The 225,033-nt window shown below is 65.9% G+C and carries 217 protein-coding genes, 2 tRNA genes and 2 pseudogenes (2 of these 221 only partly in view); 123 read left to right on the top strand and 98 right to left on the bottom strand.

Translation table 11 applies throughout. The annotated features are described in order from the left end of the window. From Q9Q79_RS05595 to Q9Q79_RS05575, 5 genes are all read right to left on the bottom strand, one after another. Window positions 1–629 carry the 5' portion of a metallophosphoesterase gene (locus Q9Q79_RS05595; RefSeq protein WP_201862465.1) on the bottom strand. Its footprint begins 508 nt before the window's first position, so the window shows 629 of its 1,137 coding nt (coding positions 1–629); it begins with the start codon at window positions 627–629; its stop codon lies beyond the left edge, outside the window. Window positions 630–763: 134 nt separating this feature from the next. Further along, window positions 764–2,302, bottom strand: coding sequence for a TerC family protein (locus tag Q9Q79_RS05590; protein WP_005408495.1), 1,539 nt, complete (start codon window positions 2,300–2,302; stop codon window positions 764–766). A 43-nt stretch (window positions 2,303–2,345) separates the two neighbouring features. After that, window positions 2,346–2,570, bottom strand: coding sequence for a helix-turn-helix transcriptional regulator (locus Q9Q79_RS05585; protein WP_005408494.1), 225 nt, complete (start codon window positions 2,568–2,570; stop codon window positions 2,346–2,348). After that, entirely contained in the window at window positions 2,570–3,037 is a 468-nt protein-coding gene (locus Q9Q79_RS05580) for a DUF2975 domain-containing protein (RefSeq protein WP_005412578.1), read from the bottom strand. Before Q9Q79_RS05580 ends, Q9Q79_RS05585 begins: the two co-directional genes overlap by 1 nt. A gap of 184 nt (window positions 3,038–3,221) precedes the next feature. After that, window positions 3,222–3,803 carry a hypothetical protein gene (locus Q9Q79_RS05575; protein ID WP_005412577.1) on the bottom strand — a complete coding sequence of 194 codons (582 nt, stop codon included), beginning with the start codon at window positions 3,801–3,803 and terminating at the stop codon, window positions 3,222–3,224. 129 nt (window positions 3,804–3,932) lie between these two features. Here Q9Q79_RS05575 and Q9Q79_RS05570 point away from each other — a divergent pair, with 129 nt between their 5' ends. Together Q9Q79_RS05570 and Q9Q79_RS05565 are read left to right on the top strand one after the other, a co-directional pair. After that, window positions 3,933–4,244, top strand: a complete 312-nt coding sequence (locus Q9Q79_RS05570) for a metalloregulator ArsR/SmtB family transcription factor (protein WP_005408491.1) — start codon at window positions 3,933–3,935, stop codon at window positions 4,242–4,244. 24 nt (window positions 4,245–4,268) lie between these two features. Continuing rightward, window positions 4,269–5,663, top strand: a complete 1,395-nt coding sequence (locus tag Q9Q79_RS05565) for a DUF2867 domain-containing protein (RefSeq protein WP_005412574.1) — start codon at window positions 4,269–4,271, stop codon at window positions 5,661–5,663. A gap of 38 nt (window positions 5,664–5,701) precedes the next feature. On the opposite strand, the gene Q9Q79_RS05560 is transcribed toward Q9Q79_RS05565, so the two are convergent. After that, a complete protein-coding gene (locus Q9Q79_RS05560) occupies window positions 5,702–6,133 on the bottom strand; it encodes a pyridoxamine 5'-phosphate oxidase family protein (RefSeq protein ID WP_201862464.1) in 432 nt (143 codons plus the stop codon). Window positions 6,134–6,417: 284 nt separating this feature from the next. On the opposite strand from Q9Q79_RS05560, the gene Q9Q79_RS05555 reads away from it, so the two are divergent. Both Q9Q79_RS05555 and Q9Q79_RS05550 read left to right on the top strand, forming a co-directional pair. Further along, complete coding sequence (locus Q9Q79_RS05555; protein ID WP_024956982.1) at window positions 6,418–6,852, top strand: hypothetical protein; 435 nt, start codon at window positions 6,418–6,420, stop codon at window positions 6,850–6,852. A 35-nt stretch (window positions 6,853–6,887) separates the two neighbouring features. Continuing rightward, the gene (locus tag Q9Q79_RS05550) at window positions 6,888–7,394 is read left to right on the top strand and encodes a PaaI family thioesterase (protein WP_024956981.1); all 507 of its coding nucleotides are present in this window, start codon (window positions 6,888–6,890) and stop codon (window positions 7,392–7,394) included. Window positions 7,395–7,403: 9 nt separating this feature from the next. On the opposite strand, the gene Q9Q79_RS05545 is transcribed toward Q9Q79_RS05550, so the two are convergent. From Q9Q79_RS05545 to Q9Q79_RS05530, 4 genes are all read right to left on the bottom strand, one after another. After that, the gene (locus tag Q9Q79_RS05545; protein ID WP_044571215.1) at window positions 7,404–9,146 is read right to left on the bottom strand and encodes a GGDEF domain-containing protein; all 1,743 of its coding nucleotides are present in this window, start codon (window positions 9,144–9,146) and stop codon (window positions 7,404–7,406) included. Window positions 9,147–9,308: 162 nt separating this feature from the next. Beyond that, window positions 9,309–10,334, bottom strand: coding sequence for an AI-2E family transporter (locus Q9Q79_RS05540; RefSeq protein ID WP_201862463.1), 1,026 nt, complete (start codon window positions 10,332–10,334; stop codon window positions 9,309–9,311). 107 nt (window positions 10,335–10,441) lie between these two features. Continuing rightward, a complete protein-coding gene (locus Q9Q79_RS05535; RefSeq protein ID WP_201862462.1) occupies window positions 10,442–11,494 on the bottom strand; it encodes a sensor domain-containing diguanylate cyclase in 1,053 nt (350 codons plus the stop codon). A gap of 147 nt (window positions 11,495–11,641) precedes the next feature. Then, window positions 11,642–12,649 (bottom strand): LacI family DNA-binding transcriptional regulator, encoded by a 1,008-nt coding sequence (locus Q9Q79_RS05530; RefSeq protein WP_099529772.1) that lies wholly within the window; start codon window positions 12,647–12,649, stop codon window positions 11,642–11,644. A 95-nt stretch (window positions 12,650–12,744) separates the two neighbouring features. Here Q9Q79_RS05530 and Q9Q79_RS05525 point away from each other — a divergent pair, with 95 nt between their 5' ends. Genes Q9Q79_RS05525 through Q9Q79_RS05505 form a run of 5 tightly spaced genes read left to right on the top strand, consistent with a single transcriptional unit; the run spans window position 12,745 to window position 17,377 of the window. After that, on the top strand, window positions 12,745–13,797 hold the full coding sequence (locus tag Q9Q79_RS05525) for a sugar phosphate isomerase/epimerase family protein (protein ID WP_100437987.1): 1,053 nt from the start codon (window positions 12,745–12,747) through the stop codon (window positions 13,795–13,797). A gap of 27 nt (window positions 13,798–13,824) precedes the next feature. Further along, entirely contained in the window at window positions 13,825–15,042 is a 1,218-nt protein-coding gene (locus Q9Q79_RS05520) for a nucleoside permease (protein WP_099474298.1), read from the top strand. 12 nt (window positions 15,043–15,054) lie between these two features. Then, a complete protein-coding gene (locus Q9Q79_RS05515) occupies window positions 15,055–16,179 on the top strand; it encodes a Gfo/Idh/MocA family oxidoreductase (RefSeq protein WP_201862458.1) in 1,125 nt (374 codons plus the stop codon). A gap of 19 nt (window positions 16,180–16,198) precedes the next feature. Further along, window positions 16,199–17,062 carry a sugar phosphate isomerase/epimerase gene (locus Q9Q79_RS05510; protein ID WP_099529775.1) on the top strand — a complete coding sequence of 288 codons (864 nt, stop codon included), beginning with the start codon at window positions 16,199–16,201 and terminating at the stop codon, window positions 17,060–17,062. An 18-nt stretch (window positions 17,063–17,080) separates the two neighbouring features. Next, the gene (locus Q9Q79_RS05505; RefSeq protein ID WP_049397639.1) at window positions 17,081–17,377 is read left to right on the top strand and encodes a cytochrome c; all 297 of its coding nucleotides are present in this window, start codon (window positions 17,081–17,083) and stop codon (window positions 17,375–17,377) included. A gap of 30 nt (window positions 17,378–17,407) precedes the next feature. Here Q9Q79_RS05505 and Q9Q79_RS05500 read toward each other — a convergent pair whose 3' ends face one another. The 4 genes from Q9Q79_RS05500 to Q9Q79_RS05485 are packed head-to-tail and all read right to left on the bottom strand — an operon-like array spanning window position 17,408 to window position 21,352. Next, the gene (locus Q9Q79_RS05500; RefSeq protein ID WP_049397640.1) at window positions 17,408–18,166 is read right to left on the bottom strand and encodes a DUF1080 domain-containing protein; all 759 of its coding nucleotides are present in this window, start codon (window positions 18,164–18,166) and stop codon (window positions 17,408–17,410) included. Further along, a complete protein-coding gene (locus Q9Q79_RS05495) occupies window positions 18,166–18,741 on the bottom strand; it encodes a gluconate 2-dehydrogenase subunit 3 family protein (RefSeq protein ID WP_049397641.1) in 576 nt (191 codons plus the stop codon). Before Q9Q79_RS05495 ends, Q9Q79_RS05500 begins: the two co-directional genes overlap by 1 nt. Further along, complete coding sequence (locus Q9Q79_RS05490; protein WP_099596831.1) at window positions 18,741–20,426, bottom strand: GMC family oxidoreductase; 1,686 nt, start codon at window positions 20,424–20,426, stop codon at window positions 18,741–18,743. Before Q9Q79_RS05490 ends, Q9Q79_RS05495 begins: the two co-directional genes overlap by 1 nt. A 26-nt stretch (window positions 20,427–20,452) precedes the next feature. Further along, a complete protein-coding gene (locus Q9Q79_RS05485) occupies window positions 20,453–21,352 on the bottom strand; it encodes a TIM barrel protein (RefSeq protein ID WP_201862457.1) in 900 nt (299 codons plus the stop codon). A gap of 539 nt (window positions 21,353–21,891) precedes the next feature. On the opposite strand from Q9Q79_RS05485, the gene Q9Q79_RS05480 reads away from it, so the two are divergent. Then, window positions 21,892–22,797, top strand: a complete 906-nt coding sequence (locus tag Q9Q79_RS05480; RefSeq protein ID WP_143565603.1) for a hypothetical protein — start codon at window positions 21,892–21,894, stop codon at window positions 22,795–22,797. Window positions 22,798–22,824: 27 nt separating this feature from the next. Here the strand turns inward: Q9Q79_RS05480 and Q9Q79_RS05475 are convergent, their stop codons facing one another. The 3 genes from Q9Q79_RS05475 to Q9Q79_RS05465 all read right to left on the bottom strand — a co-directional run bounded on the left by Q9Q79_RS05475 (window position 22,825) and on the right by Q9Q79_RS05465 (window position 25,369). Beyond that, window positions 22,825–23,148, bottom strand: a complete 324-nt coding sequence (locus tag Q9Q79_RS05475; RefSeq protein WP_198995175.1) for a hypothetical protein — start codon at window positions 23,146–23,148, stop codon at window positions 22,825–22,827. Window positions 23,149–23,767: 619 nt separating this feature from the next. Next, window positions 23,768–24,664, bottom strand: coding sequence for a pentapeptide repeat-containing protein (locus tag Q9Q79_RS05470; protein WP_201862455.1), 897 nt, complete (start codon window positions 24,662–24,664; stop codon window positions 23,768–23,770). A 135-nt stretch (window positions 24,665–24,799) separates the two neighbouring features. Beyond that, window positions 24,800–25,369, bottom strand: coding sequence for a single-stranded DNA-binding protein (locus Q9Q79_RS05465; RefSeq protein WP_060380051.1), 570 nt, complete (start codon window positions 25,367–25,369; stop codon window positions 24,800–24,802). Window positions 25,370–25,661: 292 nt separating this feature from the next. Between Q9Q79_RS05465 and Q9Q79_RS05460 the strand changes: the two genes are divergently transcribed. The 4 genes from Q9Q79_RS05460 to Q9Q79_RS05445 all read left to right on the top strand — a co-directional run bounded on the left by Q9Q79_RS05460 (window position 25,662) and on the right by Q9Q79_RS05445 (window position 31,872). Next, window positions 25,662–26,693 carry a LacI family DNA-binding transcriptional regulator gene (locus Q9Q79_RS05460; RefSeq protein WP_024956968.1) on the top strand — a complete coding sequence of 344 codons (1,032 nt, stop codon included), beginning with the start codon at window positions 25,662–25,664 and terminating at the stop codon, window positions 26,691–26,693. A 131-nt stretch (window positions 26,694–26,824) separates the two neighbouring features. After that, the gene (locus tag Q9Q79_RS05455) at window positions 26,825–27,727 is read left to right on the top strand and encodes an ABC transporter ATP-binding protein (protein ID WP_060380496.1); all 903 of its coding nucleotides are present in this window, start codon (window positions 26,825–26,827) and stop codon (window positions 27,725–27,727) included. Between the two features lie 12 nt (window positions 27,728–27,739). Beyond that, window positions 27,740–31,324, top strand: coding sequence for an ABC transporter permease subunit (locus tag Q9Q79_RS05450; RefSeq protein ID WP_201862447.1), 3,585 nt, complete (start codon window positions 27,740–27,742; stop codon window positions 31,322–31,324). A gap of 146 nt (window positions 31,325–31,470) precedes the next feature. Beyond that, a complete protein-coding gene (locus Q9Q79_RS05445) occupies window positions 31,471–31,872 on the top strand; it encodes a hypothetical protein (protein ID WP_223846373.1) in 402 nt (133 codons plus the stop codon). Here Q9Q79_RS05445 and Q9Q79_RS05440 read toward each other — a convergent pair. The 6 genes from Q9Q79_RS05440 to Q9Q79_RS05415 all read right to left on the bottom strand — a co-directional run bounded on the left by Q9Q79_RS05440 (window position 31,862) and on the right by Q9Q79_RS05415 (window position 38,681). After that, window positions 31,862–32,170, bottom strand: coding sequence for a hypothetical protein (locus tag Q9Q79_RS05440; RefSeq protein ID WP_201862446.1), 309 nt, complete (start codon window positions 32,168–32,170; stop codon window positions 31,862–31,864). The two genes, Q9Q79_RS05445 and Q9Q79_RS05440, sit on opposite strands and share 11 nt — an antisense overlap. After that, on the bottom strand, window positions 32,167–32,631 hold the full coding sequence (locus Q9Q79_RS05435) for a GNAT family N-acetyltransferase (protein ID WP_062606669.1): 465 nt from the start codon (window positions 32,629–32,631) through the stop codon (window positions 32,167–32,169). The genes Q9Q79_RS05440 and Q9Q79_RS05435 overlap by 4 nt, the downstream gene beginning before the upstream one ends. 150 nt (window positions 32,632–32,781) lie before the next feature. Further along, window positions 32,782–33,168, bottom strand: coding sequence for an SseB family protein (locus Q9Q79_RS05430; protein WP_062606668.1), 387 nt, complete (start codon window positions 33,166–33,168; stop codon window positions 32,782–32,784). Between the two features lie 121 nt (window positions 33,169–33,289). Further along, a complete protein-coding gene (locus Q9Q79_RS05425; protein WP_201862444.1) occupies window positions 33,290–35,005 on the bottom strand; it encodes an alpha-amylase family glycosyl hydrolase in 1,716 nt (571 codons plus the stop codon). Beyond that, window positions 35,005–36,492, bottom strand: coding sequence for an MFS transporter (locus Q9Q79_RS05420; RefSeq protein ID WP_012479383.1), 1,488 nt, complete (start codon window positions 36,490–36,492; stop codon window positions 35,005–35,007). Before Q9Q79_RS05420 ends, Q9Q79_RS05425 begins: the two co-directional genes overlap by 1 nt. Continuing rightward, the gene (locus tag Q9Q79_RS05415; protein ID WP_201862442.1) at window positions 36,489–38,681 is read right to left on the bottom strand and encodes a Six-hairpin glycosidase-like protein; all 2,193 of its coding nucleotides are present in this window, start codon (window positions 38,679–38,681) and stop codon (window positions 36,489–36,491) included. The genes Q9Q79_RS05420 and Q9Q79_RS05415 overlap by 4 nt, the downstream gene beginning before the upstream one ends. A 237-nt stretch (window positions 38,682–38,918) precedes the next feature. On the opposite strand from Q9Q79_RS05415, the gene Q9Q79_RS05410 reads away from it, so the two are divergent. Both Q9Q79_RS05410 and Q9Q79_RS05405 read left to right on the top strand, forming a co-directional pair. Beyond that, a complete protein-coding gene (locus tag Q9Q79_RS05410; RefSeq protein ID WP_201862440.1) occupies window positions 38,919–40,970 on the top strand; it encodes a glycoside hydrolase family 97 protein in 2,052 nt (683 codons plus the stop codon). 251 nt (window positions 40,971–41,221) lie between these two features. Beyond that, window positions 41,222–43,978, top strand: coding sequence for a TonB-dependent receptor (locus Q9Q79_RS05405; RefSeq protein WP_201863653.1), 2,757 nt, complete (start codon window positions 41,222–41,224; stop codon window positions 43,976–43,978). Window positions 43,979–44,155: 177 nt separating this feature from the next. On the opposite strand, the gene Q9Q79_RS05400 is transcribed toward Q9Q79_RS05405, so the two are convergent. Beyond that, the gene (locus tag Q9Q79_RS05400) at window positions 44,156–45,769 is read right to left on the bottom strand and encodes an alpha-glucosidase (RefSeq protein WP_005408452.1); all 1,614 of its coding nucleotides are present in this window, start codon (window positions 45,767–45,769) and stop codon (window positions 44,156–44,158) included. Between the two features lie 214 nt (window positions 45,770–45,983). On the opposite strand from Q9Q79_RS05400, the gene Q9Q79_RS05395 reads away from it, so the two are divergent. Then, window positions 45,984–46,982, top strand: a complete 999-nt coding sequence (locus tag Q9Q79_RS05395) for a polyprenyl synthetase family protein (RefSeq protein ID WP_005408451.1) — start codon at window positions 45,984–45,986, stop codon at window positions 46,980–46,982. A gap of 171 nt (window positions 46,983–47,153) precedes the next feature. On the opposite strand, the gene Q9Q79_RS05390 is transcribed toward Q9Q79_RS05395, so the two are convergent. Continuing rightward, window positions 47,154–47,945 (bottom strand): dienelactone hydrolase family protein, encoded by a 792-nt coding sequence (locus Q9Q79_RS05390; protein WP_012479377.1) that lies wholly within the window; start codon window positions 47,943–47,945, stop codon window positions 47,154–47,156. A gap of 132 nt (window positions 47,946–48,077) precedes the next feature. Between Q9Q79_RS05390 and Q9Q79_RS05385 the strand changes: the two genes are divergently transcribed. Further along, the gene (locus Q9Q79_RS05385) at window positions 48,078–48,671 is read left to right on the top strand and encodes an SMI1/KNR4 family protein (protein ID WP_049397516.1); all 594 of its coding nucleotides are present in this window, start codon (window positions 48,078–48,080) and stop codon (window positions 48,669–48,671) included. A gap of 55 nt (window positions 48,672–48,726) precedes the next feature. Here the strand turns inward: Q9Q79_RS05385 and murD are convergent, their stop codons facing one another. From murD to Q9Q79_RS05370, 3 genes are all read right to left on the bottom strand, one after another. Next, window positions 48,727–50,136 carry a UDP-N-acetylmuramoyl-L-alanine--D-glutamate ligase gene (gene murD / locus Q9Q79_RS05380; protein ID WP_201861913.1) on the bottom strand — a complete coding sequence of 470 codons (1,410 nt, stop codon included), beginning with the start codon at window positions 50,134–50,136 and terminating at the stop codon, window positions 48,727–48,729. Next, complete coding sequence (gene murL, locus Q9Q79_RS05375) at window positions 50,117–51,469, bottom strand: UDP-N-acetyl-alpha-D-muramoyl-L-alanyl-L-glutamate epimerase (RefSeq protein WP_201861911.1); 1,353 nt, start codon at window positions 51,467–51,469, stop codon at window positions 50,117–50,119. The genes murD and murL overlap by 20 nt, the downstream gene beginning before the upstream one ends. Window positions 51,470–51,545: 76 nt before the next feature. Then, window positions 51,546–54,140, bottom strand: a complete 2,595-nt coding sequence (locus Q9Q79_RS05370) for a bifunctional aspartate kinase/diaminopimelate decarboxylase (protein WP_043034179.1) — start codon at window positions 54,138–54,140, stop codon at window positions 51,546–51,548. A gap of 75 nt (window positions 54,141–54,215) precedes the next feature. Between Q9Q79_RS05370 and Q9Q79_RS05365 the strand changes: the two genes are divergently transcribed. Next, a complete protein-coding gene (locus Q9Q79_RS05365; RefSeq protein WP_049403258.1) occupies window positions 54,216–55,088 on the top strand; it encodes a PhzF family phenazine biosynthesis protein in 873 nt (290 codons plus the stop codon). Between the two features lie 131 nt (window positions 55,089–55,219). Next, entirely contained in the window at window positions 55,220–56,098 is an 879-nt protein-coding gene (locus Q9Q79_RS05360) for a PhzF family phenazine biosynthesis protein (protein WP_114618514.1), read from the top strand. 158 nt (window positions 56,099–56,256) lie between these two features. Here the strand turns inward: Q9Q79_RS05360 and Q9Q79_RS05355 are convergent, their stop codons facing one another. Further along, window positions 56,257–56,688, bottom strand: a complete 432-nt coding sequence (locus tag Q9Q79_RS05355; protein WP_005408443.1) for an OsmC family protein — start codon at window positions 56,686–56,688, stop codon at window positions 56,257–56,259. A 372-nt stretch (window positions 56,689–57,060) separates the two neighbouring features. Between Q9Q79_RS05355 and Q9Q79_RS05350 the strand changes: the two genes are divergently transcribed. The 4 genes from Q9Q79_RS05350 (at window position 57,061) to Q9Q79_RS05335 (ending at window position 59,324) form a co-directional block, all read left to right on the top strand. Beyond that, the gene (locus Q9Q79_RS05350) at window positions 57,061–57,459 is read left to right on the top strand and encodes an HU family DNA-binding protein (RefSeq protein WP_005408442.1); all 399 of its coding nucleotides are present in this window, start codon (window positions 57,061–57,063) and stop codon (window positions 57,457–57,459) included. Window positions 57,460–57,754: 295 nt separating this feature from the next. Beyond that, the gene (locus Q9Q79_RS05345) at window positions 57,755–58,063 is read left to right on the top strand and encodes a DUF3861 family protein (RefSeq protein WP_005408441.1); all 309 of its coding nucleotides are present in this window, start codon (window positions 57,755–57,757) and stop codon (window positions 58,061–58,063) included. A gap of 51 nt (window positions 58,064–58,114) precedes the next feature. Then, on the top strand, window positions 58,115–58,645 hold the full coding sequence (locus Q9Q79_RS05340) for a hypothetical protein (protein ID WP_201861909.1): 531 nt from the start codon (window positions 58,115–58,117) through the stop codon (window positions 58,643–58,645). Window positions 58,646–58,727: 82 nt separating this feature from the next. Further along, window positions 58,728–59,324: a DUF1439 domain-containing protein gene (locus tag Q9Q79_RS05335; RefSeq protein ID WP_005408439.1), complete on the top strand. Its 597-nt coding sequence runs from the start codon at window positions 58,728–58,730 to the stop codon at window positions 59,322–59,324. Window positions 59,325–59,362: 38 nt separating this feature from the next. Here Q9Q79_RS05335 and Q9Q79_RS05330 read toward each other — a convergent pair whose 3' ends face one another. Both Q9Q79_RS05330 and Q9Q79_RS05325 read right to left on the bottom strand, forming a co-directional pair. Next, a complete protein-coding gene (locus tag Q9Q79_RS05330; protein WP_024956948.1) occupies window positions 59,363–59,905 on the bottom strand; it encodes a type 1 glutamine amidotransferase domain-containing protein in 543 nt (180 codons plus the stop codon). Window positions 59,906–60,067: 162 nt separating this feature from the next. Next, a complete protein-coding gene (locus tag Q9Q79_RS05325) occupies window positions 60,068–60,535 on the bottom strand; it encodes an SET domain-containing protein-lysine N-methyltransferase (RefSeq protein ID WP_012479369.1) in 468 nt (155 codons plus the stop codon). Window positions 60,536–60,743: 208 nt separating this feature from the next. Here Q9Q79_RS05325 and Q9Q79_RS05320 point away from each other — a divergent pair, with 208 nt between their 5' ends. The 6 genes from Q9Q79_RS05320 to Q9Q79_RS05295 are packed head-to-tail and all read left to right on the top strand — an operon-like array spanning window position 60,744 to window position 66,375. Then, complete coding sequence (locus tag Q9Q79_RS05320; protein WP_005408436.1) at window positions 60,744–61,199, top strand: SUF system Fe-S cluster assembly regulator; 456 nt, start codon at window positions 60,744–60,746, stop codon at window positions 61,197–61,199. A 17-nt stretch (window positions 61,200–61,216) separates the two neighbouring features. Beyond that, on the top strand, window positions 61,217–62,692 hold the full coding sequence (gene sufB / locus Q9Q79_RS05315) for a Fe-S cluster assembly protein SufB (RefSeq protein WP_005408435.1): 1,476 nt from the start codon (window positions 61,217–61,219) through the stop codon (window positions 62,690–62,692). Continuing rightward, on the top strand, window positions 62,689–63,093 hold the full coding sequence (locus tag Q9Q79_RS05310) for a hypothetical protein (RefSeq protein ID WP_043034183.1): 405 nt from the start codon (window positions 62,689–62,691) through the stop codon (window positions 63,091–63,093). Before sufB ends, Q9Q79_RS05310 begins: the two co-directional genes overlap by 4 nt. A gap of 2 nt (window positions 63,094–63,095) precedes the next feature. Continuing rightward, window positions 63,096–63,860, top strand: a complete 765-nt coding sequence (sufC, locus tag Q9Q79_RS05305) for a Fe-S cluster assembly ATPase SufC (protein WP_043034184.1) — start codon at window positions 63,096–63,098, stop codon at window positions 63,858–63,860. Then, complete coding sequence (gene sufD / locus Q9Q79_RS05300) at window positions 63,860–65,122, top strand: Fe-S cluster assembly protein SufD (protein ID WP_043034185.1); 1,263 nt, start codon at window positions 63,860–63,862, stop codon at window positions 65,120–65,122. The genes sufC and sufD overlap by 1 nt, the downstream gene beginning before the upstream one ends. Then, a complete protein-coding gene (locus Q9Q79_RS05295; RefSeq protein ID WP_099596510.1) occupies window positions 65,119–66,375 on the top strand; it encodes a cysteine desulfurase in 1,257 nt (418 codons plus the stop codon). Before sufD ends, Q9Q79_RS05295 begins: the two co-directional genes overlap by 4 nt. Window positions 66,376–66,390: 15 nt before the next feature. Here the strand turns inward: Q9Q79_RS05295 and Q9Q79_RS05290 are convergent, their stop codons facing one another. Next, window positions 66,391–67,041, bottom strand: coding sequence for a transposase (locus tag Q9Q79_RS05290; protein ID WP_012479366.1), 651 nt, complete (start codon window positions 67,039–67,041; stop codon window positions 66,391–66,393). A 206-nt stretch (window positions 67,042–67,247) separates the two neighbouring features. Between Q9Q79_RS05290 and Q9Q79_RS05285 the strand changes: the two genes are divergently transcribed. From Q9Q79_RS05285 to Q9Q79_RS05225, 13 genes are all read left to right on the top strand, one after another. Further along, entirely contained in the window at window positions 67,248–67,787 is a 540-nt protein-coding gene (locus tag Q9Q79_RS05285; protein ID WP_005408429.1) for a GNAT family N-acetyltransferase, read from the top strand. Further along, window positions 67,784–68,116, top strand: coding sequence for a non-heme iron oxygenase ferredoxin subunit (locus Q9Q79_RS05280; RefSeq protein ID WP_012479365.1), 333 nt, complete (start codon window positions 67,784–67,786; stop codon window positions 68,114–68,116). Before Q9Q79_RS05285 ends, Q9Q79_RS05280 begins: the two co-directional genes overlap by 4 nt. 201 nt (window positions 68,117–68,317) lie before the next feature. After that, window positions 68,318–68,722 carry a hypothetical protein gene (locus Q9Q79_RS05275; RefSeq protein ID WP_005408427.1) on the top strand — a complete coding sequence of 135 codons (405 nt, stop codon included), beginning with the start codon at window positions 68,318–68,320 and terminating at the stop codon, window positions 68,720–68,722. Window positions 68,723–68,874: 152 nt separating this feature from the next. Next, window positions 68,875–71,181 carry a TonB-dependent receptor gene (locus Q9Q79_RS05270; protein WP_005408426.1) on the top strand — a complete coding sequence of 769 codons (2,307 nt, stop codon included), beginning with the start codon at window positions 68,875–68,877 and terminating at the stop codon, window positions 71,179–71,181. A 68-nt stretch (window positions 71,182–71,249) separates the two neighbouring features. Then, entirely contained in the window at window positions 71,250–71,969 is a 720-nt protein-coding gene (locus Q9Q79_RS05265; RefSeq protein ID WP_099562715.1) for a tetratricopeptide repeat protein, read from the top strand. A 10-nt stretch (window positions 71,970–71,979) separates the two neighbouring features. Further along, window positions 71,980–72,657, top strand: coding sequence for a Fe2+-dependent dioxygenase (locus Q9Q79_RS05260; RefSeq protein WP_049430447.1), 678 nt, complete (start codon window positions 71,980–71,982; stop codon window positions 72,655–72,657). Window positions 72,658–72,821: 164 nt separating this feature from the next. Continuing rightward, the gene (locus Q9Q79_RS05255) at window positions 72,822–73,223 is read left to right on the top strand and encodes a hypothetical protein (protein WP_024958212.1); all 402 of its coding nucleotides are present in this window, start codon (window positions 72,822–72,824) and stop codon (window positions 73,221–73,223) included. A gap of 146 nt (window positions 73,224–73,369) precedes the next feature. Next, the gene (locus tag Q9Q79_RS05250) at window positions 73,370–75,790 is read left to right on the top strand and encodes a TonB-dependent receptor (protein WP_201861908.1); all 2,421 of its coding nucleotides are present in this window, start codon (window positions 73,370–73,372) and stop codon (window positions 75,788–75,790) included. A 199-nt stretch (window positions 75,791–75,989) separates the two neighbouring features. Beyond that, window positions 75,990–76,628, top strand: a complete 639-nt coding sequence (locus Q9Q79_RS05245) for a PepSY-associated TM helix domain-containing protein (RefSeq protein ID WP_005408421.1) — start codon at window positions 75,990–75,992, stop codon at window positions 76,626–76,628. 26 nt (window positions 76,629–76,654) lie between these two features. Then, on the top strand, window positions 76,655–77,173 hold the full coding sequence (locus Q9Q79_RS05240) for a DUF2271 domain-containing protein (RefSeq protein WP_005408420.1): 519 nt from the start codon (window positions 76,655–76,657) through the stop codon (window positions 77,171–77,173). A gap of 122 nt (window positions 77,174–77,295) precedes the next feature. Continuing rightward, a complete protein-coding gene (locus Q9Q79_RS05235) occupies window positions 77,296–78,099 on the top strand; it encodes a DUF4198 domain-containing protein (protein WP_049459151.1) in 804 nt (267 codons plus the stop codon). A 54-nt stretch (window positions 78,100–78,153) separates the two neighbouring features. Continuing rightward, window positions 78,154–79,125 carry an FAD:protein FMN transferase gene (locus Q9Q79_RS05230; RefSeq protein ID WP_049459152.1) on the top strand — a complete coding sequence of 324 codons (972 nt, stop codon included), beginning with the start codon at window positions 78,154–78,156 and terminating at the stop codon, window positions 79,123–79,125. Then, window positions 79,122–80,726, top strand: coding sequence for a sulfite reductase subunit alpha (locus tag Q9Q79_RS05225; RefSeq protein ID WP_065183148.1), 1,605 nt, complete (start codon window positions 79,122–79,124; stop codon window positions 80,724–80,726). The genes Q9Q79_RS05230 and Q9Q79_RS05225 overlap by 4 nt, the downstream gene beginning before the upstream one ends. 147 nt (window positions 80,727–80,873) lie before the next feature. Here the strand turns inward: Q9Q79_RS05225 and Q9Q79_RS05220 are convergent, their stop codons facing one another. The 4 genes from Q9Q79_RS05220 to Q9Q79_RS05205 form a co-directional block, all read right to left on the bottom strand. Then, complete coding sequence (locus Q9Q79_RS05220; RefSeq protein WP_005412516.1) at window positions 80,874–81,482, bottom strand: HutD family protein; 609 nt, start codon at window positions 81,480–81,482, stop codon at window positions 80,874–80,876. A 34-nt stretch (window positions 81,483–81,516) separates the two neighbouring features. Next, window positions 81,517–82,242 carry a murein L,D-transpeptidase catalytic domain family protein gene (locus Q9Q79_RS05215; RefSeq protein ID WP_005408415.1) on the bottom strand — a complete coding sequence of 242 codons (726 nt, stop codon included), beginning with the start codon at window positions 82,240–82,242 and terminating at the stop codon, window positions 81,517–81,519. A 17-nt stretch (window positions 82,243–82,259) separates the two neighbouring features. After that, window positions 82,260–83,345 (bottom strand): L,D-transpeptidase, encoded by a 1,086-nt coding sequence (locus Q9Q79_RS05210; RefSeq protein ID WP_012479357.1) that lies wholly within the window; start codon window positions 83,343–83,345, stop codon window positions 82,260–82,262. Window positions 83,346–83,697: 352 nt separating this feature from the next. After that, complete coding sequence (locus tag Q9Q79_RS05205) at window positions 83,698–83,985, bottom strand: helix-hairpin-helix domain-containing protein (protein ID WP_043034217.1); 288 nt, start codon at window positions 83,983–83,985, stop codon at window positions 83,698–83,700. Between the two features lie 238 nt (window positions 83,986–84,223). Here Q9Q79_RS05205 and Q9Q79_RS05200 point away from each other — a divergent pair, with 238 nt between their 5' ends. From Q9Q79_RS05200 to murU, 4 genes are all read left to right on the top strand, one after another. Next, window positions 84,224–85,717 carry a M20 family metallopeptidase gene (locus Q9Q79_RS05200; RefSeq protein WP_005408412.1) on the top strand — a complete coding sequence of 498 codons (1,494 nt, stop codon included), beginning with the start codon at window positions 84,224–84,226 and terminating at the stop codon, window positions 85,715–85,717. A gap of 68 nt (window positions 85,718–85,785) precedes the next feature. Further along, a complete protein-coding gene (locus tag Q9Q79_RS05195; RefSeq protein ID WP_005408411.1) occupies window positions 85,786–86,055 on the top strand; it encodes a GlsB/YeaQ/YmgE family stress response membrane protein in 270 nt (89 codons plus the stop codon). A 64-nt stretch (window positions 86,056–86,119) separates the two neighbouring features. Further along, the gene (locus Q9Q79_RS05190) at window positions 86,120–87,145 is read left to right on the top strand and encodes a phosphotransferase (protein ID WP_012479354.1); all 1,026 of its coding nucleotides are present in this window, start codon (window positions 86,120–86,122) and stop codon (window positions 87,143–87,145) included. Next, complete coding sequence (gene murU, locus Q9Q79_RS05185; protein WP_201861905.1) at window positions 87,142–87,852, top strand: N-acetylmuramate alpha-1-phosphate uridylyltransferase MurU; 711 nt, start codon at window positions 87,142–87,144, stop codon at window positions 87,850–87,852. The genes Q9Q79_RS05190 and murU overlap by 4 nt, the downstream gene beginning before the upstream one ends. Window positions 87,853–88,371: 519 nt before the next feature. Here murU and hda read toward each other — a convergent pair. From hda to Q9Q79_RS05170, 3 genes are read right to left on the bottom strand one after another with little or no spacing between them, the layout of a single operon-like run. After that, window positions 88,372–89,079, bottom strand: coding sequence for a DnaA regulatory inactivator Hda (hda, locus tag Q9Q79_RS05180; RefSeq protein ID WP_032966477.1), 708 nt, complete (start codon window positions 89,077–89,079; stop codon window positions 88,372–88,374). Next, entirely contained in the window at window positions 89,079–90,248 is a 1,170-nt protein-coding gene (locus Q9Q79_RS05175; RefSeq protein WP_005408407.1) for an AI-2E family transporter, read from the bottom strand. Before Q9Q79_RS05175 ends, hda begins: the two co-directional genes overlap by 1 nt. Continuing rightward, window positions 90,245–91,384, bottom strand: a complete 1,140-nt coding sequence (locus tag Q9Q79_RS05170) for a DUF2066 domain-containing protein (protein ID WP_005412509.1) — start codon at window positions 91,382–91,384, stop codon at window positions 90,245–90,247. The genes Q9Q79_RS05175 and Q9Q79_RS05170 overlap by 4 nt, the downstream gene beginning before the upstream one ends. A 99-nt stretch (window positions 91,385–91,483) precedes the next feature. Here Q9Q79_RS05170 and purM point away from each other — a divergent pair, with 99 nt between their 5' ends. From purM to Q9Q79_RS05135, 7 genes are all read left to right on the top strand, one after another. Next, on the top strand, window positions 91,484–92,542 hold the full coding sequence (gene purM / locus Q9Q79_RS05165; RefSeq protein WP_033835549.1) for a phosphoribosylformylglycinamidine cyclo-ligase: 1,059 nt from the start codon (window positions 91,484–91,486) through the stop codon (window positions 92,540–92,542). Window positions 92,543–92,565: 23 nt separating this feature from the next. After that, complete coding sequence (locus tag Q9Q79_RS05160; protein ID WP_005408404.1) at window positions 92,566–93,054, top strand: hypothetical protein; 489 nt, start codon at window positions 92,566–92,568, stop codon at window positions 93,052–93,054. Beyond that, entirely contained in the window at window positions 93,051–93,473 is a 423-nt protein-coding gene (locus Q9Q79_RS05155) for a hypothetical protein (RefSeq protein WP_005412507.1), read from the top strand. The genes Q9Q79_RS05160 and Q9Q79_RS05155 overlap by 4 nt, the downstream gene beginning before the upstream one ends. A gap of 41 nt (window positions 93,474–93,514) precedes the next feature. Next, the gene (locus Q9Q79_RS05150) at window positions 93,515–94,177 is read left to right on the top strand and encodes a DUF2238 domain-containing protein (RefSeq protein WP_060380282.1); all 663 of its coding nucleotides are present in this window, start codon (window positions 93,515–93,517) and stop codon (window positions 94,175–94,177) included. After that, a complete protein-coding gene (gene purN / locus Q9Q79_RS05145) occupies window positions 94,174–94,833 on the top strand; it encodes a phosphoribosylglycinamide formyltransferase (RefSeq protein ID WP_005412505.1) in 660 nt (219 codons plus the stop codon). Before Q9Q79_RS05150 ends, purN begins: the two co-directional genes overlap by 4 nt. A gap of 67 nt (window positions 94,834–94,900) precedes the next feature. Further along, on the top strand, window positions 94,901–95,722 hold the full coding sequence (locus tag Q9Q79_RS05140; protein WP_005412504.1) for a DUF3108 domain-containing protein: 822 nt from the start codon (window positions 94,901–94,903) through the stop codon (window positions 95,720–95,722). Between the two features lie 2 nt (window positions 95,723–95,724). Then, the gene (locus Q9Q79_RS05135) at window positions 95,725–96,408 is read left to right on the top strand and encodes a DUF3108 domain-containing protein (protein WP_005408399.1); all 684 of its coding nucleotides are present in this window, start codon (window positions 95,725–95,727) and stop codon (window positions 96,406–96,408) included. 139 nt (window positions 96,409–96,547) lie between these two features. Here Q9Q79_RS05135 and Q9Q79_RS05130 read toward each other — a convergent pair whose 3' ends face one another. From Q9Q79_RS05130 to Q9Q79_RS05120, 3 genes are read right to left on the bottom strand one after another with little or no spacing between them, the layout of a single operon-like run. Beyond that, complete coding sequence (locus Q9Q79_RS05130) at window positions 96,548–96,865, bottom strand: EF-hand domain-containing protein (RefSeq protein WP_201861899.1); 318 nt, start codon at window positions 96,863–96,865, stop codon at window positions 96,548–96,550. Then, entirely contained in the window at window positions 96,862–98,133 is a 1,272-nt protein-coding gene (gene murA, locus Q9Q79_RS05125) for a UDP-N-acetylglucosamine 1-carboxyvinyltransferase (protein ID WP_005412503.1), read from the bottom strand. Before murA ends, Q9Q79_RS05130 begins: the two co-directional genes overlap by 4 nt. Before the next feature lie 21 nt (window positions 98,134–98,154). Next, entirely contained in the window at window positions 98,155–98,385 is a 231-nt protein-coding gene (locus Q9Q79_RS05120; RefSeq protein WP_005408396.1) for a BolA family protein, read from the bottom strand. A 54-nt stretch (window positions 98,386–98,439) separates the two neighbouring features. Between Q9Q79_RS05120 and Q9Q79_RS05115 the strand changes: the two genes are divergently transcribed. From Q9Q79_RS05115 to Q9Q79_RS05040, 16 genes are all read left to right on the top strand, one after another. Beyond that, on the top strand, window positions 98,440–99,441 hold the full coding sequence (locus Q9Q79_RS05115; protein WP_201861898.1) for a KpsF/GutQ family sugar-phosphate isomerase: 1,002 nt from the start codon (window positions 98,440–98,442) through the stop codon (window positions 99,439–99,441). Between the two features lie 66 nt (window positions 99,442–99,507). Next, on the top strand, window positions 99,508–100,056 hold the full coding sequence (locus Q9Q79_RS05110; protein ID WP_012479346.1) for an HAD hydrolase family protein: 549 nt from the start codon (window positions 99,508–99,510) through the stop codon (window positions 100,054–100,056). Next, a complete protein-coding gene (gene lptC, locus Q9Q79_RS05105; RefSeq protein WP_005408393.1) occupies window positions 100,053–100,628 on the top strand; it encodes an LPS export ABC transporter periplasmic protein LptC in 576 nt (191 codons plus the stop codon). Before Q9Q79_RS05110 ends, lptC begins: the two co-directional genes overlap by 4 nt. 103 nt (window positions 100,629–100,731) lie before the next feature. After that, window positions 100,732–101,283 (top strand): lipopolysaccharide transport periplasmic protein LptA, encoded by a 552-nt coding sequence (gene lptA, locus Q9Q79_RS05100; protein ID WP_005408392.1) that lies wholly within the window; start codon window positions 100,732–100,734, stop codon window positions 101,281–101,283. Then, the gene (gene lptB, locus Q9Q79_RS05095) at window positions 101,283–102,002 is read left to right on the top strand and encodes an LPS export ABC transporter ATP-binding protein (protein ID WP_005408391.1); all 720 of its coding nucleotides are present in this window, start codon (window positions 101,283–101,285) and stop codon (window positions 102,000–102,002) included. The genes lptA and lptB overlap by 1 nt, the downstream gene beginning before the upstream one ends. 39 nt (window positions 102,003–102,041) lie before the next feature. Then, complete coding sequence (locus Q9Q79_RS05090) at window positions 102,042–103,463, top strand: RNA polymerase factor sigma-54 (RefSeq protein ID WP_138969774.1); 1,422 nt, start codon at window positions 102,042–102,044, stop codon at window positions 103,461–103,463. Window positions 103,464–103,521: 58 nt separating this feature from the next. Next, on the top strand, window positions 103,522–103,839 hold the full coding sequence (gene raiA / locus Q9Q79_RS05085; protein WP_004147311.1) for a ribosome-associated translation inhibitor RaiA: 318 nt from the start codon (window positions 103,522–103,524) through the stop codon (window positions 103,837–103,839). Between the two features lie 21 nt (window positions 103,840–103,860). Then, window positions 103,861–104,313, top strand: a complete 453-nt coding sequence (locus Q9Q79_RS05080; protein ID WP_005408389.1) for a PTS sugar transporter subunit IIA — start codon at window positions 103,861–103,863, stop codon at window positions 104,311–104,313. Next, the gene (hprK, locus tag Q9Q79_RS05075) at window positions 104,310–105,260 is read left to right on the top strand and encodes an HPr(Ser) kinase/phosphatase (protein ID WP_005408388.1); all 951 of its coding nucleotides are present in this window, start codon (window positions 104,310–104,312) and stop codon (window positions 105,258–105,260) included. The genes Q9Q79_RS05080 and hprK overlap by 4 nt, the downstream gene beginning before the upstream one ends. 27 nt (window positions 105,261–105,287) lie before the next feature. Further along, window positions 105,288–106,172, top strand: coding sequence for an RNase adapter RapZ (rapZ, locus tag Q9Q79_RS05070; RefSeq protein ID WP_099474781.1), 885 nt, complete (start codon window positions 105,288–105,290; stop codon window positions 106,170–106,172). Between the two features lie 496 nt (window positions 106,173–106,668). After that, on the top strand, window positions 106,669–107,061 hold the full coding sequence (locus tag Q9Q79_RS05065; protein ID WP_005408386.1) for a hypothetical protein: 393 nt from the start codon (window positions 106,669–106,671) through the stop codon (window positions 107,059–107,061). Further along, a complete protein-coding gene (locus Q9Q79_RS05060) occupies window positions 107,054–107,323 on the top strand; it encodes an HPr family phosphocarrier protein (RefSeq protein WP_005408385.1) in 270 nt (89 codons plus the stop codon). The genes Q9Q79_RS05065 and Q9Q79_RS05060 overlap by 8 nt, the downstream gene beginning before the upstream one ends. 2 nt (window positions 107,324–107,325) lie before the next feature. Then, the gene (gene ptsP / locus Q9Q79_RS05055; RefSeq protein WP_005408384.1) at window positions 107,326–109,095 is read left to right on the top strand and encodes a phosphoenolpyruvate--protein phosphotransferase; all 1,770 of its coding nucleotides are present in this window, start codon (window positions 107,326–107,328) and stop codon (window positions 109,093–109,095) included. Window positions 109,096–109,323: 228 nt separating this feature from the next. Continuing rightward, complete coding sequence (mgtE, locus tag Q9Q79_RS05050) at window positions 109,324–110,685, top strand: magnesium transporter (protein ID WP_005408383.1); 1,362 nt, start codon at window positions 109,324–109,326, stop codon at window positions 110,683–110,685. A gap of 62 nt (window positions 110,686–110,747) precedes the next feature. Then, window positions 110,748–111,014 carry a hypothetical protein gene (locus Q9Q79_RS05045; protein WP_005412494.1) on the top strand — a complete coding sequence of 89 codons (267 nt, stop codon included), beginning with the start codon at window positions 110,748–110,750 and terminating at the stop codon, window positions 111,012–111,014. Between the two features lie 70 nt (window positions 111,015–111,084). Then, window positions 111,085–111,882, top strand: coding sequence for a prolyl oligopeptidase family serine peptidase (locus tag Q9Q79_RS05040; RefSeq protein ID WP_049459825.1), 798 nt, complete (start codon window positions 111,085–111,087; stop codon window positions 111,880–111,882). A 252-nt stretch (window positions 111,883–112,134) separates the two neighbouring features. Here the strand turns inward: Q9Q79_RS05040 and Q9Q79_RS05035 are convergent. The 4 genes and pseudogenes from Q9Q79_RS05035 to Q9Q79_RS05020 all read right to left on the bottom strand — a co-directional run bounded on the left by Q9Q79_RS05035 (window position 112,135) and on the right by Q9Q79_RS05020 (window position 114,943). After that, a pseudogene (locus Q9Q79_RS05035) lies at window positions 112,135–112,626 on the bottom strand (transposase). Window positions 112,627–112,923: 297 nt separating this feature from the next. Continuing rightward, entirely contained in the window at window positions 112,924–113,874 is a 951-nt protein-coding gene (locus tag Q9Q79_RS05030) for an aspartate carbamoyltransferase catalytic subunit (protein ID WP_005412492.1), read from the bottom strand. A gap of 15 nt (window positions 113,875–113,889) precedes the next feature. Beyond that, window positions 113,890–114,384 (bottom strand): Holliday junction resolvase RuvX, encoded by a 495-nt coding sequence (gene ruvX, locus Q9Q79_RS05025; RefSeq protein ID WP_005408378.1) that lies wholly within the window; start codon window positions 114,382–114,384, stop codon window positions 113,890–113,892. Further along, window positions 114,377–114,943: a YqgE/AlgH family protein gene (locus Q9Q79_RS05020; protein WP_062606624.1), complete on the bottom strand. Its 567-nt coding sequence runs from the start codon at window positions 114,941–114,943 to the stop codon at window positions 114,377–114,379. Before Q9Q79_RS05020 ends, ruvX begins: the two co-directional genes overlap by 8 nt. A 91-nt stretch (window positions 114,944–115,034) precedes the next feature. On the opposite strand from Q9Q79_RS05020, the gene Q9Q79_RS05015 reads away from it, so the two are divergent. Both Q9Q79_RS05015 and Q9Q79_RS05010 read left to right on the top strand, forming a co-directional pair. Next, window positions 115,035–116,822: a DUF4153 domain-containing protein gene (locus Q9Q79_RS05015; RefSeq protein ID WP_201861896.1), complete on the top strand. Its 1,788-nt coding sequence runs from the start codon at window positions 115,035–115,037 to the stop codon at window positions 116,820–116,822. Then, window positions 116,819–117,364: a DNA-3-methyladenine glycosylase I gene (locus tag Q9Q79_RS05010; protein ID WP_049395504.1), complete on the top strand. Its 546-nt coding sequence runs from the start codon at window positions 116,819–116,821 to the stop codon at window positions 117,362–117,364. The genes Q9Q79_RS05015 and Q9Q79_RS05010 overlap by 4 nt, the downstream gene beginning before the upstream one ends. 83 nt (window positions 117,365–117,447) lie before the next feature. Here the strand turns inward: Q9Q79_RS05010 and Q9Q79_RS05005 are convergent, their stop codons facing one another. Further along, window positions 117,448–118,155 (bottom strand): YitT family protein, encoded by a 708-nt coding sequence (locus Q9Q79_RS05005; protein WP_014036228.1) that lies wholly within the window; start codon window positions 118,153–118,155, stop codon window positions 117,448–117,450. Window positions 118,156–118,265: 110 nt separating this feature from the next. After that, window positions 118,266–118,475 carry a DUF4287 domain-containing protein gene (locus Q9Q79_RS05000; protein ID WP_005412490.1) on the bottom strand — a complete coding sequence of 70 codons (210 nt, stop codon included), beginning with the start codon at window positions 118,473–118,475 and terminating at the stop codon, window positions 118,266–118,268. Window positions 118,476–118,568: 93 nt separating this feature from the next. Between Q9Q79_RS05000 and Q9Q79_RS04995 the strand changes: the two genes are divergently transcribed. Beyond that, the gene (locus Q9Q79_RS04995) at window positions 118,569–119,468 is read left to right on the top strand and encodes a LysR family transcriptional regulator (protein ID WP_005412489.1); all 900 of its coding nucleotides are present in this window, start codon (window positions 118,569–118,571) and stop codon (window positions 119,466–119,468) included. A 47-nt stretch (window positions 119,469–119,515) separates the two neighbouring features. Here Q9Q79_RS04995 and Q9Q79_RS04990 read toward each other — a convergent pair whose 3' ends face one another. The 3 genes from Q9Q79_RS04990 to Q9Q79_RS04980 all read right to left on the bottom strand — a co-directional run bounded on the left by Q9Q79_RS04990 (window position 119,516) and on the right by Q9Q79_RS04980 (window position 122,987). Next, the gene (locus tag Q9Q79_RS04990) at window positions 119,516–120,499 is read right to left on the bottom strand and encodes an aldo/keto reductase (protein ID WP_049397194.1); all 984 of its coding nucleotides are present in this window, start codon (window positions 120,497–120,499) and stop codon (window positions 119,516–119,518) included. A gap of 207 nt (window positions 120,500–120,706) precedes the next feature. Then, window positions 120,707–121,849 carry a PilT/PilU family type 4a pilus ATPase gene (locus tag Q9Q79_RS04985; RefSeq protein WP_005408369.1) on the bottom strand — a complete coding sequence of 381 codons (1,143 nt, stop codon included), beginning with the start codon at window positions 121,847–121,849 and terminating at the stop codon, window positions 120,707–120,709. Window positions 121,850–121,949: 100 nt separating this feature from the next. After that, window positions 121,950–122,987: a type IV pilus twitching motility protein PilT gene (locus tag Q9Q79_RS04980; protein WP_004147099.1), complete on the bottom strand. Its 1,038-nt coding sequence runs from the start codon at window positions 122,985–122,987 to the stop codon at window positions 121,950–121,952. 87 nt (window positions 122,988–123,074) lie between these two features. On the opposite strand from Q9Q79_RS04980, the gene Q9Q79_RS04975 reads away from it, so the two are divergent. Together Q9Q79_RS04975 and proC are read left to right on the top strand one after the other, a co-directional pair. Beyond that, a complete protein-coding gene (locus Q9Q79_RS04975; RefSeq protein WP_012479335.1) occupies window positions 123,075–123,752 on the top strand; it encodes a YggS family pyridoxal phosphate-dependent enzyme in 678 nt (225 codons plus the stop codon). A gap of 18 nt (window positions 123,753–123,770) precedes the next feature. Beyond that, window positions 123,771–124,592, top strand: coding sequence for a pyrroline-5-carboxylate reductase (gene proC, locus Q9Q79_RS04970; RefSeq protein WP_012479334.1), 822 nt, complete (start codon window positions 123,771–123,773; stop codon window positions 124,590–124,592). A 176-nt stretch (window positions 124,593–124,768) separates the two neighbouring features. Here the strand turns inward: proC and Q9Q79_RS04965 are convergent, their stop codons facing one another. Next, the gene (locus Q9Q79_RS04965; protein ID WP_060381038.1) at window positions 124,769–125,644 is read right to left on the bottom strand and encodes a LysR family transcriptional regulator; all 876 of its coding nucleotides are present in this window, start codon (window positions 125,642–125,644) and stop codon (window positions 124,769–124,771) included. Between the two features lie 98 nt (window positions 125,645–125,742). Between Q9Q79_RS04965 and Q9Q79_RS04960 the strand changes: the two genes are divergently transcribed. Further along, window positions 125,743–126,345 carry a short chain dehydrogenase gene (locus Q9Q79_RS04960; protein ID WP_049397188.1) on the top strand — a complete coding sequence of 201 codons (603 nt, stop codon included), beginning with the start codon at window positions 125,743–125,745 and terminating at the stop codon, window positions 126,343–126,345. 72 nt (window positions 126,346–126,417) lie between these two features. Here Q9Q79_RS04960 and soxR read toward each other — a convergent pair whose 3' ends face one another. Further along, window positions 126,418–126,852 carry a redox-sensitive transcriptional activator SoxR gene (soxR, locus tag Q9Q79_RS04955; protein WP_005415534.1) on the bottom strand — a complete coding sequence of 145 codons (435 nt, stop codon included), beginning with the start codon at window positions 126,850–126,852 and terminating at the stop codon, window positions 126,418–126,420. A 29-nt stretch (window positions 126,853–126,881) separates the two neighbouring features. Here soxR and Q9Q79_RS04950 point away from each other — a divergent pair, with 29 nt between their 5' ends. Next, entirely contained in the window at window positions 126,882–128,303 is a 1,422-nt protein-coding gene (locus Q9Q79_RS04950) for an MFS transporter (protein ID WP_049397187.1), read from the top strand. A gap of 88 nt (window positions 128,304–128,391) precedes the next feature. Here Q9Q79_RS04950 and Q9Q79_RS04945 read toward each other — a convergent pair whose 3' ends face one another. Further along, window positions 128,392–130,413, bottom strand: coding sequence for an alpha/beta hydrolase (locus Q9Q79_RS04945; protein ID WP_201861895.1), 2,022 nt, complete (start codon window positions 130,411–130,413; stop codon window positions 128,392–128,394). Continuing rightward, window positions 130,410–131,387, bottom strand: a complete 978-nt coding sequence (locus tag Q9Q79_RS04940) for a DUF4105 domain-containing protein (RefSeq protein ID WP_044569600.1) — start codon at window positions 131,385–131,387, stop codon at window positions 130,410–130,412. Before Q9Q79_RS04940 ends, Q9Q79_RS04945 begins: the two co-directional genes overlap by 4 nt. Before the next feature lie 171 nt (window positions 131,388–131,558). Between Q9Q79_RS04940 and Q9Q79_RS04935 the strand changes: the two genes are divergently transcribed. Beyond that, entirely contained in the window at window positions 131,559–131,963 is a 405-nt protein-coding gene (locus Q9Q79_RS04935) for a GFA family protein (protein ID WP_033834825.1), read from the top strand. 279 nt (window positions 131,964–132,242) lie between these two features. On the opposite strand, the gene Q9Q79_RS04930 is transcribed toward Q9Q79_RS04935, so the two are convergent. Continuing rightward, on the bottom strand, window positions 132,243–133,760 hold the full coding sequence (locus Q9Q79_RS04930) for an MFS transporter (RefSeq protein WP_065183977.1): 1,518 nt from the start codon (window positions 133,758–133,760) through the stop codon (window positions 132,243–132,245). 107 nt (window positions 133,761–133,867) lie between these two features. Between Q9Q79_RS04930 and Q9Q79_RS04925 the strand changes: the two genes are divergently transcribed. Next, window positions 133,868–134,803: a LysR substrate-binding domain-containing protein gene (locus Q9Q79_RS04925; RefSeq protein ID WP_065183978.1), complete on the top strand. Its 936-nt coding sequence runs from the start codon at window positions 133,868–133,870 to the stop codon at window positions 134,801–134,803. A gap of 39 nt (window positions 134,804–134,842) precedes the next feature. Here Q9Q79_RS04925 and Q9Q79_RS04920 read toward each other — a convergent pair whose 3' ends face one another. Next, window positions 134,843–135,706, bottom strand: coding sequence for a DMT family transporter (locus Q9Q79_RS04920; protein ID WP_065183979.1), 864 nt, complete (start codon window positions 135,704–135,706; stop codon window positions 134,843–134,845). Window positions 135,707–135,838: 132 nt separating this feature from the next. Between Q9Q79_RS04920 and Q9Q79_RS04915 the strand changes: the two genes are divergently transcribed. Further along, complete coding sequence (locus Q9Q79_RS04915) at window positions 135,839–137,218, top strand: PLP-dependent aminotransferase family protein (RefSeq protein WP_201861893.1); 1,380 nt, start codon at window positions 135,839–135,841, stop codon at window positions 137,216–137,218. On the opposite strand, the gene Q9Q79_RS04910 is transcribed toward Q9Q79_RS04915, so the two are convergent. Next, window positions 137,157–138,101 (bottom strand): LysR substrate-binding domain-containing protein, encoded by a 945-nt coding sequence (locus Q9Q79_RS04910; RefSeq protein ID WP_201861891.1) that lies wholly within the window; start codon window positions 138,099–138,101, stop codon window positions 137,157–137,159. The two genes, Q9Q79_RS04915 and Q9Q79_RS04910, sit on opposite strands and share 62 nt — an antisense overlap. Before the next feature lie 115 nt (window positions 138,102–138,216). Here Q9Q79_RS04910 and Q9Q79_RS04905 point away from each other — a divergent pair, with 115 nt between their 5' ends. Then, entirely contained in the window at window positions 138,217–138,915 is a 699-nt protein-coding gene (locus Q9Q79_RS04905; protein ID WP_201861889.1) for a glutathione S-transferase family protein, read from the top strand. A gap of 87 nt (window positions 138,916–139,002) precedes the next feature. Then, the gene (locus Q9Q79_RS04900; RefSeq protein WP_049453891.1) at window positions 139,003–139,677 is read left to right on the top strand and encodes a class I SAM-dependent methyltransferase; all 675 of its coding nucleotides are present in this window, start codon (window positions 139,003–139,005) and stop codon (window positions 139,675–139,677) included. A 3-nt stretch (window positions 139,678–139,680) separates the two neighbouring features. Here the strand turns inward: Q9Q79_RS04900 and smqnr are convergent, their stop codons facing one another. After that, the gene (smqnr, locus tag Q9Q79_RS04895) at window positions 139,681–140,328 is read right to left on the bottom strand and encodes a SmQnr family pentapeptide repeat protein (RefSeq protein ID WP_099527133.1); all 648 of its coding nucleotides are present in this window, start codon (window positions 140,326–140,328) and stop codon (window positions 139,681–139,683) included. 157 nt (window positions 140,329–140,485) lie between these two features. On the opposite strand from smqnr, the gene Q9Q79_RS04890 reads away from it, so the two are divergent. Then, a complete protein-coding gene (locus Q9Q79_RS04890; protein ID WP_099527132.1) occupies window positions 140,486–141,262 on the top strand; it encodes a DeoR/GlpR family DNA-binding transcription regulator in 777 nt (258 codons plus the stop codon). Between the two features lie 11 nt (window positions 141,263–141,273). Then, window positions 141,274–142,407, top strand: a complete 1,134-nt coding sequence (locus Q9Q79_RS04885; protein WP_099527131.1) for an MFS transporter — start codon at window positions 141,274–141,276, stop codon at window positions 142,405–142,407. A gap of 9 nt (window positions 142,408–142,416) precedes the next feature. Here Q9Q79_RS04885 and Q9Q79_RS04880 read toward each other — a convergent pair whose 3' ends face one another. The 5 genes from Q9Q79_RS04880 to Q9Q79_RS04860 all read right to left on the bottom strand — a co-directional run bounded on the left by Q9Q79_RS04880 (window position 142,417) and on the right by Q9Q79_RS04860 (window position 147,290). After that, complete coding sequence (locus tag Q9Q79_RS04880) at window positions 142,417–143,922, bottom strand: PepSY-associated TM helix domain-containing protein (protein WP_100437959.1); 1,506 nt, start codon at window positions 143,920–143,922, stop codon at window positions 142,417–142,419. Between the two features lie 11 nt (window positions 143,923–143,933). Then, a complete protein-coding gene (locus tag Q9Q79_RS04875) occupies window positions 143,934–146,072 on the bottom strand; it encodes a TonB-dependent receptor (protein ID WP_201861887.1) in 2,139 nt (712 codons plus the stop codon). 129 nt (window positions 146,073–146,201) lie between these two features. Continuing rightward, window positions 146,202–146,588 carry a DUF2946 family protein gene (locus Q9Q79_RS04870; protein ID WP_099484769.1) on the bottom strand — a complete coding sequence of 129 codons (387 nt, stop codon included), beginning with the start codon at window positions 146,586–146,588 and terminating at the stop codon, window positions 146,202–146,204. 211 nt (window positions 146,589–146,799) lie between these two features. Next, window positions 146,800–147,054: a hypothetical protein gene (locus Q9Q79_RS04865; protein ID WP_012479313.1), complete on the bottom strand. Its 255-nt coding sequence runs from the start codon at window positions 147,052–147,054 to the stop codon at window positions 146,800–146,802. Between the two features lie 11 nt (window positions 147,055–147,065). Further along, window positions 147,066–147,290, bottom strand: a complete 225-nt coding sequence (locus Q9Q79_RS04860; RefSeq protein WP_005408344.1) for a hypothetical protein — start codon at window positions 147,288–147,290, stop codon at window positions 147,066–147,068. A 486-nt stretch (window positions 147,291–147,776) separates the two neighbouring features. On the opposite strand from Q9Q79_RS04860, the gene Q9Q79_RS04855 reads away from it, so the two are divergent. From Q9Q79_RS04855 to Q9Q79_RS04745, 23 genes are all read left to right on the top strand, one after another. Further along, window positions 147,777–150,113: a VapE domain-containing protein gene (locus tag Q9Q79_RS04855; RefSeq protein WP_201861880.1), complete on the top strand. Its 2,337-nt coding sequence runs from the start codon at window positions 147,777–147,779 to the stop codon at window positions 150,111–150,113. Then, a complete protein-coding gene (locus Q9Q79_RS04850; protein WP_043033658.1) occupies window positions 150,114–150,395 on the top strand; it encodes a hypothetical protein in 282 nt (93 codons plus the stop codon). It begins immediately after the preceding gene. Window positions 150,396–150,459: 64 nt separating this feature from the next. Beyond that, window positions 150,460–150,687 (top strand): hypothetical protein, encoded by a 228-nt coding sequence (locus Q9Q79_RS04845; protein WP_024956102.1) that lies wholly within the window; start codon window positions 150,460–150,462, stop codon window positions 150,685–150,687. Between the two features lie 41 nt (window positions 150,688–150,728). Then, window positions 150,729–151,367 (top strand): hypothetical protein, encoded by a 639-nt coding sequence (locus tag Q9Q79_RS04840; protein WP_201861872.1) that lies wholly within the window; start codon window positions 150,729–150,731, stop codon window positions 151,365–151,367. A 152-nt stretch (window positions 151,368–151,519) separates the two neighbouring features. Beyond that, the gene (locus Q9Q79_RS04835) at window positions 151,520–151,903 is read left to right on the top strand and encodes a hypothetical protein (protein WP_060380095.1); all 384 of its coding nucleotides are present in this window, start codon (window positions 151,520–151,522) and stop codon (window positions 151,901–151,903) included. 355 nt (window positions 151,904–152,258) lie between these two features. Further along, window positions 152,259–152,687 (top strand): helix-turn-helix domain-containing protein, encoded by a 429-nt coding sequence (locus tag Q9Q79_RS04830; RefSeq protein WP_223846372.1) that lies wholly within the window; start codon window positions 152,259–152,261, stop codon window positions 152,685–152,687. Continuing rightward, a complete protein-coding gene (locus Q9Q79_RS04825) occupies window positions 152,684–153,034 on the top strand; it encodes a hypothetical protein (RefSeq protein ID WP_043033662.1) in 351 nt (116 codons plus the stop codon). Before Q9Q79_RS04830 ends, Q9Q79_RS04825 begins: the two co-directional genes overlap by 4 nt. After that, a complete protein-coding gene (locus Q9Q79_RS04820; protein ID WP_049459412.1) occupies window positions 153,031–153,516 on the top strand; it encodes a glycoside hydrolase family 104 protein in 486 nt (161 codons plus the stop codon). The genes Q9Q79_RS04825 and Q9Q79_RS04820 overlap by 4 nt, the downstream gene beginning before the upstream one ends. Continuing rightward, a complete protein-coding gene (locus tag Q9Q79_RS04815; RefSeq protein WP_024956106.1) occupies window positions 153,513–153,890 on the top strand; it encodes a hypothetical protein in 378 nt (125 codons plus the stop codon). Before Q9Q79_RS04820 ends, Q9Q79_RS04815 begins: the two co-directional genes overlap by 4 nt. A gap of 352 nt (window positions 153,891–154,242) precedes the next feature. Then, window positions 154,243–154,797, top strand: coding sequence for a hypothetical protein (locus tag Q9Q79_RS04810; protein ID WP_099527123.1), 555 nt, complete (start codon window positions 154,243–154,245; stop codon window positions 154,795–154,797). Then, the gene (locus Q9Q79_RS04805; protein WP_100437956.1) at window positions 154,794–155,384 is read left to right on the top strand and encodes a phage baseplate assembly protein V; all 591 of its coding nucleotides are present in this window, start codon (window positions 154,794–154,796) and stop codon (window positions 155,382–155,384) included. Before Q9Q79_RS04810 ends, Q9Q79_RS04805 begins: the two co-directional genes overlap by 4 nt. 52 nt (window positions 155,385–155,436) lie before the next feature. Continuing rightward, the gene (locus tag Q9Q79_RS04800) at window positions 155,437–155,775 is read left to right on the top strand and encodes a GPW/gp25 family protein (protein ID WP_005408332.1); all 339 of its coding nucleotides are present in this window, start codon (window positions 155,437–155,439) and stop codon (window positions 155,773–155,775) included. Between the two features lie 2 nt (window positions 155,776–155,777). Further along, window positions 155,778–156,674 (top strand): baseplate J/gp47 family protein, encoded by an 897-nt coding sequence (locus Q9Q79_RS04795; RefSeq protein ID WP_049459408.1) that lies wholly within the window; start codon window positions 155,778–155,780, stop codon window positions 156,672–156,674. A gap of 223 nt (window positions 156,675–156,897) precedes the next feature. Further along, on the top strand, window positions 156,898–157,446 hold the full coding sequence (locus tag Q9Q79_RS04790) for a phage tail protein I (protein WP_134948479.1): 549 nt from the start codon (window positions 156,898–156,900) through the stop codon (window positions 157,444–157,446). A gap of 7 nt (window positions 157,447–157,453) precedes the next feature. After that, window positions 157,454–159,421, top strand: coding sequence for a tail fiber domain-containing protein (locus tag Q9Q79_RS04785; protein WP_012479300.1), 1,968 nt, complete (start codon window positions 157,454–157,456; stop codon window positions 159,419–159,421). Window position 159,422: 1 nt separating this feature from the next. Next, the gene (locus Q9Q79_RS04780) at window positions 159,423–160,082 is read left to right on the top strand and encodes a hypothetical protein (RefSeq protein ID WP_012479299.1); all 660 of its coding nucleotides are present in this window, start codon (window positions 159,423–159,425) and stop codon (window positions 160,080–160,082) included. A gap of 106 nt (window positions 160,083–160,188) precedes the next feature. Then, window positions 160,189–161,391: a phage tail sheath C-terminal domain-containing protein gene (locus tag Q9Q79_RS04775; protein WP_111193432.1), complete on the top strand. Its 1,203-nt coding sequence runs from the start codon at window positions 160,189–160,191 to the stop codon at window positions 161,389–161,391. Window positions 161,392–161,393: 2 nt separating this feature from the next. Beyond that, entirely contained in the window at window positions 161,394–161,897 is a 504-nt protein-coding gene (locus Q9Q79_RS04770) for a phage major tail tube protein (RefSeq protein WP_005412457.1), read from the top strand. 80 nt (window positions 161,898–161,977) lie between these two features. Then, window positions 161,978–162,268 carry a phage tail assembly protein gene (locus Q9Q79_RS04765; protein WP_005412456.1) on the top strand — a complete coding sequence of 97 codons (291 nt, stop codon included), beginning with the start codon at window positions 161,978–161,980 and terminating at the stop codon, window positions 162,266–162,268. 120 nt (window positions 162,269–162,388) lie between these two features. Next, the gene (locus Q9Q79_RS04760; RefSeq protein ID WP_201861870.1) at window positions 162,389–164,836 is read left to right on the top strand and encodes a phage tail tape measure protein; all 2,448 of its coding nucleotides are present in this window, start codon (window positions 162,389–162,391) and stop codon (window positions 164,834–164,836) included. A 2-nt stretch (window positions 164,837–164,838) separates the two neighbouring features. After that, window positions 164,839–165,306 carry a phage tail protein gene (locus tag Q9Q79_RS04755; RefSeq protein ID WP_005408323.1) on the top strand — a complete coding sequence of 156 codons (468 nt, stop codon included), beginning with the start codon at window positions 164,839–164,841 and terminating at the stop codon, window positions 165,304–165,306. After that, window positions 165,290–165,505, top strand: a complete 216-nt coding sequence (locus Q9Q79_RS04750; RefSeq protein WP_005408322.1) for a tail protein X — start codon at window positions 165,290–165,292, stop codon at window positions 165,503–165,505. Before Q9Q79_RS04755 ends, Q9Q79_RS04750 begins: the two co-directional genes overlap by 17 nt. Then, window positions 165,496–166,569: a contractile injection system protein, VgrG/Pvc8 family gene (locus Q9Q79_RS04745; RefSeq protein ID WP_201861865.1), complete on the top strand. Its 1,074-nt coding sequence runs from the start codon at window positions 165,496–165,498 to the stop codon at window positions 166,567–166,569. Before Q9Q79_RS04750 ends, Q9Q79_RS04745 begins: the two co-directional genes overlap by 10 nt. Before the next feature lie 30 nt (window positions 166,570–166,599). Here Q9Q79_RS04745 and Q9Q79_RS04740 read toward each other — a convergent pair whose 3' ends face one another. The 15 genes from Q9Q79_RS04740 to Q9Q79_RS04670 all read right to left on the bottom strand — a co-directional run bounded on the left by Q9Q79_RS04740 (window position 166,600) and on the right by Q9Q79_RS04670 (window position 178,769). After that, window positions 166,600–166,980 carry a tautomerase family protein gene (locus Q9Q79_RS04740; protein ID WP_005408320.1) on the bottom strand — a complete coding sequence of 127 codons (381 nt, stop codon included), beginning with the start codon at window positions 166,978–166,980 and terminating at the stop codon, window positions 166,600–166,602. 233 nt (window positions 166,981–167,213) lie between these two features. After that, window positions 167,214–167,288, bottom strand: a tRNA-Val gene (locus Q9Q79_RS04735). A gap of 111 nt (window positions 167,289–167,399) precedes the next feature. Beyond that, the gene (locus Q9Q79_RS04730; protein ID WP_005412452.1) at window positions 167,400–167,753 is read right to left on the bottom strand and encodes a PilZ domain-containing protein; all 354 of its coding nucleotides are present in this window, start codon (window positions 167,751–167,753) and stop codon (window positions 167,400–167,402) included. Then, complete coding sequence (locus Q9Q79_RS04725; protein ID WP_012479293.1) at window positions 167,750–168,706, bottom strand: DNA polymerase III subunit delta'; 957 nt, start codon at window positions 168,704–168,706, stop codon at window positions 167,750–167,752. Before Q9Q79_RS04725 ends, Q9Q79_RS04730 begins: the two co-directional genes overlap by 4 nt. Beyond that, the gene (tmk, locus tag Q9Q79_RS04720) at window positions 168,703–169,368 is read right to left on the bottom strand and encodes a dTMP kinase (protein ID WP_005412450.1); all 666 of its coding nucleotides are present in this window, start codon (window positions 169,366–169,368) and stop codon (window positions 168,703–168,705) included. Before tmk ends, Q9Q79_RS04725 begins: the two co-directional genes overlap by 4 nt. Then, window positions 169,365–170,426, bottom strand: coding sequence for an endolytic transglycosylase MltG (gene mltG, locus Q9Q79_RS04715; RefSeq protein WP_201861864.1), 1,062 nt, complete (start codon window positions 170,424–170,426; stop codon window positions 169,365–169,367). The genes tmk and mltG overlap by 4 nt, the downstream gene beginning before the upstream one ends. Before the next feature lie 197 nt (window positions 170,427–170,623). Beyond that, window positions 170,624–171,988: an aminodeoxychorismate synthase component I gene (locus tag Q9Q79_RS04710; RefSeq protein WP_201861860.1), complete on the bottom strand. Its 1,365-nt coding sequence runs from the start codon at window positions 171,986–171,988 to the stop codon at window positions 170,624–170,626. A 214-nt stretch (window positions 171,989–172,202) separates the two neighbouring features. Next, window positions 172,203–173,465, bottom strand: coding sequence for a beta-ketoacyl-ACP synthase II (fabF, locus tag Q9Q79_RS04705; protein WP_012479290.1), 1,263 nt, complete (start codon window positions 173,463–173,465; stop codon window positions 172,203–172,205). A 143-nt stretch (window positions 173,466–173,608) separates the two neighbouring features. After that, window positions 173,609–173,848 carry an acyl carrier protein gene (gene acpP, locus Q9Q79_RS04700; protein WP_005408313.1) on the bottom strand — a complete coding sequence of 80 codons (240 nt, stop codon included), beginning with the start codon at window positions 173,846–173,848 and terminating at the stop codon, window positions 173,609–173,611. Window positions 173,849–174,000: 152 nt separating this feature from the next. Continuing rightward, window positions 174,001–174,744, bottom strand: a complete 744-nt coding sequence (fabG, locus tag Q9Q79_RS04695) for a 3-oxoacyl-ACP reductase FabG (RefSeq protein WP_012479289.1) — start codon at window positions 174,742–174,744, stop codon at window positions 174,001–174,003. 82 nt (window positions 174,745–174,826) lie between these two features. Next, window positions 174,827–175,771 (bottom strand): ACP S-malonyltransferase, encoded by a 945-nt coding sequence (fabD, locus tag Q9Q79_RS04690; protein WP_201861858.1) that lies wholly within the window; start codon window positions 175,769–175,771, stop codon window positions 174,827–174,829. A 256-nt stretch (window positions 175,772–176,027) separates the two neighbouring features. Continuing rightward, window positions 176,028–176,810, bottom strand: a complete 783-nt coding sequence (locus Q9Q79_RS04685) for a hypothetical protein (RefSeq protein WP_005408310.1) — start codon at window positions 176,808–176,810, stop codon at window positions 176,028–176,030. Window positions 176,811–176,888: 78 nt separating this feature from the next. Then, entirely contained in the window at window positions 176,889–177,866 is a 978-nt protein-coding gene (locus Q9Q79_RS04680) for a beta-ketoacyl-ACP synthase III (protein WP_005408309.1), read from the bottom strand. Between the two features lie 91 nt (window positions 177,867–177,957). After that, window positions 177,958–178,152: a 50S ribosomal protein L32 gene (gene rpmF, locus Q9Q79_RS04675; RefSeq protein WP_005408308.1), complete on the bottom strand. Its 195-nt coding sequence runs from the start codon at window positions 178,150–178,152 to the stop codon at window positions 177,958–177,960. A gap of 107 nt (window positions 178,153–178,259) precedes the next feature. After that, a complete protein-coding gene (locus tag Q9Q79_RS04670; RefSeq protein ID WP_012479287.1) occupies window positions 178,260–178,769 on the bottom strand; it encodes a YceD family protein in 510 nt (169 codons plus the stop codon). Between the two features lie 113 nt (window positions 178,770–178,882). On the opposite strand from Q9Q79_RS04670, the gene Q9Q79_RS04665 reads away from it, so the two are divergent. Next, complete coding sequence (locus Q9Q79_RS04665) at window positions 178,883–179,452, top strand: Maf family nucleotide pyrophosphatase (RefSeq protein WP_201861857.1); 570 nt, start codon at window positions 178,883–178,885, stop codon at window positions 179,450–179,452. Between the two features lie 229 nt (window positions 179,453–179,681). Here Q9Q79_RS04665 and Q9Q79_RS04660 read toward each other — a convergent pair whose 3' ends face one another. After that, a complete protein-coding gene (locus Q9Q79_RS04660; protein ID WP_012479285.1) occupies window positions 179,682–181,523 on the bottom strand; it encodes a glycosyltransferase family 39 protein in 1,842 nt (613 codons plus the stop codon). Between the two features lie 42 nt (window positions 181,524–181,565). Between Q9Q79_RS04660 and Q9Q79_RS04655 the strand changes: the two genes are divergently transcribed. Genes Q9Q79_RS04655 through Q9Q79_RS04640 form a run of 4 tightly spaced genes read left to right on the top strand, consistent with a single transcriptional unit; the run spans window position 181,566 to window position 185,932 of the window. Then, entirely contained in the window at window positions 181,566–182,519 is a 954-nt protein-coding gene (locus Q9Q79_RS04655; protein WP_005408304.1) for an AAA family ATPase, read from the top strand. Between the two features lie 2 nt (window positions 182,520–182,521). Then, window positions 182,522–183,466 (top strand): DUF58 domain-containing protein, encoded by a 945-nt coding sequence (locus Q9Q79_RS04650; protein ID WP_043033683.1) that lies wholly within the window; start codon window positions 182,522–182,524, stop codon window positions 183,464–183,466. Beyond that, window positions 183,459–185,408 carry a DUF3488 and transglutaminase-like domain-containing protein gene (locus Q9Q79_RS04645; protein WP_012479283.1) on the top strand — a complete coding sequence of 650 codons (1,950 nt, stop codon included), beginning with the start codon at window positions 183,459–183,461 and terminating at the stop codon, window positions 185,406–185,408. Before Q9Q79_RS04650 ends, Q9Q79_RS04645 begins: the two co-directional genes overlap by 8 nt. Then, complete coding sequence (locus Q9Q79_RS04640; RefSeq protein WP_005408301.1) at window positions 185,405–185,932, top strand: Slp family lipoprotein; 528 nt, start codon at window positions 185,405–185,407, stop codon at window positions 185,930–185,932. Before Q9Q79_RS04645 ends, Q9Q79_RS04640 begins: the two co-directional genes overlap by 4 nt. A 77-nt stretch (window positions 185,933–186,009) precedes the next feature. Here the strand turns inward: Q9Q79_RS04640 and Q9Q79_RS04635 are convergent, their stop codons facing one another. From Q9Q79_RS04635 to dnaX, 4 genes are all read right to left on the bottom strand, one after another. Further along, a complete protein-coding gene (locus tag Q9Q79_RS04635; protein ID WP_005408300.1) occupies window positions 186,010–186,369 on the bottom strand; it encodes a histidine triad nucleotide-binding protein in 360 nt (119 codons plus the stop codon). 67 nt (window positions 186,370–186,436) lie between these two features. Continuing rightward, a complete protein-coding gene (gene recR, locus Q9Q79_RS04630) occupies window positions 186,437–187,036 on the bottom strand; it encodes a recombination mediator RecR (protein ID WP_005408299.1) in 600 nt (199 codons plus the stop codon). Between the two features lie 111 nt (window positions 187,037–187,147). Continuing rightward, window positions 187,148–187,468 carry a YbaB/EbfC family nucleoid-associated protein gene (locus Q9Q79_RS04625; RefSeq protein WP_005408298.1) on the bottom strand — a complete coding sequence of 107 codons (321 nt, stop codon included), beginning with the start codon at window positions 187,466–187,468 and terminating at the stop codon, window positions 187,148–187,150. A gap of 6 nt (window positions 187,469–187,474) precedes the next feature. Beyond that, window positions 187,475–189,508 carry a DNA polymerase III subunit gamma/tau gene (gene dnaX / locus Q9Q79_RS04620; protein WP_201861856.1) on the bottom strand — a complete coding sequence of 678 codons (2,034 nt, stop codon included), beginning with the start codon at window positions 189,506–189,508 and terminating at the stop codon, window positions 187,475–187,477. A gap of 163 nt (window positions 189,509–189,671) precedes the next feature. On the opposite strand from dnaX, the gene Q9Q79_RS04615 reads away from it, so the two are divergent. From Q9Q79_RS04615 to Q9Q79_RS04600, 4 genes are all read left to right on the top strand, one after another. Continuing rightward, window positions 189,672–189,764: transfer RNA gene (locus Q9Q79_RS04615), tRNA-Ser, on the top strand. A gap of 84 nt (window positions 189,765–189,848) precedes the next feature. Further along, complete coding sequence (locus tag Q9Q79_RS04610; RefSeq protein ID WP_201861855.1) at window positions 189,849–191,351, top strand: site-specific integrase; 1,503 nt, start codon at window positions 189,849–189,851, stop codon at window positions 191,349–191,351. A gap of 29 nt (window positions 191,352–191,380) precedes the next feature. Next, the gene (locus tag Q9Q79_RS04605) at window positions 191,381–193,009 is read left to right on the top strand and encodes a restriction endonuclease (RefSeq protein WP_201861854.1); all 1,629 of its coding nucleotides are present in this window, start codon (window positions 191,381–191,383) and stop codon (window positions 193,007–193,009) included. A 10-nt stretch (window positions 193,010–193,019) separates the two neighbouring features. Further along, on the top strand, window positions 193,020–193,811 hold the full coding sequence (locus Q9Q79_RS04600; protein ID WP_111103450.1) for an NYN domain-containing protein: 792 nt from the start codon (window positions 193,020–193,022) through the stop codon (window positions 193,809–193,811). 511 nt (window positions 193,812–194,322) lie between these two features. On the opposite strand, the gene mobQ is transcribed toward Q9Q79_RS04600, so the two are convergent. From mobQ to Q9Q79_RS04575, 5 genes are all read right to left on the bottom strand, one after another. Next, entirely contained in the window at window positions 194,323–195,864 is a 1,542-nt protein-coding gene (gene mobQ / locus Q9Q79_RS04595) for a MobQ family relaxase (RefSeq protein ID WP_201861851.1), read from the bottom strand. A 143-nt stretch (window positions 195,865–196,007) separates the two neighbouring features. Next, window positions 196,008–196,955, bottom strand: coding sequence for a hypothetical protein (locus Q9Q79_RS04590; RefSeq protein WP_201861849.1), 948 nt, complete (start codon window positions 196,953–196,955; stop codon window positions 196,008–196,010). A gap of 125 nt (window positions 196,956–197,080) precedes the next feature. Then, window positions 197,081–197,902, bottom strand: a complete 822-nt coding sequence (locus Q9Q79_RS04585) for a hypothetical protein (RefSeq protein WP_201861848.1) — start codon at window positions 197,900–197,902, stop codon at window positions 197,081–197,083. A gap of 194 nt (window positions 197,903–198,096) precedes the next feature. After that, on the bottom strand, window positions 198,097–199,797 hold the full coding sequence (herA, locus tag Q9Q79_RS04580; protein ID WP_286245406.1) for an anti-phage-associated helicase HerA: 1,701 nt from the start codon (window positions 199,795–199,797) through the stop codon (window positions 198,097–198,099). A 41-nt stretch (window positions 199,798–199,838) separates the two neighbouring features. Further along, window positions 199,839–201,158, bottom strand: coding sequence for an SIR2 family anti-phage-associated protein (locus Q9Q79_RS04575; protein ID WP_236672426.1), 1,320 nt, complete (start codon window positions 201,156–201,158; stop codon window positions 199,839–199,841). Window positions 201,159–202,104: 946 nt separating this feature from the next. On the opposite strand from Q9Q79_RS04575, the gene Q9Q79_RS04570 reads away from it, so the two are divergent. The 3 genes and pseudogenes from Q9Q79_RS04570 to Q9Q79_RS04560 all read left to right on the top strand — a co-directional run. Further along, a complete protein-coding gene (locus tag Q9Q79_RS04570) occupies window positions 202,105–203,496 on the top strand; it encodes a site-specific integrase (protein WP_201861845.1) in 1,392 nt (463 codons plus the stop codon). Between the two features lie 81 nt (window positions 203,497–203,577). Next, window positions 203,578–203,946: an H-NS histone family protein gene (locus Q9Q79_RS04565; protein WP_201861843.1), complete on the top strand. Its 369-nt coding sequence runs from the start codon at window positions 203,578–203,580 to the stop codon at window positions 203,944–203,946. Between the two features lie 81 nt (window positions 203,947–204,027). Next, window positions 204,028–204,362: pseudogene (locus Q9Q79_RS04560) on the top strand (integrase); the annotation flags it as partial. Window positions 204,363–204,473: 111 nt separating this feature from the next. Here the strand turns inward: Q9Q79_RS04560 and Q9Q79_RS04555 are convergent. Both Q9Q79_RS04555 and Q9Q79_RS04550 read right to left on the bottom strand, forming a co-directional pair. After that, a complete protein-coding gene (locus Q9Q79_RS04555; protein WP_201861841.1) occupies window positions 204,474–205,451 on the bottom strand; it encodes a hypothetical protein in 978 nt (325 codons plus the stop codon). Window positions 205,452–205,535: 84 nt separating this feature from the next. Further along, window positions 205,536–205,868 (bottom strand): helix-turn-helix transcriptional regulator, encoded by a 333-nt coding sequence (locus Q9Q79_RS04550; RefSeq protein WP_201861835.1) that lies wholly within the window; start codon window positions 205,866–205,868, stop codon window positions 205,536–205,538. A 112-nt stretch (window positions 205,869–205,980) separates the two neighbouring features. On the opposite strand from Q9Q79_RS04550, the gene Q9Q79_RS04545 reads away from it, so the two are divergent. From Q9Q79_RS04545 to Q9Q79_RS04535, 3 genes are read left to right on the top strand one after another with little or no spacing between them, the layout of a single operon-like run. Next, a complete protein-coding gene (locus Q9Q79_RS04545) occupies window positions 205,981–206,730 on the top strand; it encodes a hypothetical protein (protein ID WP_201861833.1) in 750 nt (249 codons plus the stop codon). A gap of 31 nt (window positions 206,731–206,761) precedes the next feature. Further along, entirely contained in the window at window positions 206,762–207,082 is a 321-nt protein-coding gene (locus Q9Q79_RS04540; RefSeq protein WP_185807127.1) for a hypothetical protein, read from the top strand. A gap of 7 nt (window positions 207,083–207,089) precedes the next feature. Continuing rightward, window positions 207,090–207,551, top strand: a complete 462-nt coding sequence (locus tag Q9Q79_RS04535) for a hypothetical protein (RefSeq protein ID WP_201861832.1) — start codon at window positions 207,090–207,092, stop codon at window positions 207,549–207,551. A 137-nt stretch (window positions 207,552–207,688) separates the two neighbouring features. Here the strand turns inward: Q9Q79_RS04535 and Q9Q79_RS04530 are convergent, their stop codons facing one another. The 6 genes from Q9Q79_RS04530 to Q9Q79_RS04505 form a co-directional block, all read right to left on the bottom strand. Then, a complete protein-coding gene (locus tag Q9Q79_RS04530) occupies window positions 207,689–208,273 on the bottom strand; it encodes a hypothetical protein (protein ID WP_201861830.1) in 585 nt (194 codons plus the stop codon). A gap of 62 nt (window positions 208,274–208,335) precedes the next feature. Further along, window positions 208,336–209,640, bottom strand: a complete 1,305-nt coding sequence (locus Q9Q79_RS04525) for a restriction endonuclease (RefSeq protein WP_201861827.1) — start codon at window positions 209,638–209,640, stop codon at window positions 208,336–208,338. Window positions 209,641–209,646: 6 nt separating this feature from the next. Further along, entirely contained in the window at window positions 209,647–210,744 is a 1,098-nt protein-coding gene (locus Q9Q79_RS04520) for an AAA family ATPase (protein WP_201861826.1), read from the bottom strand. A 581-nt stretch (window positions 210,745–211,325) separates the two neighbouring features. Next, window positions 211,326–213,548, bottom strand: coding sequence for a class I SAM-dependent methyltransferase (locus tag Q9Q79_RS04515; protein ID WP_201861824.1), 2,223 nt, complete (start codon window positions 213,546–213,548; stop codon window positions 211,326–211,328). Continuing rightward, a complete protein-coding gene (locus tag Q9Q79_RS04510) occupies window positions 213,545–214,615 on the bottom strand; it encodes a DNA adenine methylase (RefSeq protein ID WP_201861820.1) in 1,071 nt (356 codons plus the stop codon). The genes Q9Q79_RS04515 and Q9Q79_RS04510 overlap by 4 nt, the downstream gene beginning before the upstream one ends. A 657-nt stretch (window positions 214,616–215,272) precedes the next feature. Then, a complete protein-coding gene (locus Q9Q79_RS04505; protein WP_024956127.1) occupies window positions 215,273–215,683 on the bottom strand; it encodes a DUF3592 domain-containing protein in 411 nt (136 codons plus the stop codon). A 339-nt stretch (window positions 215,684–216,022) separates the two neighbouring features. Between Q9Q79_RS04505 and Q9Q79_RS04500 the strand changes: the two genes are divergently transcribed. Beyond that, on the top strand, window positions 216,023–216,466 hold the full coding sequence (locus Q9Q79_RS04500; RefSeq protein WP_012479278.1) for a GNAT family N-acetyltransferase: 444 nt from the start codon (window positions 216,023–216,025) through the stop codon (window positions 216,464–216,466). Between the two features lie 56 nt (window positions 216,467–216,522). Here Q9Q79_RS04500 and Q9Q79_RS04495 read toward each other — a convergent pair whose 3' ends face one another. Beyond that, window positions 216,523–225,033, bottom strand: partial view of an autotransporter-associated beta strand repeat-containing protein gene (locus Q9Q79_RS04495; protein WP_201861818.1) — the 3' portion only. Its footprint extends 2,382 nt past the window's final position; 8,511 of the gene's 10,893 nt are visible here — the last part of the coding sequence; the start codon falls outside the window, past its right edge — the gene reads right to left on this strand; its stop codon occupies window positions 216,523–216,525.

Raw genomic sequence — 225,033 nt, 5'->3', positions numbered from 1 at the left:
CGCAGGTCCGCGAGTGGACGCGCGTCGTCACGGCGGGCCTCGACACTGCCATCGATCAGATCACCAGTGATCACGATCAGGTCCGGCTTCAACGCATTGCTCTCGTCCACAACCCTGCGCACCCAGTCGCCGGTCAGCAGGCGGCTGGCATGGATGTCGGTCAGCTGCAGCACGCGATAGCCGTCGAACGCAGCAGGCAGATCCTTGATCGCCACGTCGATCTGCCGAGGCTGGGGCACGGCCATGCCCTGGCTGATGCCATAGCCACTGATCAACAACGCAAGCAGCGCCGCCGCCGGGCGCAGCAGCGGCGTACGCAGCGCCGAAACAGCACGGGGCCTGCGCAGCAGGCGGGAAGCGAGCAGGCCCACATCCAGCGCCAGCATCAGCAACGCCAACAGCAACACCGCCGTGGAACCAGTGGCCAGCGTGGCGATGGCCAGCTTCGGGATCTCTGGCGAGGCCATCGTGCCCCAGAAGGTGGCGACGATGCGCAGCTGCACGGCCACGCCCACCAGCAGCAACGACAGCACGACCTTCATCCAGATGGGCATGCGCAGTGGCCAGAACAGGCGCCAGGCCACATACAGGCCCATCAACAAACCGATCGTACTCAGCACTGCAACCATCCATGACAGAAATCGGGCCCGCCATGGTGACGGCTGCGGGTCGTGTTGTGTAGAGCCGGGCCCATGCTCGGCTGCCCAGGAAGCCGTCGAGCATGGCTCGACGCTACAGAACCCCGATCGCGCATGGCTCGACGCTACGGATGCCCCAGGCGCTCCACCCGCAGGCGGGCGATGCGACGCTTCTCCATCGCCAGTACGGTGATGCGAACATCCGCAATCTCCACCGCGTCACCGATGTCCGGCAGGCGCCCCAGACGCTCCAGCACCAGGCCGGAGATGGTCATGTAGTCGGCACTGCGCGGCAGCGATACGCCGGCCAGCCGCTGCAGGTCGTCCAGGGTCAGGGCACCGTCGGCCTCCCATTGGTCCTCGCCCTGCGCGACCACGCCATAGCGCTCGTCCTGGGTATCGACCAGGTCACCGGCAATGGCCGCCAGCAGGTCGTTGGCGGTCACCAGGCCTTCCACGCTGCCGTACTCGTCCACCGCCACCGCCAACGGCACCGGGTGCTGGCGGATCAGTTCCAGCGCCTGCAGCGCGCTGGCACTGGACAGCACGTACTGCGGCTCGCGCAGGTTGCCTTCCAGCTGCAGCGGCCTGCCCTGCAGCAGGTCGGCCAGCAGGTCGCGGCTCTGCACCACGCCACGCAGGCTGTCCAGGTCGCCATCACCCACCAGCAAGCGGGTGTGCGGCGACGCCACCAGGCGTGCCACCACATCCTCCTGCCCACGGGCCAGGTCGATCCACTGCACGTCGGCACGCACCGTCATCACGCTCGACACCGGGCGATCGGCCAGCCCCAGCACGCTGCGGATCATCTCGTGCTCCGCCGGCTGCAGGCGCTCTTCGGCATCGACGTGTTCGTCCGCGTTTTCGTCGTCGTGGCCATTGGCCGGGCGCGCGCCCAGCATGCGCAGCACGGCGTCGGCGGTGCGCTGGCGGAACGGCTGGCGGCGCTCGTTGCGCTCACGGTTGAAACGCACCCACTGGTTGAACGCCTCGACCAGGATCGAGAAGGCAATCGCCGCGTACAGGTAACCCTTCGGAATCTTGTAGCCCAGGCCCTCGGCCACCAGGCTGAAACCGATCATCAGCAGGAAGCCCAGGCACAGCACCACCACCGTGGGATGCTTGTTGACGAAGCGCGTCAGCGGCTTGCTGGCCAACAGCATCAGCGCCATCGCGATGGTCACGGCGGCATACATCACGCCCAGGTTGTCGACCATGCCCACCGCGGTGATCACCGAGTCCAGCGAGAACACCGCGTCGAGCACCACGATCTGTGCCACCACCATTGCGAAGCTGGCGTAGACCTTCTTGCCATCCTCGTGGTGTTCGCGGCCTTCCAGCCGTTCGTGCAGCTCCATGGTGCCCTTGAACAGCAGGAACAGGCCACCGCCCAACAGGATCAGGTCACGCCCGGAGAAGCTGTGGTCGAACAGCGTCAGCAGCGGCTCGGTCAGTTTCATGATCCACGCCAACGCCGCCAGCAGCACCAGCCGCATCAGCAAGGCCAGCGCCAGGCCGATTACCCGCGCGCGGTCACGCTGGTGCGGCGGTAGCTTGTCGGCAAGGATCGCGATGAACACCAGGTTGTCGATGCCGAGAACGATCTCCAGCACGACCAGGGTTGCAAGGCCCATCCAGATCGAGGGGTCAGCCAACCATTCCATTTCAGGTCCGTTTCGTCAGTAGGTAAGGGAAAAGAGCGACCGCTCAGTCAGCGTCCTGTGCCTGCGCCGGGTCGTGCCCGAGCAGGTCGCCGGGCGTGCACTGCAGCTCGCGGCAGATCGCATCAAGGGTGGAAAAGCGGATGGCGCGCGCCTTGCCGGTCTTCAGGATCGACAGATTGGCCAGGGTGATGTCGATGCGCCCGGCCAGCTCGGACAGGGTCATGCCGCGTTCCTGCAGCATGCGGTCCAGGGTGATGACGATCGCCATCAGATGACACCGTCGAGGTCGTCGCGCATCGCTGCGCCCACGGCGAAGACGCGCGCCAGCACGAACAGCATCAGCACGGCCACCAGGCCAGTGATCGACATACCACCGCCGACCTCCATCCAGGTGAAATCCGGGCCCATCCAGGCCGAATAGGCACCGATCAGGATCGACAGCAGTTCCATTGCCAGCATCAGCCAGGCCATGCGCTGCAGCCGCCGTGCATTGGCGTGGGTGAACGGCCGCTCGCGCGCCGCCGACTTCAGCAGCCTCAGCAGATGGCGCAGGAACAGCAGGCACAGCACCAGCAGCGCGATGATCGCGCCCAGGCCCAGGCAGAAGTGCAGGAACAGATCATTGCCGTGCGCGGCAGCGGCCTCGGCGTCATGCACGCTGTCGAGCAGCCAGCGACGGTCGTGGGCGACCAGCGGCACCGCCAGCAGTGCGGCCAGGATGCCCAGCCAGCACATCGCCCGGACGGCCTGTACGGCGGCCTGGGCCAGGGCAAACAGGCCTCGCGCGGGTCTGGCGCGGGCGGGACGAGCGGTCAAGCGGCCTCCGGTGTTGGGGTGGACGCGCCGCCCCGGGATGGATTTATCGATAAACGATATATCACACGCTGCGTGAAAGGCTGAACCGCAGGCGTGGCTCCTGTCAGGGCCCGGGCGCGCCCCGCTCCAGCATTGCCTCACCCGGCGTCGCAGAGGCCATCGCCTGCACGCCGGCATCGGCGGCCTGCCGCGTGACCAGGCGGAAGCGCACCTGCAGCTTGCCCTGCCCCGGGGTGGCCCAGCCGTACTGGATGGCCACCTGATCGGCCGACAGCGGCCCACGTCCCGGCAGCGAGCGCACCTGCAACGGCATCGGCGCGGCCTGCACCAACCGGGCGAATCCCTTCTGCACGACCGCCGCGTCGGCCTTCTCGGCGTAGACCGTGCACGTGCCATCGTCAGCCCAGCTCACCGCATAACGGCCACTGGCCAGGGGCACCATCCAGGCCACACCCGATTGCCCCTGCAACAGCGTGGCGGCTTCGGCGGGCTGCAGCGGCGACAGCCCATTCGATTCCATCAGCGACTGCAACCGCGCCGGGGCCCCGATGTGCTGCATGCAGGCGGTATCGAACAACTCGCTGAAGGGATCCTGCGCCGGAGCCTTGGCCTTGGGCGTGCGCGCGGGTTGCGCCGCCGCCAGGGTGGGCAGCAGGGCCAAAGCCAGCCAGAACGCAGGACGCATCGGGATTCCACGCTACGGAAAACAGCAGGGAGGATGGCAAAGCCCGGGCGTGCCGCGCAATGGGTCATGGCTTGACAGCCGCCACCGGCGGGAGGAGTATCAGTTAACGAATTAGTTAATTAGCTCGCCATGGACCGCATCTTCGAAGCCCTTGCCTCCACCGCCCGCCGGCAGATCCTGGCCTATCTCAGTGCCGGCGAACTCAGCGCGGGCGAGCTGGCCGAGCGCTTCGACTTCAGCAAGCCGGCGTTGTCCAGCCACCTGCGCATCCTGGAGGAAGCCGGACTGATCGAACGCGAGAAACGCGGCCAGTTCGTGTACTTCAGGCAGGTACCCGACCGTTTGGCCAACACGTTGTTCTCGTGGGCGGCCGAAGTCTGCCCGGTCGGCGGCCCGCTCAAGCGTGAAGCCCGCGCCCGTCGCAAGGCCCCCGCCCGCTGATCCGCCCCGCCAAGGAGCATGACGATGCCTGGTTCGACCCGCGATCGCCGTTCGTTTCCAGCAGTGCAGCTTCCGGCACAGGACGGCGGCAGTCCGACCGAAGTCACCCTGATCGCGCAGCTCGGCATCGGTGCCGGTGACGCGCTGGTGAGTGACGCCGGCCAGCGTCAGCGCCACCACCCGGCGTTCATCGATGCGTTGGATGAACCTTCGGCGCGACTGGGTGGCATGCACCTGCAGCACGGGGATGCCTCCTCGCTGTACAGCTTCACCGTCGGTGCCGGTGGCCATCCGTTTCATCGCCATGCAGGCCCGCGCATGTTCACCGCCATCGCCGGCAGCGCGGGAGCCGAGCTGCGTTTCGCCACCGCCTCCGACACGCAGCTGGCAGCAGATCCCGGTGCCTTCGCGCGCACGCTTCGGCGCATCCGCATCCCACCGGACTGCCTGTTTACCGTGCGCTTCGGCGGCGGCACCTGGCACCAGTTCGCGTCGAACCATCCTGCACATCCCGCGCTGTTCGCGTTGTCCTGCCACAGCAATGAACTTGCCGGCGCGATGAGCGAGCAGGCGCGTGCACAGGTGCAACGCAATGCCGCCGATATCCCCAGCCTGACCGAGGTGCTTCCGGAATCGCACTGGCCTTCGGGCACTTCGCTTGCGGCGGCACCGCTGTTGCAACTGTCGCTGCAGGCGGCGCCTCCCAGCCTGTGCGCACACCTCTGCGCGCGTACCCGTGCCCTGCTCGGCCCGCTGCGCCGCATCCCCATGCGGCCGCTGCACGGGTTCGTCGAACGTGCCACACCGGCCTATCCCATCCGTTCGCGGCCCGCCGCCACCGATGGCCTGCTGCCCACAGCGCTGCCGCACAGCCACTACCAGGACCTGACCACCCTGTGCCTGGAACCCTCGCAGGTGGTCCACCGCTCCGCGTCGGCACTGCTGGCCGATGTACTGGACGGCTTCCTGCGCAATCCGCCCAGCGGCGTAGGCCATCTGATGGCGCTGCGAAACCGACTGGTGGCGCCGTTGCGGTTGCGCACGTCGCCGCTGGGATGCCCGGTGTCGTCACTGCTGTCCACCGATCGCAGCCGGTTGTTCGCTGGTCGATTTCCGGTGCTGGATTCGCACATCGATACGCAGGACAACGACGCCGAGGTCCTGCTCGGCGCCGACGATCGGCACCTGCGTTTCCGCAGCAGCGTGCGCGTGCAGCGGCGTAGCGATGGACATGTCGAGATCAGCCTGGGCTCTCGCGTGCAGACCTTCAATGCGTTCGGCGGCATGTACATGGCACTGATCGACGCCGGGCACCGGCACTATGTCGCGCCGGCACTGCTGCGGCGTGCGGTGGAACACGCCTTGGCACCGGAGCTGGCCAATGTTGGGGATCCGGCAGCACACCCTGCGAACTGCTGACCCTGGAACACGATGCGCCGGGCCCTGCACGGTTCCGCTCAGATAACGATTTCGCCCTCGTCCTCGCCATCCCAGTAGTGGATGCGGCTGGCGCGCACGTGAATCAGCACCAGTCCCGGTGTATCCACGCCCTGTTCGAACCATCGCTCCAGGTCCTTCACCCAGTGCTGGCTCATCGTGGCCCGGTCGCGCACCAGCGCTGCCCTTCCCTGCACGTGCACGAACAACGGTGGCTTGCCCAGCAGCGACTTGCTGCCGGAAAAACCCAACGCGACGGCGGGGTCAGCTTCAATCTCGCGCACCATGTCGGTGTCTTCGGTGGTGAAAAACCAGCTGTCACCGTCATAGTCCACGTCGCCGTTGTTGCTCATCGGACGACCGGCAATCTCTCCGCCGGCGCGGGTCTGCAGCATCGTGAAATCGATGCCGGCCATTTTCCTGGACAGTTCAGGCAGGGTGAGCTGGGTCATGTCGTCGTCCCTCGTCGGATGGAGTCCCAGCGTCTGCGCAGAGCGGTGACCGAAGCGTGGATGGGCAGTTGCGACCTCTTCACAGAAAACGCGATAGGGCTCATGGCACGTGTGTGACGCATTCCTCACCACCACATCCGCGTTAACAGCGGATGGAGGAACGGTCCTCCACGCCGCGACACGCCTCTAACAGGGCATTGCCCGAGAATCGCGCAACCTCGCGATGCATCCGGCATGGCCGCCGGCATCACCGGGGCTCCCCTCCGCAACCGCATGGCCCCCACATGGACCTGTTCGCCTGGCTCGCGTTCGGCTGCTACCTGTTGACGTTCTTCATTGTCTCGCTGTTTGCTGCGGCCTACCTGAAACGCTCGGACTTCATGCCCTACCACGGCCAGGCCGTGGGCCTGCCATGGAAGGAGGTCGAACCGCGCATGCAGTTGCTGCTGATGGCACTCATCCGCGTGGTCGGCGCCGGTTGGATCGCACTGGCCGGCGCCGGCGTGATGCTGGCCTGGCTGATCTTCTTCGGCGGACACTTCGCGCTGCCGCAACTGCTGGCCTTCCAGTTGTTCTGCCTGGTCGCCACCGTGCCGCCGGTACTGGTCGCTTCCGGCGTGCGGCGACGCACCGGTGCGCGTACACCGGTGCCCGCCGGCGCCGCGGTGGTGCTGCTGTCGGTCATCGGATTCGTGCTGGCCCTGTTGGCACTGTCCTGATGCGTGCTCCCTCCTATCCCTCCATCGAGGCTCCCATGAATCCCGAATCGATCTTCTACAGCGTGGTCAACGGTGATCTGCCGCCCTCCCAGGCGGGCACCCTGCTCGGCTGGCGATTCGTCGACTACGACGACGCACTGCGCCGCATCCATGTCGAGTTCGACGCCGGGCCGATGCTGACCAACCCGATGGGCAACGTGCAGGGAGGCTTCCTGTCGGCGATGCTGGATGACTGCATGGGGCCGGCGATCTACGCCACACTGCCCGCCAACCGTATCGCGGTCACGGTGGAATCCAAGACCAGTTTCGTCAGTCCGGCACGACCCGGGCGCATCATCGGTTGGGGCGAAGTCGAGCACAGCAAGGGGAGCATCGCCTTCACGCGTGGCTGGCTGACTGACCCGGCAGGCAACGTACTGGCCACCGCCACCGCCACCTTCCGGGTGGGTGCGCTGCGCTGGCGTGGATTATCGGTACCACGTCCGATCGCGCGCCGGATGATCGCGCGGACGCTGCGGCGGGTGCATGCACGCATCGGCTGACGCATGCCCTCAACGCGTGATGCGACCGCCACCCGCCACCCGTACCCGATCACGCCCCTGCGCCTTGGCCCGGTACATGGCCGCATCGGCGGCTCGTAGCAGGGTGCGCCAGCCCAGCGCGTCGGTGCCGCCCTCGGCCACGCCGAAACTGGCGGTCACCCGCAGCACGGTGCCGCCGGCCAGCGCGATGTCCATCTGCTGCAGGGCCAATCGCAATGACTCGGCCAGCTGGCGGCCACCGGCCAGATCACCGTCGGCCAGCAGCACCAGGAATTCCTCGCCGCCATAACGGGCGATGCTGTCGCTGCGGCGCAGCTGATGCCGCAACAACTGCGCCACCCGCACCAGCACTTCGTCGCCGGCATCATGGCCATGGCCATCGTTGATCGCCTTGAAGCGATCCACGTCCAGCAGGATCACCACGGCGCTTGCATCGCCCCCCGCGTGTCTCTGCTGCACCACCTCATCCAGCGCGCGCCGGTTCAACAATCCGGTCAGCTCGTCGGTGCCAGCGAGCTGGCGCAGCTCGCTGGTCAGTGCCGAGCGCTCGCGCGATTTCTCACGCAGTACTTCGATGGCGTCGAACAAGCGCTGCATCTCGGCCAGCGGGTGGGTGACATGCTGCTCCGGACCAGGTGCATCCGAGGCAAGCTGGATCACCTGCGCCTGCGCCTGCAGCAACGGCTGCAGGATCTGCCGGTGGGCAATGCGCAATGCCACGCCCAGCACCACCAGTGTGCCCAGCGCGGTCGCCACCAGCACGGCCAGGCGCATGGCCTCGCGATTGCGGGTGCGTTCAAAGCGGGCGATGGACACGCTCAGGTAGCCATCACGCAGCGCCTCAAGCGACTGCAGGGTCGGCACGTAGCGCGTGGTGAATTCGGCGGCGGTCCATGGCGGCGGCAGGCCTCGGCGGCCATCTTCGATCAACTGCTCGATCATCGGCAGCGATTCGCCGAAGAACTGCCGACGCGCCATGTCCCAGTGCCATGACAATTCCGGGTCACTGCGGAACACCGACTCGTGGCTGCCCGCCAACCGCCACAGCTCCAACAGGCGACCCTCGGTCTGCAGTGCAGCGCGTACCTGTTCCTCCCGCCATGCCCCTGGCACCGCCACCGGCGCCATCACATTCGAGGCCAGGCGGCCACCATGCTCGCGAAGATCGATCAGCACCTGGCCCTGCATCGCCGGAATCGCTGCTTCACGGTCGGCGCTGACCAGCACGTTGATCTGTGCCGAGGTCAGCAGGTGCAGGCGATCGACCACGGCGAACATGCCACTGATCGCACGCTCCACCTCCTCCACGCGGCGTGCGTCATGGGGTTGCGCCACGACCCGGTCGACCGCAGCCCGCGCCGATTGCAGGCGACGTTGCGCGTCGGCCAGCAGCCCATGCTCGTTGACCACTCCCGGATCAGCCTTGAACACGGTGTCCAGCTGCAGCAGGGCAGCGTCGACCCGCTTGCGCGCGGCCGCCAGCTGCGCGGCCAGCCGTGCCTGCTCGGCCGCATCGGCCGGGTCGGCCCCCAGCAGGCTGTTGGCGGGGCCGCGTTCGGCCGACACCAGGTTGGCCAGGTCGAAGGTCTGCCGCAGCTGGCGCAGGCTGGCCAGGTTGTCCTCGGCGGCCGTGAAGCGCAGCGTGCCCTGCACCAGTGCGATGGCCATCAGCGGCAGCGTACAGACTACGAACAGCCCAGCCAGGATCCAGACCCAGGTTCGCAGTCCGATGGGCGACGCCTTGCGGGCCATGCACATTTCCCCTGTAGTACCGAACACTGTAACGGCCGGCTACACAGGCGCCAAGCCACTCGCGGGCCAACCGTGGCGGTGGGTATACCCTGCCGACCGCGAACGCACCGACAAGGCCGCGCGGACATTCGAACCGGGACAAATACGTCATGCCCAGCCGCGTCAGATCCAGCGCTGGTCGACCAGTTCGCGCTTCACGTAGGCATAGAACACCGGCGCGGCGACCAGGCCCGGCAGGCCGAACGCCGCCTCCATCACCAGCATGGCCAGCAGCAGCTCCCAGGCACGCGCCTGGATCTCGCCACCGACGATGCGCGCATTGAGGAAGTACTCCAGCTTGTGGATCACGATCAGGTACAACAGCGCGGCCACGGCCACATAGAACGAGACCGACAACGCGACGATGCTGATGATGGTGTTGGAGATGATGTTGCCCACCACCGGCAGCAGGCCGGCGATGAAGGTGATCAGCACCAGCGTCTTGGAAAGGGGCAGGTGCACGCCGAACAACGGCAGCACGCCCAGCAGGAAGATGGCGGTGAAAAGGATGTTGAGCAGGGAGATCTTCACCTGCGCGAACACCACTTGGCGGAACGCGGTGGCCAGGCGGCTGGTGCGCCCGATCAGCTCCTGCGCCAGCGGCCCCATCGTCGGCAGCGGCAGTTCGTCATACAGCGCGATCATCGCGCCCAGCACCATGCCGATCAGTACGCGTACACCCACCTGCACCACCGAGGTACCGGCCACGCCCAGCTGGCGCTGGTGCTCGGCGGCCCAGTCATTCAGCGCCGCACGCAGCGCCGGCATGTCCTCGGGGATATACGGCTGCAGCAGCGCCGGTACCTGGTGGCGCGACGAATTGAGGATATCCATCAGCCGTGCCAGCAGCGCGTCCGGCCCACCGGTCTCGTTGCGGAAGAACGACGCCACACCGATCCCGGCCAGCACCAGCGCGCTGATGATGATCGCCGACAGCACGATCACCGCGATCGCCCGCGCCCGTCCCGGCGGCAGCTTGCCTTCCACGGTGGACGCCAGCACATGGGTCAGCTGGAACACCAGCAGGCCCGACAGCAGCGTCACCACCAGGCCGAGCTTCAGCGCCAGCCACATGCCCAACAGCATCATCAGCCAGGCCGCGATCCTCGCAACGGGGGGCTTGGGCTGGGCAACGAGGGCGTCTTGCATGGGCGGCGCGTCCGGGCGGGGTGGCCCATGGTAGAGGATTGGCGTGCCGATTCCGCGTGCAGGATGAACGGGCGTTTCGGCCTCGTTCGGCGGCAGCCGTGCCGCACTCACTCGCCGTAGCTGGCTGTGTTCTTGCCCTGCCGCTTGGCGTGGTAGAGCGCGCGGTCGGCCAGTGCCAACCAGTCCTCGACACTACCGCCACGCGGCGTCGCGGCAATGCCGATACTCACGCTGAACTCCACGCCCGGCGCGGCCTGCCGCGCGGCCTCCAGCAGGTGCAGGCGCACCCGCTCGGCCAAGCGCATCGCATCGACGGGCGCGCAGTCGCGCAGCAGCACCACGAACTCATCGCCCCCCAGCCGCGCGGGCGTATCACCGGGCCGGGCAAAGGTGCGCAATGTCGCCGCGATATGCCGCAGCACCTCATCGCCGGCGCGGTGGCCATGCGAGTCATTGATGCGCTTGAAATCATCCACATCGAGCATCAGCAGGCAGGCAAAGCTGCCCTGCCCTTGTGCCTTGTCCAGCGCCTGCTGCGCACGCAGGATCAGGAAGCCACGGTTGGCCAGCTCGACCAGCGGGTCCATCCGGCTGAGCCGCTGCAGCTGACGGTTCTGCGATTTGACCCGGCGCGCCAGCTGCCAGCTGAGAATGCTGAGGCCGATGCCATACACGAACAGGAACGGGACACTCAGCACGATCGTGCGCTGCGAGGTGACCGGCTGGTAAGGGAAGCCGAGCAGCCACCAGGTGAGTGCGAAGCCCAGCAGCAGGGCCAGCGTGGCGCGCATCGCCAGGCGCACGCCACCGGCAGCGATCTTGTCGGCCACCAGCAGCGCGGCGAACAGTGCGCTGGGCACCGCGCTCAACGCCATGAAGGCGATCCAGCCACCGCCGAAGAAGGAGTCGGCCACCATGCAGCGGAACTGGACGACCGCCGGCTGGCGGGAGCGATGGGTCAGCAGCAATGCCAGTGCCGGCCACGCCAGCGCGTTGAGCAGCAGCAGGACCCACGCCAGCCCGCCATCCTGGCGTTCAAGCATGATCGAGGCGATGGGGATCGCTCCCAGTCCATTGCCGACGAAACGCATCCAGCCGATGCGACGTGCCGCGCCAATGCCTTCGACCGCGCCTTCCGCCGAATCGGTGAAGAATGGCATTGCCGCCCCCCTTGCGCGATCGCACCTGCTGCTACGGCCCTTGCCGGGCTGCCTGCGATGAGTCTGACAGCTTTGCGTCAATTCGGGATCAAGGTTGCACGATATCGCGCGGGCCGGCTGCCACGCTCCCGCGGCCCCACCCCGTGGTCACCCGCGTCGGGGCGCAGCCGTCGATCCCCGCACCATCAGGCTGAAATCCAGCGTCTGTTGAAGCGGGACATCCACCTGTTCGATGATGGCGAGCAGCAGGTTGACCGCGCGCGCGCCGATTTCCCGCATCGGCTGCCGGATGGTCGTCAGCGGCGGCGTGAGGTAGCGGGAAGACGCCAGATCATCAAAGCCGACGATGGACAGGTCTTCCGGCACGCGGATGCCCAGCTCCCGGCAGGCCGCCAGGGTGCCCAGCGCCATCTGGTCGCTGAAGCAGAAGATCGCCGTTGGTGCGGACGTGCCGTCCAGCAGCGCCATGGCAGCCGCATGGCCGGATTCCACTGAAAAATCCCCGGGCACGATGCTCAGCTGGCGCAGGCGGCCACGCACCTTGCCGGCCGCCCGTACCCCTTCCAGGCGCTGCTGGTGCAGGGGATTGTCCGGCGGCCCACCGACCACGGCGATCCGTTCATGGCCCAGTGCGTACAAGTGCTCCATGACGGCGCGTGCGGCGGCGGCATTGTCGATGTGAACACTGGGCAGGCCCAGCGCGGGATCGAACTCGCAGCCGTTGACCACCGGCGCGGCAGCCCCCCTCTGCTGGACAATCTCGCACGCCGTCGGTGGCAGGCGATGGCCAAGCACGATCATGCCGTCGGCCTCGTTGCGCCGGAGCATCTGCGCGTAGCGCTCCTCGCGGTCGGGTTGGTCCTGCGTATCGCCCAGCAGCACCGCATAGCCGACAGCCTGCGCGGCGTCTTCCGCGCCCTGCAGGATCTGCGCGAAGAACGGGTTGGCGATATCCGGCACCGTGACCAGGATCTTGCCGCTGCGCTGGGTCTTGAGCGTGCGGGCGACCGTGTTGGGCACGTAGCCCAACGCCGCGGCGGCCTGCTCGATGCGCGTGCGCGTGGCCGGCAGCACTTTGTCCGGCCGCGAAAGTGCACGCGACACGGTGCCGGCGGAGACGCCGACGTGCTTTGCGATGTCGTAGATGGTGGCCATGGCGTTAGTTCTCCCGCCCGCTGTGCACTGCACAACAGGTCCTGCGTAAGCCCCTGCTAGGATAATGCAATCGATTGCATCGAGGGCGAATCACGTTGAAGACGCTCAAGGGTCCAGCGCTGTTCCTGGCGCAGTTCATCGGCGACACGGCTCCTTTTGATCGGCTGGACACGCTGGCCGGATGGGCCGCGGGTCTGGGCTATTCTGGCGTACAAGTCCCCACCACGGCGCCCCACCTGTTCGATCTGGCCGAGGCGGCACGCAGCCAGGCGTACTGCGACGACGTCGCCGGCATGCTGGCCGGTCATGGCGTGCAGATCACCGAGCTGTCCACCCATCTGCAGGGGCAGCTGGTCGCGGTCCATCCGGCCTACGACAGCTTGTTCGACGGATTCGCACCCGCGGACAAGCGTGGCGATCCCGCCGCCCGCCAGGCCTGGGCGGTGGAGCAGCTTCTGTTGGCCGCCAAAGCCAGCCAGCGGCTGGGGCTGACCGCGCATGCCACGTTCTCCGGCGCATTGGCCTGGCCCTATTTCTATCCCTGGCCGCAGCGCCCACCGGGACTGGTGGAAGAAGCCTTCGCCGAACTCGGCCGCCGCTGGCGCCCGATCCTCGATGCCTTCGATGCCTGCGGCGTGGATCTCTGCTTCGAGATCCACCCGGGTGAGGACCTGCACGATGGCGCGACTTTCGAACGCTTCCTCGATGTGGTGGATCATCACCCCCGCGCCAAGATCCTGTACGACCCCAGCCACCTGCTGCTGCAGCAGATGGACTACCTGGGTTTCATCGACCGCTACCACGCGCGCATCGGCATCTTCCACGTCAAGGACGCGGAGTATCGCCCCAGCGCAAGCAGCGGCGTGTATGGCGGCTACCAGGACTGGATCGAGCGTCCGGGCCGCTTCCGTTCGCTCGGTGATGGCCAGATCGACTTCAAGCCGATCTTCTCGAAGTTCGCCCAGTACGACTTCCCCGGCTGGGCGGTACTGGAATGGGAGTGCTGCCTGAAGCACCCCGAGGACGGCGCACGCGAAGGTGCCGCCTTCATCCGCGACCACATCATCCGCGTGACCGAACGCGCCTTCGACGACTTTGCCGACAGTGGCACGGACGCCGCATCACTGCACCGCATGCTGGGAATCTGAGCCAAGACCGCCCCGGGAGGGCAAGCCATGACGCACGCCATGTCGCGCCTGGGCGCGATGATGTTTCTGCAGTTCTTCATCTGGGGGGCGTGGTTCGTCACCCTCGGAACCTACCTGGTGCAGGGCCCGCTGCAGGCCAGCGCCAGCCAGGTGGCCACCGCCTTCCTCAGCCAGTCCATCGGCGCGATCGTTGCGCCGTTCCTGGTCGGCCTGATCGCCGACCGCTACTTCGCGGCGCAGCGCATCCTCGCGGTGCTGCACCTGGCCGGCGCGGTGCTGATGTGGCTGGCGTCCACCGCCACCAGCTTCAGCGTGTTCTCGGCCTGCGTGATGGGCTACATGCTGCTGTTCATGCCGACATTGGCACTGGCCAACAGCGTGGCGATGCGGCACATGCAGTCGCCCGAGAAACAGTTCCCGCTGGTGCGGGTGGCGGGCAGCATCGGCTGGATCGTCGCCGGTGTGCTGATCGGCTGGCTGGGCTGGGAACAGGCCCATCGGCTTGAACTCACCTTCCGCATGGCCGCGCTGGCATCGCTGGTGCTGGGCCTGTATGCATTCACCCTGCCGCACACGCCGCCACTGGCACAGCAGCGCGATGCCGGGCTGGGGCAGATCCTGGGGCTGGATTCGTTGCGTCTGCTGAAATCGCGTGCCTATCTGGTGTTTTTCCTGGCGTCCATCGCCATCTGCATCCCGCTGTCGTTCTACTACAACTTCACCAATCCGTATCTCAACGACCTGGGCGTGCGGGGTGCAGCAGGCCTGCAGTCGCTGGGCCAGGTCTCCGAAGTGCTGCTGATGCTGGCCATGCCGTTCCTGTTCGTGCGGCTGGGAGTGAAGACCATGCTGGCGGTCGGCATGGCCGCCTGGGTGGTGCGCTACGCCATGTTCGCCTTCGGCGATGCGGGCAGCGGCTTCTCGCTGCTGGTGATCGGCATCGTGCTGCACGGCATCTGCTACGACTTCTTCTTCGTCACCGGCCAGATCTACACCGATGCGCATGCCGGCCCCGCCGCGCGCAGCAGCGCGCAGGGCTTCATCACCCTGGCTACCTACGGCGTGGGAATGCTGATCGGCACCTTCCTGTCCGGCGCGGTGGTGGAGCACTTCACCACCGAGGCCGGCCCCGACTGGCAGCAGATCTGGCTGTTCCCGGCCGGCGTTGCACTGGTGGTGTTGATCGCCTTCCTGCTGCTGTTCCGCGACCGGCCGACGGTCACGGCCGCGCCCTCCACACCCTGAGGATCCCCGTCGATGCCCAAGCTTGGAATCGCCATCGTCGGCGCCGGCATGATCGGTGCAGTGCATCGTCGTGCGGCACTGCTGGCCGGTGCCGACGTGCGCGGCGTAGCCGCCTCGTCACCGCAGCGCGCGCATGAGGCCGCGCAGTCCTGGAATGTCCCACGCGCCTACCGCGATATCGAGGAGGTGATCGCCGATCCGCAGGTACAGGTCGTGCACGTGTGCACGCCCAACCATCTGCACCGCGCCATGGCGCAGGCTGCGCTGGAAGCCGGCAAGCACGTGATCTGCGAGAAACCGCTGGCGACGACGCTGGATGATGCACAGGCGTTGGCGGCGCTGGCCGCATCGACCGGATTGGTTGCCACGGTGCCCTTCGTCTACCGCTACCACCCAGTGGTGCGCGAGGCACGCGCACGCATCGCCCAGGGCGATCTGGGGCCGTTACACCTGATCCACGGCAGCTACCTGCAGGACTGGCTGCTGGATCCGGCCAGCAACAACTGGCGCGTGGACCCCGCGCTGGGAGGCACGTCGCGCGTGTTCGCCGACATCGGTTCGCACTGGTGCGACCTGGTCGAATGGGTCAGTGGCGAGGGCTTCGCCGAAGTGAACGCGGCGTTCTCCACGGTGATCGCCGAGCGTGGCGCCGTCAGCGGGCAGAGCTTCAGCACGCCAACGGCCGCCAGCGCGATGCAGGCTGTCACCAGCGAGGACGTGGCCGCAGCGATGTTCAGGACCGGCGCCGGCACGCTGGCGTCATTGACGGTCAGCCAGGTCTCGGCCGGACGCCACAACCGCCTCTGGTTCGAGATCGATGGCGCCAAGGCCAGCGTGGCCTTCAACCAGGAGGATGCCGAGCGGCTGTGGATTGGCCTGCCCGACCAGCGCGAGGAGATCTTCGTGCGCGGTCCGGGCGCCGGCAGTGCCGAGCAACGCCGGCTGTCAGTACTGCCGGCCGGGCACGCGCAGGGCTACGGCCAATGCTTCAAGGCGTTTGTCGCCGACACCTATCGCGCCATCGACGACGAGCGACCGCAGGGCCTGCCTACCTTCGAAGACGGCCTGCGCTCGGCGCGGATCGTCGATCGTGTCATTTCATCGGCCAGGTCACGCGCCTGGACCACCATCGGTTGAATCCCGGGAGGACCTGTTGATGAAAGCCCTTGTCCATGGAACTGCAAGCCTCGTCCTGCTGCTCGCTGCCCTGCCCGCTTTCGCAGTCGAAGCCGCCAGCACGCAGAAGCCGATCGCGGTGCAGATGTACACCTTGCGTGATGCCGGCTCGCTCGAGCAGCAGTTGAAGATCGTCCACGACGCAGGCGTGCATGCGGTGGAAACGGTCGGCACGCAGAACACCAGCGCGGCCGAGCTCAAGCAGCTGCTGGACCGCTATTCGATCAAGGCGATTTCATCGCATGTGCCGCTGGCCGAGCTGCGCAGCAACCTGGATGGCGTGGTGACCTTCAACCGGTCGATCGGCAACACGACGCTGGTGGTGCCATACCTGGACAAGAAGGATCGCCCGAGCGGTGCCGCCGGCTGGACCGCCCTGGGCCAGGAACTGGGCCGGATTGCAAAGCAGGTGCGCGGCAAGGGGATGCGCCTGGCCTACCACAACCACGACTTCGAACTGGCCGACTTCGACGGCAGGACTGGACTGGAGCTGCTGTTCGCCGCCGCCGGTCCAGACCTGCAGACCGAACTGGACCTGGCCTGGGTCGCGCGTGCAGGCCTGGACCCGGCGGTGATGCTGGGAAAATTCCGCGGCCACGTATTCGCGGTACACGCCAAGGACAATGCGCCCAAGGGGCAGGCCCAGGACGAAGACGGATTCGCTGCCGTGGGCCAGGGCGTGCTGGACTGGAACGCGATCCTGCCTGCTGCGGCAGCCGCCGGCGTGCACTGGTACATCATCGAGCACGACCAGCCACGCGATCCGGCCAAGGTCATCCAGACCGGCGCGGACTATCTGCGTGAACACCTGACCACGAATGCGCCTGCCCGTGCGCGGCGCTGACGCATCAAGGAGCCCCACATGAAAATGATCCTGGCAACGGCGGTGGCCCTGGGCGGCATGAGCGTTGCGACAGCTGCCTGGTGCAAGGACGACCCGGCTGCCGGTGCAAAGCTCTACACCGCGAACTGTGTGGCCTGCCACGGCGCCGACCGCGCAGGCATGCCGGGCGCGTTCCCGGCGCTCACCGACATCGGCAAGCGCATGCCACCCGCGCAGATCAAGGAAAAGATCAGCAAGGGCGGCGGATTGATGCCGCCCTTCCCGCAGCTGTCACAGCAGGAGATCGATGACATCGCCAGCTACCTGGCGAAGTAAGCGGCCGATGATCACGCCGGCCGCGTGCCACTACAGTTCGCGCACCCAGATGTTGCGGTAGCTGACCTTGGAGTCATGTTCCTGCAGATACAGCGGCGCGCACCCATGCGGCGAGTACGACGGTGCGCCGATGTACTCGGTCCTGCCCGCCAGCACCGTGTCGTCCTGCACGAGCACGCCGTTGTGCAGCACCGTGATGCGCGCGGGCGACACAAGCCCACCGCCCGCTGAGAAGCGCGGCGCCTTCCAGAGGATGTCGTAGGCCTGCCACTGCCCCGGTGCGCGCGAGGCGTTCACCAACGGCATCGCCTGCTTGTAGATGGAACCCGCCTGGCCATTGGCATAGGTCGGGTTGTTGTAGCTGTCGAGCACCTGCAGCTCATACAGTTCCTGCAGGAAGATACCGCTGTTGCCCCGGTTCTGGCCGTCGAAGCCCTTGGTTTCGGTGGGCGTGCGCCACTCGACATGCAGCTGGACATCGCAGAAGCGTTGCCGCGTGCGGATGCCCTTGCTGCCCGGAACGACGGTCATGGCGCCATCGGCCACCTTCCAGGGCACGCGGCCACCCCGCTCCGCCTCCCACGCGGAGACATCCCTGCCATCGAACAGCACGATCGCGTCGGAGGGAGCCTTGCCTGGCGGCGTGGCCACGACTGCGGGCACGGGGGTCCACACTTCGGTCTTCTTCGGGTCGCGCGCAGCGTCGGCACCATCCTGCGCGAACGCAGATGCAGCGGCCAGCAGGCCGGCGGAGATCAACGCAGGGCGGATCATCAGGGGGGTGTCCATCAACTGGTCCCCCACGCAGGCGTGCCGGGAACATAGGCCAGTTCGCCGTCGTAGCGACCCGGCACGGCGACGTACTGCAGCACTCCGGTCGCGCCGACCTTGGAGGTGAAGAAGCCGAAGATGGCCAACTGCTTGATCATCGTGAAGTAGTGCGGCATCGCCTCGCCTTCTTCGGGAGTGCCGGTCTCGGTCACGTCGGCAGGGCGTGCCCTCGCCTCCGCATCCAGGCCACGCAGCAGTTCGGTGCGGGCTTCCGGCGTGAGCGACACGAAGTGGCCGCCGGCGCGTTTGTTGATATCGGCCAGGCCTGCCCGGAACGCCGCCTGCTGGCGGGCGGTGTAGCAGTCGCTGACGAAGGTCGCCATGAACAGGCCGGCGCCGGCATCCTTCGCCCCAGGCGTCCGGGTGCGCGGTAGGATGGTCTCGGCGATCTCGTCCAGCGTGCCGACATCGGCCTCGGAGAACAGGATCTTCGTACCGCCAGCGGGCACCTGCCCTTGGACAAGCGCAGGCAGGCCGACCATGGCCGCACCGGTGGCGGCAACGATCATCTTCAGCAGTTCGCGGCGATCCATCAGAGGTTCCCCGCTTTCAGTTCGCGTACGGCATGGTCGGCCGCGCGCGCGGTGAGCGCCATGTAGGTCAGTGACGGATTCACGCAGGCGCTGGAGGTCATGCAGGCACCGTCGGTCACATAGACGTTGGGGGCATCCCAGACCTGGTTGTGCGCGTTCAGTACCGAGCTCTTCCGGTCACGTCCCATGCGCGCGGTCCCCATCTCGTGGATGCCCTTGCCCGGGGCATAGTCGTGGTCGTGCATCTTCACGTCCTTGACGCCAGCTGCCTCCAGCATCTCGGCGGCGTCGGCGGCCATGTCCTTGCGCATCGCCAGCTCGTTGGCACGCATGGACACGTCCATCGCCAGCACCGGCAGCCCCCATTTGTCCTTGCGCTCCCGGTCCAGGCGGATCGTATTGTCGTGGTGCGGCAGCATTTCACCGAATCCGGTCATGCCGATGCGCCAGTCACCCGGCACGGTCAGCGCCTCCTTCAGGTCGGCACCGATGTTCAGCTCGGCGATCTCGCGCGACCAGCCGGTGCGGCTGGCGCCGCCCTGGTAGCCGAACCCGCGCAGGTAGCCGCGCTTGTCAGCCGCGACGTTGCGGAAACGCGGAATGTAGAAACCGCAGGGACGGCGGCCGAAGTAGTACTTGTCTTCGTAGCCCTCGACCCGGCCCGAGGCGCCCGCACCGAAGTGATGGTCCATCACGTTGTGCCCGAGCTCGCCCGACGAGGAGCCCAGCCCGCCTTCCCACACCTCGGTGGCCGAGTTCATCAGCAGCCAGGTCGAGTTGAACGACGATGCGTTGAGGAAGATGACCTTGGCGGTGTACTGGTAGGTCTGCCCGGTCTCGGCGTCGATCACCTCCACCCCGCGCGCACGCTTGCGGTCCTTGTCGTAGAGCACTTCCTTGACGATCGAGAACGGCCGCAGGGTCAGGTTGCCGGTCTTCATCGCCGCCGGCAATGTCGCCGCCTGGGTCGAGAAATAGGCTCCGAAGGGGCAACCCAGGATGCATTTATTGCGGTACTGGCAGTTGACGCGCCCCTGCTCGGGCATCGGCTTGGTGATGTTGGCGGTGCGCGAGTGGATCATATGGCGCGTCCCACCGAAGGCCTTCTTGATCCGCGCGGCCACATCCTTCTCGACGATGTTCAAGGGAATCGGCGGAAGGAACTCGCCGTCAGGCAGCACGTCCAGTCCTTCGCGCGTGCCGGCGATGCCGGCGAACTTCTCCACATGGTCGTACCACGGCGCGACGTCGGCGTAGCGGATCGGCCAGTCGGTCGCGAGGCCGTCCTTGAGGTTCGCCTCGAAATCCAGATCAGAGAAGCGATAACTCTGCCGCCCCCACAGCAACGAGCGGCCGCCGACGTGGTAGCCACGGAACCAGTCGAAGCGCTTGGTCTCGATGTAGGGCGAGTCCTGTTCGTTGGCCCACATTCCTTCCAGGTTCTCGGCCAGGCCATAGTCGCGCATCAGCACCGGGAAGTCGGCTTTCATCGCCTGCGTTGGCCGATTGCGATGCGGGAAGTCCCACGCTTCCTTCATCGCGTTGACGTAGTCCTTGACGTGCTCGATGTTGCGCCCGCGTTCCAGCATCAGGACCTTCAGGCCCTTCTCGGTCAGCTCCTTCGCTGCCCAACCGCCACTGATTCCCGAGCCAACAACAATGGCGTCGTAGTGATTATCTGCCATGGTCTCTCACCTGGGTGGATATCGTTTCAGACGTCGCAGAGGCGGATCGCCTCGCGCAATGAGGCAACGGGATCGGGCGCTGCAGGCGTGAATTCCTGCGCCAGATACCCCTTGAAACCGGTGTCGCGGATCGCGCGACAGATGGCCGGATAGTGGAGCTCCTGCTGGTCTCCAATCTCGTTCCGGCCCGGCACGCCTGCAGTGTGGTAATGCTTGAAGCAGGCGTGATGCTTGCCGATGGTGGCGATGATGTCGCCCTCCATGATCTGCATGTGGTAGATGTCGTAGAGCAGGCCGAAGTTGTCCGAGCCGAGCCGCTGGCACAGCTCCACGCCCCAGGCGGAGTGATCGCACAGGTAGTCGTGGTGATCGACCCTGGAGTTCAGCAGCTCCATCACCAGCACCACGCCGCGCTTCTCGGCGTGCCCGAGGATGCGCTTGAGGCCGGCCTCGGCATTGGCCATGCCGTCCTGCGGGTCCATGCCGTTGCGGTTGCCGGAGAAGCAGATGAGATTTCGGTAGCCGGCATCGGCGACCAGATCAATGTGCCGCGTGTAGTGCTCCACCAATTGGTCGTGGAACTCACGGCCGGCAAAGCCCTTGGTCAGGCCCAGCTCCGCGCCATTGCACATCGAGCTGTACACGCCATTCGCCTTCAACGTGGGCCAGTCTTCCGGGCCGACCAGGTCGATCGCGGCAAAACCGATGTCCTTCACCGTCGCGCAGAGCTGGGCGACCGTCAGCTTGGGGAAGGTCCAGCGGGCGACGGAGTGCTTCAGGTTGCCTTTGAGCGGCGCATCGGCGGCGGCAGACAAAGCACCCGCAGCGGGGATGCCCAGTCCCACGCCCCCGGCAAGTGCGACGCGCAATGCGTCCCGGCGTGTGAACCCCGGCGCCGGTGCCGGTCCGCTTGAATGAATGGCCATCTACTTCCCGGCCTCCCAACCGGTAGCAAACGCAAACGATTCACTGCAATGCAATCGATTGCACCATACGGGAGGAAATCGCATTTTTGCAAGACGCAGTGCACGAAGATTGATGTCGTGCGTCACCTCGACTGTGGCACCACGGCTGGGTGACCAAGGTGAATCACCGCAAGAGGCGGGGGGACGCTGTCAGGTGGATCATGACTGGGACCAACATTCGGCGGGAAAATGGGTTTTCGCGCTACAAGATCGATCGAGCTCAAAGAAGCGTCGGAGCGCAAGCTCAAGCTAGTGCACCATTGGAACAACTGGCGTGTGTGATCCACAGTACCATGCCTATTACCGATCTCAGGCTAAGTCAACTTCGCTTGGGACAGGTGTCCCCACGGCGCTCGGAGGCATACTGATCGGAGAGACAGAGCTAGAGTACAACCATCGCTTTACGGTGAATCGAAGATTGTTGGCGCTGGCTTCAACATCTGCCGCAAGGCTCGCCGCCTATTCCCGTGATGATCGCGCCATGAATGGACTAGATAACCATGACCCTGGTAATTGCAGCACACAGTTTGCCCAATGAACCCGCGGGACTATGGTTCGCCGCCGACAGCATGATCTCGCGGGATCGGCCGGTACTTTGCGAGTACAGGAAAATCTATAACGTGGTTGTGCGCGTAAACGCTCCACGGTTTCGCGCACATCAAATACATGCATTCGACAATGTCATCCTTGAGCATTCTATTGCTGTTGCATTCGCTGGGGACCTGACCACTGCGCATCACATCCTCAATCAGATTACAGACCATCTTGGCAGTCTAATTGCTTATCAAGATGATGAGGGCAAACCCACACTAAGCATGGCATGCAGCTTTGACTCGAGCAGGGCGCGACGTACGCACTTTGATCCCCACCAGTATCCCAACTACCATGCATCGACAAGTCTCCTGACAGCAGATTTCATCGCTGATGTTGCTCGACACGCCTTCAACTTGGCGGTTCAATCCGGCCGACGCTACAAATTCAACGAAGACGAGATCAAGCATCTATTCGCTCAGCTTGTCATAGGCATTCAATGCCCAAGTACTGGCACCTTCCACCTCATGAGCCTTTTCCCTCTATTTCCAGCCCCCAACTACTTCCCTGACGTGAGAATGAAGAGGATACAGCCAGGCAAAGTCGTTACCATCGGAGTTCCAAGTCAAGAAGCCGCAGCACAGGCCTGTCATGATGAAGCGCAGAAGGGCGGAAAACCGTTAGGCGAAAGTCTCTTCTCGCATTTGACAGCCCTCGTTGACGGCAATTCTATTCCGTCCATTGGGCATCCTTGCGTCCTCAGGAAGCTGACCAGTAACGGCTTGGAGTTGGTGAAAACGACCGGCCTACCGGCTGGCGCAGGAGACGCCAACCCTAACCTCAAGGGCAAGGACCATATTCCGGTTCAGATGTAGTCTTTCCAAACGCACTGAGACGCTAGATCAGCTCTTCGGCGACTTAAATTCGTTCGCCCCCAAGGAATCGAGAAGTCCTCGGATAGCTGCTGTCATCCCATTAACCTCAGCCTCAAGCAGCTTGTACTCTTCAGTAACCTGCTCCTGACTCTTGTTGGCAAGGAAAAAGAGCTTGTCAGCAACCTCATCCAAAGCAGTCCTCAACGGCGATGAACTAGAGACTCCATTTGTATCGGACCATCGCTTAAGTGCGCCGCTCGACAAACCAAATAGTTCTTCAGCCCACGCGTGAGAGTTGACGATCCCAAGGATCTTTCGCTGAGCATCAATCCGGTTATTAAACTCACTCACTTGAGACCGCCCATGGTTAGCCTCTCCATCCACGCAGAAACATTGCCCAAAGATTCAACGCAAAGTTGAATTTCCTTTTCTGAAACCCCCTCCCCATAACCTCGAGTCGAAAGGAGGCGAGACCTCATCAATACCGTGAACGCTTCGGGATCTATCTCAAGCGAGGGCAAAACTCTAAACGGTGAATACCTTGAGAACACCGGCCTACCCGTTGCTACCGAATAGCACGTTGCAATGTTCCTGAGGGCCAAGAAGATGCAAGAAAGATGAAAAACGTGGCTATTCCCTGCAAACGACAACGACGTTAAAGACGCATGAAAAAGCTTCTTAAACCTCTGTGAATCCACCTCAAAATTCGAGTAACTGGAGGGCTGACCCAATTCAGATACAAAATCATTGCCATCTGACGAATAGACTAATTTTGATTCAAGATGGAGATGCCATGCGAATGGGTTACCCTGGGCCCAAACTGCTCTTATACCGTCATACGTGTAGACCGAAAACTTCTCGGAATCGATCCTGTCATCTCTGGAGTCGGTGCAGAGGAGCAAGTCCACGTCGGACCCGCGATCCATTTCTCCACGACAAACTGACCCGAACGCATATATATGCATTCAAATCACCTCCGACCAAATCGTTTGACTAGTATTGCCGTCAAAAAGGCGAAACTCAACAATCGACACGCTGAGACCATCCCGGAAACCCACACGGGATAATCGTATGCGTTGGATATACCAAAAAATACACCAGGGGCCAAAGCAAGATTGGACAGATAGCTGCGGATATCCCATGGATCAGAAAAAGCAACAGTACTGTAGATTGCTATAGCCACGTGCGTTGCAACGATTGCACGCACGAGCTTGAAGGTGCTTTCGCCATTGCCCCAAATGACATCAAGAGCTTTAAACTCGACCCATTTCAGGAACTGCGGCAACTTTTTCCAACCAGGGTATTTTTTTGAAAAATAAGTCTCACTGGAGGACCAAGACTTCTTTAAATATACCGAAGTAGCCTCTAGCTCCAAACGAATAGCTCGGTTCACAGCCTTTGCGTCGCCCACTTGCTGAAAATTCATTCGAAGAGAGCGAGCGAATCGCATCTTCAAATTTTCCCGACTAGGCGCCTCACTTTCCAGAATATCATCATCAATTTGAGAACGCTCAAAAGTAACGTACTCAAACTTGCAACCGGAAAACGATGACTGGTGCAAGTTGCACGCAACGAACCTTGAGCCGGTAAAATCACATGAATCAAAAACACAGTTGTTCAGATAGCAACTATCGAACACGCAGTGTTGAAATGACACATTTTTAAAGCTAATTTTCTTCGCATTCAGCCGAACATATATCTTGAACGCGAACTCTTTTGAGTCCGCGACATTCGAGGCGACATATCTATCCTTGACCGCCAGCCGATTGCCCTCAACCAGCTCCACCGGGACATTATTTCCGCCAGCTGCTTTCGCAACAGAGTCGGGAGAGTAAACATCGACGATCGGAGATCCATCTTCTTTCATGGTGAACCCTTTCCAAATCTGCTCAGAAATCAACTAGGAACGCCACTAAAAAGATGGACCCGACTCTCAAATCCTGTTACCCCTTAATGGACGGACAGACCTACCAACCAGAGATAGAGCAGTGTCGCTGCGAAATCAGAACGGAATATCGTCGTCAGCGAAGTCATCCATCGGCGGCGCCTGCTGCGGCTGCGGACGCTGGTTGCCACCCTGGTTGCCGTAACCGCCGCCCTGGTTGCCGCCCTGGTTGCCATAGCCACCGCCCTGGCCACCACGCTGGCCGCCACCGCCGCCATACTCCTGGCGCGGAGCCTGCTGGCGCTGCGGACGATCGCCGCCGTAGTTGCCACCACCGCCGCCGCCGCCTTCACCGCGGCCGCCCAGCATCTGCATTTCATCGGCAATGATGTCGGTGGAGTACTTCTCCACGCCGTCCTGGCCGGTGTACTTGTCGTAGCGCAGGCTGCCTTCGACGTAGACCGAGCTACCCTTGCGCAGGTACTCGCCGGCGATCTCGCCGAGCTTGCCGAAGAACACCACGCGGTGCCACTCGGTGCGCTCCTGCTGGTTGCCATCCTTGTCCTTGCGGACGCTGGTGGTGGCCAGGCTGATGCGGGTGATCGCCATGCCGCCCTGGGTGTACTTCACGTCCGGGTCGTTGCCGAGATTGCCGACCAGGATGACTTTGTTGATGCCGCGCGCCATAGGTACCTTCGTCCGTTGTCCAGGGGCAGACCGCCAGTGATAGCACAGCCCCGGGCGGGGGTGCAGTAGGCGAGGCCGCCCCTGTTGAAATTTGGGGGAATGCGAGAACGATGCATCTTAGCATTGCCGCCGCCATCCGCCCGGTCAGAAGACCCCGGCCGCGCAGGAGGATTGAACTGATTTCCTTGTCCGGCAATGACTTACCCTCGCTTCGGTGGACATCCGGAGGGGCATTGGCGTCTGCCCATGGCATCATGCCCAAGCTCCTCCCCCTGCCCCCTCCCGCGTTCCCATGACGATCAAAGGCAAAGCCACCTCCCTGGACATCGCCCACCTGGCCGGGGTCTCCCAGCCGACCGTGTCGCGGGCCCTGCGTGGCAGCCCGATGGTCAACGCCGAGACCCGCGAGCGCATCCTGCGCATCGCCCGCGAGCTGAACTACAAGGTCGACAAGAACGCCTCCAGCCTGCGCCTGCGCAATGCCGGCACCCTGGCCCTGCTGTTCTTCGAGGACCCGACCAACGACGACTCGCTGATCAACCCGTTCTTCCATTCGATGCTCGGCTCGATCACCCGCGCCTGCGCCCTGCACGGGCAGGACCTGCTGGTCTCGTTCCAGCAGCTGTCCACCGACTGGCAGGCCGATTACGAGGACAGCAACAAAGCCGACGGCATCATCCTGCTCGGCTACGGCGACTACCACGAATCGCGCGATCGCCTGCAGCGGCTGGTTGAACAGGGCACGCACTTCGTGCGCTGGGGCGCCGCCCTGCCCGGCCAGCCCGGCGTGTCGATCGGCAGCGACAACTTCCAGGGCGGGCATGACATCACCACCCACCTGCTGCAGCAGGGCTGCCGCCGCATCGCCTTCCTCGGCCATGCCTCCAGCCATTACCCCGAATTCCAGGAGCGCTACCGCGGCCACGTCGCGGCCCTGCAGGACCACGGCCTGGCCGCCGAACCGGCACTGCAGCACGATGCGATCACCACCGAGGCGTCGGGCCAGGAAGCCTGCCAGGCGCTGCTGGCACGCGGTGAACCGATCGATGCGATCTGTGCCGCCAGCGACCTGATCGCCATCGGTGCGATGCGCGCCCTGCGCGAGGCCGGGCTGCGGGTGCCACAGGACGTGGCGGTGACCGGCTTTGACGACATCCCGCTGGCGGCTTCGGTGTCCCCGGCGCTGACCACCGTGCAGCAGGACACCAAGCAGGCCGGGCAACTGCTGGTGGAACGCCTGTTGGCCCTGATCGGGCGGCAGCCGGTGGAAAGCCAGAGCATCCCGGTGAAGCTGGTGGTGCGGGAATCGTCACTGCGCCGGTAAGCGCCTCCAGGCCTCCCGCCACGCCCCAACGTGCGACGGCGGAATTCTCCCCCCATGACCAACGGCGGATGCGCACGGAGGCTGATGCGCGGATAACGCGCAGACATCGCCCATGGAAAGGTGTACGTCACATGCTGAAGATCGATTCGCTGTCGAAGACGTACGCTAATGGCGTGCACGCCCTCAACAACGTCAGCCTGGACATCCCGCGCGGCATGTTCGGCCTGCTCGGCCCCAACGGCGCCGGCAAGTCGTCGCTGATGCGCACGCTGTCCACCCTGCAGGAGGCCGACAGCGGGACGGCGACGCTCAGCATTCCAGGCGAGGCGCCGATCGACGTGCTGCGCGACAAGGACGCGGTGCGCCGCCGGCTGGGCTACCTGCCGCAGGATTTCGGCGTGTATCCGAAAGTCAGCGCGCTGGACCTGCTGGAGCATTTCGCGGTGCTCAAGGGCCTGACCCAGCGCGCGCAGCGCCGCGAGGTGGTCGATGGGCTGCTGCAGCAGGTTAACCTGTGGGACGCGCGCAAGCGCAAGCTGGGCACCTACTCCGGCGGCATGCGCCAGCGCTTCGGCATTGCCCAGGCGCTGCTGGGTGACCCGCGGCTGGTGATCGTCGATGAACCCACCGCCGGCCTCGACCCGGAAGAGCGCAACCGCTTCCTCAACCTGTTGGCGGCGATCGGCGAGAACGTGGCGGTGATCCTCTCCACCCACATCGTCGAGGACGTGACCGATCTGTGCCCGACGATGGCGATCATGAACAAAGGCCAGGTGCTGCTGACCGGGCGCCCGGCCGATGCCATCGACGCCCTGCAGCACCAGGTCTGGCGCAAGCAGGTTGATCCTTCGGAACTGGCCGACCACGAGGCACGCTACGTGGTGCTGTCCACCCGCCTGGTCGGTGGTCGCCCGGTGATCCACGTGCACAGCGCCAACGACCCTGGCGACGGCTTCGCGGCCGTGGCTCCCGACCTCGAGGATGTGTACTTCCAGCGCCTGCGCCTGCAGGCCCGTGCCCGCGCGGCAGCCTGAGCGGAGCACGCCATGATCTTCAACTTCTTCCGCTTCGAGCTGCGCGAGCAGCTGCGCTCCCCGCTGCTGTGGCTGCTGGCCGGGCTGTTCGCCCTGCTTGCCTTTGCCGCCGCGTCCAGCGACGCCGTGCAGATCGGTGGCGGCACCGGCAACGTGCACAGCAACGCGCCCACCGTGATCGCGCAGATGCTGGGCATCTTCACCCTGCTCGGCATGCTGGTCACCGCGCTGTTCGTCAGCAACGCGCTGTTGCGTGACTTCGAACTCGGCACTGCCGAACTGATCTTCGCCAGCCCGGTGAAGCGCCGCGATTACCTGGCCGGGCGCATCGCCGCCGCGCTGGCGGCCGGGCTGCTGGTCTACATCCTGATCGCATTCGGCCTGTGGCTGGCGCCGTTCATGCCCTGGGTCGATCCCGAGCGCATGGGCCCGATCAGCTGGCAGGGCTATGCCTGGACGTTCGCGGTCATCGTCATTCCGAACCTGTTGTTCACCACCGCGCTGCTGTCGCTGCTGGCAGCGCTGACCCGCTCGATCCTGTGGGTCTACATCGGCCTGGTGGCCTACCTGGTCCTGTACGGCGCCAGCGCGGCCCTGCTGCGCGACATCGACAATACGTGGATCGCGGTGCTGAGCGAACCGCTGGGCATGCGCGCACTCGGCCGTACCATCCGCTACTGGTCCACTGCCGAACGCAACGACGGGATTCCCGAGCTGGCCGGTTACCTGCTGGCCAACCGCGCCCTGTGGTTGGGCGTGGCTGCCGCGCTGTTCGCCGCCACCTTCGCGCTGTTCCGCACCGAACGCAGCGGCAGTGGCCGTCGGCGCTGGGGCCGCAGGCAGGCGCAACCGGCTGCCGATGCCAGCGTGGTCCGCCCCACCCGCGCGACACTGCCGCGCGTGATACCGGCGTTCACTGCCAGCACGGCGTGGCAGCAGTTCCTGCGCCAAGTCCGCTTCGATACACGCGGCGTGCTGCGCAGCGTGCCGTTCATCGTGCTGCTGGTATTGGGCCTGGCCAACTTCCTGCCCAGCGCGCTGTTCCGGCAGACCCTGTACGGCACCTCGATCTGGCCGGTCACCTCGCAGATGATCATGGGCCTGCAGGGGGCCTTCAGCTGGCTGCTGGTGATCATCGTGCTGTTCTTCGCCGGTGAGCTGGTCTGGAAGGAACGCAGTGCGCGCATCAATGAAGTGACCGATGCCATGCCAGTGCCGAACTGGGTGCCGCTGCTGGCCAAGTTCACCGCACTGCTGGCCGTGATCGTCTGCTTCCAGGCCGCCGGCGCGCTGGCCGCGATGGGCGTGCAGCTGGCCAAGGGCTACACGCATCTGGAGCCGTTGCTGTACCTGCGCAGCCTGGCGCTGGATTCGGTGGTCTACATCCTGATGGGGGGCCTGGCGCTGGTGCTGCAGGTGCTCACCAACAACAAGTTCGTCGGTTACGCATTGCTGATCGTGGTGATGATCGGCCAGGGCGTGCTCGGCCTGCTCGACTACACGCAGAACCTGTACAACTTCGGCAGCTGGCCCAACGCGCCCTATTCGGACATGAACGGCTACGGCCACTTCCTGACCGGGCAGCTGGCGTTCCAGGGCTATTGGGCCCTGTTCCTGCTGACCTTGATGTGCCTGGCGTCGGCATTCTGGGTACGAGGTGTCAGCCAGGGTCTGCGCCAGCGCATGACCCTGGCCGGCCGCCGCCTGCGCGGCCCGACCGGGGTCTTCGCCGCAGTGGCCGCCCTTGCCTTTGTCGCCGTGGGCGGCTGGCTGTACTGGAGCACCAACATCCGCAACGAGTTCCTTTCCCCGGATCAACAGCTGGACCTGCAAGCCCGCTACGAGCGCGAGCTGTCGAAGTACCGCACGCTGCCGCAGCCCCGCATCGTGGCGGTGGACAACCGCGTGGACCTGTTCCCGGAATCGCAGTCGATGGTGATCGATGCGAACTGGACGGTGCGCAATACCCACGCCACGCCGATCCAGGACGTGCACGTCTCGATGGGCGATGACAAGCAGCTGGTCGCGGTCGACCTGGGTGGGCAGACACTTTCGATGCATGACGCCGATCTCGGCTATCGCATCTACCGCCTGCAGAAACCGCTGCAACCGGGTGAAACCCGCAGCGTGCATTTCCGGGTGGTGCAGAAGCCCAACGGCATCACCGCGGGCCAGGCACCAAGCAACATCGTCGACAACGGCACCTTCTTCAACAGCCGCGTACTGCCGTCGTTCGGCTACAACGAAGGCGCCGAGATCAGCGACCGCAACGAGCGGCGCAAGCGCGACTTGGGTGAGCCGCGGCGCATGCCCAAGCTGGAAGACGAAGCCGCACGTGCCAACACCTACATCTCCAACGATGCCGACTGGCTCGACTTCCGCACCACGGTCTGCACCGCACCGGACCAGGTGGCGCTGGCCCCGGGCTACCTGCAGCATGAGACCACGGTCAACGGCCGACGCTGCTTCAGCTATGCCATGGACCGGCCGATGCTGAACTTCTACGCCTATCTGTCGGCTCGCTGGGAGGTGCGCAAGGCGAAGTACAAGGACATCCCGGTGGAGGTCTACTTCGACCCGGCGCACGGCTACAACGTGGACCGGATGATCGAAGCGGTGCAGAAATCGCTGGCCTACTACGAGGCGAACTTCACCCCGTACCAGCATCGCCAGGTGCGCATCATCGAGTTCCCGGGTTATGCCCGCTTCGCGCAGTCGTTCGCCAACACCATCCCCTACTCCGAGGCCATCGGTTTCATCGCCGACCTGCGTGACCCGGACAAGGTGGACTACGTTTTCTACGTAACCGCGCACGAGATCGCGCACCAGTGGTGGGCGCACCAGGTGATCGGTGCCAACGTGCAGGGCGCGACGGTGCTGTCCGAATCGCTGTCGCAGTATTCGGCACTGATGGTGATGGAGCAGGAGTACGGCCGCCAGCACATGCGCCAGTTCCTCAAGCGCGAGCTGGACGGCTACCTGTCCGGCCGCGGCGGCGAGGCCATCGAGGAACAGCCGCTGGAACGTGTGGAGAACCAGCAGTACATCCACTACCAGAAGGGTTCGCTGGTGTTCTACCGGCTGCGCGAGGAGATCGGCGAGCAGGCGCTTAACCGCGCATTGAAGCGCTTCCTGCAGGACAAGGGGTACCAGCAACCGCCGTACACCACCTCACGCGAGCTGCTGGACTACATCCGCGCCGAGACCCCGGCCGACCGCCAGCAGCTGGTCACCGACCTGTTCGAGAAGATCAGCTTCTACGACAACCGCGTAATGGCCGCCAGCGCCCGCAAGCGCGATGACGGCCGCTACGACGTGACCCTGGACCTGCACGCCGCCAAGCAGTACGCCGACGGCAAGGGCAAGGAGAGCGACGGAAAGATGGATGACTGGGTCGAGGTCGGCGTGTTCGCCAATGGGCCGTCGGGCAAGGAGCGCGACCAGAAGGTGCTGTACCTGCAGCGCCACCACATCACCAGCGCCGATCCGAAGATCACGGTGACCGTGGATGAAAAGCCGGATGAAGCGGGCTTCGACCCCTACAACAAGCTGATCGACCGTGTGAGCGATGACAACCGGCGCAAGGTAACGATGTGAGGTATGTGGTGGTGCCAGTCAAATGGCTGGCATCACTGCTGCAGACAGAAACGACATGCCACGCCCAATTGCGTCATTTAAAGTCCTGATTGGCCAGAGATGCAGGGACACCACCAGATTCCATTTCAAGGCAAGCGATACTCTCCGTGAACCTTCGAGAGGCCGCGATGACATCCAGCCATATCTACTTCGCCGCACACGGAATCTCCGCATCACTGAACTGGGCAGCCGAGGTATTGGCCGACTGTGGTCTTGAGCTCGAATTGGAGCTGGGTGGGAACAGTGTTCTCATTACGGGCGATGAAGACGTTCGCCTGCGGCTCTCTCTCAACGACGCGCCCCATGTCCTCCAGGAAGCCATCGAGCTAGCGCATGGCACTGGACACGTACATGCCATGAGCCAGTGCACGGCCAGATTCGAGATCTCAATCACCGACCTGGAGGCGGTTTTGGATGAGATGAACACGCTGATCGAGGTCCAGCAGACACTGCTCACCGCCGTGGACGGTGTCCTGTGGAACGAGTGGAACGAAGCACTCAGCCGGTGATTTCCGGCTGAGGCCTGGCCTTCGGCCCCAGCAACGCCAGCAGCACGAAGACCACGACCGAGGCGACGGTACCGAGCGCCGCCGGCAACCCGAACGCCCATGCCGAACGGCGCTGCTGGCGCGCCCACTGGGCCAGATGCCAGGCCGCGCCCAGGTTGATCAGCCAGGCAATGACGAACACCGGCCATAGCACCATGCCCACCGCGCGCAGCAGGGGCATGGACACCAGCGCGGCAGCGATCGCCGCGATCAGGAAGATCAGGGCCGAGCGGGAATGGCGTGCCGTGGGTACGCTCATGCGGCCAACCTGCGCACCATCACCAGCACGCGATAGCTGCGGTTGTCGGCTTCCTGCAGCGGCTTCCAGCCCAGCCGCGCATACAGCCCACCGTCCAGGGCCTCGGTCTGCAGGTAGAGATCGGAAACCCCCATCCGCACCGCCTGCGCCGCTGCTTGCTCCACCAGCGCGCCAGCCAGCCCACGCCCGCGATGGCTGTCGGCCACGAACACGCTGCCCAGCCAATGTTCGTACTGTGGGAACGCCTGCATTTCCCGCCGCTTGAGCTGGACTGCGCCAACCACCTGACCGTCATCGAATGCGGCGATCAGGTGCGGGAAACCTTCGGCATCCTGTGGCGGATTGAGCCGCTGCAGTTCCTGTTCCAGTGTCAGGCCGGCGTCCTGGCCCCATTCCGCGTGGTACCACTGGGCCAATTGCTGCCGTTCCGGTGCGTCGGCGGGTAGTCCCCTGAATTCCATGGCAATGCCTCGATCCCGATGTCACCCAAGGGGATCATGGACGGCGCCCGAAGGGAAGCCTTCTGTAGCGTCGAGCCATGCTCGACACATCAGGCCATGCGCGAAAGGCAGTCGAGCATGGCTCGACGCTACAAATGGCGCGACGGCAACTCAGCCCTGGGCGAAGTCCTTCAGGATCTCGCCAACGCCGCTGGGCGAGATCTCGAAGCCCAGCGGGGTACCGGGGTTGATCACCACGCCGTAGCCACCCGGCACCCGGCGCAGCACGTCCAGCATCCGCCAGCGGATCTGGTGTTCGGCCTGCTGGCTGTAGATGCCCACCCGCGACGGATCGGTGAACACGGCCACGTGCAGGGTGCCCTGCTTGTCGAACAGCAGCGGGTCGAAGCCGCTGCCATCGGGGGTCACCAGGCTGCCGGTCAGCAGTACCACCTCGGAGGCGACGAAGGCCTCCATGAAGGCGCGGATCGGCACCGACCCGTCCATCGCCGCCTTCAGCAGGGTTTCGATCGGGGTCTGCGGGGCGAGGTCGGTCATGGCGATACGGCGGGGCGTGAGGGGTGCCTATTGTGCCGGATGCGGCCAAACCCGGTAGTGCCGGCCACTGGCCGGCACCTGCAGGTACCCGGAATCCGGGGCTGCCGGCCAGCGGCCGGCACTACCGCCCCAGACGCTGGTCCCGCGCCTTCTGGTCGGCCATCGCCTTGTCCAGCTCGGCCTGCAGCGCCGGCTGCTGCACGGCAGCGTCCAGCACATAGACCTTCACGCCGTGCGCGGGCACGTCGGCCTTCAGCGGACCGTTCACCTGCAACGAACCGCCGTCCAGCGCATCGCGCCAGCGGCCCGCCTGGACGTAACGCGACACAGTGAAGCTCTTTGCCCTGTCGCCCTTGTTCAGCAGCACCAGCGCGGTCTGCGCCACCTCGCCATGCTGCAGCACGCGCAAGAACACCGCCTCATCGCCCTGCAGGCGCTCGTTCACCTGCAGGCCGCGCTGCAGCGCCGGGGTGGCTTCGCGCAGCCTGGCGATACGCTGCAGCGGCGCGAAGATCGGGCTCTTCGGCGCCGCATCCACACGCGGCTGGCCGAAGTACGCACGATTGCCGGCATGCTCGGCACGGCCACGCATGAAGCCCGTCTCCGAACCGTAATAGACCACCGGAATGCCGCGCGCGGTGAACAGCCAGTTGTGCGCATCGATGAAGCCGTTGTCACTGGCCTGAAGGCGCGGCATGTCGTGGTTGTCGTAGAAGCTCATCAGCTCGTACGGATTGGCATACGGGCCACCGCTCAGGTGCAGTGGCTCAGCCAGGGTCTCGAAGCCCTTGTTGGCGGTGCCGAAGCTCTGCTCCAGTGCGCCGCGCAACGGGAAATCCAGCACGCTCACGTTCGCGTTGGCGGGCCAGGTGTGCTCGGCGATGCGCGCGGCATCGTAGTCGAACGCTTCGCCGAACATGAACATGCCCGGATGCTCGGCGCGGATGCGCTTGACGAATTCATGCCACCACGGGTGCGGCAGCCAGCCGATGGTGTCGATGCGCAACGCGTCCACGCCCTGCGCGGTCCACTGCAGGTAGGCGCCGACCAGGTAGTCCATCACCGCCGGATTGTCCTGGTTGAAGTCCGACAGCTCGGCCAGGTTGCCGTCGAAGATCGAGCCGTCCTTGCTGTCGACCGGACCGATGTTGTTGTAGAACGCGTGCAACGGGTTGTGCTTCGGATCCAGTTTCTGCGGCGGCAGGTTCTGGTGGTCGGCAATCAGTTTTCCGTCCTTGTCGAAGATCTGCCCGAACTGCGGCTGCCGTGTCGGCATGGTCCAGGCCGGCGAACCGTGGTTGCCTACGATATCCAGCACCACCTTCAAGCCAGCACCGTGCAGGCCCTTGGTCAGCCCGGCGAAGTCCAGGTCTCTGCTCGGCAGGTGCTCGTCGAGCTTGTAGAAATTGATGCCCCAGTAGCCGTGGTAACCGGTCTTGCCGCGGTCGGTCAGCGTGCTGGTGCAGCTGATCGGCTTGCTGCCGGTAAAGGCCTCGTCCGGGTTGTCGACGATGGGCGTGATCCACACCGCACCGAAGCCCAGGTTGCGGATGTACTGCGCATTGTCGAGCACGCCACGGAAGTCGCCGCCGAGATAGCCGATGTTGCCGTCCACCTTGTCCGGGCACGGCACCGGGATATCGAAGGTGCGGTGCGCGCCACCCTGGTCACGATGGTCGTTGGACGGATCACCGTTGACAAAGCGGTCGGTGACCACGAAATACACCGCATCGCTGGCGAACGGCTCGGTGGTGCCGACGTAGTCCGGGCGCGGCGCGGCCGCGGCCTGGCCGGCGAACAGGGCAAGGGAAACAGCAACAGCCAGGACACCACGCATCACACCACCTCCGGACGGGACGGAACCCGCAGCACGCACAGGCCGGCCAGGAACAGGCTGCAGCCGCCCAGCACCAGCACATGCATCGGCTGGCCACCCAGCCATGCGCGCAGGGCAAAGCCAAGCGCACTGGCCGCCACCAGCTGCGGAATCACGATGAAGAAATTGAAGATGCCCATGTACACACCCATCTTCGACGCCGGCACGCTGTCGGACAGCAGTGCATACGGCAACGACAGGATCGAGGCCCAGGCAAAGCCCACACCCACCATCGACAGCAGCAGCCAGTGCGGGTCGCGGATGAACATCAGCGAGACCAGGCCAGCGCCGCCCAGCCACAGGTTGACCAGGTGGCTCCAGCGCAGGCCGATCGCACGCACCATCGGCGGAATCAGCACCGCCGCCAGCGCAGCGAAGCCGTTGTAGGCGCCAAACAGCACGCCCACCCAGTTGGCACCTTCGTTGTAGGCGGCCGACTGTGGATCGGTCGAACCGAAGTGGGTACCGGCCACCGCAGCGGTGGTGTAGATCCACATGGCGAACAGCGCGAACCACGAGAAGAACTGCACCCACGCCAGGCGGCGCATGGTGACCGGCATCGCGCGCAGGTCGCCGACGATGGCGGCCAGCATATGCGTGGCCGGCAGCGCGCGCGCCGCCGCCAGCAGCAGGCCGTAGCCGGCGCACAGGCCGGCCAGCACGTACAGCATCCTGTCGCCTTGCCGCCAGGTGATCAGCAGCGCCAGCAACACACCCAACCCAAGCCACAGGGTCACCCGCGTCCATGAAGCCGGGCCGTTGATCGCGGCCGCCGCGTGATGTTCCGGTGGCTCGGCATCATCGAACCCGGCCAGCTCCGCCGGTGAATATTCGCGGGTGCTGACCACCGTCCAGGTGATCGCCGCGAGCAGCACCACCGCGCCGAAGTAGAACGCATAGCGCACAGTGTCGGGCACTTCCCCGGCGGCCGCGGTGTTGGCAACGCCGAAGTGGGCCAGGATGAATGGCAGGAAGCTGGCGACGATGGCGCCCACGCCGATGAAGAAGCTCTGCATCGCGTAGCCGGCCGGACGCTGGCGTGGCGCCAGCTGGTCGCCGACAAAGGCACGGAACGGCTCCATCGATACGTTGATCGAGGCATCCAGCACCCACAGCGTGCCGGCCGCGATCCACAGCGTCGGCGAGTTCGGCATCACCAGCAGCGCCAGCGTGGTCAACACCGCACCGATCATGAAGTACGGACGACGACGACCCCAGCGGGTCCAGGTGCGGTCGGACAGGTAACCGATCACCGGTTGCACCAGCAGGCCGGTCAGCGGCGCGGCAATCCACAGCCCGGGTACCGCGTCGATGTCCGCACCCAGCGTCTCGAAGATGCGGCTGGCGTTGGCGTTCTGCAGGGCGAACCCGAACTGGATGCCGAGGAAGCCGAAACACATGTTCCAGATCTGCCAGAACGACAGCTGCGGTTTGGCGGGACGATTCATCGTGCCCCCTCTTCCATCGCCACCGGCGCCACCGTCAGCGCCTGCACCTGGGCCTGGTTGAGCACGCCCTCGCGGCCGCCCTTGCCACCGGTGTAGTGCGCGAAATGTTCAAGCGCGCTCATGTTGAAGCCCTCTTCAAGCGCAACCGTGCATTGCCCCTTTGGCACCGTGAATGTTGCCGAGGTCGAGTCCTGCACGGCCACGCTGTGCGGCAGCGTGACCGTATGCCGCTGCAACGGCTGGCCCGGGCACTGCAGCACCAGCTGCTTGACCGCAGCCGTGACGCCGGTGTTGATCGGCCCGTTCGGGTTTCGATATTGCAGGCGCAGGCGAACCTGCCCGGCCTTGGCCGAGGTGAACTGCCAGCGCTGCGCACCCTTCAGCACCTGCTGCGGACCGACGCAGACCATTGGGCTGTGCAGCGATTCCAACGCGCCTTCGCGTCGGGTCAGGCTGAGGCAATGCTGCAGCCCATCGTCGTTGATCTGCACCTGGCCGTTGCTGGCGACGACGGCCCTGCCGTCCTTCCACAGAACCTGCCCGGCTTGCACCGGAACGTTCCAACCCGTGCCCCTGCGCAGGGCCTGCGGTGCCGCGGGTGTTGCGGGCGCACGCGCGTTGGCATCCGCAGTCGTGGCAGCGAAGCCTGTTGCTGCCGGGGCAGTCACCAGCTGCACCGTGGTGGTCGTGCCGCGCGTGGTGGTCCTGCCCGCCACCAGCAAGCCATCGCCCACGCTCTGCGGACGCTCCAGCACATAGCGCTTGCCAGTGACTTCCAGGCTGATGCTGCGCTGCGTGCCGAACAGTTCCGGCACCAGCACCGCCGGCAGCTTGGGCTGCACGCGGCCATCGTCCTGCACGCCGATCACGCCTTCGACCACCATCGACAGATACCCGGCCACCGACCACAGCTGGCGTTCGGAGTTGACCACCGGGCCGCTCAGCGCGCCTTCCTCGACATGCACGGCCTGGCTGACCAGCTCGTAGTTCTCCATGTTGGAACCGGCCAGCGCGGCGCCCCGCATCAGCGAACGGATCTCGGCGGCGATGCGCGGCGCATCGTCCAGCTGCCGCGCCGCACGCAGCGAGTAGGCGCTGACAAACGGCCAGATCGCACGGTTGTGGTAGATCGGCTGCTGCGCTTCCTGCGGCCAGACCACGGGGCTGCCGGCTGGCCCCATCGGGTAAGCAGCCAGTGCACGGCGTGCGCGCTCGGGCGGCAGCACCCCGGCGAGGATGCCCAGCGACAGGCCCAGCAGATCGACCTTGGCGTACGGCACCGGGTGCGCGGCTTCGCCGATGTAGCTCATGTACTGGCCGATATCCTCGCGCCAGAAGCGCGCATCGATCTGCTGCGCCAACGCATCGGCCCACGCCTTGTAGTCGGCCGCGCGGGCGTCGCCGTGCTGGCCGGCCAGGCGTTCGGCCAGGCGCAGTGCCTGGTAGTGCAGCACGTTGGTGGACAATGCGTAGGAATCACCGATGAAGCGCACGTCCTCGCGGGTCCAGTCCGGATAGGTCTGCTCGCGCCAGTCCAGGAACGAGGTCTCGCCACGGTACAGGCCCACCTGCGCGTCGAACACCATCGCGCGGTCCTGCGCCAGCGTGCCCTGCAGCGCCTGCCAGACCTGGTCGGCAAACGCGCGATCCTCCAGCAGATGACGTGCCGCCAGGAACCACACCACGCGATCGCTGCTGATCGGCCAGCTGCCACCGGAACCGGTGTCCTGCGCCACGAACAGGCCGGGCGTGTGCCCGTCGCGCGCCACCGACAGCTTGAACTGCAGCGACTGCCGGGTGCGCTCCGGGTCCAGCCGCGCCAGCGCCAGATCGGCGGCGAAGCTGACATCGCGGGTCCACACATAGGGCCAGCGCGCGCCGGTCTGGAAGCACTCGCACGGCACCGCTCGGCCTTCGTCGAACGCGGGATCGCGAATCGCGTCCACGCGGTCCTGGTCCATCTCCTGCTGGGCCAGCGCGAACAACGCGTCGAACATCACGCTGCCGGTCTGGCTGCGCATCGGTGCGGCTGCGATCTGCACTGCGCCCTTCGGCGTATGCATCACGAAGCTGCCGTTGGCAGCGGCTTCGGCGCGCGCATGGCGGCCGTCGAATTGCAGGTCGGCCGCCTGCGCGGTCGATCCCAGCGCTGCCCCCAGGGCAGCGGTCAGGCAAATGATCTTCAGCATCGAAGCGGCGGACCGGCTTGCGCCCGTCGGCCTCCCTCCCTCTCTGCACGCGTTGTAGGTCCGCACCGTCGTTGCCGGCGGGCGGGCGCGGCCCCTCCCTCAAGGTGCCTTGGCCCCATGGTAGACGCGGGGCTGTCGGCTGCGTCCAGCTGCATACGTATTCATGGCGCCACGCGGTAGCGCGCCTGCTGCGCTGGCTTATGGTCCGGGTCTGCCAACGGCGCCTTGGGAGGGGAAATGCCGATGCCACACACGGTTGTACGCGCGCTGTTCGCGCACATGTTCGGCCTGGCCCTGTTGGGCGTGGCCACGCTGGCGCAGGCCGCGCCACAGGTCGCCAGCGTCGAATCACCCGGCAAGGTGCTCAAGGTCAGCCTCGTGCTGGACGGCGGCACCGCCCGCTACCGCGTCGAGCGTTTCGGCGAACCCGTGGTGGAGGATTCGAAGCTCGGCTTCGCCCTGCGCGACGGCCGCCTGGACCGCGATTTCGCCCTGCTTGGCCAGCAGCGGCGCAGCGTCGACGACAGCTGGGAGCAGCCGTGGGGCGAGCGCCGGCTCACCCGCAACCACTTCAACGAGCTGACCGTGCAGCTGGCCGAAACCACCGGCAGCAAGCGTCGGCTGGATGTGGTGTTCCGCGCCTACGACGATGGCCTGGGCTTCCGCTATGTATTCCCCGAACAGCCGAACCTGCACGAGGCGATCATCGATGACGAACTGACCGAGTTCGCCATCGCGCCTGAATCCACCGCTTGGTGGATCCCCGCCGGCGAGCCGATCCACTACGAATATCTGTACCAGCGCACGCCGCTGCGAGAGGTGCCGCTGGTGCATACGCCGATGACCGTGCGCAGCCGCGATGGCCTGCATGTGGCCATTCACGAGGCCGCTCTGGTGGACTACGCCGGCATGTGGCTGCGGCGCACCGAGGGGCAACGCCTGCGCGCGCAGCTGTCACCCTCGGCCGAAGGCTGGAAGGTGCGTCGTGCCCTGCCCTTCGCCACGCCGTGGCGCACGCTGCAGATCGCAGACCGCGCCGGTGGCCTGGTCGAATCGGACCTGATCCTCAACCTCAACGAGCCCAATGCGCTGGGCGATGTAAGCTGGGTGAAGCCGGCCAAGTACGTGGGCGTGTGGTGGTCGATGCACCTGGACAACGAGAGCTGGGCCACGGGGCCGAAGCACGCGGCCACCACCGCCAAGACGAAGAAGGTGATCGACTTCGCCGCCGCGCATGGCTTCCGCGGCGTGCTGGTGGAGGGCTGGAACCCGGGGTGGGACGGCATGTGGGTGGGCAACGGCTACGACTTCGATTTCACCCGGGCCACGCCCGATTTCGACATTGAAGCGCTGTCGGCATATGGCCTGAAAAAGGGTGTGCACCTGATCGGCCACCATGAAACCGGCTGCGCCATCGAGCACTACGAGGGCCAGCTGGGCGCCGCGCTGGACCTGTACGCACGGCTGGGCGTGGACCAGTTCAAGACCGGCTACGTCTGCGACGATGGCCAGGTCGACCGCCGCAATCCCACGGGGGGCCCACTGTGGCGCGAGTGGCACGACGGGCAGTTCATGGCCCGCCATCACCTGAAGGTGGTGCAGGAGGCTGCGCGCCGGCACCTGTCGGTGAACCCGCATGAGCCGATCAAGGACACCGGCCTGCGCCGCACCTACCCCAACTGGATCTCGCGCGAAGGCGCGCGCGGCATGGAGTACAACGCCTGGGGCCAGCCGCCGAACCCGCCCGAGCACGAGGTCAACCTGGTGTTCACCCGCATGCTGGCCGGGCCGATGGATTACACCCCCGGCATCCTCAGCCTGAAGGGCCGCCACGGCCAGGCCATCCCCAGCACGCTGGCCCGCCAGCTGGCGCTGTACGTGGTGCTGTACAGCCCGATCCAGATGGCCGCCGACCTGCCCGAGCACTACCTGCAGCACCGCGAGGCATTCCGCTTCATCGAGGATGTGGCGGTGGACTGGGAGCAGAGCCGCGTGCTCGATGGCGAAGTGGGCGACTACGTGACGATCGTGCGCCGTGACCGCAACAGCCGCGACTGGTTCCTCGGCAGCATCACCGACGAACACGGCCGCGTGCTGCCGGTATCGCTGGGCTTCCTGGAGCCAAGCGTGCGCTATCGCGCCGAGATCTACCGCGATGGCCAAGGCGCCGATTTCCGCAGCAATCCGTTCGCGTTCGCGCGCGAAACCCGCGAGGTGACCAGCGCCGATGCACTGACGCTGGTGCTGGCACCGGGCGGTGGGCAGGCCATTCGCTTCACGCCGCTGTGAATGCCCCGGTAGTGCCGGCCGCTGGCCGGCAACCCGGTGATCGTGATTGCCGGCCAGCGGCCGGCACTACCGCACGAGGTACCTGAAAGCGATTACATCCCTGCAAGCGCCATTGAATACGTATGCAGGGTGATTCCCGCGAAGAACGCGCTGCCTACCATAGCGGCGACGACAGCGGCCACCGCGTCGCACGTCCACGGTCACTCCGGGACGTTCACGAATCGATCTGCAACATTGCCTGGGAGGGGAAAATGTTGAACCACAAGCGCAGCGCGCTGAGCATCGCGCTGGCCGTTGTCCTGGCGCCGACGCTGGCGTCGGCACAGTCCACGCAGAGCACCACCACGCCGGCCACCACCGCCGCCACCAACCTGGATACGGTGCAGGTCACCGGCATCCGTCGCGGCATCGAGAACGCGATCGCGATCAAGCAGGACGCCACCTCGGTGGTCGAGGCGATTTCCGCCGAAGACATCGGCAAGCTGCCCGACGTCAGCATCGCCGAATCGATCTCGCGCCTGCCCGGCCTGGCCGCACAGCGCGTGGCCGGCCGTGCGCAGGTGATCAGCGTGCGCGGCCTGTCGCCGGACTTCGCCACCACCCTGCTCAACGGCCGCGAAGTGGTCAGCACCGGTGACAACCGCGGCGTCGAGTTCGACCAGTACCCATCCGAACTGGTCAACGGCGTGACCGTCTACAAGACCCCGGACGCGGCGCTGGTCGGCCAGGGCCTGTCGGGCACCATCGACATGCAGACTGCACGCCCGCTCAGCTTTGGCGAGCGCGTGATCGCGGTCAGCGGCCGCTACCAGAAGAGTTCGCTGGGCCGCGCCGCCAACGTCGATCCATATGGCAACCGCTTCAGCGCCAGCTACATCGACCAGTTCCTGGACAAGACCCTGGGCATTGCCATCGGCTACGCGCACAGCGACATGCCGATCCAGGAGAACCAGGTCGGCCTGTACGAACCGTGGACCACCGAACACACCGACAAGGGCGAGCGCCCGGGCGTGGGCGCCGGCACCTACTTCTCCGATGGCATCAAGGCGCTGCGCCGCACCGGCAACAACAAGCGCGACGGCGTGATGGCCACGATCCAGTTCCGGCCGAACAACAGCTGGACCAGCACCTTCGATGCGTTCCACACCGAAGCCGAGCAGATCGACACCGCCAACCAGTTCGAGCTGAACCTCAGCAACTACAACGGCAACTACACCCCGGGCCTGCTGGTCAGCAACCCGCAGATCAACGCCAACGGCTCGTTCACCGGCGGCACCGCCAGCGGCGTGTATCCGCTGGTGCGCGGCATGTACAACAAGCGCAAGGACAAGATCGATGCGTTCGGCTGGAACAACGAGTTCAACTTCGGCGGCGTCAAGCTGGTCGCCGACCTGAACTACTCCAAGGCCACGCGCGCTGAGCTGAACCTGGAAAACAACCTGCAGCTGACCCCGATGCCGCAGCTGGACACGGTCGGCGTGTCGATCCGCCAGAACGGCTTCTCGCAGATCAACCCGGGCCTGAACTACTCCAATCCCGACGCGCTGTTCCTGACCAACACCATCTACGGTTCCGGCTACGGCAAGGTGCCGCAGGTGGAAGACCGCCTGAAGGGCGGCAAGCTGGCCGCCACGATTGCGCTGCCCGAGGCCATTGCCTCGTGGGCGCCAGACCTCGACATCGGCGTGAACTATGCCGACCGCCGCAAGGTGAAGACCCAGTCCGAAGGCAACATCCTGCTCGGTGCACAGGGTGATGCCAACATCGCCTCGGACCTGCAGTACCGCCCGGTCGACCTGAGCTTCGCCGGCCTCGGCACCATCCCGGCCTGGAACGTGCCGGCCGCGGTCGGTCGCTACATGATCTTCAACCCGGTCGACAACCTGGACTACCTGATTCCCAAGTCGTGGACGGTGCAGGAAAAGATCACCACCGCGTGGGCGCGCCTGAACATCAACACCGACATCGGCGTGGTCGGCGTGCGCGGCAACATCGGCGTGCAGATGCAGCACACCGACCAGAGCTCGGATTCGCGCTACTGGGACAGCTCGCAGCCGGCTGGCAGCAACATCCAGCCCTACTCCGCAGGCCGCAAGTACAACGACTGGCTGCCAAGCTTGAACCTGGCCTTCATGTTCCCGCACCAGCAGACGCTGCGCTTTGCCGCCGCCAAGCAGGTTGCGCGGCCGCGCGTGGACCAGATGCGTGCCGGCCTGGAGTTCGGCGTGGACACCGGCACCGGCCGCCCCGGCGGCAGTGGCGGCAACCCTTTGCTGGACCCGTGGCGCGCCACCGCACTGGACCTGTCCTATGAGAAGTACTTCGGCGAGAAGGCTTACGTGGCCGCCGCGATCTTCTACAAGGACCTGAAGAGCTACGTCTACACCCAGTCGGTGGACAACTACGACTTCACCGCGCTGCTGGGCAGCTACGTACCGCCGCCGGGCATGACCGCACCGGTGCTGACCACCGGCACCTTCTCCGCGCCGCAGAACGGCAAGGGCGGCACGCTGAAGGGCCTGGAGCTGACCGCATCGTTCCCGCTGGACATGCTGACCGACAGCCTGCGTGGCTTCGGCGTGCAGGCCAGCGCGACCTTCAACAAGAGCGACATCACCATCCTGGATCCGGAAAGCGCGTCCAGCGTGGGCAGTGACCCGATCAGCCTGCCGGGTCTGTCCAAGCGCGTGTACAACTTCACCGCCTATTACGAGCGCAGCGGCTTTGAGGCACGCGTGAGCCAGCGCCGACGTTCGGACTTCATCGGTGAGATCGGCAATTTCAACGGCAATCGCAGCCTGCGCTACGTGGTGGGCGAAAACGTGACCGATGCGCAGGTCAGCTACACCTTCAGCGACAGCAGCGCCCTGCGGGGGCTGACCCTGCTGCTGCAGGGCAGCAACCTGACCAACGAGCCGTACCGCACCTACGCCGGCAGCAAGGACCGCCCGCTGGAGTACATCGAATGGGGCCGCACCTACATGCTGGGCGTGAACTACAAGTTCTGACCACGACCGGGTAGTGCCGGCCGCTGGCCGGCAACACAAGGGGAGCAGGACCGGAAACCCGCTGCGCAGGCAGCGGGTTTTCTTTTGCGTGGATGCCCTTCACCGCAATCCCACCCACAAAAAAGGGACGGGGCGCTTCGGCCCCGTCCCCGCAAGTACCGCCACCGGAGAAAACGGTCAGCTGCGTCGGGCGCAATACACCGCGCGCGGCGGCAGCTGGAGTTCATTGCCCTGCACCGTGCCCGCATCCGGGCCCGGCACCGCCACCTGCTGCCAGTTGCCCGGCGGCAGCGGATGGCTCACCGCTTCGGCCGACAGGTTGAAGGCCAGCAGGAGGGTTTCATCTGCAAGCATACGCTCGAACAGCAGCACTGGCTCGGCGCTTTCGATGAACCGGATGCTGCCATGCAGGAGCGCCGGCTGGCTACGCCGCCAGGCCAGGAAGGCGCGGAACGCCGCCAGGACCGAGTGCGGGTCGCGCTCCTGCACGGCCACCGCCGCCGCCCGGTGCTCGGCCGGGATCGGCAGCCAGGGCGTGCCGGAGGTAAAGCCAGCCAGCGGAGCGTCGGTCCACGGCAGCGGGGTACGGCAACCGTCGCGGCCCTTGAAATTCGGCCAGAAGGTGATGCCATACGGGTCCTGCAGCGCCTCGAACGGCACCTCGGCCTCGGCCAGGCCCAGCTCCTCGCCCTGGTACAGGCACACCGAGCCGCGCAGCGAGCACAGCATCGCCACCAGCATCCGCGCCAGGCGCGGATCGGCCGGATAGCCGCCCCAGCGGCTGACCGCGCGTTCCACATCGTGATTCGAAACCGCCCAGCACGGCCAGCCTTCGGTCATCGCCGCTTCCAACCGCGAGACCGTGTCGCGGATGTAGGCCGCGCTGTAGTCGTCCACCAGCAGCTCGAAGCTGTAGCCCATGTGCAGGCGGCCGTCCTGGGTGTACTCGGCGGTGGTGGCCAGCGAGTCTTCCGACGAGATCTCGCCCAGGCTCACCGCGCCCGGATACTCATCCAGCAGCGCGCGCAGCTGCTCCAGGAATGGCAGGTTCTCCGGTTGGGTGTTGTTGTAGAAGTGGTACTGGTAGGCGTACGGGTTGTCCGGACTGAAGCCGCGGCCCACGCGCTTGTCCGCCGGCTTGGGCGGGTTATCGCGCAGCTGCGCGTCGTGGAAGCAGAAGTTGATCGCATCCAGGCGGAAGCCGTCCACGCCGCGGTCCAGCCAGAACCGCACATTGTCCAGGGTGGCCTGCTGCACGTCCGGGTTGTGGAAGTTCAGGTCCGGCTGGTCGACCAGGAAGTTGTGCAGGTAGTACTGCTCACGGCGCGGTTCCCACTGCCAGGCGCCGCCGCCGAACAGCGACAGCCAGTTGTTGGGCGGGGTGCCGTCCTCGCGCGGGTCGGCCCAGACGTACCAGTCGGCCTTCGGATTACTGCGGTCCTGGCGGCTCTCGCGGAACCAGGCGTGCTCGATCGAGGTATGGCTCAACACCTGGTCGATCATCACCTTCAGGCCCAGGTCGTGCGCCTTGGCCAGTAGACGGTCGAAGTCGTCCAGGCTGCCGAACAGCGGGTCGACGTCGCGATAGTCGGCGATGTCGTAGCCGAAGTCGGCCATCGGCGACTTGAAGAACGGCGAGATCCAGATCGCGTCCACGCCCAGCGCGGCAATATGGTCCAGGCGCTGGATGATGCCCGGCAGGTCGCCCACGCCATCGCCGTTGGCATCGAGGTAGCTGCGCGGGTAGATCTGGTAGATGACGGCTCCGCGCCACCATGGATAGTGCGACATCGACAGCCCCCCTCCGGGCATGCGGGACCCGCCGGCAGCGGGCCGAAATCCTGATCCGGCAAGCTTAGCGGCGGCCTCGCGGGCATGGCGCAACCTGCATACGTATTCACGCAGGCGGCAGCGTTTGCGGGGCCGGGAACGCCGGCCAGCCCCGTTTGCGCCCGAATTCACGGCCAGCGCCTATAATCGGTGGTGAGCCTGAAAGCCTGATCGCATGACCATCACCGAAGACACCCGTCCCGCCCTGGGCCTGCCCCAGATCCAGTCGCTTGCCGCGGCCGACATGGCCGCCGTCGACGCCCTGATCCGGCGCCGGCTGTCCTCGGACGTCGTGCTGATCAACCAGATCGCCGACCACATCATTTCCGCCGGCGGCAAGCGCCTGCGCCCGATGCTGGTGATGCTGGCCGGCCACGCGGTCGGCCAGGCCGGTCCGGAGCACCACCAGTTGGCGGCGATCATCGAGTTCATCCATACCTCGACCCTGCTGCACGATGACGTGGTGGACGAATCCAGCCTGCGCCGTGGCCGCAGCACCGCCAACGCGCTGTGGGGCAACGCGCCCAGCGTGCTGGTCGGCGACTTCCTGTACTCGCGCAGCTTCCAGCTGATGGTCGAGCTGGAGCGCATGCCGGTGATGCAGATCCTGGCCGACGCCACCAACCGCATCGCCGAGGGTGAAGTGCTGCAGCTGCTGCACGTGCACAACCCGGACACCGACGAAGCCGCCTACCTGCGTGTGATCGAGCGCAAGACCGCGGTTCTGTTCGCCGCCGGCACCCGCCTGGGTGCGCTGGCCAGCGGCGTGGACGAAGCCACCCAGCAGGCCCTGTTCGACTACGGCATGCATCTGGGCTACGCGTTCCAGATCGCCGACGACGTGCTGGACTACTCGGCCAATGCCGAGGAACTGGGCAAGAACCTGGGCGACGACCTCGCCGAGGGCAAGGCCACGCTGCCGCTGATCCACGCGATGGCCCACTCCGACGACGCCACCCGCGAGCGCCTGCGCACCATCGTGCAGGACGGCGACGCTTCGGCGATGCCGGAAGTGCTGGCCGCGATCCGTGCTACCGGCGGCCTGGAGTACAGCCGCGCGCGTGCCGAGGAATATGCCGAAGCCGCCGAGCGCGCGCTCGATGGCCTGGGCGACAACGATGCCGTGGCGGCCCTGCGTGGCCTGGCGCGTTACGCGGTGCAGCGTTCGCATTGATGGGTTGAGGTATGCCGACCAACGGTCGGCACCCACCCACCGGCATTCCGGTGGGTGCCGACCGTTGGTCGGCACTGAAGCATCGGTAGTGCCGGCCGCTGGCCGGCAACCTCATGATGCTGCGGATGTCACGGGAACGCCGGCCAACGGCCGGCACTACCGCTGCGCGGATCAACGTTTCTCGAAGCGCTCCTCGAAGAACTCATCCAGCGCCTTCCACGCGCGCTTGGCCGCCCGTTCGTTGTACTGGCACCCCGGCGGGCTGTTGGCATCGCGCTCGGCAAAGCAGTGCACCGCCCCGCTGTAGTTGGTGAACTCCCAGTCGACCTTGGCGGCGTTCATTTCCCTCTGGAAACCGGCGATATCCTCGGCGGTCACGCTCTTGTCGTCGGCACCATTGAGCACCAGCACCGACGGGTGACTGCCACCGGCCTGCGCCGGCAGCGGCGAACCCAGCCCGCCGTGCAGGCTGACCACACCGGCCAACGGCGCACCTGCACGGGCCAGCTCCAGCACCGTGGTGCCGCCAAAGCAGAAGCCCACCGCACCGATCCGGCTGGCATCGAGCGGCACCCTGCCGGCCTGCGCCTTGAGCACGTTCACCGCTTCCAGCGCACGTGCCCGCAGCAACGGCCGGTCGTTGCGCAGCTTGGTCGCCACCGGCCCGGCCTCGGCATCGGTCTTCGGCCGCACGCCCTTGCCGTACACATCGGCCACCAGCACCACGTAGTCATCGCCGGCCAGCTGCTTGGCCTTCTCGATGGCCGATTCGTTCACACCCTTCCAGTTCGGCACCATCACCAGGCCCGGGCGCTTGTCGTTGTCGCCGTCGTCATAGACCAGCACGCCACTGAAGGTCGTGCCCTGGTGTTTCCACTCCACCGGCTGCGTCTTCATCGCCGCCCACGCCGGCATCGCCGCCAGCCCCAGCATCACCGCCACACCGCATCGCCAACGAATCATGCGCCTGCTCCGCAAGAAGAAGGGGACGGAGGGGATTAAGCCGTATTCGCCCCTCCCGCGTCGCATTCTGCATTGGCGACGTGACGCAGGTGTGGTTGGATACGACTTAATCCCCTCCGTCCCCTTTTTCGCATGAACCTTGTTGATCGCTTTCTGTCTGGCCTGATCCCACGCCTGCCCGCCGACGATGCGCCGCAATGGGCTCACGTCCAGGGCGCCGGCGCAGAAGACCTGCAGCGCCTGCGCATGCAATGGCCGCAGGTGCCTGACAGCCTGGTGGAACTGTTGTCGCGCGTCGATGGCACCCACTTCCGCGAGTACCCCGGCGGCGGGGTCTGCGTGCTGATGCTCGGGTCGGACGTGGAAGACGGCGGCTACCCGTACTACCTGCGCTCGGTCGCGCAGATCTTCGAGGACCAGCAGCAATGGGACGACAGCATCCGTTCCATCTACGAAGAGTGGCTGGATGACGAGCCGGAGATTCTGGGTGAAGGCATCGACGCGGATCTGCCGATGAACCGCCGCCTGTGCTTCTCGCACTGCATGAACAACGGCGGCACGTCGATGCTTTACCTGGATTTCAACCCCGCACCGGGCGGCACGGTCGGCCAGGTGGTGCGCTACCTGCACGACCCGGACAGCTATGCGGTGATCGCCCCCAGCTTCGATGCGTATCTGCAGCAATTGATCGACGGCGGCTACGCATTCATCGACGAGGATCAGTAGATCCACGCCATGCGTGGATGAATTTCTCCGGAGGGTTGCCGGCCAGCGGCCGGCACTACCCGATGCCCAGGCCCGGAATCGCGCTGATGCTGTCCGGGTCGAATCCGGCCAGCTCGGCGAAATGACGGCCACGCGCCACGTAATCGCGGTACGCACCAAAGCTCGGTGCGCCCGGCGACAGCAGCACCACCCCACCCTGCTCACCCAGCGCGGCGCGTGCCAACGCCATCGCTTCGGGCAGGTCACCGGCCGCATGCAGACCGAAGCGACCGGTATCGGCCAGCGGCTGCAGCATGGCGTGGATGCGCGGGCCGTTGCTGCCCATGGTCACGATCTCCACCGGCGGCACGTCGTGCGCCATGTGCTGCATGAAATCGGTCCAGTCCAGGCCACGGTCGTGCCCGCCCACCAGCAGCGCGATGCGCTGGCCGGCGAAGCACTCCAGCGCAGCCAAGCTGGCATGCGGCGTGGTGCTGATCGAATCGTTGACGTAGGTCAGGCCATCGGCCACGCCGATGCGCTGCAGGCGGTTCGGCAGCGGACGGAAGTCCTGCACCGCCGGCGCCAGCACCACCGCGTCCAGCCCCAGCGCTTCCAGCGCGGCCAGCACCGCGCACAGGTTGCCACGGTTGTGGCGGCCCGGCAGCGGCGTGTTGCGGGTATCGAACACCGGCTGTTCGCCACGGTGCACGATGTCACCGCGCATGTGCCAGCCCTGCGGTTGGTTGAACCAGACCACCTCGCTTTCGGGCAGCGACAGCGCGGCAAGATGCGGATCGGCGGCGTTGAGCACGGCGATGCGCGGCGCAGCTTCAGTCACCAGCCGCAACTTGTCTTCGATGTAACGCTGTTCGCTGCCGTGCCAGTCCAGGTGTTCCGGGAACAGGTTCAGCACCACCGCCACCTGCGGGCGGGCGCCACTGCGTGCCACTTCGCCGGTCTGGTAGCTGGACAGTTCCACCGCCCAGTACTCAGGCGCGGGCTGCGGGTCCAGCACTTCCAGCAGCGGCAGGCCGATGTTGCCTACCAGGCCGGTACGGTGGCCGGCGGCACGCAGCAGGTGCGCGACCAGCGCGGTGGTGGTGCTCTTGCCCTTGGTACCGGTCACGCACACGGTGTCGTGCACGATGCCATCGTCGGCCGCGTGTTCGGCGAACCACAGCGCGGTGCCACCAATGAAGCGGGTGCCCTGCCCTTCCGCCGCCAACGCGATTGGCTGGTAGGGGCTGATGCCGGGAGACTTGATCACCACGTCAAACGCGGCCAGCGCTTCAGCAGAAGGCTCGCCACGCACGTCCAGCACGCCCTGCGTTTCCGCACGCGCGGCCTCGACTTCAGCCGCCGGGCAGAACAGGCTCAGCGGCAGCGTGGGCAGGCGCTCACGCAGCACCGCAAACGCGGCGCGGCCCTCACGGCCCCAGCCCCACAGCGCAACGCGCTTTCCTTCAAGCTTCGAAATCTTCACGCACCCGTTCCCACAGCGCAGGCGGAACGCGATGCTCGCCCTGCAGCTGCAGCAGCGGCGCCAGTTCCAGTTCGGCGGCATCCAGCTGCGGCTGGATCTCGTTGCAGAAGCGCTTCACCAGCACGTCTTCCTTCCACTCCGGGCGTTGCGCCAGGGTCGCCATCGCCGCACGCGATTCGCGGCCTTCGCCCACGCACTCGAACGGCTTGTGGTCCTGGAATTCCAGCAGCGCATCGAAGCCACCGGCCTGCTCGGCATCGTCCAGCAGGTTGCGGCCGAAGATGCGCACCAGGCGCGTCTTGGGCATGAACGGGGCCAGCGCCAGGAACACGAAGTGGCACTTCGGGCAGACGCCGCACCAGCGGTTCACCGGGCGCTCGCCGAGGATGTGGAAGTTGCGGTTGCAGCTGGAGAAATGCGCGTCGTAGAAGTCACTCTTGGCGAACTGGCGGGCCACCGCCAGCTCGGACATCGGGCGCAGCAGCGAGTAGTACTGCAGGTCCGCCGCCACGTACTTCTGCACATGGCTGCCGAACGCCTGCTCGCAGGCCCAGCCCTTGGACCACTGATGATTCACTTCGCCGGTGCCCGGAATCTGGCTGCCGTAGCTGGCCGAGCGCTCGTTGGAGAACACCACCTGGTCCACGCCGTGCAGCAACGCGGCCAGCACCATGATCGCCGAGTTCACCACCGTCACCGGGATATGGCCGTTCCATGCGCCCTGGCGATTCAACTCGAACAGTTCAGGTGCCAGCGTGCGGCCCAGGTTCAATGTCGGCAGGCCGGTGCGCTCGGCGCACGCACGGATCAGCTGCGAGCCACCGATCCAGGTCACGGTCTCGTCCACGCCCGCACGGCGCAGCGCTTCGATGCTGACCAGCGAATCCTTGCCGCCGCCGATAGCCACCAGCGCGTGCGGCTGCAGGCCCAGCGACGGCGCCTGCACGGCCTCGCCCTGCACCGGCAACCGGAAGCGGCCGCGCAGGTTCAGGCCATTGCGGTAGGCGAATTCGCCCAGGCCGTTGAGGTAAATGGTCTCCACCAGTGCGGCGGTATCGGCATCGATGCTGTAGCTGTCGATGCTGACCGTCTCCGGCACGCCCGCCTTGTAGTAGCTGACACCCGCGATCAGGTGCAGCAGCTGCAGCGCACGCTGCACGGCGGCGGCACGCGCCTCGTCCAGCACGAACGGGGCGCCCGGCACGGTGATGGTTTCCACCATCTCCGGGCCGTCATCAAAGGCATAGACCAGCCTGGCCACGCCGGTCTCCGCGGCGAATTCGCAGCGGACGAAGCGGAAGCGGGAAACCTGGTGTTTGTCGAAAGCAGTCATGGTGTATCCGGTCAGGCACGGGCCCGCGCGATGGCGCGGGGCGTGTCGGTGGGCGGGTGCAGGGCGCGCGCGGCGATCATTCGATCACGTCTTCGCGCGGCAGCATCCGCTGGTTGTAGGTGTTGGCCATCGAATAGCCGTAGGCGCCGGCATCGGCGATCAGCATCACGTCGTCCGGCGCGGTCGACACCGGCAGCTTGCGGCGCTTGCCGAACACGTCGCTGGACTCGCAGATCGGGCCGACCACATCGAATGCGGCCTCAGCGTAGCCACCCTGGCGGCTGAGGTTCTCGATGTCGTGCCAGGCGTCGTACAGGGCCGGGCGCATCAATGCATTCATGCCGGCATCCAGGCCGACGCGGCGCACGCCGTCCTTTTCCACCACCTGGGTGGCGTGGGTCAGCAGCACGCCGGATTCGGCCACCAGGTAGCGGCCCGGCTCGATCGCCAGGCGGAACGCCGGATGCAGCGCCTTGACCTCGGCCAGGCCCTCGGCCCAGGCATCCAGGTCGAACGGCTCGTCCTCGGCGGAATACGGAATCGGCAGGCCGCCGCCGATGTCGATGGTCTGCACGCTGCCGATGCGGCGGGCGAAACCGGCCAGCTCATCGCACATCAGGCGCCAGTGCTGCGCGGTCTCCACGCCGCTGCCGAGGTGCGCGTGCAGGCCGACCACGCGGCTGCCCAGATCGGTGGCTGCGCGCACGAACTCATCGACACGGGCGATCGGCAGGCCGAACTTGGACTCCTTGCCACCGGTACGGACCTTGGCGTGGTGGCCTTCGCCACGGCCCAGGTCGACGCGCAGCCACAGCTCGCGGTTGCGGAACAGGTCCGGCCAGCGCTGCAGTGCTTCGACGTTGTCGACCGTCACGGTCACGCCCAGCGCGAATGCGGCTTCGTATTCGCTGCGCGGGCAGAAGCTGGGGGTGAACAGCACGCGCTTGGGCGACAGTTCCGGCAGGTGCTGGAACACATGCTTCAGTTCGCCATGCGACACGCACTCCAGGCCGAAGCCTTCGGCTTCCAGCAGCTGCAGGATGGCCGGGTGGCTGTTGGCCTTGATCGCGTAGTAGCGCTGGTCGATCGGCTTGATCGCGGCCAGCGCACGGGCGCGGGCGCGCACGGTCGGCAGATGGTAGACGTAGCGCGGCGTACCGGCATCGGCCAGCTGCAGCAGGTGCGCACGCTGGCCCCGCCACCACGGCGTGCCGCGCGGGCGCACGGTGCCGGCGATCTCGCGCCAGCGCGGGCCGAACACTTCGGTCTCTTCCACCGGCATCGCGCCGCTGTCGATCAGCTCGGCGTGCAACACCGGCAGCAGGCCATCGGCATCGGCCTCGTCGATGACGAAGGTCAGGTTCAGGTCGTTGGACGACTGCGAGATCATGTGCACGCGCTCGCGGCCGAAGGTCGCCCACACGTCCGACAGCTTGTGCAGCAGCGAACGCATGCCACGGCCCACCAGAGTGATCGCCGCACACGGCACGATCACCTTCACCTTGCAGATCTGCGACAGGTCGGCCGACAGCGCGGCCAGCACATCGGTGTTGACCAGGTTCTCGGACGGATCCAGCGACACGGTGACGTTGGTTTCGGCCGAACCGATCAGGTCCACCGACAGGCCGTGCTTCTTGAACAGATTGAACACATCGGCCAGGAAGCCGACCTGCTGCCACATGCCGATGCCTTCCATCGACACCAGCACGATGCCGTTGCGGCGGCTGATCGCCTTCACCCCTGGTACCGGCGCGGCGCTGCCGTCGATGCTGGTGCCGGGCAGTTCCGGGCGCTCGGTATCGAGGATGGCCATCGGTACGCCGGCATCGCGGCACGGCTTGATCGAGCGCGGGTGCAGCACCTTGGCGCCGGTGGTGGCGATTTCCTGCGCCTCGTAATAGTCCAGGCGGGTCAGCAGGCGCGCGTCCGGCACATCCTTCGGATTGGCGCTGAACATGCCCGGCACATCGGTCCAGATCTCCACGCGGCTGGCACCCAGCAACGCGCCGAAGTACGCCGCCGAGGTATCCGAGCCGCCGCGGCCGAGGATGGCGGTACCGCCATCGGCATGCCGCGAGATGAAGCCCTGGGTGATCAGCAGGCGGGTCGGCTGCGCGCGGAAGCGCTGCATCCATTCCGCGTCGGCACGCCACTGGCAGTTCACCGACAGGCGCTGCGACCAGTCGCTCTGGTTCGGCTGCGGCGGCATCGCGTCCAGCCACTGGCGGGCATCCATCCAGCCCATGTCCAGGCCCGACGCGCGCAGGTAGGCCGCACCCAGAGTGGAGGACAGCAGCTCGCCCTGGCCCAGCACTTCGGCCTGCCAGTCGAGCGGACGGGTGGCTGCACGCACGTCGTCGAGCAGGCCCTGCAGCGCGGCGAGGCGATCGGTCAGCACCTCGCGGCCCAGGCCGAGTTCAACCAGGAAGGCCTCGTGGCGTTCGACCAGCGCCGCCACGCGGTCCCGGCTGTCGGGCGCGCCATCGGCGATCGCGGTCAGTTCGTTGGTGACCCCGGACAGCGCCGACACCACCACCAGCACGCGCGAGCCGGTCTCTTCCGCGCGTTTTTTCGCCAGCTTCCCGATCGTGTCCCAGCGGTGACGACGCGACACCGAGGTGCCGCCGAACTTCAGTACGATCCAACGATCGACAAGGGGGGAAGCTGACATGGATTGGCTATGTAGAATGTGGGGAAGCCGCCCTCGGGGGCGGAACCTTTGATTCTAAGCGCAATATCCCCGTAGATGGCCGTCCTCCGTTACCTGCAGCTCGATGTCTTCGCCCCCCGCCCCGGCACCGGCAACCCGTTGGGCGTCATTCTGGACGCCGACGGGCTCCCCAGCAGCCAGATGCAGGCCCTGGCCGCCTGGCTGAACCTGTCCGAGACGGTGTTCTTCCTGCGCCCCAGCACGCCGGGCGCCGACTACCACATCCGCATCTTCACCCCGACCCGCGAGCTGGCCTTCGCCGGCCACCCCAGCGTCGGCGCCGCCTGGGCGGCGGTGACCTGCGGCCTGGCGCAACCGCACGACGGTTCCCTCCTGCAGCAATGCGCGGCGGGGTTGCTGCCTGTACGGGTGAGCGGCCCGGCCGAGGCACTGCAGATCCAGCTGGCCAGCCCACCGGCGCGGCAACTGGACACAGCGGCCGACGGAGCGCCCGAAGCGCTGCTGGCGCTGGCCGACAGCGGGCACGTGCCCGAACTGTGGGACAACGGCGCACGCTGGTGGCTGTTGCCGCTGCGCGACGCCGCCGCCGTACGCAACCTTGTGCCGGACATGGCCACGCTGGCCGACTGGAGCCTCGCCACCGACGCGACCGGTGTGGCCGTGTTCGCCGACGAGGCCGGCGACGACCACACCCGGGTGGTGCGCGCCTTCTGCCCCGCTGATGCAGCCGCCGTGCCCGAGGATCCAGTGACAGGCAGCGCCAATGCGCTGATCGGTGCCTGGCTGCGCCAGCGCAATGCCCTGCCCGGCCGCGAGGGCCGCTACGTCGCCAGCCAGGGCCGCGAAGTCGGCCGCGATGGTCGCGTACAGGTCGAGGTTGATGCGCAGGGCACGGTGTGGATCGGCGGCCAGGTGCAGTGCGTGATCGACGGCAGCATCCGCTGGTAGCCCACGGAAAAAAGGGGACGGAGGGAATTAAGTCGCTTATGGCACATGAGGCAAAAGCGACTTAATTCCCTCCGTCCCCTTTTTGGTGCTCCGCGCTACGCTATGCGGCCTGTTTACTGGAGTGCCGCCTGATGTCCACCCGCCGTTTCCTGCAGCTGGACGTGTTCTCCCCGCGCGCTGGCGCTGGCAATCCGCTGGCCGTGGTACTCGATGCCGAGGGCCTGGACGACGCCAGCATGCAGGCCATCGCGCGCTGGACGCGCCTGCCCGAAACCACCTTCGTGTTCCCGCCGCAGGTGCCGGGCGCCAGCTATCGATTGCGCATGTTCAGCCCGCAGAAGGAAGTTCCGTTCGCCGGCCACCCCAGCGTCGGCACCGCGCACGCGGTGCTGCAGGCGGGCCTGGCCGCAGCGGTCGACGGCGTGCTGGTGCAGGATGGCATTGCCGGCGCGCTGCCGCTGCGCGTCAGCGGTGAGGGTACGCAGCAGCGCATCGCCATCCGCACCCCGCGCGCGCAGCTGGCCGAGACTGCCGAGGCGACCGATCCGCGCCTGCAGGCCGCGCTGAAGGACTGGCCGCTGGGCACACTGCCGCCGGCACGCATGCAGGGCGGCCGCAGCTGGTGGGTGGTGCAGGTGGCCGACGAGGCCGCATTGCGCGCGCTGCAGCCAGACTGGGATGCAGTGGCCGCACTGGCTGAATCCACCGACAGCATGGGCGTGTTCGCCTATGCCTTCAGCGATGGCAGCGAGGGTTTCGACCTGGCCGTACGTGCCTTCGTCGGCAATGGACGCCGCTTCGAGGACGCCGCCTCGGGTGCGGCCAATGCGGTGCTGGCCGCGTGGCTGGACCTGCGTGACGCGCTGCCGCGTGGACGGACGCCGTTTGAAGTCAGCCAGGGCCGCGAAGTCGGCCATGACGCGCGCCTGACCCTGCTGGTCGACCAGGACGGCGAGGTCTGGTCTGGCGGGCAGGTGCAGACGGTGATCAGCGGCACCATCGATTGGTAAACACCATCGAGGTAGAGCCGAAGGCAGCGGCAGGAGCCGCTGCCAACGTCGGACGCGACGGCCCGGAGGGTGGCGGCCGGGAAGGCCGCCATAACGCTGGCCGGCTGTCACCTGGACCTCGACATCATGCGGTTGCCGGCCAGCGGCCGGCACTACCCTCAGCCCAGCTCGGCTTCCAGGCTGATCGGCACCGCGCTCAGCGCCTTGGACACCGGGCAGTTCTGCTTGGCGTCATCGGCAATCGCACGGAACTGCGTCGCGTCGATACCCGGCACCACTGCCTTCACCTTCAGCCGGATCTGCGACAGCTGCGGGCCGCCCTCCAATGACAGATCGACCTTGGCTTCGGTGTCCAGCGAGGTCGGGGTAAAGCCGGCTTCGCCGAGCTTGGCCGACAGCGCCATGGTGAAGCAACCGGCGTGCGCAGCAGCGATGAGCTCTTCCGGATTGGTGCCCTTTTCGTCGCCGAAACGGCTGTTGAAGCCGTAGCGTGTCTTGTCCAGCAGCCCGCTCTGCGGCGTGCTCAGCTGCCCCTTGCCCGACTTCAGATCGCCTTCCCAGTGCGCGGTGGCGTGTCGCGAGATTCCCATGTGCTGCTCCTGCGTGACGGTGATGAACGGTCACCCTCGCACGGGAGGCGTTAGCCCTGCGTCGCTCCGCCGCACGCCGCAGGTCGCCCTCCGAACCCGGCGCGTGGACACTTTCTCACCAGCCGGAAACGCATTTTTCTCTTGTTTTCAGTGGTTTCGCGCATTCCGCCGATGGGCGGGCGTGGGCCGTCGCGCGCGTTGCCACACCCCCGTCCCCCACGGCGCGCCATGTACTGAATCGGCCTAGATATGAAAAAACATGCACTTTCCGCGCTTCGGGCTATTGGCGGCGCCCAAGAGTTGCCCTACATTGCGCTTGCCGACGGGGTTCGGCGCCGACCAAACAACCAACCGTTCACGGAACAGGAAACCATGGCAAAGACCGCTAAGAAGGCTGCCCCGAAGAAGGCAGTGAAGAAAGTCGCGACGAAGGCAGCCGCCAAGCCGGCCGCTCCGAAGCCGATCAAGGAAGTGCTGACCAAGTCCGGCCTGGTTGCACACATCGCTGAAGCCTCCGGCGTCGTCGCCAAGGACGTCCGCGCTGTGCTGGCCTCGCTGGAAAGCGCCGTTGCCTCCTCGGTGCACAAGAAGGGCGCTGGCTCCTTCACCCTGCCGGGCCTGCTGAAGATCACCACCGTCAATGTGCCGGCCAAGCCGAAGCGCAAGGGCATCAACCCGTTCACCAAGGAAGAGCAGTGGTTCGCTGCCAAGCCGGCCACCACCAAGCTGAAGGTGCGTCCGCTGAAGAAGCTGAAGGACGCCGCGCTGTAAGCGCGCGCCCCAACGCGGATTCCGACGGGACGGCTCTGGCCGTCCCGTTTTCTTTTGCACGTTCCCGGCAGCAGGTCCACGCCACGCGTGGATGCGCCGCCCCGGGGCATCCGCAACACAGCGTTGCCGCATACTGGAAAATCCCCGTTCAAGCCCGTCGCCATTAGCCAGGCGCGGCCTGGGCAGGCCCTGGAACGTACCGGGTGGAACACTGCGTGCAGCCCCGGCCATCGCCGCCGGGCACGGCCTTGCCTAAGGTGGGCACATCCTCCACAGCTACGGCGAGCATCCCCTCATGGCCAGCCCCTCCACCCGCTACCGGATCTCGGTGACCCCCATCGAAAAGGACGGGTTGCAGTGCACCGGGCGCTGCACCATCGAACTGGAACATCGCGCCAGCCGCGACCTGATGCGCCTGCTGGAAGCGGCGCCACGCACCGCTGGCATCAGCGGTGATGAACGCGCGACCCTGGTGATCGCCACCCAGCTGCTGCGCGACATCGTGCAGCGCCACGCGGAGACCGATGGACATGCGTTGGCCGCCATCGCCGGGCAGGTGCTGCCGGCACTGGATGCGCTGGAGCAGTTGCCCTCCTCCCGCTGATTCCCGCGCAGCCGATACACTGTCTCCCCCACATCGCCTCGGGGAGGAGGCATGCGCAGGACGCTTTTCCTGATCGCGCCCCTGGCGCTGCTCGGCTGCTCCAGGCCTGCGGCAGCGCCCGATGTTGCGCCAGCGCCGGCTGTCGCCAGCGCCGGAACGCAGGGCTTCGCCGGCACCGAAGCGGCGTCCCTGCAGACACCGGCGATCGATCCGCTGTTCGCTGCGGTCGCTGCCGACGCCCAACCACCATCGGTGATGCTCAACCGCTACGTGATCGCGCTGCTCAACCGCAACCGCAGCGCCAGCGACGCGGCATGGGCGATTCCACCGGCCGACCCGCACCGCGCAGATGACGCTGCCATACGCCAGCTGCAGGGCGTGCGTACGCTGCGGCTGGACAGCGAGCCCCCGGTGGCACGCGACGGCCAGCACCCTCCCAAGCTGCTGGAGGTGCCGGTGCGGATCCGCGCGGTCACCACCCAAGGCACCTTCCGCTTCGGCGGCTGGTACCGCGTGCAGCCCAGTGCTGATGGCCGCGGCTGGCAGATCCAGTCGGCGCAACTGCGGCCAACGCTGGACTGAACCGTTGCAGCGGCATGCACGCGCGATTCAGCCGCCCCGGCTACTCTTTCCTCCATCCTTTCCCAGTCCAGCGGTCACCGCCATGCGCCTGCGTTCCCTGATGACCCGCCTCGCCGCCTCCACCGTGCTGATCGCCGCCGCGATCGGCGCGCAGGCCGCCCCATCCATTTCCGGCCGCGAACTGTCGGTCGGCGCCAGCGATGTGCAGCAGTATCTCGATGGCAGCTTCCCGCGCACCCAGGACGCGTTGGGCGGACTGATCGCCCTCACCATGAGCCACCCCCAGCTGAGCCTCCCGGCCGGCGAGCGCTTGAACCTTGGCATGGACGTGGCACTGGCCACTGCCGGTGGCAATCCGGCCAAACTGGGTACGGTGAAGCTCAGCAGCGGCCTGCGCTACGACGCGCAGACCCAGGGATTCCATCTGCAGCAGCCGAGCGTGGATGACTTCACCCCGGCCAACCAGGGCGGTCGTCTCGACTCCCGTACCCGTGGCCTGCTCAACGCCTGGCTGAGCGACTACGCCCAGCGGGAGCCGATCTACAAGCTGGACCCGGCCGTGGCCGGCGTGCTTGGCGCGCTGCAGGTGCAATCGGCACAGGTGAAGAACGGCAAGCTGGTGGTCACCTTCAACCAGAACCTGGGCAACCTGGTGCCGGCAGGCGTGCTGGGCAAGTAAGGTGGTGCCGGCCAGCGGCCGGCACTACCGGCAGCGCATCAGGCGGCGAGTGCCTTGACCACCGCCTCACTGAAGGCTGGGATGTCGTCCGGCTTGCGGCTGGTGATCACGTTGCCGTCGACCACGACCTCGGCATCGCGCCAGTTCGCCCCCGCATTGGTCAGATCCTGCTGCAGGGACGGCCAGGACGTCAGCTCGCGGCCATCGGCGAGGCCACTGTTGATCAGCAGCCACGGGCCATGGCAGATCGCCGCCACAGGCTTGCCGGCTTCGTCTACTGCGCGGACGAAGCCGAGTACAGCCTCGTCGGTACGCAGCGTGTCCGGATTGATGACCCCTCCCGGCAGCACCAGGGCATCGAAGCTGGCCGGATCGGCCTCATCCAGCGGAATATCCACTGCAACGGCGTCGCCCCAGTTCTTCTCTTTCCAGCCCTTGATCGTCGCCTCCTTTGCAGGCGACACGACGCTGACGCGCGCGCCTTCGGCTTCCAGCAGACGCTTGGGTTCGGTCAGTTCGGACTGTTCAAAGCCGTGGGTGGCAAGGATGGCAATCTGCTTGCCCTTCAATCGTTCTGCCATGGGTGCACTCCGGTTGGGGGTGCCGACAGAATGGAAGAACGGCCCTTGCACGGCGGTGACCCTGCCGTGCACGGCAGGTGGAGAGCCTCCGGGTGGTGCCGGCCGCTGGCCGGCACCTGGATTGCGCCTTGCCGGCCAGCGGCCGGCACTACCCGGTACCGGTCAGCGCTTGGGCTGCAGCATGGTGCCGGTGCACTTGGGCGAGCCGCAGCGGCACTCCCAGATCTTCTTCAGCTTGGCGGTGTGACGCTCGGCCAGGGTGATGCCGTAGTTGTAGGTCAGCTCTTCGCCGGCCTTGATGTCACGCAGCGCCTCGATGAACACCTTGTCGCCACGGCTGTCACCGTCCTCGTCTTCCTCGATCACCGCCTCGCAGTTCGGGTCGCAGCTGTGGTTGATCCAGCGCGCATCGTTGCCCTTGTAGTTGGCATCGATCACCCAGTCATCGTTGAGGGTGAACAGGAAGGTATGGCCGCTTTCAACGTCGCCGCTATCATCGGCATCAACGTCGCCGTGGCTGCGCAGCAGGCCCTTGTACTGGATCACGCGCTCGCCCTGCTTGATCGGGGCCACGGCGAACACGCCGTTGCCATGGATGGCGGACTTGCGGGCTTGGATCTTCTTCGGCATCGGCACGGGCTGTTTGCAGCGGATGGAACCGGGATTCTCGCCCATTCCGGGTGATTGCGAAAATCACCCCGTTGGCGCAGCATGGCGCCCCGGCGGTGGCCCCGGTGCGTCGTCCCGGTCCGTCCCAGCGCCGGCTGAATGCCCGGGTTGGATGCCGGCGAATAAAAGCGTACAATTTCAGTCCGCTTTAAGAACCGCTCGCATTCCCATGTTGCGTGTCACCAAGCTCACCGATTACGCCACCGTGGTGCTGACCGTGCTTGCCGCCCGTCCGGGCGAGGTGCTCAGTGCCACTGAGCTGGCCGAATTCACCGGCCTGGAGCCGCCCACCGTCAGCAAGGTGCTCAAGCCGCTGGCGCAGGCCGGCCTGGTCGAAGGCCTGCGCGGTGTCCGTGGCGGCTACCGCCTGACCCGCCCGGCCATCGAGATCTCGCTGTTCGAAGTGGTCGAAGCGATGGAAGGGCCATTGGCCCTGACCGAATGCAGCCACGACCACCACCAGTGCGGCATGGCGCCCAAGTGCGGCGCGCGCAGCAGCTGGCGGCTGATCAACGACGTGGTCTCCGAGGCCCTGCGCGATGTCACCCTCGCCCAGATCCTGCCCCCTCTTCCCCTTGCCGATGACGAACAGCGCCGCACCATCGCTGTCGACGTCGTCTCCTGATCCACAGGCAGCCCCCCATGGCCACCGAAACCATCGAAAACGTCGCCCACGACGACACCCCCAACCGCGAGATCCACGAGCAGCTCGGCCGCAAGTATTCGGCCGGCTTCATCACCGAGATCGAATCGGACTCCCTGCCGCCGGGCCTGGACGAGGACACCATCCGTGCCCTGTCGGCCAAGAAGGACGAGCCGGAGTGGATGACGCAGTGGCGCCTGGACGCCTACCGCCACTTCCTGACCATGCCGATGCCGGACTGGGCCAAGCTGGAGATCGCGCCGATCGACCTGCAGGCGCTCAGCTACTACTCCGCGCCCAAGGGCCCGAAGTACGCCTCGCTGGATGACGTGCCAAAGGAACTGCTCGACACCTACGACAAGCTGGGCGTGCCGCTGCACGAGCGTGCCAAGCTGGCAGGCGTGGCGGTGGACGCGGTGTTCGACTCGGTGTCCGTCGGTACCACGTTCCGCAAGGAACTGGCCGAGAAGGGCATCATCTTCTGCTCGATGTCCGAGGCCATCAAGGAACATCCGGAACTGGTCCGCCAGTACCTGGGCACCGTGGTCCCGGTAGGCGACAACTACTTCGCCGCGCTCAATTCGGCGGTGTTCTCCGACGGCAGCTTCGTGTTCATTCCCAAGGGCGTGCGTTGCCCGATGGAACTGAGCACCTACTTCCGCATCAATGCCGGCCACACCGGCCAGTTCGAGCGCACCCTGATCGTGTGCGAGGACAAGGCCTACGTGTCCTACCTGGAAGGCTGCACCGCGCCGATGCGCGACGAGAACCAGCTGCACGCGGCGGTGGTCGAGCTGGTCGCGCTGGAAGACGCGGAGATCAAGTACTCCACCGTGCAGAACTGGTACCCGGGCGACGAGAACGGCGTCGGCGGCATCTACAACTTCGTCACCAAGCGTGCCGAATGCCGTGGCGCGCGCAGCAAGGTCACCTGGACCCAGGTCGAAACCGGTTCGGCGATCACCTGGAAGTACCCGTCCTGCGTGCTGCTCGGCGACGACTCGGTCGGTGAGTTCCACTCCGTGGCGCTGACCCATCACCGCCAGCAGGCCGACACCGGCACCAAGATGATCCACGTCGGCAAGCGCACCAAGAGCAAGATCGTCAGCAAGGGCATCAGTGCCGGCCGTGGCCAGAACACCTACCGCGGCCTGGTGCGGGTGGACCGCAACGCCGATGGCGCGCGCAACTACACCCAGTGCGATTCGCTGCTGATCGGCAAGCAGTGCGGCGCGCACACCTTCCCCTACATCGAGGTGAAGAACCCGGGCGCCACCGTCGAACACGAGGCCACCACCTCGAAGATTTCCGACGACCAGCTGTTCTACTGCCGCGCCCGTGGCATCAGCCAGGAAGACGCGGTGTCGATGATCGTCGACGGCTTCTGCAAGCAGGTGTTCCGCGAACTGCCGATGGAGTTCGCGGTGGAGGCCAAGAAGCTGCTGGAAGTCTCGCTGGAAGGAAGCGTCGGATGATGCGTACGTCTTTGCCCGCACTGTTGCTGCTGGGCCTTTCGCCCTGGGCCTTCGCCAACGCGTCCTGCACCCCCGAAGACCTGGTGGGTGCCACCCCGGTCAAATTGCCCGCCAGCACGGTCATCTCCGCGCCGAAAGAATTTTCGATAGTGCTGACAACGCAGCAGGACGGCAGCTTCGGCGCGATCCGGGCTCGCCTGAGCTCGGGCAACCGTGAGCTGGATCGCGCCGCTGCCGAATCCATCCGACAGGCCTCCCTCGCAGTCTCCTGCCTGCAAGAACCCGGTGAAGAGATCATCGTGGTTTTCTCCGCCCTCCCCGCTCAACCTGGGCAGCCCGGCAACGGCACGGTGCAGATCGTCCGCATCGACCCCGCAGCCCCGAAACCTACCAAGCCATGACCATGCTGAAGATCGAAAACCTCCACGCCCGCATCGGCGACAAGGAAATCCTCAAGGGCCTGTCGCTGGATGTTAAGCCCGGCCAGGTGCACGCCATCATGGGCCCCAACGGCGCCGGCAAGTCCACCCTGGGCAATGTCCTGGCCGGCCGTGACGGCTATGAAGTGACCGAAGGCAGCGTGCAGTTCGACGGCAGCGACCTGCTCGACCAGGACCCGGAAGCCCGCGCCGCCGCCGGCCTGTTCCTGGCGTTCCAGTACCCGGTGGAAATCCCGGGTGTGAACAACACCTACTTCCTGCGCGCCGCGCTGAACGCGCAGCGCAAGGCGCGTGGCGAGGACGAACTGGACTCCATGCAGTTCCTCAAGCTGGTGCGCCAGAAGCTGGCCGTGCTGCACCTGAAGGACGAGCTGCTGCACCGTGGCGTCAACGAAGGCTTCTCCGGTGGCGAAAAGAAGCGCAACGAGATCTTCCAGCTGGCCGTGCTCGAGCCGAAGCTGGCGATCCTGGACGAAACCGATTCGGGCCTGGACATCGACGCGCTGAAGAGCGTGGCCGACGGCGTCAACGCGCTGCGTGCCGCCGACCGTTCGTTCCTGGTCATCACCCACTACCAGCGCCTGCTGGACTACATCAAGCCGGACGTGGTGCACGTGCTGGCCGATGGCCGCATCGTCAAGACCGGTGGCCCGGAACTGGCGCTGGAACTGGAAGCGCACGGCTACGATTTCCTCAAGGATCGCGTGGTGCGCGAGGCGGCGGTCTGATGAGCGCCCTGCTCGACTCCATGGCCCAGGCCTTCTGCGGCAGCGACGCGCGCCGCGAAGTGCTGGACGCGGCCCTGCGTGACGGCCTGCCGGCCGCGCGCAACGAAGCCTGGAAGTACACCTCGCTGCGCCAGCTGGAACGCCGTGCGTTCGCGGCTGCACCGCTGCAGGGCCCGGCGCTGGACGCCGCGCTGCTGGAGGACATCCCGGCACCGCGCCTGGTGTTCGTCAACGGCCGCCTGGATGCCGCGCTGAGCGACGTGCAGGTCCTGCCGGACGGCGTGCAGCTGCAGCCGCTGTCGGCCGCACTGGCCTCCGGCGAAGACGCCGTGCGTTTCCTTGGGCGCCGCTACGAGCGCAGCGAAGAGATCTTCGCTCGCCTGAATGCCGCGCTGGCCGATGAAGGCGTGGTGCTGCGCGTGGACGAAGGCGTGCAGGTCGAAGCGCCGCTGCAGCTGGTGTTCGCCAGCGTCGCCGGCGATACCGACCTGGCCTGGCACCACCGCCACCTGATCGAACTGCGTGCCGGCGCCAGCCTGGGCGTGGTCGAGCACCGCCTCAGCGTCGGCGATTCGGCGCACCTGGACAACACCGTGCTGCACGCCCATGTCGCCCGCGATGCCGTGCTCAAGCACGCCCGCGTGCAGGCCGGCAGCGCGCGCCAGACCAGCTTCCTGCGTACCGACGCGGTGCTGGCCCGCGACGCGCAGTACCACCGCGTCGACCTGGAACTGGGCGCAGCACTCAGCCGCCACGAACTGAACGTGCGCCTGGAAGGCGACAACGCCCAGCTGACCGCCAACGGCGTACTGCTCGGCAATGGCCGACGCCACGTCGAGACCCGCCTGGGCATCGACCACATCGCGCGCGATACGAGTTGCGAGCTGCTGTGGCGTGGCGTTGCCGCCAACCGCAGCCGCGTGGTGTTCCATGGTGGCATCCAGATCCGCGAAGGCGCCGACGGCACCGATGCGAACCTGTCCAACAAGAACCTGCTGCTGTCGGCCGACGCCGAGATCGATACCCAGCCGACGCTGGTCATCGACGCCGATGAAGTGAAGGCCGCGCATGGCGCCACCGTCGGCCAGCTCGATGCCAACGCGCTGTTCTACCTGCGCTCGCGCGGCCTGCCGCAGGCACAGGCGCAGGCACTGCTGAGCGCCGCGTTCTGCCACGAGCCGCTGAAGATCCTGCCGGAAGCCCTGCGCGAGCAGCTGGCACGCCGTTTGGACAAGGCCCTGGCCGAAGCGGGTGTGGCATGAACCTGTCCACCCCGCGCCCGATCGAAGAACGCACCGGCGCGCCCGATTGGGATCGCGTCCGCCTCGACTTCCCGCTGCTGATGCGTGAAGTGCACGGCAAGCCGCTGGTCTATTTCGACAATGCCAACACCGGCCAGAAGCCGGTGCAGGTGATCGGCGCGGTGGACGAGTTCTACCGCCGTTACAACGCCAACGTCAGCCGCGCGGTGCATGCACTGGGCAGCGAAGCCACCGACGCCTACGAAGGCGCGCGCAACACGCTGGCACGCTTCCTCAACGTGCGCCCCAGCGACCTGGTGCTGTGCAGCGGCACTACCTTCGCCATCAACCTGGTGGCGTATTCGTGGGCCCTGCCGCGATTGAAGGCCGGCGACGTGATCCTGATCACGCGCATGGAACACCACGCCAACATCGTGCCGTGGCAGCTGGTCGCACAGCGTACCGGCGCCACCATCCGCGTGGCCGAGATCACGCCTGACGGCGCACTCGATCTGGATGCGCTGCGCGCGGCAATGACCCCGAATGTCAAGCTGCTGGCGGTCACCCACGTGTCCAACGTGCTGGGCACGGTCAACCCGGTGCGCGAGATCTGCCGTGAAGCGCGCAAGCGCGGCATCATCACCGTGGTTGATGGCTCGCAGGCCGTGCCGCACCGCAAGGTCGACGTGGCCGCGATCGGCTGTGACTTCTACGCCATCACCGGCCACAAAATGTGTGGTCCGACCGGCACCGGTGCGCTGTGGGCGCGCCGCGAGCACCTGGATGCGATGCCGCCGTTCCTTGGCGGCGGCGAGATGATCAAGGAAGTCAGCTTCGACGGCACCGTGTTCAACGATGCCCCGCACAAGTTCGAAGCCGGCACCCCGAACATCGCCGGCTTCATCGGCCTGGGCGTGGCCGCCGACTACCTGCAGCAGCTTGGCCAGGAGAACGTGGAAGCACGCGAGGCTGAACTGCTGGCGCATTTCACCGAAGAGCTGCGCCGCGTCGACGGTCTGCGCATCATCGGCGAAGCACCGGAGAAGGCCGCCGTGGTCTCGTTCCTGATCGACGGCGCGCATGCCCACGACCTGGCAACCCTGCTCGACCTGGAGGGTGTGGCCGTGCGGTCAGGCCAGCACTGCGCGCACCCGCTGCTGCAGTACTTCGGTGTGGCGGCCACCTGCCGTGCCTCGCTGGCGTTCTACAACACCCACGCCGAGATCGAGCGCTTCATGACCGCGCTTACCAAGGTGCGCAAGCTGCTGGGCTGAGCCGGCACACCGGGGTCAGAGCCCTTTCGCGATGCGAAAGGGCTCTGACCCCACCAGCATTCCCGACAGCCGCCGTTGCGACTGCAATGCCCGCCGGATCGCCAGCAGATCCCCCGCCGGAATGCCCGCCTCGATGAACTCCACATAGCGCCTGCGCCGTTCATCCGCATCAGAACCCATCAGCTCGAATGCCGAATGCGGCTCGAGCAGCGCATTGGGCCTGCCACGCGCATTGGCGCGATAGCTGGACCAACGATAGTCGCCGGGATGCGCCACCTTCCCCGCCCGAACCGGGTTGAGCTCTATGTAGCGCTGGCAGGCCAGCAGATAGCGATCCGAATCCACCACCGTGGAGTGGAAGCGCCCTTCCCATAACGTGCCGGTGCGGCCCTGCCGTTCATTCACCCGACGTACGTAGGTCCGGCTCACGGCCTGCATCATCCGTGACAGCCCGCCGCAGACATCAGGCGTTGCCAGAAGATGGATGTGGTTGCCCATCAACACATAGGCGTGAACCCGGCAATGCTGCTGGTGCGCGTGATGACACAGCAGGCGAAGGTAGGCGACGTGGTCGCCATCGGTGAAGAACACGGGCTGGCGGTTGTTGCCGCGCTGGACGACATGTTGCGGATATCCGGGTGCATCGACCCGTCGTGGCCTCGGCATGGGCAGCTCCTGGTAACAGGGGGTCAGAGCCCTTCGCTGCGCAAAGGGATCCGACCCCGAGCATCTGCCGATTCCGCGCCCGTGCCAGTCGGTCCATGGCCTGCCGTTGGGTCAGTAGACGCCGGGGTCAGATCCCTTCCGCGTTGCGAAAGGGATCTGCCCCCTCCCCCATTTGCGCCCGCCCACACCCCACCTAGAATGGGGCCATGAGCACCCTGACCTTCCGCGCCGCCACGCCGGCCGACATCCCCGCCCTGATCGCCCTCGTCACCTCGGCCTACCGTGGCGACGCCAGCCGCGTCGGCTGGACCACCGAAGCCGACCTGCTGGATGGCGCCCGCATCGACGCCGAAGGCATCCAGGCCGACCTCGACCGCCCGCGCTCGACCATCCTGCTGGCCGAGCGCGGGGACCAGCTGGTGGCCTGCGCCCACGTCGCCGATGTCGACGGCAAGGGCTACTTCGGCATGTTCTCGGTCGATCCGGCCCAGCAGGGCGGCGGCGTCGGCAAGCAGCTGATGGACGCCGCCGAAGCACACGCCGCGCGCGAATGGAACGTACCGGTGATGCAGATGACCGTCATCGACGTGCGCGACGAGCTGATCGCCTTCTACGAGCGCCGCGGCTACAGCCGTACCGGCATCAAGAAGCCGTTCCCGTATGGCGACGAACGCTTCGGCATCCCCAAGCGCGACGACCTGCGCTTCGAGATCCTGGAAAAGCCGCTGAACGGAGCCGCCGCGTGAGCGAGGCCTGGACCTTTGTCTGTGCCGGCAACGAGCTGCTGCCGGGTGAAATGAAGAGCGTGTTCGACGAAGTGACCGGCACGCCGATCGTGGTATTCAACCTCGACGGCGAGCTGTACGCACTGGAAGACCAGTGCACGCATGAAGAGTTCGAACTGTCCTCGGGCGAGTTCAACACGACCGAAGGCAGCGTGGAGTGCGTGCTGCACGGCGCGCGTTTCGACGTTCGTGACGGCCGCGCCCTGTGTGCCCCGGCCTATACCCCGGTGCCCAAGTTTCCGGTGAAGCGCGAGCACGACGCGGTCTGGACCCGCGACGACCGGGATTGAGGCGGCGCTCGGCCCGGAGAGCCCCCAGAGGGCGCCTCGCGGGAGAGCATCCACCCATGGGGCGGATCCACTGAAGTGCACTGAGGGGCCCTCCAAGGCCCTTCCAGGCCATCCAGATCGGCAACCCGATTGCGCATATGCGAATCATTATCGTTGATGTTATTCTACGTAACATCTTCGTAACGACATCGCCCCTGCGCCATGGCTTCGCCCGCGCCCACCGCCACGCTGTGCCAGCTCGCCCGCCAAGGGTGGCCACTGCTCGTGGCCGTGCTGCTGACGTTGCTGCTGGGCTGGTCGGCCTTGCACGAGGGGCGTGGCGGCGATCCGGCTGCGCACGGCTGGCAGGCACACGCTGAAGATCTGCTGCAGGCGATGCCGCTGCCGCAACCGCCAGCCGACGAATGCCCGCAGCACGCCGCACCAGCACCGGAGCCTCCGTTTGATGGCGAGGGCACCTCGCCCTGCACCGGTCTGGTCCCTGCACGCGCCGCTCTGGTCGCGCGTATCCCGCTGTGGCGCTCCGATGCCCTGCGCTGGCAGTTGCATGATCCCGCGCTGCGGTTGAACCCCGGCCACGCACCGCCCGCACCGCACGCCAGCTGAGGCGCCCTGCGGCCGTTGCCGTGCGCCTGATTGCGTTTCCCGCCAGCCGAGCCTGGCTCGGCTCTACAGCACCCACCTCCCGCCTGTCGCCGCATGCCCATCTGCGCCGGCTCGCGCTCGCCCTTTCCCGATCCAAGCCACTACCCACCGCCATGACCCACATCACGTCCCGCAAGCACGCCCCGCGCGTTTCCCTGCTCGCCACCGCCACCCTGGCCGCGGGCTTTGCTCCGCTGGCTGCGCAGGCTGCCGACGGCGCCGACGCCGGTTCCCGCAACGCCACCGAGCTGGACAAGGTGCAGGTGCGCGGCAGCTGGTTCAACCCGTCCTCGCCGAAGTTCACCGCCGAGCTGCTGGACACCCCGAAGTCGGTGTCGATCGTGTCGGAGAAGCTGATCGCCGAAACCGGTGCGACCAACCTGCAGGATGCGCTGCGCATGGTGCCGGGCATCACCTTCGGTGCCGGCGAAGGCGGCAATCCGACCGGTGACCGCCCCTTCATCCGTGGCTTCGATTCGCAGAGCAACGTGTTCGTCGACGGACTGCGCGACGTCGGCTCGCAGACCCGCGAGATCTTCGACCTGGAGCAGGTGGAAGTGGTCAAGGGCCCGAGCTCGGCCTACGGCGGCCGTGACTCCGGTGGTGGCAGCCTGAACCTGGTGAGCAAGACGCCGAAGCTGAAGAACGAGACCAGCGCCAGCATGGGCATCGGCACCGACAGCTACGCGCGCGGCACGGTGGACGCCAACTACGTGCTGGGCGATGGCATCGCCGCCCGCCTGAACCTGATGAAGCACGAATCGGACATCGCCGGCCGCGACGCCGCCAACGTCAGCCGCTGGGGCATCGCGCCGTCGATCGCGTTCGGCCTGAACGGACCGGCGCAGCTGATCGCCAGCCACTACCACATGCAGAGCGATGACCTGCCGGACGCGGGTGGCTTCCCCTACAGCAATCCGTTCTCCAGCGGCCCGAACGTGGCCAAGAACGGTGATGGCCGGCCGATGGTGCCGGACCGCAACAACTACTACGGCCTGGTCGACCGTGATTTCCAGCGCACCCGCGCCGACATCAGCACCCTGGATGCCAGCTACGACTTCGGCGGCCACAAGCTGCGCAACATCGCGCGCCTGGGCAACACCAGCAACGACTACCTGTGGACCCAGCCGGACGACAGCAAGGGCAACCCCAACCTGTACGGCACCTTGTGGCGTCGCACCAACACCCGTGCGGTCGACGTCAAGAGCTTCGCCGACCAGCTGGGCCTGACCGGTGCGTTCCAGACCGGCGCGCTCAAGCACAGCTACAGCGCGGGCGTGGAGTACAGCGACGAGAAGATGACCCGTGGCAGCTACCTGATGTCGCCGGGCACCGCCAATCCCCTTGAAAACAGCGCCAACAGCACTCGCTGCCAGGTGTCCGGCGCGGCCACCGGCTACAACTGCACCGACTTCAACAATCCGAACCCGAACGATCCGTGGGCGGCCGGTCAGATCGTCTATCGCAGCGACAAGGCACTGGACGTCGAGCAGCGCACCAAGACCACCTCGGCCTACGTGTTCGACACCATCGAGCTCAATGAGCAGTGGATGATCAACCTCGGCCTGCGCTACGACGACTTCCGTACCACCCTGACCACTCCGGTGGCCGGCAAGGCACCGACCCGCGTGCGCAACAGCAACGACTTCCTGAACTACCAGGCCGGCGTGGTGTTCAAGCCGGCCGCCAACGGCAGCATCTACCTGTCCTGGGGCACCTCCTCGACCCCGCCGGGCATGGACGGTGGTGACGGTTCGGACGGCCTGAGCGCCGCCGTGGCCGACCTCAAGCCGCAGGACACCAGGAACCTCGAGCTGGGCACCAAGTGGGACCTGTTCGACAAGCGCCTGAACCTGACTGCCGCGATCTTCCACACCGTGATGAACAACGCACGTGTGACCATCGACAACGGCACCAGCCAGAACGCCGGCAAGAAGGAAATCAACGGCTTCGAGCTGGGCTTCACCGGCCAGCTGACCGATGCCTGGAGCCTGTACGGCGGCTACACCTACCTGGACTCGGAACTGAAGGACAACGGTTTCGTCTGTGGCGCACCGGTGGGCCGCACCTGCCCGTCCAACGTCTACGTGCCGTCGCCGAACAACGGCAACGAGTTCCCGAACACCGCCAAGCACAGCGCCAACCTGTGGACCACCTACCGCTTCCCGATCGGCCTGACCATCGGCGCCGGTGCGTTCTACTCGGACAAGCAGTACGGTGACGTCGCCAACACCAAGTGGATTGCCAGCTACACCCGCTTCGACGCGATGGCCAGCTACGCGATCCAGGACAACATCAGCCTGCAGCTCAACGTGCAGAACCTGACCGACAAGACCTACTTCACCAAGGCCTATGCCTCGCACTACGCGAGCATCGCCCCGGGTCGCTCGGCCACCCTGGCACTGAACGTGAAGTTCTGATGTAACTGCGCTCCACCACGGCGGCAGGCTCTCCTGCCGCCGTTTTTGTTTCCGGCGATACTCACCCCATGGCAACCCGTACCCCCATCGACAGCGATGCTCTGGCCGAGCTGCTGCAGCACGATCCGCAGGCTGCCTTCGCACGCGTGCGCGACGCCGCGCAGGCCGGGCAGGTCGAGGCACAACTGCTGCTCGCGCAGATGCACATGGAAGGCAAAGGCACCACACAGGACGCCTCGGCGGCGCGGCTCTGGTACGAAACCGCCGCCAACAACGGCGCGCCGATGGCGATGAACATGCTGGGCCGCTGCCACGAACTGGGCCAGGGCACCGCCCCCGACCCGACACTCGCCGCGGTGTGGTACCGGCGCGCGGCCGACACCGGGCTGGACTGGGGCCTGTACAACCTGGCCAACCTGCTGGCCACCGGCCGCGGCGTGCCCGAGGACCGCGCGCAGGCACTGGCCCTGTACACCCGTGCCGCACACCTGGGCCATGCCAAATCGATGAACCTGCTGGCCCGCCACCTCGAAGACGGGCTGGATACCGCACCCGATCCGCAGGCAGCGCTGGCCTGGTACCAGCGCGCGGCCGAAGCCGGTGATTTCCGCGGCCAGGCGAACTACGCCTCGATCCTGCTGCAGGCCGGCCAGGTCGAGCAGGCCGTGCACTGGCTGCGGCTCGCACTGGCCCACGGCAGCCCGGCGTTCATGGCGCACATCGTGCCCGAACTGGCCGCGTCGCCGCATCCACAGGTCCGCGCCCTGGTCGCGCCGCCGTCCCTCTGAGGAGTCCCGCATGCTGCTGCACATCCCCGACATTCTCAGCGCCGACCAGGTGGCCGACTTTCGCCGCCGACTGGATGCCGCCGACTGGACCGATGGCCGCGAAACCGTCGGCCATCTGGGCGCGCAGGCCAAGCACAACCAGCAGCTGCCCGAGGCCTCACCGCTGCGCCGCGAACTGGGCGAGATCATCCTCGTCGCGCTGGCCCGGCACCCGCTGTTCTTCAGCGCCGCGCTGCCGCTGAAATACCTGCCGCCGCGCTTCAACCGCTACAGCGGTGGCGGCACCTATGGCTTCCATGTTGATGGCGCGGTGATGAACCTGGCCAACGGCGAACAGCTGCGTTCGGACATTTCCTGCACCCTGTTCCTGTCGGCGCCGGACGAGTACGAGGGCGGCGAACTGATCATCAGCGACACCTACGGCGAGCACGAAGTGAAGCTGCCGGCCGGCGACCTGATCGTGTACCCGTCCAGCAGCCTGCACCAGGTGCGCCCCGTCACTGCCGGCGCGCGCGTGGCCTCGTTCTTCTGGGTGCAGAGCATGGTCCGCGACGATGTGCAGCGCCGCCTGCTATGGGAAATGGACGGCTCGATCGAGCGCCTGCGGCAGACCGGCGGCGACGCCGGGGCGGTGCTGCAGCTGACCGGCGTGTACCACAACCTGCTGCGGCGCTGGAGCGAGGTCTGAGCCCCGTCCGGCTGGCCCGCGACATTTTGGCAATCATTCTCATTTGCAACGGCTAACAGCTCTCATTACAATCACGCCCCGTTGATGCCGGCCGCTGCCGGCAGACCCCTGGGGACCCCTGCTTGCTGCGCCCGCTTCGCCCTCGTCCACTCATCCATCGCAAGATGGGCACCGCCATGCGCGGCCAGCGTCCTGCGCTGGCCAGCCTGCTGGCGTGGGTGGCGATGCTGGCCCTGCTGCTGGGCACCCTGCCGCTGCTGCCACTCGGCCAGGCCGGAATGGCCGTGCAGATGCCGCTGGAAGAGCGCGGCGGCGAAGGCGCCTTGCAGGAAGAGGCACCGGCCAAGCTGCGCCGCTGTGCTGCCGCTCCGGTGAAATCAGCCGAGAAGGCACGCCCGCCGTTGCTGCTGGCCAGCCAATGGCTGCGCACCGAGCTTGAACTCGTACCTGCCACGCCGGCCATGCCCGGCGTGCGCCCGGACTGGCCGCTGGCTGCTCCGGACACGCCCTGGGCCGATGCGCCCGGGCGCCGCCAGCAACGCGGCCAGGCGCCGCCGCTCGCCTGATTCACGGCCCCGCGTGACCGCCTGCGCGGTCGCACCCGCGCGCCGCTGCCTGCTTCATCCCTGCCGCCCCTGACCGGGCCTCCCCGTGCATGCCGCGCCGTTCGCGCCTGGCATCGCACCACCCTGCAACCTTCGAGGTTACTGCCATGGCCCAGCGCCATCGTGTCCGTTCGTCCCTGTCCCGTACCCTGCTGACCAGCGCCGTGCTGGCAGCCATGACCGCCCCTGCCTTCGCCCACGGTGACGCTACCGGCGCGCCACAGACGCTGGACAAGGTGGTGGTCACCGCCTCCGGCTTCGAGCAGAAGGTGATCGATGCCCCCGCCAGCATCAGCGTGGTCAGCCGCGAGGAACTGAGCAAGCGCCCGTATACCAGCCTGGTCGACGCGCTGCGCGACGTCGAAGGCATCGACGTCGGCCTGGAAGCGACCGACAAGAACGGCCGCGCCACCGTGTCGATGCGCGGCCTGCCGTCCGAGTACACCCTGGTGCTGATCGACGGCCGCCGCCAGAGCAATGTCGGCCAGATCTATCCGAACAACTTCGGTGGCGGCCAGTTCGCCTACCTGCCGCCGCTGGACGCGATCGAGCGCATCGAAGTCGTGCGCGGCCCGATGTCCACGCTGTATGGCTCGGACGCGATGGGTGGCGTCATCAACATCATCACCCGACGCAACCAGGACCGCTGGCACGGCGCCGTGACCCAGGGCTTCACCGTGCAGCAGGATGACCAGTTCGGTGATGCGCGCACCACCGACCTGTACCTCAACGGCCCGCTGCTGAAGGACCGCCTCAGCCTGGCGGTCCGCGGCAGCTACTACGACGCCAAGGCCTCCAATCCGGAGTGGGACGCACTGACCCTGCCCGACGGCAGCCTGTGGGAGCGCAGCATCGGCTTCGGCGGCGGTGGCAAGTCGGTGGCCAACACCAACTGGAATACCGGCGTGCGCCTGGACTTCCGGGTCAACGATGACCACGAACTGTGGCTGGACTACGACCTGTCGCGGCAGAAGTACGACAACAGCGAAGGCCAGACCGGCACGCTGGACAGCCTGGCCAGCCTGTGGCGCATCGGCAATGCGGTCATCCCCAACCCGAACGGCAGCGGCACCGTCACCCGCCGCGTGGTGCAGCCGCGCGTGGGCTACACCGCCTACCAGCGCTACGAGCGCGATCAGCTGTCGCTGACCCACCAGGGCCGCTACAGCTTCGGCACCTGGCAGACCTCACTGACCCACAGCAAGAGCAGCAACCTGGGCCGTTCGCTGCCGCTGACCCTGGACGAGCGCGCCAACCTGCAGACGCTGTGGAATGACGTCTGCCGCCGCACCGGCGCCGCCAACAACTGTGCGGCCGGCCGTGGCAATGCCCTGGCCGCGCTCAACCCGAGCGAGATGGCGCGCCTGCAGGCGTTCCTGCCGCGTCCGCTGCGCACCATGGAACTGGAAGGCTACGTGCTCGACACGATGCTCGACCTCGACTTCGGCGCGCACAAGCTGACCGTCGGCGGCCAGTACAACGACACCGACATGATCGACGGCGTGTTCGGCATGGATGGCGCCGGTTATCGCAGCAACACCAGGCAGAAGCACCGCATGTGGGCGCTGTTCGCCGAGGACAACTGGGCGCTGACCGATACCCTCACCGCTACCTTCGGCCTGCGCTACGACGACCACAACGTGTTCGGCAGCCACGTCAGTCCGCGTGGCTACCTGGTGTGGAACGCCAGCGATGCGTGGACCTTCAAGGGTGGCGTCAGCACCGGCTACAAGACCCCGCGACCGGACCAGTTGTTCCCGGGCATCACCGGCTTCGGTGGCCAGGGCGTGCTGCCGCTGGTCGGTTCCCCGAACCTCAAGCCTGAAACCAGCACCAACTACGAGCTGGCCGCCTACTACGAAGGCCAGCGCTGGGGCTTCAACGTCACCGGCTTCTTCAACACGTTCGAAGACAAGATCGCCAGCGGCGGAACGTTCCCGAACTGCGAAGTGGCGCGCGCCGGCAGCGGCTACTGCGTGGACATCGGCCCAGGCTGGGCAGCACTGGGCTACAGCACCTTCACCCAGAGCGTGAACATCGACAAGGCCGAGACCCGCGGCGCGGAACTGGCCGGTCATGTCGACCTGCTCGACACCCTGCAGCTGCGCGGCAACTACACCTGGACCAGGAGCGAGCAGACCAGCGGCCCCGACAAGGGACGCCCGATCTCAGGCACCACGCCGGCAAAGCACATGGCCAACGCCAGCCTCAACTGGCAGATCAACGAAGCGATCAGCCTGTCGCTGATCGGCGAAGGCCGCTACGACCGCTATCGCGACACCCTCATCGACAGTGCCGGCACCCGCCACGTGCGCTATTACGAGGACTACACGATCTTCCACCTGGGGGGCAGCTGGAAGGCTACGCCGTGGCTGACGGTCAATGCACGGGTCAACAACCTGTTCGACAAGGACTTCGTTTCGCAGTCGTGCCTGCTGCTCAATCCCAGCGAGTTCAGTTGCGTGGATGACTACGCGACCAAGGACCAGCGCCGCAGCTACTGGATTTCGTTGAACGCGAAGTTCTGATCGCCGTGCCCTTCCCCGGTGGGTGCCGACCTTGGTCGGCATCGCTTCATCCACGCATGGCCTGGATCTACCGATCGGTAGTGCCGGCCGCTGGCCGGCAACCCGCCAGATCTGCTCCAGGGATACAGAACGACACGCAATTGCGAGCTATTCTCATCAATGATGTAATGGGCAGTCCCCGTCCGCCTCGAACCGTGCCGTGAGCCGTCCTGCCTCTTCCACCGTGCAGCAGCAACAGAACCGTGGCTTCTGGCTGCGGACGCTGCACCAGTGGCACTGGATCAGCTCGGCGGTGTGCCTGATCGGCATGCTGCTGTTCGCGGTGACCGGCCTGACCCTCAACCATGCCGCGAAGATCGAGGCCAAGCCCGAGGTGCAGAACCAGCATCTGGAACTGCCGGCCGCGCTGCTTGGACAGCTCGGCACGCGCGAAGACGGCAACGCACCGATTCCGCGCCCTGCCCGGCAATGGCTGGACACGCAGCTGGGCATCGCCATCGGCGGGCGACCGGCCGAGTGGTCGCCCGAAGAGATCTACCTGTCGCTGCCGCGCCCCGGTGGCGACGCCTGGCTGAGCATCGATCGCGAGACCGGCGCGGTGGAATACGAATCGACCTCGCGCGGCGCGGTGTCCTACCTCAACGACCTGCACAAGGGCCGCAACGCGGGCCCGGCGTGGGGCTGGTTCCTGGACCTGTTCGCCGTGGCCTGCCTGGTGTTCTGCATCACCGGCCTGTTCCTGCTGCACCTGCATGCGCGGCAGCGGCGCATGACCTGGCCGCTGGTCGGCCTCGGCCTGATGATCCCGCTGCTGATCGCCCTGTTGCTGATCCACTGACTTTTCCCCGTTTCCGGAGCCGCCCCATGCGCGTCACCCTGACCATCGCCCTCAGCGGCCTGCTGGCCACCTCGCCGGCCTATGCCACCACCCTCGACATCAACGTCGAAGTGCCCAAGCTCAACGTGGCCGAATACCACCGGCCGTATGTGGCCGTGTGGCTGGAAGGCGCCGACCAGAAGGTCGCGGCCAACCTCTCGGTCTGGTACCAGCAGACCAGCAACAGCGAAGGCCACGGCACCAAGTGGCTGCCCGACCTGCGCCAGTGGTGGCGCAAGAGTGGCCGCACCCTGCAGGTGCCGGTGGACGGCGTGACCGGCCCGACCCGCCCGGCCGGCAAGCACGCGCTGTCGTTCAACGACAGGCAGCCGGCACTGAAGCAGCTGGCCCCGGGCAACTACACCCTGGTGGTGGAAGCGGTGCGCGAAGTCGGCGGCCGCGAGCTGTTGAAGATCCCCTTCACCTGGCCGGCCACCGCCGCGCAGAACGGCAAGGCGCAGGGCGCCACCGAACTGGGCCAGGTCACCCTCGCCGTCAAACCGTAATCGCCTGAGCCGGGGTCGAGTCCCTTCCGCAGGAAGGGCTCTGACCCCATCGCCCTATCCCCCGGGGTCAGAGCTCTTTCCGATGGAAAGGGATCCGACCCCTTCCAACTGGAGTCTTCCGCATGAAGCGCACGCTCGTCCTCGCCGCCGCCCTGGCCGCTGCCCTTCCCTTCTCCGCCCTGGCCCACAAGGCCTGGCTGCTGCCCTCGCAGACCGTGATCGCCGGCAACGCGCCGTGGATCACCGTCGACGGTGCGGTCTCCAACGATCTGTTCTACTTCAACCACGTGCCGCTGCGCCTGGAATCGCTGGTGATCACCGCACCGGACGGCAGCACCGTGCAGCCGCAGAACGCGTCGACCGGCAAGTACCGCAGCGTGTTCGACATCGAACTGAAGCAGCCGGGCACCTACCGCATCGCGTCGGTCAACGATGGCCTGTTCGCCACCTACGAGCAGAACGGCGAGCGCAAGCGCTGGCGCGGCAGCGTCGCGACCCTTGACGAACTGCCGAAGGACGCGAAGAAGCTGGAAGTGAGCCAGTCAATCGGTCGCGTGGAAACCTTCGTCACCAACGGCGCGCCGAACGACACTGCGCTGAAGCCGACCAACCGTGGCATCGAGCTGGTTGCGGTCGGTCACCCGAACGACCTGTTCGCCGGCGAGGAAGCCACCTTCCGCGTGCTGGTTGACGGCAAGCCGACCGCCGGCCTGGAATTCGAGATCGTGCGTGGCGCCACCCGCTACCGCAACGCGCAGGACGAACTGAAGCTGACCAGCGATGCCAAGGGCGAGATCAAGGTGACCTGGCCGGAAGCCGGCATGTACTGGCTGGAAACCGGCACCGAGGACAACAAGACGTCGGTGAAGCAGGCCGCCAAGCGCCGCCTGAGCTACGTCGCCACGCTGGAAGTGCTGCCGCAGTAATGACGCGAACCGCGATGCCGGGCAACCCCGGCATCGCACCCGCAACGCATCACCATGACCGATTCCCTGCTCGACATCGCCCGCCTCGGCGGCACCACCATGGGCACCACCTGGAGCGTGTCGCTGGTCGCGCCGCGCCAGCGCGACCTGCACCCGCTGCACGCCGGCATCCAGGCGCGGCTGGACGAAGTGGTCGCGCAGATGAGTACCTGGGAGCCCGGTTCGGACCTGAGCCGCTACAACCGCGCCGACGCGGGCCAATGGTGCGTGCTGCCGGCCGAGACCCGCCACGTTCTGACCTGCGCACAGGCGATCGCGTCCACCAGTGGCGGCGCCTTCGATCCCACCGTCGGTCCGCTGGTTGCCCTGTGGGGCTTCGGTGCACATGCCGGTGAACGCCGCCAGCCCGACGACGCTACCCTGCAGGCCACGCGCGATCGCTGCGGTTGGCAGCGCCTGCAGTGGCAGGACGATGCGCTGCTGCAACCGGGTGGGCTGGAACTGGATCTCTCCGCGATCGCCAAGGGCTTTGGCGTCGACCATGTCGCTGCGTGGCTGCGCACACAGGGCATCACTGCCGCGCTGGTCGAAGTCGGCGGCGAACTGGCCGGCTACGGCCGCAAACCGGACGGCCAGCCGTGGCGCGTGCTGGTGGAGTCCGCGCCGGAAGAAGATGCGCACACCAATACCCCGCTGCGGGTGCTGGCGCTGGAGGGCAAGGCGGTGGCCACCTCCGGCGATCGCTGGCACCAGTACCAGGTCGATGGCGAGGCCTACAGTCACAGCCTGGACCCGCGTTCGGGCAGACCGGTGCGCCAGGTTGCCGCGGCAGTCACCGTGGTGGCCGACGACGCCATGCACGCCGATGCCTGGGCCACCGCACTGACCGTGCTGGGCCGCGAACAGGGCATGGCGCTGGCCGAGCGCGAAGGCCTGGCTGCACGCTACCTGCAGCGTGCAGCAGACGGCCCGCAGGAATTCCTCAGCAGCGCCTTCCAGCGCCTGCTCGACGAGCAGAGCCCATGAGTACCCGGCCGTCGCGCGCGTGGCTCGGCAACGCGCTGGTCCTGCTTCTGCTGGCGCTGATCGGCTGGGCGCTGCTGCGCCTGCACCTCGGTGAGGCCTGGTGGCAGGGCGCGCCACCTGCGCGGCAGTCGCAGATCGCGGTGCTCTCCACGGTGCTGTACGCGCTGGCCTGCGCTGCATTGTGGTGGCGTGGGCGCCCGCGCGACGATGCCGCAAGCGGAGACACCGCGCCCATCCTGCTGGTCTGGTCCAGCCAGACCGGCTTCGCCCGCGAACTGGCCGAACGCAGTGCCGAGGCCCTGCGCGGTGCCGGCGTGCCCGTGCGCGTGCGCGGACTGCACGAGGTCGACGCCGTGTTGCTGGCCGGCAGCCAGCGCGCGCTGTTCATCGCCAGCACCACCGGCGAAGGTGATCCGCCCGACCACGCCCTGCCGTTCCTGCGCGGGGTGATGTCCACGCCGCCCTCGCTGCAGCATCTGCACTACGGCGTGCTCGCACTGGGCGACCGCAGCTATGGCCACTTCTGCGGATTCGGTCACCAGCTCGACCAATGGCTGCGCCAGCACGGCGCGCATCCACTGTTCGATGCAATCGAAGTCGACAACGCCGATCCGGCGGCGCTGCGCCATTGGCAGCAGTTGCTGGGACAACTCGGCGGTAACGCCAGCGAACTGCCCGACTGGAGTCCGGCCGAGTACCAGCCGTGGACGCTGCTGCAGCGCGAGCATCTGAACCCGGGCAGCCCCGGCGGCCCCGTGTATTGGTTGCGCCTGCAGCCCCCAGCCGATGCAGATGCGCAATGGCAGGCCGGTGACATCGCCGAGATCGGCCCACAGCACGCATCGCACACCGTGCGTGCCTGGCTGGACACACAACGCTTTGACGCGGACATCGTGCTGGATGACGGACAGACGTTGCTGGCACGCGTCGCGCGCTCGCACCTGCCCTCATTGGTTCCCCCGGGTGATCTGCCTGCATTGCTGGCGACCCTGCAGCCGCTGCCGCATCGCGAGTACTCGATCGCCTCGGTGATGGCCGACGGTGCGGTGGAGCTGCTGCTGCGCCGCCAACTGCGCGCCGATGGAACACCGGGCATCGGCAGTGGCTGGCTGTGCGACCACGCGGCCATCGACGAACCGGTGCAGCTGCGTCTGCGCCGCAACGACAATTTCCATGGCGTGCCCGCCGATGTGCCGCTGCTGCTGATCGGCAACGGCACCGGCATCGCCGGCCTGCGCGCGCATCTGCACGAACGTGCCCGGAGTGGCGCGCGCCGCACCTGGCTGCTGTTCGGTGAGCGCACCGCCGCGCACGACTTCCATTTCGGTGAAGAACTGCAGGCGATGCTGGCCAGCGGAACGCTGGCGCGGCTGGATGCTGTGTTCAGCCGAGATGGCGGCGCGCATCGCTATGTGCAGGACCGGCTGCTGGCCGAAGCGGCAACGCTGCGGCAGTGGGTGGATGAAGGCACGACGATCCTGGTCTGCGGCAGCCTGCAGGGCATGGCCCCGGCGGTGGATGCGGTGATCGAGCAGGTGTTGGGTACTGCGGGCAAGGAAGCGCTGTTGCTGGCCGGTCGTTACCGGCGCGATGTGTATTGAACGAACCATCGGGGTCGGATCCCTTTCCGCAGGAAAGGGCTCTGACCCCAACCACAGCCGCACCATGACGGCGTGCCCAGGCATGGTGACAACCTCACAGCTGTAGATCCACGCCATGCGTGGATGGCGCCCACCGGCGCCCAGCAATCATCCCGCTGCTGCACTGACCCGTATCGCCAGCAACTCGCCACCGCCCTGCAACGCGTGCCGCTGACGTTCGCCGGCCGCCAACCATGCGGTATCGCCCGCCTGCAACGCCGGCAGCCCGCTGTCGGCACCAAACTCCGCCTGACCGGCCAGCAGATGCAGCGCCCAGGCCACGCCCGGTTCGCAGAAGAAGAACATCGCGCCCACCAGCGGCCGGTGCAGCAGTTCGGCCTGCAGCAGCTCGCGCTTCCACATGAGGTTGAAGTCGTGGGTGGTGCCATCGACCAGTTCCCCGTGCAGTGTCTCCTCACCAGCAAACCGCACTCGTCCGTGTGGCGGCAGCACTTCCGCCACGCGTCCATCGTCGAAGCGCAGGCGCACGCCATTGCCCTGCAGCAACACCAGTTCGCGCTCCACGCCGGGGAAGGCAGAGAACGCGGCATCCTGTTCGATTTCGGCCACCGACAGGCGCAGCGCCCAGTCATCGCCCTGCGCGGGCAGGCGCAGGATCTCGCGGGTCCAGCCCAGGCCGTTGCGCCAACGTTCGCGGCGGTAGTCCAGGCTGGAGATCACCTGGCTCGGAGTGTGCAGCAGGGAGTCGATGTTCATCGGCGCATTGCATCATGCCGCGCGCCGTCGTGCATCACCGCGTGGCGAGCGTGCCCTGGCCACCGCACCCGCCGGCCAGCAGCTGCGAGTGCTTCAGCCAATCCTGGTCGGGGTAGTAAGCGAACACCATCGTGCCGCCACGCAACGCATCGATCAGCGGCCTGGCCACCGACAGGCGCACCGCCGGGCAACCCAGGCTGCGGCCCAGCCGCCCCTGCAGCTGCGCGGCAGCCGGATTCACGTATGGCGCACCATGGATGACGATGGCTCGGTCACGCGCGCGGTCGTTGAAGCCCGGTTCCAGCCCGGCCAGGCGCAGCGAATATCCATTGCCCCCCATGTAGGTCTCCTGCGCGGTGAACGCGCCGAGGCTGGACATGAAACTGCCATCGCGGTTGGAGAAGTGCTCGGTGCGGTTCTCGCCACTGTTGCGGCCATGCGCCACCCACTCCTCGAACAGCAGGCGCTGGTGGGCCAGGTCGAACACCCACAGGCGCGGCTCGGTGGACGGGCGCGAATAGTCGATCACGCTGAGGCGATCACCATTGATGCCCAGTTCCGGCCGCTGCAGCGCACAGCGCATGGCGTGCGCCGCCAACTGCAACACGTGGCGGTCGGCCTTGGGCGCACTGCGCGACAGCAGGGCAGCCAGATCATCGGCGCTGGTGGCAAGGGCGGGCGTCTGTGCCAGCGCCGGGGCGCTGGCCGAGGTCGCCAGCAGGCCGAACGCGGCCAGCCGGCACAGGCGGGATGCAGTCATGGGCACAACGAGGGCACTCAGTTGCCCTTGAGGGTGGACCCTGGCGGCTCGGATTCCAAGACCGGCTGCATTCCGGATTCAGCCGGGCTTGGGCGGACCGCCGGCAGCGAGGTCACCAGCAGGGTCGTGCCCGGCACCAGCACCTGGTACAGCTGGCGGGCGAAATCGGCCGGCAGCGCCATCGGCAGCGAGGGCGTGGCCAGCAGGTCCGGCGTGGCCTGGGCACGGTCCTGGCCCAGCAACGGGTAGGCCGTCCACTGGTGCAGACGCTGGTTCACGTCCAGCGGGCTGGGGGTGTCGCTGTAACCCTGCCCCATCACGAACAGCGTGGTGCCCTGGAACGCCGGCAGGGCGTCAGCCTTCAGCGGCGACTCGCCGATCATCACGCCATCGCGCAGCACGTACAGGCGCTGGTCGTGCAGGCTGACCAGGATGCCGACCTGCCCGGCCGGCGCCGCGCTGTCGTCCCACCAAGCCTGTGCCGGGGCTCCGCCCTCGGCCTCCGGCAGCGCCTGACCGCGCGCGTTCACCGGCGCCAGCACCGACGGATAGGCCAGGGTCATCGGTGAGCTCTTGGCATCGGCCACGACCACGGTATCGCCGCGCTGGGTTTCGCTGAACAGCTTCTGCGCGAAGGCCTGCGGCAGGCGCACGCAGCCGTGCGAGGCGGGATGCCCGGGCAGGCTGCCGCCATGCAGGGCGATGCCGTCCCAGGTCAGCCGCTGCATGTACGGCATCGGCGCGCTGTTGTAGAGGTTGGACCTGTGGTCCTTGTCCTTCTGCAGGATGGTGAACACGCCGGTTGGCGTCTCGTGCCCGGCCTTGCCCGAGCTGATCGTGGTCAGGCCGATGGCAATTCCGTTGCGGTAGACGTAGGCGCGCTGCTCATCGAGGCTGACCACCAGCACGATCGGGCCGGTCGGCGAGATTTCCGGATGCCAGAGGTATTCGCCCGGCTTGAGGTCGGTCGGCCCGCGCACTTCAGCGCTGCTGGCTGCGGCAGCCGTGGGCTTGCCAGCCGCTGTCGGCGCAGCGGCATGGGCCAGCAGCGGCAGGGCCAGTGCAAGGGCGAGCATCAGGGTGGTGGGGCGGAGCGGGAGCATCCAGCGGGGGTCCTTTCCATGCGGTGCGGCCACCGTACACCATCGGCCCGTGGTGGCCGCGGCAAAACCAGGCGCCGGAAATGAAACTGCCCGGCGACACAGCCATGTGTCGTACCGGGCAATCGTTACGTCCTTGTCGGCCTGCTGCCGCCCCCTCGCATCCTGCGCTGTGGGGGTAGCGTTGCATCCTGCACGCGGCCGCGTCTGTCCTGTTTGTATCTCAGCCCCTTCCACAGGTCTGTGATGCCACCATCCTGGTGATTGGTGCCGCGTCCTGCGGCGGTCGGTGGTCACGGCCGTCCTGTCCGTGACCGCTGAACCAGCTTCCTGCCGGTTCCGACGATTCCTGCTGTCAGCGCCTCGGTACGGTCCGCACCGGTACCGATCCGGGTACCGGATCCGCCGGCAACAACCTGTTGCCTACGGTGATCCGCTGTCGATTCCGTTCGACGATTGCTTTCCCTATCCCCTTCACCTGCGTCAGGTCCTCGACGCGATGAAACGGGCCGTGTCTGCGCCGGTGCTCGACGATCGCCTCGGCCTTGGCGGCTCCGACCATCGTCAATCCCTGCTGCAGCGCCTGGGCATCGGCGCGGTTGATGTCGATCGGTTCGGCGGCATGCGCCCCAGCGATCCCCATGACCAGCACCAGTGCCCTCAACACGACAAACCAAGGCACAACGTGTATCTCCCTGTGATTCTGGCCGCCCCGACCGGCAATCCCGTCGGTAGGAACAGTGTCCGTCACCACATGCACACAGCCTATCGGTTTCCCGGATTTCCGTAAGCCAGCCAAATACCCGACGTGATGTAGGAAAAACCCTACCCGTGGCACAGGCGTAGAATGGCCGCATCAGCCCATGCAACCGGAGTTTCAGATGGACAGCGCCAAGCTCGGCCAATTCGTCAATGACAAGTGGGACAGCGAGATCGTCCCGCAGTTGGTCGACTACATCCGCATTCCCAACAAGTCGCCGATGTTCGACGCCAATTGGGTGCAGAACGGCTACATGGAACAGGCGGTCACGCTGATGGAGAACTGGGCCAGGGCCCAGCAGCTGCCCGGCCTGAAGGTTGAAGTGGTGCGCCTGGAAGGCCGTACGCCGCTGATCTTCCTGGAAATTCCGGCCACCGGCGCCGAGACCGGCGACGACACCATCCTGCTCTACGGCCACCTGGACAAGCAGCCGGAAATGACCGGCTGGGACGACGACCTCGGCCCGTGGACCCCGGTCCTGCGCGGCGACAAGCTGTATGGCCGCGGCGGCGCCGATGACGGCTACGCCATCTTCGGCTCGCTGGCCGCCGTGCTGGCGTTGCAGGCCCAGGGCCTGCCGCACGCGCGCTGCGTGGTGCTGATCGAAGCCTGTGAAGAGTCGGGCAGCTACGACCTGCCAGCCTACGTCGACCACCTCGCCGACCGCATCGGCAAGCCGTCGCTGGTGGTCTGCCTGGATTCGGGCTGCGCCAACTACGACCAGTTGTGGTGCACCACCTCGCTGCGCGGCCTGACCGGCGGCAATTTCACCGTGAAGGTGCTCAACGAAGGCGTGCATTCCGGCGATGCCTCCGGCGTGATCCCGTCCAGCTTCCGCCTGCTGCGCCAGATCCTTTCGCGCATCGAGGACCAGGAGACCGGCCGCATCCTGATCGACGGCATGAACGTCGAGATCCCGGCCGAACGCCTGGAACAGGCCAAGCGCGCCGCCGAAGTGGTGGATACCGAGATCTTCGAGAAGTTCCCGATGGTCGACGGCCTGCGCCCGATGAACGAGGACCTCACCGAGCTGGTGCTCAACCGCACCTGGCGCCCGGCGCTGTCGGTCACCGGCGTCGGTGGCATGCCGCCGCTGGAATCGGCCGGCAACGTGCTGCGCCCACAGACCTCGGTGAAGCTGTCGCTGCGCCTGCCGCCGACGGCCGATGGCAAGACCTGCGGCGAGCTGCTGAAGGAAGCGCTGCTGCGCGACCCGCCGAACGGCGCGCAGGTCACCCTGGACCTGGAAAAGGCCTCCACCGGCTGGAACGCCCCGGCCATGGCGCCGTGGCTGACCCAGGCCATCGACGACGCCAGCCAGGCCTTCTTCGGCAAGCCGGCGATGTACATGGGCGAAGGCGGCTCGATCCCGTTCATGGGCATGCTGGGCGAGAAGTTCCCGGGCGCGCAGTTCATGATCACCGGTGTGCTCGGCCCGCACTCCAATGCGCACGGCCCGAACGAGTTCCTGCACATCCCGATGGGCAAGAAGGTCACCGCCTGCGTGTCCAAGGTGATCAGCGAGCACTACGCGGCCAGCCTGCGCGGCGAGACCAGCGGTTCGCCGGTGGCTGCCGACAGCGGCACCCGCCACGGCGACCACGGCTGCTGCTGATCCGGCACCCGTGACGGACGCAGCCTGGCCTTGCTAGGCTGCGTCCACCCTTGGCGGAAATCGCGCGCATGAATGGTCTGTTCGGCAGCAGCAGCTGGCTCTACATCATCCTGGTCGGCTTCTTCGTCGGCCTGCTCGGGCGTTTCTTCATGCCCGGCAACAACCGCATGGGCTGCCTGCTGACCATCGTGCTGGGCATCCTTGGCGCCCTGGTGGCCGGCTGGTTCGGCCAGTACATGGGCTGGTACGCCCCCGGTGAGCCGGCCGGTTTCCTCGGTGCGGTAGTGGGTGCGGTGGCCGTGCTGGCCGTGCTGCGCCTGTTCAGCGGCCGTCGCTGACCCCGTCCCTCCTTCCCTTCCTGTTCCCGACGTTGGCGCGCCCGGCGCGCCCGGATATGCCTGCATGACCGAACCCGCCTCCGATCCCCAGCGCAGCGCGCAGCGCCTGCAGTGGGCCCGTACCCAGCTCGATGATGCCAACGCGGTGGTCGAACGCGCCTCGGTCGATGCCGGCATGCGCAGCTACTGGCGCGCCACCAGCACGCGCGGCAGCCACATCGTGATGGATGCCCCGCCGGGGCTGGAAGATCCGAGGCCGTGGCTGCGCATGCGCGGCCTGCTGCACGACAACGGCCTGCGCGTGCCCGCGCTGCTGGCGCAGGATCTGGATGCCGGCTTCCTGCTGCTGGAAGATCTCGGCGGCCCGACCCTGGCCAGGATCCTCGACGAGCGCAATGCCGATGAATGGTTCGGCCGTTCGATCGAACAGCTGCTGCATCTGCAGGCGATCCCGGTGCCGACCGACTTCGGCCAGTTTGGCGAAGCACTGCTGCAGCGCGATGCCGGCCTGTTCGACGAATGGTTCCTGCAGCGCCACCTGAACCTGGAGCTGGACTGCGGCGAGATCGAAGGGCTGCAGCTGGTACACCGCCGCTTGATGGACAACGCGCTGGGCCAGGCCCAGCTGATGACCCACCGCGATTACATGCCGCGCAATCTGATGCCGGTCGAAAATGGTCCCGCAGTGCTGGATTTCCAGGACCTGGTGCGCGGCCCGATCGCCTACGACGCGATGAGCCTGTTCAAGGACGCGTTCCTTAGCTGGCCGCTGGAGCGTGTGGACGAGTGGCTGGCGCAGTACCACGAGCGTGCCCGTGACGCCGGCCTGCCGGTGCCCGACCGCGCCACCTTCCTGCGCGATGCCGACTGGATGGGCATCCAGCGCCACGTGAAGATCCTGGGCCTGTTCTGCCGGCTGCGTTACCGCGACAACAAGGGCCATTACCTCGACGACGCACCGCGCTTCATCACCTATCTGGATGAAGTGCTGCCGCGCTATCGGGAACTGGCACCGCTGCAGCAGCTGCTGGACGAGCGCATCAAGCCGGCGCTGGCCGAGCTGGGTGCACCGATGCGCGTGGCCCGATGAAGGCGCTGGTCTTTGCCGCCGGCCTCGGCGAGCGCATGCGCCCGCTGACCCTGCACACGCCCAAGCCGCTGCTGGAAGTGGCTGGCAAGCCGTTGATCGTCTGGCACCTGGAACGCCTGGCCGCACTCGGCGTGCGCGAGGTGGTGGTCAACACCGCATGGCTGGCCGAACAGTTCCCGGCGACGCTGGGCGATGGCAGCCAATGGGGCCTGCGCCTGCATTTCATGTACGAAGGGCAGATCCCGCTGGAAACCGGCGGTGGCATCCTCAACGCCCTGCCAGTGCTGGGCGATGCCCCGTTCCTTGTGGTGAACGGCGACATCTGGACCGATTTCGATTTCGCCACGCTGCCGCGCGAGCCGCAGGGCCAGGCACACCTGGTGCTGGTCGACAATCCGGCGCAACACCCCGACGGTGACTACCGACTCGATGCGCAGGGCCTGCTGCACCACGACCGCGCAGGGCCGTGCCTGACCTATGCCGGCATCGGCGTGTATCGCCCCTCCATCGTGGCCGACTGGCGCACGGTGATCGGCGATGCGCCGGGTAGCGAGCGTGTTCCGCCGAAGTTCTCGGTGGTGCCGCTGCAGAAGCATTTCATGGCGCAGGGGTTGATGACGGGGCAGCACCATCGCGGGCGTTGGACCGATGTCGGGACGGTGGATCGCCTGCGCGCGCTGGATGTGGAGTTGGCAGCGAACGGCTGAGCCCCTCGTGGCTGGATGTTTTGAGAGCAGAAGCCTTGCTTGGCCGGGCGGGGTGGATTCGCGGGGGACGCCATGAACCCGTCCCTGGGGGCTTGGCCGCGGCATCCATGCCGCGGACACCCCCGCGAACCCACCCCGCCCGGCCTCTGACAGTTTCCGTGGGCGTCCAGCCACGGAAGAAAGGAAAGAAAGGCAAAAGCGGGTCGCTTCGCTGCGCTTGCTCCGGTGACGACCAACGGTCGTCACCCACCACAAGCAAGACACGTGTCGACCAAGGTCGACACCCACCAACAGCAGTGCAGTACGCAGTCCCGGCAGACCGCGGGAAGCTGTCGAAGGCGGGGTGGGTCCGGTTGCGGGGGCGTGAGCCGCATGGATGCGGCGACCGAGCTTACATGGACGTACTTGCAGCGCCCCCCCGCAACCGGATCCACCCCGCCATCCCCACGGATAGCCCGCTTTTGACGTTGACGTTGCTTCTGCGGGTGCAGGGCGTAGCCCTGCAAACAAACCCCACCCTCAGTAGCGGGGCCGGCCTTCTTCCAGCACCTGGCGCAGGAACGGCACGGTGATCCGCCGCTTCGCCGCCAGCGACTCGCGGTCCAGCCAGTCCAGCAGCGTGATCAACCCACCCAGCTCGCGCCCGGTGTGCGACAGCAGCCACTCGATGGATGCCTCGTCGATCGCCAGACCGCGTCGCAGCGCGCGTTCGCGCAGCACCGCTGCCCGCCCCTCCTCATCCAGCGGCTGCAGCAGCACGCGCACGCACTGGCCCAGCCGTGAACGCAGGTCCGGCAGCACCAGGCCCAGCGCTTCCGGCGCCTTCTGCGCCGTGTACAGCACGGTCACGCCCGCGGCGCGCGCGCGGTTGTGGAAATCGAACAGCGCGATCTCGTCGTCGCGGTTGCCTGCAACCTCGTCCAGGCCGTCCAGCGCCACCAGCTCACGCGCCTCCAGCCCATCCAGCGCCGCACGCACGCGGCCGGCGGCACTGGCCAGCGGCACATAGGTCGGCAGGCGCCCTGCCTGCTCGGCGCTGGAACACATCGCCAGCGCCTGGTGGGTCTTGCCCGTGCCCGCCGCACCTTCCAGGTAGACCCAATCGTGGCTGGCACCCACCGCGATCGCGCGCAGCTGCGCCAGCGCGCCATCCGGCGCGCCGATGAAGGTCTCCAGGCGCTGGTCCTGCGGGTAATGCAGGGCCAGCGGCAGTTGCGGCACACCCATCACTTCAGGTCGGGGCCTTTTTCGTTCGGAACGATGATATGGGGCGCATCGACCACGCCGTCAAGCACGATCGCCGGCTTCTCGCCCACGTACAGCTCGCTCTGGCGGTAACGCTGGTGCGCGTAGCGCAGCAGCACGTTGGTCACCGCCGCCACCGGCAGCGCCAGCAGCATGCCGAGGAAGCCGAACAGCTGGCCGCCGGCCATCACCGCGAAGATCACCGCCACCGGGTGCAGGCCGATCTTGTCACCGACGATGCGTGGGGTCAGTACGTAGCTCTCCAGCAGCTGGCCCACGGTGAACACCACGCCGACCAGGATCAGCAGCTTCAGGTCGAAGCCCTGTGCCTGCACCAGCGCGGCGATCACCGCCATCAGCACGCCGGTGGTCGCGCCCAGGTACGGGATGAAACTGATCAGACCGGCAATCAGGCCGATCAGCAGGCCCAGCTTGAGGCCGACCAGCGACAGGCCGCCGGCATAGATCACGCCCAGTGCCAGCATCACCAGGAACTGGCCGCGGATGAACGCACCCAGCACCTCGTTGGACTCACGCGCCAACGCGCTGATGGTGCCAATGTGGTTGCGCGGAATCACCGACGCCACGCGCTCGACCAGCTTGTCCCAATCACGCAGGAAGTAGAACGCCAGGATCGGCAGCAACAGGATGTTGACCACCCAGGTCACCATCGCGAAGCCGGAGCGCGAGACGTAGCCCATGAACGTGGTGGCGAAGCCGCCGGCCTGCTGCCAGTGGCTGCGCACCCATTCGATCAGGCGGTCCGGGTCCAGCCACTGCATCACTTCCAGGCCGGTCTTCTGCTCGAACCAGGGAATCCCCTTCTCCATCAGCCACGCCTGTGCCTGCGGGGCAACCGCGATCAGGGTGGTGATCTGGCGCTCGATCATCGGTACCAGCACCAGCAGCAGCGCCACGATCACCAGCACCATCGCCGCAAACACCAGCACTACGCCTGTCATGCGCGAGCGGCCGGTGGCCTCGATGCGGTCCACCAGCGGGTCACCCAGCCAGGCCAGCGCCAGCGCCAGCACGAACGGGGTCAGGATCGGCGCCAGCAGCCACACCACCCAGCCGATCAGGCCGGCGAACAGGATGTATTTCAGGCGGCGCAGGAACTGCGCGATTTCCGCTTCCGGGGTCAGAGTCATCGCAGGCGGTACTCGTTGCTGACCGGGGCGGCCACCGGAGTACCGGTGGTGTCGTCGATCGGAGCGGGCAGGGCCGGCAGCGGAGCGCTCGGCGCCAGCACGCCGTTGTCGCCCAGCATGCGGTTGAAGCCGGCCAGGCCGGTGGTCATCTCCAGGTTCAGCTCCAGCTGGCCAGCCGAGGCATGCAGGGGGGTGACATTGCGCACCACCGGCACCTCGCGCAGGCCGGCGGCCAGACGCAGGTAGTCGTCGGCGCTGTTGATGCCGGTGACCACCACACGGTAGGTCCCGGCCTGACCGACGGCGGCGCCGGCCTTGGCATAGCGTTTGACCAGCGCATCGGCGGCGCCGTCGGCACCGGCCGCCATCGCGCGCATGGCGTTGGCGTCCTTGCTGGTCCACTTGTTCAGTTCACGGCCGTTGTCGACGAACACCCAGTCCGCCTGCCAGCCGCCATTGGCGCGGTACAACTTGCCGATCAGCTGCATCGGCGGCGAGTAGCGCGAGGAGGCACGGGCCACGGCGGCACTGTCCTGGCGCCAGATCGCACCCGCCAGCGCCTGTTCGGCGGCGCCACCACTGGGCAGGCCCAGCTTGTAGCCCCGCTCGATGGCGCGGTTCAGCAACGGCCGGGCGGCGTTGGCCTGCTGCACGCTGACCAGGCGCGGGCCACTGCCATCGTCGACAGCCAGCCACAGCACCGGCTTCGGTCGCGGCTGCGGCCACAGCGGCAGGCCCAGCGCCGACACCAGCGAGTCGACATCATCCTCGCGGAAGCGGGCCACCAGCAGGGTACGGAAGCTGGGGGCGCCACTGGCGCCCACGCTCTGGTCCTGCTTGTAGTCGTAGCTGGCCACGTAGTCCTTGGCGTTGCGCAGCGCCTGCACCACGCCGGGGCGGGACATCACGCTGCGGTCGCCGGACAGCTTGCCCAGTACCACGCTCAGGGCGCGGGCCAGGGCGCCGTTGCGATCGGCCTCGGCTTGGCTGTTGACGGGCACTTCGGCCTCGTACGCGCCACTGGCGGTGGCGACATCACCCTCGGTGCGAAGGCCGCTCTGGGCCATCGTGGCCACCGGCAGGCTCAGCGCAAGGAGCAGGGTCAGAATCAGGCTGCGGCGCATCAGGACATCCATTGGCTCGACGTATCCGGGGGAATTGTTGCCCGAATACGGCCTTTGCGCCAATGCGGCCTGTTAAAATCGCCCGTTCAACCCCTGCCAGCGCCGACGCCCGTGACCAACACCCCGTCTTCCGCCCCCTCCCCCCTCACCTATCGTGACGCGGGGGTCGATATCGACGCCGGCAATGCGCTGGTCGAGCGGATCAAGCCCCTGGTCAAGCGCAGCTTCCGCCCGGAAGTGATGGGCGGCCTGGGTGGCTTCGGTGCCCTGTTCGACCTGTCCAACAAGTACCGCGAGCCGGTGCTGGTGTCGGGTACCGACGGCGTGGGCACCAAGCTGAAGCTGGCCCACCAGCTGAACCGCCACGATACGATCGGCATCGACCTGGTCGCCATGTGCGTGAACGACGTGCTGGTGCAGGGCGCCGAACCGCTGTTCTTCCTGGACTACTTCGCCACCGGCAAGCTGGACATCGACACCGCCGCAGCGGTCGTGGGCGGCATCGCCAACGGCTGCACCGAGGCCGGCTGTGCGCTGATCGGCGGCGAAACCGCTGAAATGCCCGACATGTACGCCCCCGGCGAATACGACCTGGCCGGCTTCACGGTCGCCGCGGTGGAGAAGAGCGAGCTGAAGGACGGCGCCAGCGTGGCCGCCGGCGACGTGCTGATCGGCATCGCCTCCTCCGGCCCGCACTCCAACGGCTACTCGCTGGTGCGCCGCATCTACGACCGCGCCGGTCGCCCGGCCGATCTGGAGCTGGAAGGCGGCGTGAAGCTGGTCGATGCGCTGATGGCACCGACCCGCCTCTATGTGAAGCCGATCCTGTCGCTGCTGAAGTCGCACGGCGAGGCCATCCATGGCATGGCCCACATCACCGGCGGCGGCCTGACCGAGAACATCATCCGCGTAGTGCCCGACGGCCTCGGCCTGGACATCCAGGCGTCGTCATGGGCCCTGCCGCCGGTGTTCCGGTGGCTGCAGAAGGAAGGCGCGGTGGCCGACAGCGAGATGTGGCGCACCTTCAACTGCGGCATCGGCTTCGTGCTGATCGTCGCAGCGGACCAGGTGGCTGCCGTTTCCGATGCAGTCAAGGCGCAGGGCCTGGAGCACTGGACCATCGGCCAGGTGGTCACCGCCGAAGGCGCCGAACGCGTCCACATCGGCTGACGCCGGCAACCCAGGAGCCCCGCATGGACGCAACGCCCCCTTTGTCGCCCGCCCCCGTGCCGCCGCCGCTGGCGACGGTACCGCCGTTCAGCGCGCAGGATGCCGACCACCTGCGCATGCTGGCCATCGCACACTACGTGGTCGGTGGCCTGATCGTGCTGTTCTCGCTGATCTTCATCCTGCACATCGTGATCGGCATCGCCGCGTTGACCGGCAGCCTGCCGATGAAGTCCGGCGGCGAGCCCTCCTCGCTGGAGGAACAGCGCCTGATGGGCTGGGTGTTCACCGTTCTCGGCTGCGTCGTCGTGTTCGGTGGCATCACGCTGGGCGCGTTCGTGGCCTATGCCGGCCGCTGCCTGTCCCGCCGCCGTCGCCATCTGCTGTGCCTGATCGCGGCTGGCCTGGCTTGCCTGTTCACGCCGGTCGGCACGGTGCTGGGGGTGTTCAGCCTGATCACCCTGCTGCGCCCGCAGGTCAAGGCCGCCTTCGACCTTCCCGCCGCGACCGCATGACCGCCTCCGGCAATCCACCGCCGCTGCCGCATCAGACCCTGGCGCAGCTGCAGCTGACCAGCCATCTGCAGACACTGAGAGTGCTGTTCTACGCCCTGGCCGGTTTCCACTGGGTCGCCGCGGTGGCGTTCCTCGGCCTCAGCGGCTGGGTGGCCCAGTCGCGCGGGTTGGAGGATGCCTGGATGCTGACCACGGTCTATGCGTCCATCGCCGTGCTGGCCGCCGTGCTGGGGTTCGTGCAGCTGCACACCGCGCGCCAGCTGTCACATCGCACCGGGCTGGCCTGGTGCCAGCGCGCGGCGTGGCTGGGCGTGCTGGCTGGACCACTGGGCATGGCGTTGGCCGCCTATGCCTGGGTGTTCCTGTCCAAGCCGGAAATGGCTGCGCTGTTCGACCGCGGTGATCACCTCAGTGCCTGAACCTGCCGGCAGACGCCCCGTCCTCATCTGATCGATTTCCCATGTCCGCGCCTGCCCTCCCGACGTCTGATTCGCCCACCACCCGCCGCTTCCCGGTCCCGAAGAAGTGGGCTTTCGCCGCCGTACTGGCGGTCTTCGCGATCAGCTGGATCCACCCGCTGTGGCCCATCGAGCAGGCCCTGCACAGCACGCTGACCGTGGTCGGTCTGGCCGCCCTGCTGTGGGTTGACCGCCGCGGCGGCTGGCTGGGCAACGGCGCCTTCATCGCCATCTGCGGCTTCATCGCCCTGCACTGCGTGGCGGCGCGCTGGCTGTATTCCAACGTGCCCTACGACGCCTGGGCGCAGATGCTGACCGGCTGGTCGCCGAATGCGGCCTTCGGCTGGCAGCGCAACCATTTCGACCGCCTCATCCACTTCCTGTTCGGCGTCTGCTTCACCCCCGCACTGCTGCAGCTGGCCCGTCATGCGTGGCCGGCGCTGCGCCTGGGCCAGGCCTTCACCCTGGCGGTGATGACGGTGATGTGTGCCAGCCTGGTCTACGAATGGTTCGAATGGGCCATCGCGCTGGCGCTGTCGCCGGATGCCGCCGAAGCCTACAACGGCCAGCAGGGTGACATGTGGGATGCGCATGCCGACATGCTGATGGCGACCGTCGGCAGCCTGCTGACCTGGCCTCTGATCCGCCGGAGTTGCCTGCAATGACCGCCCCAACCCGCATCGCTGTGCTCGCCTCGGGCCGCGGCAGCAACCTGCAGGCCATCCTCGACGCGATCGGCAGCGGCCGCCTGCCGGCCGAGGTGGTCGGCGTGTTCTCCGACCGCCCCGCCGCAGAGGCCCTGCTGCGTGTCGATGCCGGCCTGCGCTGGGCGCATGCACCGAAGGAATTCAGCGACCGCGCCAGCTACGAGCAGGCGCTCGGCGATGCGCTTGCCGCGGTACAGCCGGACTGGATCGTCTGTGCCGGCTACATGCGCATCCTTGGTCCGGCCTTCGTGCAGCGTTTCGATGGCCGCCTGGTCAACATCCACCCGTCGCTGCTGCCGCTGCACAAGGGCCTGGACACCCACGCGCGGGCGCTGCAGGCCGGTGACGCCGAGCATGGCGCCAGCGTGCACCTGGTGGTCCCCGAACTGGATGCCGGCGCGGTGCTGGCGCAGGCCCGCGTGCCGGTGCGGCCCGGCGATGACGCGCAGGCGCTGGCCGCACGCGTGCTTGCGGTGGAGCATCCGCTGCTGATCGCCACACTGCAGCTGCTGTGCGAGGGCCGCCTGGCTGAACGGGAGGGTCAGCCCTGGCTGGACGGTCACCCCCTGTTTAGCCCCTTGGCCCTAGATTCCGCCGGAAACCTGAACCGGTAACGCTCTTGCACACGCCCCGCTGACTGCGGGGCTGGCATCCTGCCCCCTCCTGCGGTTCCTGTCCTCCATGAAGACCACGACGCTGCTGTCCACTTCACTGCTGTTGTCGCTTGCCGTGCTTCCCGCTGTGGGCTGGGGCCAGGCGCAGCCGCCTGCGGCTTCACCGCCGCCCACACCCGCTGCGCTGCCACCGAACGAGCCCAGTGTGCCGCTGTTGCCGGCACTGGCCTGGGAGCCGCCGCCGCTGCAGCCGTTCACCGCCACCTACCAGGCCTTCTACAAGGGCAAGGAAGCGGGTGATGCCAGCATGCAGGTCACCCACACCGGCGGCAGCCAGTGGCGCGTGGACATGCAGGTGGTCGGCCGCCGCGGCTTTGCCAGCGTGCTCGGCCTGAACATCGAGCAGAGCACGGTGTTCGAGGAGCGCAGTGGCGTCTACGCACCGCTCAGCCAGAGCACGGTGCGCAAGGGCCTGTTCCTGGGCAAGAAGGCCGTGGGCACTTACAACTGGCAGGCCGGCACCGCGCAATGGACCGGCGACGTCAAGAAGGAGCGCGCGCAGCCGATCCCGCTGCGGGCCGGCGACCAGAGCGCGCTGCTGATCAACCTGGCGATCATGCGCGATGCGCGTCCGGGCGCCACCATGCATTACCGCTACGTGGACATGGGCAAGGTCCGCGAACACGACTACCAGGCCGCGCCGCAGACCGAGAACGTCGAGGTCGGCGACCTGTCCTACAACGCGCTGCGGGTCTACCGGACCAACGGTGGCAGAAACGAAACCATTCTCTGGATCGCCAACGGTGTCCCCACCCCGGTGCGCATCCTGCAACGCGAAGACGGCGAAGACCGCGTCGACCTGCGCCTGATCGAATACCAAGGAGTCTGAGCATGAATACCCTGACCCGCCCCCTCACCTGGATCGCAGCCGCTGCCCTGACCGTGGCCAGCCTGCCGGCCATGGCCCTGGAACCGTTCAAGGCGGATTACCTGGCCAGCTACATGGGCATGCAGGCCAACGGCACCATGACCCTGGCCAGCGAAGGCAGCAACAAATGGCGCTACAGCCTGCAGGTGAAGAACCAGCTGGCCGACCTCAGCCAGAGCACGGTGTTCGAGGAAGTGCGTGGCCAGCTGCGCCCGCTCAGCAGCCAGGATCGTTCGGCACTGCTGGTGAAGAAGCGCAACGTGCAGGCCAACTACAACTGGACCAGCAACCAGGCCACCTGGACCGGCGACATCAAGCCGGACCGTGCGGGCCCCATCGCGCTGAAAGCAGGCGACATGGACGCGCTGCTGATCAACCTGGCGATCGCCCGTGACCTGGCCGCCGGCAAGCCGCTGACCTATCGCATGGTGGACGAAGGCCGGATCAAGAACATGACCTACCGCGTGATCGGCAAGGAATCGATCACCGTGGCCGGCAAGAGTTATGAGGCGACCAAGGTCTCGCGCGCCGATGGCAACAAGGAGCTGATCGCCTGGATCGTGCCGGACTTCCCGGTGCCGGCGCGCATGCTGCAGCGTGAGAGCGGCCGCGATGCGCTGGACCTGACCATCAAGGCGATGAACTGAGTGCCGGGGTCGGATCCCATCCCCTCGGGGATGGGCTCTGACCCCGGTTGTGTGGCTGGGGTCGGAGCCCTTTCCGATGGAAAGGGCTCCGACCCCGGACCCCGCGAAAAGAAAACGCCCGCTTTCGCGGGCGTTTTTCTTACTTCTTTTCCTCGGCCGCCGCCGCCTTGAACTCGGTGCGGCAGTCCACGCGGATCTGCTCGCCGGTGCTGCGCCAGACAAAGGTGCGGCAATGACGGTTGCCGTCCTGGCTGTCGTTCACCGCGACCGCATAGAACGACTCGATGATCTCGTCACGCGTGACCGTGCCGTCGCCGTTCCAGTCCATGTCCTTCTGCTCGATGCCCTGGGTGATGGCGATGTTGGCGTACCAGGCATAGCCCAGCCACGCCAGCACGATCAGCACCAGGGCCAGCAGCGCCTTGCGACGCGGGCTGAACTTGCCGCGCAGGATCATGGCACGCGCCGGATGGTGGCGCCGAGCGAAGACAGCTTCTCTTCGATGTTCTCGTAGCCGCGATCAAGGTGGTAGATGCGGTCGATGGTGGTATCGCCGCTGGCCATCAGGCCGGCCAAGATCAGCGAGGCCGACGCACGCAGGTCGGTCGCCATCACCGGTGCGCCGCTCAGGTGCTCGCTGCCACGCACGATGGCAGTGTGGCCTTCAACCTGGATGTCCGCGCCCAGGCGCAGCAGTTCGTTGACGTGCATGAAACGGTTCTCGAAGATCGTTTCGTTGATCACGCCCACGCCATCGGCCACGCAGTTGAGTGCCATGAACTGCGCCTGCATGTCGGTCGGGAATGCCGGGTACGGCGCGGTGGTCAGGTTGACCGCCTTCGGCCGCCTGCCCTGCATGTCCAGGGTGATGCTGTCGTCGGTGGTCTCGATCTTCGCACCGGCCTCGACCAGCTTGGACAGCACCGCGTCCATGGTGTTCGGGCGCGCACGGTTGACCGTGACCTTGCCACCGGTCATCGCCGCGGCCACCAGGAAGGTGCCGGTCTCGATGCGGTCGGGCAGCACTTCGTGGCGGCCACCGGACAGGCGCTCGACGCCCTCGATCACCAGGCGGGCGGTGCCCAGGCCTTCGATCTTCGCGCCCAGCGCGATCAGGCAGTGCGCCAGGTCGGTCACTTCCGGTTCCATCGCGCAGTTGTCGAGGACGGTGGTCCCTTCAGCCAGCACCGCGCCCATCAGCACGTTCTCGGTGCCGGTGACGCTGACCATGTCGAAGGTGAAGTGGCCACCCTTCAGGCGCTTGGCGCTGGCCTTGATGAAGCCGTTCTCGACCACAATCTCGGCGCCCAGCGCCTGCAGGCCCTTGATGTGCTGGTCGACCGGTCGCGAGCCGATCGCGCAGCCGCCCGGCAGCGACACTTCGGCGGCGCCGAAGCGGGCCAGCAGCGGGCCCAGCACCAGGATCGAGGCGCGCATGGTCTTGACCAGCTCATACGGTGCGACGTGCTGGTTGACCGGACGCGGGTCGACCACGATCGCGCTGCCGCGCGACAGCGTGCCCTGGTCGATGGTGACCTTGGCGCCCAGCTCGCCGAGCAGCTTCACCGTGGTGACCACGTCGTGCAGGTGCGGCACGTTGGTGATCTCCACCGGCGCATCGGCCAGCAGGGTCGCGCAGAGAATGGGGAGGACGGCGTTCTTGGCGCCGGAGATGCTCACTTCACCGTGCAGCGCAGCGCCGCCGGTCACAACGATCTTGGCCATGTATTCGGGATCTTCTGCGGTTCAGCCGGCTTCGGCCGGGGTCACGGTTTTCAGCGCCAGCGCGTGGATCGCGCCGCCCATCAGGTCGCCCAGGGTGGCATACACCATGCGGTGGCGGGCCAGCGGCATCTTGCCGGCGAAGGCCTCGCAGACCACGGTCGCTTCGAAATGCACGCCATCGTCGCCCTGCACGTCGGCGCGGGCGCCAGGCAGGCCGGTTTCGATCAGATTGCGGATGGTGTCGGCGTCCAACGGGCTTTCCTAATAAAATGTGGGTCCATTCTACTTCCGCTGCGTGGCGTCCGCATGGCCGAATCCCTGTTGCCCCCCCGTTCCGTCGACCCTGCCGGCCTGGTTGCCAGTGGCCGCCGCGTGTTCGAGATCGAGCGGCAGGCCCTGGATGCCGTGGCCGACCGCCTCGGCGAGGCCTTCCAGCAGGCCTGCCAGGCGATTCTGGCCAGTCGCGGGCGGGTGGTCGCCACCGGCATGGGCAAGTCCGGGCATATCGCGCGCAAGATCGCCGCCACCCTGGCCTCTACCGGCACGCCGGCGTTCTACGTGCACCCCGGTGAAGCCGGCCACGGCGACCTGGGCATGATCACCGAGGACGACGTCGTGCTGGCCCTGTCCTACTCGGGCGAATCGGACGAGGTACTGATGCTGCTGCCGGTGCTCAAGCGCCAGGGCAACCTGCTGATCTCCATGACCGGCCGCCCGCAGTCCAGCCTGGCCGCCGCCGCCGACATCCATCTGGACGTGAGCGTGCCGGCCGAGGCCTGCCCGCTGGCGCTGGCACCCACTTCCAGCACCACCGCCTCGCTGGCGATGGGCGATGCACTGGCCGTGGCCCTGCTCGATGCACGTGGCTTCACCGCCGATGACTTCGCCCGCTCGCACCCGGCCGGCAGCCTCGGCCGTCGCCTGCTGCTGCACATCACCGACGTCATGCACACCGGCGACGACCTGCCCAGCGTGGGCGCCGACGCCAGCCTCAGCGAGGCGCTGGTGGAAATGAGCCGCAAGCGGCTGGGCATGACCGCCGTGGTTGACACCGACGGCGTGCTGATCGGGCTGTTCACCGACGGCGACCTGCGCCGTGCGCTGGACAGCGCGCTGGACGTGCGCACGGCGAAGATCGCCGACGTGATGACCCGCAACCCGCGCACCATCGGCGCCGACCAGCTGGCGGTCGAGGCCGCCCGCCTGATGGAGACCCACAAGATCACCGGCCTGATCGTGGTTGATGACCAGGGCCGCGCGGTTGGCGCGCTGAACATTCATGACCTGTTGCGGGCCCGGGTGGTTTAACCGACAGTCCGTAGACCCCATTCAGTCTGTAACGCTGCACCCGCCCATAACGAGCCTGCCGCCCTGATGCCCTGGTCCCCCCTGCCCGCCTTCCCCGCCCACCTGCATGCCGCTGCGGCCCAGATCCGCCTGGCCTGCTTCGACGTGGACGGCACCCTCACCGACGGTCGGCTGTACTACGACAAGGACGGCAACGAGAGCAAGGCGTACTTCGTGCAGGATGGCCTGGGCCTGAAACTGCTGCAGCAGCACGGTATCCACCCCGTGCTGATCACCGCGCGCAACAGCCAGTCCGCGCTCAAGCGCGGCGCCGACCTCGGCATCGACACCCAGATCGCCGTGGGCGACAAGCTGGCCAGCGTGCAGGCGCTGTGTGCGCAGCACGGGATCGGCCTGGAACAGGTGGCGTTCATGGGCGATGACCTGCCCGATCTGGCGCCGCTGGGTGCGGTCGGCCTTGCGGTGGCCCCGGCCAATGCCCATCCGTGGATCGCCGAACGCGTGCATTGGCAGACCCGCGCCGAGGGTGGCCGTGGCGCCGCGCGCGAGCTGTGCGACATCCTGCTGGCCGCCCAGGGCCGCACGGATGCGGTGCTGGCGAGGTTTGGCGCATGAACCTGCCCACCTTGAACTGGCGCACCGTGCTCGGCATCAGCCTGCTGCTGGCCGCCCTGCTGAGCAGCTGGGCGGCGCTGCGCAACCGCGACAAGGGTCCAGCCACGGGGGGCCAGGAAATCGGCGTGGATTACATCCTGCATGACTTCCAGATCGTTGCCCTGGATGAGCACGGCAAGGAATCGACCACCCTGCGCGCACCGCGGCTGGAACGCCAGCGCGGCGACCAGACCATCAACATCGCCACCCCGCTGTTCGAGATGCCGGACAAGGATGGCAAGCACTGGACGCTGCGTGCCGAGACCGGCTGGCTCAGCGCCAAGGGCGACGAGATGAAGCTGCGCGGCAAGGTTGCCGGCGACAGCCCGGCGGGCCCGGGCGTGGTGCCGACCACCTTCCGCACCGACCACCTGGATGTGTTCCCGAAGGAGAACCGCGCCCGTACCGACGCCCTGGTGACCATGACCCGCCCGGGCATGGAACAGTCCGGCGTCGGCTTCGAAGTGGATTCGAAGAACAACACGTATCATTTCCTCAGCCAGTCCAAGGGCCGTTACACGCCCAAACGCTGATTCCGCCGCCAGCCCGCGACGTCTCCGGACAGGCGCAGGGCCGGCAGCCCCACCCTCCGCCCCCGGCCCGCCCGGCAGGCCCCCACCGGTAGAACGGACCCCGATGAAGATTCCCTTTGCCGCCGTACTCGCGCTCGGTCTTCTTGTCCCCAGCGCCGCCTTCGCCAAGTCCACCGACCGCAACGAAGACATGCACATCGATTCCGGCGCCCAGTCCGGCATGCTCACCGGCGACGGCAAGACCGTACTGTCGCAGGGTGTGATCATCACCCAGGGCACGCTGGACCTGCGTTCGTCCGAGGCCGAGATCTACCTCAAGGACGGCGAGGCCGTGCGCGTGGTGTTCACCGGCAAGCAGGCCAAGATGAAGCAGCAGCTTGATGACGGCACCTGGATGGATGCGCTGGCTGATCGCATCGACTACGACATCAAGACCGAGATCATCACCCTGACCGGCAACTACAAGGTCACCAGCGCGCGCGGCACCAATGCCGGCCAGCGCATGGTCTACAACACCCGCACCGGCGAGATGAACTCCGGTGGTGACGGCAGCCGCGTGCGTACCGTCATCCCGCCGAAGAACAAGACCCCGGCCGCGCCTGCGGCACAGCCCAAGGCCACCACGCCGGCACAGCCGGCCGGGAGCAGGAAGTAATGCTCGTCGCCAAGGGCCTGCGCAAAAAGTACAAGCAGCGCGAAGTGGTCAAGGACTTCGGGCTGACCCTCGATGCGGGTGAAGTGGTCGGCCTGCTCGGCCCCAACGGTGCCGGCAAGACCACCTGTTTCTACATGATCGTCGGTCTGGTGGCCGCCGATGCCGGCAGCATCGTGCTCGACGGCAAGGACATCACCGGCGACCCGATGTACACCCGCGCCAAGCAGGGGGTGGGCTACCTGCCGCAGGAACCGTCGGTGTTCCGCAAGCTTACCGTGGCCGACAACATCCGCCTGGTGCTGGAACTGCGCGAGGACCTGGACTCGGCCGGCCGCGAGCGCGAATTGAACGGCCTGCTCGACGAACTGCAGCTGGGCCATGTCGCCGACCAGCTCGGCGCCAGCCTGTCCGGTGGCGAACGCCGCCGCTGCGAGATCGCCCGCGCACTGGCCGCACAACCGCGCCTGATCCTGCTCGACGAACCGTTCGCCGGTGTCGACCCGATTTCGGTCGGCGAGATCCAGCGCATCGTCACCCACCTCAAGCAGCGTGGCATCGGCGTGCTGATCACCGACCACAACGTGCGCGAGACCTTGGGTATCTGCGACCGCGCGTATATCCTCGCCGAGGGCAGCGTGCTGGCCCAGGGTTCGCCGGAGGCGATCCTGGACAACGCCGATGTACGTCGCGTCTACCTCGGGGATTCCTTCAAGCTGTGAAGCAGTCGCCGGGTCCCTTTCCTTCCTTTCGGCACAGGCATGAAGACTCGGCTGCAGACATCGTTGGGACAGCAACTGGTGCTCACGCCCCAGTTGCAGCAGGCGATCAAGCTGCTGCAGATGTCGGCCACCGAACTGGAGCTGGAGATCGCGCAGGCAGTGGAAAGCAACCCACTGCTGGACTGGGCCGACAGCAACGACAGCAGCGCCGCCAACGAAGGCAGCGATGGCAACGACAACGAAGCGCCTGCAGAGCGCAGCGATGAGGGCGACGACTGGGCGCCGACCGAACTGGACTGGACGACGACCGGCAGCGGTGGCAGCTTCGATGATGACGACGACAACGGCAGCGCTGCCGAGCGCGTAGCCGAAACCGAAACACTGGCCGACCATCTGCTGTGGCAGCTGCATCTGTCGCATCTGTCCTCGCGTGATCGCAGCATCGGTGCCGCGCTGATCGATGCACTGGACGACGATGGTTACCTGCGCGAGCCGCTGGCCACCATCGCTGAAACCCTGTTGCCGGCGATCCACGCCGACGAGGACGAGATCCTCGCCGTGCTGCATCGCATCCAGCGCTTCGATCCGGTGGGTGTGGCTGCACGCACGCTGGGCGAATGCCTGCTGCTGCAGCTGGATGTGCAGGCCGGCGACACGCCCGGCCTGCTGCTGGCGCGACAGATTGCCGCAGGCCCCTTGGAACGTTTGCCGCGCAGCGGCGTCGCCGGGCTCGCCCATGAGTTGAAGCTGCCGCTGGACGAGGTCGAGACTGCCGTGGCGCTGCTGCGTTCGCTGGACCCGCGCCCGGGCACGCAGATCGCGCCGCTGTCGCAGGACACCTATGTGGTGCCGGACGTGGTGGTGTGGCGGCAGAACGGCGTGTGGCGGGCTGCACTGGCCGCGCATGCCGGGCCGAAGGTGGTGATCCACCGCGGCTACGAACAGCTGATACGACGTTGTGGCGACGCCGATGCCGGCTACCTGCGTGCCCAGCTGCAGGAAGCGCGCTGGCTGCTGAAAGGGCTGCAGCAGCGTGGTGACACCCTGCTGCGCGTCGTGCGCAGCCTGATCCTGCAGCAGGCCGGCTTCCTCGAATTCGGCGAGCAGGCGCTGCGTCCACTGACCCTGCGCGAGATCGCCGCCGAGCTCGGCCTGCACGAATCCACGGTCTCGCGCGCGATCGCCCGCAAGCACGTGCGTACCCCGCGAGGCACCCTGCCGCTGCGCGCCTTCTTCGCCTCGGGCATCGATACCGAGAGCGGTGGCGAGGCGTCCAGCACCGCCATCCAGGCGATGATCCGGCGCCTGATCGACGACGAGAACCCGCGCAAGCCGCTTTCTGACGCCAAGCTGGCTGACCTGCTCAAATCGTCGGGAATTCCAGTAGCGCGACGCACCGTGGCGAAGTATCGTGAAGCCATGAACATTTCCGCCTCGCACGAAAGGGTCAGAATCGCTTGACGCGCCGCCGCGCCCGGCGGAGAGGTTCATTGGCACATCCGAACACAGGAGAAACCCGATGCGCATCGAAACGTTTGGCAAAGATGTCGAAGTCACCCCGGCCCTGCAGTCCTATGTTGAGGAGAAGCTGGCCCGGATCGGAAAGCACTTCGACCAGCACTGCGAAGCGCGGGTGACCCTCAAGCTGCAGAAGACCGAACACCACGTCGACGCCAGCCTCAACATTCCCGGCCAGACCCTGCACGCCGAGGCCAATGCCCAGACCATGTATGCCGCGATCGACCTGCTTGCGGACAAGCTTGACCGTCTGGTGATCAAGCACAAGGAGAAAAAACAGCAGCACGCACCGCTGCCGGTGGGCGACAATGGTGGCTGATCGCCACCGTTCCCCGCAGACATGCCCCTGACTGACCTCCTGGCGGCCGTGCAGACCCAGCTCTGCACGGCCACCGACCGTGACAGCGTCCTGCAGGCCGCCGCCGGGTTGCTGGCCTGCCGCCAGGCCAACGCCGAACAGATCTATCTGAACCTGTGCCAGCGCGAAGCGCTGGGCAGCACAGCCATCGGCCACGGCATCGCCATTCCCCACGGCCGCGCGCCAACCCTGGACCGCCCCCGCGGCGCCCTGCTGCGGTTGGCCACCCCGGTCGATTTCGGTGGCGAGGAGCCGGTGGACCTGGTGTTCGCGATGGCCGTCCCCGCCCACTACACCCACCAGCACCTGATGCTGCTGTCCGAGCTGGCCGAGCTGTTCTCGGCGCCGGACATCCGCCAGGCCCTGCGCGAAGCGGGCGATGCCCGGGCGCTGCGCGAGGCGCTGGACATGACCCCACCTGCGAGTGCCGCATGAATACCAGCATCACCGCCCGTGAACTGTTCGAACAGCAGCGCGAGCGGCTGGGGCTGCGCTGGGCTGCCGGCAAGTCCGGCGAGAAGCGCGAGCTGGAGGCCGGCAACACGGTCTCGCGGCGTCCGTCGCTGGCCGGCTATCTCAATGCGATCTACCCCAACAAGGTGCAGATCCTGGGCACCGAGGAACTGTCCTGGCTGGATGCGCTGGAACCGCGCCAGCGTTGGGAGACCATCGAAAAGATCATGCAGTCGCACCCGCTGGCGCTGGTGCTGACCCGCAACCAGGCCTGCCCGGAAGACCTGCGCGCTGCCGCGGACGAATCCGGCACGCCGCTGTGGCTGTCGCCCAAGCGCGGCCACGAACTGCTCAACCACCTGTCCTACCACCTGGCGCGTACGCTGGCGCCGCGGGTGATCCTGCATGGCGTGTTCATGGAGATCTACTCCATCGGCGTGCTGATCACCGGCGAAGCGGGATCCGGCAAGAGCGAACTGGCGCTGGAACTGCTCAGCCGTGGCCATCGCCTGGTGGCCGACGATGCCCCCGAATTCACCCAGATCGCACCCGATGTACTCGATGGCACCTGCCCGGAGCTGCTGCAGGACCTGCTGGAAGTGCGCGGCCTGGGCGTGTTGAACGTGCGCGAGATGTTCGGCGACACGGCTGTAAAGAAGAACAAGTACCTTCGGCTGATCGTCCACCTGACCAAGCCGATGACCGAACCCACCCCGCATGGCTACGAGCGCCTGACCGGCGATTCGGGCACCCGCCATGTGCTGGACCTGGACGTACCGCTGATCACCCTGCCGGTGATGCCCGGCCGCAACCTGGCCGTGCTGACCGAGGCGGCCACCCGCCTGCACATTCTGCGCACCAAGGGCATCGACCCGGCAGCCATGTTCATCGCCCGCCACAGCAACCTGCTGGAACGGCGAACACCCTGATTTCCCTGCCCTTCGAAGAGCCTGTCCATGAGCACCGTCACCCCCTCCGCCCCGACCCTGATCATCGTCAGCGGCCTGTCCGGCTCGGGTAAATCCGTCGCCCTGAAGACCTTCGAGGACCAGGACTACTACTGCTCGGACAACCTGCCGATCAATCTGCTGCCCGACTTCGTGCGCAGCCTGCTGGCCAACCACGACGGCAGCGCACCACGGCGTCTGGCCGTAGGCATCGACGTTCGCGGCCAGGCCGACCTGAGCCAGCTGGGCGACTGGCGGCAGCTGGCGGCCGACGCCGGCGTGGACGTGAAGGTGCTGTTCTTCGAGGCCAGCGACGAGGCCGTGCTCAAGCGCTACGCCGACACCCGCCGCCGCCATCCGCTGAGCCAGCTGGGCCTGTCGCTGCCTGAAGCCATCGCCCGCGAACGCGAGTTGACCGCACCGCTGCGCCGCGAGGCCGATGCGGTGATCGACACCAGCAGCCTCAACGTGCATCAGCTGCGGCGGCGGATCATCACCGAGTTCACGATGGACCATGCCACCGGCCTGTCGCTGCTGTTCGAATCGTTCGCCTACAAGCGCGGCGTGCCGGCCGAGGCGGATTTCGTGTTCGATGCGCGGGTGCTGCCCAATCCGCACTGGGACCCGGACCTGCGCGCGCTCAGCGGTCGCGAACCGGGTGTACGCGACTACCTGGAAGCGCAGCCGGACGTGCAGCGCTACCTGGCCCAGCTGATGGACTTCCTCGATACCTGGCTGCCGAAGCTGGGTGATGGCACCCGCAGCTATGTGACCGTGGCGTTCGGCTGCACCGGCGGCAAGCACCGGTCGGTGTTCCTGGCCGAGCGCCTGGCCCGGCATGCCCGCGAGATGGGCTGGGAAGACGTGGCGACGTACCACCGCGAACAGGATTGAGGGGGGGGCGGCCGGGCTGCGCCCGGCACCCGCCGGTAGTGCCGGCCGCTGGCCGGCAACAGCAACAGCAACAGCAGAAGCGGCATTCCGTGGGATGGCGGGGCGGTGTGGGTCTGCAGGACACGCCGTGAACCCCGCTCCGCGGTCCGGCCCAGCCGCTGGCGGCTGGGCGTTCGGGCGCTTGCGAAGCAGTGCTTCGCAAGCAAAGCGCCCTCACCCCTGGGGGCTCGATGGCGCCATCCATGGCGCCAACGGTCCTGCAGACCCACACCGCCCCACCTCTGACAGATTTCTGCTGCGGGTGGGTGTCGACCCTGGTCGACACGATGGATCCACGCCATGCGTGGATGAATCGCTGTCAGGCATCGAAAAACGGATGGGGTCGGATCTCTTTCTCAACGGAAAAGGCCTCCCCTGGTAGCAACGCTGAATACGGGACACAGTGCCCCTCTCCTGCTGCTATCGCCAATTCACCTTGACCTGTTAACGTGCAGTAATGACCTGTGGCATTCTCCTCGTAACACATCCCGGGGTCGGGACCGCCCTGCTTGACGTGGCGACCCGGCTCCTGCGGCAGTTGCCGCTGAAAACCGAAGCTTTCGAAGTACCGTTCGACGCAGACCTGGACGCCCTGCTCCCGCTCGCCTCGGCCGCCCTGCGGCGGGTTGACGGGGGTGATGGTGTGCTGATCCTGACCGACCTGTACGGCGCCAGCCCTGCCAACCTTGCCGGGCAGCTGGCCCGGCTGGGGACCCCGGTCCGCCGGGTGTCGGCGCTGAGCCTGCCGATGTTGCTGCGGGTGATGAATTATCCGGAACAGGGACTGGATCAACTGCCCGCCACAGCCGCGGCGGGTACCCGTAATGGAGCGATAGTCGACGATGCTTGAACGAGAACTCACCGTGAGCAACCGCCTGGGCCTGCATGCCCGGGCCACCGCCAAGCTGGTGCAGACCCTGGCGCCGTTCCGCTGCAACGTGACCATGGCCGCCAAAGGCCGTGAGATCAACGCCAAGAGCATCATGGGCGTGATGCTGCTGGCCGCCGGCCAGGGCACCCCGGTCACCGTGCGGATCAACGGCGAGGACGAAGCCGCCGCGATGGAGGCGGTGGTCGGCCTGTTCGAACGCCGTTTCGACGAGGACAGCTGAGCGTGCCACGCGCACGCGCCGGCCAACCCCCTTCCGGCCAGCGGCCGGTACTGCTGCTGGCCGGGCATGGTGCCGCCCGCGGCACGGCAATGGGCCGCGCCCGCGTGCGCCTGCCGCATGCACTGGAAGTGGCCGAGCAGCGCGTTGCCGCCCACCAGGTCGAGGCCGAGCTGGCGTGCCTGCATCGCGCGGTGGACGCCGCGCGGTCGGAGATGCACGAGCTGCGCCAGCGCCTGCATGGAGCGCTGAACCAGGAAGTGGGTGAGTTCCTCGACCTGCATGCGCTGCTGCTGGACGATCCCGAGCTGCTGTATGGGCTGGACGAACTGATCCGCAGCGGACCGTACAGCGCCGGCTATGCGTTGCGCCTGCAGCGCGACCGCCTGGCCAAGGTCTTCGACGGCATGGACGATGCTTACCTGAAGAGCCGCATGGACGACCTCGACCATGTGATCGGCCGCATCCATGCCTTCCTGCAGCCCGAACGCCCGCCAGCGGTGAAAGGCCTGGCCGGCGAGATCCTGGTCTGCGACAACATCGCGCCCTCCGAACTGGCACAGCTGCAGGCGCAAGGCGTGGTCGGCATCGTCACCGCCGCCGGCAGCGCGCTCTCGCACAGCGCGATCCTTGCGCGCAGCCTGCACCTGCCCTTGATCGTCAACGTGCCGCAGCTGCTCAGCCGCATCGCCGATGGCGACGTGCTGATCATCGACGGCGCCGACGGCAGCATCACCGCCAATCCACAGGCCGACAATCTGCGCGACTACCGCGCACGACTGAAGGAACACGCGCGCGAACAGCGCGAGCTCGGCCGCCTGCGCAGCAAGCCCAGCCGCACCCGCGACCAGGTCGACATCGCCCTGCTGGCCAATGCCGAGTCGCTGGAGGACGTGACCCAGGCGCATGCGCTGGGCGCCCACGGCCTGGGCCTGTACCGCACCGAATTCCTGTTCCTGCAGCGCAACGAGCTGCCGGATGAAGAAGAACAGTTCCAGACCTACCGCGATGCGGCACTGGGCATGAGCGGGCGACCGGTGACCATCCGCACCCTCGATCTGGGCGCGGACAAGGCCGACCGCACCGGCCTGACCCTGAGCAACGAAGAAAATCCGGCGCTCGGCCTTCGCGGCGTACGCCTGTCGCTGGCACGGCCGAAGGTAGCCGACACCCAGCTGCGCGCGATCCTGCGCGCCTCGGCCTACGGCAAGCTGCGGGTGCTGGTGCCGATGGTCAGCACCCGGGAGGAACTGCTGGCAGTGCGCCGCCGCATGCTCAAGCTGACCGAACAGCTGCGCGGCGAAGGCCACATGGTGTCCGACCACGTGCCACTGGGCGCGATGATCGAAGTCCCTGCTGCGGCGCTGGCGCTGGAGAGCTTCATCGACCTGGTCGATTTCCTGTCGATCGGCACCAATGACCTGGTGCAGTACCTGCTGGCGGCCGACCGCAACAATGAAGCACTGGGCGAGCTGTATTCGCCGTTGCACCCGGCGGTGCTGCGGCTGCTGCAGATGGTGATCGAGACCGGCGCGCGCCACCGCATCCCGGTGGCGGTCTGTGGCGAGATGGCCGGCGATGCGCGGATGACCCCACTGCTGCTGGCACTGGGCCTGACCGAGTTCAGCCTGCACCCGGGCACGCTGCTGGAAGTACGCCGCGCGGTCCGCGAGGCCGACCTGGCCATGCTGCGCGCGCGCGCACCGAAGCTGCTGGCCGCGCGCGACCGCCGCGCGATCGAACGCTGGCTGGCACTGGTGGCCGAAACGGCTTGATACCCCGGCTCGCCGGGCATGCACGCCTGGGGTCAGATCCCTTTTCCGCGGGAAAAGGGATCTGACCCCGTCTCGTTGAAGGCCAAGACGTTGCCGGCCAGCGGCCGGCACTCCCGCCACCCGGCGGCTATGCGTTGAAACATCGCCTTGCGATAATGACGCGCTGAACACCCCTGTTGCCGCATCCTTGCCGGGATCGCGGCTTTTCTTATCCCCGCGGGAGCTGCGATGGCTGAAGCTGTACGCCACGACAAGACTGCGCGCCAACTGCGGATGCTGTCCGATGCACTGGACAGCGGCCGGCTGGGCCCGGTGCGTCGCCTGGTCAACACCCTGGCCCCGGCCGAGATCGGCAACCTGCTCGAATCGTTGCCGCCGGGCAAGCGCGAGGTGGTGTGGGGACTGGTTGATCCGGAAGACGACGGCGAGGTGCTGGTCCACGTCGGCGACGACGTGCGCGAAAGCCTGCTCGCGGACATGGACCCGGACGAGATCATCGCCGCGGTCGAAGACCTGGACATCGACGATCTGGCCGACCTGGTCGAAGACCTGCCGGACACGGTCATCGACGAAGTCCTCAAGTCGATGGACCGCGAGAACCGCGAGCGCCTGGAACAGGTCCTGTCCTATCCCGAGGACAGCGCCGGTCGCCTGATGAATCCGGACGTGGTGACCGTGCGCGCCGACGTCAATGTCGACGTCGTGCTGCGCTACCTGCGCCTGCGCGGTGAACTGCCCGACCACACCGACCACCTGTTCGTGGTCAGCCGCCGCCATCAGTACCTCGGCCGCGTGTCGCTGGCGGCACTGGTGACCCACGAGGACACCACCCCGATCAATCGCCTGATCGACGACGAGCAGCCAGCCATCGACGTCGGCGAGAGCGACCAGGAAGTCGCCCGCCAGTTCTCCGACCATGACTGGATCTCCGCGCCAGTGGTGGATGACAACAACATCCTGATTGGTCGCATCACCATCGATGACGTGGTCGACATCATCCGCGGCCAGGCCGAGCACCAGGCGCTGGGCGCCGCCGGTCTGGACGAGGACGAAGATCTGTTCAGCCCGGTCTGGCGCGCGATGCGCCGCCGCCTGATGTGGCTGTCGGTGAACCTGTGCACGGCCTTCCTGGCCTCCAGCGTGGTCGGCCACTTCGAAGGCACCATCGACAAACTGGTGGCGCTGGCGGTGCTGATGCCGATCGTCGCCGGCCTCGGCGGCAACGCCGGTACCCAGGTGCTGGCACTGATGGTGCGCGGCCTGGCGCTGGGCCAGGTGGGCGCCTCCAACGCCCGCACCCTGCTGTGGAAGGAAGTTCGGGTCGCGCTGTTGAACGGCGTGATGCTGGGTTCGGTGCTGGGCCTGATCGTGCTCGCCTGGTTCCACTCGCCCGGGTTGTCGGCAGTGATCGCCATCGCGTTGACCTGCAACCTGTTGTTTGCTGCGTTGGCCGGCGTGCTGGTGCCGTTGACGCTGAAACGCTTCGGCTTCGACCCGGCGCTGGCCAGCGGCATCTTCCTGACCGCCGTGACCGATTCGATGGGCTTCTTCACCTTCCTCGGCCTGGCCACCCTGGTGCTCCTGCACTGACCATCTCGACGGTCGGATCCCCGCTGCGCGGCGCTCTGACCCGATCCCAACTGGATCCCTCCATGGCAACGACAATCGAAAACTACTTCCAGCCCGGCTGGCGCGACCAGCAGCACACCTGCCCGGCCTGTGAATGGAAGGGCAGCTCGCGCGCCATGGAAATGGAACTGGACGAGGACGCCACCGAGTACGACTGCCCGGTCTGCGAGAACCCACTGCTGGTGGTCCTGCACCCGGACATTGCGCAGGTGCAGGCCGCCGCCGCCGAAGGCAATGCCGAGGCACAGGAGCAGTTGGAGATCATCGCCAGCTTCCCGCGCCCGCAGTGACGCGGCGCACGATGCCGGGCCGACGTCGGCGGACTACGATGCAGGCGATCTCGCCGCTTCGGAAAATCCCATGGTCCGTTTGCTGTCGCGCTGGCTGCCACTGCTGGCCCTTCTGATGATGAGCGGTTGCACTTCGCTGCCGGACAGCGCGCGTGGCCGCTTCGAAGCACGTGCGGTGAAGGTGGACGGGCAAACGGCTTACTACCAGGTGTTCATTCCGGCCGGCGTGCAGGCCGCCGCTCCCACCCACCTTCCGGTCGTCCTGTTCCTGCACGGCTCGGGCGAGCGCGGCGCCGATGGCGTCAAGCAGATCCACGCCGGGCTGGGGCCTTACCTGCGCGCGCATCCCGATTTCCCCGCCCTGGTGGTGTTCCCGCAGGTACCGGGCCACGAGGAATGGAGCGGCCGCAACAACCGTGCGGCAGTGGCCGCGCTGGACGCGACGATCGCCGAATTCGGCGCCGACCCGGCGCGGCAATACCTGACCGGCATGTCGATGGGCGGCTATGGCAGCTGGAACATCGCATTGGATGACCCACGCCGCTTTGCCGCGATCGTCCCCGTGTGCGGCGCGGTGCTCGCCCCGCGTGCGGTACGCCCGACCCTGTTCGTCGAGCAGGTCGCGCACGAAGCGGACCCGTACGCGGTGATTGCCCAGCGCCTGCAGCACACGCCGATCTGGATCTTCCACGGCGCACTGGATGACGTGGTGCCGCCGGACGACGACCGCAGACTGCATGCCGCATTCCAGCGCGCCGCCGCACGCGACGTGCGCTACACCGAATACCCGGAAGGCAACCACAATGCCTGGGACGCCACCTACGCCGACCCGGCAATGTGGGAATGGCTGTTCGCGCAGAAGCGCTGAACCACAGCTTCTGCTGGGAAACACCTGTTGGTGGATGCCTACCGTTGGTCGGCTTGGGTATTGGTGGGTGCCGACCGTTGGTCGGCTTGGGTATGGGTGGGTGCCGACCGTTGGTCGGCTTGGGTATGGGTGGGTGCCGACCGTTGGTCGGCTTGGGTATTGGTGGGTGCCGACCGTTGGTCGGCTTGGGTATGGGTGGGTGCCGACCGTTGGTCGGCTTGGGTATGGGTGGGTGCCGACCGTTGGTCGGCACTACCTCTCCGCTTCGGGGTAATCCATTGCCTGGTACCTCTCATCGATCTCCCATCGGCACCAGGCATACGGATACTCTCCCACGCAGCTCGCCAAGTTCGCCCTGACCGGGTTGGCGACGATGTACATCGCATGGCGAAACAGTGATTCTTCAGAACGAATGGCGTGATCGTGATAGCTCGATTGCTAGAATGGTCCTGTCCTACCCAGCATGCGGTTGATCCGCAATGCACTGCTCGATTTGAAGCGTTGCATGATGTAGTCCAGCGAGAACGCACGGATCTCCACAAGCCAATGGATGTGGTCCGGCATGACCACATAGGCAAGTGAGTGCGTCAGGCCCTCAGCATCAATGCGACGGAACACATCCATCACCTCCTGTGCCGCAGTGGCATCATCGAAGTAGCGTCGACGCTCCTGGATGACGGTGGTCAGGATGTAGGATTGTCCGATCCGGGAATGGCGGCCAAGGCGTAGGCGTGCGCGGCTCATGGGCCCAAGCGTGCGCCTGCCGCTACTCCGGTTCTATCGGGCAATCACGTCAGTACAGGTAGGCCCGGAACCATTCAATGGCTAGGCCCGCACTTCACCGCACTGACGGTTCAGTGCCGACCAACGGTCGGCACCCACCGGATCGGATAAGGACAGATCAACCATGCCGACCAACGGTCGGCACCCACCGGATCGGATGAGGACAGATCAACCGTGCCGACCAACGGTCGGCACCCACCGGATCGGATGAGGACAGATCAACCGTGCCGACCAACGGTCGGCACCCACCAGGGCAGGTCAGCCCAGCAGGGTTTCCAGCACGGCCATGCGCACGGCGACGCCGTTGGCGACCTGGCGCAGCACCCACGACTGCGGGCCGTCGGCCACCTCGTCGGTCACTTCCACGCCGCGGTTGATCGGGCCCGGGTGCAGCACCGCGGCATCCTTGCCCGCGCGCGCCAGGCGTTCGTTGGTCAGGCCGTACTGCGCGTGGTACTGCTCCAGCGACGGCACCAGGCCTTCTTCCATGCGCTCGCGCTGCAGGCGCAGCATCATCAGCGCATCGACGCCTTCCAGCATCGCGTCGAAATCATCGCCGACCACGCAGCCCTTCAGGGTCTCGTCGTCCGGCAGCAGCGACTGCGGGCCACACACGCGGATCTCGCCCACGCCCAGCGTGCGCAGCGCATGCAGGTCGGTACGGGCCACGCGCGAGTGCTTCACGTCGCCGACGATCACGACTTTCAGCTTCGAGAAATCCGGGCCCTTGGCCTGGCGCAGGGTCAGCATGTCCAGCAGGCCCTGGGTCGGGTGCGAACTGCGGCCGTCACCGGCATTGATCAGCGCGGTGCCCTCGCCTGCCGCATCGGCCAGTGCGGCCACGGCGCCGTCATCGGGGTGGCGCACCACGAAGCCGCGCACGCCCATCGCTTCCAGGTTGCGCAGCGTGTCGCAGGCGGTCTCACCCTTGCGGGTAGAGGAGGTCGAGGCGTCGAAATTCAGCACGTCCGCCCCCAGCCGCTGCGCGGCCAGCTGGAACGAACTGCGGGTGCGCGTGGACGGTTCGAAGAACAGCGTGCACACCGCCGAACCGGCCAGCACCTGGCGCTTGTTGCCGACGCGGCCGACTGCGGCATCGCGGATCTGCCCTGCGCGGTCGAGCAGCTGAAGCAGCGTTTCGCGCGGCAGGCCCTCCAGGGTCAGCAGGTGGCGCAGGCGTCCGGAGGCATCGATTTGCTGGGCGGTCATGGCGGTGTCGGGCAGTCAGGGAATGGGGGTGGCGTCGTCCGGCGACGACAGCCAGCGATCGATGATCACCGCTGCGGCGACGGCATCGAGGGCAGCCGCATCACGGCGGCGCTTGCGCCCTTCGGCGCGCTCGACGGCGAAGCGGCGTGCGGCCTCGACCGAGCTGGAACGCTCGTCGATCATCACCACCGGCAGCTTGAAGCGCTCCCGCAGCTGGCGGGCGAAGCCCTGCGCGCGCTTGCGGTTGGGCTGGTCCTGGCCGTCCAGGGTCAGCGGGTCGCCGACCACCAGGCCGTCGGGCTTCCATTCCTTGAGCAGGCGTTCGATCGCGGTCCAGTCCGGGCCGTTGCCGTGCACATCGACCACGGCCACCGCGCGCGCATGCGCGGCGAAGGCACTGCCGATGGCCACGCCGATCCGTCGCGAGCCGACATCGAAACCCAGAACGGTGCCATCACGGCGGATCGCCGGGGCAGCAGAATCCGGCGCGGGCGTGATGGGCTCAGACATGGCCACTGTAGTCGGTCAGCCGGAACAGGTCCACGCCGATGCGCGAGGCCGCACCCTGCCAGCGCTGCTCCAGCGGCATCTGGAACACCAGCTCGGCATCGGCCGGCACGGTCAGCCAGCTGTTCTCGGACAGCTCGCTTTCCAGCTGCCCTGCGCCCCAACCGGCACAGCCGAGGGTGACCACGGCATTGGCCGGGCCTTCGCCGCGCGCCATCGCTTCGAGGATGTCGCGCGAGGTGGTCAGGTACAGGCCGTCGCCCACGGTCAGGCTGGAATCCCACGCCCGCGCGTCGTCATGGATGACGAAGCCGCGCTCGGGATGCACCGGGCCGCCGTTGAGCACCATGCGCGCCTGCAGGTCGCCATCACCGGTGGTGATGTCCATCTGTGCAAGCACTTCACCCAGCGTGTACTCGGAAGGCTGGTTGACCAGCACGCCCATCGCCCCGTTCTCGTCGTGCTGGCAGATCAGCGCGACGCTGCGGGCGAAGGTCGCGTCGAGCAGCGACGGCAGCGCGACGAGCAGGTGATCGGCAAGGGAGGTCGGCGTTACAGGCATGGTCCTATTCTACCTGCTGGGGGCGGGATGGTCGCGCGATGGCGTCGAACTGCGATGGGCTAGGATGGTGCTTTGCCATGGAAGGCCATCGATGCAGTCTTCAACGCCCCTGACCCTGCCGGCACGCAGCGCCATCGTCCTGCTTGCCCTGCTGCAGGGCCTGATGCTGTATGCCGCGCAGGAACTGTCCGACGCGTGGCCGTTCCGCGATATCGGCTGGCGCTACTGCTGGTACGCCTGGGTGCTGGCCATTCCCAGCGCGGTGGCGCTGAGCCTGGTGGAGCTGGGCCAGCGCCGCCTGTGGCTGCAGGCCGTGCTCGGCTCGACGGTGGTGCTGGCGCTGGCCGCCTGGATCGGCTGGAACCTCAATGGCGAGACCGCACTGGAATCGGGCGCGTTGCAGCTTCCGTTGACCCTGGGCATGGCCGTTGCGGTGTTCGTGGTCCTGCCCTGGTGGCAGTTCCAGCTGCAGCACGGGCACTGGCGTGCCAGTTACCCCGAGCTGTTCGAGCGCGCCTGGCAGAATGGTCTGACCCTGGCCCTGGCGGCACTGTTCACCGGGCTGACCTGGCTGCTGTTGTGGCTGTGGTCGGCGCTGTTCCAGCTGCTCGACGTGACCGTCTTCCGCGACCTGTTCCGGCAGGACGCGTTCATCGCACTGGCCACCGGCAGCCTGGCCGGGTTCGGCGTACTGATCGGGCGCACCCAGCACCGCGCCATCCAGATCACCCGCCAGGTGCTGTTCGCGATCTGCCGTGGGCTGTTGCCACTGCTCTCGTTCATCGCCGTATTGTTCGTGCTGAGCCTGCCGCTTACCGGGCTGGAACCATTGTGGAAGACCCGCTCGGCCGCCGGCCTGCTGCTGGTGCTGTCGCTGCTGCTGGTGACGTTCACCAATGCGGTCTACCAGCAGGGGGAAGACAGCGCCCCCTACCCGCTGCTGCTGCGCCGGCTGGTTGAGGCCAGCCTGCTGGCACTGCCGGTCTACGCGGCGTTGGCCCTGTATGCACTGGGCCTGCGCGTGGTGCAGTACGGCTGGACCGTGGACCGGTTCTGGGCGGTACTCGTCGCAGTGGCCGTGGCCGGCTATGCCGCGGGCTACGCGCTGGCGGTGCTGCGCCGGCAGCGCCGCTGGTTGCAGATGCTGGAGCCGGTCAACCGCTGGATGTGCTGGGCGGTGCTGGCACTGGCATTGCTGGGCAACTCGCCGCTGCTGGACCCGGTGCGGCTGGCCCTGTCCAGCCAGTTGGCGCGCCTGCGTGCGGACCCGCCTGCAATCACCAGCAGTGACGTCAACGTGCTGCGCTTCGATCTTGGCCACCGCGGCGTGCGGGCGCTGCGCGAGCTGCAGCGTGATCCAGCCATCACCGCCGATGCCAACGCGCCACAGGTGATCGCTGCCGCGCTGGCACGTACCTCGCGCTGGGATGACGGCCACCGCCTCGACAAGGGGCCGCAGGACGTCGTCGCCCTGCAGCGCGCGTTGAAGCTGGCCAAGGGATCCAGCTCGCCACCGGACGATTGGTGGCAGGCACTGGCCACGCGCGCGATCGATGGCGAATCCTGCGCCCAGAGCGAGCGCGACTGCCTGATCGTGCATCGCGACCTGGACGGCGATGGCACTGGCGAAGTGCTGCTGTGCGAGCTGTACACCCACCGTGGGCCGGACTGCGTGCTGTACGCACGTGGCAGGGATGCCCACTGGCGCCGGGCCGGTTCGCTGTTCGGCACCGTCAGCGGCCAAGCCGAGACGATCAACCAGGCCCTGCGTGACGGCAAACTCACGCTCGTGCCACCGCGCTGGCCGATGCTGTCCATTGGCGGGCACCCTGCGCTGGCCATCGATCCCGAACCCGAATCCAACGAGCCATCCCCATGAGCGGCTACTGCCTCATCGCCCCGGGCCATCCGGTGCACGACTACTACCACGCCAACGAATACGGCTTTCCGCAGCGTGACGAGCGCGAGCTGTTCGAACGGCTGGTGCTGGAGATCAACCAGGCCGGCCTGAGCTGGGAAACGATCCTGAAGAAGCGCGAGGGCTTCCGCACGGCCTATGACGGCTTCGATGTGGACCGCGTGGCTGCATACGCCGAGCAGGACATCGAGCGCCTGCTGTCGGACGCAGGCATCATCCGCAACCGGCTGAAGGTGCTGGCGGCCATCCACAACGCGCAGGTGATCCAGCAGCTGCGGGCCAGCCATGGCAGCTTCGCGGCGTGGCTGGACGCGCACCACCCGCGCAGCAAGGCCGACTGGGTGAAGCTGTTCAAGAAGACCTTCCGCTTCACCGGCGGCGAGATCACCGGCGAGTTCCTGATGAGCCTGGGCTACCTGCCCGGTGCGCATGCCGAGGACTGCCCGGTGCATGCGCGGCTGCTGACGCTGTCGCCGCCGTGGTTGCAGGCCGCCGCCCGCTGATGGATATCCGCCGGGCATGGCCCGGCGTCATCACGCGTGGGTTCCGGTAGTGCCGGCCGCTGGCCGGCAACCCCGTTGAACGGTCACACGCCCATGTAGCGGCCGGGGCGGTGGTTGAACATCAGCACTAGGCTGAGCACCACCGCGCCGATGGCCGAGTACAGCACCTTCGACGGCGACAACACGAAGAACGCGGCCACCATCAGGCAGGCGTCGTAGGACATCTGCACCTTGCCCGCGCTCCAGCCGCGGGTGCGCTGCAGGTACACCGCCAGGATGCCGATGCCGCCGAGACTGGCACGATGGCGGATGAAGAACAGGATGCCCAGGCCGGACAACGCACCGCCAACGATCGCCGAATACAGCGGGTTGATGTGCGAGAAGTCGATCCAGCGCGGCAGCAGGTCGGTCAGCACGCCACAGGCGGTGACCGCGGCGAAGGTCTTCAGGGTGAATTCCCAGCCCATGCGCCGCAGCGCCACCCAGTAGAACGGCAGGTTGACCAGCACGAACACCAGGCCGAAGTTCCAGCCCATCGCGTAGTGCAGCAGGAAGGCCATGCCCGCCATGCCGCCGATCATCAGCCCGCCCTTGGCGAAGATGGCCAGGCCCAGCGAAGCCACCATCGTGGCCAGCACCATGCCTTGCACGTCCTCGGCGATCGAGTGGCGCAGGGCTTTTTCGTCGGCGGTGGTGCCGGCGCTGTCGGGCGGCGGGGTCAGCGGACCGGCGGTGACCAGGTGGCCGTCAGCGTCGTCGCACGGCGCGGGGCCATGGGAGGGAAGGGACATACGGGTGGGGAACAGCAGGTGGGGAGCGGTATTAGACACGATCTGCATGACAGTTGCAGATGAAATGGTTCAGCTGAATGCGCCCCGCCCGATCTCCGGCCCGCCGCTGCTCAGCCCTTGCCGGCCAGATGGTGCGCCACCAGCGCGTTGGCATGGCCATGGCCCAGCCCATGCTCACTTTTCAGGAAGCTGACCAGTTCCATGTGTTTCAGGCCCTTCTTCCCGGCCAGCAGCCCGAACCAGTGCGCCACCGGCTGCCCGTAGGTCTTCTCGATGGAGGGGAAATACGAGGCCGGGCCCTTGGGCTTTTCAGTGCTCATGCGGAAGCTCCTTGCGTTGGATGTACCGGTACGACGAACAGGGGAGCCGGAAATCGACAGGTCCGTTCAATCCGGGAGCCGTATCATCCCGTCATGCCCCGCGAAAACCTCAACGACCTGCAGGCCTTCGTCCACGTTGCCCGCGAGGGCAGCTTCACCAAGGCCGCCGCCCAGCTGGGCGTGTCCCAGTCCGCGCTCAGCCATGCCATGCGCGGCCTGGAACAGCGCCTGGGCGTGCGCCTGCTGACCCGCACCACCCGCAGCGTGTCCACCACCGAAGCCGGTGCCCGCCTGCTCGACACCCTGGGCCCGCGCCTGGCCGAGATCGAGGACGGACTGGCCGCGCTGGCCGAATACCGTGAACGCCCGGCCGGCACCATCCGCATCAATGCCACCGGCCATGCCGCCGAGTACATCGCGTGGCCACGGCTGGCGCCGCTGCTGCAGCAGTATCCGGATTTGAAGGTGGAACTGGCCGCCGACTATGGGCTGGCCGACATCGTGGCCGAGCGCTACGACATCGGCATCCGCCTCGGCGAACGCCTGGCCCGCGACATGGTCGCCGTGCCGATCAGCCCGCCGCTGCGCATGCGCGTGGTCGGTGCACCCGGCTACTTCCGCCAGCACGTGGTCCCACGCCATCCGGACGAGCTGGCAGACCACAACTGCGTGACCCTGCGCCTGCCCACGCATGGCGGGCTGATGCCGTGGGATTTCGGCCAGGACGGCAACGAACTGAGCGTGCGTGTGAGCGGCCAGTGGACCTTCAACACCATGGGCATGACCCGCGCCGCTGCGCTGGCCGGCAGCGGACTGGCCTGGCTGCCGGAAGACCAGGTGCAGCCGATGCTGGACGATGGCCGCCTGCAGTCGGTACTGGACGACTGGTGCCCGCACTTCGATGGCTACTACGCGTACTACCCGTCGCGCCGCCACGTCACGGTGGCGATGCGCACGGTGCTGGATGCGCTGCGCGGGCCGATGGCTGGATGAGGTGTGCGGACCAACGGTCCGCACCCACCTCGGTCCGCACCCGGTGATCAGCCCTTGGCTTGCGCCGCACGCTGGGCGTTGTAGCGCTCACCGACGATCGACACTTCATCCAGCGCCTGCGCGATGCGCTGCAGCTCTTCCGGCGCCAGCTGCAGGTCAGCCGCGCCCAGGTTCTCTTCCAGGCGGTGGATCTTGGTGGTGCCCGGAATCGGCACGATCCACGGCGCCTGCGCCAGCAGCCAGGCCAGCGCCACCTGCGCCGGGGTCGCGCCGCGTGATGCAGCAATCGTACTGATGCGATCCACCAGCGCCTGGTTGGCGCGGCGGGCGTCCACTTCGAAACGCGGCACGCTGTTGCGGAAATCGTTGGCGTCGAAGGTGGTGTCGGCGTTGATCGTGCCGGTGAGGAAGCCGCGGCCAAGCGGGCTGAATGGCACGAAGCCGATGCCCAGCTCCTGCAGGGTCGGCAGCAGTTCGCGCTCCGGTTCGCGCCACCACAGCGAGTACTCGCTCTGCACGGCGGTGACCGGCTGCACCGCGTGCGCACGGCGCACGGTGGTGGCGCTGGCCTCGGACAGGCCGAAGTGGCCGACCTTGCCCTCGGCGATCAGGTCGCGCACGGTGCCGGCCACGTCCTCGATCGGCACGTTCGGGTCGACACGGTGCTGGTAGAACAGGTCGATATGGTCGGTGCGCAGGCGCTTGAGACTGGCTTCGGCCACGGCGCGGATGTTCTCGGGGCGGCTGTCCAGGCCGGTATCGGTCCGCGCATCCCTGAAGCCGAACTTGGTGGCGATCACCAGCTTGTCGCGGTAAGGCGCCAGAGCCTCACCGAGCAAGTCTTCATTGGTGTACGGGCCGTACACTTCGGCGGTGTCGAAGAAGGTCACGCCGCGTTCAACGGCAGCGTGCAGCAGGGCGATGCCCTGGCTGCGCTCGACCGGCTGGCCATAGGCATGGGTCAGGCCCATGCAACCCAGGCCCAAGGCGGAAACCTTCAGGCCGCTGCGGCCGAGTTCACGTGTCTGCATCGTGGTGCTCCAGAGGGGGAACGCTGACGATACGCCTGCAGGGGCCGCCGATTGAATGGGCAGCATTGCAGTTGGTCATGACTGGAATTCATCAATCGCCAACGCGCCCGGTAGAGTCGACTGTTAGTCGACTGCTCTTTCACCGGCCGGGAAAATCCCGCGCTGCGCGCGAGAGTCGACTGACAGTCGACTCTACAGAGTCGCAGGTCACCGGATCTCGGAGATCTCCACGCCATCCAGGCCCTGTGACAGCGTGCGTGCGTCGCCGCCCTGGCTGAGCTTGATGCGCAGGCGCACTTCGTTCTGCGAATCGGCGTAACGCAGCGCGTCCTCGTAGCTGATCTCGCCGGCCTGGTACAGCTCGAACAGGCTCTGGTCGAAGGTCTTCATGCCCAGCTGGACCGAGTCCTTCATCACTTCCTTCAGCTTGTGGATCTCGCCGTCGCGGATGTAGTCCTGCACCAGCGGCGTGCCCAGCAGGATCTCCATCGCCACCTTGCGCGAGCGGCCATCGGGCGACGGCACCAGCTGCTGCGCGACCACGCCCTTGAGATTCAGCGACAGGTCCATCAGCAGCTGGTTGCGGCGGTCTTCCGGGAAGAAATTGACGATGCGGTCCATCGCCTGGTTGGCGTTGTTGGCATGCAGGGTGCACAGCACCAGGTGGCCGGTTTCGGCGAACGCGATGGCGTGGTCCATGCCTTCGCGGGTACGCACCTCACCGATCATGATCACGTCCGGCGCCTGGCGCAGGGTGTTCTTCAGCGCGGCTTCCCAGCTGTCGGTATCGATGCCGACTTCGCGCTGGGTGATGATGCAGCCCTCGTGCTTGTGCACGAACTCGATCGGATCTTCGATGGTGATGATGTGGCCGGTCGAGTTCTGGTTGCGGTAACCGATCATCGCTGCCAGCGAGGTCGATTTACCGGTACCGGTGGCACCGACGAACAGGATGATGCCGCGCTTGGTCATCGCCAGCGTCTTGATAATCGGCGGCAAGCTCAGTTCTTCCACCGTCGGGATGCGCGTCTCGATGCGACGCAGCACCATGCCGACCTGGTTGCGCTGGTAGAAGCAGCTGACGCGGAAGCGGCCGACACCGGACAGGCCGATGGCGAAGTTGCATTCGTGGGTCTTCTCGAATTCCTCGCGCTGCGCCGGGGTCATCACGTTGAGGACCAGGTCGCGGCTCTGCTGCGGCGTGAGCGGGGTCTGCGTGATCGGCGAGATCTTGCCGTTGACCTTCATCGCCGGCGGCATGCCCGCAGTGATGAACAGGTCCGAGGCGCGCTGGTGCGCCATCAGCTTGAGGAACGAAGTGAAATCGATGGTGGTCGCGGTGGTGTTCACGGCAGGCTCCCGGAAAGCGGTTTACCAGGTAACGGTCGGTGGAGGAAACAACACGGGAACAGCAGCGCACTGGCGCACGCTGCCCCGTTACTGCCCCGCCTTACTCGAACAGGCGCTTGTCCTTGGCGTACTCACGGGCCTGGTTTCGGGTGATCAGGCTGCGCTTGACCAGGTCCTGCAGGTGCTGGTCCAGGGTCATCATGCCGTACTGCTGGCCAGTCTGGATGGCCGAGTACATCTGCGCCACCTTGTCCTCGCGGATCAGGTTGCGGATGGCCGGGGTGCCGACCATGATTTCCCACGCTGCGGTACGACCGCCGCCAACCTTCTTCAGCAGCGCCTGCGAAATGACCGCACGCAACGACTCGGACAACATCGAGCGCACCATCGGCTTTTCGCCGGCCGGGAACACGTCGATGATGCGGTCGATGGTCTTGGCCGCCGAACTGGTGTGCAGGGTGCCGAACACCAGGTGGCCGGTTTCCGCTGCGGTCAGTGCCAGGCGGATGGTTTCCAGGTCACGAAGTTCGCCCACCAGAATGATGTCCGGGTCCTCACGCAGCGCCGAGCGCAGTGCTTCATTGAAGCCATGCGTGTCGCGGTGCACTTCGCGCTGGTTGATCAGGCACTTCTGCGAGGTATGCACGAATTCGATCGGATCCTCGACGGTGAGGATGTGGCCGTACTCGTTCTTGTTGATGTAGTCGATCATCGCCGCCAGCGTGGTCGACTTGCCCGAACCGGTCGGGCCGGTTACCAGGATCAGGCCCTGCGGCTGCTGGATCACTTCGCGGAACAGCGGCGGGCAGGCCAGGTCCTCGAGGGTGAGCACCTCCGACGGAATGGTACGGAACACCGCACCAGCGCCACGATTCTGGTTGAACGCGTTAACTCGGAAGCGCGCCAGCGATGGAATCTCGAAGGAGAAGTCCACTTCGAGGAATTCCTCGTAATCGCGGCGCTGCTTGTCGGACATGATGTCGTACACCAGCGCATGGACCTGCTTGTGGTCCAGGGCTGGGATGTTGATCCGGCGAACGTCGCCGTCGACGCGGATCATCGGCGGCAGGCCTGCGGACAGGTGCAGGTCGGACGCTTTGTTCTTTACGGAAAACGCCAGCAGTTCGGCGATATCCATGAGCGGCTACTCCCCAATAACGGCTTCGACTGGAAGGATCTTTCCCCGGGCGGCAGTATAGCCTCCTGATTCAACGGAACGCGTTACGTGGCCACTCCCCTGCCCCAGATCCTGAGCAACCTGCATGCCGCCGCCGAGGCCGCTGGCAGGCCCGACCCACGCCTGCTGGCGGTGTCCAAGACCCAGCCGGCCGAGTCCGTGGCCGCGCTGGCCGCGCAGGGCCAGCACGCCTTCGGCGAGAACTACGTGCAGGAAGCACTGGCCAAGATGCAGGCGCTGCAGCACCTGGCGCTGGAATGGCACCTGATCGGCCACCTGCAGTCGAACAAGGCCGAGGCCGTGGCCAGCCATTTCGACTGGGTGCAGAGCGTGGACCGCCCCAAGCTGGTGACCGCGCTGGCACGCCATCGCCCGGCCGCGCGAGGCCCGCTGAACGTGCTGATCCAGGTCAACATCGACGACGAATCCAGCAAGCATGGCTGTGCACCGGAGGAAGTGGATGCACTGGCCGCAGCGATTGCCGCCGAACCCACCCTGCGCCTGCGCGGACTGATGGCGATTCCCGCGCCATGGCCCGAAGCCGAGCGGCGTCGGGATGCATTCGTGCGCATGCGCACACTTTTCCAGTCGCTGGCTGCCCAGCACGCGCAGATCGACACGCTGTCGATGGGCATGAGCAGCGACTACGCCGAAGCCATCGCCGAGGGCGCCACCCTGGTGCGCATCGGCACCGCCCTGTTCGGCGCGCGCCCGCGCCCGGCCTGATTTTTCAAGGAGACTTCCATGGCAGCTGATTCCATCACCTTCATCGGCGGCGGCAACATGGCGCGCAGCCTGATCGCCGGCCTGATCCGCCAGGGCGTGCCGGCCGCGCACATCCACGTCGCCGAACCGGTGGCCGAACTGCGCCAGGCGCTGGCCGCCGACTTCGGCGTGCAGGTGCATGACAACGCGAGCGATGCCGCCGCGCAGGGTGGCACCTGGCTGCTGGCGGTGAAGCCGCAGGTGCTGCGCGAGGTCTGCCAGTCTCTGCAGGCGCTGGCACAGGCGAGCCGACCGCTGGTGGTGTCGATTGCCGCCGGCATCACCAGTGCGCAGCTGCAGCGTTGGCTGGGGGGCGACCTGGCAGTGGTGCGCGCGATGCCGAACACCCCTGCCCTGCTCGGCGCAGGTGTGACCGGCCTGTTCGCCACACCGTCGGTGGACACGCAGCAGCACGCGCGGGCCGAGCAGGTGCTGGCCAGTGCCGGGCGCACGGTGTGGATCGACAGCGAGGGGCTGATGGATTCAGTGACTGCCGTTTCCGGCAGCGGCCCGGCCTATGTGTTCCTGCTGGCCGAAGCGATGGAAGCGGCGGGTATTGCCCAGGGCCTGCCGGCCGACGCCGCGCGCACGCTGGTGGTGCAGACCCTGCTGGGTGCCTCGCGCATGCTGGATGAGGCTGGTGAAAGCCCGGCAGAACTGCGCCGCCGCGTGACCTCGCCCAACGGCACCACCCAGGCCGCGATCGAGAGCTTCCAGGCCGGTGGCTTCGAGGCTCTGGTGGATACGGCACTGCGCGCTGCGCAGGTGCGTGGGCAGGAACTGTCTGCGGTGAATGATTGACCCCGATGTGTGCCGACCAATGGTCGGCACCTACCATCATCCACGCATGGCGTGGATCTATTGATACCTGTCGCCGCTGGAATGCACGGTGCTCTGCTGTCTGCGGTGAATGATTGCCCCCGATGTGTGCCGACCAACGGTCGGCACCCACCATCATCCACGCATGGCGTGGATGCTCATTGCCCCAACGTCGTCATGACGAAATCGACGAAGCACTGCAACCGCGGGCGCGGTCTGCGGTCGGGCAGGTAGATCAGGTGCATCGGCCGCGGTTCGGGCAGGTAGTCGCGCAGCAGCGGCTTCAACCGCCCGGCTGCAATCTCCCCGGCCAGCAGTGCGGTCGGCTGCAGCACCAGCCCGGCTCCGGCCACGGCGGCTTCGCGCAGTGCAACACCATCATTGCAGGTCAGGCGCGCTTCCCAGTCCACCTGTTCACCGTTGGCCAGCTGCCAGCCGTGGCCACCGCGCCAGGCCAGATGGCTCAGGCAGTCATGCCCTTCCAGATCGGCGGGCGTACGCGGCGTGCCGCGCCGGCGCAGGTAGGACGGCGCCGCGCACAGGCTCATCGCATACGGTGGCAGCGGCCGCGCCACCACCTCCTGCGACGGCAGCGGCCCGACCCGGATCGCCACGTCGAAGCCGTCCTCGATCAGATCCACACGGCGGTTGCTCAGATCCAGTTCGACGTTCAGCTGCGGCTGCGCGCGCAGCAGGCCGGCGAGCTGTGGCGCCAGCACGCAGCTGCCCCAGGTGGTGGGTGCGCTGACCCGCAGCAGCCCGCGCGGTTGCACCTGCAGTCCAGCCACGTCGGCCTCGGCCTGCTGCACCTGCTCCAGCACCTGCCGGCACCCGGCCAGGTAGGCGCTGCCGGCTTCGGTCAGGCGCTGGCGGCGGGTGTTCCGTTGCAGCAACCCGGTGCCCAGGTGCGCCTCCAGCTGCTGGATGTACTTGCCGACCATCACCGCCGAGACCTGCAGCTGTTCAGCGGCCCCTGCAAAGCTGCCGCACTCGGCTACCGCGACGAAAGCCTGCATGCAGCGAAGGGTATCCATTGCTAATCCGGAGTTAGGAATCTGCAAAGCATACGCCGCTTACCTAACCCCGCTGTGACGGCGCAGACTGCGTTCACTCCCTCACACAAGGAACGGCCATGAAGATCCTCCTCGTTGGTGCCAGCGGCACCCTCGGCCAGGCAGTCGCCCGCCAGCTCGGCCAACAGCATCAGATTCTCGCCGCCGGCCGCAACAGTGGCGAACTGCGCGTGGACCTGACCGACGACGCCAGCGTCGCCGAACTGTTCTCGCGTACCGGCCCGGTTGATGCGGTGATTTCCACCGCCGGCAAGCTGCACTTCGGTCCGCTGCAGGACATGACGCCGGCGCAGTTCAACCTCGGCCTGCAGGACAAGCTGCTGGGCCAGGTGCGGCTGGCACTGGCGGCGCAGCACCATCTCAACGCCGGCGGCTCGATCACCCTGACCAGCGGCATCGTCAGTGCACAGCCGATCCGCGATGGCGTCAACGCCACCTCGGTGAATGCCGCGCTGGAAGGCTTCGTGCGTGCCGCCGCGTTGGAACTGCTGCCGCGTGGCCTGCGCATCAACGTGGTCAGCCCGAACGTGCTGATCGAATCGATGGCGGCCTACGGACCCTACTTCCCGGGCTTTGAAGCGGTGAGCGCGCAGCGCGCGGCGCTGGCCTTCAAGCGTGCAGTGGAAGGCATCCAGAGCGGCGAGACGATCACGGTCTGGTAAGAAAAAAGGGACGGAGGGGATCAAGTCGTCAATGCACAAACGACATAATCCCCTCCGTCCCCTTTTCGCGGGTCATTCCCAGCGCATCGGGCCGTCGCCGCGTTCGCCAAGCACATCGCCGGGGTTGGCCAGGCGGCAATGCTGCAGCGACAGGCAGCCACAGCCGATGCAGCCGGTCAGTTCATCGCGCAGCAGCTGCAGCATGTGGATGCGCTCTTCCAGCTCGGTGCGCCAGCGCGCGGACAGCTTGGCCCAGTCGGCCTTGGTCGGCGCGCGGCCTTCAGGCAGGCTCTCGAAGGCGCGGCCGACCGCTTCCAGTGGCATGCCCACCCGCTGCGCCACGCGGATCACCGCCAGCCGGCGGAGCACGTCGCGGCTGTAACGGCGTTGGTTGCCCGAGGTGCGCAGACTGCTGATCAGCCCCTTGCGCTCGTAGAAATGCAGCGCGGAAACGGCCACGCCACTGCGCTGGGAGACCTCGCCAACGCTGAGTTCCTGGGATGCCATTGCTTGACCTCAACTACAGTTGAGGTGGCATGCTGCTATCTTCGCCGCCAGTTGACAAGCGCGGCCCGTATCTGACCTGTATGACCCCGACCCTCTCTCCCACTGACACCGGCCTGCCGGCTGAAACGTCGATCCTGTCCGCGCGTTACCGCGCCACGACCATCGGCATGGTCGCGCTGGTCGCGCTGCACGCCTTCGAAGCACTGGCCGTCGCGGCCGCGATGCCCACCGTGGCCGAAGCACTCGATGGCCTGCGCCTGTACGCGCTGGCTTTTGGCGGCACCCTGGCCACCAGTGTGATCGGCATGACCCTGGCCGGTCGCTGGGCCGATCGCCACGGCCCTGCGCGGCCACTCTGGCACGGCCTCGGCTGCTTCGTGCTGGGCCTGCTGCTGGCCGGCTTTGCGACGCGCATGGGCATGCTGGTGGCCGGGCGCCTGATGCAGGGCCTGGGCGCGGGCGCGATTTCGGTCTCGCTGTACGTGATGGTTGGCCGCAGCTACCCCGAACACCTGCGACCGAAGGTGTTCGCCGCGTTCTCGGCCGGTTGGGTGGTGCCTTCGATGGTCGGCCCGGCGTTGAGCGGGCTGATCGTGCAGCATCTCGGCTGGCGCTGGGTGTTCCTGGCGGTACCACTGCTGGCGATACCGGCGGCACTGCTGCTGCGCCCCGCGCTGGCACGCATGCAGCCCAGTCCCGCCAGCACCGCCGACGATGGGCGTGGCAACGTGGTGCGCTGGGCCAGTGGTGCCTCGCTGGCCGCGTTGCTGCTGTACTTCGGCGGTCAGCAACAGGGCCTGCCTGCCCTGCTCTGCATCGGTGTGGCGATGCTGGCGCTGTTGCTCTGTGTGCATCGGCTGCTGCCGGCCGGAACCCTGATCCTGCGCCGTGGCCTGCCCAGCGTGATCGCACTGCGCGGCATCGCTGCGGCGGCGTTCTTCGCCTGCGAGGCCTATCTGCCCCTGCTGCTACAGCGCGAACGCGGGCTCTCGCCCAGCTGGGCCGGCGCAGTGCTCAGCCTCGGTGCGCTGGGCTGGTTCGCCGGCTCGTGGCTGCAGGGCCACCAGCAGCGTGGCTGGTCACGCCAGCAGCTGCTGCGCGCCGGCACGATGATGATGACGGTCGGCATCGCCGCCACGCTGGCCGTGCTGTTCAACGTAGTGCCACTGCCGGTGTCGCTGCTCGGCTGGGCCGTGACCGGCTTCGGTATGGGCATGATCTACGCCAGCCTGTCGGTGTTGACGCTGTCGTTGTCGGCGCCGCGGGAGCAAGGTGCCAACACCTCGGCACTGCAGCTGAGCGAGGCCCTGTCGGTGACCACCGCGCTGGCGGTCTCCGGCGCATTGTTCGCGTTGTTCGTGGAAAGCACCCCGCACACCGGCTACCTGCTGTGCCTGGCCATCACCTTCGGCCTTGCGCTGTTGGCCACGGTGATCGCGCGACGGGTGTAGCGCCGCCGCGCATCGCGGTAGTGCCGGCCGCTGGCCGGCAACCTCACGAACGCTGGAATGTCCAGATGATGACGGCCAGGGGCCGGCATTACCGCGTACCGGCCCCCACATCATCGATGTCCCGATGCAGGATGCGCCGCACTTCCAGCACCGCCTGCGGGGTCTCCTGCACGCTGTGGCCGGAGATGATCACCTTCTCGGACAATGCACCCGGCAGGTGCGCACTCCAGTACGGCACCAGCCCGTCATCGGATTTGTCCACCGGCAGTTCCGGTTTGCGCTGGGCGATGATCGAGTGGTACTTCAGGCCCGCTTCGATCGGCAGCTGTGCGGCGGCCTTCACGAACGGATCGCTGGCCTTGAGGTTGTCGATGCTGTTCGGAATCTTCGGCTTGGCCGTGCCATCGACCTGCTGTTCGGCCTGCGCCAGTGCCAGGAACACATCCTCGAATTTGCCGAGGATGGTCAGCGGCAGGCGTACCAGGCGACCGATCAGGCGCCCGACCTTGTTGCCGGCAATGTCGGTGCCCTGGTGCGGCGCGGCGATGAAGATCGCGCGTTCCACGTTCGGCTGCGCCTTGAAATGCAGCAACGGCCCCAGCTTGTTCTGCACCCGCTTCAGGCGCTCGCCCTTCAGGTCGTAGTTGGCCAGCAGGTCATTCCACAGTACGTCGCCCGAGTCACTGACCAGCAGGCGCGCCAACACGCCGCCCATGCTGTGGCCGATGTAGACCATGTCCTTCGATGCACGCGTGCTGCCGTTGGGATCGAAGTGCTTCAGCGTGTCGTTGAATGCATTGGCGATCTCGTAGCGGTTCAACGCGATCGGCGCATTGGTCGGGTAGTAGACCTGCCACACCTGGAACTGCTGGCGCAGCTCGGGGTCGCCCATGATCTCGTTGGCCAGGTTCACCCAGGCTTCCGGGCTGCTGGCCAGGCCGTGCAGCATGAAGATGATGCGACGATTCGGGTCCCACGGCTGCATCAGGTAGATGTGCGGTTCGCCGATGCCCTCGCTCATGCCGAACAGGGTGCGCAGCGATTGCCGGGCGAAACCGCTCTGCGCCAGCCACAGGCCATAGGCGGCGGTGAAGTTGCCGGCCAGCGGCACCTGCTCGCCATGCAGGGTGATGCGCTCGGTGGCTTCGGGCGAATAAGCGTCCAGCTCGACCCGGCGCGTGCGCATCACATCGTCCAGGTTGCTGCCCTCGAAGCGCAGCAGTGCGGTGACGTTGATCGAAGACATCTCGCTGAACTCGGGCACCGAATCGTCATGGCGATGACGGCGGCCACGGCGTGCGTCGTCCTCATCCTCCTGCGGTGTCTCGGCCTTGGGGCCCTCGGGTGCGATCACCGGTGCAACCAGCTTCGGCGGGTCCATCACCATCACCAGCTCGGCACCGAAGCCATCGCGGCGATAGGTACTGCGCAGGCCGACGAAGCTGACCGTGCCGGCCGGCACCAGCTGCGCGGGAATGCTCTTCAGGTTCAGCTGCTGGTAGTTGGAGGCCAGCGACCAGCTGCCGACCGTGAGCGGCTTCGTGTAGTCCTCGCCGGCCAGCGCAGCGGCGCGTGCGCGCACGAACAGCACCACTGCCGCCTTCTCGGCCGCGTAGTTGTAATAGTCGCGCACCTGCGTCTGGCGGTCCTCGAAGGCACGGTCGGACGGTGAGCGGCCGCTGTAGAACAGGTAGGCATAGGCATAGCGCGCCGCTTCCAGCCAGGCATCCAACGCCGCATCGCTCATCGGCGGATCGCCGGCAGCCGTCTTCTTCGGCGTCATCGCCAGCGCGGCCTTCACCCACAGTTCGGACAGCGCCGACAACCGCTGCTCGACATTGAGGTCGTCGGTCATCAGCAGCGTGCTGCGGCAGACCAGGAAGTCCTTTTCGCACTGCGACTCGTCCAGGCCTGCCGCGCTGAGCGTCTCGCGCGCGGCCGGGCTGAGCTTGCCCGTGTTGAGCACGTCGGCACGCTTGTTGACCAGCGAATCGCTGGACTTGACCTGCTTGACGGTAACCATCGCGCAACCGCTGCTACCCAGCAGCAGGGAGGCAGCGAACAACACCGGCAGCAGGCGCTGCCAGCGGCGTGGGAGGAATCGGGTCATTGCTGCGGGTCCTGCTCGGTGCCGGGCACGCCCTGGCGGATTACGGTGGAGAAGTGGTCGCCGCTGCCCAGGTCCAGCGCACGCTGGGTGATGCGGCCCTTGTCATGCAGCTCGGCGTACGGCACACCTGGAGCGAGCGCGCCGACCTCCTGCGCGTACTCGGCCAGGTAACCGGACAGCAGCAGGCGGTAATCCAGCGGCAGGCGCGGTGCGATGTGCCGGGCCAGGTCGAAGACGATGGTGGTGCAGTTGCTGGTCAGCGTGTTGTAGAAGCCGGGCTTGGCATCCAGTTCGCGGGCCTGCGCGATGTACGCAGCGAACAGTTCCTTCAGCTGTGCGCGGTTCATGCCATGCAGCCGGTACAGGTAGACATCCTCGCCGCGCGCGTTGGTGCGGGTGCGGATGATGTCGGTCTCCTCCGAAGCTACCAGGGTCATCTCGAACTTGCGGAAGAAGCCGCCCAGCGCAGAGAACGATTCACCGCGCTCCTTGCGGATCTCCAGCGAGAACACCACGTGGCGGCCGTCCTCGAAACCAAACGAGATCAGGGTGTGGGCGATGGCCGGGCCCATCCAGTACGACAGCACCAGATCGGCCGAGCGCAACTGGTCCAGGTCGTACTCGCGGCGCACCCAGCGGGCGTCGTAGTCGTTTTCGCTGCGCCAGCTGAAATCACGCACGTTGTCCAGCACGACGTGGCGGCCATCGAAAGACACCACGTGCAGGCGCTGGGCCACGTCATCGGCCCACACGCGGTCCTGGCGCGGGGTCAGCAGCAGCCACCACAGGCCGGCCAGCGCCAGCGATGCCCCGAACGCCAGGCCCAGGCGGCGCGAGGCACGGCCCCGCGCGACCCGCCACGACACCCACAGCGCTACCAGCAGCCACAGCCCGGCGACGCCGGTAGCCAGCCAGCCCGGCCCCGGCAACTGATAGGCCAGCAGCCCGGTCACCCACAGCGCCAGCAGCGCCATGGCACTTCCTGTCATCCATCGTCCTGCGGCTTTCACTGGCATCCTGTCGCGGTCCTGAAGCCGCATAGTTAGCCACAAGCGGGTTCACCGTGGCATCTACGGCCCGTTCAGGCACATCGGCGCACCGTCTGCGGCGGCCCCCGCGGCCAGACGGATCACACAGGAGCAATGATGGGCATCACTTCCGTGGCCGGCGTTCCGGTCCAACCCCAGCACCGCGCAACCTGCCACTGCGGCACCGTCGAGCTGCTGCTGGACCTGCCGGACGGCATCGTCGATCCCCGCCGCTGCGACTGCTCGATGTGCCGGCGCCGGGGCGCCATCGCCGCCAGCGTCCCCCGCCAGGGCCTGCAGGTGCTGCGCGGGCAGAACCACCTGCAGATGTACCAGTTCAACACCCATGTGGCCGAGCACTACTTCTGTGGCGTGTGCGGCATCTACACCCATCACCGGCGCCGCTCCAACCCCGACCAGTACGGCTACAACGTGGCCTGCCTGGAGGGCATCGACCCGTTCGCGTTGGGGGTGATCCCGGTCAGCGATGGGGTCAACCACCCATCAGACCGCACCGGCTAGTGGCGCGTGCGCCGCGGCGGCGTGGCCACCTTCTGCCAGGGCGCCATGCCGCTGCGCCCGGCCCGCGCCGGGCGTTTCAGCCAGGGCCGGCGCGGCGGTGCCGGTGGCGCATCCGCGGCCGGGGGAGGAAGCGGTCGACGGCCAGGCCAGAGATGATCGAGCAGCCACATGGCAGGTCTCCGTGGGGGACGGGGACGACCAAGCCTAGGCCCGGGTGGGCATAGGCAGCGTGAGCGGGACACGACAACGGGATGACGGCGAAGGCGGGCGATGAGCCTGCTACGCAGTACGCCCGACCAACGCGTCTTTACGTTTCCGCAGCAACAGGTGCAACAACGCAGCACATGCGGCGGTCAGCAGCGCCAGTACACGCAGCAGTGTTGCCAGCGCCTCACTACTGGCATGCTGCAGCTGCATGCGACTCATCGCCGGTAGCAGTGCCTGCGCCTGTTCCCGCGCCCCCGTGGCCAGATAGGCACCGGCACGCGCCAGCGATGCCGGCGACGCGCCCTGCAGCTGATGGCCGATCAGCAGCGCAAGCAAGGCAGTGACTGCGGCCAATGCGATGCCCTCACCGGCTACACGCACGGTCCCGAAGATGCCGGCGGCCATGCCCGCACGCTGTACCGGCACCACGCTCACTGACAGCCCATCCATCAGCCCCCATGGCAAGGCCGTCCCTGCACCGACCAGCATCAGCCACGGCACCCACTGCGAAGGCGACGGCTGCGATGCATGGCGCGACAGCAGGTACAGGCCAGAGGCACAGACCAGCAGTCCCAGCGTGCACAGCCGCGCACTTCCCACGCGCTCCGCCCAGCGCGCGGCCAGCATCGGCAGCACCAGCATCGGCGCGGACAGGGCCAGCATCTGCAACCCCACCAGGGTCGCGCTCTGGCCGTGCACGCCCATCAACTGAAGCGGCAATACCACCAGCAGCACCACGTAGCCGAAGCAGGTTGCGACCGGCAGCAGCTGGACACCGAGGAACGCCGGTTGCGAGAACAACGAGAGGTCCAGCAGGGGTGAGCGGTGCAGTCGTTCGATGCAGATGAACGCTGCGCCCAGCAGCAGCGTCGCCAACAGCGCCAGTTGCACGCGCACGGTATGCAGGCCGAACTCGCCCAGCCACAGCAGGGCCAGGGTCAACGCTGCCAGCATCAGGCTGAAGCCCAGCATGCCGCCGACATCCAGCCGCCCGCGTTCACCGTGGCTCTCGGGCAACACACGCGCGCCCAGTACGAAGGCGGCGAATGTCAGCACGCCGCCGACGGCGAACACACTGCGCCATCCCAATGCCTGCAGCAGCAGACCCGCAAGCAGCGGCCCCAGCGCCAACCCCGCACCGAATGTGGCGCCCAGCAGGGCGAACACACGGCCACGCATCGGCCCCTGCCAGGCATGCGCGAGCGCAGCCGTGCCGGACGCCAACGCCGCTGCGGCGGCAACGCCCTGCAACCCACGCGCCAGATCCAGCCACAGCAGCGTGGGCGCGAGGCAGACGACGATCGTGGCGACGGTGAAGCCTGCTGTGCCCAGCAGGAACAACCGCCGCCGGCCATAGCGGTCGGCCAGGCCACCGGCAGCGAGCAGCAGGCTGCCGAAGGTGAGCATGAAGGCGTTGGTCACCCAGGCCAGCACGCTCGGCGACGACGCCACGGAACGGGCCAGCGCGGGCACCGCGACGGCACCGGCCGAGAAGGACAACGGCAACGCCAGTGCGGCCAGGCAGACGGCAAGCAGGGTCCAGCGCTGCTGCGTCTGGACAGGTACAGGGAGCATCGAAACCGGGGCCATGGGGGCCTCCATCCATCAGGGGCATTGATGATGAACAGGCCGCTATTCCTGAAAAACAGGCTCGATGGACATTGATTGCGTCTCAATGTTCCGTAATCATGCCCCGCATGGACTCCATTTCTGCCCTGCTCGCCTTCGTCCGCACCGCGGAGGCCGGCAGCATCGTGGGTGCTGCGCGTGCACTTGGCCTGTCCGCGTCGGCGGTCGGCAAGCGCATCGCCCGCCTTGAACAGGAGCTCGGCACCCGGCTGTTCCAACGCACCACCCGCCGCGTGCATCTCACAGACGAAGGCGAACTGCTGCTACAGCGCTGTCGGCGTGCACTGGACGAGCTTTCCGAAGCACAGGCGGACCTGGCGCAGCGACAGCATGCCCCCAGCGGGCTGCTGCGCATCGGCCTGCCCACCATCGGGTACCGCTTCCTGCTGCCGGTGCTGCCCGGCTTCCAGCAACGCTATCCGCAGGTGCAGCTGGAACTGGACTTCAACGACCGCATCGTCGATGTGGTCAGCGAAGGCCTGGACGCGGTGATACGCAGTGGTGAACTGGCCGATTCCAGCCTGACCGCACGGCGACTGGGCGGCTTTCGTTTCATCCTCTGTGCGGCGCCGGGCTACCTGCAGGCGCATGGCACGCCCGGTGATGTGAGCGAGCTGCGCATGCATACCGCGCTGCGTTTCCGTTACCCCACCACCGGAAAGCTGCATCCGTGGCAGCTGCCGGGCATCGAAGGCGATGCGGGGGCACGCCTTCCCACGGCGATGACCTGCAACAACATGGAGGCCGTGCTGGCCGCTGCGATCGGTTGCATGGGCCTGGCCTGGATGCCTGACTTCCTCGCAGCCGACGCGCTGTCCGATGGCCGCCTGCAACGGGTACTGCCTGCGCTGCCCACGCACCAGGGGCAGTTCTCGTTGCTATGGCCCGGTGGGCGCCATCCCAGTGCACGCCTGCGGGTATTCATCGACTATGCCGTTGCGCATCTGTTCCAGCGCGCCCCGGAAAAGGGGACGGAGGGGATTAAGTCGTTTCAGGCACAGTAGGACCGATTACGACTTAATCCCCTCCGTCCCCTTTTTCGTTCAGCGGCTGAAGCGGCGTGCGCCGGCCACGCAGATCACCGCGACCACGGTCACCAGCACCATGCTGAGGCTGACCGATTCATGCAGCAGCAGCGCGGCCAGGGCCAGGCCGAAGAAGGGCTGCAGCAGCTGCAGCTGGCCGACGGCGGCGATACCGCCCTGGGCCAGCCCGCGATACCAGAACAGGAAGCCGAGCAGCATGCTGAACACTGCCACGTAGCCCAGTGCCCACCATGCCGAGGCATCGACCGCGGTGAACGAGGCCGGGCGCATCAGCACTGTCAGCGGCAGCATCACCGGCAAGGCCAGCAGCAGTGCCCAGCTGATCACCTGCCAGCCGCCCAGATGACGGGCCAGCCGGCCGCCTTCGGCATAGCCCAGCCCGCACACCACGATGGCCGCCAGCATCAGCAGGTCTGCCTGCAAGGACGCCTCGATGCCGTTGCGCACCGCATAGCCGACCACGCAGGCACTGCCCAGCAACGAAAACAGCCAGAACGCCGGGCGCGGTCGATCGCCGCCGCGCAGCACGCCGAACACCGCAGTGCTCAGTGGCAACAGCCCGAGGAACACGATGGTGTGTGCCGACGACGCATGCCGCAGGGCGAGCGCGGTCAACAGCGGAAAGCCGACCACCACCCCCAGGCTGACCACTATCAGCCCGGGCAGGTCATTGCGCCGCGGCCACGGCTGGCGCAGCAGAAGGAGCAGAACAAAGCCGAGCACGGCGGCAATGGTGGCGCGTGCAGCAGTGACGAATCCAGCGTCCAGCTGCAGCACCGCCAGGCGGGTGGCCGGCAGGGAGCCAGCGAAGATCACCACACCGATGAAGCCATTGATCCAACCACTCGCCGACCGTTCCACGCCTGTACTCCTGAGGTGCCGGACGATGCCCGGCTGGACCTGTATGGAAGCATCCAGCGCGGGACGACCCCAGCTACAATCCAGTACAGTCGCAAGTAACTGTACTGCCCACACTTCCACTACGGTTCCGCCATGCTGCGTCCGCTCACCCGCATCGAATCGGTCATCCAGACCGTCCGCACCCGCATCAGTGCGCGGCTGGATGGCCCTGGCTCACGCCTGCCCTCGGTACGTGCGCAGGCGGCGGCGATGGGGGTTTCGGTCTCCACCGTGGTCGAAGCCTACGAGCGCCTGGCGGCCGAAGGCCTGATCAGTGCGCGCGCAGGCTCGGGCTTCTACGTCAGTGGCCCGGCCGCACCGCTGGCGCTGGCCGAGATGGAGCCGCGGCTGGACCGCGCGGTGGATCCGCTGTGGGTATCACGGCAATCGCTGGAAACGCCCGCGGGCCACCTCAAGCCAGGGTGCGGCTGGATGCCCAGTGACTGGCTGTATCACGATGGCGTGCGCCGCGGCCTGCGCCGGCTGGCGCGTGCCGATGCCATGCAGCTGGTCGACTACGCCGGCCCGCTCGGGCTGCCCGCGTTGCGCCAGCTGCTGCAGAGGCGCAACGCCACGCTCGGCATCGATGCACCGATGGAGCAGATCCTGCTGACCGAATCCGGTACGCACGCGGTCGATCTGCTCTGCCGTTTCCTGCTCAAGCCCGGCGACTGCGTGCTGGTGGATGATCCGAGCTACTTCAACTACCACGCGCTGCTGAAGGCGCACCAGGTGCAGGCCATCGGCGTGCCGTACACGCACAGCGGTCCCGACCTGGACGCATTCGCCCAGGCCCTGCAAGCGCATTCGCCACGGCTGTACATCACCAACTCCGGCCTGCACAACCCGACCGGCGCGGTGCTTTCCGCGAGCACCGCACACCGCCTGCTGGGCCTGGCCGAACGCAGCGAACTGATCATCATCGAGGATGACATCTTCGCCGACTTCGAACTGCAGCCGGCACCGCGGCTGGCCGCGCTCGATGGGCTGTCACGGGTGATCCACGTCGGTAGCTTCTCCAAGACGCTGTCGGCAGCGTCGCGCTGCGGCTACATCGCCGCGCGCCACGACTGGATAGAGGCATTGACCGACCTGAAGCTGGCGACCAGCTTCGGCGGTGGTCATCTGGCCGCGCAGTTGATGCACATCGCGCTGACCGACAGCGGTTACCGCCGCCACATGCAGTCGATACGTTCGCGGCTGGCCGATGCACGCCGGCACACACTGCGGAAGCTGCAGATGCTGGGCATCACGCCGTGGCTGCAGCCGGAAGCCGGCCTGTTCCTGTGGTGCCAGCTACCCGATGGCCGCGATGCCGCTGCACTGGCGCGGCAATGCCTGCGCGAGGGCATCGTGCTGGCGCCGGGCAACGCGTTCAGCCAATCGCAGCGCGCGGCCGACTATGTACGTTTCAACGTTTCGCAGTGCCAGGACCCGAGGATCTGGCAGGTACTGGCGCGCGCGCTGCGTTGAGCTGGTAATGCGCGACCAGCGCATCCACCACCACGCGCACGCCCGGCAGCTGGCCGCGGCGATGCGGCAGCAGCACGCTGGTGGTGACTTCGCCGGCATGCCACGCCGGCAGCACCTGCTGCAGGCGGCCGGCGGTAATGGCCGCAGCACACAGGCTGTGTGGCAGTACGGTGATGCCAAGACCCGCTTCTGCCGCCGCGATCAGCAGCTGCGATTCATTGCCGACCAGCGCCACCTGCGGCTCCACCTGCACGGTGCGGGCGTCGGCGCCGTGCAGCGTCCAGCGCGTTGCATGGCGCGCGGTCAGCAGGCCGGCATGCGCGCGTAGCTGTTCGGGCGTGTCCAGTGCCGGCGCGGCTGCCAGATAACCAGGGGACGCCACCAGCACGATGCGTTCGCTACCGAGCATGCGCTGCACCAACCCGGAATCCGGCAGCGGACCGAAGTGGCTGCGCAGGGCGATGTCGATGCCTTCCTGCGCCAGGTCGATGAAACGATCACTCACTTCAACTTCGATACGCAGCCGTGGATAGCGGCGGGCCAACGCAGGCAGGCACGCGGCGAGCTCCCCCTGCACCACCGGAATCGAAGCGCTGATCCGCACGGTGCCGCTGGGTTCGGCCTGGCGGTCGCGGACGATGGCCTCGGCGGCCTCGACCTCAGACAACGCTGCGCGTGCGCGCTCGAAGAACTCCTGGCCGACCTCGGTCAATGCGAAGCGGCGCGAACTGCGCTGCAGCAGCCGCACCTGGAGCTGTTCTTCCAGCAGCGCCACGCGCTTGCTCAGGGTCGAGCGCGGCAGGCCCAGATGGCGCCCGCCTGCAGCGAACCCGCGCTGCTCCACCGCGGTCACGAACAGGGCTAGATCGTTGAGGTTGAGCATGCGCAACGTCCACAGATGTGGACTTCAGGATGCCATTCAAGCGGCTTCCGGGGCAATGTCCACGCAGGCACGCTTTCCTCACCCGCCGCATCGCGGCTTGAACCGGAAACCTGCCATGACCCCGATCCTCTTCTACGGCGTGCCCTCGGGCTGCTCGTTCGGCTCCATCGTCGCCCTGGAATGGCTGCGCCAGCCGTATCACCTGTGCCGCATCGACATGCCCAGCCAGGTGCAGAGCGAAGACTACCGCCGCCTCAATCCGCTGGGTGAAACCCCGACCCTGCGCACCGCGCAGGGCGAGCTGCTCAGCGAGAGCCTGGCCATCCTCAACCATCTGGCCGCGAAGGACATCGCGCAGGGGCTGGGCTTCGCACAGGGCACGCCCGGCTTCGATCGCCTCAACCACCGGCTGGCCTATCTCAACAGCAGTTTCTTCGGTGCCTACGCGCCGCTCTGGCACGCACTGGAGCATGCGCAAGGCGATGACGGCGAGGCGCTGCGTGCCTATGGCACCACCAAGGTGCGCCACGCCCACCAGGCGCTGGAGCAGATGATCGGCACGGGCCCGTGGCTGCTGGGCGAACAGCGCAGCTTTGCCGATGCCTACTTCGCCGGCATCGCGCGCTGGAACGACTATCACCAGGTGGTCGATCGTCGCGAGTTCCCCAGGGTGCAGCAGCTGTTCGAGCGCCTGCAGGACGACGCCGGCGTGCAGTTCGCCCACGCCATCGAAGCGCAGCAGCCGGCAACCAGCAGCGGTGGCTTCCTCGGCGAGGTGCGGCTGGAAGACGTGCTTGAGGCAGCAGCGGCCTGAGCCCTGTCCTGCCCGTGTGGCAGCGGCGCGCAATGCCTCTTGCGCGCCGCGCTACAGTGGTATGTCCCCCGCCGCAGGAATCCGCGCATGTCCACGTTCTCCGACCCGCAGGCGGTGGCCCGCTATGCCGAAGCGCCGCTGCGCCAGGTGCCCGGCTTCCTCGCCCTGCAGCAGATGAGCCGCCTGCTGCTGGCCGAACGCGTTCCCGCGCAGGGCCGTGTGCTGGTGCTGGGCGCCGGTGGCGGGCTGGAGCTGAAGGCTTTTGCCGAGGCGCAGCCGGGCTGGCAGCTGCTGGGCGTGGATCCGGCCGCGCCGATGCTGGCCCTGGCCGAGCAGACACTGGGTCCGCTGATGCCGCGCGTGCAGCTGCTGGAAGGCTACATCGACGATGCGCCCGATCTGCGCTTCGATGGGGCCAGCTGCCTGCTGACTCTGCACTTCCTCGATGCCGGGCAGCGCCTGCACACGTTGCGCGAGCTGCACCGGCGCCTGCAGCCCGGCGCGCCGCTGGTTGTGGCCCACCACAGCGTGCCGCAGGAACCGGCCGGCAAGCTGCGCTGGTTGCAGCGCTACGCAGCGTTCGCCGAAGCCTCGGGCGTTGCCCACGCCGATGCACAGCGCGCGATCGAGGCCATCGCCGAGCGGCTGCCGCTGCTGGCCCCCGAACAGGAAGTGGCGCTGCTGCAGGAGGCCGGCTTCGACGGCGTGGAGCTGTTCTACGCAGGCTTCAGCTTCAAGGGCTGGGTGGCGTACGCCGGGTGATGCCTACGGCACCACGGTGATGCCGATGCGCTGCATCAACAGCGCCACCTGCTGCACGTCCAGCGTGGCACCACGCAGGTTGGTGCTGCGCAGGTCCAGCTCACCCAGCTCCGAGTTGGTCAGGTCGCAGTCGGTGAAGTTGGCGCTGTTCCAGTCGATGCCCTCGAACTGGCCGCCGGACAGGTCCGAGCCGGCGAAGCTGGCGCCACTCACATTCGCGCCATCCCATCGGTTTTCCCACAGCTCGCACTTTTCCAGCGCTACCCGCGAGAAATTGGCATAGCGCAGGTTCGACTTCTTGATGAACGCGCTGCAGAACCAGCTGCGCGTGGTGATCTGGTTCATGAAGCTGGCGTTGCTGAAATCCGCGCCCTGCGCGCGGCACTCGCTGATCTCCAGGCCCAGCGCCTTGATGAAATTGAAATGGCACATGCTGATATCGCAGCTGCGGAAACTGGCTTCCTTCAGCGTGGCGCCATTGAAGCGGCAGCCGGCGCGGCTGTCGGCATCGTAGAAACTGCAGTTGATGAACTCGGTGCCGGTCAGGTCCGCACCGGAGAAATCGCACTCGTGGAACTGCTGGTCGACCACTTTCTGGCCGGTGTACTGGTCCGCGCCGATGCGCAGCTTGCGGTGAACGGTGGGAGACATCAGGGATTCCATGCCAAGTGCCCCGCCATGATGCCGGGCCGCGAGGCCGATCCATAGACCCCGGGGCGGGCGGGTTCACCGGCAGTCCAGCCGCCCTGTGCCCTCCCGACCAATGCATGTTGTTGCATGATTATGCACGAACGTGCAGACTTGCGGCATGAGCGCCGACCCCAGCCCCCTACCCGCCCAGCGCACCCGGCAGATCCTCGAGGAGCTGCGCCAGCAGGGCCGCGTGGTCGCCGCCGAACTGGCGCGCCGTTATGCCGTCTCCGAAGATTCGATCCGCCGCGACCTGCGCGAGCTCGCCGCCCAGGGCCTGTGCCAGCGCGTCTACGGCGGCGCCGTGCTGCCGCCGCCCAAGGAACGGCCGCTGCGCGAGCGCCTGACCCGCGACCGCGGCGACAAGGCCGAGCTGGCCGCCCGCGTCTGCGCGCTGCTGCAACCCGGCCAGGTGGTACTGCTCGATGCCGGTTCGACCAATCTGGCGATCGCCCAGCAGCTGCCGGCCGCTCTCTGCCTGACGGTGATCACCAATGCCCCGCAGATCGCCACCGCCGCCAGCATGCTCGAAGGCACTCCAGTGCAGCTGATCGGCGGGCGCCTGGCCAGCGGTGGCGGTGCGGTCGGTGCCGAGGCGTTGGCCCAGGTGCAGCGCCTGCGTGCCGACGTGTACCTGCCCGGCCCCTGCGCGGTGGACGGCGACACTGGCGTGTGGGCGATGGATGCCGAAGAAGCCACGCTCAAGCGCGCGATGGTGGCCTGCAGCAGCCGCGTCATCGTCGCCGCCACCACGGAAAAGCTCGGTGCCCGCGGCAACTGGCAGATCGCCAGCCTGGACGAGATCGACGACCTGGTGCTGACCACCACCGCACCGCCCGCCTTGGCGGCTCGCTTCCACGCCGCCGGTATCGCGGTGCACCCCACGCCTCCCTGACCGTACTGCTCATGTCCCTTGCCAACCGCGCGCGTGCCGAACAGCACGCGACCCGCGCTGCGTTCTTCATTCCCGGCTTCGCCACCGCGTTGTGGGCCACCCTGGTGCCATTCGCCAAAGCGCGCACCGGAATCAATGACGCCACGCTGGGGCTGGTGCTGCTCTGCCTCGGAGCGGGTTCGCTGCTGGCAATGCCCTTGTCCGGCGTGCTGGCCGCGCGCCTGGGCTGCCGCCGGGTGATGGTGGCCAGCAGCCTGCTGATCTGCCTGACCGTTCCCGGCCTGGCATTGGCCAGCTCGGCGTGGGCGCTGGGCCTGGTGCTGTTCGTGTTCGGTGCGGCCGTGGGCGCGATGGACTGCACGATGAACGTGCAGGCCGTCATCGTCGAGCGCGAAGCACGGCGGGTGATGATGTCTGGCTTCCATGCCTTCTTCAGCATCGGCGGATTCCTCGGCGCGGCCACCATGACCGTGCTGCTGTCCGCACAGTTGCCGCCCTTGGCATCGGTGCTGATCGGTGCCGTCACCATGCTGCTGGTGACGCTGCTGTCGGCGACGTACTGGCACAGCGAACGCATGCCGCACGACACACCGATGCTGGCCCTGCCGCATGGCATCGTGCTGTTCATCGGCGTGCTGGCGTTCGTCGCCTTCCTCGGCGAAGGTGCGATGCTCGACTGGAGCGCGGTGTTCCTCAGCGATGTACGTCGCGTCGATGCCAGCCTCGCCGGCGTCGGCTATGTGACCTTCACCCTGACCATGACGGTCGCGCGCCTGTTCGGCGATGCACTGGTGGCACGCGTGGGCCGCCAGCGCGCGATCGTGTTCGGCGCGCTGCTCGCCGCTGCCGGCGTGCTGGTGCTGACCCTGGTCACGCCGTGGCAGGCATCATTGGCGGGCTATGTGCTGGTCGGCCTCGGTTGCGCCAACATCGCGCCCGCGCTGTTCTCGCTGGCCGGCCACCAGACCCGCATGCCCGGCGCGCTGGCCATCACCGCCGTTTCCACGCTGGGCTTTGCCGGCATCCTTGCCGGACCGGCGTTGATCGGCTTTGCCGCGAATCATTTCGGTCTGATTGCTGCGTTCATCGGTGTGGCCACGGCCTTGTTGCTGGTGGCCGCGTCCACACGTTGGCTGCGGGTTTAGTCCAAGGCATCAGCGCCGCCTGCGCCGCAGCTTCATCCGCAACCGGCGGTAGCCGATCACCGTGGCCGTTGCACACAACGCAGCGCCAGCCAGGCTCAGCAGCAGCAACACCGCCAGCCGGGCGGTGTCCTGACGCAGCATCGCCGGCAGGTCCCAGCTGTGCAGGAAGTAGAACAGCCAGCGACCCACGCGCTCGCGACGCCCCATCGTCAGCAACGGGTCGCCAGTGGCCAGATCGAGGTAGACCCGCGTCGCCTCGGCATCGCCGAAATCAGCCACCGCCACCGGGAAGCGGCGTACCGCTGCGCCGTTCATGGCTTCCGGTGCACGCGGGTAGAAGTACGCATCCGCTGCGAGCTGGACCCAGTACCCCTGCATGGGCGCATCCGACAACGCCCGCACCTTCTGCTGCAGCCATGCGGCCAGCAGCAACCGCGCAACCTGCAGATGACCATCACTGCCGGACACAATGCGGGTCTCGCCCTGCCCGTCCAGCAACACCGCGAACAGCTCACCACCGATGCGCCGCCACTGGATCTCCACCGGCCTGAAGTTCCGGGCGCCCGCCGTCGCCAGCAGCACTGCAGGTTCACCCAGCATTCCATCCACCGCTACCGCGCCGCCACGATAGCGTCCGCTGTCGATCGCCTCGCGCGTGCTGCTGAAGACGCCCAATGGATTCATCGACATCAGGCCGCTGAAGATCCAGGTGAACACGAATGCCGCTGCCACCAACCCGATCAGGTGGTGCCAGCGCATCCAGGGCTCGACATACGGCGTCTTCGCGCCAGTGCGGTAGTGCCCGCGGAAGCGCCAGCGCCACACACCCACCACGATGCCGCTGATCGCCGCCACCGTGCACAGCGCGGACAGCACGATCACCACCCACGTCCAGACCGGGTCCACCGACTGCATGCGCAGGAAGTACAACCAGTGCAGCCAGGCGCCCACATAGTTCCAGCGCTGCTGCATATGCGGTGCGTCCTGCACCACTTCGCCGGTGTGTGAGGACACATACACATCCCCTGGCTGCGCGCCGCCCACTTCAACCCGGTACAGCGGCCGATGCGCATCCAGCGCACGCGAATGCGTCCAGCGGTCTTCATCCACGCGTGTCGCGCCGACGAAGGCTTGGCCGCCCGCGAACTGTGCGGCGGATGCTTCGGCTCGCTGTGCCGACACCGGCAGCAGCGCCTGGCCGGTCACGGCAGACCAGGCGCCCACGTTGCTGCCATTGCGCACCACGTACGCAGGCTCGCCACGCAGCGTCGTCAGCGCCACAACCTCCGGCTCGGCCTGCACCACGGCAGGCAGTACCGACAGCCCCTGCAGATCGCGAGCATCCCCCAGCACCGGCAACGCCGCCAGCCGCTCACCGGGTGTCAGCTTCGGGTAACCAATGAACAGCATCACCATGCCGCTGACAAACCACAGCAACATCAGCAGGCATCCGCCGATGCCCAGCCAGCGGTGCACCAGATAGGTCCAGCGCTTGGCGGTGGATCGCAACGTCATCGCCAGCCTCCTCAGAAGCGATGATCGACGGTGAATTCGACGCGCCGGTCCGCACCCAGCAGCCACTGCGTGCTGGTGTAGTACGCGGTGGCGTAGTACGCCTTGTCGAACACGTTGAACAGCCGCGCCGACAGCCGCGTGCGCGGTGCCGCCTGCCAGGTCAGTGCCAGGTCGGTGGTGCTGTAGCCGGGCAGCTCCAAGGTGTTGGCGTTGTCGGCGTAGCGCTTGCCGACGTAACGCACGCCGCCCGCCGCACTCCAGTCCGGTGCAAACTGCCAGCTCAGCCACACATTGGCCAGGCGCTCGGCCACGTTCGGTGGCACGTTGCCATCACGCGACACCAGCACCGCCGGCGAACCGGTGGTTTCCAGGAAGTCCTCGAACTCGGCCTTCAGCACCGTGGCATTGGCATCGAGCGACCAGCGCGGCGCGAAGTTCCAGTTCAAGGACGCCTCAATGCCACGCGAGGTCTGTGCGCCCACCTGCACGCGGCGATCCGGCACCAGCGGATCGCGGCTGAGCAGCCCGGTCTTGCGGATGCGGTACGCCGCCAGCGTCCACTCGCCGCCATCGAAGGCCTGCTTCAGGCCCACCTCGATCTGCCGGCCCTTGGCCAGGTCGAAGGCACCGTTGGCGGGGCTGATCATCAACAGGCCACTGACCGGGTCCGCCGCCTGCGAGTACTGCGCATACAGGCTCAGCGTCGGCCGCAACGCGAACACCGTGCCTGCACGCCAGCCGGTGCTGCGGTAGGTCTTCGAGAACGCGTTCTGGCCGCTGATCAGATCGGTACGATCAATGCGCGCGCGGTCGTGGCGCAGCCCACCCAGCACCGACCAGCGCTCGCTCAGCGCCAAGCGGTCTTCCACGAACAGCGCGTACTGCTCGGCACGATTACGGTAGCGCGGCAGGTTCGGCGCGTCGCTGGTGAACTGGCCCGGCACCGGATCGAACGGATCGACCGGGCCCGAGCTGCCGGCATAGGTGTTGTTGGTGTGCTTGAAGTGCGCGCGGTTGGCATCGAGGCCCACGGCGAAGCTGTTGGCCAGGCCCGCAATGTTCCCCTGTACCCTCAGCGTCGAGGTCAACCCGGTCTGGTCCTGGTCGTGGGTGATCTCGGTATTGCCAGATCGATCGATCAAGCCGGTAGCGCGGTTGTAGACGTAGGCTTCGGCATTGCGCCAATCGCGCTGGCTGTCGATCTGGTAGAGGCGCGTGCGCCATTCGACGCTTGCGTTCGGCGTCCACAGCGCATCGAGCTGGGTCCAGCGGTCGCGGTAGCGGATGTCGCTGTCTTCCACGTTGTAGTTGCGGTGGCGCAGCGCCTCCAGCTGGCGGCCATCCACCAGTGGCGTGCCGAAGTAGCGCATCGGTTGCTGATAGCCTTCCGCATGGGTGAGCGACAGCTGCAGATCCGCACGCGGTTGCCACAGCAGTGCGCCGGAGAAGGTGGCATCACTACTGCGCCCGCGATCAACCCAGCCACCGCTGTAGTTGCCACTTACATCCAGCCGGTAGGCCAGCTCGGGCGTCAGCGCGCCGCCACTGCCGAAGCCCAGACGTGCGGTGTCCTCGCTGCCCACGGTCACGCTGATCTCGTTCTCGATGGCACCGCGCGTCGGCTTCTTCGGCACGATGTTGATGACCCCGCCAATGGCACCATCGCCATGGATGACCGAGGCCGGACCGCGCAGCACTTCGATGCGCTCGATGGACCAGGTATCGAACGGAAAGGTGATGCCCACGCCGCCATACTGGCGCAGCCCGTCATACAGGCGCATCACGGAAGCGCCATCGGTGAAGCCACGGCTGGACAGCGCACTCAGGCCGTTGCCCGGGTGCGGCATCGCACTGATCGCACCGGCGCGGCTGATCGCATCATTGAGGTTGGTGTCGCCGCGCTGTTCCAGCTGCTCGCGCGAAATCACCGTCAGGCTGGCCGGTGTCTGCAGCACGCTCAGGCCCAACGCAGAGCCTGCGCTGGAGGTGGAAGACAGCTCGCCGCTGCGGGTATCGACCACGCGCACGGTATCCAGCGTGGTCGGTGGTGCCGCATCGGCGGCAAGTACAGAGGCGGTGTGCAGGAGCAACGCGCACATGGCAGGCAGCGTCGCCCGGCGCAGGCGCGCGGAGTTGGGGTTCGTTTTCATCTGTTCACGGCATGCAAGGCCACCCTGCAGTGGCAGGGCAGCTCAGGGAGTTCGGCGAACGCGCACGCAGTCGCGCCAGGCCAGGCCTGGCAGCTTGGGAAAATCAATCCAAAGGCGTGCGCGCAGGGCTCAGACAGCCATGAAGACCGGTGGCCCGCGCGCTCCCAATGTGCCGCTGACCCGCTGCGGCAACGCCTGCACTGCACCACGCAGCGCACGGCATATCGATACCATCGGTGCCAACAGCAGCAATGCCGCCACCAGCAGGGTGATCAGCCGCGCGGCGATCAGGCAGTAGTCGCAGTCCACGCCCATCTCATGCGCGGCGTGTGGATCGGCGGGCGGCTTCTTTGAGACCTCGCCCTGCTGCATCGCCATCGCGTGGTGGTCGTGATGGCCCTCCATCGCATGCTGCGCATGCTGGGAATGGTCCATCGCCGCTACCGGCACAGCCGCTGCAACGTGACCATGCGCCAGCCAGCGGCTCACCAGCGGGGCAAGCAGCACCAGCAGCATGGCTAGCCATGCCAGGGCCTGGAACCGGCGGTGGAGGACAGAACGACGCACCCGGCCATTCTACGGGCCTGCGGTCAACCTTGGACCACGTTCAGGGTTGCCCGGCGGCCAGTGCGACGTTATGACGCAGCCTCCAGCGCAGGGGATCGTCCACTGCCCGAGGGGGACGGAAGGCAGCCTGGCCGGCCCCTTCCGCCCCCGCACCGGATGACTAGAACCGCGCCGGTTGCTGCACCGCGCGCTCCAGGAACATGAAACCCGCCTGCAGGCTGTTGCGGGCGTTCTCCAACCAGCGCTCCGGATCGGCTACCGCAAATCGCTCCTGTGCATCCACATCACCCGAGTCGGCCAGATCAGCCAGCTGCAGATGGATGTGGTTCTCCACCAGGCTCACCAGCACGGCGAGCTCGGCCGATAAACCGGCGATGCGTTCGGTGAAGCCAGCGTCGTTGCTGTTCAGAGACATGTCCCCTGTTCCTATGCGTTGCGGTGTTGATGGATGGCTTCGAAACGCTCGGCACAGGCAGGCCCGCAGAACAGTCTTGCCGGATCGTTGTCGAAGTCCTCGCTACAGTCCGGGTTGTGGCATTCCCCCATGGGAGTGAGAGGGGCAACGTTGCTGGCCCGCGTTGCGTGCTGGGCCAGGGCGCGTTGCAGGTGGCGCGCTTCCATTTCCTGCGCTTCGTCGATGGTGTCCGTCATGCGGGTTGTATTTTATCGAGGGGTGGTCGCACCGATTGAGAACGTCGCAACGACGGTCAACGACGCGGATTCCGCGGCGGATCGGCGTTCGTGGTTGCAGTGGATTTCAGGCATGCAGGCTCCTTGTGCACGGGCGCCCGAAGGCGCGATGGAGAGAAACGATGGGCCGTCGTTGACGGCGATCGCATCATCCGAAAACCGGTTCTCGCCAACTGCGACGCATCGGCACGATCACAGTGATCTGCGAACGCCATCGCAGATCCAACGCGTACTGGGTGGCGCCATCGCGGTCAGGGATGCAAGGTGCTGGAAGGTGTTGCAAATGAAGCCCCGTTCCGACACCATGACCGTATCACCACTTCCATCACATCCTGACCACACTGCGTCGGTCGGCCGCTGCGTGACCTGCGCACGCCGGACACTGCACAGCACGTTGGCCGCCATCGGCCGCCGTGGACCGATCCACGTTCCCAGGGGCCTTGTCGAATGCACACACCGCATCCCACGCAGGACATCGTTCCCGCGTTCCTGCAGGCCATGCACGCGCACGGCATCGTGCCGGACGCGCGCGGCCGCGACGCGCTCAACGCCGATGGCACGCTGGTGCGCTTCCATGTGGAAGGCGACCGTCGTGGCACGCGCAATGGTTGGGCGGTGTTGTTTGGAGACCACGTGCCGGCCGGCGAGTTCGGCAGCTGGCGGACCGGCACCCGCCATGCCTGGTGCGCGAAATCGCCGACCGCGTTGAGCGCCGCCGAGCAGCGTGCCATCAGGCAACGCCAGGAGGCGGCCCGCAGCGAGCGCGAACGGCATCAGCGCGAACGCGAGGACGCCGCCGCCAGGGCGGCCAACGTGCTGTGGAACCGAGCCATTCCTGCCGATGCCCACCACCCCTATCTCGTACGCAAGGGCATCCATGCACATGGCCTGCGTGTGGCGCCATGGCCGGTGCGCAACAGCGATGGCCTTGTCTTCCGCCACATCGACAGCGCCCTGCTGGTACCGGTGATGAACAGCGCGGGCCGTATCGTCTCGTTGCAGGCGATCTTTCCCCGCGTGGATCCAGCACTTGGCCGCGACAAGGACTTCCTTTCCGGTGGCCGCAAGCAGGGCTGCTTCCATGTCATCGGCAAGCCGGTTACCGGCCAGCCGATCGCCATTGCAGAGGGCTATGCCACCGCCGGATCCATCCACCAGGCCACGGGCTGGTGCGTGGTGGTGGCCTGGGATGCAGGCAACCTTGGCGCGGTCGCCCGAGCCTGGCGCGGCGCCATGCCGGACGCGTCATTCGTGCTGTGTGCCGACAACGATCAGTGGACGCGGCAGCCGCTGGACAACCCTGGCGTCACCCTGGCCACGCAGGCTGCCGCGGACATCGATGCCCGCGTGGTCTGGCCCGAGTTCGCCACGCTGCATGGCGACGATGACCGCCCTACCGACTTCAACGACCTGCATCTGCGCGAGGGGCTGGACACCGTGCGTGCCCAGTTGTTGCCCCCCATGCCGCCGGCAGGGGGCGACGACGTGGCACTGGACGATGCGCCGTCATCGGCCAGCGCGCGCTACCAGGTGCCTGGCAACCTGTCCGCATTCGATGCCTTCACCCCGTTTCCCGATACCAACGCGCGCGGGCGGCCGTTGCCAACCGCCCGCAACCTGGCCGAACTGTGCCGTCGTACCGGTGTGACCGTGCGCTACAACGTCATCCGCAAGGATCTGGAGATTCTGGTCCCTGGGCTGCAGACGACCGTGGACAACGCCAAGGAGGTCGCGGCGGGCGAAGTGATGGATTGCATGCACCGCGCCGGCATGGCCACCGCCAGCTTCGAGACCAACCTGTGCCAGGTGGCCGAAGCCAATCCCTACAACCCGGTCGCCAGCTGGATCACCTCACGGCCGTGGGATGGCCAGTCCCGCCTGCAGGCGTTCTTCGATACCGTGCAGGAAGCCAAGCCCACGCACATGGCCGACGGCCGCGTGCTGAAGGAAGTCCTGATGCGGCGCTGGCTGATCTCCGGCGTGGCTGCGGCGTTTGAGCCCGATGGCGTGGTCGCGCGCGGCGTGCTGACGTTCGTTTCGAAACAGAACCTGGGCAAGACACGCTGGGCGCGGCAGCTGGCGCCGGTAGAGCTGCAACTGATCGCCGACGGTGTGGTGCTCGATCCGGCCAACAAGGACAGCGTCAAGCAGGTCATCTCCAGATGGATCGTCGAGCTGGGCGAAGTCGATGCCACCTTCCGCCGTACCGATATCGCGGCGCTGAAATCATTCATCTCGCGCAGCCATGACGAGATCCGTCGCCCCTACGCGCGCACCGAATCCCGCTATGCGCGGCGCACCATCCTGTTTGCCAGTGTCAACGACGAACGCTTCCTCCGCGATGCCACCGGCAACACCCGCTGGTGGACCGTGCACGCCGTGGCGCTGGGCGAACCGGCGCGGATCGACATGCAGCAGGTCTGGGCTGAGGCCCATGCGTTGTACTGCAGTGGCGAGACCTGGCACTTGAGTGCCGAGGAACTGGATGCGCTCAATGCCACCAACAGCGAACACGAGCCCATCTCGCCGATCGCCGAACTGATCGATCGTCATTTCGACTGGTCGCTCCCTGCCGAGCACTGGAGCGCGCACTACCGCGCCACCGAGATCGTCATCGCGGTGGGCATCGACAGGCCCAACCGTCGCGAGGTGAACGAGGCCGCCGCCTACGTGGTGAAGCGGCATGGCGTGCGCACCCGCGTGGTGGGCAAGGAGCGGGCCAAGGTCTGGCTGATGCCACAGCGCAGACGCAGTCTGGCCGAGCACGCGGCAGGGCCGTTCTAGATGCCGCGCCTCCATGATGGTCGCGACGTTGACAGCAGCAGCGGCGACTGGCGCCTGCACTGCGAAGCACGTCGCCTGCTGCAACTGGACGGCTACCGGCGCGTGGGCACCGACGGGCGCTGGACGACGGTCAGTCCGCGCCGGCACCGCCAACAGTATCTCGAGGGTGTCCTGGCCGCACGCGGGCCGGTTGAGCGTGAGCGTCTGGCAGCAGCGGCATTGCGGCTGTGGATCGCCAGCCCGCCCAACCGCACCATGATGCAAGTAGATGAAAGGTGTTGACTGGGAGCATCTACAGGGGCAAGATGCAGGTATCGGCCCGCCACCTTCCAGGAGCGCTTCCGCCATGTCCCGTCCCCGACTGCATGCCTTCGAAGGTGAGCAGCTGACCGTGCAGCAGATCCACCAGCGGGTACCGGTGCTGTCCGAGCGGACCATCCGCGACCACCTTGCTGCCGGCCGGCGTACCCGCACCGCCATGTTGTGCTTTGACCCGATCGCCGCAGCGGCCCGGGGAGGGCGCATCACCCAGCGCATCCTCCGCGCCCGCAGCGTCGTCGGTCGCGATTCCTGATCCTCCGGCACCTGCCGCATTTCTCCAGGAGTAGATTCCGCATGATTCCCGCCTCCCTCGACAGCGGTCATCGCCTGATTGCCGACACACTGGCCGCGTTCCGTGCCGGCCCTGGACTGGGCAGCGTTGCCCTGCGGCCGGCGCCACGCTCTCGTGTGCCGCTCTACATCGGCGTCGCCGGCAGCAAGCGCTCGGGCAAGGACACACTCGCCAATGGACTGGCGTCGGCGTTGTCACTGCCATGCGACAGCTTCGCGGGCCCGCTGCGGCAATTGGTCGCCACCCTCCTCGGGCTCTCCCTGCACGAACTGGACAGCCGCAAGGAGGACGCCATCGACTGGCTGGCCGAACTCACCCCGCGCCACCTGATGCAGACCGCCGGTACCGAGTGGGGGCGTGACCGCGTCCATCCCGAGCTGTGGGTACGCTCGCTGTTCGCACGCCTGCCCGAGGGCGGGCTGGTACCCGACGTCCGCTTCGCCAATGAGGCCCGCGCGATCCGGCGTCGTGGTGGTGTCGTGATCCGCGTCAATCGCCCAGGCCATCGCAGCAGCGACCCTCATGCCAGCGAGCAGCCGCTGCCGCATGAGCTGGTCGACATCGAAGTCGACAATGACAGCACCCCGGCCGATCTGGTCCGCAGATCGCTGGACCAGCTGCGTTCGCGCGGTGTGATCTGATCCGGAATGCCGGCCCGCCATCCGGTCCATCCCCCGAACCCAGCGCAGGCCCCGACCCATCATCGGCGAAAATGATGTAAGGTCATCCCCCATCACCGACGACACCTGTCGTCACCCTGCATCCCCAACCCATTTCGCAAAGAGGAAACGCCATGGAGGTCGAACAGTTCACGTCGACGCGCCTGAAGGCCATCGAGTTGTTCAAGTCCCAGCCCAAGGGCAGCAAGGACATCGTGAGCCTGGATGCGATCTTCATCTCGCTGTGCACGCTGGCCACTGCCCGGGCGGGCGCAGGCAGCGCCCAGCAGGCGCGTACCGTGGCCCGCCCGGGCAGCCAGCAGCCGCCCGCGCCATGGTTCGTCGAAACCCTTGCGGCCCTGAAGGGCAAGGGCGAGTCGATCACCGTGGCGCGCTTCCTGATGTTCGCCAACCGCTTCCCGGTCAAGCGCATGGACCAGGTCAACGCGGCACGCTGGCTGCGCGACGCCGGGTACATCCCCCGCAAGACCGGCGGCAACCTGGTGTTCGATCTTTGATCCAGCGCCCCCTGCAGTCCTGAAGCCCCGGCATCGTCCGGGGCTTTTTCGTTTCCGGCCAGTACACGGCGCATGAGGCTGTGTGGCAGGTGGCCGTCCTCACCCTGTACCTGCCCCATCCCCTTGATCTGCCTCTGTTCCTGCCAGGTGAGGACAACGAGTACGGATGTGCAGGAAAACACCAGCGGCCAGAGCAAGCGGATTCGGCTCACTGCAAGCAGGCGTGTCGTGCTCCTCCCCCCTCCTCACGCACGACTGAACGTCTTCAGCGCACCGATATAAAAGTAGATGAAAGGTGTTGACTGGACAGGCGGGATGGCAACAGTGGAGATCAATGCCACTGAAGACATCCTCCATGAACGCCCTGCCCGACAGCATCCAGACCCTGGCCGAGGTCATCGGCGAATCCGCAGCCCTCACGCTGGTGCGTGCCTGGCCGCCGACCACCTCCAGCACCACCGGCCGTCACCGCGTCATTGTCTACGTCCCCTCCACCCTGCCCGACCAGCACCGGCTGATCGACATCCTTGGCCACGACGTCGCCCAGCGGCTGGTCGCGCACTTCGGCGGCGAACTGTTGTTCCTGGCATCCTGCTTCGCTGCCGGCGCGCACGAACGCCGCGAGCAGATTGCCCGCGCGGTCGCCAGCGGCATGCCACGCGACCATGTTGCGCGTGAGTTCGGCGTCTCACAGACCACCATCAAGCGCGCCCTGCGCGGTGCGCGCACCGCGTTGCCACCGGCTGTCCACCCGGCCCTGCTCAAGGGATACGCACGCGCATGAACGAGAGCGACCTGCTGGCCGGCGTGCCGGATTGGGCCAAGTACCTGGGCGGGACCTCGGGCGTGCTGATCGCGGTGTCGCTGTGGCTGCGCCAGTGGTTGTCGTCGGCCAAGGTCGACCGCACCGCCGATGAAGCCACCAGCAACACCCTGCGCACCCTGCAGGAACAGCTCGCGGCCGAACGTACACGCGCTGATGGGCTGATGCACGAGCGCGAGGCAATGGCCCAGGAGATCGGGCAGCTGCGCGGTGAAGTCAGCGCCCTGCGTGCACAGATCGCCCAGCAGAGCGTACAGATAGACGCCCTGCTGGCCCTGGTGCGCAAGCAGCCGGGGGCCGCCGCATGACCGCCGCTGCAGCCAGCGCCCTCGGTGGCACCAACGTTGCTGCGTTCCTGGACATGCTGGCGGTGTCCGAAGGCACCGATATACCCAGCCAGCGTTCGCGTGACCGCGGCTACGACGTCATCGTCGGTGGCCAGCTGTTCACCGACTACCGCGACCATCCCCGCGTGCTGGTGTCGCTGCCGCGCTACGGCATCAAATCCAGCGCCGCCGGCCGCTACCAGTTCCTGCGCAGCACCTGGGATGACCTGCGCGCGCGACTGGGCCTGCCTGACTTCGGCCCGGTTTCGCAGGACCGCGCGGCCGTGGCGCTGCTCAAGCAATGCGGTGCCTACGAGCTGATCCGGCTGGGCCGCTTCGATGCCGCCGTCACTGCGGCTCGGCGCATCTGGGCATCGCTGCCGGGCGCCGGCTACGGCCAGAAGGAGCACGCGCTGGAAACACTGCGCGCGGCGTACCGTGCCGCCGGCGGAGCCCTGCAGTGACGCCCGCGGCACTGAGGTTGGGCATCGGGTTGCTGGTCCTTGCCGGCAGCCACGCGAGCTGCGCCTGGCTGGGATGGACCCTGCGCGACCGCACTGCGGACCTTGCCGTTGCCACCACCCGGGCAGCGCAGCAGGAGGCCCGCACCGATGCAGTCCAGCGCGCGAACCAGCAGGCCCTCGCCAACAGCGCCGCAGGCGCGCAGGCCGAATCACAGCGCCTGGCCCACCAGGCCCGGCACACCGAACAGTTCAACACCCTGCAACGGGACATCGAGACCCATGCCAAGACTCCTGGTCGTGATCGCGGCGACGCTGACGCTGAGTTCGTGCGCATCTGGCGCGAGGCCAACGCCGGCCACGCCCTGCCGCGCTGACCTCAGCATCGCACCTGCCCAGCTGCTTCCCCCACCCCGCCTGCCGGACCTGCACGCAGCCAGCGATGACGCGCTGCTGCGCAATCACGTTGCGGTCGCACAGCAGTACCACGCGCTGGCCGACCAGCTGAGTGCGCTGCTGTGCAGCCTCGGCAGCCAGCGCGGCATCACCATCAATGGCGCCGTGCCGGCAGCACCCGCCGACTGCGGCAGCAGTGCCACTCCCACGCACTAAGCCTGCCGGATACGGCCACGCCTGCAATGCCACCCCACTGCGGTGATGGCAACACTGGCTGCAGACCGCGCGCGCCGCACGGGCCACGCCCTTCTTCCCTTCCCTGCATGAGCTGACATGGCGAACGATTCCTTCCCTCCCACGCTCGATCCGCTGATTGCCGCGATCGAAGCCGCTATCCGCGCACGCTTTCCGGGGTTTGCAAGCGTCGAGTTCCATCGCGACGCCAACGCTGAGGGGATGCCCCTGCCGGCCTGCCTGCTGGCGATGACCCGCTGTGACCGCAGCAGGGACAACAATGATGGCAGTGGCCTGCTGCAGGCCACGCTGCGCTTCGAAGCGCGCATTGCGCTGCCGGCAACCGATGCAACCACAACGCTGCAGCTGCGCAACGCGGCCCTCGCCCTGGCGACCTGGCTGCACCAGCTCGGCCGCTTCCCCGGCGTTGCCAGCGGTGCGATCGATGTGATTGCAGCATTGCCGGAAGACCCCGCGGCGGCACAGCCGGGCCTGCGCACTTGGATCGTCGAGTGGTCACTGCCGGTCGCGCTGGGCGACAACCCGTGGGACGACGCCGGTGGCGTGGTGCCGCAGGCGTCCTACAGCTTCGCGCCGGAGATCGGCCGCGCCCATGAGTCCCGCTACCAGCCGTTGCCGGAGCGCGCACGATGAGCGCCGAACACGCGCGGCTGATCGGCAACCTGCTGATGATCGGCGTGGTGCGCGAACTGGACGAGGCGAACGGGCGCGTTCGCGTCGATGCCGACGGCATGCTTACCGACTGGATTCCCTGGCTGGAACGCGGCGCGGGACCGGGCGTACGCACCTGGTGCGCACCCGAACCCGGCGAGCAGGTCGTACTGGCGTGCCCCTATGGCGACCCGGGCCAGGCGCTGGTACTCGGCAGCCTGTACCAGGACCGCTTTCCGCCGCCGGCCGACTCGCGCCTGCGGCAGCGCACCGAGTTCGCCGACGGCAGCAGCGTCGAGTACGACCAGGAAACCACCACGCTCAACGTCCATGTCGGCAGCGGCAAGGTCATCGTCACCTGCGCGAATGCACAGGTGATCGCCAGCGAATCGATCGTGCTCGATACACCCTCGATCAAGGCGACCGGCGATCTGGATGTCAGCGGCGCGATCAGCGCCGGCAAGGACATCAGCACACCGGGCGAAGTCAAGGCCGGTGCCATCGGCCTGAAGGCACACAAGCACACCGCACAGGGTCCGACCGCACCCACCACGCCCGCGCAGCCCTGAGCGGCCACGCCTGCAATGCCCTGAAAACCCGCACTCCACGACGATAGAGGCCATGCGAGGAATCGACGCCAACACCGGCAAATCACTGGATGGGCTCGCCCATCTCCACCAGTCCGTGCGTGACATTCTCACCACGCCTCTTGGCTCCCGCGTACTGCGCCGCGAATACGGTTCACGCGTGTTTGAACTGATCGATGCGCCGACCAACCGCTCGCTGCGCATGGACCTGATCGCGGCCACCGTCGACGCGCTGGCGCGATGGGAACCGCGTCTCCACGTCGAGAACGTCGACGTCTCCCTCCCCGCCCCCGGCGTGATGATCCTGGCAGTGACCGGGATCCACCTGCCGGACGGCGAGGCCATCACCATCGAAGGAATCGAGGTTCGCTAACCGTGGCATCCGGCTCGTTCACCAGTGTCAATCTGTCCCAGCTGCCTGCACCGGCGGTCATCGAAGTGCTCGATTTCGAAGCCATGTTCGATGAATCGCTGACCGCACTGCAGGCCCTGGATCCCACCTTCGACGCGCTGCTGCCGTCGGACCCGGCCTTCAAGATCCTGGAGGTCTGCACCTACCTGCGCCTGCTTGATCGCCAGCGTGTCAACGACGCCGCGCGTGGCGTGATGCTGGCCTATGCCGGTGGCAGCGACCTCGACCACCTCGCCGCGATCTTCGGCGTCGCCCGCCAGGTGCTCGACCCGGGCAGGCCGCAGGAAGGCATTCCACCGCGATATGAGAGCGATGAGGACTTCCGCCGCCGCATCCAGCTGGGCCCGGAAGGGTTCAGCGTGGCGGGGCCGGAAGGTGCCTATGTATTCCATGCGCTGAGCGCGGACCCGCGCGTGCTCGACGCCAGTGCGACCAGTCCCGCCCCCGGCGAAGTGGTGGTCTCGGTGCTGTCGCGCGAAGCGGATGGAACCGCCACCCAGGGGCTGCTGGACATCGTCGAGGCGAAGCTGAGCGCCGATGACGTGCGACCGCTGACCGACCACGTGCTGGTGAAGCCGGCCACGATCGTCACCTACTCGGTCGACGCCACGCTGTTCACCTTTGCCGGCCCGGATTCGCAGGTCGTGCTTGCCGAAGCGCGCACCCGCCTGGACCGCTACATCAGCGAGTCACATCGTCTCGGCCGCGATGTCACCCGTTCGGGGTTGTTCGCCGCATTGCATGCCGAGGGCGTGCAGCGCGTGGAGATCGTCCATCCGGCTGCAGATGTGGTGGTGGACCGAACCCAGGCCACGCACTGCACCGGCGTGACCCTGACCCACGGCGGCACCGATGAATGAGCCGAGCACGCGCCTGATCAACGCGCGCCTGCGCGGCGCGATCGATGGCCGCAACCGCACCTTCCGCCACCCCGGCGGCGCGCTGGCGAGCCTGCAGGCGGTGTACCGCACCGATGCACGGGGGCGGCAGCCGTTGCAGGGCAGCGTCATCGAGGGCAGCAGGGTCACCCTGGCCGCTGCACCGGCGCCCGGCGAGGTCATCGATGGTGACGCCCAGGTGGTGGTGCCCTCGGCGGCGAACCTGCTTCCCGCCAACGCCACCCACGCCGAGCGCGCGCTTGCCCGCGCCATCGTCGCACGTCCGTTGCCGGTGGACATCACCGCGCTGTGGGATGCCGATCGCTGTCCGACCGCACTGCTGCCCTGGCTGGCCTGGGCGCTGTCGGTGGACGAATGGAAGGCCTACTGGCCCGAGGCCGTGAAGCGCGCCCGGGTGCGTACGGCCATCGCCATCCAGCGACGCAAGGGCACCGCCGGCAGCGTGCGCGACGTGGTGGCCGCCTTCGGTGGATCGGTGCTGATCCGCGAGTGGTGGCAGCTGCAGCCCAAGGGCGCGCCGCACACCTTCGAAGCGGTGATGACCATCGCCAACCAGGATGGCCAGTCCGCCACGGCGATGTTCGTCGAGGACGTCATCGGCGAAATCACCCGGACCAAGCCGGTGCGCTCGCATTTCACCTTTACCCAGGGCATGCAGGCCGACGCCGCCATCGGCGCACTTGCAGCCGCCCACGCCACGGCCTTCCGCCGCCTTCAACTGATCGGAGAGTAACCCCCGCATGCGCTTGAAAATCACCGATGCCGGCTTCGCCAAGCTGGTCAATCCGCCGAACACCGGCACCAACGCCGTGCTGATCACCCAGATCGGCCTGACCTCGACGGCCTTCGTGCCTTCCGCGGGGCTCACCGCACTGCCCGGCGAGATCAAGCGCGTCGCCACCTTCGGCGGCCAGGCCGTGGGCGATGACACCGTGCACGTCACCATCCGCGACGACAGCGCCACGTCCTACACGCTGCGCGGGTTCGGCCTGTACCTGGCTGACGGCACCCTGTTTGCCAGCTACGGCCAGGCCGATCCGATCATGGAGAAGTCGGCCGCATCGATGCTGCTACTGGCCACCGATACCCGCTTCAGCGGGATCGACACGACGCAGATTCAGTTCGGCGATGCCGGCTTTCTCTATCCACCGGCCACCACCGAGGTCGTCGGCGTGGTCGAGCTGGCCACCAGCACCGAAGCCGAAGATGCGACCGACACCCAGCGCGTGGTGACTCCGCGTGGCATGCGTGCTTACACCGACAAGCGCTTCGGCGCCAGCGCCCCGACCGCGCTGGCGAAGACACTGCTGTCTGCGGCGAACACCGCGGCGGCGCGCACTGCGCTGGAACTGAAGAGCGCCGCACTGAAGGACACCGGGCATGGCAACGGCCTGGACGCCGACACACTGGATGGCAAGCACGCCTCCGAGTTCGCCCTGGCCGGTGACTTCGCCACCGTGGGCCACAAGCATGTGATTGCCGATGTGACCGGGCTGCAGTCGGCACTGGATGGCAAGGCGTCCAGGGGCGGCAACACGTTCACCGACCAGCAGTTCATCAACGGCACGTATCCGTTGCTGGGCTTCGGTGCCGCCGGTGCCGAACAGTCCTTCATTGGCGGCTGGGGAAATTCCAGCCTGTGGCGCGTATGGAGCGCGGACCGCAGTGCCAGCAGCGAAATCACCATCAAGCATGGCGACACGCCGCGCTGGAACGGCTCGCCGATGTGGCATGCCGGGAACTTCGCGCCTGAAGCGAAGATGGACAAGAGTGGCGGGACGTTCACCGGCGCGGTTTCCATCTCCAACAACTCGCTGCGCCTGTCCGGCTGGGGCAGCACGCTGACCGATGGTGTCATCTACTTCGGCACCGGTGACAGCTACATTTTCAAGTCAGGTTCCTCCTTCACCTTCCGCAATGTGGAGGGTGCCTATAGCGCAACGCTCAGCGCAGGCGGGAACATCTGGACCAGCGGCAACTTCGATCCCGGCGGGAAGATCAACAAAGCCGGCGACATCATGAACGGCACGCTGAACATGTATGTGGGTCAAGGCAGCACCCAGGTCGTGCACCAACGGTTCGGCTGGGGCAACAACGTGACCCGATGGGCGACAGCCATGGAGAGCGACGCCACACTTTCGCTTTACTCCTACGACTTCAATGGAGGAACTCCGACGCAGCGCGCGAGCTTCAGCAATGTCCAGTACCGGGAGAACACATTCGTCGGCGGCGTCACTTCCGCAGGTGGCAATGCCGCATTCATCATCAAGGACCGTGGGAACGCGAATCAAGAGTTCCACATCTACAACACGGACAACGTGTTCCGGATCTGGTCGTCCACTGCGCAAGTGGATCGACTGCAACTGAATGCCGCGGGGGCTCTCTGGACGGCCGGCGGCTTCGATACTGGCTCTTCACGCAAGCTGAAAAACATCGAAGGCGCACTTCCCTATGGCCTGGCAGCTGTCGAACAGATGGAACTGGCAGCCGGCCACTACAAGCCCGAGTACAACGACGACGGTCGTCGCCGCCTGTTCTTCGTCGCCGAGCAGCTGGCCGAACTGGTGCCGGAAGCGGTCGACCTGGAAGGCGTCGAGTTCCAGGGTGAGCGCGTGGCATCGGTCAAGCTCGACCAGCTGCTGCCGGTCATGGCCAAGGCCATCCAGGAACTGGCCGCCGAAGTGCGCGCACTGAAAGCGGAGCGCTGACATGCCCAGCGGATATCGCTCTTCCGGTGTCGACTTTGACGACCTGTTCGATCCGTACGTTGAAGGTCCACTGGCGCAGGATTCGGGCCGCCGTATCGGCGGCACCGACCTGAGCCGCCGCTATGCCCACATCCAGTACGGCAGCAAGCGTGCCGACGTAGGCCATCGCATCAACGGCATGGACGTGTCCAACCTGTGGGCGGCCCGCGGCAGCGCCACCTACAGGCTGCCATTCCATGGCAAGGGCTACTCGGCAAGCAATGGCGCCAAGACCAACTCCACCGGCTCCGTGTCGGCAACCGTCTCGATCCTGATGTATGCCGACGGCACCTATGCCATCCGCACGGGCGTCGCCGGTGGCGGCAATGGAGGCAGCTCGGTAGCAGCGTCAGGCCAGTGGCTTCCGGCAGGTGCAAGCGTTTCCGAGTACGAAGTGCAGATCACCGGCTCCTCGCCCGCCAAAGCCTCTTTCAGCACCAGTGCTCCCTCGTTCGTGCCGGCATCGGCTGGACCGTCGGCAGGCGTGTCGATCAGCGTCCCTGCCAGGTCCGCCAGCTACGAATCGGACAGCGTCAGCATTTCCGTCGCGCTGCGCCGTGCCGGAGGTATCGCCCAGGTTTCCACCTTCAGCGCCAGCGTCAGCGCCTCCGGCTGGGTCTGATCGATCAGCGGGCCACCGCTGCAATTATCGCGACCGCCACATTCTCCGAACATTACCCCGTCGCCTGCACAAGCCGGCACACACCCACACCGAGGAAGAACCCCGAATGACCGAATTTCTCCATGGCGTACAGGTCGTCAACATCGATACCGGTGCCCGATCGATTGCCATCGCCTCCAGCAGCGTGATCGGCATCGTCGGCACCGCACCGCTGGCCGACACCGAAGCGTTCCCCATCAACACGCCCGTACTGGTGACCTCGCCGTCGCAGGCCGCCAAGCTGTCGGCCACCACCGGCGCCGATGCGGGCACCCTGCCCGGTGCGCTCGACGCGATCTTCGACCAGTCCAGTGCCGTGGTCGTCGTCGTCCGCGTCGAGAAGGGCGCCAATGAAAGCGCCACCCTGGCCAACGTGCTGGGCGGCGTGAACGCCCAGACCGGCGCCTACGAAGGCGTGCATGCACTGCTGGCCGCCAAGTCCATCGTCGGCGTCAAGCCGCGCATCCTGGTAGCACCCGGCTTCACCCATGTGCACCCGGCCGACCCGGCCAAGCCGGAGGCCGTGCTGGCCAACCCGGTCGTCGCGGAGCTGCTCGGCATTGCCGACAAGCTGCGCGCAGTGATCATCAAGGATGGCCCGAACAGCAACGACGACGCTGCCAAGTCCACCGCCGCCCTGACCGGCTCCAAGCGCGTCTACGTGGTCGACCCCGCGCTGCTGGTGCAGTCCGGTGATGCCATCGTCACCCGCCATGCCTCCGGTGCCGTGGCCGGTGCCATCGCCCGCAGCGACAACGAGCGCGGCTGGTGGACGTCGCCGTCGAACCTGGAACTCAACGGCGTGGTCGGTACCGCGCGTGCGATCGACTTCGGCCTGTCCGATGCCACCAGCCGCGCCAACCTGCTGAACCAGGCCAACGTGGCCACGGTCATCCGCGAAGGGGGCTTCCGCCTGTGGGGCAACCGCACCACCAGCATCGATCCGAAGTGGCAGTTCCTGTGCGTGGTGCGCACCGCCGACATCATCGCCGACAGCCTGGAAGCCGCCCACCTGTGGGCCGTCGACCGCGGCATCAGCAAGACCTACGTCGATGACGTGCGCGAGGGCGTCAATGCCTTCCTGCGCGGCCTGAAGACCCAGGGCGCGATCCTCGGCGGCAACTGCTGGATCGACCCGGAACTGAACGCAGCGGACAGCGTGGCCCAGGGCCGCTTCTACTGGGACTTCGACTTCACTCCGACCTACCCGGGTGAGCAGCTGACCTTCCGCATGCACATGAACAACAACTACGTCTCGGAGATCTTCTAAGCATGGCGCGCAAGATCCGCAAAAACTTCAACTTCTACGTCGACGGCAAGGGTTATGCCGGCAGCGTGATGTCCTTCACCGCCCCCAAGCTGTCGCTGAAGACCGAGGACTTCCAGGCCGGCGGCATGCTGGCCCCGACCGAGATCGTGCTCGGCCATGAAAAGCTGACCGCCGATGTGGAGTTCGCCTCCGACGACGCGGAGATCATGAGCAAGTTCCACGTCATCGAAAGCAAGGAATACGGCTTCACCGCCCGCGAGGCACTGGAAGGCGACGACGGCGAAGTGACCCAGGTCGTGCACAACATGCGTGGCAAGGTGAAGCTGCTGGACCGTGGCGAAACCAAGGTCGGCGAGAAGGGCACGATCAAGGTCAGCCTGGCGCTGAGCTACTACAAGCTGACCCATGGTGCTCAGGTCGTGCAGGAGATCGACGTGGTCAACATGATCGCCCGCCAGGGTGGCGTCGACGTCCTGGCCGGCATCCGCGGCGCGTTGGGCATCTGAGCCCACGCCGCACCGAAGAACCCGGGGGCGCCTCGCGCCCCCGCATCCATCGCACCGCATCGCATTCCAGGAACGCATCCATGTCCAGCAAGACCAAGACCCCCACCGACACCGTCATCGAGCGCGATGGCTTCGCCGAGATCACCCTCACCCGTCCGCGCCAGGTCAATGGCATGGAAACCGCCGTGCTGCGCATGCGCGAGCCGACCGTGGAAGACATGGAGCGCTACCAGGACGACAAGGGCAGCGACGCCCAGCGTGAGGTGCGGATGATCGCCAACCTGTGCGAGATCTCGCCGGACGACGTGCGCAAGATGCCGTTGCGCGACTACGCACGACTGCAGGCAGGCGTCGCGCTTTTTACCACCTGACCCTGCCACAGATCAGGCAGGGAGTGCTCGCCCTGGCCGGTCATACCGGCTGGGGCCTGCGCGAAATCATGACACTGCGGGTGTCGAAGTTCATCTGGTGGATTCAGGGATTGCCGGTACATGGCCAGTAACGTTCAAACGACAACGATCACGATCGGCGGTGAGGTGTCCAAGTCGCTGAAGGACGCATTGTCCTTCGCCAATGATGGCGTGAAGCGCCTCGGTGATGAAGCCGGCAAGCTGGAGCTCAAGCTCGCCGCGATGAAGAAGTCGGGCACCGCATACACCCGCATGCGCGCGCAGGCCGATGCGCTGCGCGCCTCACAGGAAGCGCTGGAGCGTGTCGAAGCCAAGCGCACCGCCAACCTGGAGAAGCGCGAGAAAATCGGCGCCTCGTTCAAGGCAGCGCGCGGCACACTCGGCACCGCCGTCACCGCACTGGCCAAGCCGGTCGAGAACGCCTCCGGCTTCGCCCGCCAGAACCAGCAGATCGGCGTAGCGGCCAACCTCAGCCGCGCCCAGGTCAGCGCACTTGGCCAAGCGATCCTGGAACAATCGCGCGCAACCAACCAAGGCGCCGACGCGCTGCAGCGCTCGATCAGGCTAATGATCGACGCCGGCATGGATGCACAGTCGGCCCAGGCCAGCCTCGGTGCTGTCGGGCGGACCACCACTGTCACCGGTGCCAGCATCGATGATGTGGCCCAAGCTGCGGCCGCCCTGCAGCAGTCGTTCGATATCGATCCCTCGCGCATGCAGAACGCGCTGGACGTGCTGGTGGTGAACAGCCAGCAGGGCAGCCTGGGCCTGAAGGACATGGCCCAGGTGCTGCCGGTGCTGGGTTCCTCGTTCGAGGCGATGAAGCTGCAGGGCACATCGGCGGCGGCTACGCTGGGTGCGGCACTGGAAGCCACGCTGGACTCGGCAGGTGGCGCCGACAAGGCCGCCAGCAACATGAAGAGTTTCATGTCCGAGGTGCTCTCGCCGGACATTCAGGAGAAGGCCAAGAAGAGCCTGAACCTGGATCTGCGCAAGATCATCGGCGATGCACAGACCAGCGGCGGCAATCCCTTCGATGCTGCGATGCAGGGAATCATCCAGGCGACCGCGGGCGACCAGAAGAAGATCGGCACCCTGTTCAGCGATGCACAGGCGAAGAACTTCGTCCAGCCCATGATCGAGAACTGGGACACCTACATCCGTGTCCGCGACAAGGCCTTGAATGGATCGGCGGGTACCACCGATGCGGCCTATGCCGACGCGATGCAGACCGATCCGCAGAAGATCGAAGGCGCCAAGATCGCCGTGGACAACCTGTCCAAGGCGTTCGGTGCGGCGCTGCTGCCCGCGGTGGGCGAGGCCGCGGTCAAGCTGACCGAGCTGTTGAACGGGGTTACCTCGTTCGTACAGGAAAACCCGAAGCTGATCGCCAACACCACGCAGATCGTGGTCGGCATGCTGGGCATGCGCGCGGCGGTACTCGGCGCTCGCTATGCCTGGACTTTCCTGCAGGGCCCGATCCTGGGCGTGCAGAAGGCCTTCCAGCTGTTCCGTGGCGGCAGCCTGCTGGCACAGCTGGGGCGCTTCGGGCCGATGGCCATGCGCCTGGCATCGGGTTTCCGCATCGTCGCAACTGCCATTGGTGCCATCGGCGGTGGCCCCATCGCCGTTGCCGTCGCCGCCATCACCGCCGGCGCCCTGCTGGTGCGCAAGTACTGGGAACCGATCAAGGCATTCCTGGGCGGCGTCTGGGAAGGCCTGAGCGGTGCAGGCACCGCAGCGATGGGTGAACTGATGCGCGCGTTTGAACCACTGCGCCCCGCTTGGGAAGTCATGAGCGGGCTGATCGGCCAGGCCTGGGACTGGCTGTCGAAGATGCTGGAACCGGCGCAGTACACCGGCAATGAATTGTCACGCGTCGCCCAGATCGGCTCGCTGGTGGGTGAGGCACTGCTGACCAACTTCCGGCTGGTGATCCAGGTCATCGGCGGCGTGGTGGGGGCGGTGGTGTGGCTGGGCGAGATGCTCGGCACCGTCGCCGGCTTCATCAGCGAGACCCTTGGCAACATCTGGGAGTCGATCAGCCAGAAGGCGACCGCAGCGTTCGACCGCATCCTGGAAAAGCTCAAGCCAGTCATCGAAGGCGTCGGCTGGTTCATGGACAAGCTTGGTGGTGGCGTAGGGGCTGCCAACGACAAAGCGCTGGAGGTCGCCGAGGGCGGGCTGCAGACCGCAGTGGGCGCCGCCAACATCTACAGCGGCATGAAGGCGCGCGGCGGTGGTGGCATCGGCGACTTGGCGCGCGTGGCGTACGCGGTCGGCACCAACGACAACGATGGCCTGAACCGCCGCATGGCCGAGCTGAGCGGCGCGCAGGGACGCCGTGCGCCGGACATGCCCTCGCCCACGATGCGCGCACCGACCACCGTGCAGCAGCAACAGACCAACAACATCACCATCCACCAGCAACCCGGTGAATCCAGCGAATCGGTGGCACGCCGCACTGCAGACGAGCTGCAGCGTCGCAACGCGGTTGCCGCCCGTGGTGGTCTGGCAGACAGGAACTGAGCATGAAACGCGAATTCGTAACCGGCACTGTGGACAAGCTGCTGTCGCAGTTCAAAGCCAATGACTCCGGCAACGCCCCGGTCCTGCTGATGCTGGGCGGCTTCAAGTTCAGCCTCAACACCGCGGTCTTCCGGGAGATCCAGCAATCCAACGAGTATCGCTGGCAGGCGCAGGACCGCATCGGCCAGATGGCGGCCCTGCAGTACACCGGACCGGGCTCAGCCAGCATGACCCTGCCGGGCGTCATCTACTACCAGTTCCGCGGCGCCGGCAATGAGCTCTCACAGCTGCGCAAGCTGGCCGCGCAGGGCACGCCTCATCGACTGCTGACCGGCAAGGGCGGCAACCTGGGCCTGTGGGTCATCGAGAAGATCGATGCCACCGCCAGCGAGTTCACCGCCGACAGCGCGATCCTGAAACAGGAATTCACCCTTTCACTGCGGAAGCACAGCAATGGCACGAACGTATAGCACCCGCGACGGCGACGTCGTAGACCGTATCGCGTACGCGCATTATGGCGAGCAGTCACCGGCCATCCTGCGCGCGGTGTTCGATGCCAACCCGGGCCTGGCCGCACGCGGCCCGGTACTGCCTGCCGGCGTAGCGATCACCCTGCCGGAGGTGCAGCGCCCGGCCAGCGAGCGCAAGGGAGTCGCCCTGTGGGATTGAACATCACACCGGCCTTCCGCGTGGTGGCCAACAGCCAGGACATCACCGACAAGATCATGGCGCGCTTCAAGTCGCTGCGCATCACCGACGAGACCGGCAACACGTCCGACACGCTGGAACTGCAGCTGGCCGACCACGATCCGTCCGATCCGATCCAGCTGCCACCGGTTGGCGCGGAACTGGAGGCCTTCATCGGCTATGACGGCGAAGTGCGGCGCGTAGGCCTGTACATCTGCGACGAGGTGGAGATCTCCGGCTTTCCCGGCAGCATGACGCTGCGCGCCCGGGCGGCACCGTTCGAGACCAGCAAGGGGGGCAAGAGCGACCTGCAGACGCAGAAGACACGCACCTGGAAGAAGGGCACCACGATCGGCGACATGGTGCGACGCATGGCCGGCGAGCATGGGCTGAACGCAGCGGTGAGCGCATCGCTGGCGTCCATCGTGCTGCCGCTGACGGTGCAGTCGCAGGAGTCGGACATGAACCTGCTGCTGCGCCTGGCCAAACAGCACGATGCCATCGCCAAGCCCGGAGGCGGGCGCCTGGTGTTCGTGAAGCGGGGCGAATCCACCAGCGCCAGCGGCGAGCGCATTCCCGATGTCACCCTCACCCCGGCCGATGGCAGCGACTACCGGGTAACCCTTGCCGCACGCGAAGATGCCGGTACCACCATTGCGTACTACCGCGACGTGCGCAGTGCCAAGCGCCAGGAAGTGAAGGTCGGCAGCGGTGAACCGATCATGCGCCTGCGCATGGCCTATGCCGACCGGGAGAGCGCAGAAGCGGCGGCGCGCGCCAAGCATCGCGAACAGGCACGGCAGACGCGGACGCTCAGCTACACCCTGCCCGGCCGCGAAACACTGATGGCCGAAGCCACCGTGGTGATGCAGGGGTTCCGCGAGGGCGTGGATGGCCAGTGGCTGGTCAAGCGTGCCGAGCACAGCATCGGCAGCGAGGGCTTTATCACCCGCATCGAATGCGAACAACCCAACAGCGCCGACGCAGTGAAAGCGGCCAGCAATGCCCCGGCCAGCGAAGGCGAACAGGTCGGCAGCGAAGTGTAGATTCACGCCATGCGTGGTGCTTTCCGCGCATCAACTCACGTACTGCGCCACGCCATTGCCGAACGACCAGTTCTCCTTCTTTACTTCAACAAGATTGATGAACACATCCTCGCGGCGGATGCCCACCGCCGCGTGCAGTCCATCGGCGATGCCGGCGTACAACGCCTTCTTCTGCTCCAGCGTACGCCCTTCGTTCCAGGTGATCTGGATGCAGATGAAATCGTCGGTGCGGTCCACGCCCAGATAGCCGGGGTCGTAGATCAGCGTGCCGGCGTCGTGCTGCTGGAAGATCTGGAAGCGGTCGTTCTCCGGCACGCCCACCGCGCGCATGGCCTGGTAGATGGCTTCGCCGACACGTTGCAGGTAGTCGGCGGATTTACCTTTGCGAAGATCGATGCGGGCGAGCGGCATGGTGGCACTCCAGGGAATGGGGGCACGGCACTGCCTCGAGAGTACGCCGGCCGTGAACCACGGAACAGCGCATGGATGGAATCCTGTGCCCGCATCGGTGAAGTGCGTCCCCCGAGCGCTTCGCGCGGTTGAGGGAGCCGGTGAGTCGCGCTTCCAACGATGCCGGAAGGCCGCGCTGATGGCCAGGCAACAAAAAAGCCCCCATTTCTGGAGGCTTCTTTCGTTCTGCAACATGGTGGGCGGTACAGGGATCGAACCTGTGACCCTTGCCGTGTGAAGGCAATGCTCTACCGCTGAGCTAACCGCCCGGTGTGTTGCTGAGCCGCTCATTATAGGGGCTTTTCAGAGGCCGTCAACACTTTTTCACATTGGTGTTCACGGGCGTTTCGAGGCATGCAGCCGCATGGCCCGGCGCTACCTCACATCGTGTGGGTCGGCTTGTCCGAACCGGTCAGGCCGGCCAGCAGGGTCTCGATCTTGTGGCGTACGCCCTCGCCTTCTGCACCGTCGGCCAGCTGCACGCCGATGCCGGCGGTACGGTTGCCCTGCGCGCCGGCCGGGGTCACCCAGATCACCTTGCCGGCCACCGGCAGGCGCTCGCTGGAATCGGGCAGCGTCAGCAGCAGGAACACCTCGTCACCGAGGAAGTAACGCTTGGGCGTGGGCACGAAGATGCCGCCGTTCTTCACGAACGGCATGTACGCGCTGTACAGCGCGGCTTTGTCCTTCACGGCCAGGGACAGGATGCCCTGGCGGGCGTTGCTGGCACTCATCGATTTCCCCTTGCGGCAGGCCGCTCGTTCACCTTGTTCCAGGCCAGCAGCAACTCGACCACCGCAAGGTCTGCACGCACCGTGGTGCGCAGCAGGTCGCGGGTGCGGTTGGCCGCATCGAACCAGGCTGCAAGCTTGTGCAATCGCTCCGGCGTGGTCAAGGCATCGGTACTGGCCTGGGCCAGCGCCAGGTCGGCGGCAAAGCGCAGGCGCAGCGCCGCGTTGTCGTCACCACACCACTTCTGCGCCAGCTCCACCGCGCCGGTCTTGCCGGCGGCCAGCTGTTCCAGATCTCGACCGACTTCGCGGCGCAGGCTCAGGCCGTCTTCGCGCAGCCAGTTGTCGGCCTGGCCGGGATGGCCGCGGGCGGCCTCCAGCGCTTCGCGCGCCGATGCTTCGCTGTGGCCCTGCTGCTGCAGCCAAGCCAGCGCTTCGTGCTGCGGCGGCAGCTTGAATTCCAGGCGCTGGCAACGGCTGCGGATGGTCTGCGGCAGGCGCGCCGGGTCGCTGCTGATCAGCCACAGGTAGCGGCCGGGCTGCGGCTCTTCCAGCGTCTTCAGCAGCGCGTTGGCCGCCGAGCGGTTGATCGCATCGGCCGGGTCCACGATCACCACCTGCGCCACGCCGTACTGCGGGGTCAGCGCCAGCTTGTCGGTGATCTCGCGCACCTGCTCGATGACGATCTCGGTGCGCAGCTTGTCGCCGCTCTTGTTTGGAATGAAGCTGACCAGCTGCAGGTCCGGATGGGTACCGGCGGTGATCAGCTGGCGCGTGCGCGTGGCATGCGCGGCATCACCGCGCGCCAGCACGTGGTCGGCCAATGCCAGCGCCACCTCACGCTTGCCCAGCCCGGCCGGCCCGCAGATCAGCAGGCCATGGCCGAGGCGACCGGCATCGAGCGCGGCCACGGTCTGGTCGAACGCGCGCTGCTGCCAGGGCGAAAACGTGCTCATGCGCCCTCCCCGTCCTGCAGCCAGCGCTCGACACGCGCGACCACATCGGCGGCCACGCGCGCCTGCTCCTGGCCGGCGTCGATCAACGCGAAGCGCTGCGGGTCCTGCTGTGCGCGGCTGCGGAACACTTCGCGCACGCGCTGGAAGAAATCATCCTGTTCGCTCTCGATGCGGTCCGGCCACAGGTCACGGCCATTGGCGCGTGCCCGGCCGACGGCCACGTCCACGTCCAGCAGCAGGGTCAGGCCCGGCAGCAGGCCCACCGCGCGGCGCTCCAGATCGGCAATCCACTGCGGGTCGAGGCCACGGCCACCGCCCTGGTAGGCATAGCTGGAATCGGTGAAACGATCGCTCAGCACATAGGCACCGCGCTGCAGCGCCGGCTGGATCACCTGGCGCACATGCTGCGCGCGCGCGGCGAACACCAGCAGCAGCTCGGCTTCGGCGCTGAGCGGTTCGGCGGCGATCTCGGCATCGGGCTTCAGCACCAGGCCACGGATGCGCTCGGCCAGCGGCGTACCGCCCGGCTCGCGGGTCAGTACCACCTCATGACCGTGGCTGCGCAGGCAGTCACGGATGGCATTGATGGCAGTGGTCTTGCCCGCGCCCTCGCCGCCTTCCAGGCTGACGAAACGCGGGTGGCGAAGCAGCGCGGGACTCATTGCGCCGGGGTCTCCTGGGTACGTTGCTGGCGCAGCTGCTGCAGGTAGCGGGCGACTGCGGCGTTGTGCTGGTCCAGGCTGGGCGAGAACACGTGCGCGCCGCTGCCATCGCCCACCGCGACGAAGTACAGCGCGTCGCCCGCCGCGGGTTGCGCGGCCGCCATCAGCGCGTCGCGGCTGGGCATCGCGATCGGGGTCGGGGTCAGGCCGGCACGGGTGTAGGTGTTGTAGGGCGTATCGGTGGTCAGGTCGCGACGGCGGATGTTGCCGTCATACGCGGCACCGAGGCCGTAGATCACGGTCGGGTCGGTCTGCAGGCGCATGCCGATCTTCAGGCGGCGCATGAACACGCCGGCAATCTGCGGGCGTTCGCTGGCCAGCGCGGTTTCCTTCTCGATGATCGAGGCCATCGTCAACAGCTCGTAGGGCGTGTTGATCGGCAGGTCCGGCGCACGGCTTTCCCAGGCCTCATCCAGCGCCTTTTCCATTGCGGCATGGGCGCGCTTGAGCACGTCCAGATCGCTGTCGCCACGCTGGTAGACATAGGTCTCCGGCAGGAAGCGGCCTTCCGGATGCTGGCCACCGAAGCCGAGGCGCTGCATCAGCGCGGCATCATCAAGATTGTCGGTGGTGTGCAGCAGCGGCTCGGCGCGCTTGAGCGCAGCACGCAGCTGGCGGATGTTCCAGCCCTCGACGATCGTGACGCGGTGCTGCAGCACCTTGCCCGCGCGCATGCGCAGCAGCAGTTCGCGCGGGGTCAGGTCGGCGCTGAGCGCGTACTCGCCAACCTTCAGCTTGCCGGCGGCATCAAGCTGGCGCGCCAGCAGCTGCCACTGGGTGTCCTGGCCCTCGTCCACGCCGGCATCGCGCAGCTTGCGCAGCACGCTGTTCATGCCATCGCCGCTGACGATGACCATGCTCTCGGCAGTCGGGGTGATCGGGGCATCGGCGAAACGCGTCTGCTGGTAGAAGAACCACGTGCCCACGCCGGCCACGACGGCGCCCAGCACCACCACCAGCGTTACCACGAACAGACACCCGCGCTTGGCTCCCGCCATGGACTACCTCTGAACTCGATTCCGTCGTGCAGGATACCGTGCCGGTGGATTGGGGTCATGACCGGGGCCACGCAGCCGTGCCGACCAACGGTCGGCACCCACCGGAACAACGGCACCCGCCGGTACCGGTAGTGCCGGCCGCAGGCCGGCAATCGCGTGGATCGCGGATGAATGAGGTTGCCGGCCAGCGGCCGGCACTACCCCTGCTCGCCCAGTGCGCGCAGCAGGCCGCGGGCCTTGGCGCGGGTCTCGTCCAGCTCCTTGTCCGGGTCCGAATCGACCACGATGCCGGCGCCGGTGCGGAAGCTCACCTCGTGGCCATCCACTTCGGCGGTACGGATCAGGATGTTCAGGTCCAGGTCGCCATCGCGGTTCAGCCAGCCGAACGCGCCGGTATAGGCGCCGCGCGGCACCTGCTCCAGCTCGCTGATGATCTGCATGCAGCGCACCTTTGGGCAGCCGGTGATGGTGCCACCCGGGAACGTGGCGGCGATCACCTCGCCGGGCGTGACCTCCGGGCGCAGATGGCCGCTGACGTTGCTGACGATGTGGTGCACGTGCGCGTAGCTCTCCACGGTCATCAGCTCATCGACCACCACGGTGCCCGGCAGGCAGATGCGGCCCAGGTCGTTGCGCTCCAGGTCGATCAGCATCACGTGCTCGGCGCGTTCCTTGGGGTGACCGACCAGTTCCTGGATGCGCGCGGCATCGTCGTCGCCTTCGAAGCGTGGACGGGTACCGGCAATCGGACGGGTCTGCGCATGGCCGGCGTGCACCGACACCAGCCGCTCCGGCGAGGAACTGACCACATGGCGGCCGTGCGCGCTGAACAGGCCGGCAAACGGCGCCGGGTTGGCACGACGCAGCTGTGCGTACAGCGCCTGCGGGCTGACCGGCGCAGCGAACTGCGCGTTCCAGCGCCGCGACAGGTTCACCTGGAACACGTCGCCGGCGCGCAGATACTCGATCACCCGGCGCACGCCATCGGTGAAACGCTGCGGCGCGTCCTCGTCGACCGCCTGCGGTGGCTGCCAGCCCTGCCCGGCTTCGGGCAGCGCGGCCGAGGCCAGTGCCACCAGCGCATCCAGCAACGCCTGCTCGCCGGCTTCGGCGATGACGAAGCTGGCATCGTTGTGATGGTCATGCAGCACCGCGGCCGGGCAGCGCAGCGCCAGCGCGGTCGGGCGACCATCCCCGCGAGCACGCGCCAGCAGCACTGGTTCGATCTGGCTGGCCACTTCGTAATCGAGCATCAACGCCCAACCGCCGCGGAACGGCAGGCTGTGGCTGCCGTCATGCGGCAGGCGCTCAAGCTGCCAGGCGCGATCCAGTGCCTGCAGGAACGTGCCGGGCTGCACCACGTCGTGCTGGTCGCGCACCTGGCCGTCGGCATCCAGCCGCAGGCCATCGCCCTGCGCGACCAGCAGCAGGCTCCAGCGGCCCTGGGCGGTGCCCGAGGCGGTGGATTCCATCAGCAGCGGGAAGCGCGCCGGGTCGTGCTGCTGCAGGGCCAGCAGATCGATCGGGTGCGGCAGCGGGTGGATCAGCGGTGCGTGGGTCATGGCAGCCAGTTCGGGAATTCAGATGCACGGAAGCCGCCTTGCGGCGGCTCCGTGGTGCACGGCGTTGATCCGTTTGTCGGATTGCCGATGGGTAGAGTCGACTGTCAGTCGACTGCTTTCCCATCAACGATCACCGCGGCGGATCGAAAGGCAGTCGACTAACAGTCGACTCTACCAATGCGACGTCGAGCGTGGCGCGACGTCGCAACACCACTCAGACGCGCTTGAAGATCAGCGTGCCGTTGGTGCCGCCGAAGCCGAAGCCATTGGACATCACCACGTCCACCTTGGCCTGGCGTGCCTCGTTGGGCACGTAGTCCAGGTCGCAGCCTTCGCCCGGCTGTTCCAGGTTGATGGTCGGCGGGATGACGTTGTCCTGCAGCGCCATCACCGAGAAGATCGCTTCCACGCCGCCCGCTGCACCCAGCAGGTGGCCGGTCATCGACTTGGTGGAACTGACCATCATCTTGTAGGCGTGGTCGCCGAAGGCGGTCTTCATCGCCATGGTCTCGCCCAGGTCGCCCAGCGGCGTGGAGGTGCCGTGCGCGTTGAGGTAACCCACCTGCTCCGGGGTCACGCCGGCGTCCTTCATGGCCATGACCATGCAGCGCGCGGCGCCTTCGCCGTTCTCGCTCGGTGCGGTCATGTGGTACGCGTCGGAGCTGGCGCCGAAGCCAGCCAGTTCGCAATAGATCTTCGCACCACGGGCCTTGGCGTGCTCGTACTCTTCCAGGATCAGGATGCCGGCGCCGTCGCCCAGCACGAAGCCGTCACGGTCCTTGTCCCACGGGCGCGAAGCCTGTTCCGGGGCATCGTTGCGGGTGCTCATGGCCTTCATCGCGCAGAAGCCGCCCAGCGCGGTCGGCGACGAGCCACGCTCGGCACCGCCGACCACCATCACGTCAGCATCGCCGTACTGGATCATGCGCATCGCGGTACCGATCGAGTGGTTCGAGGTCGCGCACGCCGAGACCGCCGAGAACGACGGACCCTTCAGGCCGGTGATGATGCTCAGCTGGCCCGGCAGCATGTTGATGATGGTCTTCGGTACGTAGAAGGGCGAGATCTTCTTGCCCTCGTGGAACTCGATGGTCTGCTCTTCGATGCCGAGCAGGCCGCCGATGCCGGCGCCGACGATGGCGCCGATGCGCTCGGCATTGGCGTCGGTGATCTCCAGGCCCGAATCATGCAGGGCCATGAACGAGGCACCGAGGCCGTAATGGATGAACGGGTCCATCTTCTTGGCATCCTTGCCGCTGACCCGGAACTTGCCGAACAGTTCATTGTCGGCGGTGATGTCGAATCCCTTGACCTCACCTGCAATCTTGGTGGTGAACCGATCCACGTAGGCATCAGCAACGTTGGTCAGCGGACCGATGCCCGAACGACCGTGGGTGATGCCTTCCCAGCTGCTGGCCAGATCATTGCCCAACGGCGAGACGATACCCAGGCCGGTTACGACGACGCGACGCTTCATTGCTGTTTCTCCTGACCCGGATGATTTCTACGGGTAACTCGGTTTGCTTCGATGTGATGCCCAAACACACGGGGCCGCAACAGCGGCCCCATGGGGTGCGGTGCGCGGCAAGGAAATACCTGCACGCGCACTGCCGTCTGACATCAGGCCTTGACGTGGGCCTTGACGTAGTCGATGGCGGCCTGCACGGTGCTGATCTTCTCGGCTTCTTCGTCCGGGATCTCGCACTCGAATTCTTCTTCCAGGGCCATCACCAGCTCGACGGTGTCCAGCGAGTCAGCGCCCAGGTCATCGACGAACGATGCGCTGTTGGTGACTTCTTCTTCCTTGACGCCAAGCTGTTCGACGACGATTTTCTTGACGCGTTCTTCGATGGTGCTCATGGGATCTCGCTCCAGATGGAGTTGTGGTTCAAAAGTGGTCGCCATCAAAGGCGATGGCCGTGGGATAGTGTAGTGGAAACCGGCGCGGCCTTGCATCGCAGCAAAAACCTCAGCAGATCAACCACTTGCGGCGCAATCCCTGCGCCCCTTGCTTACGGCATGTACATGCCACCGTTCACATGGAGGGTTTCGCCGGTGATGTAACCGGCAGCCGGGCTGGCCAGGAAGGCCACCGCATGGGCGATGTCCTCCGGCGAACCCAGGCGTTCGAGGGCGATGTCGTTGATCAGCGCGGCGCGCGCTTCTTCCGGCAACGCCTTGGTCATGTCGGTGTCGATGAAGCCGGGAGCAACCACATTGACGGTGACACCGCGCGAACCGATTTCCTTGGCCAGCGACTTGCTGAAGCCGATGATGCCGGCCTTGGCGGCCGCGTAGTTGGCCTGGCCGGCATTGCCGGTCACGCCCACCACCGATGCGATGTTGATGATGCGGCCCTTGCGTGCCTTCATCATGCCGCGCATCACCGCCTTGCTGGTGCGGAACACGCTGGTCAGGTTGGTGTCGATGATCGACGCCCAATCCTCGTCCTTCATGCGCATCAGCAGGTTGTCGCGGGTGATGCCGGCATTGTTGACCAGGATCGAGATCGGGCCGAACTCCTTGGCGATGCCGTCCAGCACGCTGTCCAGCGCGGCAGCGTCGGTCACGTTCAGTGCACGGCCGTGGCCGCCGTGGGCGGCCAGGCGCTCACCGATCGCGGCAGCGCCGGATTCGGTGGTGGCGGTGCCGATGACGGTGGCGCCCTGGGCGGCCAGCAGATCGGCGATGGCGGCACCAATGCCACGGCTGGCGCCGGTGACCAGTGCGATTTCACCCTGCAGGGGCTTGCTCATGGTGTTTTCCTCAGGCTGGGGCGGCCGCCGTACCCGTACCGCGTGCAGCGGCCACCGGTACGGTCGGCAGGAACAGGGGGAGTCAGGCCGACCATGCCTCGCGGGCGGCTTCGAAGTCGCCCGGGGTGGCCAGTGAACGGCCGTCGATGGCCTTGTCGATGCGTTTGACCAGGCCGGTCAGCACCTTGCCCGGGCCGCACTCGGCGATCCGGGTGATGCCACGGCCGGCCAGCGCCTGCACGCATCCGGTCCACTGCACCGGCTGGTACAGCTGCTGGACCAGCGCGGTACGGATCGCGTCGATACCGTCATACACCTGGGCATCCACGTTCTGCACCACCGGCAGCTGCGGCGCCTGCCAGGACAGGCCGGCCATCACTTCGGCGAGGCGGTTGGCGGCTTCGCGCATCAGCGGGGTGTGCGAGGGCACGCTCACGGCCAGCTTGACGGCCTTGCGCACGCCCTTCCCGGCCAGCAGCGCCAGCGCGCGGTCAACCGCATCTGCGTCGCCGCCGATCACGATCTGGCCCGGCGAATTGAAGTTGGCCGGCACCACCACCTGGCTGCCCGCGGCTTCGGCGCAGACGTCCAGCACCAGCTGGTCTTCAGCGCCGAGCACGGCGGCCATGGCGCCGACACCGGCCGGTGCGGCTTCCTGCATCAGCTGGCCGCGCAGGCGCACCAGGTGCGCACCGTCATGCAGGCTCAGCGCGCCAGCGGCGACCAGGGCGGTGTACTCGCCCAGGCTGTGGCCGGCCAGCACCGACGGGCGCGGACCGCCCACGGCGTTCCAGGCGCGCCACACGCCGATGCTCGCGGCCAGCAGGGCCGGCTGGGTGTATTCGGTACGGTTGAGCATTTCCTCCGGGCCACCCTGGGACAGCGCCCACAGGTCGACGCCGGCACCATCGGATGCTTCGGTGAAGGCTTCACGCACCTGCGGGTGCAGTTCGGCCAGCTCGGCCACCATGCCCACAGACTGCGAGCCCTGGCCGGGGAAGACAAAAGCGAGGGTGGATACGGTCACGCGGTCATCCGCTTGTTGCAATCGAAGCGGGCCATGATAAGGGCGAATCCGCTGTGTCGTCTGTACGTGCGCGTATGCAGGCGTATGGAGCGCCGCCGCGGGACAACCCGGCATCCGGTGCGGTGCCCCGCCCAGGTAGAGTCGACTGTCAGTCGACTGCCCTTCGATCAGCCGCTGAAAACCCGCGCTGCGCGCGGAAGTCGACTGACAGTCGACTCTACCGCAGCGCCAACCTGCCAGCAGCGCGAACCTGCCATCAGCAGAACAGCTGCAGCACGTCCAGGTCGCCGTCGGCGAGGAAGTCCACGCACAGGCCCACCAGCATCAGTACGCCCGCCGTGCTGGCGCCATGGGCGATGAAGATCGAATGTGCCAGCGCGCGCGCTGAACGGCCCAGCTTCATGCAGACCCGGGCCAGGCTGCGCAGGCGGCCGCTGACCGCGTGCACGTGTTCGCGCACAGGCGCTTGGGCCTCGCCCATCGCCTCGGCCATCATCGCCTGCAGCTGCTCGGGGCGGTCGGCGTAGTACTTGGCCACGCCGTAACCGAACATCAGCCAGTCGCGGGCCTGCGCTTCGGACAGATCCATCACTTCCAGCGGATCTTCCTCGAAGTCGATGAAGCCCACCTTCTGCCCATCCCAGGTGAGGTTGCGCGGCAGCGGCTGGCCGAAATAGGCGCCGCGCGCATGCGCTTCGGCGATGGCCTGCATGGCCGCCATCACCAGCCGGTCGCGGCCGGCCTCGTCGGCCTGGCGCAGGCAGGTATTGAACGAGCTGCCGTTGTCACCGATCACCAGCGCGGCGTGGCCGCTGCCCAGCACGTCGGGCACGTTCACGCCCTGCGCCTGCAGTTCTCCCAGGCGACGGGCTTCGGTTTCTCGCGCGGCATCACCACCACGGTGCGGCGGTGGTCGCAGGGCGTCCAGATGGAAACGGCGGGCAACGAAATTGAGCAGGCCCAGGGCCACTGCGCGGCTTCCCTTGCCGTACTGCTTCAGCCAGGCGCGCTGCCCTTCGATGACGATGGGCTCAACCATGACGTGTACTCCTTTAAACGCGTTACGGCCCCAGAGGGGCCGTAACGACAAAACTTCACATTGTCGTAACTTGCGCTATCAATAGCGCAGCAGGGCCGAACCCCACGTGAAGCCGCCGCCGAAGGCTTCCAGCAGCAGCAGCTGGCCGCGCTCGACGCGGCCCGAACGCACCGCGGCGTCCAGCGCCAGCGGCACCGAGCCGGACGAGGTGTTGCCGTGCTTGTCGACAGTCACCACCACCTGGTCCATCGACATGTCCAGGCGCTTGGCGGTGGCTTCGATGATGCGCAGGTTGGCCTGGTGCGGAATCAGCCAATCCAGGTCGGACTTGTCCAGGCCATTGGCAGCCAGGGTCTCGTCCACGACCGAGTCCAGCGCCTTGACGGCGTACTTGAACACGTCGTTGCCCTTCATGTTGATGGTGCCGCCACCGTTGGCACCGTCCTTGAAGCCGGTCGAGACGCCCACCGGGTTCCACAGCAGCTCCTTCTTGCTGCCGTCGGCATGCAGGTGGGTACTGAGGATGCCGGTTTCCTCGTCGGCCTTGAGCACGACGGCGCCGGCGCCATCGCCGAACAGCACGCAGGTGGTGCGATCGTTCCAGTCGACCATGCGGGTCAGCGTTTCGGTGCCGATCACCAGCACATGCCTGCAGTCGCCGGAACGGATGAACTTGTCGGCCACGCCCAGCGCGAACACGAAGCCCGAGCAGGCGGCGTTGACGTCAAAGGCAGGGCACCCCGCAACACCGAGCTTGGCCTGGATCAGGCACGCGGTGGAGGGGAAAATGAGGTCAGGCGTGGTCGTACCGACCACGATCATGTCGAGCTGCGAAGCGTCGATACCGGCCGCTTCAAGTGCGCGCAACGCGGCCTGGTAGCCGAGGTCGCTGGTGGTTTCGCCTTCGGCCGCGATGTGCCGTTCACGAATTCCGGTGCGCGACTGGATCCACTCATCCGAGGTTTCGACCATTTTTTCCAGGTCGGCGTTGGTCAGGACTTTTTCCGGCAAATAGCTACCGGTGCCCGCGATCCTCGAATAGATCCGCTTGCTCATCATGTTTCCTGTTGCGCGGGCCGCCGATCACCGGCACGCCCGGGAAAGAAGGCAAAGGCCGCTGCCCGGGGGCAGCGGCCTTCCCGGCACATCAATCTTCTTCGACGGCCGAGGTCTTGGTCTGGATGACCTTCTTGCCGCGGTAGAAACCGTCGGCAGTGATGTGGTGACGCAGGTGCACTTCGCCGGTGGTCGGGTCGGTCGACAGCTGCTTGGCGCTCAGGGCGTCATGCGAACGGCGCTGGCCGCGGCGGGACGGGGTAACACGGGATTTCTGCACAGCCATGGGATTGCTCCAAACTCGGTTCGTTTTGCTTCGTCGTATCGTCGCGCAGGACGCCAGCGCCCAGCACACTTTCGCTTTCGCCGCAGCCGCCGACGACAATCCGGCTGCTATTGTTTCTTCAATGCCGCCAATGCCGCGAACGGATTGGCCTTCTTTGTTTCTTCTTCGCTCGGCGCCCAGTCCTTGTCGACTGCTTCACCGTCGGGCGACAGTGGAACCACCGGCACCGCCAGCACCAACTCGTCTTCGACCAGGTCCAGCGGACGCAGCTGGCCGTCTTCCGGCACCAGCAACGCCTCGTACTCCTCCGGCAGGGACGATTCCTCGTCCTCGTCGCGGATCAGGCCAAGCCTCTGGGTCACCTTCACCGGCAACAGGAATCGCTGCATGCTGCGCTGACAGGTCAGCGGCAACGCGGTGTCGATGGTCAGTTCCACATAGGATACCCGCAGGACTTCGTCGCGACCGAATTCAAGCGAGTAGGAACACTCGCCGTCGGTATCTGCGACCAGCCCCTGCAGGCGGGTCAATTCAGCCAGGGAGACCTGGCCGTCGAAGCGCCTTCGCGCTACGACCATCCGCCAAGCATCCAGCGATTCGGGCACGTTCGCGGACATAAGCCGCTGAATACTAAGGATCGGGGGGGCTGCTGTCAAATGCCCGCCATACAGCACTTGCTGCTGGCGCTGCGCACAGGCCAGACTGCCGCACCCTGCCCCGGTATTCTCGCATGTCACTGGTCCTGGCCTCCACCTCCCGCTACCGCCGCGAGTTGCTGCAGCGGCTGGGCCTGCCCTTCGACTGCGCGCGCCCGGAGGTGGATGAAACCCCGTTGAACGGTGAGACGCCGCTGGCCCTTGCAATGCGCCTTGCCACGGCCAAGGCAACCGAAGTCGCCGCCCGCCACCCCGGCGCCTGGGTGATCGGCTCGGACCAGGTGGCGGACCTGAACGGGCGGCCGCTGGGTAAACCGGGCACGGCCGGGGCGGCCTGCGCGCAGCTGGCGGCGATGTCCGGGCAGACAGTACGCTTCCATACCGCCATCAGTCTCACGCGAGACGGAGAATCATTCAGTGCCGTGGATCTGACCGAGGTCCGTTTCCGCGCGCTGGGCCAGGAGGAGATCGCACGCTACGTGGCCACCGAACAGCCCCTGGACTGTGCCGGCAGCTTCAAGTGCGAGGGTCTGGGCATCAGCCTGTTCGAAGCGATCGACAACCGCGACCCGACCGCGCTGATCGGCCTGCCGCTGATCGCGCTGTGCGGGTTGCTGCGCCAGGCAGGGTTCGCGGTGCCCTGAAGGCGACACACTGACTGCCGGCACCGATCGCGGAAACAGGCCGGACACGGGCCGGGTAGGACCTGAGCCGGGTAGCGTCGACTGTCAGTCGACCATCGCGCGCAGCGCGGGGTTTTGCCGGCGGCTGGAAGAGCAGTCGACTAACAGTCGACTCTACCAACGTGGAGCACCCGACCAACCTGGAGCACGCAACCAACCTGGCGCGCGACCACCTGGACCGCGCTCCGCCTCAGCGCCCGCGAACCTCGAACGGCTGCTCCTGCCATTCCTCTACGCTGCCATCGCGACCGTGCAGGCGCAGGCCCAGCCAATGCCGTCCCGGCGCCAGCGTGCTCGTGTCCAATGAAGCATCGAAGCCCACCGCAGGATGCTGCGGATCGGTGCTGTCCGGCCAGGTCTGGCGCACGTCGAATGCGCGGCCATAGCGCGCATCCCCCATCGAGCGGCCATCGACCAGCACCTCAACCCGTGCCAGGCCGACACCATCCTTGAACGCCCATCCCTTGATCGCCAGCGTGCCAGACACCTTTTCGCCGTTGGAAGGCGTATCCAGCCACGCCATTGCCGGAGTCACGCACGCCCCGGACGCGCGCTGCGCCGGCAGCCGGAACAGCAGGAAACGCTGGAAGCCATGGTCACTGCTGACCACCCGCGGCGCCGGCAACGGCCCCACCTGTCCGCAGATGGCGTGATAGCGCGCCAGCAGATCGCGGTAACGCTGGTCGCTGGGTGAAAGCACCAGCAGCATCGGCGTCGAGCGCTTGCCCTCATGCAGCAGTTCCCACTGCGCCAGCTGCGCGGTGCGCCCATGCTTGTCGTTGAGCGGATGCGGCAGCACTTCGATATCGCCATTGCCGAGCTGGAAGCCCAGCTCGGCCCCCACCTTGAAGTTCCCCGCCAGCACCCGCGTGCCCGCCGGCATCTGCTGCAACTCTTCGCGCACCGCCATCGCCAACGGCTGCCAGCCAGCGAAATTGCGCGGGTAGTACTTGCTGCCTGCCAGCTGCTCGCGCAACGCAGGCGTGGAGGCCATCAGGTAATAGCCGAACGCCAGCACCATGCCTGCGCCCGCCAGCCACCAGCCGGTGCGCCGCAGCCAGCGTGGCCAGCCGTTGAGCACCACCGGCACCGCCACCAGCAGGGCCAGGTAGCCCGGCAGCGGCCAATGGAAACTGATCCGCTCGACGTCGGTGAAGAAGCCCAGCAGGAAGATGCCCAGCGTGGATACGCCCCCGACCAGGCCGAAGTAGCGCCACTGCACGCGCGTGCCGCCGCCCCTGCGGGTACCGGCCAGCGCCACCTTCCACATCGCCATGCACAGGATCGGGGTGACCAGCATGGGCTGGATCACCAGGAACCACAGCCCGTTCCATTCGAACGTCCAGGGATGGCGCTCGACCACCTGGAACTTCAGGCCGGCGTCGTGGTTGTCCGCGTTCCATGCCAGCAACGGCAGCCACGCCAGCACGCCCACCGCCAGCGCGACCCATACGCGCGGATCGGCCAGCATGCGCCGCCCCTGCGGCAGCGCCAGCAACGCGATGAAGCCAACGCCGATGACACCGATGAAACGGTAGTGACTGAGCGCACCGATCGACAGGCCCAGCGCAAGCTTCATCGCCGACGATGCATCAACGTTGTGCAGCAGCCGCGCACCGGCGTGCAGGCAGATCACCGCGGCCAGTGCCATGGGCACATCCGGCACCGCCAGCAGGCCCAGCGTCGCCGACAACGGCATCAACAGCGTGAGGCTGCCCGCTTGCCAACCGGCCACATTGCCGAACCAGCGCGTGGCCGTGCGCACCACCAGCAACGGCAGCAGCGCGCCGATGGCCAGGAACGGCAGGCGCAACGCGAGCACATGGTGGCCACCGATCTCCACACCCAGGCGCGCCAACCACGCGGTCAGTCCGGGAAGGTCCGAATACGCAGCGGCCAGATGCTGGCCTTCCTGCCAATAGAACGCCTCGTCAACAAACAGTGGTAGCCGCGCAGCCACTACCAGCTTGGCCGCTGTGACCAGCGTCCATAACCAGAGAAATATTGTCCGCGCGCGCTGTTCGCCCTGCATTGCTCTATGGATAATCGAATGGATTCCAGACCTGAGACGATCATGCCAGCCTCGTCCCCCAATCCCAGCATGCTAACCGATCAACTGCGCCAGGCCCTGCGGGAGGCACAGGATCAGGTAAACGCACTGGTGCTGGGCAAGGTGCCGGAAGTCAGGCTGGCTTTCGTCGCCCTGCTTTCCGGTGGCCATCTGCTGATCGAGGATCTGCCCGGCCTGGGCAAGACCACGCTGGCGCATGCGTTGGCCAGCAGCCTGGGCCTCAGTTTCCAGCGCGTGCAGTTCACCTCCGACCTGCTGCCCGCCGATGTACTGGGCGTTTCGGTATACGAGGCCGGCAGCCGCCAGTTCCAGTTCCACCCGGGGCCGGTGTTCACCCACGTGCTGCTGGCCGATGAGATCAACCGTGCGCCGCCGCGCACGCAGAGCGCGCTGCTGGAGGCGATGGCCGAACAGCAGGTCACCCTGGATGGGCAGACCCATCCCCTGCCCGATCCGTTCTTCGTGATCGCCACGCAGAACCCGGTGGACCTGTCCGGTACCTTCCCGCTGCCGGATTCGCAGCTGGATCGTTTCCTGCTGCGCCTGGCGATGGGCTACCCCAGTGCGCAGGCCGAACGCGAACTGCTGCGTGGTACAGACCGCCGCGACCTGATCGCACGTGCCGTACCGAAGCTGGATGACACCCAGGTACGCGCGCTGCGTGAAGCCGTCAGCCAGGTCCATGCCAGCGATGCACTGGTCGACTACGTGCAGGCCCTGCTGACCCGCAGCCGCCAGCACGCCGGCGTGCGCGTGGGCCTGTCACCGCGTGCCGGCCTTGCGCTGCTGCGCGCGGCCAGGGCGCATGCACTTCTGCTGGGCCGCGGCCACGTGGTGCCCGAGGACGTGCAGACCCTGTTCGTGGCGGTGGCCGGTCATCGCCTCGTGGCCGAAGCCGAGTCCAGCTCGGGGCCGGCACTGGCACGGGCCATCCTGCAGACCGTTGCGGTGGATTGAGGGTGGCCACGCGCTGGGCACGACTGCAACTGCTGGCACGCCCGCGCAGGCCTGAAGCACTGCCGCAGCGCCTGGACCGCCATCGCATCTACGTGCTGCCCACCCGTTTCGGCCTGTTCGTCGCCGCGCTGCTGGCGGCAATGCTGCTGGGCGCACTGAACTACAACAACAACCCGGCGTTGCTGCTGGCCCTGCTGCTGGCGGCAGCGGCGATCGCCAGCGCCATCGCCGCGCACCTGCAGCTGTCCGGCGTACAGATCGACGCGATCTCCGCCGAGCCGGTTCCTGCCGGGCAACCACTGCGCCTGCGCGTGGACCTGTCACTGCGTGATCCGCGCGCACGCCACGGCCTGCACCTGCAGCTGGGTGACAGCGAAGCCTGGACCTCGCTGCCTGCACACGGCCGCGGTGAAGTGGAGCTGCACGTTCCCAGCGAACGCCGCGGCTGGCTGGAGCTCCCGCGCATCCGCCTCTCCACCACCCAGCCACTGGGCCTGGTGCGGGCATGGTCGTGGGTGTGGCCGGAACAACCGCTGCTGGTCTATCCGCAACCCGAGGCGCTGGCCCCTGCACTGCCGGAAAGCGGCAACGATCCGCTGCACACGCGCGCCCATGCCAGTGGCGAGGAACTGCATCAGCTACGGCCCTATCGTGCGGGCGATGCGCCACGCAGCATTTCGTGGAAGCACTCGGCACGCCGCGACAGCCTGCTGGTGCGCGAGTACGAAAAGCCGGTTGGCATCGAAGTCATCCTCGATTGGCGCACGCTGTCCCCGCTGGGCCATGAAGCACGCATCGCGCGTTTGGCGCGATGGGTCGACATGGCCGAGCGCGAAGGCCGCCGCTACACCCTGCTGCTGCCTGCACACCCGCCGTTCGGGCCAGGCCAGGGCGCCAGCCACCACCACCTGTGCCTGCGTGCACTGGCATTGATGCCGCATGACTGAGACCACGCCCGCGCTCGACCGCAATGCCCGCAACTGGACCCTGGCCAGCGCGGCGTTGGCGCTGTTGCCGTTGCTGCTGCAGTTGCCGCCCCTGCTGGCGGGCGTGATCGCGGCCGCAGCGCTCGTGACTGCGGTCCTGTCGTGGCGGAAGGTGCTGCCCATGCCGGTGCGCCTGCTGCTGGTGCTGGCCATGCTCGGTGCCATCGCCTGGCAGATGGGGATGGTCCGACCTGGGCGCGATACCGGTTGCGCCCTGCTGGCAGCGATGCTGGCGATCAAGTCCAGCGAACTGCGCAGCCGGCGCGATGCCCGCAGCCTGCTCGGGTTCGCGCTGTTTTCCCCGTTTGCGGCGTTCCTGCTCGACCAAGGACCACTGACCACGGTGTTGGCCGCACTGGCGGGGATCAGCGCGCTGCTCGCCCTGCAACGGCTGGCCGGGGATGAAGGCCACGCCGCGCCGCTGCCCTTGCGAGGGCAGCTGCGCGGCGTTGGCCGCCTGCTGGCGATCGGCCTGCCGCTGGCATTGGCCTGCTTCTGGCTGTTCCCGCGCCTGGCCACGCCACTGTGGGGTGTTCCCGAGCGCGCCGTGGGTACGCCGGGGTTGTCCGACAGCATGGAGCCCGGCCAGTGGCTGGACCTGATGGCCGACGATGCCCCGGCGCTGCGCGTGCAGTTCTTCGGCGCGGTACCCGAGCCGATGCAACGCTACTGGCGAGGACCGGTACTGACCGCCTTCGATGGCCGGCGCTGGACACGTGACCGCGCCAGCGAGCGACGGCCGGCGGCCGTGGTCGAGGCCGGCACGCAGGGCTGGGACTACCAGATCGACTACGAACCCACCGACCGCCGCCAGCTGGTGGCACTGGACCTGCCCAGCCGCGCGCCTGCAGGCAGCACGCTGGATGCGGACATGAGCCTGAGCAGCGAGCGGTCACTGGCGTCGCTGAGCCGCTGGCGGTTGCATTCGGCGCCACCACAACGCTTCGACAGCACGCTGTCACCCTATCTGCGACGGGCCGCGCTGCAGTTGCCCAGTGGCTTCAACCCGCGCACCGCCACGTTGGCGCAGCAATGGCGGCAGCAGGCTGGCAGCGATGACGAGGCCATCGTGCGCCGCGCGCTGCAGTGGATCACCACCGACTTCTCGTACACGCTGGACACCCCTGCGGCAGGGCGCGACCCGATCGACGAGTTCCTGTTCGGCTACAAGGCCGGCTTCTGTGAACACTTCAGCTCGGCCTTCGTGGTGTTGATGCGCAATGCCGGCGTCCCGGCACGGGTGGTGACCGGCTTTGCCGGTGGCACCTACAACCGCCTTGGCGACTACTGGATCGTGCGGCGGATGGACGCCCATGCCTGGGCCGAGGTATGGCTGCCGCAGCGCGGCTGGGTACGGGTTGACCCGACCGCAGCCGTGGCACCGGAACGCATCCTGGACACACTGGACGACCGCCTGCAGGCCGGTACGGACACGCCACTGCAGCAACGCTGGCAGCAGCTGGGGCAGATGGGCGACTGGCTGCGCCGCGGCTGGAACGACCTGGTGCTCTCGTTCGATGCACGCCGCCAGCAGCAACTGCTCACGCCGTTCGGGCTGGATGATCTGGGCCCCACGCAACTTGTCGCTGGCTTCGTGGTGGCAACGATGCTGGCCTTGGCGTGGATGGCCTGGCTGCTGGCCCGTGGCGAGCGCGAACGCGACCCGCTGCTGCGCGCCTGGCACCGGCTCGGACGGCGCTACGCCCGCCTCGGCCTGGCCCGTGAACCGCACGAAACCGCACAGGACTGGGCCCAGCGGGTGCACCGGCAGCGCCCTGACCCGGCCCTGCTCGCACTCAGCCAGCGTTTCGCCGACGCGCGCTACGCTGGAACTTGCACCGACCTCGCTTCATTATTGCGGGACCTGCGCAGGCATCGCCCGACTTCCGGAGCCTCCCCATGAACACCAAGTTCCTTCTCACCGCTGTGGCCACGCTGGCCCTGTCGGCCTGCGCCACGGCCCCCAAGCCGCTGCAGGGACAGTTCAGCCTGGTCTCCCCGCGCGACTCGGTCGCTACCCAGCAGGTCGGCACGCCGGTCCGTTGGGGCGGTCGCATCATCGAAACCAAGCCCGGCCAGGGCGAGACCTGCTTCCAGATCATCTCGCGCCCGCTCAATGGCAGTGGCCGTCCGAACACCACCTCGTCCGACGCCAGCGACGGCCGCTTCATCGCCTGCCGTGCCGGCTTCTACGACCCGGCCGTGTTCGAAGCCGGTCGTGACGTGACTTTCATCGGCAAGATCGACGGCTACCAGAACACCCGCATCGGCGAGTACGACTACCGCCTGCCCAAGCTGTCGGCCGATGTGATCTACCTGTGGCCGGAACAGCGCCAGGTCGACGTGGTGCCCTACCCCTATGGCCCGTGGGGCCCGGGCCCGTATGGTCCGTACTGGGGCGGCTATGGTCGCTGGGGCTGGTGGTGATCGTCACCGCACAGGCATGACGGAAAAGGCCGCCCTCGGGCGGCCTTTTTCATCCGCGCATGGCGTGGACAGGGGCTTCAACGCCCAGGCGCACCGAAATGCCCCAGCGGCGCACCGGCCAGCAGGTGCATGTGGATATGGAACACGGTCTGCCCGGCATGCTCGCGGCAGTTCATCACGATGCGGTAGCCGTCCTGTGCGAAGCCCTCGCGGCGCGCGTACTCGGCGGCAGCCAGCGCCAGCTTGCCGATCAGGTGCGCCTGCGACGGCTGCAGGTCATCCAGGGTCGGAATGATCTCGTTCTTCGGAATGAACAGCACGTGCACCGGTGCCTGCGGTGCGATGTCCTTGAAGCCCAGCACCTCGTCATCCTCGTAGACGATGGTGGCCGGGATCTCGCGACGGATGATCTTGCTGAAGAGGGTTTCGTTGCTCATGGTCGGCCTCGGCGGGGATGTCATCCGCATTGTAGGCCGGCCGCGCCGGGGGATGCCCGGCCGGCATTCAATCGCGGAATTCGCTGCGCGTTCCGAACGCGTGCGAGAGCGTGCCGCGATCGACGTATTCGAGTTCACCGCCAAGTGGCAGGCCCTGCGCCAAACGGCTCGGCTGCACCTTGCGTGCGCGCGCCAGCTGCGCCAGGTAGTGCGCGGTGGCCTCGCCCTCGACAGTGGCGCTGGTGGCGATGATCAGCTCCTGCACCTCGCCTTCGGCCAACCGTCGCTCCAATTGCTCCAGGCCCAGCTCGCGCGGGCCGATGCCATCGAGCGGCGACAGCCGCCCCTGCAGCACGAAGTAGACACCGCGGAAGCCGGTGGCGTTCTCGATGGCCAGGCGGTCGGCCGGCGATTCGACCACGCACAGCTGGCTGCGCTCGCGGCTGCCGTTGGCACAGGTCGGGCACAGCTCAGTTTCGCTGAAATCGCGGCACTGCACGCAGTGGCCGATTCGCTCCACCGCCAATGCCAGTGTCTCGGCCAGACGCTGGCCACCTTCGCGCTCGCGCTCGAGCAGGTGATAGGCCATGCGCTGTGCAGTCTTCTGGCCGACGCCAGGCAGCACCCGCAATGCGTCGATCAATTGTTCAAGCAGGGGTGCGGACACGGCGGCATGCTTTCATGGCGTCGAGCACGCTCGACAGCTGTCTGTAGAGTCGAGCCATGCTCGACCGAGGGTTGGAGCGGGCACCTGCAGCGGCAGGCGCCCCCTGGGAAATCAGAACGGCAGCTTCATGCCCGGCGGCAGCTGCATGCCGGCGGTGGCCGACCCCATCTTCGACTTCGACTCGGCATCGATCTTGTTCGAGGCATCATTGAAGGCGGCGGCGATCAGGTCTTCCAGCATCTCCGGGTCGCTGGTCAGCGACGGGTCGATGCGCACCTTGCGGCATTCCTTGGCACCGGTCAGGGTCACGCTGACCATGCCGCCGCCGGCGCTGCCGGTCACTTCGATCTTGGCGATTTCTTCCTGGGCCTTCTGCAGGTTTTCCTGCATTTTCTGGGCCTGCTGCATCAGTTGTGCGATGTTTCCGCGCATGGTGTCTTACTCGTCAAAAGAACGGATGGAATCGGAAACAACCCGGGCACCGTGCTGTTGGATCAGCACCTGCACTTCCGGGTCGTCCATGAAAACGGCCTCTGCCACCTGCTGCCGCTCACTACGCTGGCGGTCGGCACGCTGGTGCAGGGTCTCGGCCGGAACGTGTTCGGTTTCCACGGTCTCGACCACGATCTTCGGCGCCTGGCCGAGGGCCTTCTCCAGCATCTCGCCCAGGGCGGCCAGCGCGCGCTCCGAGCGCAGGTATTCAAATCCGGGCGAAAGGCCCAGTTTCAAGGTCCCGTGCTGGCAACTGATGAAGGCAGCGTTGGCGGCCAGCTGCCGCGACGGGCCGCTCAGGCCACTGTTGGCGACCAGATCCAGCCAGTCCTCGGCGCTGGCCAGGTCGCTGACACCTTCCAGCGGCGCGTTCTCCTGCACTGGCGCCGGCTCGACCGGCGCGATGGCAATGCCTTCCGTGCGGAACGGGCGCTCGGGCGGTGCAGGCTCGCTGGGAGCCGCGACGGGAGCCGGCGGCTCATGCCAGGGCGCCACCATGGCAACTTCCGGCCCAGCCATCTCGGCCGCCAGCGCCTCGTCACGTGCCTCGGCTTCGTCGGTGGCCCACGGCGGCAGGTCGTCGCCCGCTTCTGTTTCAACGGACGGCGGCGCCGCTGCTTCGGCCTTCACCGGCGGCGGTGACACCGGCTCTTCCACCGGAACCGGCTCGGGCTCCGGCGTCGGGTCCGGTTCGGGTTGCGGGGCCGGGTCCGGTTCGGGTTCAGGTTCGCGCGGCGCGGCCTGCACCGGAGCGGCCACCTGCGCCACCAAGGCCGGGCTTGCCGAAGCGGCGGCAGTCGCCGGCGTCGCTTCGTGGGTACCCGCACCGGTGCCACCACCGGCAGCATTGCCACCCGGCGCATTGCCTGCCCCCTCCACCGACTTCGGCACCGGCGGGACCGCCGCGGCCGGGCGGAACGCCAGCATGCGCAGCACGGCCATCTCGAAGCCCGCGCGCGGGCTCGGCGCCATCGGCAGGTCACGACGGCCGTTCAAGGCCATCTGGTACCAGAGCTGCACCACTTCCGGGCGCAGGCGCTCGGCGAATGCGGCGGCATCCAGGCCTTCGGCAACGGCCGCACCCGGTACCAGCTGCTGCACCTGGATGCGGTGCAGGCCTTCGGCCAGCGCTTCCAGCACGCCACTCCAGTCCGGCGAGAATTCGGCCAGCGCGGCCACCACCTGCAGCAGGCGCGGGCCATCGCCGTCAGCCAGCGCATCGAGCATCGCCGCCACCTGGGTGCGGTCGACCGTGCCCAGCATGGTACGCACCACGTCCTCGCGCAGCGCGCCGCCGGCATAGGCAATCGCCTGGTCCAGCAGCGACAGGCCATCCCGCAGGCTGCCATCAGCGGCCTTGGCCAGCTGCACGATGGCACTGCCGTCGGCCTCGATCTCCTCGGCCGCCAGGATGCGGGTCATCTGGCCCTGGATCTGGTCCTCGTCCAGGCGCTTGAGGTTGAACTGCAGGCAGCGGCTGAGCACGGTGACCGGCAGCTTCTGCGGATCGGTGGTGGCCAGCAGGAACTTCACGTGCTCCGGCGGCTCTTCCAGCGTCTTCAGCAGCGCGTTGAACGCCGCCTTGGACAGCATGTGCACTTCGTCGATCAGGTAGACCTTGTACTTGCCACGCGAAGGCATGTACTGCGCGTTCTCGATCACCTCGCGCACGTCGTCCACGCCGGTGTTGGACGCGGCGTCGATTTCCAGCAGGTCGATGTAGCGGCCGGCGTCGATATCCAGGCAGGCTGCACACTGGCCGCATGGATCGGCACTGGTGCCCTGTTCGCAGTTCAGCGACTTGGCGAAGATGCGCGCGATGGTGGTCTTGCCCACGCCGCGGGTGCCGGTGAACAGGAACGCATGGTGGACCCGGCCGCTGTCGAGCGCGTTGCTGAGCGCACGGACCACGTGTTCCTGGCCCACCAGCTCGGCAAAACGCTTTGGACGCCACTTGCGGGCAAGGACGAGATAGGACATCAGGCCACCGTTTTCCATCGGATGTTCCATTGTGCCATGCCTGTCCAGCCCCCCTCGCCTCCGGCACATCTTTCGCGGGTTCCTGGCCGGGGTGCTTGTGAAGTGCCGCGCAGCCCGCTAGAATCTGCGCCCCTGCTGAGGCGTTTGCCGATGGCAGGGATCCGGAGAGGTGTCCGAGTGGTTGAAGGAGCACGCCTGGAAAGTGTGTAAGCGTCTAAACCGCGCTTCGGGGGTTCGAATCCCCCTCTCTCCGCCAGATTACGCAAACCCCTGTTTACGCAGGGGTTTTCGCTTTTCTGGGGTGACCTTCGGCGGGACACAAATCGGGACACATCTCTCGATGCGCATCCCCCATCACCTCACCCGCTCTCCCACCGGCCTCTGGGCTTTCCGGCAACGCGTCCCTACCGACCTTCAAGGCGTGGTTGGCCGACGCGTCTTGAAGCGCACGCTGCGCACCCGCGACCTGCCCACGGCCAGGCTGCGCGCGCTGGCCCTGGCTGCGGGCTATGCTCAGGCCTTCGATGTGTTGAGGGAGCAACGCGTGGACAAGCTGAGCAAGCGCGAGGCGGATGAACTGATCGCCCGCCTGACCCAATCCGACAATCTGAAGGAATTGATCCTTCACCGGTCCCGCGCCGCCGATGGCACGGTCACCGAGCGCTGGCAGATCGACAACGAGGAAGACCTGCGGCTTTTCCAGAAGATGCAACGCCAGGGCGCAGACCCGTTGCTGGACGCCGTCAACGGCGCCCCCTCCCCCGCCCCGGCGCCAGTCCCGAAGTCCAAACTGACCCCCATCACCCTCGAAGACGCCTGCGATGCTTGGCTGGCCACGCTCAAGGGCAACACGCTGCCCAAGACCTGGACGATCAAGCGCACGGCCATCGTGTCTCTGGTCGGCTTTCTCGGGAGCAAGACCAAGCTCCACACGCTGACGCGCACGGACTTGGCCCGTTGGTATCAGCACATGCGCGAAGAGGGCGCCTCAACCCCCACCCTGACCAACAAGCAGTCTTACATTGGCGGCAAGGGCGGCTTCTTCGAGTGGGCCATGGCCTCGGGCTACTACCCGAGGGGCGACAATGTTGCCGCTGGGCATGTCAGCTACTCCATCCGAGAGAAGCGAGCTCGGCGAAAGTTCGGCTTCAAGCCTTACGACACCCACCAAGTCCAAGCCCTCTTTGCGCCAGCCGCCTTCGAGCGACTGGCGCTTTCCGCCCGATGGGCCGCGGTCATCGGTCTTTACACCGGCGCTCGCGCCGCCGAGGTGGGCCAACTGCTTCCCAGCGATGTCACCGAGCAGGCGGGATTGCTCTGCATCCACATGTCCGACGAAGGGGAGCATCAGAAGCTCAAATCCGATGCCAGCATCCGAACCGTCCCTGTTCACCCTGATCTGCTGACCCTCGGGTTTAAGGAATGGGTTGAGGGGTTAAGGGCGGCAGAGGCAAAGCGGCTGTTCCCGGCCGCCAAACCGGATGCCAAGAACGGTGCCGGAAATTGGATCACCAAAGCGTTCGGCCGCCACCTGGAAGCCGTGGGCAAGAACTGGACGCCCGGCAAGCGCGGCTTCCATTCGCTCCGGAAAACCGTCATTCAGTCGCTTCAAGGAGCGGGCGTACCGTCCGAGCTCCGAGCCCAGGTGGTGGGACACGAGTTGGACGACGAGCACCACGCGACGTATAGCCGCGAATTCACCGCCCACGAGAAGCTGCATGGGCCTGGAAAGAACACCCCGGGATTGGCGGTGCTGGATTTTGGCTTGAACCTGCCTGCGCTGCGCGCCCTTTTAAACGACCAAACGCCCAGAAAGCGCGTTAGAAGGACGTCGACAGGTTAGTCTTTAGATATTCGACATCAGGGGGATATATGGGACGACGGAGCGGCCTAGAAGGGTTTCTGCGGGCGGCCGGCCGGGCAGCGGCGGCAGCGCAGCGCGAAAACAAGCGCCAGCAGCGAATGCAAGCGACGCAACTGAGGCAGTTGGAGCGCCATGAGCGCATGGCTGCTGCGCAACAGATGCGGGAGCTGCGCGCCCTGGAGAAGCAGGAGAAGGAAGCTGCGCGCTTGGCCAAAGCCGAATACCTCCAAGATCGCCAGGCGGAAGCAGACGACCTCAACGCCGAGCTCAAAGACCGGCTGGAGGAACTGGAGGGCCTGCTCCTTCACACCCTGTCGGTGAACGACACCATCAGCTTCGACAGCCTGCGTCACACCGATCCCTATCCCGGCTTCAAGGTGCCCAAGGACTTGGTTCCGGGGTTGGCGCCGGTCGAGGTCGAGGTTCCGGGTCCCACCGGCTTCGCGCGCTTTTGGCCCGGGGCTGCAAAGCGGCACTTGGCAGCCCAGGCGGCGGCCCATCAAGCCCACCAGCAGGTTCTCGAACAGTTCCATCGAGCGGAAGCGCAAAAGAAGCAACGGCTGGCCGATCTACGGGCCCAACACGAGACCGAACGCACGCTCTATGAGGCTGACGTTGGTCGCCGAAACGCTGAAGTAGATGAGTTTCAGAGCGCCTACCTGGCTCACGAGCCTGATGCCGTCGTGGCCTACAACGACATGGTGCTCACGCGCTCCGAATACCCCTCCGAGGGCTTCCCTCAGGCGTTCAAGCTGGCCTATGCCGAGGCATCCAAAGAACTGGTCATTGAGTATGACCTCCCCGAGGTGGGCGTCGTTCCCACCGAAGCCGATTATCGCTACGTCAAAACACGCGATGCGATCGACTCCAAGGCGCGCAAGGCCAGCGACATCAAATCGCTCTACCAAGACATCATTGCCTCAATCGCGCTGAGGACTTTGCACGAAGCCTTTGAGGCCGATCAAGCAAACGCCTTGGCGCTGGTGACCTTCAATGGCGTGGTGGACACCCACGATCCCACCACCGGCCAAGAGGTTCGGGTGCCGGTGGTGTCCGTCCGCGCAATGAAGGCCGCCTTCCTTCAGCTGCGGCTCGAACGCGTGGAGAAAGTCGCATGCCTGCGCAGCCTGGGTGCTCAAGTGTCAAACAGGCCCGATGAATTGCAGGCCATCAAACCAATCGTCGAATTCAACATGGTCGACAAGCGCTTCATCGCGCAATCGGACGTGCTCTCAGGACTTGAATCGCGCCCCAACCTTCTGGATCTGACCCCCAGCGAGTTCGAAGCACTCGTCTCCAACCTGTTCAGCCGGATGGGGCTGGACACGAAACTGACCCGGAGCTCCCGCGATGGCGGAGTCGATGCGGTGGCCTTTGACACCCGGCCCGTCTTGGGCGGGAAGGTCGTCATACAGGCCAAGCGCTATCGGGACACCGTAGGGGTCAGCGCGGTTCGCGATCTTTACGGGACCATGCTCAACGAAGGTGCCAGCAAGGGCATCTTGGTTTGCACCAGCGGCTACGGCACCGAAGCCTTCAACTTTGCCAAAGACAAGCCCATTGAGCTGATCGACGGGGGTGGTCTGCTCTATTTGCTGAGGGAACACGCCGGCTTGGATGCACGCATCGCAGCTTAAGGACAAGAACATGGCTAACGGATCAGTCCCTCACGACACCAAAGTGGCCGTTTTGGTCGATTGCGACAACGTCAGTCCCGAGATCGTGGAGCACGCCCTGCTGATGGTGGCCCAGTTCGGGCGCGTGGTGCTGCGGCGCGGGTATGGAAACCACGCCACGTTGGCCAACCGCTGGCAGGAAGTGCTCGTCCAACAGGCGTTTACCCCTTGCCTCCAATACCAATACGCCTCTGGAAAAAACACTTCCGACATCGCCCTGGCTCTCGATGCTCAAGAGGCGTTGTTCGATCACCGCGCCGACACCTTCTGCCTGGTGACCAGTGACTCCGATTTCGCTTACCTCTGTCGAAAGCTGCGGGAGCGCGGAGCGACTGTCTGTATCGTCGGCGAGCCCAAGACGCCAGCGGCCCTGCGAAACGCTTGCGATCAGTTCTTCGAATGGGAGCGCAAAGCAGTCGCCGAGACCTGCGAAGACCGACCCAATGCATCACCGGCCAAAGCGGAGGGCAACAAAGTTGAGCCCGCGGCAGTCGACACTAAGCCCCTTCCCAAGCGCCGTCCCAAGTTCGTGGTGGAGGCGGTCACGCTGCTGGCTGGAGATACCTCAGAGGGCGAGGTGGGACTAGGCCCGTTGGGCCAATATCTCAAACGAACAGACCCGTCCTTCTCTCCCAATGCCTATGGGCATTCGGGCCTACTCAGCATGCTGAAGACCTATGACCTGCTGACCCTACGTCGGCAGGAAGGAGGCCAGTGGACCGTCAGTCTCGCGCCGGAAAGCAGCCCAGCAAGACAAGACTGAAACGCAGCAACTCTCGACGCTTAAGGCAAGGCATACAAACAGCAAATGTGTGACGCGGTGCGTCATCATCCGCTTGCGCATTTCCGTCTGGGTGGTTCGATGTGAAGAACCTTCACCAGATGAATTACAAATGCCAGCAAACGTCGAACTTCGTATCGCCAGCCAGGTTCTTCAAGCCTTGTTGCCTGAAAACAACACCCGCAACGCTGCTGAGCGTGAGTTGGATGTTCAACATGCGCTGGATGTCGCAAGATTACTGTTGCGTCGATTCGCCGAATCGCAGGGAGGCCATGGAGGTCAGCCCCTTGCCTACGCTCCTACGAGAAGCACTGTATCGCAAGCGGCGAGCGTGGACCGCAGCCAAGTGCCGATGAGCTTCCCTTCACCCGATGCTTGGCGTGCGTCTCGCGGCCTTCCGCCAGCGAAACCACTGCCGGCTCGAAAACCATCGGTGGGCACCGGCCCCCATTGAACAGTAGCCCCGCATTCGCGGGGCTTGTTTTTTACAGGGTCAGTGGAACGTTGGCCCTCGGGGGACCGACGGGACGGAACCCAAGACGCTCGAGGCCACCTGCTTCGGCTCAGCGAGCGTAGGAGCGACAGCCTGTGAGGGATGGGGCAACGCTGCGAGCAGTTCAGCCTTGGTAAGGATCTCAGCATCGATGGCATTCAGCTCTCCCTCCGATGCCCGCTCCTGAGCCGCCTTCAGCTCGGCTGTATGTTTCTCGAGAACCGAAAGCCGCCGCCCTCGGCGCAGGGTCCACTCCGACCTCGAGTATCTGGTCGACCCCGGCGGACAATCGGCGTTGAACCGTTCCCACTCCTGCTCGGCCATGTGACGCAGCCTGGTTGCACTCTTCACGTTAAGCAGCCTGCGAGCCCGGCTGATGATGAGGGACTTAAGGGCACGAACCTGGAGCGAAGCTCTGGTGACCCACTGCCGAAGCTCGCTGGTTTCTCCTTGAGAGGAAAGCTGCCGCTGAGCCCACCTCAAGGCATCGCGAATCTTTTCCATGGCCAAGTCTGCCCTAGCCCGGGAAATCTCTTCCACGTCGCGCAGAGCATTGAGAATCTTTTCGGCAAGGCTGATGGGCGTCGGTTCCGGCGTATGCCCGTGAGATGAAAGGAGCAGGTTGTGCAGCCTGACCCCGGATACGCCTCGCATCTCCAGCCCCCCAGGTAGCCCTGCGGTTTCCGCATTGAGCACTCGCCCACTTCGCTTTGCGGCCTCTTGGCCAGGCACTGGGGCGGGCTTTCCTTCCAGCCCGGCTTTGCGCACGAGGAAGTCATAGTGCTCCCGATTGTCTTCGGCGATCCGGTCGTTCGTGCTTGCCTTGTCGGTCGCCACACCCTTCCCAGCTAGGGCAGCGGCATGCTTGCCAAGGTGCTGAGTCGGTTCACGCGAGAGCGCCGCTGCCGCCAAGTCGTCGCCTCGCTCCATCGCAGACCGTGCCTGTTCGGCCAGACTTCGGTGGTCGATGGTGCTGGTATGGCCGGCCGCTTCCAAATGGGCATTTGTGGTCGCCGCGACCATCTCCCGAATCCACTGCACCTGCACCTTGCCAGACGGCCCCACGTCCAGCTCCCGGGTTTTGTCCCCAAAGCCCTCAGGTCCGAGGCGGCGCGTGGTGGCCAGGATATGGACATGGTGGTTGAGCCCATCAGGCGTCCCAGGCGAATGGATGCTGGCCTGCACAGCGAACCCATAACGATCGACCAGCGCGTCGGCGATGACAAACGCCAAGTGCGCCCGCTGTTCTTCCGACAACTCGTGAGGCAAGGACACTTCAAATTCCCTCGCTACGGTCGAGTCCTTTCGTCGCTCGGCGGCTTCTGCGACCGCCCAGAGCTCGCGGGGGTCCAAGGCCCACGCGGGAGCGTCAGGCGGGGCGAGGCAGAAGCTTTCAACGACGCCGCTGCGGCGGCGGTAGTCATGCTGCTGCCCGGTGAGCAAGTCCATGAGCAGCAGCCCGCCCCGGTAGGCCGCCGCAGCGACGGCCGACTGCCCGCGGCCGCGGCTGAAGGTCTTGATTGAGGTGTGGAAGATAGCCATAAAAACTCCTGAAAACAGGAGTCTTTATGAACCAGCTTTTGCTTTTGGCAAGCCTCGCAGAGGCTTGGGGTCCCAGGGGCGAAGCCCTTGGCGCACGCGTTCCGCAGGAACGCCTAAGTGCGCTCTTGCTCCTCAGTGCACGATTACCTTGGGACCAAAAAATCCAGCAAAGTCCGTTCCTTCTCTTTCTCAATCCACTCTGTGGCTGGCCATTGCGGCGTGGGACGCTCACCTCGCCTCCAACTGTCAGCCAACTCCTCCGGCAACTTAAACCAGTCACGCTGAAAGCTCTCAATGCTAGCGAGCTTAGACATAAACCCATTATCCCTGGTGACGACGAACGCTGGAAGGGTTAAATACGAATACATACTCAGGTCCATGGCGTCGTTCTTTTTCTTGGCAGAAGCGGGGTTGTAGGGCCTCTCGTCCAACCTACTGCGAGCCGCCTGCCTGAAGCGATACCTGACCTCAAGGTGCTGCCGAACACTCATCCCCGGAACTACGGGGCCCGTCCTGTCCAGCGAATCCGCAGCGGCAACAGCAAGAGCCTCTGCTGCTACTTCCGGAGTTGCCTGGGAAACATCAAGTCCCGAGCACCATACATGCTCCATCACGTCTTTAAGGAAGCCAGCCCATTCGTCCACCTCTTCTTCTCGCATCTCGTCCGTCAGGACGGGGGCGTAGTCCTGAGAGGAGAAGTCTGCATTCAACATGCTCCACGCCGTCGCAATCAAGATGCGTGTTTCGAGCTCATTGAACTCCCCAGCCCCGATCATTCCCATCACATCGCAGTATGAAGGAAGCACGGGCGCTTCGGGATTGAGGAACGAGGTCAGCCTTTCCATCAGGGTCAAATGATCCTCGATAGAAATGGATCCTCGTTGAACCTGAGAAGTGAGCTCGAATGCCGCTACTTCAGCCAAGCTAAACGAGTATCCGTCTTCCGACATTCTTTTGAAACATGCATCCCAGGTAACGCCCGGCTCATGAATTAGTTGTCGCACCGCAGAAGTGTCCAACACCACCATAGTGACGTCTAAAGGCACAATCGGACGATCCTTGAAACCTACTCCATTAGCAACTTCTTCCATCTATATCACCCATATTCCTTCGAACGAAAGAAACATTCTAATCATTGAAACAGCGAGACACGCGACCGTGATAACAGCGCACTGAAATCAGAGTCTAGAACCACACGCACCCGGGTCATCAGAGCCTAGAAGACCTCTGGCAACCCCGCACGGACGTTTTCGATCTTAGTGGCAAAGATGACCTCCGGATTGTCGAGCACGGCCCAAACGACTCCACAGATCTCAGCATACTCTGGAGTCCAAGAAATTCCCTTGTTAACACAGTCAACAAACTTGGTATCCCAAAGAGCGCTTCCACTCATGCCAGCAGCATTCGGTACCGGCACTACGACCCCGTCCTTAGCGCGCTGTGCAGCGAATGGATAGTGAACAGCAACGTGGGCGTTGGGATCAAAGTTGGATGCAGCCAGACTCACCTCTGGACCGATAGCTTGCGAGAGCATCGGTTTGCCCGAAACCGTCAGATGGTTGAATCGAGACACAATCAGCTTGTCTTTCTGACGTGGATCGTTTCGCTCTACCGTATACCCAGGAAAACCATAGAAGAACAGGAGCTCCTCATCGACCGGCGAGTAGCTTTCAGCAATGGATGACGTGACCCTAGCCGCTTCAGGCAAAAATTGCGGATCTGGGTAGATCGGAAGGGCTGCCGCATCTACAGGCCATCCGGCGACTTCTGGCCTTCCGAACGCTGCATTGTAGTCCCCCCCATCTTTAGGGAGATGGGCAAGACGCCCCCCTTCTGGAACATTGCTTAAGACATGCTCAGCGGTCAGGATCCAAGTATCCCGGCCCAGCGAGATGTAGGTGCCCGATCCCCACGCAACTCCTGACCCGTGTTCCTCACTCATAGTCAGCGGAACTGCAAAGCGCTTGACGTGTGAAGTCATCTCCTCAGTTACTTGCGCACACAACACATCCCAATCGTCCCTGCTCATCACTTCCATTCTTCTTCTCCATGGTGTTTCGGGCAATCAAAAGCTCATGCAATCCTTCTACGTAAACTTGAGAAAGGCAGGACAGGCCCGCACAAAGGTAGCAGATAGCATATCTATCGGCCCGCTTTAGCAATCCTTTATGCCCTCATAAGGCGCTATCTCCAAGCCACTCGGCAACTTAAGCCGCCCAGATCGCGGTTGCATCATTCGTCAACCCTACAAGCCCACTGGTTGAAGCGCCCGTCTTCCGATCGAGGCAGCGGGTCCGCAGTCGGAGCCTTGATCAGGGTGGCCATCTGTAGGCTGCCACCAAAGGCCAAGGCGTTCTGACGGGCTAGACCAGCAATGCGCCGGACTTCCCGTTTGTCGGCCCACTCACTGGCAGACTGAATGGCCGAAAGGTCCTTCTCCGACGACAGCCGGAACGACACCCAGGTGTTGCATTGCGAAAGAACAGTGGGGGAGATTTCCGATGGCCGTTGGGTGCTCAACCAGAGCGCCAGTCCGAACTTACGCCCCTCTTTGGCTAAGCGCTCGTAGGCCAAGGCATTGTTCACGGCTTCATCGCCGACCCCCATCTGGCGTAGGTAGTGATGCGCCTCCTCCAGCACCAACAGGGTCTCTCGTTTGTTCTCTTGGCCACGACTAAAGAGCTCAAATGCATAGAGCTCCAAGACAGCCCCCAATACAAACGGAGTGAGATCGTGCGATACCCGACGGAGGTCAACGATGTGCACCCGCCACTCCACTTCGTCCCCGCCAAACAGCCGTTCCACGACGGCCCTAGACTCATCTCGCCAACTGAGCGGTCCCCCCCTGCCCAAACCGCCGTCCACGTTAACGACGTCTTTGAACATTTCATCGTCAGTGAAGCGGGCAATTCGTGTAATGAGAGGTGCAATGTTGCCGTAGTTCCAGGCATTTCGTTCGAACGAGCCCCTTGCTGGGGCAATGGCGTGGCTATCCGCAATCAAAGGACCGAGTGCCAGCATGGGAGGCCATGACGTGGCCAATGGCGCTGTTCCCGCCCGCAAGCTGTTGATGATGGCTTGGGCCTCAAAGACGCGATCACTTCTACAGTCGTCGAACAGCGACGCTTGCGTGTCTACCGCTAGGCCCACGCCACCGGCTCCCGGGAACCATTTCACTTGGTTGAGGTGATCCAAGGCAAAGGTCAGTGCGGGCCGTTGCGTCTTGTCACTTGGCAACAATAGACGTTGCAGGCCAAGACGCCCCAGTGCGTAGTAAGGGATGCGGTAGCTGTCCGAATCCGACCCACCGATACGAGTCACCTTGATGGCGTTCGGAGGATAGTTATCCGCAGGGAAGGCGTCTTCGTATTCACCGTTGATATCGAAGATGACGACACGTGCCTTAGGCATCTTCGCGACCTGCTGGAGCACCGCAGCAGTGAAGCAGCTCTTGCCTTGCCCTGAGCTGCCAAGGACCGCCACATGCCTAGAGACTAGGCTCTGTAGGTCGACGGTCAGACGACCACCGCCTCGGAGGTCATCACCCAAGTGGATGTCTGCCGGTGTAGCAACCGAACCGCCAAGAATCGATGAGAGCTCGTCATGGGTGAGCGGAAAGGCCTCAGCCCCCAACGCCGGCGAGGAAAGCGAATCCGAAACGAACACCAACCGTCCGGCCTCACGGCGCAGCCGACCAATCACCAGCCCCGTTAGATGTCGCAGGGGCTCGGAGGAAACCGAAGTTCCTGAAAGTCCGAACCGGTGAACCTCTTTAGGCTCGGCGAACGACAGGGATTGAACCTTCATCACCAGCAGGCGCCCACCGGATTCAATCCCTAGAAGGCTGCCGACTTCAGTGACGACCGAGACGCCATGCACGTGAGCAGCCAACTGCCCCCTATGGACGTCCATCAGGTTCAGCGTGATATCCACGCCGTCGATTTGGACAACATAACCTATGGCTTGGCGGCTCCTCATGGCGCGGCTTCCTCGGTTTCGTCCGGCTTCTCAGGCATCAGTCGCCTGCGCAGATCTGCCAGCTCCTGATCGTAGACCCCTGGGTCCGGAAGATCATTTGCCAATGCGCTGGTGAAGGCCCTACTTCCCCCACCAACGATGGTCAGGCGCGGCGTCTGAAGAGCAAGGAGTCTTCGCACGGTTTTCGGAAGGTCCGTCGCTGCGGGGTCTCCCTTGAACTCCGGCAGATACACGACCACTTGGAGCGTGGGATTGAGCAAAGCGGACCGGATAAGTCGGTTGATGTGTTCATCGCCGAAGCCATAGCCACTGATGATGAGAGCAGTCTGCGGTCGAGACATGAACTCCGCGAATCGTCGCAGCAGTTCGCCCATTACATAGCCGACGGTCTGAAGATACTTGGCTGCGCGCGGAAGGACCAAGTAGCTGAGCTTGTCTGCGAACCCGGTCAAGAACTCATCGATATCGCGCCAAGCCTCAGATGCCGGCACCTCATACAAGCCGTGGTCAACCTCTTTCCAGGTCAGCGATCCATGCAGCTTAGCCAAGTAGATGTTGTAGACGCCGAAACGAGCTTCCCCCTTAGCATGGGCATTGCGGAACCCGAGGTCGAAGCTCTGGGGTGAGAAACGGCGGCTGTGCACGCCCAAGAAGCCATTGATGACCTGAAGATCCACCGACTCCGCCGCCCATTCGATGGCCAAGTCATAGTTGGTCGTAAAGACCCAGGGCGCTGGCTGGCCAGGCTGTCGGGCGGCAGTGAGCTTTTGGAGGATTGAGCGGTGGGCCGACAGCTCGTCAGCCAAGTCCGCACCCAAAGGAGATTTCCACCAATCGTCCTTCAGCGTCGCTGCATTGACGACGGCTCTAAACAGGGCCGACCTTACCTTATGTGCCTGAACGAGTTCCGAACTGCCTTGCCGCTCCCATTCCAGGATGGCGATCTCAAGCCTGTCCAGAAGGACTTCGAAGTTGGGCAAGCTGGCTACAGGGGTCTGGATAAATGGATTGGTCGGAACAACCGGAACTCCTGGCGCCGGGGGCGGAAGCGGCGGTAATGGCAATCTCTTTTCGTCATCCGTGATGAACCCCTGGGACAAAAGCCAGTCTGCCTCAACCGAACTGCCTACCAGGAATCTGCTCCACAGCATCCTCATCGTCTGGCCCCCCGCTGAGCAGGACGCCCCTGCACCCAGCAGCAGACCCACGTTCTCCAGTCGTAAAAGAGATGCGAGATACGCCTGCAGCTCAAGCTCTTCCGTAATCGGCTTGCCGCCGCGATACGCCGTAATACTCATAACAAGCCCCTGTTTCATCCATGTAGTTGTCCTGCCCTGCGCACAGGTGAGCCCTGGTATTTGAGCGCAGTGTTCAGCCGGTCTCCCGCCACCTGTAGGCCGAGCCATTTTAAAGGCCTTGACCAGCCACCCCGTAGGCGTCGGATAGAGCGTCCAGCAAGAAGTCTCTGTCTGCGTAAGCGATCTCGACTTAGGAGGGAAGCGCCAACGACGCCCCATCCACGTCCCATACGATGTCGTATACCCGGAAGATGGTCACTTGCTCTCCATTGCCTTGCCTTGCCTTGCCTTGCCTTGCCTTGCCTTGCCTTGCCTTGCCTTGCCTTGCCTTGCCTTGCCTTGCCTTGCCTTGCCTTGCCTTGCCTTGCCTTGCCTTGCCTTGCCAGAGCTTAGCTCAATGGCCTCACGTAGGGGCTATAGTTCTAGGGAAGCCAGCCCCCTGCGACGCTGGCTTCCCTAGAACTCACCTCTTGCCCTTCTTGCCTTTATCGGGGGCTTGGCTGAGGGCGGAGCCCGCCCCCGTCTTCGACTTACTTCCAGTTCGACCCTCACGCAAAACGTCACTAGAGGGCTTCGCTGCTTTCGAGCCCATCTGCTCGCTCTACGCCATGCCGTCTCTCCTCATCACCATGTTGTGGCAGGCAGAGCCCTTGAAAAACTCACAACCAAACTAACAACAAACATGCATCATTTAACTACAATTCATTTATCGAGATGCAACTGGTTAGCTTAAATGAATTAAACAGTACCAAAATGACTCTTGAGCTTTCGGGTGAATCAATCGCCAACTCATTGTTTTTACTCATTATGGCAGCGCAAACCAGCCCAGTACAAACGTGACACTTCCTTGAGTTGGTCGTCGCATTGCACAACACTTACGGCGTTCAGATTTATCCCGATTTTGTATTGACCATTTTGGGACCTGTTTTATTGGTACTTCCATCGTTCCGATGGAAGCCAAGCAATGCCCCTCCCCGCTTTAGAACACCTCCACCAATACCTGCTCCACCCCATAGGCACGCTCCAACTCAAGGGCATCCAGGTAGGCAATCTTCGCATCGAGGAATTGAACATCACCGGCCGAGAGGCTGCCATTCACGCTCAAGAAATGCTTGACCGGGCCGATGACCGCCAACGCCGCAGCCGCCGGGCCAATGGCTGCACCCAATATCCTGTCCCGCTGCCTGTCGCATCCGCCCCTCGCCTTCTTTCAGTCGAGATTGCCGATTACGTTAGGTCCCGCGATGACCGAGGCTTGGCGAAGGACACGACAGGCTCCACGTTCCGCACACTTACCTTGCTCAAGATGGCGTGTGGCGACATCCCCGTCTCTCGCATCGACCATGCCCATATCTATCGCCTATGGGAGCTGCTGCGGTGGGCTCCGCCATTGCTTCTCTCAGACCCGAAGTATCGCGGCTACACGTATGACCAGGCAGTCGCGCTGGGCAAGGAACTGGCCGTTCCTCCGCTGGCACCCAAGACGCTTGAGAAGCATCGCCGCTTTCTTTCCACCTTTTTCAAAGGGCTAGTCGAGGCCAATGCGATTCCCGCCTCCCCCATGGCGCCCTTCAAGAAGTTCAAGGAAGACTTGGCCGAAGACGCAGACAAGGCAGAGCGCCTGTTCGACGAATCAGACCTGCAGAAAATCTTCGCACCGGAGACCTTTGTTCCATGGGCAAAGAGCCATCCCCACCGCTGGTGGATGCCCATGATCGGACTCTACACGGGAGCACGCATCAACGAAGTCGCGCAGTTGAAGGTTGCGGACATCGTTCAGGAGGCGGGCATGTGGTGGCTCCGTATTCGAGTCACGATCGATCCGGACTTGGCGCATAAAAGCCGAGGCAGAAGCCGGCAACGCTTGAAAGGCAGATCCGCCATCCGGGACGTGCCCATCGCACAGCAACTCATTGACGCTGGCTTCCTGGACTTCGTGGAAGACATTCGACAATGCGGCCACCCTCGGCTTTTCCCTCACCTCTCGGCAGGCGTCAACCGCAAAACGGGCGACTCAAACGCACGCTACAGCCAAGCGGCCCTCAACCAGTTCAGCACCTACATGAAACGTCTGGGCTTCAGAAAGGGGGTTGGGTTCCATGCATTCCGGCACACCATCGCCACTGAACTTCATCACCAGGATATCCCGGAAGAGGTCATCGCACTGATCACCGGGCACTCGCCCAACAAGCGTGTCGCCGTCTTGCACGAGGCCTACTTCCACAAAAAACCAGCGTTGGCTCAAAAGAAGAAGGTTCGCACCATCAAGCGTTATCAACCTAGCGTTGAACTGCCCAAGTATGAACGAGGTCAGTTCGCAGCACAGCTTTCCGACCCCAGAAAGTTCTACCCATAATAGGCACCCGGCCACCCCGCGTGTGGCAATCATGCTCGTTCCACACTAGGCTAACGGCTGTCCAATTTGAGGAACTCTCTAGTGCCTATCGATTTGACGGGATTGTCGGTCAAGGAGCTGCGCTCTTTGATCAGCACCGCAGAGAAGCAGCAGACCAAGATCCTGACACGCCCTAAGGCTGCTGCTATGCGTGCCAAGATCAACAAATACGTCAAGGATCATGGCTACACAATCGAGGAGCTCTATGGAGTTCCTAGTGCGGCAGTGCCCAGCAAGTCCAAGAAGACAAAGGTCCGGAAAAGCCCTTCGGCTCGCAAACTGGGCAAGGTGGCTCCGAAGTATCGCAATCCGGCGAATCCCGAAGAGACCTGGACTGGGCGTGGAAGGCAGCCTAAGTGGATGGCGGCGCTGGTCCAAGCCGGGAAGTCACCCACCGATTTTCTGATCTAGCTAACAATAGGGATCGTGAACCATGCCAGCGCTCTTCGGGCGCTGACGGTGCGCTGGGCTAACACTTGCCTAATGGCCGCGAGTCAATGGTTCGTGGTGGACTTTGGCCGCTAATTGAAGACCCTAGGGTTCGCCAAAGGAATTGGGCTCCATGCCTTCCGCCACGCGCTGGCCAACGAACCGAATGTCAGCAACGTTCCAGCGAAGGAGATTGCACTGCTCACCAGCCATAGCACTGATCCGAGGGATCAGGCCCAAGTGTTGCGCAAGCACTACCTGCAAAAGCCGCAGGTGACCCGGAGCAAGCAGATCAGCGCTCTGGAGTCACATCAGCCCAACGTAGAATTGCCGCGCTACCAGAGGGGGGGGGGAAGTTTGTCAATTGCTTGACGGATCCGAACAGGTTTTACCCCTAGATCCACGATTATTCTAGAAACGATAAGACCAATGCCCCCTTTTTGGGGGGCATTGGCATTGAAACAACCAAATTCTGAGGTCTCAGTTCAGATCAATCGCTTTCATTGGACTCACTCCTTTCTGAGGACGTTCCACTGGAGCATAACACCCTGCTTAGGAAAAATCAACCGCGAGTATTTTTGATTTCTCCAGTGCCCCTGGAGGTCTTCCTTGCTACGGTCAGGACGGAACTCTTCTGGAAGCCCAAAGGCCTGAACATCACACTCAAGGTCGCTTTCTGGGAAATCCAGCAACGTCACGGACATGCCAAGACAAGGAGCACGGAACTTGTAGATTGTTACAGGGTCTTGGCGCAAGTCAATAAACTTTTTTGCGCGCTTAACGTAGACAATCCCATTATCCTCGCTTTCGGTTGAAGTATTTTTAAGCGCGTGCCGATACGAAAAACCTCTATTGTCAATCGCCTGTTCATTTTCATGGAGCTTAGCAAGATCTATCTTATCGCCATCAATAGATATTGTCAGAAGATCAGCTTTAGCCGAAGTATGGCCCAATGAGAACCAAGCCCAATGCAAAGTAATCTGGGCGACGCCTGGGTTCGGAACAATTATCGCTGTAGTAGTCTCCAGAATCTCCATGACTCCAGTATCTCGGTCCAGTCCTTTGACCTCAATTTGGACTGAGAAATCTCGATAGATATATCCCAATTTAAAGTCAAGATATCCATTCAGCAATTCGCTTCCGACGGCCCCTCGGAGAGCAGGAGACTCTGACTCAAGCAAAGCATTAAGAGTTCTGGTGCATATTTCCTTCATATCCTTTCGAGAACGAAGGTGCTTTCCTTCATAAAAAACATCGACAATTCTCGCAATGAACATATCAGTAAATGTGCTGGACCGGATAACAGCACCAGCTATGCCAGAAGCCAAGACAACAGAGCCAATTGTGACAATGACTTTTCGAATATCCTGATCAGCGATCAGTGGCGAAAGAGCAAGACCAGTGGTCGCAACGATTGAAGCAATCCACACCCAGTGATTGATTACAACATTCTTGATCCACCTCCACCACACCTCTAAAGCTTCCATATCGAGACAATCTCCATTAATTTTTTACGCCATTCAGATTACCACTTACTCATAAAAAACCTAGCGATTGAACCCAATATCGAACTACGGATCAGGAGGTAGATTCTTTAAAAGCCTGAGAGCTTTCTTTTGTCTATTGGCGGGCATCCTACTCACCACCAAAATGATTTCTGCCATTAGATCTGAAGTTGCGTGGAAATAAGCAACCGGTAGGTCAAGAGCTTTAGCAAGGGCCTCGGCAGTTGCAGGATCCGGGTCATGCTGCCCCGTCTCATAGCGGCTCACGCGAGTTGCTCCTGACACCGAGTCAACCATTCCAATGCGCTCGGCAAGTTCTGCCTGGGTCCAGCCCATGGCGATCCGCGCACCGCGCAGGCGCTTGCCATAGATCGTTGCGGGCGTCTTGGGTTGGGGCATCCGGAATCTTGCACCACAGCTGAACTCCCTCCAAGTCTGACGGTTGGAACCGGATTGCACATCTGCGATTATCGTAAATGCCACCGCGTCGGTGGTCTACAGGGGCTTACCCATGCAGCACGCACGACAGGGAGCCGTCGCGCTCCTCGCACTGGCCATCGCCAGCTTCCCCGCCCTGGCCCAACAACCCGATGAACCGAAGTCCGGCTTTTTCCGGCAGTTGGGGAAGAGCCTGAAAGACGCTGGCCAGCAAGCACTTGGGGCCAAGCCGGCAGCCGGGGCCGCCATGGCCGCGGGTCCCCTTTACACGCCGATCAGTGGTGCTGGCCGCATCAACGGTCTGTTCAAGAACGAGAACCACCAGAGTGCCCAGCAGGGCCGTCTGGATTGGCCGCGGGTCGCGCTGACCTTCAAGGAATGGGGCGCAAGCTTGCCCTGTTGGACCGTGGAAGCCCGGATCTGGACCAGCGCTACCGCCTCCACCACTGAGATCTTCCGGGCATGTGCGGATGCCCCGCTGACCATCCGGGACGACCTGGGGGAAGAAGCGGAGCTCAACAGCAACGCTCGAGCCAAGGCCACCACGGACCTGATGGTGGGCCTGAGGGTTCGGCCCGGGAAGCCGAACACGGGGGACGACCGGACCACTGGTCCTACCCCGCCCCGCGAGCCCTTCAACGTGCGAACGACCCGCGAGGGGGTCGCTTGGCAGGCCCGAAAGGTGGCCCTCAGCGCCGCTTGGGTTTCCGGTTTCCTGCGGGCGGACGACCTGTATCCCGGCCCCTCGGGAATGCTCACGCCCTTCCGCGACACCCGCATGTGGATCGCCGGGTTTGATCCGGCCGGCAACCGCGACAAGTAAGACCCCAATCCTCAACCAGGAAGAGACCCTCATGAACACGATCAGGAACATCGCTTTCAGCTTGACCGCCGCTTTGGCGCTGACGGCCTGCGGCAGCAAACCCTCCGATGATCAGGCCAAGAAAGCTATCACCGCCGAGTTTGAGCGCGTGCTCGGCAGCCAAGTTTGGGTGAAGGAGTATCGGGACTTCAGCCTGAGCGGCTGCAAGAAATCGGAAACGGCCGAGGGAGTGATTTGCGACGTGGGCGGCTCGGTCGTCCTCGACATCGGTGGCGTCGCCCAGGCGCGGCCGTTCGTCCAGCCGGTTCGCTTTTCGAAAGCATCCGGCGAATGGACCGCTCACAAGCTCTGAGGCCACCATGACCACGCGTTCTTACGCCCATGTCGGTTGCGCGACGGTCCTGCTGGGAGGCGCCGGCCTGCTCTTTGTAGCCGGCGGCCTTGAGGCCCAGCAGCAGGGCGCCCCGCTGGGCTGGCTCGCTATCGCGGGCGGCTTGGCAATCTGGGCCGTCTTGGGTTTTCTCTACTGGATCAACGCCCGGGCCTACCGGCGTCAGGAAGAGGCCCAACGGCAACCGTACTCCTCACCCTCGCCGAAGCGAAGCTTGTTCTGGAAAGGCTTCTTCGTGACCTGGGCGATCGTGACGGCCACCCACGTGGCAGCTTTCTTGGGGATGGGTTTTGCTGACCTGCTTCCACATCCTGAGCAAAGCAGAGCGTTCTTCAGCATGCTCGTCCTAGCGCTTGTGCCAGCGCACGTGGTGGTTCCGGTGTTGGGCGGGGTTGTTTACAGCATGGTCCGGTCAACGGCATCGGCATAGCCTTGCTTCGGGCTGCTCCAGCTTCCCATCGGACCTTGCGTGTTCGTCGTCGGGCCGCTGATGGCCCGACGCGAAAACCGGAAGGCGGCAGAGGAGACACTTTTGATGCCTCCTCTGCGGGCAACGTCGAGAAACCGTCAGTTGTGCTCCTGATGGCCCGTCACCAAGTCCCAGAAGCCGGCAGCTGAATAGTTAGGGTGCCTCGGAGCCGCGCAGGCTGCCGAGATAAACGTAGAAATGCTGTGTGCTGGCAGCGTATTGACCGTGGTGAAAACGGCTACGATTTCTCCGACTTTTTCTTGAACGAGAACAATGATGTCCTTGTCTCCGTTCACCGCCGATGGCTGAGCATTAGTGAGTGAGGCTTGACTTGCGACGCGCACAAATCTCCATTCCAGGTCTCGCGCGGTGGTAGGAGGCTCGAACGATGCGTCATCAAACTGCGGCACTCCAAAGCCGTGCATCAACTTCCCTGAATACGCATTAACGGTCGTTGCAACCCCATTTCTGTTCCGTAGGACCGGGTTCGGAAGAGGGAAAAATGCTCTCGCTATCGCTTCAAAATCCTTAAATCCGTTAAATCGAAGATCCCGAGCCCCGCCTCCAGCACTTGGATCATCGTTAGACTGGCCCACAAACTTTCTCCAGTCACCGTCCGGCACCGTTTTAAAGAGAATGCGCTCCGGATTTCCGTAGATACCTGCCGCTGTCACTGCTGCCATGAGACCCTCCTGATGGTCTGGATTGAACTTCCTACAGGACATCCATAGCTGACATTCGATCCCTATTTCAAGAGCTCAGGCAACTTTTCCAGACCCTGCCTAATTTCTTGGACAAAGCTGGCTAACGCTCGGCGGCCCGATATGCCACGGACCTCAATAGACACCGCCAAGATTGGCCCGCAGCCGGATATCTGAACCTGCTCCAGCACTTCAATCCTTCCCAGAGGAACAACGGGCGATGACGCGAGCCGCGGGTAAGCAAGTATCACAGGGAGCCCTTTGCTCGCCATAGAAAAGGCCATGGACTCATAGATGTCTGACTCGGCGGCGCGCTCACGACCACGGTCAACTCGGCCTTTGTATTTCGCATCCACATGGAACCGGCGTCCATCTGAAAAAATGGATGTATCCGGCCTGACATTAAGCTTGCCCATTTTGCCGTAGGGATAATGTCTCATCCCCAGTTCCAGAGGCGGTTCCGCCAGCACGTTGCCTGCGCCAAAGCCAAGGCGAAGGGCAATGGTGACGAGATCCTGCCATAGCTGCCACGTCCCCATGACGAACCCAGGAGCCCTAGCCTCGCCTTCATTGAACCCCATGCCAAAGCCGTTCACCACATCCACCGAAAGATCCATCAATGCCTGCCAACGCCGCGACCGACCGGGGACCACCTGGTGAAGCAAATGTCCACGAGGGAGGCGAGGCTGAACTCCCAAATGTGATCTCACTCTGGACAGATCAGCGCTCGCGGCCGGGTTTCGGACGTGCCTACGTGCAACCCCGGCAGCAGCAGAAATGATGGCATTGTGGCGGTTGGCCCTGCTGTATCGGATGACCTCCTGCGGATATCCAGCCGCTCCTGGAATGCGTAAATCAAATGGGTCTACGTCACCGTCGAGAAAGAAATCGTGATCGATGGATCTTTTGTAGGATCTGATTGGGCGGTGGTGATGCTCCCAATACATCTCAGTGATCGCCCGAGCCAACAACGAGTCAAGATCGCTGTCCACATCGGTGTCGGCCCGTATGCGATCAGAGGCGAGCACGTGTCCATGCTTGGAGAGCATGGCAAGAAAGAAAAAATCCTCCTGCCATCCAGCACCGTCAGCGTGTTCCCCCAGAAACTTGGGCGCGATCTCGAGCTCGCAGGATCGCCCCAAATGAAGAAGGCCCGCGACCTTACTGGAAGATACCAACGGCCCGCTCACCTCAATCGGCGACTTCTTGAGCCCAACCTGACGCGCAATTCGTGCGCCGGCATCGGCGATGTGCCGGGCAGCCTCAGCCGTCCCCTTCCCCATTGACGCTGCGAGGGACGGAAGAAGGTTTACCGGCTGCCCATACTCTACGACGGAGAAGCGGGCCATCTAGAGCTACTTTCCAGCAATGCTTCGGAGGCCCTTATACAAAGCCTTGCGTGTCCACTGGCTCTCCCCTTCCAAAGCGTATCGAAGCTCGGTGCCGAACGTGTGCTCAACAAGCTTCAATGGTGACTCCTCGTTGGCGAACTCGGTGGCGTTCAAGGCAATAGCCACGCTACGGAGGTCCCCATAGAAGACCTCTGTGACATGGGCCACCACCTTGTCCCACCCCTTAGCCAGCAGCATTGTCGCCTCTTCGAGTAAAAGGGATGCTGACCAATCCTGCATCAATACGCCATGCCCCACCTGAAAGTCCCTTCCACGCCCTATGGCTATCCTCTCGTTGACCGCCGCCCATGCCCGGGCACTTGCCTCGGCAAGGTCGGCCACGACGCTGGGCTCCTCGGGAAGCTCCCGCTTATGGCCCCCTTCAATCTGAAAGTGGCTTCTTAAGACCGCTTCATCCGGATTGAGCCGGTACGGCTCAAACCGACGGAGGAAAGCAACATCAATGGGCTCCACTGAGCTGTCTGCCTGGTTCTGAACCGCCAGAATGAAGAGACGGTCTGGCAGTGCATACTCCTCAATGAGACCCGTCGGAGGCATCATCACTTCAAAGAACTGCGTGAGCCCGTGAGGACTTCCATCAGGACTGAGGCGCTTGTCCGCCTCGATCGCCACCATGGAGCCACCAAAGACCTGCACGGCGGGGCCTCGGTTGATTTCATCGATGACCAAAAGAGAGGCGCACCCTTCTTGGCGCGCATGTTGCGCTGCTCGGAATAGCGTGCCTTCTACAATAGTGAACTGACCGGCCTTGCCCTCACCGACAGCTGGAGCAAGCCCAGTTACAAAGTCCCGGTATTTCGAGTTTTGATGGAAAACCGTTCGGAAGACCTTCGCCTCCTCTGCATCTTGGATGGCCACATCATCGCCATGACTTAGCGTCGGCGTGCCCTGTGAACCTAGACTGCCCGCCTGAAACGCTGCGGCAATCTCCGAAAGCAGTCGCGTCTTGCCAACGCCGGGAGGGCCCGAAAGCAAGACATTCTTCGATGAAGCCAGGAGATTTAGAACTTCGCGCACGGCGACAGATGCGGAATCAGACATGGCAATGCATCCGTCCAGTTTGCAAATCGAAGAATCCGTAAGATGCCCGGCGTGTAGATTTTTTGCTGTCTAGGCAGCCGAGAATGTGCTGCTTCACCGCCGCGCTCCATTTGTCTTTGCGAAGCGAAGCCTCAGTTGTAAACCGGGGCCAGATGTTGCCATCATCTGTCTGAATGAGCAGAAGCAGCACACGGTCTCCCGCAGTTATCGGCGGGATGACCCCTTGGAAAACACCGTAGGTGTGAACGCGTGTAATCCGCCACTCACCCTCCCGAGCGCTGGTAGGAGGCTCGATGTAGGCAGCTTCAGAGTGAGTTTCCTGCTTGACGCCTGCACCAGACTTCCAGCAGAACTGCCCCCGGTGACGGATAATGGTCGTCGAGACTTTGTTTCGCCTCCGATTCGCCTTCTCCTGGACTGGGAACATCGCCAAAACGATGGCCTTAAGCTCTTCGTCTCCGCGGAAGCGAAGGTCTCGTGCCCCGCCCCCTGTGTCAGAGTCGTGAGACTGCGCAACAAACTTCCTGCGGTCTCCTGGGAGGATTTCCTTCCAAAGAACTCGGGCGATACCTGCTGCCCCTTTACGTTGACTCGACCCGCTCTGCTCCATAAGTGCCCCCTTCCTCCGGCTCGAAACCTGAATGCTGAGCTGGAACAAAGGCGATCGCCCCTGCGTCCTGCGCAGCAACCATTCGCCGTTGCCAAGGGTCCTTGCCGCCGGACATGCCGGCGAGCACAGAGTCCCAAGTGATCGTTGACCGGCTGTCCTGTTCCAAGGAAGGCTGTCCCCGATCCAACAACGGGAAATCAGCGGCCATTAGATCAAGTTCTGCAAGGGTGACGCTATAGGCACGGGCCACTTCGACATCAATCCTTGTGCGCAGTCCTGCGGCCTCACGGTCGGTTTCAGGGGTCCTGGCAGCCAAGTTAAGCTCATGAAGCTCCCGGGCAGCGGTGGCCAGACGCCTCCAAGGCAACCCGTTGGGCTTTATCGAGGGCATGGGGATACTTAAGAGCACAAAGTAGTTGATGCTGGTCGTAAGGACCCTGCGGAGCATCCAGTCAAAGGTCAAACTATTGACGACGGCCAGCCACACGAAGAGGCGATCCTCATCGGGGTCATTGGGGAAGCAGACTGTTGGGACCTTGTTACCGCACACATAGCCCGGCTCCACCAGGGCTGCCATCATGGAGCGCTCGTTAGTCTGACCTGCGATATCACAGAAGCCGACCCTACGGCGCTGGATGCGCTCTTGGGCCTTGGCAGGACAGTCCTTCGCAGCGATGTAGAACTGAGGGACAACCTCAGCCCCTCCCAACGGAAGGCTTTCCCAGACGGCTGAACGGCCCGATCCAGCGACGTAGGCCTTCGCACCAAAGCGGTGTTGCTGAACATGACGGCCTTCAATAACTCCGATCCTTCCCTTCCCCGGACACCGTGTGAAATATGAGCGCTGGCCTGTCATGTCGACCTCGCGGCAGAACTCTGCAAACCAAGGCGAAAGAGGGTCGTCCATACGCTCTCCACGCTCAACCAAACGCTGGAACAATGCCCAGCTCGCATTGCTATGGACCTCCGGCACACTAAGGTCCGGCCGCACTGCGCGCAGGGTCTTCCTTCCAATGCGAACTCGGCTCAACACCTCCGTCTCTGTTTCCGTCCCACCCTCACGGGTCAGTTGGATAGGCTCCTTTGTATGGGTGTTAGCGTGCTGAGTAAAGCTGAGCGCCAAGAACTTAAAGCGGGTATCTATTCCAAAGAAGCGGGCGCGATTGTCGAACAGCCCAATCTCAAGCCGTTCAGCGCGGTCGAAAAGTGCTTCCCGGAGGGCTTGAGTACCTTGAGAGCGTATCAGCCCCCCCGGGACCAAGACTGATGCCTGACCTCCCGGCTTCAGCAGATTCAAGTAAAGCGCCATGAAAGCCGCATACAAGTCTGGCTCGCCTCGCACCAGGAGAGGAAAACGCCTCGCCAGGAACTCTGCGTAAGACTTCACCTCGCCCGACGATGCTTCGAACGCCGCGCGGTCCATGTGTTCGAGATCAGAGCCGTAGTGACGAGCGGTGCCCTTCCCCAAGAGGAACTCGTGCTTAGTTAGACGAACTTTTTCCCACGGGGGATTAGCAATGATCGCGTCAAAGCCGCGCGGAGCCATCCTTTCCCACTCTGCCGCCTCGAGCGCAAGGCTGTCGCCTGCTCTCCAACGGCTACGCATCTCGATAACCGCACTAAGGTCATCGGTGAGCGCCGCTAGAGACAATGTTGCCCCGCGAAGCGCAGCTTCAGAAAGGTCCATTGCATGGACGCCATTCCGAAGCCAACGAGCCGTCATCCGACGATCATCCCCGCATACAGCCAAGGTCAGCGCTACAAGCAAAATCCCCGAACCCGATGCCGGATCGATGACCTTACTCTTGGCGGTTAGGTTCGGAGCCAAGACCTTCGCCAGACGCTGAGCGAGTCGAAAGTCTGTGTGATACGCCCCAGTGCTTTTCTGCTGGGACGCCGTAAGTGCCTCCCGAGAGAGTGCACTCAGAGCAAGGGCCGGTTCAATGCCAGCCACACGAATCCGTGCAAGCACTGCGCCGGCGACTTCGTCCAGCTGAGCAGCTGGAGCAATCAAAGCCCGGCCAAAAGCTCCTTGGAACTCTGCAACGTCGTGTGAGCCAAGGCGTGCTGCCACAGCCTCCAGCAACTGGAATCGAGCTTCTTCCTGCTTAGACTTGAACTGGCTTGAGAAATCGCGAATCTGAGACGCCGCAGCTCGCAGCCGCGCTTGTTCCAATGTTCCAGGTGAACTCATTTCCGTGCCGTCGCACTCATTCTTGGCAGCGAGGCCGCTGACTTCGGCTCGATGACGACGAGGTATTCACTGACCTCAGAAGCGTTGTCACTCGCCTTCTGATTTGGCCTGTAGCGACCAATACTTGCCAGTGGTTCAACATTGACAACGCCAGTGTCAACCAAACGTTCGGTCAGCTCGTCCAGATCAACGTGACCTTCGCTGCTGTAGGACAAGAGGACTCGCCGTGCGTCAACACCTTGAATCAGGCCAACCAATGCCGCGAGCGCCTTTCGCTTGTAGCAAAAGTCGGATGCCAGATGCTGCCAAGGGCGAAGTCCCGAAACACCCTCCACCACGGGAGCATCGCCATGAACGATCGTTTCCAGGAGGTGGTAATAGGACGCGTATTGGCGCTTCGTGTAAGGGGGATCCAAGTAGACGGTGTCATCAGGGGTAATGCTGACATCCATCACGTCCCCCACCGAAATGTCGACTGGCATCCCTTCGTCGACCAAATCACGCGGACGAAGCAAAAGGCTTCCTTGGCTCTGCGCCGTCCAGCGCGACAAGAAGCATCCGTAGGTGCCCGCAATATTGGCCACACGATTGGCGGCTGAAAGCAGATCTGCTAACAGCACTCGTTCTTCTGAAGAATTCAGCAGCCCCGCCTTGCTCCAGTCGAAAATCTGCGAACGGCAGCTGTCGATACGCGCGGCGTTGGCCTCGGTGAAGTAGCGACGTTCTATACCTGCGCGGGAATGCTGCAAGGAAGCCGGGCTGTACTCGCTCCAGATGAACCCCCGCCGGCCGTCTAGTTCGTTCAGCCGCTCTATCGCTGAGGTGTAGCCTCCCAGCTCAGCGAAGGGCACCTGATTGCGGCCCGTCAGCCGAGCCGAGCTCATGACAGCAGCGTAAGACAGGTGGTCGTTCAGCAACACGGGCCAGCCTAGCTGGGATGCCTGGGCTGCCACAGAGCCCATGCCACAGAAGGCGTCAACGAAGCGACCTTTCCCGGAATATTGCCCGATGAAGGGTGCCAAGCCATCCACGAGGCGAGTCTTCGAACCGATGTATCGCAAGGTCACTGAAGCTCTCCTAAGGGCCCACAAAGTGCTCTAACAGACTGAACAGCCAAGGATTCCAAACTAACGGAATCTTCCGTGCAGTCAAGGGCCGGACAGCGGAACCGATTGTAACATCTGGACCGACGACGGCTCAGAGCCTCCTGGGCCGCCCGCTCTACCCGTCCCTCCTGAAGGGGACAAGGTCAAGGCACTCTCCCACTGTTTCCCGCCCCCCTCGGAAGCTATGATGGACAGGACACAACACAGGACACACTCCTGGTTTGCGATCTGTTGCAGGGTCAAGGGGTTAGGTTCGAGTCGATCCGATCCCCCTCTCTCCGCCAGACAAACGCAAAAGGGCCGCCCACAGGGTGGCCCTTTTGCGTTTGTCTGGCGGATGGGATGGATGGTGAGAAGCCCCGCCGGGGTTCGACGGTTCTGCAGGAGCAGAACCGGACAGCCGCAGGCTGGTCCCGGGGCGCAACGCGCATCGGGATCGGGTGCAGGGATGCACCCGACAATCCCCCTCTCTTCGCCAGATAATGAAGAAGCCGCCCACTGGGCGGCTTTTTTATTTGGATGGCGGGAAGCGCGGTAGGTACTACCGAACTGAACAGGCCCTGCCGCCAGGGGCAGGTCCAACGGTTCGCCCGCCGACAGCGCGCGATCCGCTGCGAGTCACCTGCGCCGGAGCAGTCCCCGCACGCAGACGCCGACGAACGCCAGCCCCAGCAGCATCCACACGACCGTCATTCCCCACAGCGCACCGAACGTATCCAGGACCGGCTCCAGGCGCGGTTGCGCCGGATCGTACAGCACGCGTACCGGCTGTCCAGGCTCATAGCCGAAGATCATGCCACCCTGCGGGTAAGAGACGTGTTGGCCGGTCGCGGTGGTGAACGCAATCTGCGGATGTGATCCGCCCGCGTTCAGGCGCTCGACCTGGCCATCGACGGCCTGCGCGATCTGCAGGAACTCAAGGCGATGCGTCACTTCGAAGGCGGCCACGGCAAGGATCAACAGCCCCACCGCGCCAAACAGCAGACCGCGCATGACCTGGGCAGTCCGGGAAAGAGAAGGGTCGGGCATCGCTGGGCAGCTCCGTTGCAGGCAGGAAGACGAATGGGGCCGGCGGATCCTGCCGCGCGGTCAGTCCCACGTGTCGAAAGCATAGCCCAAGAGCCGCCGCGCCCCGCTGCATGCCATCGCGGCCGCATGCGCCTCGCCACTGACGCACCCGCCTGGTGCAGGCGCCTGTGTTCCGCACAGTCATTCGAGGTGGGCGAAATCATCCGTGAGAAGATCGACTCCGCTCCATGTACCTTGGAGCACTTCGGCGGCTCCTGCGGCCTCGTCGCGCGATACCCCCTTGAGAAGGACAACGTCTGGACGGTTGAAATGCGCCCGGGCAACGCCAAGGCATTTTCCATGAACCTCCGCCTCTACCGCCCCGCCGATGCCAGCGCCTGCCTGTCGATTTTCGACAGCAACGTGCCCACCTACTTCGCGCCCGAAGAGCGCAGCGACTTTGGGCGCTTCCTGCAAGAACAGGCCATGGACTGTGCATTCCAGGTCATCGAACGAGATGGCAGCATCGTGGCGTGCGGCGGCCTGTCGCGACGCGGCGACGGCAGTGCCGGTTTCTGCTGGGGCATGGTACAGCGCGCGCTGCACCGGCATGGACTGGGCCGGGAACTGGCGCTGGCACGCCTGCGCCAGGCCGAAGCGGATCCCTCGATCAAGCGCATCACGCTCAGTACCAGCCAGCACACCCAGGGCTTCTATGCCGGCCTGGGCTTCCAGGTGACGCGGATCGTTTCCAATGGCCACGGCGCCGGGATCGATGCCGTGGAGATGGAGCGGAGGGTCTAGCCCTCCGCACCGCCCTGGATCCACGCAGGCGTGGATCCAACGTCGCCCCACTCTCCTCAGAAGCCCACACGCAGGTTGATCTGCCCGCCCACGTCGCGGCGGCCATCGCCGTGCTGGCCCTGCACGAACATCGACAGCTGGCTGTTGCGGCCGAGGCCCACCGCCACGCCCACCTGACTGACCAGCGCATTGCGTGCCATCACCGCGCTGTAGACGTCGAAGGCATTGCCGCCCACCGCGAAGCGGTTGCGGCTGGCCACATCGGTATCACCCGATGCATGCTGCCAGCCCAGGCCAACCGTCAGCTGCGCCGGGAAGCGCTCGCCGCTGCCCACATCCCAACGGCCGCGCACGCCCACGGTGCTGACATTGAGCGTGTCCTTGCCGCCTTCCAGCACCAGCGCAGCCGTGCCGCCCTGCTCCACCGCACGATCACTGTCGACCCAGTGCCTGGTGAACTGCACATACGGCTGCAGTTGGGTCCTGCCATGGGTCCAGGTCCAGCTGCCCTCCACCTGCGCGATGGTCACATCCGAGTCCTGGCGGCTGTACAGGGTCTGGCCCAGCAGCGGCACCTCACGCGTGGTACGCGTGCGGTAGTCACCGCGCGATACGCTGCCACCGACCGCAAAGCCGTTGTTCCACTGGCCCTGCGCATACAGGCCGAACGTGTTGCCGCGCAGGCGGGCCCGCGAGCTGCGATCGTACAGGCGCGTATCCAGCCGCTCGTTGCCTGCGGCCGCACCCAGCACCACGTGTTCGCCCAGCTGCCAGTCCACGCCCGCCATCAGTGCATTGCGGTTGGAGCGGATGTCATCGCCGTTGCCGTCACCGTCCTGGCGGAACACCTTGCCGCTGCCGGCCAGCCAGGCCGAGGCACGCTCGCCACGCACGGTCGGCAGTTCGCTGCCGAGACGCTGGCGGATGCCCTCTTCCAGGTAGTTGTCGTACAGCAGCACCGCACGGCTGGCCGCATGCACCTCGCCGGACAACTGGTCGAACGCCGCACGCGCGGTACCCGCGTCATACATCAGCAGCGTGTTGTACAGGCCCAGTGCCGGACCACTCTGCGGCAGGCTGTCCAGCGCTGCAGCGGTGTTGTACTGGTTGCGCGTCTTCGCCGCCGTGGTGAATGCCGCGGTCTGCGCCACGTCGATCTGCAGGTTGGCCGTGTTGGCGGTATAGACCGGGGTGATGGTCAGGAAGGCCGACGGCGAGGTCGCCGAAGCGAACTGCCCACTCACGCCACCGCCCGCATTGACCACCGTGTACTGCTGGCCCTGCTGGTAGCTGGTACTCGGCGAAATCGTGTTCACCTGCACGGTACTGCCACCCACGTTGGCGCTGCCGCCCACCTGCACCGTGTCACTGCCGCTGGCACCCAGATCGACGCCCAGCGTGCTGCCCGGCGACAACGTCAGGTTGCCGCCCACCGTGATCGTGCCGGTGCCATTGCCTGCACCACTGCCGTTGCCCGGGCCATTGCCCGGCGACAGCACGCCGCCGCTGGACACCGTCACGCCGCCACCCGTGCCACCGATGGTCCCGGTACCGGACAGCGTGGTACCGCTGCCGATGGTCCACTGGCCACCGATGTTGCCGGTGACATTCAGGCCACCACCGGTGACCTGGCCGGTGCCGCTGAAGCCGCCGCTGTTGCCGCCCAGGTTCAGGCCGCCCGGGCCTGCCTGCACGATGCTGCCACCACCGCTGATGGTGCCGCCCAGCGTGGTGGTGCCGCCGGTGTTGATGACCAGGCCACCGTTGTTGGTGATATTGCCGGTGATCGAGCCGCTGGCGCCGCCATTGCCGACCTGCACGGTGCCGCCGGCATTGATGGTGGTGCCGCCGGTGTAGGTGTTGTTGCCGGTCAGGGTGACCGTTCCGGTGCCGGCCTGGGTCAGGCCACCACTGCCGCTGATGGTGCCTCCGACGGTGGTGTTGCCGCCCACGTTGAACACCAGGCTGCCGTTGTTGCTGACGTTGCCGGCGATCGCACCGCTGGCGCCGCCATTGCCAACCTGCAACGTGCCGCCGGTATTGATGGTGGTGCCACCGGTATAGGTGTTGTTGCCGCCCAGGATCAACGTGCCGCTGCCGGCCTGGGTCAGGCCACCGCTGCCGCTGATGGCGCCACCGACCGTGGTATTGCCGGCCACGTTGAACACCAGGTTGCCGTTGTTGGTGACGTTGCCACCGATCGCGCCGGTCGCACCGCCGTTGCCGACCTGCAGCGTGCCGCCTGCATTGATCGTGGTCGGCCCGGTGTAGGTGTTGTTGCCGGTCACGGTCAGAGTGCCGCTGCCGGCCTGGATCAGGCCGCCGCTGCCGCTGATGGTGCCACCCAGCGTGGTGTTGCCGGCCACGTTGGACAGCAGCGTGCCGTTGTTGGTGACATCGCCAATGATCGAGCCGGTCGCGCCGCCATTGCCCAGCTGCAGCGTGCCGCCGGCGTTGATGGTGGTACCCCCGGTGTAGGTGTTGGTGCCGGTCAGCACCAGCGACCCACTGCCCGCCTGGGTCAGGCCACCCGTACCGCTGATGGTGCCGCCCAGCTGCGTGTTGCCGGCCACGTTGGAGATCAACGCGCCATTGTTGGTGATGTCTCCAGCGATGGCGCCGGTTGCCCCGCCGTTGCCGACCTGCAGCGTACCGCCGGTATTGATCGTGGTGCCACCGGTATAGGTGTTGTTGCCGACCAGGGTCAGCACGCCGCTGCCGGCCTGGGTCAGGCCACCGCTGCCGCTGATCGCGCCACCGACCGTGGTGTTGCCGCCCACGTTGAATACCAGGCTGCCGTTGTTGGCAACGTTGCCGGTGATCGCACCGGTCGCACCGCCATTGCCCACCTGCAGGGTGCCACCGGCATTGACGGTGGTGCCGCCGGTATAGGTGTTGTTGCCGGTCAGCACCAGCGTGCCGCTGCCGGACTGGGTCAGGCCGCCACTGCCGCTGATGGTGCCACCGAGCGTGGTGTTGCCGGCCACGTTGGACACCAGCGCGCCGTTGTTGGTGATGTCGCCGACGATCGCACCGGTCGCACCACCGTTGCCGATCTGCAGCGTGCCGCCGGCATTGATGGTGGTCCCTCCGGTGTAGGTGTTGTTGCCGGTCAGCACCAGCGTGCCGCTGCCGGCCTGGGTCAGACCGCCATTGCCACTGACCACCGCACCCACGGTTGCCGTGGTGCCGAGGTTGTAGACCAGGCTGCCATTGTTGGTGATGTCGCCCAGCACCGAACCGGTGCTGCCACCGTTGCCGATCTGCAGGGTGCTGCCACCGTTGATGGTGGTACCGCCGGTATAGGTGTTGTCGCCGCTCAGGGTCAGCGTACCGGTACCTCCCTGCACCAGGCCGCCGGTGCCACTGAGGACGCCAGCGAACACGGTGCTGGCGTTGTTGCCGCCGGTAGTCAGCGTTGCGCCTCCCAGCGCCACCGTGCTGCCGGCCACACCGGCCAGGCCGCCGATGGTCTGGTTGCCACCGGCGCTGATATCCAGTGTGCCAGCACCGGCCAGGTTGACCGTGCTGGCACCGGACAGGCTGCCGCCGGCTGCTACCGCCAGCGTGCCGCTGTTGATGGTGGTGGTGCCGGTATAGCTGCTGGCACCGCCCAGGGTGACCGTCGCCGCGCCATCCTTCAGCAGGCCACCGGCACCGCTGATCGGTCCGTTCAAGGTCAGCGCGTTGCTGCCGGCCAGAGTCAGCGTGCCGCTGGCCAGCTGCACGGTGTTGGCCAGAGTCAGCGCACTGGTGCCATCCAGGCTGGCGTTGCCGCCTACGGTCAGCGCGCCGATGCCCAGCGAACCGCCGTTGCCCAGCAGCAGGCCACCGGCATTGAGGGTCACGCCGCCCGTGAAGACGTTGACGCCCGTCAAGCCCTGGATGCCTGCGCCGTTCTTTACCAGGCCACCGGCCCCTCCGATGGTGCCGGCGAACGTGGTATTGCCCACGCCATTGAGGGTCAGCGTGCTGCCGCCCAGCGCCACGGTCGAACCTGCCACGCCTGCCAGCGAACCGATCGCCTGCGCACCACCCGCGCTGATGTCGAAGGTGGTACCGGCGTTGGCCAGGGTGACCGCACCGGTCGCTGCAAGGCTGCCGCCGGCACCGATCGCCAGCGTGCCGGCGTTGATGGTGGTGCCACCGGTGAAGGTGTTGGTGCCGGTCAACGTCTGGGTGCCCGAACCTTCCTTGATCAGGCCACCGGAGCCGGCCACCGAACCACTGAAGGTGCCATTGGCAGGGCCTCCGATCGTCAGCGTGTTGGCGCCCAGATTCACTGTACCGCTGCCGATCAGGGTACCGAACTGCTGCGTGCCGCTGCCTGCTGACAGATCGAAGGTCGCCCCCGTGGCCAGGTTGACGGTGCCTGAGGAGGCCAGGCTGGCGCCAGCACCCAGTGCCAGAGTGCCGGCGTTGATGAAAGTACCGCCGGTATAGGTGTTGGCACCATTCAAGGTCAGCGTCGCGGCACCCTCCTTGGTCAGTGAGCCGGTACCACTGAGGATGCCGTTGAGGGTGAGGTTGTTGCTGCCGAGGACGGTCAACGCGTTGTTGAGGGTGAAGTTGTTGGCGAGGGTGACCGCCGTGTTCGAATCGAGCGTCGCAGCGCCTCCGACCGTCACCGCACCGGTGCCCAACGCAGCATTGTTGCCGACCACCAGGCCACCGGCGTTGAGCGCTACGCCGCCGCTGAAGGTGCTGGCGCCGTTGAGCGTCTGCACGCCTGCGCCGTTCTTGACCAGGCCGCCGTTGCCACTGATCGCACCGCTGAAGGTGCTGTCCACGGTGCCGCCCAGGGTCAGCGTGCTGCCGCCCAGCGCCACCGTACTGCCGGCGACGCCGGCCAGCGAACCGATGGCCTGGTTGCCCGCCGAAATGTCGAACGTGCCAGCACCGGCCAGGTTCACTGCGCCGGCCGCGGCGAGGCTGCCACCAGCGCCGATCGCCAGCGTGCCGCTGTTGATGGTGGTGCCACCGGTGTAGGTGTTGGCGCCGCTCAGGGTCACCGTGGCCGCACCGTCCTTGATCAGCCCGCCCGTGCCGGAGATCACGCCGCCCAGGGTCAGCGCCTGGCTGCCGAGCAGATCGAGGTTGGCACCCGATGCGAGGTTGATGTTGTTGGCCAGGCTGACGCCGGTGGATGCATCCAGCGTCGCGTTGCTTCCCACCGTCAGCGCACCGCTGCCGAGCGCAGCGTTGTTGCCGACCACCAATGCGCCGCCATTGAGCGCGACGCCACCGCTGAACAGGTTGGCACCGCCCAGCGTGAGGCTGCCGGCGCCGTTCTTGACCAGGCCGCCGGTGCCGGAGATCGCGCCATCGAAGATGCTGTTGCCAACGCCGCCCAGGGTCAGTGTCTGTGCCCCCAGGCTCACCGTCGAACCCGCCACGCCGTTCAACGCCCCGATGGTCTGGTTGGCGCCGGCAGTGGAGATATCGAAGCCTGTGCCTGCCGCAGTGAGCGTCACCGCACCGGTCGCGGCCAGACTGCCGCCGGGACCGATCGCCAGGGTACCGGCGTTGATCAAAGTGCCGCCGGTGTAGGTGTTGGCACCGGTCAGCGTCTCGATGCCGGCACCGACCTTGGTCAGGCCACCGGTGCCTGCGATCGAGCCACTGAAGGTGCCATCGGTGGCGCCGCCCACTTCGATCGAGTTGGCACCGAGGTTCACCGTACCGTTGCCGACCAGCGTGCCGAACTGCTGCGTGCCACTGCCGGCCGACAGGTCCAGCGTGGCGCCGGTGGCAAGATTGACGGTACCGCTCGCGGCCAGGCTGGCACCGGCCCCCAGCGCCAGCGTGCCGGCGTTGATGTTGGTGCCACCGGTGTAGGTGTTGGCGCCATTCAACGTCAGCGTCGCGCTGCCATTCTTGGTCAGGCTGCCGGCCCCGGAAAGGACGCCGTTGAGCGTCAGTGCATTGGTCCCGATTACGGTCAGCCCGGCATTGAGCGCGATGTTGTTGGCCAGCGTTGCCAGGCCGGCGGTATCCAGCGTGGCAGCACCACCGACGGTCAATGCGCCCGTGCCCAGCGCCGCATCATTGCCGAGCACCAGTCCGCCTGCATTGAGCGTCACGCCGCCACCGAAGGTATTGGCGCCGGACAAGGTCTGTACGCCCGCGCCCACCTTGACCAGGCCACCACCGCCGCTGATCACGCCATCGAACGCGGCGTTGCCGGCGGTACCGAAGGTCAACGAGTTGCCGCCCAGCGTCAGCGTGCTGCCGCCCGCGCCGTTGAGCGCGCCGATGGTCTGGTTGCCGCCGGCACCGGAGATATCGAAGCCTGCGCCCGCGCCCAACGTGACATCACCGACTGCGGCGAGACTGCCACCCGTGCCCAACGCCAGCGTGCCGGCGTTGATGGTGGTACCGCCGGTGTAGGTGTTGGCACCGGACAGCGTCAACGTGGTGCCGCCATTCTTGATCAGGCTGCCATTGCCGCCTACCACGCCCGACAGCGTCAGCGCATTGCTGCCGGGCAGCGTGAGTGCGACGCCCGAGCCCAGCGTGACCGCATTGCCGAGCGTCACTGCAGTGCCCGCATCCAGCGTGGTGCTGGCATTGACCGCCAGCGCACCGGTACCGAGCGCACCATTCGCGCCGACCACCAGGCCACCACCGTTCAAGGTCAGGCCGCCACCGAAGGTGTTGGTGTTGTTGAGGGTCAGCAGGCCCGCACCATTCTTGACCAGGCTGCCGTTGCCGCTCAGCACGCCTCCGAATGCAACGTCACTGGTTCCGCCCAGGGTGAGCTGGGTGCCGGCACCGAAGTTCACCGCGTTGGCCAGATTCAATGCCACCGTGCTGTCCAGCGTGGTGGTGCCGCCAATACCCAGCGCACCGGTACCAAGCGCACCTGCATCGCCCAGTACCAACCCACCCGCATTGAGCGCAAGGCCACCACTGAACGTGTTTGCACCGGACAGCGTCTGCACGCCGGTACCCGTCTTGACCAGGCCGCCAGTGCCACCGATCACGCCGGCAAAGCTGCCGTTGCCGGCGCCGCCAAAGGTCAGCGACTGCGCGCCCAGCGCCAGCTGGCTGCCTGCGACGCCGTTGAGTGCGCCAATGGTCTGCGCGGCACCGGCTGCGGAGATGTCCAGCGTCGCACCGGCACCGGCAAGATCCACCGCACCGGCCGCGGCAAGGTTGCCACCGGCCCCCAGCGCCAGCGTACCGGCGTTGACGGTGGTGCCACCCCCGAACGTGTTGGCGCCAGACAGCGTGAGGCGCGCCGCGCCATCCTTGATCAGCCCGCCGGCGCCGAACACCGGACCGGTCAGCGTCAGGTCATTGCTGCCCAGCACGGTGAGGTTGGCGCCGGCGGCGAGGCCGAGGGTGTTGCCCACCGAAAGCGCCGCAGTGGCATCCAGCGAAGCGTTGCCGCCCACGTCCAGCTGGCCGGTACCCAGCGCCTGTGCGTTGCCAAGCTGCAGTACGCCCGCGTTGAGCCCGACGCCCCCGCTGAACGTATTGGCGCCGTTCAACGCCAGTGTCGCCGCACCGTTCTTGACCAGCCCGCCGGTGCCGCTGATGACACCCTCCAGCGACACGTTCTGGCTGCCCAGCAGATCCAGCACCGCACCGGCGCCGAGGTTGACGCTGTTGGCCAGGTCCAGCGCCACCGAACTGTCCAGCGTGGTGTTGGCCCCCACCGACAATGCACCGGTGCCCAGCGCGCCGGCATTGCCCAGCAGCAGGCCGCCGCCGTTGACGGTCAGCCCGCCACCGAAGCTGTTGGCGCCATTGAGGGTCAAGGTGGTGGGACCGTTCTTCACCAGCCTGCCCGCACCGGACACCACCCCACCCAGCGTGATCGACTGCGAACCCGGCAGCGACAACGCGGCGCCTGCACCCAGTGCCACGTTGTTGCCCAGGTTCAGCGGCGCACCGCCGTCGAGCGAGACGTTCCCACCGATGCCCAGCGTCCCCGTGCCGAGTGCGCCGCTGTTGCCCAGCAGCAGGGCGCCAGCGTTTGCGTTCAGTCCACCACTGAAGGTGTTGGTACCGTTCAAGGTCAGTGTCGCCGCGCCGTTCTTGACCAGGCTGCCGGTGCCGGTGATGTTGCCGGCCAGGGCCAGGTTCTGGCTGCCCGGCAGGGTCAACGCCGCGCCGAGGTTGATCGCATTGCCCAGGTTCAACGCTGCCGTGGTATCCAGCGAACCGTTGCCGCTGACCGTCAGCGCACCGCCTCCCAGCGCACCGGCGTTGCCCAGCACCAGGCCACCGGCGGCAAGATTCACCCCACCGCTGAAGGTGCTGGCGCTGGTCAGCGTCTGCACGCCGGTGCCCTGCTTGATCAGGCCACCGGTGCCGCCGATCACTCCGGCGAAGGTCTGGTTGGTGGCATCACCAAAGGTCAGCGTGCTGCTGCCCAGCGACAGGGTGCTGCCAGCCACGCCGGACAACGCACCGATGGTCTGGTTGCCACCCAGCGAGATATCCAGTGCGCTGCCAGCGCCGGCCAGGCTGACCGCGCCGGTCGCCGCCAGGCTGCCACCACTGGCCAATGACACCGTTCCGGCATTCACCGCCAGCCCACCGGTGAACGTGTTCGC

This window comes from Stenotrophomonas sp. a6 (assembly GCF_030913325.1).
In the GTDB taxonomy this organism is placed as follows: domain Bacteria; phylum Pseudomonadota; class Gammaproteobacteria; order Xanthomonadales; family Xanthomonadaceae; genus Stenotrophomonas; species Stenotrophomonas maltophilia.
Note: the sequence above shows the minus strand (reverse complement) of the source record. Positions and strands in the feature narration are given on the sequence as shown.

Bases quoted from the DNA above. Each gene is read 5' to 3' on its own strand.
- murA (WP_005412503.1), bottom strand. From the start codon at position 98,133: ATGGCCAAGATCGTTGTGACCGGCGGCGCTGCGCTGCACGGTGAAGTG.
- Q9Q79_RS05535 (WP_201862462.1), bottom strand. From the start codon at position 11,494: ATGCCATTCTTCACCGATTCGGCGGAAGGCGCGGTCGAAGGCATTGGC.
- Q9Q79_RS04550 (WP_201861835.1), bottom strand. From the start codon at position 205,868: ATGCCCCAACCCAAGACGCCCGCAACGATCTATGGCAAGCGCCTGCGC.
- Q9Q79_RS04960 (WP_049397188.1), top strand. From the start codon at position 125,743: ATGAAGATCCTCCTCGTTGGTGCCAGCGGCACCCTCGGCCAGGCAGTC.
- Q9Q79_RS05355 (WP_005408443.1), bottom strand. From the start codon at position 56,688: ATGGGAATCTCGCGACACGCCACCGCGCACTGGGAAGGCGATCTGAAG.
- Q9Q79_RS04610 (WP_201861855.1), top strand. From the start codon at position 189,849: ATGCGCATCCCCCATCACCTCACCCGCTCTCCCACCGGCCTCTGGGCT.
- Q9Q79_RS05385 (WP_049397516.1), top strand. From the start codon at position 48,078: ATGAACCTTGTTGATCGCTTTCTGTCTGGCCTGATCCCACGCCTGCCC.
- fabG (WP_012479289.1), bottom strand. From the start codon at position 174,744: ATGAGCAAGCCCCTGCAGGGTGAAATCGCACTGGTCACCGGCGCCAGC.
- Q9Q79_RS05080 (WP_005408389.1), top strand. From the start codon at position 103,861: ATGCCCCTGACTGACCTCCTGGCGGCCGTGCAGACCCAGCTCTGCACG.
- Q9Q79_RS05550 (WP_024956981.1), top strand. From the start codon at position 6,888: ATGAATCCCGAATCGATCTTCTACAGCGTGGTCAACGGTGATCTGCCG.
- Q9Q79_RS04575 (WP_236672426.1), bottom strand. From the start codon at position 201,158: ATGAAACAGGGGCTTGTTATGAGTATTACGGCGTATCGCGGCGGCAAG.
- Q9Q79_RS04835 (WP_060380095.1), top strand. From the start codon at position 151,520: ATGGAGGTCGAACAGTTCACGTCGACGCGCCTGAAGGCCATCGAGTTG.
- Q9Q79_RS04885 (WP_099527131.1), top strand. From the start codon at position 141,274: ATGTCCCTTGCCAACCGCGCGCGTGCCGAACAGCACGCGACCCGCGCT.
- Q9Q79_RS05250 (WP_201861908.1), top strand. From the start codon at position 73,370: ATGGCCCAGCGCCATCGTGTCCGTTCGTCCCTGTCCCGTACCCTGCTG.
- proC (WP_012479334.1), top strand. From the start codon at position 123,771: ATGGCAGCTGATTCCATCACCTTCATCGGCGGCGGCAACATGGCGCGC.
- Q9Q79_RS04640 (WP_005408301.1), top strand. From the start codon at position 185,405: ATGAACACCAAGTTCCTTCTCACCGCTGTGGCCACGCTGGCCCTGTCG.
- Q9Q79_RS05495 (WP_049397641.1), bottom strand. From the start codon at position 18,741: ATGGATCGCCGCGAACTGCTGAAGATGATCGTTGCCGCCACCGGTGCG.
- soxR (WP_005415534.1), bottom strand. From the start codon at position 126,852: ATGGCATCCCAGGAACTCAGCGTTGGCGAGGTCTCCCAGCGCAGTGGC.
- Q9Q79_RS05000 (WP_005412490.1), bottom strand. From the start codon at position 118,475: ATGAGCACTGAAAAGCCCAAGGGCCCGGCCTCGTATTTCCCCTCCATC.
- Q9Q79_RS04685 (WP_005408310.1), bottom strand. From the start codon at position 176,810: ATGGTTGAGCCCATCGTCATCGAAGGGCAGCGCGCCTGGCTGAAGCAG.
- Q9Q79_RS05440 (WP_201862446.1), bottom strand. From the start codon at position 32,170: ATGAGCGTACCCACGGCACGCCATTCCCGCTCGGCCCTGATCTTCCTG.
- Q9Q79_RS05585 (WP_005408494.1), bottom strand. From the start codon at position 2,570: ATGGCGATCGTCATCACCCTGGACCGCATGCTGCAGGAACGCGGCATG.
- Q9Q79_RS05455 (WP_060380496.1), top strand. From the start codon at position 26,825: ATGCTGAAGATCGATTCGCTGTCGAAGACGTACGCTAATGGCGTGCAC.
- Q9Q79_RS05465 (WP_060380051.1), bottom strand. From the start codon at position 25,369: ATGGCGCGCGGCATCAACAAAGTCATCCTGGTCGGCAATCTCGGCAAC.
- Q9Q79_RS04770 (WP_005412457.1), top strand. From the start codon at position 161,394: ATGGCGCGCAAGATCCGCAAAAACTTCAACTTCTACGTCGACGGCAAG.
- Q9Q79_RS05580 (WP_005412578.1), bottom strand. From the start codon at position 3,037: ATGTGCTGGCTGGGCATCCTGGCCGCACTGCTGGCGGTGCCGCTGGTC.
- Q9Q79_RS05530 (WP_099529772.1), bottom strand. From the start codon at position 12,649: ATGGCCACCATCTACGACATCGCAAAGCACGTCGGCGTCTCCGCCGGC.
- Q9Q79_RS04880 (WP_100437959.1), bottom strand. From the start codon at position 143,922: ATGACGTTGCGATCCACCGCCAAGCGCTGGACCTATCTGGTGCACCGC.
- Q9Q79_RS04780 (WP_012479299.1), top strand. From the start codon at position 159,423: ATGCCCAGCGGATATCGCTCTTCCGGTGTCGACTTTGACGACCTGTTC.
- Q9Q79_RS05500 (WP_049397640.1), bottom strand. From the start codon at position 18,166: ATGGACACCCCCCTGATGATCCGCCCTGCGTTGATCTCCGCCGGCCTG.
- Q9Q79_RS05345 (WP_005408441.1), top strand. From the start codon at position 57,755: ATGGCCAGCCCCTCCACCCGCTACCGGATCTCGGTGACCCCCATCGAA.
- Q9Q79_RS04655 (WP_005408304.1), top strand. From the start codon at position 181,566: ATGCCAGCCTCGTCCCCCAATCCCAGCATGCTAACCGATCAACTGCGC.
- murL (WP_201861911.1), bottom strand. From the start codon at position 51,469: ATGACTGCTTTCGACAAACACCAGGTTTCCCGCTTCCGCTTCGTCCGC.
- Q9Q79_RS05170 (WP_005412509.1), bottom strand. From the start codon at position 91,384: ATGGATGTCCTGATGCGCCGCAGCCTGATTCTGACCCTGCTCCTTGCG.
- Q9Q79_RS04995 (WP_005412489.1), top strand. From the start codon at position 118,569: ATGCCCCGCGAAAACCTCAACGACCTGCAGGCCTTCGTCCACGTTGCC.
- Q9Q79_RS05460 (WP_024956968.1), top strand. From the start codon at position 25,662: ATGACGATCAAAGGCAAAGCCACCTCCCTGGACATCGCCCACCTGGCC.
- Q9Q79_RS05015 (WP_201861896.1), top strand. From the start codon at position 115,035: ATGCAGTCTTCAACGCCCCTGACCCTGCCGGCACGCAGCGCCATCGTC.
- Q9Q79_RS04730 (WP_005412452.1), bottom strand. From the start codon at position 167,753: ATGAGTGCCAGCAACGCCCGCCAGGGCATCCTGTCCCTGGCCGTGAAG.
- Q9Q79_RS05110 (WP_012479346.1), top strand. From the start codon at position 99,508: ATGCCCTGGTCCCCCCTGCCCGCCTTCCCCGCCCACCTGCATGCCGCT.
- Q9Q79_RS04760 (WP_201861870.1), top strand. From the start codon at position 162,389: ATGGCCAGTAACGTTCAAACGACAACGATCACGATCGGCGGTGAGGTG.
- Q9Q79_RS05325 (WP_012479369.1), bottom strand. From the start codon at position 60,535: ATGCCGAAGAAGATCCAAGCCCGCAAGTCCGCCATCCATGGCAACGGC.
- Q9Q79_RS05390 (WP_012479377.1), bottom strand. From the start codon at position 47,945: ATGATTCGTTGGCGATGCGGTGTGGCGGTGATGCTGGGGCTGGCGGCG.
- Q9Q79_RS05040 (WP_049459825.1), top strand. From the start codon at position 111,085: ATGGTCCGTTTGCTGTCGCGCTGGCTGCCACTGCTGGCCCTTCTGATG.
- Q9Q79_RS05005 (WP_014036228.1), bottom strand. From the start codon at position 118,155: ATGTCCCTTCCCTCCCATGGCCCCGCGCCGTGCGACGACGCTGACGGC.
- Q9Q79_RS05270 (WP_005408426.1), top strand. From the start codon at position 68,875: ATGACCCACATCACGTCCCGCAAGCACGCCCCGCGCGTTTCCCTGCTC.
- Q9Q79_RS05190 (WP_012479354.1), top strand. From the start codon at position 86,120: ATGACCGAACCCGCCTCCGATCCCCAGCGCAGCGCGCAGCGCCTGCAG.
- Q9Q79_RS05140 (WP_005412504.1), top strand. From the start codon at position 94,901: ATGAAGACCACGACGCTGCTGTCCACTTCACTGCTGTTGTCGCTTGCC.
- Q9Q79_RS05115 (WP_201861898.1), top strand. From the start codon at position 98,440: ATGGCCGAATCCCTGTTGCCCCCCCGTTCCGTCGACCCTGCCGGCCTG.
- Q9Q79_RS04590 (WP_201861849.1), bottom strand. From the start codon at position 196,955: ATGGAAGAAGTTGCTAATGGAGTAGGTTTCAAGGATCGTCCGATTGTG.
- Q9Q79_RS05275 (WP_005408427.1), top strand. From the start codon at position 68,318: ATGGCTTCGCCCGCGCCCACCGCCACGCTGTGCCAGCTCGCCCGCCAA.
- ruvX (WP_005408378.1), bottom strand. From the start codon at position 114,384: ATGTCTGAGCCCATCACGCCCGCGCCGGATTCTGCTGCCCCGGCGATC.
- Q9Q79_RS05230 (WP_049459152.1), top strand. From the start codon at position 78,154: ATGACCGATTCCCTGCTCGACATCGCCCGCCTCGGCGGCACCACCATG.
- Q9Q79_RS04570 (WP_201861845.1), top strand. From the start codon at position 202,105: ATGCCCCTCCCCGCTTTAGAACACCTCCACCAATACCTGCTCCACCCC.
- hda (WP_032966477.1), bottom strand. From the start codon at position 89,079: ATGGGTGTGCCGCAACTGCCGCTGGCCCTGCATTACCCGCAGGACCAG.
- Q9Q79_RS04670 (WP_012479287.1), bottom strand. From the start codon at position 178,769: ATGTCCGCGAACGTGCCCGAATCGCTGGATGCTTGGCGGATGGTCGTA.
- Q9Q79_RS04805 (WP_100437956.1), top strand. From the start codon at position 154,794: ATGAGCGCCGAACACGCGCGGCTGATCGGCAACCTGCTGATGATCGGC.
- Q9Q79_RS04825 (WP_043033662.1), top strand. From the start codon at position 152,684: ATGAACGAGAGCGACCTGCTGGCCGGCGTGCCGGATTGGGCCAAGTAC.
- Q9Q79_RS04625 (WP_005408298.1), bottom strand. From the start codon at position 187,468: ATGCGCGGAAACATCGCACAACTGATGCAGCAGGCCCAGAAAATGCAG.
- raiA (WP_004147311.1), top strand. From the start codon at position 103,522: ATGCGCATCGAAACGTTTGGCAAAGATGTCGAAGTCACCCCGGCCCTG.
- Q9Q79_RS05485 (WP_201862457.1), bottom strand. From the start codon at position 21,352: ATGGCCATTCATTCAAGCGGACCGGCACCGGCGCCGGGGTTCACACGC.
- Q9Q79_RS04855 (WP_201861880.1), top strand. From the start codon at position 147,777: ATGCACACACCGCATCCCACGCAGGACATCGTTCCCGCGTTCCTGCAG.
- Q9Q79_RS05240 (WP_005408420.1), top strand. From the start codon at position 76,655: ATGCGCGTCACCCTGACCATCGCCCTCAGCGGCCTGCTGGCCACCTCG.
- Q9Q79_RS05340 (WP_201861909.1), top strand. From the start codon at position 58,115: ATGCGCAGGACGCTTTTCCTGATCGCGCCCCTGGCGCTGCTCGGCTGC.
- hprK (WP_005408388.1), top strand. From the start codon at position 104,310: ATGAATACCAGCATCACCGCCCGTGAACTGTTCGAACAGCAGCGCGAG.
- Q9Q79_RS04830 (WP_223846372.1), top strand. From the start codon at position 152,259: ATGAACGCCCTGCCCGACAGCATCCAGACCCTGGCCGAGGTCATCGGC.
- Q9Q79_RS05370 (WP_043034179.1), bottom strand. From the start codon at position 54,140: ATGTCAGCTTCCCCCCTTGTCGATCGTTGGATCGTACTGAAGTTCGGC.
- Q9Q79_RS05515 (WP_201862458.1), top strand. From the start codon at position 15,055: ATGCCCAAGCTTGGAATCGCCATCGTCGGCGCCGGCATGATCGGTGCA.
- Q9Q79_RS05435 (WP_062606669.1), bottom strand. From the start codon at position 32,631: ATGGAATTCAGGGGACTACCCGCCGACGCACCGGAACGGCAGCAATTG.
- Q9Q79_RS04860 (WP_005408344.1), bottom strand. From the start codon at position 147,290: ATGACGGACACCATCGACGAAGCGCAGGAAATGGAAGCGCGCCACCTG.
- Q9Q79_RS04840 (WP_201861872.1), top strand. From the start codon at position 150,729: ATGATTCCCGCCTCCCTCGACAGCGGTCATCGCCTGATTGCCGACACA.
- Q9Q79_RS04530 (WP_201861830.1), bottom strand. From the start codon at position 208,273: ATGGCAGCAGTGACAGCGGCAGGTATCTACGGAAATCCGGAGCGCATT.
- Q9Q79_RS05360 (WP_114618514.1), top strand. From the start codon at position 55,220: ATGTCCACCCGCCGTTTCCTGCAGCTGGACGTGTTCTCCCCGCGCGCT.
- Q9Q79_RS04785 (WP_012479300.1), top strand. From the start codon at position 157,454: ATGCGCTTGAAAATCACCGATGCCGGCTTCGCCAAGCTGGTCAATCCG.
- Q9Q79_RS05265 (WP_099562715.1), top strand. From the start codon at position 71,250: ATGGCAACCCGTACCCCCATCGACAGCGATGCTCTGGCCGAGCTGCTG.
- Q9Q79_RS04800 (WP_005408332.1), top strand. From the start codon at position 155,437: ATGCGAGGAATCGACGCCAACACCGGCAAATCACTGGATGGGCTCGCC.
- Q9Q79_RS04635 (WP_005408300.1), bottom strand. From the start codon at position 186,369: ATGAGCAACGAAACCCTCTTCAGCAAGATCATCCGTCGCGAGATCCCG.
- acpP (WP_005408313.1), bottom strand. From the start codon at position 173,848: ATGAGCACCATCGAAGAACGCGTCAAGAAAATCGTCGTCGAACAGCTT.
- Q9Q79_RS05490 (WP_099596831.1), bottom strand. From the start codon at position 20,426: ATGGCAGATAATCACTACGACGCCATTGTTGTTGGCTCGGGAATCAGT.
- Q9Q79_RS05365 (WP_049403258.1), top strand. From the start codon at position 54,216: ATGGCCGTCCTCCGTTACCTGCAGCTCGATGTCTTCGCCCCCCGCCCC.
- Q9Q79_RS04500 (WP_012479278.1), top strand. From the start codon at position 216,023: ATGAACCTCCGCCTCTACCGCCCCGCCGATGCCAGCGCCTGCCTGTCG.
- Q9Q79_RS04980 (WP_004147099.1), bottom strand. From the start codon at position 122,987: ATGGATATCGCCGAACTGCTGGCGTTTTCCGTAAAGAACAAAGCGTCC.
- Q9Q79_RS05410 (WP_201862440.1), top strand. From the start codon at position 38,919: ATGCCGATGCCACACACGGTTGTACGCGCGCTGTTCGCGCACATGTTC.
- Q9Q79_RS04820 (WP_049459412.1), top strand. From the start codon at position 153,031: ATGACCGCCGCTGCAGCCAGCGCCCTCGGTGGCACCAACGTTGCTGCG.
- Q9Q79_RS05060 (WP_005408385.1), top strand. From the start codon at position 107,054: ATGCTTGAACGAGAACTCACCGTGAGCAACCGCCTGGGCCTGCATGCC.
- Q9Q79_RS05520 (WP_099474298.1), top strand. From the start codon at position 13,825: ATGACGCACGCCATGTCGCGCCTGGGCGCGATGATGTTTCTGCAGTTC.
- Q9Q79_RS05215 (WP_005408415.1), bottom strand. From the start codon at position 82,242: ATGACTGCATCCCGCCTGTGCCGGCTGGCCGCGTTCGGCCTGCTGGCG.
- murU (WP_201861905.1), top strand. From the start codon at position 87,142: ATGAAGGCGCTGGTCTTTGCCGCCGGCCTCGGCGAGCGCATGCGCCCG.
- sufC (WP_043034184.1), top strand. From the start codon at position 63,096: ATGCTGAAGATCGAAAACCTCCACGCCCGCATCGGCGACAAGGAAATC.
- Q9Q79_RS05425 (WP_201862444.1), bottom strand. From the start codon at position 35,005: ATGCGTGGTGTCCTGGCTGTTGCTGTTTCCCTTGCCCTGTTCGCCGGC.
- Q9Q79_RS05330 (WP_024956948.1), bottom strand. From the start codon at position 59,905: ATGGCAGAACGATTGAAGGGCAAGCAGATTGCCATCCTTGCCACCCAC.
- Q9Q79_RS04890 (WP_099527132.1), top strand. From the start codon at position 140,486: ATGAGCGCCGACCCCAGCCCCCTACCCGCCCAGCGCACCCGGCAGATC.
- lptC (WP_005408393.1), top strand. From the start codon at position 100,053: ATGAACCTGCCCACCTTGAACTGGCGCACCGTGCTCGGCATCAGCCTG.
- Q9Q79_RS05285 (WP_005408429.1), top strand. From the start codon at position 67,248: ATGAGCACCCTGACCTTCCGCGCCGCCACGCCGGCCGACATCCCCGCC.
- Q9Q79_RS04765 (WP_005412456.1), top strand. From the start codon at position 161,978: ATGTCCAGCAAGACCAAGACCCCCACCGACACCGTCATCGAGCGCGAT.
- Q9Q79_RS04875 (WP_201861887.1), bottom strand. From the start codon at position 146,072: ATGAAAACGAACCCCAACTCCGCGCGCCTGCGCCGGGCGACGCTGCCT.
- Q9Q79_RS05260 (WP_049430447.1), top strand. From the start codon at position 71,980: ATGCTGCTGCACATCCCCGACATTCTCAGCGCCGACCAGGTGGCCGAC.
- Q9Q79_RS05155 (WP_005412507.1), top strand. From the start codon at position 93,051: ATGACCGCCTCCGGCAATCCACCGCCGCTGCCGCATCAGACCCTGGCG.
- Q9Q79_RS05555 (WP_024956982.1), top strand. From the start codon at position 6,418: ATGGACCTGTTCGCCTGGCTCGCGTTCGGCTGCTACCTGTTGACGTTC.
- Q9Q79_RS05570 (WP_005408491.1), top strand. From the start codon at position 3,933: ATGGACCGCATCTTCGAAGCCCTTGCCTCCACCGCCCGCCGGCAGATC.
- Q9Q79_RS04935 (WP_033834825.1), top strand. From the start codon at position 131,559: ATGGGCATCACTTCCGTGGCCGGCGTTCCGGTCCAACCCCAGCACCGC.
- Q9Q79_RS05160 (WP_005408404.1), top strand. From the start codon at position 92,566: ATGGACGCAACGCCCCCTTTGTCGCCCGCCCCCGTGCCGCCGCCGCTG.
- Q9Q79_RS05010 (WP_049395504.1), top strand. From the start codon at position 116,819: ATGAGCGGCTACTGCCTCATCGCCCCGGGCCATCCGGTGCACGACTAC.
- Q9Q79_RS04505 (WP_024956127.1), bottom strand. From the start codon at position 215,683: ATGCCCGACCCTTCTCTTTCCCGGACTGCCCAGGTCATGCGCGGTCTG.
- Q9Q79_RS04545 (WP_201861833.1), top strand. From the start codon at position 205,981: ATGCAGCACGCACGACAGGGAGCCGTCGCGCTCCTCGCACTGGCCATC.
- Q9Q79_RS04605 (WP_201861854.1), top strand. From the start codon at position 191,381: ATGGGACGACGGAGCGGCCTAGAAGGGTTTCTGCGGGCGGCCGGCCGG.
- Q9Q79_RS04845 (WP_024956102.1), top strand. From the start codon at position 150,460: ATGTCCCGTCCCCGACTGCATGCCTTCGAAGGTGAGCAGCTGACCGTG.
- Q9Q79_RS04535 (WP_201861832.1), top strand. From the start codon at position 207,090: ATGACCACGCGTTCTTACGCCCATGTCGGTTGCGCGACGGTCCTGCTG.
- fabF (WP_012479290.1), bottom strand. From the start codon at position 173,465: ATGAAGCGTCGCGTCGTCGTAACCGGCCTGGGTATCGTCTCGCCGTTG.
- purN (WP_005412505.1), top strand. From the start codon at position 94,174: ATGACCGCCCCAACCCGCATCGCTGTGCTCGCCTCGGGCCGCGGCAGC.
- Q9Q79_RS05350 (WP_005408442.1), top strand. From the start codon at position 57,061: ATGGCAAAGACCGCTAAGAAGGCTGCCCCGAAGAAGGCAGTGAAGAAA.
- Q9Q79_RS05505 (WP_049397639.1), top strand. From the start codon at position 17,081: ATGAAAATGATCCTGGCAACGGCGGTGGCCCTGGGCGGCATGAGCGTT.
- rpmF (WP_005408308.1), bottom strand. From the start codon at position 178,152: ATGGCTGTGCAGAAATCCCGTGTTACCCCGTCCCGCCGCGGCCAGCGC.
- Q9Q79_RS05235 (WP_049459151.1), top strand. From the start codon at position 77,296: ATGAAGCGCACGCTCGTCCTCGCCGCCGCCCTGGCCGCTGCCCTTCCC.
- Q9Q79_RS05130 (WP_201861899.1), bottom strand. From the start codon at position 96,865: ATGATCCTGCGCGGCAAGTTCAGCCCGCGTCGCAAGGCGCTGCTGGCC.
- Q9Q79_RS04515 (WP_201861824.1), bottom strand. From the start codon at position 213,548: ATGAGTTCACCTGGAACATTGGAACAAGCGCGGCTGCGAGCTGCGGCG.
- Q9Q79_RS05335 (WP_005408439.1), top strand. From the start codon at position 58,728: ATGCGCCTGCGTTCCCTGATGACCCGCCTCGCCGCCTCCACCGTGCTG.
- Q9Q79_RS04755 (WP_005408323.1), top strand. From the start codon at position 164,839: ATGAAACGCGAATTCGTAACCGGCACTGTGGACAAGCTGCTGTCGCAG.
- Q9Q79_RS04775 (WP_111193432.1), top strand. From the start codon at position 160,189: ATGACCGAATTTCTCCATGGCGTACAGGTCGTCAACATCGATACCGGT.
- Q9Q79_RS04810 (WP_099527123.1), top strand. From the start codon at position 154,243: ATGGCGAACGATTCCTTCCCTCCCACGCTCGATCCGCTGATTGCCGCG.
- dnaX (WP_201861856.1), bottom strand. From the start codon at position 189,508: ATGTCCTATCTCGTCCTTGCCCGCAAGTGGCGTCCAAAGCGTTTTGCC.
- Q9Q79_RS04710 (WP_201861860.1), bottom strand. From the start codon at position 171,988: ATGACCCACGCACCGCTGATCCACCCGCTGCCGCACCCGATCGATCTG.
- Q9Q79_RS04870 (WP_099484769.1), bottom strand. From the start codon at position 146,588: ATGCTGCTGGTGCTGCTTGCCCCGCTGGTGAGCCGCTGGCTGGCGCAT.
- Q9Q79_RS05420 (WP_012479383.1), bottom strand. From the start codon at position 36,492: ATGAATCGTCCCGCCAAACCGCAGCTGTCGTTCTGGCAGATCTGGAAC.
- Q9Q79_RS04725 (WP_012479293.1), bottom strand. From the start codon at position 168,706: ATGAGCACGTTTTCGCCCTGGCAGCAGCGCGCGTTCGACCAGACCGTG.
- Q9Q79_RS04555 (WP_201861841.1), bottom strand. From the start codon at position 205,451: ATGGAAGCTTTAGAGGTGTGGTGGAGGTGGATCAAGAATGTTGTAATC.
- Q9Q79_RS04525 (WP_201861827.1), bottom strand. From the start codon at position 209,640: ATGGCCCGCTTCTCCGTCGTAGAGTATGGGCAGCCGGTAAACCTTCTT.
- rapZ (WP_099474781.1), top strand. From the start codon at position 105,288: ATGAGCACCGTCACCCCCTCCGCCCCGACCCTGATCATCGTCAGCGGC.
- Q9Q79_RS04645 (WP_012479283.1), top strand. From the start codon at position 183,459: ATGACTGAGACCACGCCCGCGCTCGACCGCAATGCCCGCAACTGGACC.
- Q9Q79_RS04965 (WP_060381038.1), bottom strand. From the start codon at position 125,644: ATGGATACCCTTCGCTGCATGCAGGCTTTCGTCGCGGTAGCCGAGTGC.
- Q9Q79_RS04940 (WP_044569600.1), bottom strand. From the start codon at position 131,387: ATGGCGCTGCTGGCGCTGTGGGTGACCGGGCTGCTGGCCTATCAGTTG.
- Q9Q79_RS04660 (WP_012479285.1), bottom strand. From the start codon at position 181,523: ATGCAGGGCGAACAGCGCGCGCGGACAATATTTCTCTGGTTATGGACG.
- Q9Q79_RS05450 (WP_201862447.1), top strand. From the start codon at position 27,740: ATGATCTTCAACTTCTTCCGCTTCGAGCTGCGCGAGCAGCTGCGCTCC.
- smqnr (WP_099527133.1), bottom strand. From the start codon at position 140,328: ATGTCTCCCACCGTTCACCGCAAGCTGCGCATCGGCGCGGACCAGTAC.
- Q9Q79_RS04930 (WP_065183977.1), bottom strand. From the start codon at position 133,760: ATGGCCCCGGTTTCGATGCTCCCTGTACCTGTCCAGACGCAGCAGCGC.
- Q9Q79_RS05195 (WP_005408411.1), top strand. From the start codon at position 85,786: ATGAATGGTCTGTTCGGCAGCAGCAGCTGGCTCTACATCATCCTGGTC.
- Q9Q79_RS05255 (WP_024958212.1), top strand. From the start codon at position 72,822: ATGGGCACCGCCATGCGCGGCCAGCGTCCTGCGCTGGCCAGCCTGCTG.
- Q9Q79_RS05590 (WP_005408495.1), bottom strand. From the start codon at position 2,302: ATGGAATGGTTGGCTGACCCCTCGATCTGGATGGGCCTTGCAACCCTG.
- Q9Q79_RS05045 (WP_005412494.1), top strand. From the start codon at position 110,748: ATGGCAACGACAATCGAAAACTACTTCCAGCCCGGCTGGCGCGACCAG.
- Q9Q79_RS05220 (WP_005412516.1), bottom strand. From the start codon at position 81,482: ATGAACATCGACTCCCTGCTGCACACTCCGAGCCAGGTGATCTCCAGC.
- Q9Q79_RS05430 (WP_062606668.1), bottom strand. From the start codon at position 33,168: ATGACCGACCTCGCCCCGCAGACCCCGATCGAAACCCTGCTGAAGGCG.
- sufD (WP_043034185.1), top strand. From the start codon at position 63,860: ATGAGCGCCCTGCTCGACTCCATGGCCCAGGCCTTCTGCGGCAGCGAC.
- Q9Q79_RS05545 (WP_044571215.1), bottom strand. From the start codon at position 9,146: ATGGCCCGCAAGGCGTCGCCCATCGGACTGCGAACCTGGGTCTGGATC.
- Q9Q79_RS05295 (WP_099596510.1), top strand. From the start codon at position 65,119: ATGAACCTGTCCACCCCGCGCCCGATCGAAGAACGCACCGGCGCGCCC.
- Q9Q79_RS04585 (WP_201861848.1), bottom strand. From the start codon at position 197,902: ATGGAAGTGATGAGCAGGGACGATTGGGATGTGTTGTGTGCGCAAGTA.
- Q9Q79_RS05320 (WP_005408436.1), top strand. From the start codon at position 60,744: ATGTTGCGTGTCACCAAGCTCACCGATTACGCCACCGTGGTGCTGACC.
- mltG (WP_201861864.1), bottom strand. From the start codon at position 170,426: ATGGCGGGAGCCAAGCGCGGGTGTCTGTTCGTGGTAACGCTGGTGGTG.
- Q9Q79_RS05400 (WP_005408452.1), bottom strand. From the start codon at position 45,769: ATGTCGCACTATCCATGGTGGCGCGGAGCCGTCATCTACCAGATCTAC.
- Q9Q79_RS05395 (WP_005408451.1), top strand. From the start codon at position 45,984: ATGACCATCACCGAAGACACCCGTCCCGCCCTGGGCCTGCCCCAGATC.
- Q9Q79_RS05020 (WP_062606624.1), bottom strand. From the start codon at position 114,943: ATGCCTGTAACGCCGACCTCCCTTGCCGATCACCTGCTCGTCGCGCTG.
- Q9Q79_RS05205 (WP_043034217.1), bottom strand. From the start codon at position 83,985: ATGGGGATCGCTGGGGCGCATGCCGCCGAACCGATCGACATCAACCGC.
- Q9Q79_RS04950 (WP_049397187.1), top strand. From the start codon at position 126,882: ATGCTGCTATCTTCGCCGCCAGTTGACAAGCGCGGCCCGTATCTGACC.
- Q9Q79_RS05175 (WP_005408407.1), bottom strand. From the start codon at position 90,248: ATGACTCTGACCCCGGAAGCGGAAATCGCGCAGTTCCTGCGCCGCCTG.
- Q9Q79_RS05560 (WP_201862464.1), bottom strand. From the start codon at position 6,133: ATGACCCAGCTCACCCTGCCTGAACTGTCCAGGAAAATGGCCGGCATC.
- tmk (WP_005412450.1), bottom strand. From the start codon at position 169,368: ATGAGTCCCGCGCTGCTTCGCCACCCGCGTTTCGTCAGCCTGGAAGGC.
- Q9Q79_RS04520 (WP_201861826.1), bottom strand. From the start codon at position 210,744: ATGTCTGATTCCGCATCTGTCGCCGTGCGCGAAGTTCTAAATCTCCTG.
- Q9Q79_RS04990 (WP_049397194.1), bottom strand. From the start codon at position 120,499: ATGCAGACACGTGAACTCGGCCGCAGCGGCCTGAAGGTTTCCGCCTTG.
- Q9Q79_RS05150 (WP_060380282.1), top strand. From the start codon at position 93,515: ATGTCCGCGCCTGCCCTCCCGACGTCTGATTCGCCCACCACCCGCCGC.
- Q9Q79_RS04850 (WP_043033658.1), top strand. From the start codon at position 150,114: ATGCCGCGCCTCCATGATGGTCGCGACGTTGACAGCAGCAGCGGCGAC.
- Q9Q79_RS04665 (WP_201861857.1), top strand. From the start codon at position 178,883: ATGTCACTGGTCCTGGCCTCCACCTCCCGCTACCGCCGCGAGTTGCTG.
- Q9Q79_RS05135 (WP_005408399.1), top strand. From the start codon at position 95,725: ATGAATACCCTGACCCGCCCCCTCACCTGGATCGCAGCCGCTGCCCTG.
- Q9Q79_RS04600 (WP_111103450.1), top strand. From the start codon at position 193,020: ATGGCTAACGGATCAGTCCCTCACGACACCAAAGTGGCCGTTTTGGTC.
- Q9Q79_RS05200 (WP_005408412.1), top strand. From the start codon at position 84,224: ATGGACAGCGCCAAGCTCGGCCAATTCGTCAATGACAAGTGGGACAGC.
- mobQ (WP_201861851.1), bottom strand. From the start codon at position 195,864: ATGGCTATCTTCCACACCTCAATCAAGACCTTCAGCCGCGGCCGCGGG.
- Q9Q79_RS05310 (WP_043034183.1), top strand. From the start codon at position 62,689: ATGATGCGTACGTCTTTGCCCGCACTGTTGCTGCTGGGCCTTTCGCCC.
- Q9Q79_RS04905 (WP_201861889.1), top strand. From the start codon at position 138,217: ATGACCCCGATCCTCTTCTACGGCGTGCCCTCGGGCTGCTCGTTCGGC.
- Q9Q79_RS04680 (WP_005408309.1), bottom strand. From the start codon at position 177,866: ATGAGCAAGCGGATCTATTCGAGGATCGCGGGCACCGGTAGCTATTTG.
- Q9Q79_RS05510 (WP_099529775.1), top strand. From the start codon at position 16,199: ATGAAAGCCCTTGTCCATGGAACTGCAAGCCTCGTCCTGCTGCTCGCT.
- Q9Q79_RS04750 (WP_005408322.1), top strand. From the start codon at position 165,290: ATGGCACGAACGTATAGCACCCGCGACGGCGACGTCGTAGACCGTATC.
- Q9Q79_RS04865 (WP_012479313.1), bottom strand. From the start codon at position 147,054: ATGTCTCTGAACAGCAACGACGCTGGCTTCACCGAACGCATCGCCGGT.
- Q9Q79_RS04900 (WP_049453891.1), top strand. From the start codon at position 139,003: ATGTCCACGTTCTCCGACCCGCAGGCGGTGGCCCGCTATGCCGAAGCG.
- Q9Q79_RS05030 (WP_005412492.1), bottom strand. From the start codon at position 113,874: ATGACCGCCCAGCAAATCGATGCCTCCGGACGCCTGCGCCACCTGCTG.
- Q9Q79_RS05470 (WP_201862455.1), bottom strand. From the start codon at position 24,664: ATGAAAGAAGATGGATCTCCGATCGTCGATGTTTACTCTCCCGACTCT.
- Q9Q79_RS05210 (WP_012479357.1), bottom strand. From the start codon at position 83,345: ATGCTCCCGCTCCGCCCCACCACCCTGATGCTCGCCCTTGCACTGGCC.
- mgtE (WP_005408383.1), top strand. From the start codon at position 109,324: ATGGCTGAAGCTGTACGCCACGACAAGACTGCGCGCCAACTGCGGATG.
- sufB (WP_005408435.1), top strand. From the start codon at position 61,217: ATGGCCACCGAAACCATCGAAAACGTCGCCCACGACGACACCCCCAAC.
- lptA (WP_005408392.1), top strand. From the start codon at position 100,732: ATGAAGATTCCCTTTGCCGCCGTACTCGCGCTCGGTCTTCTTGTCCCC.
- Q9Q79_RS05480 (WP_143565603.1), top strand. From the start codon at position 21,892: ATGACCCTGGTAATTGCAGCACACAGTTTGCCCAATGAACCCGCGGGA.
- Q9Q79_RS04915 (WP_201861893.1), top strand. From the start codon at position 135,839: ATGCTGCGTCCGCTCACCCGCATCGAATCGGTCATCCAGACCGTCCGC.
- Q9Q79_RS05290 (WP_012479366.1), bottom strand. From the start codon at position 67,041: ATGCCGAGGCCACGACGGGTCGATGCACCCGGATATCCGCAACATGTC.
- Q9Q79_RS05415 (WP_201862442.1), bottom strand. From the start codon at position 38,681: ATGCTGAAGATCATTTGCCTGACCGCTGCCCTGGGGGCAGCGCTGGGA.
- Q9Q79_RS05575 (WP_005412577.1), bottom strand. From the start codon at position 3,803: ATGCGTCCTGCGTTCTGGCTGGCTTTGGCCCTGCTGCCCACCCTGGCG.
- Q9Q79_RS05405 (WP_201863653.1), top strand. From the start codon at position 41,222: ATGTTGAACCACAAGCGCAGCGCGCTGAGCATCGCGCTGGCCGTTGTC.
- Q9Q79_RS04910 (WP_201861891.1), bottom strand. From the start codon at position 138,101: ATGCTCAACCTCAACGATCTAGCCCTGTTCGTGACCGCGGTGGAGCAG.
- Q9Q79_RS05065 (WP_005408386.1), top strand. From the start codon at position 106,669: ATGACCTGTGGCATTCTCCTCGTAACACATCCCGGGGTCGGGACCGCC.
- Q9Q79_RS05565 (WP_005412574.1), top strand. From the start codon at position 4,269: ATGCCTGGTTCGACCCGCGATCGCCGTTCGTTTCCAGCAGTGCAGCTT.
- Q9Q79_RS04740 (WP_005408320.1), bottom strand. From the start codon at position 166,980: ATGCCGCTCGCCCGCATCGATCTTCGCAAAGGTAAATCCGCCGACTAC.
- Q9Q79_RS04945 (WP_201861895.1), bottom strand. From the start codon at position 130,413: ATGACCCGATTCCTCCCACGCCGCTGGCAGCGCCTGCTGCCGGTGTTG.
- Q9Q79_RS05225 (WP_065183148.1), top strand. From the start codon at position 79,122: ATGAGTACCCGGCCGTCGCGCGCGTGGCTCGGCAACGCGCTGGTCCTG.
- Q9Q79_RS05090 (WP_138969774.1), top strand. From the start codon at position 102,042: ATGAAGACTCGGCTGCAGACATCGTTGGGACAGCAACTGGTGCTCACG.
- Q9Q79_RS04925 (WP_065183978.1), top strand. From the start codon at position 133,868: ATGGACTCCATTTCTGCCCTGCTCGCCTTCGTCCGCACCGCGGAGGCC.
- Q9Q79_RS04540 (WP_185807127.1), top strand. From the start codon at position 206,762: ATGAACACGATCAGGAACATCGCTTTCAGCTTGACCGCCGCTTTGGCG.
- Q9Q79_RS05540 (WP_201862463.1), bottom strand. From the start codon at position 10,334: ATGCAAGACGCCCTCGTTGCCCAGCCCAAGCCCCCCGTTGCGAGGATC.
- lptB (WP_005408391.1), top strand. From the start codon at position 101,283: ATGCTCGTCGCCAAGGGCCTGCGCAAAAAGTACAAGCAGCGCGAAGTG.